Here is a 230,686-nt window from a genome sequence, read left to right as displayed (position 1 = left end):
CATCTTCGCACCGTTGCCGCGCAGTCGCTTCGGATTCGCCGAAAGTGTGACGCCGCTGTGACCGCCTGTTCGTCCGGTCGCCGACCGGACGGTGCCGCTGGCGCAGCGGCGAGGACTCACCGACTGAGCCGTCGAACTCGTGCGCGATTGTCCGCCGTGTCGCAGCGACCGTTGTTCAGCGCAGCGAGTTGCGGTAGTTGAGGCAGTCTTCGTAGGTGGGCAGCAGGCCTTGTGCTTCGGCGTCGGCGAGGTTGGGTGCGGCGTGATCTTTGGGGGAGAGGGTGGGTTCGATTCCGTCGGGGAGGGTGAGTCCGATGGCGGGGTCGAGGGGGTGGATGCCGTGTTCGCGTTCGGGGTTGTAGACGGCGGAGCAGAGGTAGACGGCGGTGGTGTCGTCCTGCAGCGCGCAGAAGGCGTGACCGAGTCCTTCGGACAGGTAGACGGCTTTGCGGGAGTCGCTGTCGAGCAGGACGCAGTCCCATTGGCCGTAAGTGGGGGAGCCGACGCGGATGTCGATGATGTAGTCGATGAGGGCGCCGGAGGCGGCGGTGATGTATTTGGCTTGTGAGGGTGGTACGTCGGCGTAGTGGATGCCGCGGACGGTGCCGGCGCTGGAGACGGAGATGTTGGTCTGCAGGACCTGCATCTGGTGGCCGAGGTGTTCGGCGAGTTTGTCGGCGCGGAAGCCTTCCATGAATACGCCGCGGTCGTCGGGGAACTGGCGCGGGGTGATGACGTAGGCGCCTTCGATGGCGAGGGGTTCGATGTTCATCGGGCGAGTCGTCCTTCGCGTCGGGGTTCGGCGAGGATGCGGTGTAGGTAGAGGCCGTATCCGCTTTTGGTGAGGTCGTCGGCGTGTTGTCGCAGAGTGTCGTCGTCGAGCCAACCGTTGTGCCAGGCGATTTCTTCGATGCACCCGATTTTGAGTCCTTGTTGTTCTTCGACGACGTGAACGAATTGGGAGGCGGACATGAGGCCGTCGAAGGTGCCCGTGTCGAACCAGGCGGTGCCGCGGGGTAGGACGGTGACTTGCAGGGTGCCTTGTTGGAGGTAGGCGTCGTTGATGCCGGTGATCTCGAGTTCGCCGCGGGTGCTGGGTTGTAGGTTGCGGGCGATGTCGATGACGTTGTTGTCGTAGAAGTAGAGACCGGGGACGGCGTAGTTCGATTTGGGGTAGGTGGGTTTTTCCTCGATGGACACGGCGCGCATGTGTTCGTCGAATTCCACGACCCCGTAGGCGGTGGGGTTGGGGACGTGGTAGGCGAAGATGAGCCCGCCGGTGAGGTTGTTGTGGTCGCGTAGGCGGGTGCCGAGTCCAGTGCCGTGAAAAATGTTGTCGCCGAGGACGAAGGCGACGTTGTCCTTGCCGATGAAGTCGGCGCCGATGATGAAGGCTTGGGCGAGGCCGTCGGGTGAGGGTTGTACGGCGTAGGTCAGCTCGATGCCCCATTGGGATCCGTCGCCGAGCAGGCGTTGGAATTGCTCGGCGTCGTGGGGTGTGGTGATGATCAGGATTTCGCGGATGCCGGCCATCATCAGGGTTGACAGCGGGTAGTAGATCATCGGTTTGTCGTAGATCGGCATGAGTTGTTTGCTGATGCCGCGAGTGATCGGGTGCAGTCGTGTGCCTGACCCGCCGGCGAGAATGATTCCCTTCACCCGCGGCAGTCTATGGGTTGGCCGGTAGGCTTGCGCGGGCGTCTGTTCCGGCGTCGAGTCGAGCGTGGAGTGGGGCTTTTTTCGTGCGGATCGTGGTGACCGGTGGGGCGGGGTTCATCGGCAGCAATTTCGTTCAGCTGACGCGGCGGACGCGGCCGGATGTGCGGGTCACGGTGTTGGACAAGTTGACCTATGCGGGGTCGAAGGCGTCCCTGGACGGCGTGCTGGATGAGGTCGAGTTCGTCCAGGGCGATATCGCGGATGCTGACCTGGTGAACGGTGTGGTGGCGGGTGCGGATGCGGTGGTGCATTTCGCGGCGGAGTCGCACAACGACAATTCGTTGGCTGACCCGCGCCCGTTTCTGGATACGAATGTGATCGGCACGTACACGTTGTTGGAAGCGGTCCGTGCGCATGGGGTGAGGTATCACCACATTTCGACCGATGAGGTGTACGGCGATCTGGAGTTGGAGGACCCGGGCCGGTTCACCGAGGCCACGGCGTACAACCCCTCCTCGCCGTATTCGTCGACCAAGGGTGCGTCGGATTTGTTGGTGCGGGCGTGGGTTCGGTCGTTCGGGGTGCAGGCCACGATCTCGAACTGTTCGAACAATTACGGTCCGCGTCAGCATGTGGAGAAGTTCATTCCGCGGCAGATCACGAACCTGATCGATGGGGTGCGCCCGAAGCTGTACGGGCAGGGTTTGAATGTGCGCGACTGGATCCATGTCGATGATCACAACAGTGCGGTGTGGGCGATCTTGGATCGTGGCCGGATCGGTGCGACGTATCTGATCGGTGCTGATGGTGAGGTCAACAACCTGGACGTGGTGCGCAAACTGTTGGTGCTGTTCGGGCAAGAGCCGGACGCGTTCGATCAGGTGACCGACCGGGCCGGGCACGACCTGCGGTACGCGATCGATTCCACCCTGCTGCGCACCGAACTGGGGTGGGAACCGACCTACCGTAGCTTCGATGAGGGTTTGGCCGCGACGGTCGAGTGGTACCAGGCCAACGAAGCCTGGTGGCGTCCGGTGAAGCAAGCGGTCGAGGACAAGTACGCCCGCACCCAACAGGTCCTGTCCACCGGCACTTCGACCGGCACTTCCCCGGGTCCCATGGGTGCTGATCGATGAGGTGGGTGTTGCTGGGCGGGCACGGGATGCTCGGTCAGGACCTGCAGTCGGTGTTGGCGCAGGCGGGAGAGCATTTTTGGGCTCTGGGCAGTGCGGACTGCGATATCCGGGTTCCGGGAGCGGTGACGCACGCGGTGCGGGACGCTGACGTGGTGGTGAACTGTGCGGCATGGACCGCGGTCGACAAGGCCGAGGAGCACGAGGGCGAGGCGTTTATGATCAACGCGGTCGGCGCTCACAACGTCGCGGTCGCGTGCGCGGCTGCCGGTGTCCGACTGGTGCATGTCTCGACCGACTACGTGATGCCCGGTGACGGTGACCAGCCGTGGCCCGAGGACGCTCCGCAAGCACCTGCTTCGGCGTACGGTCGTACGAAGGCCGCGGGCGAATGGGCTGTGCGGCAAGCAAGTCCGGACGCCTATGTGGTCCGGACGGCATGGTTGTACGGCGCCGGTGGGGGCAACTTCGTCAAGACCATGCTGCGGCTGGCCGGTGAACGCGACACGTTGACCGTCGTCGCGGACCAGGTCGGGCAGCCTACCTGGACCCGTGACCTGGCCGAACTCATCGTCCGACTCGTGAACTCCGGGGCCCCGGGTGGCTATTACCACGGCACCAGTTCCGGCTCGACCTCCTGGCACCGGTTCGCGCAGGAGATCTTCACCCTGTCCGGCCTCGAGGCCCGACGAGTCGCTCCGATCACCACCGATCAGTTTCCGGTACCGGCACCCCGTCCCGCGAACAGCGTCCTGGGCCACGACGCGTTCGACTCGAACGGGATCGAGCCCATCGGCCCCTGGAACGAACGCCTGGCTGCCGCACTGCCGGTCGTGACACGGGGCACGTGAGGGATGAACGGCCCCGTATGACGACCTTGGGCGAGCGAACGGTCACCGGTTCCATGCACATCAACTGGCGCCGGTCCCTTCAAGCACGCCTGCTGGCCGGCGACGTGCTCGGGATCGCCCTGGCGATGTGGTTGGCAGTCGTCATGCGCTTCGGCGATCCGCGCGGTGCGAAGGTCGCCGGGCTCGGCGACCTGTCGTACAGCCAGACCGGTATCGCGCTCGGCTTGGCGTGGTTGATCGCGATCGCAGCGTTCGGCGGTTACAGCATGAAGGTCGTGGCCGTCGGCTCGACCGAATACCGCGACCTGGCCCGTGCGACGTGGGCGTTGTTCGGCGGTGTGGCGATCTTCGCGACGCTGTTCAAGGTCGCGTTCGCTCGCGGATTCCTTGCTGTGGCCTTCCCGCTCGGTCTGATCCTGTTGTTGATCGGACGGGTCGTGCAGCGCCGGGTGCTGGTCCGGCGTCGGGGGCGTGGGGAGTGGGTCGAGCGGGCGCTCGTGGTCGGTTCACCGGTCGAGGTCCGCTACGTCGTCGACACCGTGCGGCGGACCCCGATCGCGGGTTATGAGGTCGTGGCGGTCGCGACCGCAGGTCAGTCCCGTGAGTTCCGGTTGGCCGACGGCAGCGTCCTGCCAGAGGTCGGCCGGCCGGAGGACGCCGCGAGGGCGGCGATGGTGGTCGGTGCCGATGTCGTGGTGGTCGCCGGTCAAAGTTCCACCGGTCCGACCTTCCTGCGTGATCTCGGCTGGGATCTCGAAGAGACCGAGTGCAATCTGGTGCTCGCCAGCCGCATGACCGATATCGCCGGTCCGCGAATCCACTGGAAGCCGGTCGAGGGTCTGCCGTTGATCAGCGTGGAGATGCCGCGCTACACCGGGATGAAGTACGTCGGAAAGCGAGCGTTCGACCTCGTCGTCGCGCTCTGCATGCTGCTGTTGGCGGCTCCGATCATGATCGTGACCGCACTTGCGGTGAAGCTCGAGGACCACGGTCCCGCGTTCTACCGGCAGGAGCGCGTGGGGGTCAACGGCTCCCGATTCCGGATGACGAAGTTCCGCTCGATGGTCACCGATGCCGATGCCGAGGCCCGCCTGCAGTCGTTGCGCGAGGAGCATGACGGCAACGAGATCCTGTTCAAGATGAAGGACGACCCGCGTGTCACGCGCACCGGCAGGTTCATCCGCCGCTACTCCATCGACGAACTGCCGCAGCTGTTCGACGTGATCCGTGGGCACATGTCGTTGGTCGGCCCCCGTCCGCCGTTACCCGCCGAAGTCGAGTCCTACGACCAGCACGTGCATCGACGGCTGTACGTGAAGCCCGGCATCACCGGGCCGTGGCAGGTGGGTGGACGCTCCAACCTGACCTGGGACGAGAGTGTGCGCAAGGACCTGTACTACGTGGAGAACTGGTCGATGACCGGTGACCTGCTCATCCTCGTCAAGACAGTACGCGCCGTCCTGGCGAAGGACGGCGCGTACTGATCGAGCGTGATCGGACGGGTCAGGCTCAGAGGTCGAGCCAGGACTGCCAGGCGGCGTGCAGCACGAGCCAGGCGATGAGGCCGTAACCGGCCTGCCCGGGCAGGCCGTCGGGTGATGCAGCAAGATCGGACTGCCACTGGTCGTGCCCGAGCAACGGGCGGAAGCAGTCGACGTAGGTGACGCCGCGGCGTGAACAGACGTCCGCCTGCGCATCGACCAGCAGCTGCAGGCGCTCGTTGAACTCGTTGTCCTGGGTGGGCGGCGGCCCGACGACGAAGGTCGCGATGGCCGCAGACGACGCGTCGTCCAGGATGTTGGCGAGGTTCAGGCGCGAGCGTGCCGTCGAGAGGTCCTGCTCGATGTCGCCCGCACCGAAACCGATGACCAGGCGCCGCTCGTTCGCGGTGCGCCATCGCGGCTCGGACTCCTGTTGCCACCGGGCGAGAACCTCGGTCGAACTGTCGCCACGGACGCCCAGGTTGTACGCGGCCAGGTCGACTCCGGCGTGCGGGGTGCGGGCCACGACCCGCGAAACCCAACCGAGCGCCTTGGGGTCGCCGAGTCCTGCAACGTACTCGTCGCCGACGAAGCACACTCCGACCCGGCGTGGACCCTCGACCACCTGGAACTCGGCGCTCGGGTTGAACTCCGGCTGACGCCGTTCGTCGTTCTGGGTCACTCGATCCTCACTCGTCATTCGTCGTCATCCAGGCGAGCCAACCATGTTGCCAGCCGTTCGACCGGCACTTCGAACTCCGGGTTGAGATCGACGAAAGCGCGCAGCTGATCGGCCAACCATTCCAGGCTGACCTCTTCCTCGCCACGCCGACTCGCCAATTCTTCGATTCCGCGGTCGGTGAAGTACATCCGTACTCGGCCGTTCCGGTCAGCGGTCGAACGCCGAAGCGACCAACTCGGCCAGCTGGGCCGCGTGACGCTTGGGCGATCCGGTCGCCGGCGATGCCGCGGCAGCACGTGACACGACGCGCAGTCCGCGGGTCTCGCCGAACTCGGCCAGAGCCTCCGGCAGGTTGAGCGCCATGAACGGCCACGCACCTTGGTTCTTGGGCTCGTCCTGCACCCACACCAGCTCGGCGTTCGGGTACTGGCCGATGATCTCGGCGATCTCCTTGGCGGGAATGGGGGCCAACTGCTCGACCCGGACGATCGCGGTCTTGGTGTCGCCACGCTTCTCGCGCTCGGCTTCCAGGTCGTACACGACACGCGCCGATGCCAGCAGCACCCGGTCGACCTGCGAGGCCTCGGGCTTGGTGGCGTCCGGCAGCACCGGCTGGAACACACCGCTGGTGAACTCCTCGGGGCTGCTGGTCGCCGCCTTCAGGCGAAGCAGTTGCTTGGGCGTGAACACGATCAGCGGACGGCGCGGACGCGCGTACGCCTGGCGACGCAGGAGGTGGAAGTAGCTCGCCGGCGTGCTCGGGTATGCGATCGTCATGTTGTCCTCGGCGAACATCTGCAGGAACCGCTCGATGCGGGCCGAGCTGTGGTCGGGACCCTGACCCTCGTAGCCGTGCGGCAGCAGCAGCACGACAGACGAGCGCTGCGCCCACTTCTGCTCCGAGGAGGAGATGAACTCGTCCATGATCGTCTGGGCGCCGTTGGCGAAGTCACCGAACTGAGCCTCCCAGAGCACCAGCGCATCCGGACGCTCGACGGAGTAGCCGTACTCGAACCCGAGTGCGGCGTACTCCGACAGCAGGGAGTCATACACCCAGAACCAGGCCTGGTCGGGGGACAGGTAACGCAGCGGCGTCCATTCGTTGCCGTTGACCTTGTCGATGAGGACGGCGTGACGCTGCACGAAGGTGCCGCGGCGGCTGTCCTGGCCGGCCAGGCGCACGGGGATGCCTTCCATCATCAACGAGCCGAAGGCGGCCAATTCGCCCATGGCCCAGTCGATCCCGCCCTTGTGGACCATCTCGTTGCGGCGGTCCATGAGCTTGGCGAGCTTCGGGTGGACGGTGAAGCCCTCCGGCGGCTTGACCCAGGTCTCACCGATCTTGTGCAGGTCGGACTCGCTGATCGCCGTCGAGCGGTTGCGGCCGTCGACCGTCGCGTCGTCGGCCGTCTGCGCGGACGGACGCTCCAGGCCACCGTGGCCCTCGGCGTCGGTGCCGGTCGAGGCGTCGGGGGTTGAGGGGGCGGCGGCCTGCTTCTTGGCCTCCTTGGTCTCCACGAACACCCGCTCCAGCTGCTGCTGGTAGTCGCGCAGGGCGGCCTCGGCCTCGTCCGGGGTGATGTCACCGCGGCCGATGAGGGCCTCGGTGTACAGCTTGCGGACGCTGCGCTTGGCCTCGATGAGGTTGTACATCAGCGGCTGTGTCATCGAAGGGTCGTCGCCCTCGTTGTGGCCACGGCGGCGGTAGCACACCATGTCGATGACGACGTCCTTGTGGAAGCGCTGACGGAACTCGTAGGCCAGCTCGGCGACGCGCACGCACGCCTCCGGGTCGTCGCCGTTGACGTGGAAGATCGGCGCCTGGATCATCCGGGCGACGTCGGTCGAGTAGGTCGACGAACGCGACTGCGACGGCGCGGTGGTGAAACCGACCTGGTTGTTGATCACGACGTGGATCGTGCCGCCGGTGCGGTACCCGCGCAGCTGGCTCAGGTTCAGCGTCTCGGCCACCACACCCTGACCGGCGAACGCAGCGTCACCGTGCAGCAGGATCGGCAACACGGTGAACGCGGTGCCGGCAAGGTTGATGCGGTCCTGCTTGGCGCGCGCGATGCCTTCCAGCACCGGGTTGACGGCCTCCAAGTGGGAGGGGTTGGCGGCGAGGTAGACCTTGGTCTTGTTGCCGGCGTCGGAGACGAACTCGCCCTCGGTGCCCAGGTGGTACTTCACGTCGCCCGACCCCTGCACCGAGTTGGGGTCCTGGGTGCCCTCGAACTCACGGAAGATCTGGCCGTAGGACTTGCCGGCGATGTTGGCCAGCACGTTCAGGCGTCCGCGGTGCGGCATACCGATGCAGATCTCGTCGAGACCCTCGTCGGCGGCCTCGCACATGATCCGGTCCATCAGCGCGATGACCGACTCGCCGCCCTCGAGGCTGAAGCGCTTCTGGCCGACGAACTTGGTCTGCAGAAAGGTCTCGAACGCCTCTGCGGCGTTGAGCTTGCGCAGGATGCGCAGCTGCTCGGCCGAGGTCTGCTTCTCGTAGGGCACCTCGACCTTGCCCTGGATCCACTGGCGTTGCTCGGGGTCCTGGATGTGCATGTACTCGATACCGACGCCGCGGCAGTACGAGTCGCGCAGGATGCCCAGCACCTTGCGCAGCTTCAGGAACGGCTCGCCGCCGAACCCTCCCGTGGGGAAGGTGCGGTCGAGGTCCCACAGCGTCAGGCCGTGGTTGGTGATGTCGAGGTCGGGGTGACGACGCTGCTTGTACTCCAGCGGGTCGGTGTCGGCCATCAGGTGCCCGCGCACCCGATAGGCGTGGATCAACTCGTGCACACGGGCGACCTTGTTGATGTCGTCGTCGTGGCTGGTGTCGATGTCACGCACCCAACGGACCGGCTCGTACGGGATCCGCATCGCCTGGAAGATGTCGTCGTAGAACCCGTCCTCGCCCAGCAGCAGCTGGTGGACGACCTTCAGGAACTCACCCGAGACCGCACCCTGGATGATGCGGTGGTCGTAGGTGCTGGTCAGCGTCATGACCTTGCTGACCGCGTTCTTGTTCAGCGTGTTGAGGCTGGCGCCCTGCCACTCGGCGGGGTACTCCAGCGCACCGGCTCCGATGATCGCGCCGGCACCCTTCATCAGGCGCGGCACCGAGTGCACGGTGCCGATGCCGCCCGGGTTGGTCAGGGTGATCGTGGTGCCCTGGTAGTCCTCGAGTGTCAGGGTGTTGGTGCGCGCCTTACGCACCATGTCCTCGTACGCCGTCCAGAACTGCACGAAGTCCATCGCTTCGGCGTTCTTGATGTTCGGGACGACCAACGTGCGGGTGCCGTCGTCCTTCGCCAGGTCGATCGCCAGGCCGAAGTTGACGTGGCCCGGGCGCACCAGCACCGGCTTGCCCTTGTCGTCGGTGGCCAGCGCGTTGTTCATGTCGGGAACGAGCTTGAGCGCCTTGACGATCGCGTACCCGAGCAGATGGGTGAAGCTCACCTTCCCGCCGCGGCTGCGGGCGAGATGGTTGTTGATGACGATGCGGTTGTCGATGAGCAGCTTCGCCGGCACCGAGCGGACGCTGGTCGCGGTCGGCACCTCCAGGCTCTGCTCCATGTTGGTGACGATGCGGGCGGCGACACCCTTCAACGGCACCTTCTCGTCCTCGGCGTCGACGGACTGGACCGGAGCAACGCCACCGTCACGGGAGATCGGGCGGGCGTTGGACAGCTCGTGCTGCTTGGGGTCGAGGGTCGGCACCCGGCCGGGGTTGCGGTCGGAGCGGGACTTCTCCGTCTTGGCCTGCGGAGCGGCGGACGGGTCGGCGTCGGCGGCCTTGGAATCGCCCGGCTGGACGTTTTCGGCGTTGCCCTCGGCGGACCGAGCCTTGTCACTCTCGGAGCTGTTCGCGGAAGCGTCCTTCGACGGCTTCGCAGCGGCCTTCTCGCCGTTCTTGTCCGCAGTGTTCTCGGCGGTCTTCTCGGCGCTGCCGTTCGAGGAGCTCTTGGACGAGCCGTTGCTCGAGCCGGACTCGGTACTCGGTTCGTAGTCGGCGAAGAAACTCCACCAGGCCTTGTCGACCGAGTTCTTGTCCTGCAGGTACTGCTCGTAGAGCTCGTCGACCAACCACTCGTTGGGGCCGAAGCTTGCGAGCGGCTCGGAAGGCTGGGACACGCTGATGCGCCTCTTTCGTTTGTGTCGCCGATCGAATCGCCCGTGTGGGGTGACACACAGACGAACCCCAGCCTACGCCTGCAGGCTGGGGTTCGCCCGTGTGGGTCGAGTGCTGTTGCGATGTGTCTCAGGTGACATCGCGGCGGTTGGTCAACCACGTCCCGATGGCCACGAAGACGGCCGCGTAGAGCAGCAACATCAGCGTGCCCTGCCACCAGTTCAGCATCACGCTCTCGGGGTCGCCGTTGTACCCACCGAGGACCGCATTGGTGGCCTGACTCGGGAAGAACTTCACCACGTCGCGGCCACCGTCGATCAGTGTGCCGACCACCGACAGGATCGGTTCGAGGATGAACGCGATGCCGACGCCGACCAGGATCGCGGCGACCTGGTTGGGGATCATCACGCCCAGGCCGAGGCCGATGAGCGCCCAGAGGCCGAGTACGAGCAGCACCAGCAGGAGCGAACGGGTGAGCGTGCCTGCTTCGGGGAACGCCTGCATCCCACGCGCCGACAGGATCGTCGCGCCGGTGATGACCGATCCGGCGAGGAACACCAGGCCGTACAGCACACCGAAACCGAGCAGCGCGATCACCTTCGAGGCGATCATGACCGGACGTCGCGGTTCGGCCAACAGCGTGCCGGTGATCGTCTTGTGCCGATACTCCGAGCCGATCGTCATGATGCCGATGACCATCAGGAACACGTATCCGAAGCCGACACCGGTGGTGTAGGTGTTGATCGCGATCTGCAGGGGTGTGAACGTCGGCACCCCTTCCTGATCGGAGTCGGTCTGGGAGATCGAGCCGAACAGCAACGCGAACAGCGCCCCGCACAGGAACAACGCGATCGCCATCCCCCACCACAGGCGGGTCGTCATCAGCTTTTGGATCTCTGCCTTGATCGCGCGGCCCATCAGCGCACGCCCCCTTCTGTCGGAGCCTGGTCCTGCGGTGCGCCGGCCCCCGTTTCGGGGCCGGGCGCGTCACCCAGGTTGCGGTTGCGCGCGGCGCCCTGGCTGGTGAGTTCGAAGAACAGCGCTTCGAGGTCGGCGCGCTGACGGGCGAGTTCGTGCACCGGCACGCGTGCCTGGAACGCGACGTCACCGACCGCGGCGGGGTTGTCGCTGTAGGCCACCACGATCCCCGCCTCCTCGCCGGGCTCGACCCGGAAACCGGACGCGGTGAGCGCCTCGCCAGTTCACGGGCGCCGGGTGTGCGCACGCGCACCTTCGGTTCGCCGCGTAGTTCGTCGATCTGCCCCTGGCGGATCAGCTTGCCGTTGGCCAGGATGATCACGTCGTCCACGGTCTGTTCGACCTCGGACAGCAGGTGGCTGGAGACCAGGATGGTCTTGCCCTCGGCCGCCAGGTGGCGCAGGAACCCGCGCAGCCAGCGGATGCCCTCGGGGTCCAGACCGTTCGCCGGCTCGTCCAGCACCAGGATGTCCGGGTCGCCGAGCAGTGCGCCGGCCAGTCCGAGCCGCTGACGCATACCCATCGAGTAGCCGCCGGCGCGTTTCTTCGCAGCCGCTGGGATGCCGACGAGTTCGAGCAGTTCGTCGGCGCGGCTCGTCGGCAGGCCGGCGGACGTGGCGAGCACACGTAGGTGATCGCGTCCGGTGCGTCCGGGGTGGAAGTTCGTGGCCTCGAGTGCCGAGCCGACGGTGCGCAGCGGGTCGGCGAGCTTGACGTACGGGACGCCGCCGATGGTGGAGCCGCCGGACGTTGGCCGGATGAGCCCCAGGATCATGCGGAGCGTGGTGGTCTTGCCGGCGCCGTTCGGCCCGAGGAAGCCGGTGATCCGGCCCGGTTCGACGTTGAAGGACAGGTCGTCAACGGCCCGGAAGCCCTTGAACGACTTGGTGAGGTTGTGCACCTCGATGCGTCCGCGTCCGGCTTTCGGCGCAGCGCTGGCTGGTGGAGCTGACACGTGGGGACCCCTGTCGACGCGTACCTGAACAGGACCCATCCCATCATCCGCTCGGGTGAGTCCGACCAACGGCCCCGCGGCCGTCCCGCGACGGCACTTCGACGGCACTTCGACGGCACTTCGACGGCACTTCGACGGCACTGCGACGGCCCGGGCGGCGAGGCGGCGAACGCCCCACGTCCGAGGGGACGTGGGGCGTTCGATCGCAGACTTCAGCCCTTGGCCATGCCGTCCTTGATCAGGTTCATCACCGAGGAGTCGGCGAGCGTGGTGACGTCGCCCACCTCGCGGTTCTCGGCGACGTCCTTGAGCAGACGGCGCATGATCTTGCCCGAGCGGGTCTTGGGCAGTTCGGGAACGACCAGGATCTGCCGAGGCTTGGCGATCGGACCGATCTCCTTGGCGACATGGTTGCGCAGTTCCTGCACGGTGTCGTCGCCGTCGTCCTCGAAGCCTTCGCGCAGGATGACGAACGCGCAGACGGCCTGGCCGGTGGTCTCGTCCGTGGCTCCCACCACCGCGGCTTCGGCCACGGATTCGTGTGACACCAGGGCGGATTCGATCTCCGCGGTAGACAGTCGGTGGCCCGAGACGTTCATGACGTCGTCGACGCGGCCGAGCAGCCAGATGTTGCCGTCGGCGTCGTACTTGGCGCCGTCACCGGCGAAGTAGTACTTCTCGCCGAACCGGCTCCAGTAGGTGTCGCGGTAGCGCTGGTCGTCGCCCCAGATGGTGCGCAGCATCGCGGGCCACGGCTTGGTGAGCACCAGGTAGCCGACCTTCTCCGGTTCGGTGAACGGCTCACCCATGTCGTCCAGGATCTCGGCCGCGATGCCGGGAATCGGCCTCTGTGCCGAACCCGGCTCCAGAGTGGTCAGTCCGGGCAACGGCGAGATCATGATGCCGCCGGTCTCGGTCTGCCACCAGGTATCGACGATCGGCGCCTTGCCGCCACCGATGTTCTCGCGGTACCACCGCCACGCCTCGGGGTTGATCGGCTCGCCGACCGAACCCAGCAGGCGGATGGACGACAGGTCGAACTTCGCCGGGATGTCGTTGCCCCACTTCATGAACGTGCGGATCGCGGTGGGCGCCGTGTAGAGGATCGTGACGCCGTACTTCTGCACGATCTCCCACCAGCGGCCCTGGTGCGGAGTGTCGGGTGTGCCCTCGTAGAGCACCTGCGTCGCGCCGTTCGCGAGCGGTCCGTAGACGATGTAGGAGTGGCCGGTGACCCAGCCGACATCGGCGGTGCACCAGTACACGTCGGTCTCGGGGTGCACGTCGTGCACGATCGAGTTCGTGTACGCGGCCTGCGTCAGGTAACCGCCGGACGTGTGCAGGATGCCCTTCGGCTTACCGGTCGTGCCCGAGGTGTACAGGATGAACAGCGGGTGTTCGGCGTCCATCGGCTCGGCGGCGTGCTGGTCGGACTGGCGGTCGACCACGTCGTGCCACCACAGGTCGAGGTCGTCGTTCCAGGCCACCTCACCCTTGGTCCGCTGCACGACGAGGACGTGCTTGACCGGGTGATCGCCCTTGGTGAGCGACTCATCGACGGCAGCCTTGAGCGGTGCGGGTTTGCCGCGGCGCCACTGACCGTCGGTGGTGACCACGACGGACGCGTCCGCGTCGACGATGCGGGTGTACAGAGCATCGGCCGAGAAGCCACCGAAGATCACCGAGTGCGGAGCGCCGAGTCGAGCGCACGCGAGCATCGTGAAGATCGTCTCGGGGATCATCGGCATGTAGATCGCGACCCGATCGCCCTTGTTGATCCCCAACTCCTGCAACGCATTTGCTGCCTTGGAGACCTCACGCTGCAGGTCGGCGTAGGTGATCGTGCGGGTGTCGCCCTGGTCACCCTCGAAGTGGATCGCGACGCGTTCGCCGTTGCCCGCCTCGACGTGGCGGTCGACGCAGTTGTGGGCGACGTTGAGCTGGCCGTCGGCGAACCACTTGGCGAACGGAGCGTTGCTCCAGTCGAGGGTCTGTGTGAAGGGCTTGGCCCAGGTGATGCGCTCGCGGGCCTGGTCGGCCCAGAAACCCTCGAAGTCGGCGTCGGCCTGCTCGAACAGTTCTGCCTTGCCGTTGGCCGCAGCAGCGAAGTCCGGGTCGGGTGCGTAGCTGGTCTCGCTCAAAATCCTCATCCTCATCGACGAATCGGGCGGTGGGGGTGGTGTGGCCGCCCGGGTGCTGTGCGGGGTGTGGGGTGCGCCGTGACGCACCCCACACCCAGCTTCCTAGTGATCGATCGCCTCGGCAACCCCGTGTCCGGTCAGGGAACGGACCTCCATCTCGGCGTACTTGGCAGCGTTGAACTCCTTGCTGGTGACGCTGCCGAGCCAGCCGAGGAAGAACCCGACCGGGATCGAGACGATGCCCGGGTTGTCCAGCGGGAACCAGTGGAAGTCGATGTCCGCCGGGAGCATGGACAGCGTCTTGCCCGTCTTCGGATCCGCGCCCTTACCGCTGACGACCGGGCTGAAGATGATCAGGCCGATCGCGGTGATCAGACCGCCGTAGATGCTCCACACCGCGCCGCGGGTGTTGAACCGCTTCCAGAAGAGCGAGTAGAGGATCGTCGGCAGATTCGCGCTGGCCGCGACGGCGAACGCGAGGGCCACCAGGAACGCGATGTTCTGGTCCTTGGCGAGCATGCCACCGCCGATCGCGATGACGCCACCGACGACCGCGGCGATGCGGGCGACCTTGACCTCCGACTCCTGCGTCGCCTTGCCGTGCTTGATCACCTGGTTGTAGATGTCGTGCGCGAAGGTGGCGCTGGTGGTGATCGTCAGGCCGGCGACCACGGCGAGGATCGTCGCGAACGCGATGCCGGACACGATGCCCAGCAGCGGGGAGCCGCCGAGTTCGAATGCGAGCAGGGGGGCCGCTGCGTTGGCCTTTCCGGGAGCCGCGTTGATCTTGTCCGGTCCGACGAGGGCGCCGGCGCCGTAGCCGATGACCAGGGTCAGCAGGTAGAAGGCACCGATGAGCCAGATGGCCCACTCGACCGACTTGCGTGCCTGCTTGCTGGTGGGCACCGTGTAGAAGCGTTGCAGCACGTGCGGCAGACCCGCGGTGCCGAGCACCAGAGCCAGGGCGAGCGAGACGAAGTCGAGCTTGGTCGTGGAGTCCTTGCCGTACTTCAGGCCCGGCGACAGGAGTTTCTCCCCGGCCTTCGGGTTCTCGTTGACCGCGGCCTCGAAGAGCTTGCTGATGTTGAAGCCGTACTTGCCGAGCACCCAGACCGTCATGATGAAGGTCGCCGCGATGAGCAGGACGGCCTTGATCATCTGCACCCAGGTGGTGCCCTTCATGCCGCCGATCATCACGTAGAGCACCATGATGACGCCGACGACGGCGATGACGAGGTTCTGCGCGGTCTCGCCGCTCACACCGAGCAGCAGCGACACCAGGCCACCGGCTCCGGCCATCTGGGCGAGCAGGTAGAAGAACGACACGGCCAGCGCGGACGTCGCAGCGGCCATGCGTACCGGGCGCTGCTTCAGGCGGTACGACAGCACGTCGGCCATCGTGAAGCGTCCGGTGTTGCGCATCAGTTCGGCGACCAGCAGCAGGGCGACGAGCCAGGCGACCAGGAAGCCGATCGAGTACAGGAAGCCGTCGTAGCCCTGCAACGCGATGGCGCCGGCGATACCGAGGAACGAGGCCGCCGAGAGGTAGTCACCGGCGATCGCGATGCCGTTCTGCTTGCCGGAGAACGAGGCGCCACCGGTGTACATCTGGCCCGCGGTCTTGGTGCCGGACGCGACCTTGACCACGATCGTCAACGTGACCAGGACGAAGACGGCGAAGATCGCGATGTTCAGGACGGGGCTGCCGACCTGGTCGGCCGCGGCGAGACTGATCAGTTGAGTGCCCATCAGAAGTCCTTGTCGCCGGCGAGGCGGGCACCGATGGCGTCGGCGCGCGGGTCGAACTCACGGTTGGCCCAGCGGGCGTACATGAACGTGATGGCGAACGTCGTCACGAACTGTCCCAGGCCCATCAGGATGCCGATGTTGATGTTGCCGATCACCTTCGTGCCCATGAATCCGGGCGCGTAGATCGACAGCAGGACGAACAGGAAGTACCACGCCAGGAAGAAGGCCGTGACGGGGAAGACGAATGCGCGGAACTTCTTGCGAAGTTCGGCGAACTCGGGGGACTGCTGGACCGCGATGAAGCGATCGTCGACCTTCGGAGCACCGTCGTTGCTCACCGAGTCACCTCCGGTTTCGGGTATGGACTGCCACACGGGGAGCCGTGTGATCGGTGTCACATACCTTCTTCCTGCCGGTTCCGGTTCGCCACCGCTTCCGGGCGTGCTGCGCCGGACGGGTCGCACGGTTCGGCGTGCGGAACCGAAACGTGCGGCGAGCGGTTCGGGTGCTGCGGCGAACGGCGGGACGCTTTCGTCAGTCGGCGACGGCTTCGGGCACGTGCAACCTGGCCATGATGCGTCCGGTCGAGGCCGGGACGCTGTTCGGCGTGGCGAGCGAGACGACGATCATCACGAACACCGCGAGGGGCGTCGTCCACGCCGCCGGTGCGGTCAGCAACTGTCGCGCGAGACCCTCGGTCCCGACGCCTCCGGCCAGGACCACTGCGGCGCAGGCGCCCGTCGTGAAGCCGCCGGTGAGCACTCCGGCGATCGCGCCGGCGCGGGAGAGGCTGCGCCACCACACACCGAGCACCACCAGCGGCGCGAAGGTGGCGGCCGCGATCGCGAATGCGTAACCGACGACCATCGAGATGCCGAACGGGCTACGCAGGACCGCGGCGGTGAACGGCACGAGCATCGCGAACATCACTGCGAAACGGAAGGATTGACTCGGCTTCACGCTGGGGTGACGGCGACGCACCAACGGTCGGACGATGTCCTGATCGAGGACGCCGGCGACCGCCATCAGCAGGCCGCTCGCGGTGGACAGGAATGCAGCGAACGCTCCCGCGGCAAGCAGGGCCGACAACAGATCGCCGACGCCACCGGGCAGGACGGCGCCGGGCAGCCGGAGCACCATCGTGTCCCGCATCCCAGGTGCGTCGCCAGGCAGGTAGATGCGTCCGAGCCAGCCGTAGATCGGCGGCCAGACGTAGAACATGCCCAGCAGGGCAAGCACCGCTACGGTCGTTCGGCGGGCCTCCCGGCCGGTCGGATTGGTGTAGAAGCGCACGACGACGTGGGGCAGACCCATGCTGCCCAGGCACAACGCGATCAGCAGGCTGTAGGTCGCGTAGAGGTTGTCGGTGTTCGCGGACGCGGTGAGCGGGTCCCACCAGTCGGTGCCGGCAGGCGCCGAGGGACGGTCGTCGCGCAGCCACACGCCGAGCATCACGAACGCGGGGACGACAAGCGCAGTCAGTTTGAGCCAGTACTGAGCCGCCTGGACGAGCGTGACCGACCGCATCCCGGCGAGCGCGACATTGAACGTGACGAGCACGGTGACCAGGGTGCTGCCGACCCAGCGGGGCCATCCGGTGACGTGGTTGAGCACCAGGCCCGCGCCCTGGAGTTGGGGGATGAGGTAGAGCCAGCCGATGCCGAGCACGAACACTGAGCAGACCCTGCGCGCGGCCTTCGACTCCAGTCGCAGCTGAGCGAAGTCGGGCAGTGTGTACGCCCCACTGCGACGCAGCGGTGCAGCGACGAGGACGAGCAGGACGAGGTAGCCGATGGTGTAACCGACGGGGAGCCACAGCGTGTCCAGGCCGTTGTCGTACATCAGCGCTGCGACACCGAGGAAGCTTGCCGCAGAAAGGTATTCACCACCGATGGCACTCGCGTTGCGCCAGGGGGAGACCGTTCGCCCGGCGACGTAGAAGTCGCTGGTGCCGCGGGTGAACCGCAATCCGACCAGGCCGAGACCGGAGGTGAGTACGCAGACCGTCGCGATCGCGACGAGCGACCAGGTGGAGGTCACCGCCTGCTCACCGGTCGGGTCACCATCGTCGTGAACTCCAGCTCCAACCGCTCCGATGCGCGGACGTACTGGCGGGCGATCAGCACCGCCGCGGGGTAGACGAGCACACCGAGCACCCACCAGGCGAACGGCACCCCGGCGAACGTGACGTGCCGGGTTGCCGGCACGAAGTGGAACAGCAACGGCAGGCCGCCGAGACTGACGATTCCCACGGCGAGGACCCGCAATGCGAGCCGCAGTTGGGCACGCATCAAGCCCTCGACGTACACCTCACCGAGTTCGGTCTGCGAGTTGATCTCGTCGCGCAGGCTCTGGCCGGCCGGGTTGCCGGTCGGCGCGCGGGAACTGGTGATGCGGACGCGTGGCGCCGCGTGCTCCATCAGATCTCTCCACGCTGCAACAGGTGCTGCCGCAGTTCGCGGGTGTGCCGGCGGCTGACCTGCAGTGAGGTGCCGTCGACGGTGACCGAGCAGCGCCCGTCGTCCATGTGCAGCTCGGACACGAAGCGGGTACAGACGAGCGTGGAGCGGTGGATACGGACAAATCCTGCTGCGGCCCAACGCTCCTCGAGTGTGTTCAGCGGGATCCGGACGAGGTGGGTGCCGTCCGGTGTGTGCAGTTCGGCGTAGTCGCCCATCGCCTGGACGTACCGGACGTCGGAACGCAGGATGAAACGCGTGACACCGCCGCGTTCGACGGGGATGCGTTCGCCCTCGGGTTCGGCCTGAGCTGCGGTGGCTCCGACGCATTTGCCGACCGCCTGTGCGAGACGTTCAGGTCTGACCGGTTTCATCACGTAGTCGACGACGTCGATCGCGAAGGCGTCGACGGCGTACTCGTCGTAGGCGGTCACCAGGACCACCTGCGGGCGCTGCGGCAGCCGGGCGATGACGCGGGCCAGTTGCATGCCGTCCAGGCCCGGCATGTTGATGTCGCTGAACACGACGTCCACGGGGGTGAAGTCGAGCAGGTCGAGTACTTCGCCGCCGCTGGCCGCCTGCAGGACCGTGCCGATGCGCTCGTCCTGGTCGAGCAGCCAGGCGAGTTCCGACCGGGTAGGTGCTTCGTCGTCGACGACGAGCACGGACAGGGGTGCTGCGGACATGGGGTAAACCTAGGCCTCGGGCGCGAATTTGGGCACCCTGAAACTCACCTTCATGCCCGAGCCGCGAGCTGTCTCGATGACGAGGCCATGGTCGTCCCCGTAGGTCTGTCGCAGGCGCGCGTCGACGTTGCCCAGTCCGACCGACCCGCCGCGCCCGTGCCCGTCGAGCACCTGCCTGATGCGTTCGGGTTCGGCTCCGACACCGTCGTCCTCGACGCTGATCTCTGCTTCGGGCCCGATGTCCCGAACGGTGAGCGTGACCGTGCCGGTGCCCGCCTTCGGGGCCAGGCCGTGCCGGACGGCGTTCTCGACCAGCGGTTGGATGGCCAGGTAGGGCACACGGACCGCGAGCACCTCGGGCGCGACCTTCATCCTCAGTTGCAGACGCTCGCCGAAGCGAGCTTGTTCGAGCACGAGGTAGCGCTCGACGTTGCGCATCTCCTCGGCGAGCGTGGCGGTCGCGCCGCCCTGGCGCAGGGCGTAGCGGGTGAAGTCGGCGAACTCCAGCAGCAGCTCGCGGGCGCGGTCGGGGTCGGTGCGCACGAACGAGGCGATCGCGCCGAGGCTGTTGTAGATGAAGTGGGGGCTGATCTGGGCCCGGAGGGCTCGCAGTTCGGCTTCCATGGCGCGGGTGCGGTCGGCCGAGAGGTCGGCGAGCTCGACCTGGGTCGCGATCCAGCCGGCGACCTCCTCGGTGGCCCGGGCCAGCCCGGCGCTCGGCTGTTCGCCGCACGCGACCAACTGCCCGACGACGGTGTCGCGCACCCGGATCGGGGCCAGAACCGCCGTTCGCACCGGACAGTCCGGGTCGTCGCAGTCGAGGGTCGTGATGACCGCGACCTTGCCATCACCGAGGTGCTCGGCTGCGGCTTCGTGCACCTCGGCCCGGTGGTGGTCGCCGACACCGTCCCACGCCAGGACCTCTCGGCTGCCGCTGAGCGCGAGGGCGGGCGTGGCCAGGAGTTCGCGCAGGTGAGGGAGTGCCCGTCGGGCCGTCTCCTGGTCGAGTCCGTCACCGAGGTGCCGTCCGGCGAGGGACGCCGTGTGCAGGGTTTCGTACGTCGCCCGGTCGCGTTCGCTGACGAAACCTCGTTGCAGGTTGCGGCGGCGCAGCACCTGCCACAGCAACAGGATCACCAGCGCAGCACCGATCGCGAGGACGATCGTCACGGGCTCGGGGCTGGTCATTCGGCGAGCGTAGGCGCCGGGCAGCGTCCGAGGGCGGACATCCCCGGCGACATGCGAACGGCCACCGCCTGCGGTGCAGTCGGTGGCCGTTCGAGAAAGCGCCCCCTGCAGGATTCGAACCTGCGCTCCCGCCTCCGGAGGGCGGTGCTCTATCCCCTGAGCTAAGGGGGCCCAGCAGCCGCCAACCGTATCAGCAGCAACGAGAATCCCTCGCATCGGTGCCGTTCCGAAGAGAGCCGGCGGCGGATCATGGCGATGTTCGGTGGTGAGGTCCTGGACGACACGGAAGACGCCGTCCGGCCACACGAATCATTGACCTGCATGAACCTGCCCAAGGGCATGGTCCGGTTGCTCGCGGACCTGTCACCATCACAAGAACGCCTCGGCTGCTTGACGGATCCGATGTCATCGGCCGGCGTAGCGGTCGATGACGATTGCGGCCCAACGCAATTGCCCGGTCGGTTCGCACCGTCCACTTTCTGAGTGATCCGGCGAGCCGGCCGCGCCCATCGGTAGCGTTGGCGCCGATGAACGCAGCTCAGACTCCGGTCTTCTCCCGCAACACCACCCGCACCAAGGACGGGTCGTTCGCCGTCGCCGGACACGACGTCCGTGACCTCGCGCGAGACTTCGGCACACCCGCGTACCTCGTCGATGTCGACGACGCGCGCTCGCGCGCTCGGGAGTACCGGGACGAGTTCGCCCGAGCCTTCCGCGGCATCGGCACCGAATGCGACGTGTACTACGCCGGCAAGGCGTTCCTCTCGGTCGCCATGGCGAAGTTGGTGCACGTGGAAGGTCTGCGACTGGACGTGTGCAGCGGCGGCGAACTCGCGGTCGCGGTCCGGGCAGGAGTGCCCGGTGAGTTGATCGGCGTGCACGGCAACAACAAGTCGGTGCACGAGATCGACGCAGCCCTGGCGTACGGCGTCGGACGCATCGTCGTCGATTCCTTCGAGGAGATCGAACGGGTCGCGGACGCGGCCGCCCGAATCGGCGTGATCGCGAAGGTGATGCTGCGGGTGAAGACCGGCGTCGAAGCCCACACCCACGAGTTCATCGCCACAGCTCACGAGGACCAGAAGTTCGGGTTCAGCATCGACGGCCAAGTGGCCGAGGCGGTCCGGAAAGTTCTGGCACGTAACGAGCTGCGACTGCTCGGTTTCCACTCCCACATCGGCTCCCAGATCTTCGAATCGGACGGTTTCGCGGTGGCCGCCGAACGGCTGATCGGGCTGCAGCTTGCGGTCGCGAAAGAGCACGGCGTCACGCTTCCCGAACTCGACCTCGGCGGCGGGTTCGGCATCGCCTACCTGCCGAGCGATGTTCCGCTCGCGCCGTCGGTCATGGCCGACCAATTGGCTTCCATCGTCCAGAAAGCTTGTGTCGCAGCCGGAACCGAGGTTCCGCGCATCTCGATCGAGCCGGGCCGGTCGATCATCGGTCCGGCCGGTATGACGCTGTACACGGTCGGCACCGTGAAGCAGGTCGTCGTCGACGACCAACTCACCCGCACCTACGTCGCTGTCGACGGCGGCATGAGCGACAACGCACGTCCGGTGCTCTACGACGCCGAGTACCACTGCGAGATCGCCGGCCGGCATGCCGAAGCGACTGCTCAGAGCCGGGTGGTCGGCAAGCACTGCGAGTCGGGCGACATCGTCGTGCGAGATGTGTTGCTGCCGAGCGATATTCGCGCGGACGACCTGGTGCTGGTGGCTGCGACCGGCGCCTACTGCCGTTCGCTGGCGAGCACCTATAACCACGTGCCGCGTCCGCCGGTCATTGCGGTCGATGAGGCGGGTGCGCGGCCGTGGGTGCGCCGCGAGACCATTGAGGACCTGTTGTTGCTGGAGAGTGAGTAGTCAGATGTCGGAGTCGGTGCGGATCGCGCTGCTCGGTTGTGGAGTCGTCGGGGGAGCAGTCGCCCGCCGGTTGTCGGAGGCGAAGGACGAGTTCGCTGCTCGAGTGGGTCGCCCGTTGGAGATCATCGGGGTCGCCGTGCGCGACACCGGAAAGGACCGTTCCGAAACCGGCCTGGACGCCTCCTTGTTCACCACCGACGCCGAGACGTTGGTGACCGAGGCCGACCTGGTGATCGAGCTCATGGGTGGCATGGAGCCGGCAAAATCGCTGCTGCAGAAGGCGATCGAGTCGGGTGCGAGTGTCATCACCGCGAACAAGGCGTTGCTGGGCCAGCACGGCGCCGAGCTCTACGAGCTCGCCGAGGAACACGGTGTCGATCTCTACTACGAAGCCGCCGTCGCAGGCGCGATCCCGCTGATCCGACCGCTGCGCGTTTCGCTCGCGGGGGACAGCGTCCACCGCGTGATGGGCATCGTCAACGGCACCACGAATTTCATCCTGGACAAGATGGACCGCACCGGTGCACAGCTCGCCGACGTGCTCGCCGAGGCCCAGGAACTCGGGTACGCCGAGGCCGACCCGACCGCCGACGTTGAGGGTCACGACGCCCAGGCGAAGGCTGCGATCCTGGCCTCGCTGGCGTTCCACACCCGCGTCCGCACCTGCGACGTCCACGTCGAGGGGATCATGGGCGTCACCGCCGACGACATTCGCGCGGCCCGACGGATCGGCTGTGTCATCAAGCTGCTCGCGATCGCCGAACTGGTCGACAAGGGCGGTTCGCAGGCTGTGAACGTCCGGGTGCATCCGACGCTGATCGATCGCAGCCACCCGCTCGCGTCGGTGCGCGAGGCGTTCAATGCTGTCTTCGTCGAGACCCAGATGGCCGGTGAGCTGATGTTCTACGGTCCGGGTGCCGGTGGCGACCCGACCGCTTCCGCAGTACTCGGCGATGTCGTGCAGGCGGCCCGTCACAAGGTGACCGGCGGCCGCGGGCCCGGTGAGTTGTCGTACGCGAACCTGCCGATCGAGCAGATCGGCGCATCGAAGACCGCCTACTTCATCCGACTGGACGTCGAGGACAAGCCTGGTGTCCTGGCGAACATCGCGAAAACCATTGGCGAGCAAGGCGTTTCGATCGAGTCGATGCGGCAGGGAGTTCGCCGTTCGCAGGACGGTCTGGCGACCTTGCACCTGATCACACACCGCTCGAGCGAGGCCGACCTGGCCGACGTCGTCGAGCGACTCAAGGCATCCGAGGACGTACGCGAGGTCGGCTCGGTCCTTCGCGTCGAGGGGGAGTAGGACGACATGGCACATCTGTGGCGCGGGGTCATCCGCGAGTACGCCGACCGGCTGCCGATGCTCGACGGCGCGCCCGTCATCACGCTCGGGGAGGGCGGCACACCGCTGATCCACGCCGAAGGGTTGACTGAGCTCACCGGTGCGGACGTCTGGGTCAAGTACGAGGGCATGAATCCCACCGGTTCGTTCAAGGACCGCGGGATGACGACGGCGATCTCGATGGCTGCCAAGGCCGGAGCGAAGGCCGTCGTGTGCGCCTCGACCGGCAACACCAGTGCGTCCGCGGCCGCGTATGCGACCAAGGCGGGTATGACCTGCGCGGTGCTGGTGCCCGACGGCAAGATCGCGATGGGCAAGCTGTCCCAGGCGATCGCGCACGGTGCAACGTTGCTGCAGGTCGACGGCAACTTCGACGATTGCCTCGGCGTCGCCCGCAAGCTCGGTGAGGCGTACCCCGTCGAACTCGTCAACTCGGTCAATCCGGCCCGTATCGAGGGTCAGAAGACGGCGTCCTTCGAGGTCATCGATGTGCTCGGCGACGCCCCTGATATCCACGTGCTGCCGGTCGGCAACGCCGGCAACATCACGGCGTACTGGAAGGGCTACAGCGAAGCCGTCGATTCCGCGCACGGCACTCCCGTCGCCACCAAGCGACCGATGATGTGGGGGTTCCAGGCCGAAGGCGCAGCACCGATCGTGCGCGGTTATCCGGTCGACGATCCCGAGACCGTCGCGACAGCGATCCGCATCGGTAACCCGGCGTCGTGGAAGCAGGCCGAAGCCGCGCGCGATGAGTCCGGCGGCGTCATCGACATGGTCAGCGACGACGAGATCCTGCACGCGCACCGCTTGCTGTCCAGCACCGAGAGCATCTTCGTCGAGCCGGGCTCTGCCGCGAGCATCGCCGGACTGCTGAAGATGCACGAGGCCGGACGGATCCCGCCCGGTGCTCGCATCGTCTGCACGGTCACCGGCCACGGCCTGAAGGACCCGCAGTGGGCGCTTCGGACCGCGGAAGGTTCCGATGTGCAGCCCACCCGCGTATCGGTCGACGTCGTGTCGGTCGCGCGGGCGCTCGGCCTCGAATCCTGATGAGCCGCAATGTGATCGAGCCTGGACGTCACGTCCGGGTGGACGTTCCGGCGAGTTCGGCGAACCTCGGACCGGGCTTCGATTCGCTCGGTCTGGGGATCGAGATCAGGGATGTCGTCGAAGCGAGCGTCGAAGGTGACCGGCTGATCATCGAGGTCGAAGGCGCCGGCGCGGGTGAAGTGCCGCTCGATGATCGTCACCTGGTCCACCGGTCCATGCTTGCACTCTGGGAGCGCCTTGAGGTCGAACCTCCCGCCGGACTGAAATTGTTGTGTCGCAACGAGATTCCGCACTCGAGGGGCCTCGGCTCATCCGCCTCGGCAATCGTCGCGGGCGTTGCAGCCGCCTGCGCACTCGTCCGGGGCGAACTCGACGACGACTCGATCACACTGGTCAACGACGTCGCGAGTGCGCTCGAAGGCCACCCCGACAACGCGTCCGCGAGTGTGTACGGCGGGTTCACCTCGTCCTGGTTCGACGAGCAGGATCAGGCCTGGCGCACCGCTCGGCCCGGGCTGCACCCGGACGTCGACGTCGCGGTGTTCGTGCCCGGATTCACGCTCTCCACAGACAAGGCGCGTGCCGCGCTTCCGGCTCAGGTGACGCTGGCCGACGCCGCCTGGAACGCTGGCCGTGCAGCGCTTCTGGTGCACGCATTGACGACGGACCCCGGTCGACTGCTGCCGGCAACGGCCGACTGGTTGCACCAGGAGAACCGGCGGCCGGCCTATCCCGCAAGCATGGCGCTGGTCGATTCGTTGCGCGGTCACGGTCACGCGGCCTTCATCTCCGGTGCCGGGCCGACCGTGCTGGTGCTCGGTGTTGGCGAGTCCCTGCGCGGTCTCTCGGCGCCGAACGACGACTGGATATTGCTGCGTCCGGGAATCGCCACGCACGGTGTGCGGGTCGTGTCACACAACTCACGGTGAGCGTGTAGATTGGTGAGCGCACCGAGTGAGGTTCCGGATCTCCGGCACGCCCCAGGTGTATTCACTCTCGCGATTGCGACATCGATCTCTGATGCGCAGCCGAGTTCAACACAGAGCCTCTTCGAGGCAGAACCCCGATCGATCGTCAGATCGAGATTGACGAGGGGGAAGGAACCTTCGTGACTGAAACCACCGAGTCGGCGACGACGGCAGCTGCCGCGTCGGGCTCTCGCGGATCCCTGGGCACGCTGAAGCTGGACGAGTTGAAGCGACTCGCCGGCTCGATGGGGATCAGCGGCACTTCCAAGATGCGCAAGAGCGACCTGCTCGCGGCGATCCAGAGCCGCGGCGGATCCTCGGACGGTGCCTCCGCGCCGGCTGAGCGAGCTCCGCGGGCCGCCAAGGCGCGGGCCGGGGCACCGCAGCAGGCCGAGGTGCCGGCTGCACAGCCCGCGACCGAGCCGAAGCTCGAGTCCGCGCGCGAAGATCGCACCGAGCAGGGCCGCGACGACCGCTCCGGTCAGCAGGTCGACCAGCAGGTCGACCAGCAGGGCGACCAGCAGGGTGAGCGCCGCAACCGGCGTGCCCGGGCGCCCCGCCAGGGCGCGGACGAGCAGGCCCCGCAGCAGGGTGCTGACCACGACTCCAAGCGCGACACCAGGTACGACAGCGAGCAGAACACTGCGGGTCAGTCGGATCGTCGTCAGGACCGTGATGACAACCGCTCTGACGATCGCTCGGACAACCGCGGTGACGACAACCGTGGCGAGAGCCGTGGGGACAACCGGGGTGGCGGCCAGAACCGCGACAACAACCGCGACAACCGCCAGGATGGCGACCGCGACCGCAACCAGGGCGGCAACAACCAGGACGGTGGCAACCGCAACCAGCGCGGAAACCAGGACCGTAACCAGGGCGGCGGCAACGACCGCCGCGGTAACCAGAACAACAACCAGAACCAGCAGGGCGGCAACCAGTCGAACCAGCAGTCCAACCAGCAGTCGAACCAGCAGGGCCAGGGTGGCGGCGGCAACCGCGACGACTGGGACGACCGCGGCGGCAACCGCCGCCGTCAGCGCGGACGTGACCGCAAGCGCGGCCGCAACCGCGCCGAGGAGTTCGGCGACGTCGACACCCAGGTGCGCGAGGACGACGTCCTGGTACCGGTGGCCGGCATTCTGGACGTGCTCGACAACTACGCGTTCGTGCGCACCAGCGGTTATCTGCCGGGGCCGAACGACGTGTACGTGCCACTCGGCATGGTCAAGAAGAACAACCTGCGCAAGGGCGACGCCGTCGTCGGTGCGGTGCGTGCGCTGCGCGAGGGCGAGCAGATTCCGGCTCGTCAGAAGTTCAACGCGCTCGTGCGTCTGGACTCCGTCAACGGGATGACCTCCGAGCAGGCCGGCCAGCGTGTCGAGTTCGGCAAGCTGACTCCGCTGTACCCGCAGGAACGCCTGCGCCTGGAGACCACACAGAACCAGCTCACCACCCGCATCATCGACCTCGTCGCGCCGATCGGTAAGGGCCAGCGTGGCCTGATCGTCGCTCCGGCGAAGGCCGGTAAGACGATGGTGATGCAGTCGCTGGCGAACGCGATCAGCACCAACAACCCCGAGTGCCACCTGATGGTCGTCTTGGTCGACGAGCGTCCGGAGGAAGTCACCGACATGCAGCGTGCGGTGAAGGGTGAGGTCATCGCCTCCACCTTCGACCGCCCGGCCGATGACCACACGACCGTTGCCGAGCTCGCCATCGAGCGGGCGAAGCGTCTGGTCGAGCTCGGTCATGACGTCGTCGTGCTGCTCGACTCGATCACCAAGCTGGGCCGTGCCTACAACCTGGCGGCACCCGCGTCCGGACGCATCATGTCCGGTGGTGTCGACTCCGCGGCGCTCTACCCGCCGAAGAAGTTCTTCGGTGCCGCGCGCAACATCGAGGACGGCGGCTCGCTGACCATCCTCGCCACCGCGCTGGTGGAGACCGGCTCGAAGATGGACGAGGTCATCTTCGAGGAGTTCAAGGGCACCGGCAACATGGAGCTCAAGCTCGACCGTCAGCTGGCCAACCGCCGTATTTTCCCGGCGGTCGACATCAACAACTCCGGCACGCGCCGCGAGGAGATCCTCCTCGGCCAGGACGAACTGAAGATCATGTGGAAATTGCGTCGTGTGCTGGCCGCACTCGACCAGCAGCAGGGCATCGAACTGCTGCTCGACCGGCTGAAGAAGACCAAGAGCAATGTCGAGTTCCTGATGCAGGTGCAGCAGACCTCGTCCATCAAGCTCGACGACGAGGACTGAGGCTTTTCAGCTCAGCGCCGAAAAAGCCCGGCCACTCCCATGGGGTGGCCGGGCTTCTTCGCGAAAGTCCGCAGAACTCGCGAGTCGACGGCGAGTTCTGCGGACTTCCGGGATGAACTAGCTGATCTCGACGTCGGCCGCCTGCACGAACGCGACGCGGTGTCCGAGGTTCACCTGGTAGTACTTCGTGCGGCCCACGGTGTTGACGTGGTCCTCGGGGGTCTCCAACGAGAACGTCTTCGCCTTGTAGTAGTCGGTCGGCACCGAGTCGTCGGACAGCACGTAGGTCTGCCCGGCCTTCATCGTGTAGATGAGCGGTGAGATCGGCTGCGCCTCAGCGGGATTCGCGTAGGCACTGGCCTCCGGGTAAGCCGATCCGTAGACCGGTGCGGTGGCACCCTTCGGTGTCACCGTGCGTCCGCCCTTGACCACGCGCGCAGTGGGCGCGTCGACCGGGTTGTGGAACCACGCGATCGCGCCGAGGTACCAGACCGCGGTCCAGTCGCCACGCACCTCGGCGACCGCGTACTCGGTGCCGGCGGCCGCGCGGGCGCCGACGTCCGAGACCTGCGTGGTCGACGGGCTCGCTTTCAGGCCGGGGTCGACGACCAGAGGCGCGGACGCGTCCGGGGCCGACCGCAACGGCACGAAGTTGGTGCCGTGGTCGGTGCCCTCGACGCAGACGCCGCTGCAGCCCTGCACGACCTGCACGTTGTCCTCGAACCCGGGCAGGATGCGGACGACGTCCCCGCTCTTCGGTGCGCGTCCCACGGTGCCCTTGGACAGCGGTGCACCCATGAGTTCGAAGTAACGCTCCCAGTCCCAGAAGGGGCCCGGATCCCAGTGCATGCCGCGGATCCGAGAGGTTGTCAGAGCGGGCACCTGGTCGTGACCGATGATGTGTGCGCGGTCCATCGGGATGCCGTAGGTGCGGCACACGTGCCGGGTGAGCCGGGCGCTGCGGCGATACATGACCTCGGAGTACCAGTTGTAGCCCTGGGCGGCGAAGCCCTCGTGCTCCAGCCCGACCGAGTGCATGTTCATGTACCAGTTGCCGGCGTGCCAGCCGATGTCCTTGGTCTGCAGGTGCTGGGCGATGTGACCGTCGGACGAACGGATCAAGTAGTTCCACGCCATGTACGTCGGGTCGGTGACCAGCTTGATGCCGACTTCGTAACTGCACTCGGTGTCGTGAATGACGACATGCGTGAGCTCCGGCGAGCGCGGTCGGAACGCCAGGTCGTGGTTGCCGTAGTCGACCTCGGTCGGTCCGTACAGCTCGTACGGCGCCGGCACCCATTCGACGCCGAGACCGTTCGGAGCGTCGACCGGACCGGTGGGGCGTCGCCCGGACTTGGCGCGGGCAACCACCCGGTCACGGCCCTTGCCGGGGGAGCCGACGGGCTGAGCGCCCACCGAGTAGCGGGTACGCCCGTCGCTCACCGACATACCGGACCGCAGATCGGCCAGGACGTCGTCGGCGTACTGCACCTGTGCGGCGGGGGTACTCAGGCCGCTCGTCGTGGCGACGGCTTCGTACCAGGACGAGGGATCGGTGGATGCACCGACGGCGCCACCGTTCGCGCGCTGGCGTGCGGCGAGCAGCGCTGCAGCGGCACGGATGTTGCTCGCGGCGTCCGTGCGGAGCGTGTCGGCGGAGATGCCGGACGCTGCGGCCGCGGCGCCCAAGGTGTCGATCGCGGCGCTGTCGTCCTTGCCCTCGGCGGCGCGCTGCTGCGCCACCGCCGCGCCGTCGACCAGATGCATGGGGCCGTATCCGAGGCTGCGGCTGGGGCGTCCGGCGTGGTCGGACCAGCGGGTCTGTCCGTAGCTGATCGCCGCGAGGAGGGCCGGCGGAACGGCGAACTCGCGGCCGGCATCGGCGAAGGCGGAGGTCTTGTCGACGGCGAGTGCCTTCGGCATGGCAGCGATGGCGCCTGCGGCGACGGTGACGGACAGGAACGAACGGCGGGAGAGGGATGACATGGATCCTCCAGGGCGGGGGGTGGGGAAGTGCTCACCATGGCACCGCGTTGGTCAAGAGAGGGTAAAACTTCCAACTTGTCCCAGTACGTGGCGAAATATAGCCCCCGCCCGGGCTTCGGGAATGAACACCACGAGTCCGATGTTTTGGAGGAGGTCCGCCTGCTCTGGCAGACTTGTTCCTTGGCCCCGGTTCACGTCGCGCATCCCGCCCGACGACCCGGGAAACAGCCTGAAGACTTAGGAGAAGCCGTGAAGAAGAACCTTCACCCGAACTACGCCGAGACCACGGTCACCTGCACCTGCGGCAACACGTTCACCACCCGCAGCACCGCCGAGTCCGGCCGCATCAGCGCCGAAGTGTGCTCCAACTGCCACCCGTTCTACACCGGTAAGCAGAAGATCCTCGACACCGGTGGTCGCGTGGCCCGCTTCCAGCAGCGCTACGGCAACAAGTCCAAGTAGCTTCTTCGATTCGCCGGTTCCGTCCTTGGACGGAACCGGCGTTTCGCGTTTCACCCCCATCCCCGAAGCACCCCGAGAGCACCTGAAGCTAGGACGCACATGCTGGATTCCGCCGCGGCGATCGTCGCCGAGCACGCCGAACTCGAACGTCGCATGACCGATCCCGAGGTGCTCGCCGACCCGGCGTTGATGCGCAAGGTCAACAAGCGGTACGCCGCCCTCGGGCCGACCGTCGCCGCCGTCAATGCATGGCAGGCCGCGCAGGACGACCTGGAGACGGCCCAGGAACTCGCCGCCGACGACGCCGGTTTCGCCGAGGAACTACCCGCTCTGACCCAGCAGGTCGAACGCTCGGAGGCCAAGCTGCGCACGCTGCTGCTGCCGCGCGACGAGGACGACGACCGCGATGTCATCCTCGAGGTCAAGGCCGGGGCGGGCGGCGCCGAGGCCGCGTTGTTCGCGGCCGATCTGGTGCGAATGTACCTGCGCTACGCCGAACGGGCCGGCTGGCGAGCGTCGGTCACCGACGGCACCGAGTCCGATCTCGGCGGGTACACCGACGTGCGGCTGCAGATCCAGGCGAAGGGCGTCATGGAGCCGGGTACGGCGCCGTGGGCGCGCCTGAAGTACGAGGGCGGCGTGCACCGTGTCCAGCGTGTGCCGGCCACCGAGTCGCAGGGACGCATCCACACCTCGGCCGTGGGGGTCCTGGTGATGCCCGATCTGGACGAGGGTGACGACGACGAGATCGTCTTCGGTCCGAATGACCTGAAGATCGACGTCTACCGCAGCTCCGGTCCCGGTGGTCAGTCGGTCAACACCACGGACTCCGCGGTCCGCATCACCCACCTGCCGACCGGCGTCGTCGTGTCCTGCCAGAACGAGAAATCGCAGTTGCAGAACAAGGAGTCCGCGATGCGCGTGCTCAAGGCTCGGCTGCGCCAGCTGGAACAGGAGAAGAAGGACGCCGAGGCATCCGCGGCCCGCAAGTCGCAGGTACGCAACATGGATCGTTCGGAGCGGATCCGCACCTACAACTACCCCGAGAATCGCATCGCCGACCACCGCACCGGGTACAAGTCCTACAACCTCGACTCCGTGCTCGACGGAGATCTCGCCGCGGTGATCGACTCCGCGGTCCAGGCCGACGAAGCGGCACGGATGGCCGCCGTGGCTGCGGGCAGCAGCGAGTGAGCGAACTGCGATCGATCCTGCGCGCTGCCGCAGAACGCTTGGCCGGCAGCGGAATTGCGTCGCCGAGTGCTGACGCGCACCTGCTGCTGGAGCATGCATGGGGCAAGACCGGCGAGCAACTTCGTCGAGCTGCACTGATGGGCGACGTACTCCCCGGCGAGGTGGCGACTCGCTACGAAGCGCTCGTCGACGAAAGGGCGGCGCGTGTGCCCTTGCAACACCTCACCGGTCGAGCTCATTTCCGACACCTCGAACTCCGTGTCGGGCCAGGGGTTTTCGTGCCGCGTCCGGAGACGGAGCTCATCGTCGACCTCGGACTGGCCCACGCGCCGCACGGCGGAGTTCTGGTCGACCTGTGCACCGGCGCCGCGCCGATCCCGCTCGCGGTCAAGCAGGAACGCCCCGACCTGTCGGTGCACGGGATCGAACTCTCCCAGCACGCGTACGCATGGGCCGCCGCGAACCGGGACCGGCTCGCGCTCGATGTGGAGATCGTGAACGGCCCTGCCCAACAAGCCTTTCCGGACCTGCTCGGCCAGGTGGACGTCGTGCTCAGCAACCCGCCGTACATCCCGGTGGGGATGGTGCCGATCGATCCCGAAGTGCGTGATCACGACCCAGAGATCGCACTGTACGGCGGCAGCCACGACGGGCTGCGCATCCCCTTGGAAGTGGCGGATCGCGCCTTCGATCTGTTGCGTCCCGGTGGCGTCCTGATCATGGAACACGCGGAGACACAGGGTGACTCGCTGCCAGGGGCGCTACGTCGCAGAGGCTGGGTCGAGACAAGGGACGAGGCCGACCTCACCGGTCGGCCCCGTTTCGCGATGGCCCGTCGGCCCGCGTGAACCTCAGCGACCGTCCAGCGGACGGTCGGTCACCACGTCGCGCTCGACGACGGTGGTCTTGCGGCGACGGGTCGCCGGCAGTGACAGCAGCGCCGGCAGCACGCCGGCGACCAACAGGATCCATCCGAGGGTCTCGGGTGCGACGTTGTTGGCGATGCTGTCCGGCAGCGCAACCGCGCCGGTGATGAGAATGACGCCGGCGACGGCGACGATGACGCCGAGAACGATCGGGCGGCGTCAGTCGCCGATGGGGACGATCTGTGCTCCCGTGAGATCGGCGACGATGTCGCTCGCCTGATTCGGGGTGAGGATCGCGCCCTTCAGCGCACGCAGCCGGTCGAGATCGCACTCACCGAGGCGAGCGCCCCGAAGGTCGGCGTCGCTCAGGTTCGCTGCGTGCAGATCGGCCTCGGTGAGGTCGCACTCGTCGAACACGGACGCGTGCAGATCCGCGCTGCGCAGGACAGCCTCGGTGAACCGGCAGCCGGTGAGGTCGGCGTTGGCCATAACGGCACCGATGAGGTTGGCGGCGAAGAGGTTGGAGCGGCGGATCTCGAACCCCAGCCCACGCGTGCGTTCCATCGAGACACCGGTCATCCGGCAACCCGTGAAGATCACCCCACCCAGCGCAGCCCCGTCCAACAACGCGCCGTCGAGCGCGCACTCGTCGAACGTGACCTCGGTCAGATCGAGGTCGCGCAGGTTGGCACCGCTCAGGTCGCAACGCACCAGCGCAACCGGCTCACGAGCTTGGTCCAGGATCCGTTCGAGCTCGGTGCGATCCAGCGGGCGGTCGGCGATCTCCATGGTGCAACCTTCCCATCTCACCCCGACAGACAAATGGGTTGCATCGGAGGATGGTGGCAACCAGGCTGGCAATCATGGAGATTCGCGAACTGAACACCGACGATCGTGCCGAGATCCGCGCGTGGCACGACGTGCTGTTCGAGGGTTACACCGGCGGTCGTCCACCGGTCTGGTGGTCGGGGATCCACGAGGCGTTCTACAGGTTCGAGAACCCGTCCACGTACTCCGACCGGATCGCGTTGGTCGGGCTGGTCGACGGCGAGATCGTCGCTGCTGCGGACGCCACACTCCCGAACCGGGAGAACACCGACTCCGCGTCCATCGAGCTGGCCGTACAGGGCGACCGCACCGGCCGTGGGCACGGGCGAGCGCTCGCGGAGGAGCTGCGGAACCGGTTGGTCGAGCGCGGTCGGACGACGGTCGACACCGAGGTGTACGGACTGCCCGGGCAGGACTTCTCCGAGACTCGCGGCGGCCGGTTCGCCGCGGCGCACGGACTCGAGGTCGCGAACGTCGAGACCAGATACCTGCTCGAACTCCCGGTCGCCTCGATGGACGCTCCGCTCGACGCACCGCTCGACACGGACATCGAGATCGTGGGGTGGGTCGGTCCGTGTCCGCTGCAGTACGAGGCGCAGTTGCTCCTGCTGCAGCAGCAGATGGAGCAGGATGTGCCGCGCGGCGAGCTCAGTCGCCGACCACTCGACCTCGACCTCGAACGGCAACGTGACAGTCAGCGGCGTTTGGCCGAGCGCGGTTGGACATCGGTCACCGCGCTCGCGATGGTGAACGGCGAATCGGTCGGTTACACAGAGGTATTGGTGCAGGACTGGGATCGAGTCATGGTGCAGGAGGACACGCTCGTCCTGCCCGCACACCGCGGACGAAGGATCGGGCAGGCGCTCAAGGCCGACAACCTGCGCCGACTCGACGGGGTACGCGACGGTCGCACGATGCTGCAGACCTTCATCGCCGACTCCAACGTGGCGATGCGCGCCACCAACGCGAAGTTCGGTTTCGAAGCGGCCGACGTGCTGTACGAGTGCGAAGGACGGATCTGAGCGTTACCGCCGGGTTGCGGCCACGGTGTGAGCCGTGACTCACCCGGGGCCTACGATCGCAGTCATGCCGGGAACCTTCGACGTCACACAGTGCTGCGACGACGAACGTGCCTGGGTCTCCTGGGCGATCCGTCAGGTGGAGGCCGATGCCAACCGTTCCGCGGACACCCACCTCATCCCGTTGCACATGCCCCACGGGTTCGGTGTCGACATCTACCTCAAGGACGAGTCGACCCACCCCACCGGAAGCCTCAAGCATCGTCTGGCCCGCAGCCTGTTCATGTACGCCTTGTGCAACGGCTGGATCCGTCAGGGGTCCGTGGTGGTCGAGGCGAGCAGCGGGTCGACCGCGGTCAGTGAGGCGTACTTCGCCCGTCTGCTCGGTCTGCCGTTCATCGCGGTGATGCCGCGCATGACCAGTCGGCGCAAAATCGAACTCATCGAGCGGTACGGCGGCACCTGCGACTTCGTCGACACCGGTGCGCAGGTGTACGAGCGCGCTCAGCAGATCGCCGACGAGACCGGCGGTCACTATCTGGATCAGTTCACGTACGCCGAGCGAGCCACCGACTGGCGGGGCAACAACAACATCGCCGAGTCGATCTTCGACCAGATGGAGCGCGAGCCCCATCCCGTCCCCAGTTGGATCGTGGTCGGTGCCGGCACCGGCGGCACGAGCGCGACGATCGGTCGCTACCTGCGCTACCAGGGGCACGACACCAAGCTGTGCGTCGTCGACCCCGAGAACTCCGTCTTCTTCGACGGTTGGGTCGACCACGACGCAGACCGCACGATCTGCGGCGGGTCACGCATCGAGGGCATCGGACGCCCGCGCACCGAACCGTCGTTCGCGCCGGGCGTGGTCGACCGGATGATCAAGGTGCCGGACGCTGCGTCCATCGCGGCCGTGCACCTGTTGCGTGAGCACACCGGACTGTTCGCCGGCGGTTCGACGGGCACCAACCTCGTCGGCACGCTGCGACTGGCCTGCGAGATGCAGGCGCGCGGGGAGAGGGGCAGCATCGTCACCCTGCTGTGTGACGGCGGCGGTCGCTACGAACAGACCTACTACGACTCGACCTGGTTGCGGGACAACGGGATCGACATGGATGCCTACCGGGAGAAGCTCATCGGTGCGTTCCGTCGCGGGGAGTGGGCAGACCTGGATGCGGTCGTCGCCGCAGATGCGGGAGACTCGTCCGGAACGAGTCCGACCCCGTCAAGGAGTGTGCAGTGAGTCCGGTCTTCGACCTCGCCACCGAGCAAGGCCGCAGCGAAGGTATCGCGGCAGCCGTCGAGGCGGCCCGCATGGGCCAGTGCGTCGTGCTGCCGACCGACACCGTCTACGGCATCGGCACGGACGCGTTCAGTGCGTCCGGCGTCGACGCGTTGCTGAACGCCAAGGGACGCGGACGCGAGATGCCTCCGCCGGTGCTGATCGCCGACCCGGCCGCGGTCGACGGCCTCGCCACCGCCGTCCCGTCGTACGCACGCCGGCTGATCGAAGCCTTCTGGCCCGGCGGACTCACGCTCGTCTTGCGTGCCCAGCCGTCCCTCGCCTGGGACCTCGGTGACACCAACGGCACTGTGGCACTTCGAATCCCGGACGACGAGTTCGCCAAGGAACTTCTTTCGCAGGTAGGGCCGATGGCCGTCAGCTCCGCCAATCGCACCGGTCAGCCGACGATCACCACCATCACCGAGGCCGGGTTCGCGTTCGGCCCGTCCGTCGAGGTCTACCTGGACGCGGGCATGCGCGAGGGCGGCACACCGTCGACGATTCTCGACTGCACCAAGGCCGACCCCGAGTTGCTGCGCGAAGGAGCGATCAGCGCGGAGCAGTTGCGCGAGGTGCTCGGTTCGGTCGAGCTGGTCGACCCGAACGCCGGCTTCAGCGAGGAGCCCGACCCGTCGGTCGATCCCGAGACCGGCGAGCGCATGCCGGAGCACACCGACGACCGTCCGGTCGACCTCGCCAAGCACGACGACGACGCAGAACGTGAGCAACCCGAAGATCTCCGAGAACTCCCTGACGACCGTCCGCAAGACCCGACCACGAGGTGAATACACAGATGACCACGCCCTTCTACGGCTCCGACTACGACTCGCTCGAACAGTTCGACCCCGAGATCGCCGACGTGCTGGTGGCCGAGGTCGACCGCATCCGCAGCGGCCTGCAGTTGATCGCCAGTGAGAACCTCTCCAGCCCGGCCGTCATCACGGCGCTGGGATCGACGCTCACCAACAAGTACGCCGAGGGATACCCCGGACGTCGCTACTACGGTGGCTGCTCGGTGGTCGACCGCGCCGAGAACCTCGCGATCGAGCGTGCCAAGGAGCTGTTCGGGGCCGAGCACGCGAACGTGCAGCCGCACTCCGGTGCGAGCGCCAACCAGGCCGTCTACGGGGCGTTCATGCAGCCGGGCGACACGATCCTGGGTATGGCGCTGCCGATGGGTGGCCACCTGACCCACGGCACCAAGGTCAGCTTCTCCGGCAAGTGGTTCAACGCCGTCCACTACGGCGTCGACAAGGAGACCGAGGACATCGACTACGCCGAGGTCGAGCGCCTCGCCATGGAACACAAGCCGAAGGTCATCCTGGCCGGCGGCTCCGCGATCCCGCGGTTGATCGACTTCGAGTTCTTCCGGGGACTCGCCGATGAGATCGGTGCGATCTTCTGGGTCGACGCCGCGCACTTCATCGGACTGGTCGCCGGTAAGGCGATCCCGAGCCCGGTGCCCTACGCCGACGTCGTCACCTTCACCACGCACAAGGTGCTGCGTGGGCCGCGCTCCGGTGCGCTGGTCTGCAAGGAGGAGCACGCGAAGGCACTCGACAAGGCCGTGTTCCCGATGATGCAGGGCGGCCCGCAGATGCACACGATCGCGGCGAAGGCGGTCAACTTCAAGGAGTGCGCGACCCCGGAGTACGCGCAGTACGCGAAGGACGTCATCGCCAACGCCCAGCAACTGGCGACCTCGTTGGGGGAGAAGGGCATTCGCCCGACCACCGGGGGCACCGACACCCACCTGTCGCTGCACGACCTGCAGGGTGTGGGCGTCACCGGAGCCGACGCCGAGAAGCGTGCCGACGCAGCCGGCATCGTGCTCAACAAGAACGCGATCCCGTTCGACCCGCAGAAGCCGAACATCGCGTCCGGCATCCGCGTCGGCACGCCGTCGGTCACCACGCAGGGCATGGGTGTGGAGGAGATGAAGGTCATCGCCGAGCTCATCCACAAGGCGATCACCGAGGGCGACGGCAACCCCGAGAGCGCGATCTCCGAAGAGGTGCGCGGCGGCGTCGAGGACCTCTGCAAGCGATTCCCGGCTTACCCTCGTAGCTGAGCATTTCGGGCAGCCCCGCCGGTCGTGCGGGGCTGTCTGCACGACGACCGAGAGAAGTTCGCTGACCGACCGTGCGTGAATATCTGCTGATCTGTGTGGTCGCCGCGGCCATCACGTTCCTGGCGACCCCGGCGATCCGGTGGGCGGCAGTTCGTTTCGGTGCGGTCACCCCGGTGCGGGGCCGCGACGTGCACTCGATCCCGGTGCCCAGGCTGGGCGGTGTGGCCATGCTCGTCGGCTTCCTCGCCGCGGCCGCGGTTGCGTCCCAGTTGCCATATCTGTCAGGGCTTTACGATGAAGGCGAACTGTTCGGCGTGCTCCTCGGCGCGGTGCTCATCACCGCGCTCGGGGCGGTCGATGACTTCATCGAGATCGACGCGATCACCAAGTTCGCCGGGCAGATGATCGCCGCGGGGGTGATGGCGTTCGCCGGCATCCAGCTCTATCTCGTGCCGTACGGCGGCGCGCAGACGATCCTGCCGCAGCCGGTGATGCTCGCCCTCACGATCTTCGTGGTCATCGCGACGACGAACGCGGTGAACTTCGCCGACGGCCTGGACGGACTCGCTGCAGGGATGGTCGCGATCGCGGCAGCCGCCTTCTTCATCTGGGCCTATTCATCCCTGCCGCCGGAACTCAATGTGGAGTCGGTGTTCTCCACCTCGGCGTTCCTGTCGGCGGCCGTGGTCGGGTGCTGCCTGGGCTTCCTGCCGCACAACTTCCACCCGGCGAAGCTGTTCATGGGTGACGCGGGCGCGCTGTTGCTGGGTCTGCTGCTCGCGGCCGCCACGATCTCCTTCACCGGCAATTTCGACCCGAGCATCGCGCCGCAGCGCAGTTCGGCACTGGTGGCCTTCTGGCTACCGATCGCGTTGCCGTTGTCGATCCTCGCGGTGCCGATCCTGGACGTCCTGCTCGCCATCCGCCGCCGCGGGTTGAAGTTCTGGAAGCCGGACGCCAAGCACCTGCACCACAAGATGCTCGGCATCGGTCACCCACACCGGCAGGCAGTGCTGCTGTTCTACGCGTGGTCGATGGTGGTGAGCGGGGGAGCGTTGCTGTTCGCGTTCGTGCGGGCCGAGTACGCCGCAGTGTTCCTGGTCGTCGGCCTGCTCGTGTGCCTGGCGCTCACCCTGGGGCTGCCGAAATTGGGCCGTAGGAGGTCCTTGTGATAACTTTCACAAGCACCTGGACCACCCGATGCGATGCCGCCTACCCGGCGACGATTCCGCGGCACGCCAGAGTTTCTGACCCCCGCCACCACCAGTTCTGAGGGCCGAGCAATGACCGCGAAGCGAGTGCGCGCTGCGAACAGCAGCCCCGCGTCCGCAGACCGTTCTGCCGTCCCGATGATGTTCCGCGGGGGAGTCCTCGCAGCTGCCGCCCTGCTCCCTTTCGCAGCCGTGGTCGGCTACCTCGCGCGAGGCGTCGAGGGCCTGCTCGGAGCGAGCGCGGGTGTCGCCGTCAGCGCATTGATCTTCCTCATGGGTTACGTCGGCATCCGCTGGGTGCTGGAGTCACTGCACCCGAACTCCTCGATGGCCGGCGCGCTCGGCATCTACTGCCTCCAGGTCAGCCTGATGTTCCCCGCGCTGCTGTTCCTGACCAACGTGCCTGCACTCGACTCGCGCAGCGTGGCGCTCGGCGCTCTCGTGGCCGCGCTGGTCTGGCTCGGGGGACAACTGTGGGGCTTCATGCGCTCGCGCACACCGATGTTCGATGTCGCGCTTCCGGGAGCGAGCCGATGAGTTCCTCCCGTATCACACGTCCGACCCATGCGAAATCCGATCAGCTCGCGTCCAACGTCACCGCGATCCTGATTTCCGGGCCGTTGCTCTATACCGCCCTGGGATGGTTCGCCGACCGCTGGCTCGACACGAAGCCGTGGTTGACGCTGCTCGGACTGCTGCTGGGGATGGCCCTGTCGATGTACCTGGTGTGGATCCGATACGGTAACCCCGGTAACAGTCCGGGTGACGCCGACAGCTCCGCAGCCCCCAAGACCCCTGAAGGTGACGCGTGATGCATCGGCCGACGGTTGTGCCCCGAAATCTTCTTGAGCCCCTGACCACCACCGTGAACGAGGAGAACGCGTGAGCCTCACCGCGCTGAGCGTGCCGACAGCTGTGTCGGCCGAAGGCGGATTCCCCCCGAAGCCCGAGGACTTCTGGCAGCCGCTGGTCAAGTTCGGCACCGTCGACCTGGGCGGATACGAGTTCACCCTCGCCATCACCCGTCCGATGATCGTGATGCTGGTGGCGACCGCACTGCTGCTCTGGTGGCTGCTGGCCACCACCCGTAAGGCGTCCGTCGTCCCGGGCAAGGGGCAGTACCTGACCGAGCAGGTCTACCACGCGATCCGCGGCGGGGTCGCCGAGGACTCGATCGGCTCCAAGGACTTCATGCGGTTCGTCCCGCTGCTGTTCAGCCTGTTCGTCTTCATCCTGCTGAACAACTGGATGGGCATCATCCCGCCGTTCCAGAACCCCACGATGGCCCGCGTCGGCTTCCCGATCGCGCTGACGCTGTTCGTCTACGTCGTCTACCACTACGTCGGCATCAAGAAGCACGGCGGATTCGGCAAGTACATCAAGTGGATGATCCCGCCGGGCGTTCCGGGCTGGCTGCTTCCGCTGATCGTGCCGCTGGAGCTGCTCACGTTCTTCATCACCCGCCCGGTGACGCTCTCCCTGCGTCTGTTCGGCAACATGTTCGCCGGGCACATGCTGCTCGTGGTGTTCATCCTCGGCGGCTGGGAACTGTTCAACCAGGATGCGATCGGGCTGAAGTTCGTCGCGATCCCCGCCTGGATCATGGCAGCGATCATGACCGCGTTCGAGGCCCTGGTGCAGTTCCTGCAGGCGTACGTCTTCGTCCTTCTGGCCGCCTCGTACATCGGTGGCGCCCTCGCGGACGACCACTGATCAACAACTGAACACAAACCCCACAATCGCCCAGAGCGAACAGTTCGTTCTGGTCCATCCCACACAATGTGAGAGGCACTACCCAAAATGACTGGTGAACTCAGCGGAAACCTCAGCACCATCGGCTACGGCCTGGCCGCCATCGGCCCGGCGATCGCCATCGGTCTGATCTTCGCCGCCTACATCTCCGGCGTTGCCCGTAACCCGGAGAGCGGCAACCTGCTGCGCCCGATCGCCATCCTCGGCTTCGCGCTGGCTGAGGCCCTTGCCATCTTCGGTCTGGTCCTCTTCTTCCTGTAAGACCCGCGCAGGACAGGCGGACTGATCAACGCCGCCATGTCCTGGTGATACCGAGGAGCACAACGTGATCAATTCCAGCGCAGCGGCCCAGGCCGCGGCCCTGCTGGCGGAGGGTGCAGACCCCGAGCACAGCCAGGCGCCGATCCTGCCGCACATTCCTGAGCTGGTCTTCGGCCTCATCGTCTTCGGTCTGTTCCTGTGGATCGTCAAGACGAAGGTCGTGCCGAAGCTGGAGCAGGCCCACGCCGAGCGCACCGCCGCCATCGAAGGCGGTATGGAGCAGGCGCAGGAGGCTCAGAAGCAGGCCGAGGCTGCCAAGGCGCAGTACGAAGCACAGCTGAGCCACGCCCGGGACGAGGCCGCGAAGATCCGTGAGGACGCGCGTGCCCAGGGTGCACAGATCGTCGCGGACATGCGCGAGCAGGCGAACGCCGAGGCAGCTCGCATCGTCGACTCCGCCAAGAAGCAGACCGAGGCCGACCGCCAGCAGGCAGCCGTCTCGCTGCGGTCCGACATCGGCGCGCTGTCGACGACGCTTGCCAGCAAGATCGTCGGAGAGTCGCTGGAGGACGAGGCGCGTCAGCGCGGCATCGTCGACCGGTTCCTCGCCGAGCTCGAGTCCGGTGACGTGAAGCCGACGAAGATCGGTTCCGAGGCAGGCAACTGATGCAGGGAGCCTCCCGGAGCGCACTCGCCCACGTCCGGTCCGAGCTCGGACGCCGACTCAGCGAGGGAGCGGACGCGGCCGACACGTCGCGCGAGCTCTTCGCCGCCGTCGACGTGCTGGACGGCAATGCCGGCCTGCGCCGGGCCCTCACCGACTCGACGCATGACGCGTCCAGCCGCGCCGGGCTGGTCGACACGGTGTTCGGCGGCAAGGTCGGCGACCCGGTTCTGGCTCTGCTGCGCGAGGTCTCCTCGCAGCGGTGGACCAGGGACCGAGATGCCTGCGACGCCGTCGAGGAACTCGCCGTCGCATCGGCCTTCGCCGCCGCCGACCGTCGTGGTCGGATCGACGAGGTCGAGGAGCAGCTGTTCCGCTTCGAGCGCACCGTCGCCGGTAGTGCGGACCTGCGTGACGCCTTCATGGACCGGCAGCGTGCCGGCGCCGACAAGGCCTCGCTGGTGCACGCACTGCTCGACGGCAAGGCCGAGCCGGAGACCGCGTTCCTCGCAGCCCGTGGTGCCGAGCACCCGCGCGGCCGCCGGTACGAGCGCGTGCTGGAGGACTACCTGCGCGTCGCCGCGTCGGTGCGTCAGCAGCTCACCGCGATCGTCACCGTGGCCACACCGCTCACCCCCGAGCAGCGCGACCGGTTGGCTCGTGCCCTGCACAACCTCTACGGGCGCGAGGTCATGACCAACGTCGTCGTCGACCCCGAGGTCGTCGGAGGCGTCCGCGTCCAGGTCGGTGACGAGGTCATCGACGGCACCATCCTGAGCCGACTGGAGAACGTCCGCCGCGACATGGCGGGCTGACCGCAGCTCGGTACCACCTCGAACCACCTGACAGCTTGACCCGCGGGCCACGGCCCATATGAAGGAGAAGATGATGACGGAGCTCTCCATCCGTCCGGAAGACATTCGGGCTGCTCTGGACGGTTATGTCCAGTCCTACGAGCCGGGCGCGGCTTCGCGCGACGAGGTCGGCCGCGTCACCGACGCCGCCGATGGCATCGCCCACGTCGAGGGCCTGCCGACCTGCATGACCAACGAGCTGCTGCAGTTCGAGGACGGCACGCTGGGCATCGCCCTGAACCTCGACGTCCACGAGATCGGTGTCGTCGTCCTCGGTGAGTTCGGTGGCATCGAAGAGGGCCAGGAAGTCAAGCGCACGGGCGAGGTCCTCTCGGTTCCCGTCGGTGACGCCTACCTCGGTCGCGTTGTCGACCCGATGGGCACCCCGATCGACGGCCTCGGCGAGATCAAGACCGACGAGCGTCGTGAGCTGGAGCTGCAGGCTCCCAACGTCGTCTCGCGTAAGTCGGTGCACGAGCCGCTGATGACCGGCATCAAGGCGATCGACTCGATGACCCCGATCGGCCGTGGCCAGCGCCAGCTGATCATCGGCGACCGCAAGACCGGCAAGACCGCGATCGCCACCGACACGATCATCAACCAGAAGGAGTACTGGGAGACCGGCGACCCGGAGAAGCAGGTCCGCTGCATCTACGTCGCCATCGGCCAGAAGAACTCCACCGTCGCCGAGGTGCGCACCACCCTCGAGGAGGCGGGCGCTCTGGAGTACACGACGATCGTCAACGCTCCCGCGGGTGACCCGGCCGGCTTCAAGTACCTGGCCCCGTTCACCGGTTCGGCCATCGGTCAGCACTGGATGTACCAGGGCAAGCATGTCCTCATCGTCTTCGACGACCTGACCAAGCAGGCCGACGCCTACCGCGCGATGTCGCTGCTGCTGCGCCGCCCGCCGGGCCGTGAGGCCTACCCGGGCGATGTGTTCTACCTGCACAGCCGTCTGCTCGAGCGTTGCGCGAAGCTGTCCGACGAGCTCGGTGCCGGTTCGATGACCGGTCTGCCGATCATCGAGACCAAGGGTGGCGACGTCTCGGCGTTCATTCCGACCAATGTCATCTCGATCACAGACGGTCAGATCTTCCTGCAGTCCGACCTGTTCAACTCCAACCAGCGTCCGGCCGTCGACGTCGGTATCTCCGTCTCCCGAGTCGGTGGTGCCGCGATGACCAAGGCCATGAAGGGTGTGACGGGTTCGATCAAGGTCGACCTGGCGCAGTTCCGCGAGATGCAGGCCTTCGCCATGTTCGCCTCGGACCTCGACGCCGCGTCGCGTCGTCAGCTGGCCCGTGGTGAGCGTCTGATGGCGATGTTCAAGCAGCCGCAGAACTCCCCGTACTCCCTCGAGGAGCAGGTCGCCTCCATCTGGGCCGGTACCACCGGACAGCTGGACGAGGTGCCGACCGAGGACGTCGCCCGTTTCGAGTCCGACTGGCTGGACTACCTGCGGCGCAACCACGGCGACTTCCTGTCGAGCGTCCGGGAGACCACCAAGCTCGACGACGACGGCAAGAAGACGCTCGAGAACGCCATGGCCGACTTCAAGAAGGAGTTCCGCTCCACGCCCGATCACGGCGGTGAGGGCTCGGAGCGCTTCGACGAGCTGACCGAGGACCAGATCAACCAGCAGCAGATCGTGAAGCAGAAGCGCTGACGCGCTTGCTCACGACCTACTGACGGTTCGACAGCGACAAGGAAGGAACGCCTATGGGAGCGCAGATGCGGGTCTACCGCCAGCGCATCCGGTCGGTCCAGGCCACCAAGAAGATCACGCGCGCGATGGAGCTTATCGCCGCGTCCCGCGTGGTCAAGGCCCGGCAGGCAGTCGAGCGGTCGACGCCCTACGCGACCGCCCTCACCCGCGCCGTTTCGGCTCTCGCGACTCACTCGGACGTCGAGCACGTGCTCACGACCGAGCGCGAGCAGCCCAAGCGCGCGGCCGTGCTGATCCTCACCAGCGACCGCGGTCTGGCCGGGTCGTACTCGGTCAACGCGATCAAGCGCAGCCAGGAGCTCATCGAGCACCTGCGCGGCGAGGGCATGGAGGTCGTGCCCTTCCTGGTCGGTCGCAAGGCGGTGAGCTACTACAAGTTCCGCCGGCGTGAATTCGCTGCGGAGTGGAGCGGCTTCACCGACAGCCCGACCCCGGACGTGGCCCGCGAGATCGGTCAGCGCCTGACCGAGGAGTTCGTCAAGGGTTCCGAGGACGGCGGCGTCGATGAGGTGCACGTGGTCTACACCCGCTTCAAGAGCATGGTGGTCCAGGAACCGTTGGCGCTTCGCCTGCTGCCGTTGGAGGTCGTCGAGGGCGAGGTCGACGCCGACGCAGACGGTAAGCCCGACGACCTGCTGCCGCTGTACGAGTTCGAGCCGGACGCGTCCGGCGTGCTGGATGCGCTCCTGCCGAAGTATGTGGAGTCGCGGATCTTCAACGCGATGTTGCAGGCGGCTGCGTCCGAGCTGGCCGCGCGTCAGCGCGCGATGAAGTCGGCCACGGACAACGCCGAGGAACTCATCAAGACCTACACCCGACTGGCCAACCAGGCACGTCAGGCCGAAATCACCCAAGAGATCAGCGAGATCGTTGGTGGCGCCAGCGCACTCGCCGACGCCAGCTGATGACGAGAAGGAAAAATCAATGAGCACCATTACTACCGAGCACGAGGCCGACCAGGCCCAGCAGCCCGGCGGTGTCGGTCGCATCTCGCGTGTGATCGGCCCGGTCGTCGACGTGGAGTTCAGCGTCGACTCGATGCCCGAGATCTACGCCCTGCTCACGACCCAGGTCGAGCTCGGCGGAGAGACCAAGAACGTCAACCTCGAGGTCGCCCAGCACATCGGCGACAACATGGTTCGTGCGATCTCGCTCCAGCCGACCGACGGCCTCGTCCGCGGTTCGCAGGTGCAGGACACCGGCGGCCCTATCTCGGTTCCGGTCGGTGACGTCACCCTCGGCAAGGTCTTCAACGCCACCGGTGACTGCCTGAACCTCGAAGAGGGCGAAACCCTTGAGGTCAACGAGCGTTGGGGCATCCACCGCAAGGCTCCGGCCTTCGACCAGCTCGAGTCCAAGACCCAGATGTTCCAGACGGGTATCAAGGTCATCGACCTGCTCACCCCGTACGTGCAGGGTGGAAAGATCGGTCTGTTCGGTGGTGCCGGTGTCGGCAAGACCGTTCTGATCCAGGAAATGATCGCCCGTGTGGCCCGTGATCACGGTGGTGTGTCGGTGTTCGCCGGTGTCGGTGAGCGCACCCGTGAGGGTAACGACCTGATGGTCGAGATGGAGGAGGCCGGCGTTCTCGGTCAGACCGCCCTCGTCTTCGGTCAGATGGACGAGCCGCCGGGCACGCGTCTGCGCGTCGCCCTGTCGGCTCTGACCATGGCGGAGTACTTCCGCGATGTGCAGAAGCAGGACGTGCTGCTGTTCATCGACAACATCTTCCGCTTCACCCAGGCCGGTTCCGAGGTCTCCACGCTGCTGGGCCGCATGCCCTCCGCCGTGGGTTACCAGCCGACCCTGGCCGACGAGATGGGTGTGCTCCAGGAGCGCATCACCTCGACGCGTGGTCACTCGATCACCTCGATGCAGGCGATCTACGTGCCGGCCGACGACTACACCGACCCGGCACCGGCGACCACCTTCGCCCACCTCGATGCGACCACCGAGCTCTCGCGTGACATCGCCTCGATGGGTATCTACCCGGCCGTGGATCCGCTGACCTCGACGTCGCGCATCCTCGACCCGCGGTACATCTCGGCGGAGCACTACAACACCGCCGTCCGGATCAAGGGAATCCTGCAGCGCAACAAGGAGCTTCAGGACATCATCGCGATCCTCGGTATCGACGAGCTCTCCGAAGAGGACAAGATCCTCGTCAACCGGGCCCGTCGTATCCAGCGCTTCCTGTCGCAGAACACCTACGTCGCCAAGCAGTTCACCGGCATCGAGGGTTCGACGGTTCCGCTGGAGGACACCATCGAGGCGTTCACCAAGATCGCCGACGGCGACTACGACCACCTCCCGGAGCAGGCATTCTTCATGTGCGGTGGCCTGGACGACGTCGAGAAGAAGGCCAAGGAACTGGAGGGCTGAGTCCTCACAGTTTCGCGAAGCACGCGGCTCCCACCTCGGTGGGGCCGCGTTCTTCGTTCTCGCCGGCGGGGCCGGGGACATCCGCGTCATCCGGGAGCCGCGCTCGGCTCTAGACTGACTGCTCGTGAATGGACTCGGCTGGACGCTGCACGGTGACGGACGCTCGATCGATCCGGGGCAGGTGGTGGCGCCGGACGAGCGGCTGAGTTGGCCACTCACGATCGGTATCGGCGCACAGCACGTCGTCGCGATGTTCGGTGCGACCTTCCTGGTGCCGCTGATCACCGGTTTCCCGCCCGCCACGACCCTGCTGTTCTCGGGTCTCGGCACGATGCTCTTCCTGCTGCTCACCGCCGGCCGGGTGCCGAGTTACCTGGGCTCGTCGTTCGCGTTCATCGCTCCGATCCAGGCGTCCATGACCAGCCACGGAATGGGCGCGGCGCTGGGCGGAGTGGTGGTCACCGGCCTGTTGCTGTTCGGTGTCGGACTGCTGGTGCAGACGGTCGGTGCCGGCTGGCTGCGTGTGCTGATGCCGCCGGCAGTGACCGGAGCGATCGTCGCGCTCATCGGACTCAACCTCGCCGGGCCCGCCAAGAACAACTTCCTGGTCTCCCCGGTCAGCGCGTTGGTCACGCTGTTGGTCATCGCGATCGTCACGGTCGTCGGCCCCGGGCTGATCGGGCGCCTCGGCATCCTGATCGGCGTCATCGCCGGTTACCTCACCGCAACCGCTCGTGGCGAGGTCGACTTCACCAAGGTCCAGAACGCGTCCTGGCTCGGCCTACCGCCCTTCCACGCTCCGTCGTTCCAGCTGTCCGCGATCCTGCTCTTCCTGCCGGTCGTCCTGGTGTTGGTCGCCGAGAACATCGGCCACGTGAAGTCGGTGGCGCAGATGACCGGGCGTGACCTGGACCACGTGTCGGGCCGCGCCTTGATGGCCGACGGTCTCGCCACCACGCTCGCCGGATCCGCGGGTGGATCGGGCACGACCACGTACGCGGAGAACATCGGTGTCATGGCGGCCACCAAGGTCTACTCCACCGCGGCCTACTGGGTCGCGGCCTGCTTCGCGGTGTTGCTGAGCTTCTGCCCGAAGTTCGGTGAGGCGATCGCCACCGTTCCGACGGGTGTGCTCGGCGGGGCGGGGGTGATGCTGTACGGCATGATCGGCCTGCTCGGTGCACGGATCTGGATCGAGAACGACGTCGACTTCGGCAACCCGATCAACCTCATGCCGGCGGCCGCCGGACTGATCATCGCGATCGCGGACCTGCAGTGGAAAATCGGCAACCAGACCTTCACCGGCATTGCGCTGGGCACGGTCACGGTGCTGCTCGGCTACCACCTGATGAACGTGCTCAACCGCGTCTCCGGCAATCTGCCCGACCCCGAGAGTCGACGTTCGGACTTGCTGGACGCCGAGCACAGGACCCCGGAGGCCTGACCGACCAGTTGCTCGCCCCTCGCAGGTCCAGTTCGAGTACCTGCGACGGGCAGATGTGCCCATGGCGCCGCGGCAACCGGTGGAGGACTGTCTGTCTCATAGGGGCATCGGTGGACAGAGCGCGGCCGGGGGGCCGCCGCCACCGGTGCACCTCAAGGGGGACACCATGCACATCTTCGGCATCGACAAACGCACCAGGACGATCAAGCTCGCCACCGCAGCTGCGGTCACGGCGACCGCGCTCACCGCAGGCGGTGTGGCGGTCTCGGCGAATCCGGCCCAGGCAGCAGTCCGCTCGTGCTCCGCCGGTACGCCGGCCACACAGCGTCCGGTACTGAAATACCGCGACGTCGGGAGTTGCGTGACCGAGTTGCAGCGCCGGCTCATCAGCCACGGAATCTCGGTTCCCGGCGGCGCGGACGGGTCCTTCGGGCCCGGCACGGTCACGGCGGTCAAACGATTCCAACAGGTGCGCCGGCTGCACGTCGACGGCATCGTCGGTCAGGTGACGTGGTCGACATTGGTGGGTACGGCTTCGAGCGGGGCAGGCGGCACCTATCGCACGACGCGCTGCGGCAACAACGGCAACAAGGTACTGCTGGTCTTCGACGACGCCTCGCCGAGCATGCGTAGCTACCGCAACCTGGTGGCGACGGCAAAGGCGAACAACATCGGCATCGGAGTGGCACCGAACGGAAACGCCGTGCGGGCCGGCCGAGCCGACCCGGCGTACGCCCGAGCGAACGGGATGCTGGTGGTCGATCACACCTACGATCACAAGGACCTCACCCGGTTGTCGTCCTCGCAGATCCAGTGGGAGATCACTCAGCCCTATGTCCGCAGCAACTACGTGCGGCCACCGTACGGCGCGTACAACGCCCGGGTGTCGTCCGTGCTGGCCAGGAACGGCAAGTACAACTGCATGTGGAACCTCGATCCGCGCGACTGGGACGGCAAATCGGCCTGGTCGGCGGCGAATTACATCGTCCGCAATGCCTCCGCGGGCAGCACCGTGGTGGTACATCTGAACCACATGGGCGCCACTGCAAGCACCCTGCCGTACATCAAGAAAGGACTCGCAAACCGCGGTTTGACGATGTGTGCTCCGTGGAGCGGTCCGACCCGTGAGCACATGCCGCCGACCTACTGCTGACGCCGGTGCATCCATGACGGCATACTCGCGGTCATGGATGCACCCAGCAGCGGGCCGGAAACCATCGCGGAGTTCTACGCCCGGGTCGAGGCCGCCCTCGGTCCCGACCGGCGGCTGCCGGTGGCGGTGGAGGAGATGCCCGGTTGGGACATCTTCCCGTTCGAGATCGACTCTCTTCGGATCAAGCCGCTCGCACCGCTGGCCGACTCCGAACCGGATCGTCGGGGCGAGAACGAGGACGAATGTTGGTGCGCGGGCCCGTTCGAACCGAAGAGCGACGACCGTCTGGTGTGGTGGAACGAGAACTGGAAGCTGTCCACCGATCTGACCGGTTCGGGGCTGCCGATCATGCTCTGGCTCAGTCCGATGACGCACTGCGATCTGCCGACCATGCCGCCTGAAGTTGCGGCCGGGATCGGACCGTTGATGACGACGATCTCCGCGGCCATCGAGGATCTCCCGAGCGTCGGACGCGTCCAGTTGGCCAAGTACGGCGACGGTGGCGCGCACCTCCACCTGCTGTTCATGGGCCGTCCGTCCCGGATGCTGCAGCTGCGTGGCTCGCCCATGCTCGACTGGGAGGAGAACCTTCCGCGGGTCCCCGCAGACGTCGTCCGGCGCAATTGCCGTCCGATCGCCGAGGCGTTGACATCGACCTTCGGTGGCCAGATCGGTCCGGCGGCCGGCTGAATCTTCAATTCCCAGAACCCGATTCGGAATTCGAACGCAGCACACAGAACTGATTGCCTTCCGGGTCGGCCAGGGTGACCCACCCGCTGCCGGTTCCGTGGATGCCGCGTCGGTCGGCCACGAAGCCTGCGCCTCGGCCGATCAGCCACTCCACCTCGTCGTCGCGGGAACGTTCGAGCGGGCGGACGTCGAGATGGATCCGCTTGGCCGGTAGTTCCTCGTCGGGCACCTCGATGAACAACAGTCGCTGACCGGACTCGGGGTGCTCGATCATGCATTCTTCGTGACCGGGCTCGTTGGGGTCACCGGGGATGTCCCGGAAGCCCAGCGTCTGCCGCCACCACGTCGAAAGGGCGTAGGCGTCGTGGCAATCGATCGTCAGGTGCGAGATGAATACCGTCATGCGATGACTCTGCCGCTCAGGAGTTCCGCGCGCACCTGAGTTTCCGCGGCAATGGGCAGGTCTCCCCATGGCTGCGGGGGAGCCGATGCCGTGGCTTGCGTGTCCCACCTCCGGTTCAGATCGACGGGGTAAAGGGTCCTCGTCACCACGAGGAGCGAGGACACCATGCGAGTTCAGCAGCGAACCGAGCGCACCAGGAACACCGTCGGTCGGGCGTTCGTCGTCGGATTCACGGCCGCGGCGGTCTTCGGTGGAACCGGGCTAGCCCTTTCGGCGGCGTCGGCCGACTCCGGGCAGGTCACTTGCTCGAGCTCGACCGCTGTCGCCGAGCGGCCCACGCTTCGGTTGTCGGACGAGGGTAGTTGCGTGACGCAGGCGCAGCGCCGTCTGCAGGTGCACGGAGCGTTCGTCACCGACGCTCCGCTCGACGGCGAGTTCGGCGCCTCCACCGAAGCTGCGGTGCGTGCGTTCCAGCTGGAATCCGGACTCGAGATCGACGGGGTGATCGGATCGAAGACCTGGGCCGCGTTGGCCGCCGACTCCGTTCCGGCTGCGGCGCAACCCCCGTCCGGACAGGGAACAGCGGGCGGTTACGACAAGTACCGCTGTGGCAACGCCGGCGACAAGGTGCTCCTTGTCTTCGACGACTACTCACCGACCTCGGAGAACTTCCGCGCCCTCGTCGACTCGGCGAAGGACAACAACATCGGTATCGGAGTCGCTCCCAGCGGGAACGCGGTCGGGGACAAGGGAGTCGACGTCGACTACGCCCGCGACAAGGGCATGTTCGTGATTGACCACGGCTACGAACACAAGGACATGACCAAGCTGTCGGACGAGGAGATCGCACAACAGATCTCCCGCCCGGGCATCGAGAGCAATTTCGTGCGTCCGCCGTACGGCGCACACGACGACCGCGTCGAAGCCGTGTTCGCCAAGCTCGGTAAGCGCAACTGCATGTGGAACCTCGACCCCGAGGATTGGAACAACAAGTCGCCGATGCAGGCAGCCGACGAGATCATCGCCCGAGCCCAACCCGGCAGCACGGTCGTGGTCCATCTCAACCACATGGGCACCGACACGAGCACGTTGCCGGCGATCAAGGAGGGTCTGAGCGAGCGGGGACTGCAGATGTGCGCGCCGTGGACGAAGACGACACCCCAGCACATGCCCGACAGCTACTGCTCCTGAACCGAGTAATCGCGCGCTGTGACCGGCAACGAGCGTGGCGGGGATCGGGGCACACCCTGCGTCCGCCTAGGATTGAGCTCATGTGTGGAATCGTCGGTTACTACGGTCCGGGCGGCAGCGAAGCCGTCCTGCGCAAGATGAACGACTGCCAGGTGCACCGCGGACCGGACGGTGAGGGCAGCTTCATCGAAGGCCCCGTCGGTCTGGGCCACCGGCGGTTGTCGATCATCGACGTTGCGCACGGTCAGCAGCCGATGCAGACGGCCGACGGGCGCTACACGATCGCCTACAACGGTGAGGTCTACAACTACCTCGACCTACGCACCGAACTCGAAGCGCTCGGCCACACCTTCACCACCGACTCCGACACCGAGGTCGTCCTGCAGGCCTTCGCCGAGTGGGGCGGCGACGCGTTCGACAGGTTCAACGGCATGTGGGGCCTGGCGATCTGGGACGCCCAGGAGCAGCGGCTGACGCTGTCCCGCGACCACTTCGGCATCAAGCCGGTCTACCTGGCCCAGGTCGGCGACACTCTGCTGTTCTCCTCGGAGATCAAGTCGATTTTGGCCAGCGGCCTGTACACCAAGGCCGTCAACGAACGCTCCCTCTACCGCTACCTGCGCTTCCGCATCCACGAGGACGGCCGCGAGACCTTCTTCGCCGGCATCGATCGCCTCGAGCCGGGCGAGATGCTGACCGTGGACGCCTCCGGTGTCGAGCGCCGGATGTTCACCCGGTTGCGTGAAGAACTCGCCGAGCTGGGTAAGCAGCAGCGTCCGTACGACGACGCCGCCGCGGCCGAGTACAAGGAGCGGTTGTTCGAGTCGGTGCGCCTGCGCCTGCAGTCCGAGGTGCCGGTCGGCACGTCCCTGTCCGGTGGGCTCGACTCCTCCGCCGTCGCCGTCATCATCAACCAGTTGCTCAATCAGGGCGATGCGACCACCAAGTCGGTCGGTGCACGCCAGAACACCTTCTCGGCGGTGTTTCCTGGTTCGGCGAACGACGAGGAGAAGTACGTCGACGCGGTGCTCGACATCTGCGAGGGGCAGGTCGACTCGCACAAGATCCTGCCGACGGCCGATGAGTTCAAGCAGGATCTGCTCGACTTCATCCGTACCCAGGAGGAGCCGCTGATCTCCTCCGGGCCGTACGCACAGTTCCAGGTGATGCGCGAGGCGACCAACCACGTCACCGTCCTGCTCGACGGTCAGGGCGCCGACGAGATGATGGCCGGTTACATCCCGTACTACTTCGTCTACCTGCGCCAGCTCAAGGCCCAGGGCAAGAAGGATGCCGCGCTCGAACTCTCCAAGAGCCTCGACGTTCTCTACCGCCTGGGTCGGTTCAAGCTGCAGGACAAGATCAAGCGCAAGAAGGTCATCCCGGCCACGGCGTTCATGAACTCGGAGTTCTCCTCGAAGTACGCGGGGGAGAAGTTCGCGACCGAAGGCAACAACCTCAAGTTGAGGTTGATCGAAGATCTGTTCCACAACTCACTGCCCTCGTTGTTGCGCTACGAGGACAAGAACACCATGCGCTTCTCGCTCGAGGGACGCGTGCCGTTCCTGGACAAGGAGGTCGTGAAGTTCATCTTCAGCCTGTCCGACGAGGCGATCATCAAGGACGGCTGGAACAAGCGTGTGCTGCGTGACGCGACCCGGGGACTCCTCCCGGAGATGATCAACCGCCGCCGCAACAAGATCGGTTTCACCACTCCGCAGGGCGAGTGGTTCATGCGGCTGAAGAACTACTTCTACAACATCTTCCTGTCCGAGGAGTTCGCGAACCGTCCCTATTTCGACCAGAACGAGGTGCTGCACGCCTTCGAGGGTTGGATCAAGGGCACCAACGGCGTGGACTCGATGACTTTCTGGCGTCTGCTCAACGTCGAGTTGTGGCTGCGCGAGTTCTTCGACGACAAGCCCGAGGTGATCGACGAGGGTCCGGTACGGATCAAGACCGACCTCGAGCCGAACGCCGACAAGCAGCTCGCGCTCACCACGAGCCTGGGCGAGCAGGTGACCCGCTACCCCCTGCGTAGCGAACTGGTCGACAAGGACACCGATCTCGACCCGTTCGTGATGGAGCACATCGATCGCTTCTTCGCCACGCTCGGCGCCGACGAGGAGCACTCGCAGGCGATGGTAGGCAAGCAGTGGTACTTCTTCATCTCCGAGAAGATCATCGCGATCACTCAGGGTCGCTCGTACTTCATCTGGGACATCAACGTCGGACGGCCGGCGCGGGTGCTGTCGAAGTACGTGACCCGCACGCCCGCAGGCATCGGCCTGGGCTCCCCGTTCACCATGCAGTTGGCCATCCAGGAAGCGGGCCTGCCGCGCGTCCTGTACGCCAGCGCCGGTGGCGCGGTCGGCAAGGTGCTGGGCAAGAAGGGCCTGTTCTACGAACTCGTGGGCAATGACATCCGGGCGATCGACGGACCGACGGAGTACTCCGCCTACCCCTCGAACGTCTCGGCGAAGTTGGCACCGAAGGACCCCGATGAGGTTGCCGCTCGGCTGTCCGAGCAGATCCGCTCGCGTGTGCCGCAGGCCTACCGCGACACCTTCGGCGGAACGATCGTCATGGACGCCAACGACATCGGCCGCAACGTTCTCGGGTCCGACGTCCCGGGCGACCAGGGCCGCTTCGAGGAGATGTTCGCCGACAACCCGCTCGGGCAGGGGTCTGAGCAGACTCCGATGGCGATCGTCGTCGTAGACTGACCCCGCCCCGTAGGTCACCCCGAAAGGTCACCCGGTAGGCCGGACGCCCGTCGTCGCAGTGTGCGGATGGCCGGTAGACTTCCCTCAACCCCAGCCGTACCTCCCAGGAGATCGTCCACGTGAGCACCCTCAACGTCCAGCTCGTCGCCGCCGACCGCAAGGTTTGGGAGGGCGAAGCCTCGGCGCTCTACGCGCGTACCGTCGAGGGCGAGCTCGGCATCCTGCCCGACCACACGCCGCTGTTGTCGGTTCTTGCCGAGTCCGGCGAGGTGCGGATCGAACCGGTGAGCGGTTCGCGCATGGTGGTCACCGTCGACGGCGGATTCATCTCGGTCGACCACAACTCGGTCACCGTCGTTTCCGACGCGATCGACGCCTCCGGCCTGGACGCCTGAGAAAGACGGCTTTGGGCGACGTCCTGCTCACCGCGGAGGTCGCCCTCGGTGTGCTCTTCGCGCTCCCCATAGCCTTCGTCTGTTGGGTGATCGTCCGACGTTGGTTGATCACCAAGGACCACCTGATGATCCTCATGGCTCGCCGCCGTGGGGATTTTTGGGTGATGGGCATGACGCGAACCCAGGCTGCGTCGATCGAGTGGTTCCCGGTGCTCGGGATCGGCCTCACACCCGGCTGGACGGTGCGACGTGAGGACGCCGAGTTCGGTCCGCCTCTGGCCGCGGAGAAGGTGCCGTCGGTGATCCAGGAGCCGGTGCTCGTCGACTGCACGGTCGGCGGCGAGGTGCACCGTCTTGCGATCAGCCGCGGCGACTACACCCAGCTGCGGTCGTGGTCGGAATCGTCCCCGCCCGGCTTCAACTCGGGGCGCTACTAGGCGCTACCAGCAACTGCGGGATCTCGAGCTTCGTCGCCCTGCGCGGTTCGGTCAGCGTTCGCCGCCCGGCACCCACAGCACATCCCCACCTACGTCCACGTTGGCGTACCGCGCCAGCACGAACAGTAGATCGCTGAGCCGGTTGAGATAGGCGGCGGTCAAGGGGTTCACTCCACCGCTGCCCTTCGCCGATCCGGCCGGTGCCTCGTCCGTGCCGTACGTCTCGATCGCAGCCCAGGTGGACCGCTCCGCCCGGCGGACCACCGTCCGACTCACATGCAGGTGCGCTGCACCCGCGCTGCCCCCGGGCAGGATGAACGAGCGGAGCGTCTCCAATCCCTCGTTGTAGCGATCGATGTCCTGCTCCAACTGGTCGACCCAGTCCTGCTTGACCCGCAGCGGCGGGTACTCCGGATCGGCGACCAGCGGGGAGCAGAGGTCGGCGCCCACGTCGAACAGATCGTTCTGGACGCGGAAGAGAGTCTTGTCGACATCGTCCCCGAGGTCGCCGCAGGCCACCGCGACTCCGATCGAACTGTTGGCCTCGTCGGTGTCGGCGTAAGCCGCCAGCCGCGGGTCGGTCTTGCTGGTGCGGCTGAAGTCGCCGAGGGCCGTCGTGCCCTTGTCGCCGGTGCGGGTGTAGATGCGGCTGAGGATGACCATGGCCCGATCGTGCCATGCCTCGCCTCGGCGGGAGTTGCTCGGTCGTTCGACCAGGATTCGGCGCCGAACCAATATCACATACGTGATGAAACCGTGACCCCACCCTGGTGTGAATTCCACCGAAGCGGTGGCCTAATGGACGCACATACACACCGCACCTTGGGAACTTGGGGGTTCCAATGTCGGACTTCGTGGCCCGATCCACTCGTCGTCACCGTTACAAGAGTGTGCCCGGATTCGAGGTCCATCAGGTCCTCCCGGGCACCGAACTCGCGGTCATCGGCGAGCTCAACGTCAACACCATCTCGGTCGTCCGCGACGCGTTGAGCGTCGCCATCGATTCCGGGGAGGGTGAGTTGCGGGTTCGGCTGCACGGAGCCGAGGTGATCGATGCGGCCGGACTCGGCGTGCTGGTCGGCGCGGATCGCCGGGCGGCGAAGGCTGGTCGCCATCTGGTGCTGACGGATGTGTCGCCCCGTCTCGACCGGGTCATCCGCAGCACGAAGCTCAGTCGCGTGTTGACCTGGACGACGCCTGCGGTCGCCGCAACCGCCTGACGCTCAACCGATCGCGGTTGCCGAAGCGCGTCGCGGATCGGCTGCCGCCTGCAGGTCACCGTCGGGGCGACGCTTGGCCGCGGCCACTCCGCCGAAGTACATCGCGTGGCGGGCATGCCCGACGTGCGGTGCGTCGATCCGTGCGGCGGCAGCTTCCAGCGCCTTGTCCGGTTCGGTCTCCAGTCGGATCGAGCGAGACGAGAAGTCGACGCTGACATGTGCACGCGGTGCGTTGATCGCGTCCTGCAGCGCGACATCGGACAGGCAGTGGGCAGCGAGTACCTGCATGAGGGCGGTCGTGATGCGGTCGGCGCCCGGACTCCCGATGGCGAGCATCGCGCCGTCGTCGTCCTGCCCGGTGGTCGGCGCCATGTTGGATGCGAGCCGGGTGCCGGGAGCCACCGCATGAATCCCTCGGCGGTTCAGTTCCGGCTCGCCCAGGCAGTTGTTCAGCACGAGTCCGGTGCCGGGCACGGTGACGCCGGAGGAGTACCCGGCGGACGACGTCAGTGCGCACGCGTTGCCGCGACTGTCGACCGCACTCACGTGAGCGGTGTCCGTCGAGGTGGGCAAGGTGGCCAGATCATTGCCTTCCAAGGCGCGCAACAGGTCGGCCCCGGCGATCTCGAGATCCGCGGCGGCATCCAGGCTGCCGGCCCGATAGGTCAACACCTCGCGCTGCACCTGCAGCACGTCGTCCGCGGTGGCCCCGCGTCGCTGGATCAGGCGAAGCATGGTGGCCAGTACCGGCCCGCCGATCGAGGGTGGGGGATTGGTAGCGAGCCGCCACGGTCCGACCCGGTCGACCGTCGCCGGACGCACCCGCGCCTCGTAAGCCGAGAGGTCCTCCAGCGTGATGAGCCCGTCGTTCGCCTGGAGATGATCGGCCACCCGGCGTCCGAGATCCCCGCCGTAGAGCAGCGAAAACCCTTCTGAAGCAAGCAGATCCAGGGTGTCGGCGAGTTCCGGCACAGTGAGCATCGTGCCCACGGTCGCCGGGTGATCGCCGACGAAATGTGCCTTCCGGGTCTGCGGGTCGAATCCGTAGAGCGCCTGGCCGACGATTCCGAGGTAGCTCGCCGCAGCGGCGCCGAGCCGGAAACCGCGGCGTCCGATCTCGATCGCCGGAGCCATGATGTCGGCCCACGATGCACGCCCGTGCCGGGCATGGGCCTCCTCGAAGGCCTTGAACGATCCTGGGGTCGCTGCGGAGCCGGCGCCCGCGTAGATCGTGATGCCGCCTCCGTAGTCGAGATCGACCTCGCGCAGGCCACCGCCGAAGCGGGTGCTCGGCAGGCCGCGCCCGGGCATCTCGCAGTTGCCGTCAACGACGATCGGGTCGCCGCCGTCCGGCCAGATGTTCACGAACGCTCCACCCAGCGCAGAGACGATTCCGGGTTCGCTCACGTAGGTGACAAGCATCGCCGCGATGGCAGCGTCCACGGCCGTGCCGCCGAGGTGGATGAGATCGAGACCGGCCTGCGCCGCCAATGCATTGGGTGCGGCCACGGCGCCGCCGCGGCCCCGGAAGAGCTCGTCCTCGGCCATCAGAACAACCGGGAGTCGGCGTCGTCGATACCGCGCAGCGCATCGTAATCCAGTGTCACGCAACGGATTCCACGATCCTGAGCGAGCGTACGAGCCTGCGGCTTGATGAGCTGCGCCGCGAAAACACCCTCGACGGGCGCCAGCACCGGATCACGGTTCAGCAGTTCGAGGTAGCGGGTCAACTGCTCGACGCCGTCGATGTCGCCCCGACGCTTGATCTCGACGGCCACGGTTGCGCCGTCGGCATTGCGGCACATGATGTCGACCGGGCCGATCGCGGTCATGTACTCGCGTCGGATCAGGGTGTATCCGTCGCCGAGAGTGGTGATGTGCTGAGCCAGCAGTTCCTGCAGCTGCGCCTCCACACCGTCCTTCTGCAGGCCCGGGTCGATGCCCAGGTCGTGGCTGGTGTCGTGCAGCACCTCGTACAGGCGCACGCGCAGGTTGTCCTCGCTCTTGGCGTGCTGGACGAACCACACCTTGTCGACACCTTCGGTGCGCTCGTCGTCCGTCGGATCGAGTTCGACCAACGAGCACGGGGGAGTCATCCAGTTCAACGGCTTGTAGGAGCCACCGTCGCTGTGCACCAGCACGGAGCCGTCAGCCTTGACCATCAGCAGGCGGGTGGCCATCGGCAGGTGGGCGGTCAGGCGTCCGCCGTAATCGACGCTGCATCGGGCAATCACAACTCGCACCGGGGCAGCCTAATGCGGACGGTGACCGGCTCGATCGGGCAGACCGCGGTCTGGGAGACTTCGGGGCATGACGCAGCAGATCAAGTCGGTGGGTGTGATCGGCCTCGGCACCATGGGTGCGGGCATCGTCGAAGTCTTCGTGAAGGCGGGCATTCCCGTCGTCGCGGTCGACGGCACGAAGGAACTCGCGCAGCGGGGCAAGGGCTTCCTGACCGGCTCGCTTGATCGCCAGATCAAACGCGGCAAGCTGGACGAGGCGGGGCGGGACGAGATCGTCTCGCGTGCAACCTTCAGCGATCGACTGAGCGACCTGGCCGACGTCGATCTGGTCATCGAGGCGGTGCCGGAGCGCCTGGAGATCAAGACCTCGATCTTCACCGAGCTCGACGGGATCGTCCGGCCCGATGCGGTGCTGGCGACCAATACCTCGAGTCTGTCGATCACGCAGATCGCTGCTGCGACCGAGCACCCCGAGCGCGTCATCGGCATGCACTTCTTCAACCCCGCGCCGGTGCTTGCTCTGGTCGAGGTGATCACCACGATCCTGGTCGACCAGAAGTTGGTCGAGGCCGTCCGTGACCTCGCCGTCACCCTCGGCAAGAAGCCCGTCGTCGTCGGTGACCGGGCAGGGTTCGTGGCCAACGCGCTGCTGATCACCTACCTGGCCCGTGCGATTCGCACCTACGAGACCGGTCACGTCAGGCGCGAGGACCTCGACGACGCCGCCCGGATCGGCATCGGTTTCCCGATGGGCCCGCTCACCCTGTCCGACCTCATCGGCCTCGACGTCGTCAAGGAGGTCTGCGACGTCCTGTACGACGCCACCAAGGAGCCGTCCGCCGCCCCGCCCGCTCTGCTGCAGCAGATGGTCGCCGCAGGTCGCCTCGGTCGCAAGACCGGCCATGGGTTCTACCAGTACGAGAAGGCCGGCTCGGGCGCTGTCGTCGACGCGCCCGAGCCCGTTTCCGCGCCGAAGGGTGCCTCTCAGGTCGCGGTCATCGGCGAGGGCGCCGTCGCCGACGAACTGGTGCGCGTGCTCGACGAGGGTGGCGTGCAGGCTCTCGCCTACGGGTCGTCCTCGGACGAGCTGCCCGAATCGGTCGACCTGGCGTTCCTGGTCGGCAGTGGCTTGACCGACTGCGCGTGCGGCCCGGAGGGGCTGTGCCGACGGGGAGTGCGAGTCGCACGAGGAAGGCGCGGCCTGGTTCGGGGATCTCGTCGAGGGACTGTCGGAGGGCACCGTGGTCGCCGTGCTCGACGAGGACGCCGAGTTCCACGCGGCCGGGAGCATCGCGCAGGACGTGCGCCCGGTCGTCGTCCGACTGCACGCAGCCACCAAGGCCGGTCAGGTCGTCGAGATCGGGCGGTCGGGTGAGCAGAGTGCCGTGGACCTGGTCCACGGCACCCTCGCTGCTGCCGGCCTGCGCACGATGGTCGCCCGCGACCGTGCCGGCCTGGTCGTCGACGCGCTGCTGTTGCCGCATCTGAACGACGCGGTCAAGATGGTCGACTCCGGTTACGCGAGCGTCGCCGATGTCGACACCGCGATGACCGCAGGGTGCGGCTACCCGCAGGGCCCGTTCGCCTACATCGACCAGATGGGCGCGGACGCGGTGCTCTTAGGACTGCTGCGGATGTACGACGAGACCCGCGAGCCGGGTCTGAGCCCCTCACCGTTGTTCGACGAGCAGATGATGAGCGGTCGCGACTTCACGGACACCTCGGCCTGACGTGCCCCGGCGCAACCACCGCAAGGATCGGCCCGAGCGGCCGGACCTGTCCCGGTTGCTCGACGTCGGCGTCCGGATCGACAGCTACCTCGGGCAGCGCTGGAACGTGCGGTCGGTGCGCGGCAACAGCAACGGCCGGGTGTATGTGTGTCCGGGCTGTCAGCAGCAGTTGAGCAGTGCCCTCGCGCATGTGGTGGTGTGGCCGGCCGAAGGGCTCGGTGATCTCACCGACCGGCGGCACTGGCACACGCCGTGCTGGACGGCGCGGGACCGACGTCCACCGAAGGGATCGTGGCGCTGAGCAGTCCCCGGTGTTGAGCATCGTGATGGCGAGGGCGATGAAGGCCGGTGTTCTGCGGTCCATGCGCCGAGGATGGCCTGTTGCCTACTGGTACACGGTGAACGCCACCCGAAAGTCCGCAGAAATCGCGGGTCGAGGCGTGCGCGCTGCGGACGCTCAGTGGGACGTGTGCTCGACGAGTTCGACCAGCACGCCACCGGCGTCCTTCGGATGGATGAAGTTGATCCGCGATCCGGCTGTGCCACGGCGTGGCTCGTCGTAGAGCAACCGAAGCCCCTTGTCCCGCAAGGCTTTCGAGACAGCTTCGACGTCCTTGACGGTGTAGGCCATCTGCTGGATACCCGGGCCGGAACGATCCAGGAACCTGCCGATGCTGGAGTCGGGGGACAATGGCGCGAGCAGCTGGATGTGCGCGTGCGGCGCCTGAGGGTCGCCGACGGTCATCATCGCTTCGCGGACGCCCTGTTCCTCGTTGGTTTCCTCGTGCGCGAGGGTCATCCCGTAGGTGTCTCGGTAGAACTCGATCGCGGCGTCGAGGTCGGGCACCGCGATCCCGACGTGGTCGATGGCTTCGAACAGATGCGACGGCAGCGAATTCATGGCTCCAGACTATGGTGGAAGTCACGGCTCGGAGGCCTGATTGCGCCGAGCCGGCAAGGGCGCAGCTGACGCGAACGCCTCATCCATCAACGTCGCTGGAAGTGAACTCGAATGACTGCTGTTGACGACGCTCATACGCCGGTCCTCGTCGCCGGTGCCCGTACCCCCATGGGGCGGCTGCTCGGCTCGTTGAAGGATTTCTCCGGATCCGACCTGGGCGGTTTAGCGATCAAGGGTGCGCTGGACAAGGCCGGTGTGTCCGGTGACCAGGTGCAGTACGTGATCATGGGCCAGGTCCTGACCGCCGGAGCCGGTCAGATGCCGGCCCGTCAGGCCGCGGCCAAGGGTGGCATCCCGCTGACCGTGCCCTCGCTGACGATCAACAAGGTCTGCCTGTCGGGTGTCGACGCCATCGCGCTCGCAGCACAGCTGATCCGTGCGGGCGAGTTCGACACCGTCGTCGCGGGCGGCCAGGAGTCCATGAGCCAGGCGCCCCATTTGCTGATCAAGAGCCGCGAGGGCTTCAAGTACGGCGACGTCGCGATGAAGGACCACATGGCCTACGACGGTCTGTGGGATGTGCTGACCGACCAGGCGATGGGCAACCTGACCGAGTCGGCCAACACCGCCGACCAGGAGTTCTCCCGCGCCGAGCAGGACGCGTTCTCCGCGCGCAGCCACCAGCTCGCCGCCAAGGCCTGGAAGGACGGCTTGTTCGACGACGAGGTCGTCACCGTCTCGATCCCGCAGCGCAAGGGCGACCCGATCGAGTTCAAGAACGACGAAGGTGTTCGCGCCGACACCACCGAGGACTCACTGTCCAAGCTGCGTCCGGCGTTCAGCAAGGACGGCACGATCACGGCCGGATCGGCCTCGCAGATCTCGGACGGCGCGTGCGCCGTCGTCGTGATGAGCAAGGCGAAGGCCCAGGAGCTCGGTGTGAAGTGGCTGGCCGAGATCGGTGCTCACGGCGTCGTCGCCGGTCCCGACTCCACCCTGCAGGCGCAGCCCGCCAACGCGATCAAGGTCGCGTGTGAGAAGGAGGGCATCGCGCCGTCCGACCTCGACCTCATCGAGATCAACGAGGCGTTCGCCGCGGTCGGTCTCGCGTCCACCAAGCAGCTCGGTCTGGACGCCGACAAGGTCAACGTCAACGGCGGCGCGATCGCCATGGGTCACCCGATCGGCATGTCCGGCGCGCGTATCTACCTGCACCTGGCGCTCGAACTCGCCCGTCGGGGCGGTGGCGTCGGTGTGGCCGCCCTCTGTGGCGGCGGCGGACAGGGCGACGCCCTGCTCGTCCGCGTCCCGGAGGCCTGAGTTTCGCTGCGGGACAAGAGGATTCGTCGATGAGTCGTCGTCAGGTCGACGTCCCTTCGTTGGTGGAGGCGGCCCGGGGTGGATCTCCCCGGGCCGTCGCCCGTCTCATCACGCTGGTGGAGAACGCCGACCCGCGATTGCGGGAAGTGATGGCGGCACTCGCACCGCACACCGGCAAGGCGCGGATCATCGGTCTGACCGGCTCGCCGGGAGTGGGCAAGTCGACCACCACCAACGCGCTGGTGCGGGCGTTCCGGATCCGCGGGCAGCGGGTCGGGGTGCTGGCCGTCGATCCCAGTTCGCCGTTCTCCGGCGGTGCGCTGCTCGGCGACCGCATCCGCCTGGTCGACCACGCACTCGACCCCGACGTCTACATGCGTTCGATGGCCAGCCGGGGTCATCTGGGCGGGTTGTCCTGGGCGACACCGCAGGCGCTGCGGGTGCTCGATGCTGCCGGTTGCGACGTGATCTTCGTCGAGACGGTGGGCGTCGGGCAGAGCGAGGTCGAGGTCGCGGGCCTCGCCGACAGCGTGTTGGTGTTGCTCGCACCTGGCATGGGCGACGGGGTGCAGGCCGCGAAGGCGGGAATTCTGGAGATCGGCGACGTGTTTGTCGTCAACAAGGCCGACCGGGAGGGTGCCGATGCGACGGTGCGCGACCTGCGCCACATGATCAGCCTCGGCGACCGCACCGAGCCGGGTTTGTGGCGTCCGTCGGTGGAGAAGCTGGTGGCCGAGAAGGGCACCGGAGTCGACGATGTCATGGCCGCGCTCGACAAGCACCTCGCGTGGTCGAAGGAAAGCGGAGAATTGGGGCGGCGTCGCACCGCGCGGGCGCGTTCGGAGATCGAGCAGATCGCCCTACGTCTGGTGCGGGCGCGGATGGCGCGGCCTGGCGAGGGCGGCGATCTCGACGACCTCGCCCAGCAGGTGGTGGCCGGCACGACCGACCCCTACGTCGCAGCCGATCGATTGATTGAGAACTTATGACTGACAACGGAATTCGTATGACCATCAAGCCAATGATCCTCGTGGTCGCAGCGCAGTACGCCGAGGTGATGGAGGGGGAGTTCTCCCGCTACAAGCGTGACTATGAGGTGGTGGTCGTGCCGACCCTCGCCGACGGGTTGCGGCAGGCACAGCGGGCGATCGCGTTCAACGGACAGATCGCACTCGTCGCCGCGGAGTCCTCTCTCGCCGACACCCCGGGGCTCGTCGCGCTCGACTGCATCCACGCGCTCAGCCCGACGGTGAAGCGCGTGCTGCTGCTCGGTTGGGGCGAGTTCCGACACACCCGCACGGTGGTGCGCGAGGCTATGGCCGCCGGACGCTTGGACACGCCGTTGACCGTGCCGCGCGGCGTGCGCGACGAGGAGTTTCACACCGCGGTCACCGAGTTGCTGTCCGACTGGGCATGGACCTCCGCCGGCCCCGTGGTCGCGGCCGTCGAACTCGTCTCGCCGCCCGACATTGCGGCGCTCGGTCGGTTGCGTGACTTCTTCGATCGTCAAGGCGTGCCGACCCGCACCTCCAGCCCCGACAGCGAGGTCGGGCTCGAGATCATCGAACAGCTGCGCAGCACCGGCCACGAGGGTGAGATCGATTACCCGCTGGTGAGCTCACCGTTCGGCGGGCTGTCTCAGAATCCCACCATCGCGCAGGTCTCGACCTACTTCACCGACACCTCGACCGACCTGTCCGCCGAGGTGTTCGACCTGGTGATCGTCGGCGGCGGCCCGGCCGGGCTGGCCGCCTCGGTCTACGGTGCGTCCGAAGGTTTGCGCACGGTCGTCCTCGACTCCGATGCCATTGGCGGACAAGCGGGTTCGAGCTCGATGATCCGCAACTACCTCGGCTTTCCGCGTGGCATTTCCGGCATGCGGCTGGCGCAGCGGGCCCGCACCCAGGCATCGCGCTTCGGCGCCGACCTGCGGTCGGGTTGCCGGGTCAACGGCGTCGAGCTCGGCACCGACGGATCTCCGCACGTGCTGCTCACCCCGCAGGGACGCGTGCGTGCGCGGGCCCTGCTGGTGGCCTCGGGAGTGAAGTATCGCCGGATGGGTGTGCCTTCGATCGACGATCTCGTCGGGCTCGGTGTCCACTACGGGGCGGCCACGTCGGCGGCGCGCGAGTGCGCCGGCGGTCACGTGGTCGTGGTGGGCGGTGGCAACTCGGCCGGTCAGGCCGCGGTGCATCTTGCGAAGTTCGCCCGCGTGGTCACCATCGTGGTGCGTCGCGCCGACCTGACCGAGACGATGTCCGACTACCTCATCCGTGAGATCGAGGCCAACCCGCGCATCAAGGTCGCCGGCAACGCCGAGGTCGTCGATGCCGGGGGATCGGGCCACCTGGAGTGGCTGCGCATTCGCAACAACGTCACCGGCGAGGAGTTCACCAAGGAGGCTTGCGGGCTGTTCATCCTGATCGGGGCGCACCCCTGCACCGACTTCCTGCCCGACGAGGTGGCTCGCGACGGCGCCGGTTATGTGCTCACCGGACGCGACGTGCCGATGGATACCTGGCGAAACGGCTGCCCGCCGGCGCCACTGGAGACCACCGTTGCGGGTGTGTACGCCGTCGGTGACATCCGATCCGGTTCGATGAAGCGGGTCGCGTCGGCCAGCGGAGAGGGCGCGGCTGCGGTGCCGTTGGTGCACGAGTACATCGCGACGGTGTCCGAGGGATCGATCTCCGGCGACACTTCTGTCGATGACACTGCCGACATGGTCGGCGCGGTCGGAACGGTCGGAACCACCGCCTGACCAGAGCACGGTGTGCGCGTGCCGGCAGCAGCCGCGAGGTTCTGCCGGCACGCGCACAGGTCCGGTGCTGCTGTTCGCGCCGGCCAACAACGGCACGCTCAGCGCCATGCTGAAGAACGCGCTCAACGAACTCGACCTCGACGACGCCGCCGTGCACGACACCCTGACTCGCACGCTCGTAGCGCTGGAGCAGGCGGCGCGCAAGGTGGTCGCCGCGTGAGCCCGCCTAGAGTGAAGGGATGCTCTTCGCCTTCTCCGTCGCACCGTCCACCACCGACGACCCGAACGGTTCGGTGAGCCGCGCCGTCGCAGACGCGCTCGCGGTCGTTCGCGACTGCGGCCTTCCCTATGAACTCGGGTCGATGTTCACCACCATCGAGGGGGAGTGGGACGAATGCATGGACGTGATCAAGCGTGCCACTGAAGCCGTCATGGCCACCAGCCCACGAGTTGGTCTCGTCGTCAAGGCCGACCTCCGGCCCGGCCACACCGGCCAGATCACCGCAAAGGTCGCCCGCGTGCAGCAGCATTGGGCGGGCGACGGATGAGCCTTTCGGAGTACCAGATCCGGCGTCCCCGAATGACGGACGCGGACGCGCTGGGCCGGGCACACGTCCAGATCTGGCGCGAGGCGTATCGAGGGCTGATGACACACGAGGCTCTCGCGGCGCTCGATCCAGGCACGCGTGCCGACCGCTGGCGCACGATCATCGAGACCACGCCGCCGCAGCGTCGCACGTTCGTGGCCGAGCACCGCGGCACTGCAGAGCTGGTCGGCTTCATTACGGTCGACGAATCCCGCGACGAGGATCCGCCCACGCCGTTGGAACTGTGGGCGCTCAACGTGGTTTCGGCACACCACGGCACCGGCGTCGCTCAGGCTCTGGTTGATCGGGCGCTGGGGCGCAGGGCCGCGCATCTCTGGGTGGTCGACGGCAACCACCGCGCGCAGGCGTTCTATCGCCGCAACGGTTTCCGCGACGACGGCGGCCGCAAACGCGATGGCGACCTCGGGGTCGACCTGATCAGGATGTCGCGTATGTGAGGCAGTTCACCCAGAACCCACTACAGACGTAGAAGGCGCCTTAGCATCGAATCATGAAGGTCGATCCGAAGTTCGCGGTCCGATGGTCGTTCGAGCATGCGCTGCCTCGCAATCTCGTGCGCGTCGCGGCCAAGCGTGGGGATCTGCAAGCGCGCCTGTTCTTCGCTGCCGAGCGGCACGAGACGGCCGCACTCGCCGACATCTTCGCCGAGGTGCAGGCCAGTGGGCCGATGGTTCCGACGCGGCTGGGCTACATCACCGCCGATCACGCTGCGGTGCGAGAAGTGTTGTCCTCCAACGATGTCCGCACCGGCTTTCCGCTGAACACCGAGACGCGCACCGGGCGCCTCCTCGACTGGGCGAAGATCGACTTCCTGCACCCGCTGCGTCCGCCCTCCTTACTGGCGACTGAGCCGCCGGACCACACGCGCTACCGCAAGCTGGTCACCCGCGTCTTCACGGCCCGCGCCGTCGAAGCCCTCCGCACCCAGGTGCAGCAGATCGCCGACGATCTCCTCGACGATCTCGAGGGTCGACCCGAGGTAGACCTCGCTCAGGATTACTGCGCCAAGTTGCCGGTGATCGTCATCTCGCAGATCCTCGGCGTGCCGGCCCAGGATCACGACTACGTACTGAAGCTCGGCACCGGGGCCGCTCCCAGTCTGGACTTCGGGCTTTCCTGGCGGGCTACCCAGGATGTCGAGGCGGCTCTGCAGGAGTTCGACGCCTGGCTCGACCAGCACATCGAAAGATTGCGCAGCAGTCCCGGCAGCGACCTCATGAGCCAACTCGTCGCCGTCCGCGACGAACAAGGGGCCCTCAACGACATTGAGCTGAAGTCGACGGCCGGCCTCGTCCTCGCTGCGGGTTTCGAGACGACCGTCAATCTCATGGGCAACGCCATTGCCCTCTTCGAGGACAACCCGGCCGAGTTGAGGCGACTGCGCGAGGAGCCGCAGCTGTGGCCCAACGCTGTCGACGAGGTGCTCCGGATCGATCCCCCAGTGCTGCTTACCGGGAGAAGTACGTTGCGCGACAGCGAGATTGCGGGAGCCAGAACTCGACCCAACCAGCTGATCACGGCGGTGCTCGCCGGAGCCAATCGTGACCCGAAGGTGTTCGTCGACCCCGACACGTTCGATGTCGCGCGCGAGAATGCTCGCGATCACCTCTCCTTCTCCGCCGGTCGGCACTTCTGTCTCGGCGCGGCGCTCGCACGGATGGAGGCCGAAGTCGGTCTTCGCTCGCTCTACGAGCGGTACCCTGGCCTCCGCCTCCTGTCGGGACGGGAGCGGCGCACGACTCGAGTCTTACGCGGATTCGAGCATCTGCCGGCAAAAATCGGGGCGGCACAACGGAGTTCGAACTCGCTCAGCGCGACACCTGTGTGATGACGACACGAGCGTGACCCAGCCGTGATCGACTTCCAACCGGTTGGCGGAGACGAAGGTGCCTGCGTCGTCGTGACCACGCACGACCTGCAGGCCGCCGCAGTGGCGGACGTCGAGATCCACCTTGACGACGGACGGATGGAGTGGATCCGCGGGATGCCCATCTGATCGGCACCTGTGGATCGGTCACAATGGGCGCATGTCCAACAATCCGCTCAACGCTGCCGCTCTGCGCGGCGCGGTCGACCTGTCCGCTCTCGCCAAGCCTGCTCGCCCGGCGGCACCGCCCGCCGGCGCACCGACCTCGGCAGCGGGCGGCTCGTACGTCGTCGAGGTCGATGACCGTAGCTTCAACGACGCCGCCCAGCAGTCGATGCAGGTGCCTGTTCTGCTCGCGCTGTGGTCCTCGAGCCAGCCGCAGAGCCGTGCACACGTCGACGCGCTCGCTGCGATCGTGAACAGCTACGGCGGACGGTTGCTGCTCGCGGTCGCCGACATCACGCAGGCCCTGCAATTGCGTCAGGCCCTGCAGGTGCAACAGGTACCGATGGTGCTCGCGATCATCGGCGGTCAGCCGCTGCCGTTGTACGTGGGGGAGCAGTCCGACGAGAACGTCCGCGCGGTGCTCGACCAGGTGTTGCAGGCTGCCCAGCAGAACGGCATCACCGGTCGCGTCCAGGGCGCTGCAGATGCTCCCGAGCCGGACGATGCCGAGGAAGAGCCCCTGAACGAGCATCACGAGAAGGCGTACGAGGCCATCGAGACCGGTGACTATGACGCGGCTATCGCCGCCTATCAGGCTGCGCTGCAGGCGAATCCGGACGACGAGGACGCTCGCCTGGGAATGGGTCAAGTGACCCTGCTGAAGCGCACCGAGGGTGTCGATCTGCAGCAGGCACGGGCTGCTGCCGCCGACGCTCCGACCGACGTCGCCAAGCAGACCACGGTCGCCGATCTCGACGTCCTCGGAGGTCACATCGAGGACGCGTTCGCCCGGTTGATCGACCTGGTGAAGGCCACCTCCGGCGACGAGCGCAACCAGGCCCGCGAACATCTCATCGGCCTCTTCGATGTCGTCGGTGCGACCGACCCGCGGGTGAAGAAGGCGCGCACGTCGTTGATGTCGGCTTTGTACTGATCGGGCCCGAGACCCGTGCCCACGTTTCGGCTGCCCGACCCCGACCGACGCTGGTCGCAGGTCAGCCTCGACGCGGGCCCGGTCGGGGGGCCGTGCCGGTTCGTCGACGGAGGGTGGGAGCGCACGGTCTCGCCCGACGGAATCCAGCGGTTGGAGTTCGCCTTCGGCGTCGGACGCCGCGGCAGGAGGGTGCTCCATCCGGACTACGACGTCGTCAAGACCGACTTCGGTCCGCGTTCGGTGTGGCATCGCAGCGACTACCGGGAACCAGGTTGGTTGAGCGCACCCGCGACACCCGGACGGCTGACGACGCTCGAACTCCCCAGCGCCCTCGCCGCCCCTCTCGCGGTGCGAATGTGGACACCGTCCGGCTTGCGGTCTCGTGACCCGGCGCCGGTGCTGTGGTGCCACGACGGCTCGGGCTATCTCGACCACGCCCGGATCGACCGATGGGCGGGGTCGCACATCGCCGCAGGCACCCTTCCCGCATTCCGGATCGTGCTCGCCGACGCACCCCGCCGGATGCAGTGGTACTCCGGTTCGCCCGGTTACCTGCGGACGGTTCGACGCGCGCTCGGCGCGCTGCAGGAACGCTTTCCCAGCGACGCGCCGGTAGCCGTCGCCGGCGCCAGTCTCGGCGGGCTCACCTCGATGCTCGTGGGCATGCGTGATCCCCGCGTCGGTGTGGTGTTCAGCCAGTCCGGATCGTTCTTCGACGCACGGATCGACAAGAGCGACAACGCATTCCGCTGGTTCGACCGCATCACGAGGGAGGTCGCCGGCATCAGCGCGACCACCGTCCGCAACGATCTGCACATCGGGATGGTCTGCGGTGCCCGTGAAGGCAACGAACGGCTCAACACGCGACTCGCCCTCGGGCTGATGAACAGCGGTTGGGACGTGGCGTACGAGAGGTTCAACGACCTGCACAACTGGACCGCTTGGCGCGACAGTCTCGACCCGATGCTGCCGAACCTCTTGCGCGAGGCATGGAGTGCGGTTGGATGACACACGTGTCAGGTGAACGCGTCGAACTCCAGGTCCCCGGCACCGAGGAGTCACTCGGTGTGATCCGCCATGGCCACTTCGGTCGTCCCGTGCTCGTCTTCCCGAGTGAGGCCGGCCGGGCGGAGGACTTCGCGAACAACGGCATGGTCGCGGCCGTGCAGGACCTCGTCGATGCCGGGCGGGTCAGCTTCTTCTGTGTGGACTCCCTCGACGGGTGGAGTTGGTCGGCCGACGAGCACCCCACCGAGGAACGTGCGCTTCGCCACCAGGTGTACAACCGGTGGTTGGAGCAGGCTGTGCTGCCCTACATCGAGCAGCAGCTCGGCACACGGCTGCCGATGATCACCGTCGGTGTCTCGATGGGCGCCTTCCACGCGGTGCACTTCGCACTGACGCACGCGCAGGCGGTCAGCCTCGGCATCGGACTCTCGGGCAACTACGACGTCACCACCTGGCACGGGTGGGGCGAAACCGGTGACGCGACGTACTTCGCGAACCCGATGCATTACGTCGCCGGTATGGAAGGTGAGCATCTCGACTGGATCCGGCAGCACGCGTCCGTGCTCCTGGTCGTCGGGGAGGGCCCCTTCGAATGGCACCCGACCCGGTCCCTTCCCTCAACCCGTGAATTCGCCGAACTGTTGGAACGCAAGGCAATTCCCCACGAGCTTGATGTATGGGGCCACGACAGCGCCCACGACTGGCCCTGGTGGCAGAAGCAGTTGGCCCATCACCTGCCCCGCTTCTGCTGACCACCGCCTCGACGAAGGAGACATCGAATGTCCGAACACCTCATCGGTCTGCTGCTCGGCGCGGAAGAGGACTGGCCCCAGGCGTTCGAGGAACTCGTGCGCCGGGTCGGCCCGATCACCGCACCCGACGGGACGACGCACGACATCCGCACGGAGCGAATGACGATCGAGCCGTTCAACCTGCGCGATCGTCCGCGCACCGACCTTGTCATCGACCGGCTCGCGCACTGGTACTACCACCCGCGCGAGTGGCTGAAGAAGGTCGCGCTGATGGACGACGTCTACCTGATGAACAGTCCGTTCACCTTCCAGGCGATGGAGAAGCACGCGGCGTACTGCGCGTTGATGCGCATGGGGATGAACGTGCCCGAGACCGTCCTGGTGCCGTACAAGAACCCGCTCGACAACGTCCGTTGGGCGTACACGTCCAGCAAGTACAACCGGTCCTTCGACCTCGACTCGGTTGCTGCCGAACTCGGTTACCCGATGTTCATGAAGCCGTTCGACGGCGGTGCCTGGCGCGGTGTGTCGATGATCCGTGACGAACGCGATCTGCACGCGGCGTACGACGAGTCCGGCGAGATGCTGATGCACCTGCAGAAGGCCGTCGACGGTTACGAGGTGTTTGCCCGGGCGCTCACCATCGGGCCGGAGACGATGGTGATGAAGTTCCGGCCGGACGAGCCGATGCACAACCGCTACGAAGTCGCCTACGACTTCCTCTCGCCGGAGGTCGGCGCCGAGGCCCGCACGATCGCGCAGACGGTCAACGCGTTCTTCCGCTGGGAGTTCAACAGCTGCGAGATGTTGGTCAAGGACGCAGTCGTGTACCCGATCGACTACGCCAACGCCTGCCCGGACGTCGCGATCACCTCGCTGCACTACTACTTCCCGTGGGCGATCAAGTCGCTGCTGAAGTGGTCGATCTTCTGCATGGTCACCGGGCGCAAGGCGAAGACACTGGTCGACACCGAGCCGTGGTTCGAGGTCGCCGACAAGGATGTTCCGTACAAGGCGAAGTTGGAGCGCTACCAGCAACTGGCCGACGAGCACTTCGAGACCGAGAAGTACCGCGAATTCTGCGAGCAGAGCCTCGGCCACGTCGATGAGATGGTGCTCGACTGGGTGCTCTCGGACGACTTCGACCGGCTGCTGGTCGAGACGGTCAAGTCGACCTACCCGCCGCACGAGCACGAGAAGTTCCTCGGCCACTTCCGCGGGCTGACCGGTCTGTGGGCCAAGGACGAGGCCAAGATCCTCGGCTGATCTTCGCGAGCCCACTGATCGGGACCGAATCTACTGAGCCCACTCGGTGGGTTCGGCCGAGAAGTAGTAGGTTCGCGGGCGCTCCCGTCAGTCGGTGTCGGCGACGATGAGTGCTTGGTCGAGATTACGCAGGATCGTGGTGACGGCCATCGCATTCGACATCGTGCTGGTGTCGAGCCACAGCCCGAGGCGGCCGGTCTGGTGCTCGAGGACGTTCCAGTGATCGAGCGTGGTGAGACCGTCGTCAGGAATGCTCTGGTCGCGCACGGGTGATCGCTCCCCAACGACGTCAGCACAGGGATGCAGTACGACCAGATGGACCGGTTCGGGTTCGGCGAGCTCGAGGAAGTCGTCGAGACGGTCACCGATGATGTCGTCGGCGATCACCGCGTCGAATCCCGCGGACCGGTAGACGTCGGCGAGGGTCAGGGCTCCGGCGTACCGCAGCAGCAGCTGCTCGATCGCTTCGATGCTCGGTGGCTCCGAGATCACTTCCTTGCCGCTGACCACGGTGTCGCCGATCAGGTCGCCGTCGACGAACACCGCTTTGGGCAGTGCCCGCGCCAGCGCCCGTCCGACGGTGGTCTTGCCGGCACCGGGGATGCCGGCGATGACGAACAGGCGTCCTTGCTCACTCACGTTTCCAACCATTCCAGTACCGAAAGTCCTCAGGCTCGCGGGGGTGACCCGCGAGTTCTGCGGACTTTCGCTCAGGAGCCGAGGGCGGTATCGACGATCTGCTTGGCCTCGTCCTGCACCCGCTTGAGGTGGTCGGCACCCTTGAACGACTCGGCGTAGATCTTGTAGACGTCCTCGGTGCCCGACGGACGCGCGGCGAACCACGAGCTCTCGGTGACGACCTTGAGTCCTCCGATCGCCGCACCGTTGCCCGGGGCCTCGGTCAACTTCGCGGTGATCGGCTCTCCTGCAACGGAATCCGCAGGGACGTCGTCGGGGGAGAGGGCCCCGAGCTTCGCCTTCTGCTCACGATCGGCCGGTGCGTCGATGCGCTCGTAGGCAGGTGCGCCGAACTTCTCGGTGAGCTCGGCGTAGTGCACGCTGGGGCTCTTGCCGGTGACAGCCTGGATCTCCGAGGCGAGCAGCGCCAGCAGGATGCCGTCCTTGTCGGTGGTCCAGACGGTGCCGTCCATGCGCAGGAAGGACGCACCGGCGGATTCCTCGCCACCGAAGCCGACGGAGCCGTCGAGCAGGCCGGGCACGAACCACTTGAAGCCGACCGGCACCTCCCACAGGGTCGCACCGATCGACGCGACGACGCGGTCGATCATGGACGACGACACGAGGGTCTTGCCGACCCGGTCGCTCTTCCAGTTCGGCCGCGCTCCGCCGTAGAGGTACTGGATCGCGACGGCCAGGTAGTGGTTCGGGTTCATCAGCCCGGCGTCCGGAGTGACGATGCCGTGCCGGTCGGAGTCGGCATCGTTGCCGGTGGCGATGTCGTACGTGTCGCGTTGGGCGATCAGGGACGCCATCGCGTAGGGGGAGGAGCAGTCCATGCGGATCTTGCCGTCCCAGTCGAGCGTCATGAACGGCCAGGCCGGGTCGACGTCCGGGTTGACGACGGTCAGGTCGAGACCGTGGCGTTCGGCGATCTCGGACCAGTACGCGACCGACGCGCCGCCGAGCGGGTCGGCGCCGATCCGGACGCCGGCATTGCGGATCGCTTCGATGTCGATGACGTTGGGCAGGTCGTCGACGTAGGTGCCGAGGAAGTCGTATCCCTTTGCGGCAGAACGGGCGTCGGCCGTGCGGCGCACACCGTCGAGGCCGGCCTTCAGGTAATCGTTGGCGGCTGCGGCGATGACCTTGGTGGCATCGCTGTCGGCGGGTCCACCATGCGGAGGGTTGTACTTGAAGCCGCCGTCGGCGGGCGGGTTGTGCGAGGGCGTCACCACGATGCCGTCGGCCAGACCCGGGCCCGTGGTGCGACCGCCGTTGGCGCGCAGGATCGCGTGGGAGACAGCGGGGGTCGGAGTGAAACCGTCGCGGTCGTCCACCAGCACCTCGACGTCGTTCGCGACGAGCACCTCGAGCGCCGTCGCCCACGCGGGTTCGGACAGACCGTGGGTGTCACGGCCGATGAACAGCGGCCCGTCGTAGCCCTTGTCTCGGCGGTAGTCGGCGATCGCCTGTGTGGTCGCGAGGATGTGCGCCTCGTTGAACGCACCCTTCAGCGACGACCCGCGGTGCCCGGAGGTGCCGAACACCACCTGCTGGTCGACGTTCTCCGGGTCGGGCGACACGTCGTAGTACGCCCGGACGAGAGCGTCGATGTCGGTCAGATCCGAGGACTGGGCAACCTGGCCCGCGCGTTCGTGGCTCATGCCTTCAGTCTGTCAGCCGTGCGCCCGTGTGTGCGGGCGCACGGCCGACGTCGTCAGGCCGATCAACCGAGGCGGACGTGTCCTGCCGGCAGCGGACGCGGCCGAGACCGAACCGAAGCCGCCACCGTGGTACCCGAACAGCGGCTGCGTGCCGCCGGCGGGACAGGTGCATTGAAACCCCGGGGTTATGGCCGGGTGTGCCGGCTATCCGACATCGGTGGACTTCACGGACGTCGTCCCGGAGTCGTCGAGGTTGTTGCCCTCGGTGGGTTCGGGTTGGGAGATCTGGTCGACCTGGACGGACTCGGAGTCGTCGCCCGAACCGACCACGGCTCCGGCCACCAGCTGCGCGCCCTCGTCCGCTGTCGTCACCGGTTGTGTGTCATCGGCCACGGTGCGCTGTTCGGTGGCGTCGTCGGCGTCCGCCGCGGGAGCCACGAACCACAGCGTCGACAGCGGCGGGAGGGTGATCGTCGCCGAGTAGGGCAGGCCGTCGAACGGTTCTTCGGTCGCCTCGACGGCACCGAGGTTGCCGCGCCCGCCGCCGCCGTAGTGAGCGGCATCAGTGTTGAGCACCTCGCGCCAGATCGCCTTGCGGGGCAACCCGACTCGCTTGTCGGCGTGCTCGACGCCGGAGAAATTGGTGATCGCCAGCAGGACGTCACGCTCCTGCTCGACACCGCGTCCCAGACGCAGGTAGGAGTAGGTGTTGCCCGACTCGTCGTCGGCATTGACCCAACGGAAACCCTCGCCCTTGTTGTCCTGGCCCCAGAGCGCTTCGTGCTCCTTGTAGACGCGGTTGAGGTCCTTCACCAGGGCGTGCACGCCCCAGTGAGCAGGCTGGTCAAGCAGCCACCAGTCGAGGCTGCGGCCGTCGGCCCACTCCGACTCCTGTGCGAACTCCGAACCCATGAACAGCAGTTGCTTGCCGGGGTGGGCCCACATGTGGCCGAGCAGTGCCCGCAGGTTCGCCAACTGCTGCCAGCGATCACCGGGCATCTTGCGCAGCAGCGAGCCCTTGCCGTGCACGACCTCGTCGTGGCTGATCGGCAGCACGAACTGCTCGCTGAACGCGTACACCAGACCGAAGGTCAGCTTGTGGTGGTGATGACCGCGGTTGATCGGGGCCTCGGCGAAGTAGTCGAGGGTGTCGTGCATCCAGCCCATGTTCCACTTGAACCCGAAGCCGAGGCCGTCGGCGCTGGTCGGCTTGGTGACGCCGGGCCAGGAGGTCGACTCCTCGGCGATCATCACCGTGCCCGGCACACGCCGGTACGCGGTCGCGTTCGTCTCCTGCAGCAGTTGGACTGCTTCGAGGTTCTCGCGGCCGCCGTACTTGTTCGGGATCCACTCGCCGGGATTGCGCGAGTAGTCGAGGTAGAGCATCGAAGCCACACCGTCGACGCGCAGACCGTCGGCGTGGAACTCCTGCAACCAGAAGATTGCGTTGGCGACCAGGAAGTTGCGCACCTGCGGGCGACCGAAGTCGAAGATGTAGGAGCCCCACTCGTTGTGCCAGCCCTTGCGGGGGTCGGGGTGCTCGTACAGCGCGGTGCCGTCGAACTTCGCCAACGCCCACTCGTCGGTCGCGAAGTGACCTGGCACCCAGTCGAGGATCACGCCGATTCCGTTGCGGTGCAACGAGGCCACCAGGTATTTGAAGTCGTCGGGCGAGCCGAAGCGGGAGTTCACGGCGTAGTAACCGGTCACGTGGTAGCCCCACGACGGCGGGTACGGGTGCTCCATCACCGGCATGAACTCGACGTGCGTGAAGCCGAGGTCCTTGACGTAGTTGACAAGGTGCTCGGCCATGTCGCGGTAGCTCATGCCCTGACGCCATGAACCCAGGTGCACCTCGTAGATGCTCATCGGGCCGTCGTGCGGGTCGTTCTCGAGGCGGTGCTCGAGCCACTGTTCGTCCTGCCACTCGTAGTGCGAGTCGACGACGATGGACGCCGTCGCCGGAGCGGTCTCGGCCTGCTGCGCCATCGGGTCGGACTTGCTGCGCCAGACGCGGTCGGCGCACAGCACGGAGAACTTGTACCGGGTACCCGCACCGACACCGGGGACGAAGATCTCCCAGACACCGGTGCCGCCGAGTCGACGCATCGGATGGGCGTAACCGTCCCACTGGTTGAAGTCGCCGATCACCCTGACACCCAACGCATTCGGGGCCCACACGGCGAACGAGGTACCGGTGACCTTCCCGGCCGGACCGTCGTAGGTGCGAACGTGGGCACCGAGGATGTTCCAGAGTTCCTCGTGACGGCCTTCGCCGAGCAGGTGCAGGTCCATCTCACCCAGCGTGGGCAGGAAGCGGAACGAGTCGTCGGCGACGTGCTCGACGCCGTCCTCGTAGGTGGTGACGATGCGGTAGTCGGGTTCCTGGTCGCCGTCGATGCGCGCCGACCAGATGCCGTCGGTGTCGTGCTCCATCGGGACGCGCGAACCGTCCTCGAGTTGTACCTCGACGGTCCTTGCGAGCGGACGCAGCGCCCGGACGTACACACCGCTCTCATCGCGCTGACCACCCAGGATGCTGTGCGGGTCGGTGTGCACGCCACGCAGCACCGCCGCTGCGGCGTCGGGGTCGAGGCGCGGCGGGGCCGGCCGATCGACGGTATCGGTATCGGAGTTCACAGCAGTCTCCTCGCTGTTGATGACGGACGCGGTGCCGTCGGCGGGCGCGGCCGAGTCGGTGGAGTTGTCGCCGAGCAGACGGTCGAGCGCGCCTACCGGGATCGGCAACCAGGTCGGACGGTTCTGTGCTTCGTAGAGCACCTCGTACGCGGCCTTGTCGGCCTCGAAGACGGTGACGAGCGGCGCGTGATCGGCCAGGCGGACACCGGACGCTTCTTCATAGCCGGCCAGGAACGCGTCCCGGCAGGCGGCGGCCCAGTCGGCCCGGTCACCGTCGACGGAGGCGGCGGCGTAGTCGAACGAACGAAGCATCCCCGCGACATCGCGCAGCGGGCAGTCGAGGTTGTTGCGGTCGCGCAGCGGACGTAGTGGCTCGCCCTCGAAGTCGAGCAGCACCCATCCGCGGTTCGGTACGTCGAGCACCTGGCCCAAGTGGTAGTCGCCGTGAATACGTTGCAGCGCAGGCCAGTTCGCGTCCTTCGCGCTGTCGAGCAGTTGCTGGAAGCGAGCACGGTGCCGGTTGATGTCGGAGTGCACGCGCGCCGCGACGTCGAACCGGCGGCGCATCTCGGCGACGACTGATTCAGCCCGTGCCGGAGTGACCGTCGCGGTCGGCATCGCATCGGCGAGCACGGTGTGCACCTCGGCGGTCGCGACGCCCAGAGCCCGGGCGTTCGCCGACCAGTCGGTGCCTGCCTCGGCGGCCTCGAGTGCCTCGCGCCACGCGTCCCGCACGTCGGGCAGGAATTCCTGCACGAACGCCAGGTGGCCGGCGGCGTGGCCGGTGCCGATCGTGTTGTCCGGCCACTGGCCGGTGAGATAGCCGATGGTCGCGGGCACCCGATTCGAGCCCTCGGCGGAGATCGCCGATTGCAACACGACGTCCGGGTTGAGGCCGTCCTGCAGCACGCGGAACAGCTTCACGATGACGGTGCGTCGATCGCCGGCGCGGTCCTCGGTGTCGATGATCATCGAGGTGTTCGACTGCTCACCCGACAACACCTTGGTGCGGACCACGGTCGGCATCCTGCGGCCGCGAGTACCGCTGCCCTGCACCCGAACCGACGCGGGCAAGACACCCTGCGGACGATCCTGCGTGCCCTCCTCGAACTGCACATCGGCGTGCCGGCCGCCGGTCACGATCGTTTCCAGCAGCGCGGTGACGAACACCGGGTCGTTGCAGCCGTCATACACCCAGCGCGTGCCCAGGGTCGAGTGTTCGGTGGTGCCGACCAGTGCGCGCTCTGCACCCTCCAGTGGGGCGCCACGGTAGGTCAGCGGCACCTGGAACAGGGTCGGCTGGGCACCGGAGGTGTCGAGCACCAGCGACACCTCGACCCCGACCTCGCCGGCAGGATCGTCGAAGCGATAGCTCCCGATCACCGACAACGCAGGCGTGCCGGATTTGCCTGTGTACCAGCGCTGCTCGCCGATCCAGGCCTCGATGAGTTCGTTCTTCGACGGCTCGAGGGTCGCCTTGTGCAAGATGGCCATCAGGTATCAGTTCACTCGCTTCCGACAGGGCGCAGCGACAACCAGAAGAAGTCGCGTGAGCCCAGGGTGAAGGTGGCGTTGCCGTCCTCGCCGACGACCGGGAAGTGCGCGCCGCCGAAGAGGTCACGCAGTCGGGCCCCGGCGAACTCCGAGCCCAACTGGATGGTGACCGACTGCGGACTGGACGACAGGTTGTTCAGGCAGAGCACCGAACGGATGGAGATCTGGTCGTCCGGGTCGTCCTCGGCAGCGATCGTGCGGGTGAACGCCAGCACCGTGTCGTTGTCGGTCTCGCGGACCACGAAATCGCCCAGACCGAACACCGGGTACTGCGCGCGGATGGCGAGCATCTCGCGCACCCAGTGCAGCAGCGAGGACGATTGCGCCATCTGCGCCTCGACGTTGACATTGTTGTAGTGGTAGACCAGCGAGCTGATCACCGGCAAGTACAACTTGCCCGGGTCGGCGGTGGAGAAGCCGGCGTTGCGGTCGGGCGACCACTGCATCGGGGTGCGGACGGCATCGCGGTCGTCCAACCAGATGTTGTCACCCATACCGATCTCGTCGCCGTAGTACAGGCATGGCGAGCCCGGCAAGGACAGCAGCAGTGCGTGGATGAGTTCGATCTCGGCGCGGCTGTTGTCGAGCAGCGAGGCGAGCCGTCGCCGGATGCCGACGTTGGCGCGCATCCGCGGGTCGGGGGCGTACCAGCCGTACATCGCGGCCCGCTCCTCCGGCGTCACCATCTCCAGCGTCAACTCGTCGTGGTTGCGCAGGAAGGTGCCCCACTGCGTCCCCTTGGGGATGGGTGGAGTCTCGGCCAGCACGTTGATGATCGGCGTGGCCTTCTCCTCCCGCAGCGAGTAGTACAGCCGCGGCATCACGGGGAAGTGGAAGCACATGTGGCACTCGGGTGCTTCCTCGGTGCCGAAGTAGTCGACGACCTCGTGCGGCATCTGGTTCGCCTCGGCGAGCAGCACGCGTCCGGGGTACTCGGTGTCGACCATCTTGCGCAGTTCGGCGAGGAACTCGTGGGTCTTCGGGTGGTTCTCGCCGTTGTGGCCCTCCTCCTCGAACAGGTAGGGCACCGCGTCCAGTCGGAACCCGTCGATGCCGAGGTCCATCCAGAACCGGACGATGTCGAACATCTCCTCTTGCACCTTCGGGTTCTCGAAGTTGAGATCCGGCTGGTGGGAGAAAAAGCGGTGCCAGAAGAACTGGCGGCGCACCGGGTCGAAGGTCCAGTTCGACACCTCGGTGTCGACGAAGATGATCCGTGCCTCGGTGTACTTGTCGTCGGTGTCGGCCCACACGTAGTAGTCGCCGTATGGACCTTCGGGGTCGCTGCGTGAGGCCTGGAACCACGGGTGCTGGTCGCTGGTGTGGTTCATCACGAAGTCGGTGATGATGCGGATGCCACGGGCGTGCGCCTGCGAGACCAACTCGGTGAACTCCGGCAGCGTGCCGAACTCGGGCAGGATCGCCTTGTAGTCGGCGATGTCATAGCCGCCGTCGCGCAACGGCGAGGCGTAGAACGGCGGCAGCCACAGGCAGTCGACACCCAGCCACTGCAGGTAGTCGAGGCGGTTGAGGAGACCGGTGAAGTCGCCCGATCCGCTGCCGGTGGAGTCGCCGAAGCCGCGCACGAGCACCTCGTAGAAGACCGCCTTGCGGAACCACTGCGGGTCGTGCTTGAGGCCGGGCTGCTGCAGGTTGAATCCCTGGACGCTCATCGTGCTCAGTACCTCCGCAGCTCGATGATGTGGACGGGTTCGGCGTCGACGCCGAGGCGGACGAAGTTGTGCTCACCCCAGTGCCAGTGCGCGTCGGTGATCAGGTCGTGCGCCGTGAACGCCTCGCCCTCGTGCAGTCCCAGCGCCTCGAGGTCGAGGTGCACCCAGGACTCGCGGGTGGAGTGCGGGTCGAGGTTGGCGACCACGATCACGACGTCGTCGCCGCGCTTCTTGGAGAAGACCATCAGCGAGGAGTCGTCGACCTTGTGGAAGGTGATGTTGCGCAGCCACAGCAGGCTCGGGTGATCGCGGCGGATCTGGTTGAGCCGGGTCAGGTAGGGCGCGAGGGTCTGCCCTTCCTTGGCGCCGCCGGGCTCATAGTCCTCCCAGTGACGGTTCTTGAACTCGTACTTCTCGTTGTCGATCTGTTCCTCGGCGCCCGGACGTGCGACGTGTTCGATCAACTCGTACCCGGCGTAGATGCCGTACGTCGGCACCAACGTCGCGGCGAGCGCGGCCCGCAGTTTCCAGGCGGTCGGACCGCCGAACTGCATGTACGGGGTGAGGATGTCGTGGGTCGTCGGCCAGAACGACGGACGCATGTAGGCCGCCGCGTCGCCGGCAAGCTCCTCGACGTACTCCTGCAATTCCTCGGGTTCGTTGCGCCAGGCGTAGTAGGTGTAGCTCTGCTGGAAGCCGATCTTGCCGAGCGTGTGCATCATGGCCGGACGCGTGAACGCCTCGGCCAGCCAGATGACGTCCGGGTGGTCCTTGGCGACGTCGTCGATCAGCCACTGCCAGAACTCGACCGGCTTGGTGTGCGGGTTGTCGACCCTGAAGATCTTGACCCCGTGGTCGATCCACACCTGCATGACGCGGCGGATCTCCGCGTAGATGCCCTCGGGGTCGTTGTCGAAGTTGAGCGGGTAGATGTCCTGGTACTTCTTCGGCGGGTTCTCGGCGAACGCGATCGTGCCGTCGGCGCGCGTGGTGAACCACTCCGGGTGCTCGGTGACCCATGGGTGGTCGGGGGCGCACTGCAACGCAAGGTCGAGCGCGACCTCCATGCCCTGCCGCTCCGCTTCGGCGACGAACGCGTCGAAGTCCTCCCACGTACCCAGGTCGGGGTTGAGGGCGTCGTGCCCGCCGTCCTTGCTGCCGATGGCGTACGGCGAGCCGGGGTCGTCCGGACCGGCGGTCAGGGTGTTGTTCGGGCCCTTGCGGTTGATCGACCCGATGGGGTGGACGGGTGTCAGGTAGAGGACGTCGAAGCCCATCGCGGCGATCGCCGGCAGGCGCTTCATCGCGGTGCGGAAGGTGCCGGTGCGCCACTTGCCGGTGGCCTCGTCGAACTCCGCGCCCTCCGAGCGCGGGAAGATCTCGTACCAGGCGCCGGCCAGAGCGCGCTCCCGCTCCACCCACCAGGCGAATTCGCGACTGGGGGAGACGGCGTCGCGCAACGGGGTGCGGTGCATTGCCTCGACGACTGCCGGGTCGGTGCCCGCGGCCAGACGCTCGCCGGGCTCCTTGGACTCGTCGCGCAAGGTGGTGACGGCGTCCTGCAGGAGGGTGCGGTCGGCGTCGTCATGGTCGAGCTTCACGGCGCGTTCCAGCACGCGCGCACCTTCCTCGAGCATCAACTCGACGTCGACGCCGGCTGCGACCTTGATCGTCGCGTCGTGTTCCCAGGTGCCGTACGGGTCGCTCCAACCCTCGACCCGGTAGCTCCACCAGCCGGGGCGGTCGGCGCTGATCGTGCGGACCCAGTGGTCGAGACCGGGGTTGGTGCAGCGCATCGGAAGCAGGGTGGTCTGCCCGTCGGGATCGGTGATCGCGACGGACGCGTTGACGGCGTCGTGGCCTTCGCGGAAGACCGTCGCCTCGACGTCGAATTCCTCGCCGACGACGGATTTGGCGGGGAACGCTCCGCCCTCGACGGCGGGTTTGATCCCGATGACCGGAATGCGGCCGATAGGGGACTGGGGCTGGGTTGTGGTGGGTGCCGAAGTCACCGTCCGAACCTATCGGAAAGGCCCTTCACCAGTGCTGGTGAAGGGCCCCTCCATTCGGCCTGTTCGGGCCGTCTGCTCAGTGCGTGGACTCAGACGTTCCAGATCCGCTCGCGGTAGTCGCGCATCGAACGGTCGCTGGAGAAGAACCCGGTGCGCGCGACGTTGAGGATCGCCATCCGCGTCCACGCGTCGGAGTCGCGGTACGCCTCGTCCACCCGAGCCTGGGCGTCCAGGTAGGACTGGTAGTCGGCCAGTGCCATGAACGGGTCCTGGGTGAGCAGGTTGTCGACGAACTGCGCCGCGAGCCGGCGGTCGCCGCCGGTGAAGTGGCCACTCGCCAGCAGGTCGATCGTGGCGCGCAGGTTCTCGTTCGACTGGTAGTAGGACTCCGGGTCGTAGCCCTTCGCCCGCAGCTCCTCGACCTGCGGCTCGTCCATGCCGAACAGGAAGAAGTTGTCGTCGCCGACGAGTTCGCGGATCTCGACGTTCGCGCCGTCGTCCGTGCCGATCGTCAGCGCGCCGTTGAGGGCGAACTTCATGTTGCCGGTGCCGGACGCCTCCTTGCCCGCGAGCGAGATCTGCTCGGACAGGTCGGCGGCCGGGATGAGCTTCTCGGCGAGCGTGACGTTGTAGTTCGCCGGGAAGGCGACCGACATGAAGTTCTTGACCCGCTCGTCGGCGTTGATGGTCTGTGCGACGGAGTTGATCAGGAAGATCGTCTCCTTCGCGATGTGGTAGCCCGGCGCCGCCTTCGCACCGAACACGAACGTGCGCGGGACGACGGACTCGGTCGAGACCCGTCCGGAAATGATGCCGTCGTACATCGAGACGATGTGCAGCAGCTTGAGCGACTGACGCTTGTACTCGTGCAGACGCTTGACCATCACGTCGAGCATCGCGTCGCGGGGCAGGTCGAGACCGTCGCGCGCCTTCAACAGGTTGTACAGGCGCTCCTTGTTGGCCTGCTTGACCTGCGCGAACTGCTGACGGAAGTTCGGGTCGTCGGCGAACGGCTCGAGCTTCTTGAACTGCTCGAGGTCGGTCACCCAACCGTCACCGATCGCGTCGGTGACCAGGTCGGACAGCTTGCGGTTGGCGAGGAATACGAAGCGGCGCGGTGTGACACCGTTGGTGACATTGGTGAACTTGTCCGGCCAGTAAGCGGAGAAGTCGGGGAGCACCTTGTCGCGCAGCAACTGGGAGTGGAGTTCGGCGACACCGTTCACCTTCGAGGAGCCGATGGTGGCCAGGTAGGCCATCCGCACCGAACGCTCGGGGTGCTCGCTGATGATCGACATGCGACGAGTGCGCATCTCGTCGCCGGGGAAGGCTTCGGCGACTTCCTCGAGGAAGTTCTTGTTGATGCGGTAGATGATCTCCAGGTGGCGCGGCAGCAGCTTGCCCATGAGCTCCACCGACCAGACCTCGAGGGCCTCGGGCAGCAGGGTGTGGCAGGTGTAGGCGAAGCACTGCCGGGTGATGTCCCACGCGTCGTCCCAGTCGAATCCCTTGATGTCGACCAGAATCCGCATCAGCTCGGGGATCGCGATGACCGGATGGGTGTCGTTGAGCTGGAAGACGATCCGCTCGGGCAGGTGATGCAGGTCGAAGTCCTGCGGCAGCGTGTTCTCGATGAAGTCGTGCAGCGAGCACGCGACGAAGAAGTACTGCTGCTGCAGGCGCAACTCCTTACCCTGCGGGGTGGAGTCCTCGGGGTAGAGCACCTTGGAGATGTTCTCGGCGAAGGTCTGCGAGCGCACCGCCTCGGCGTAGTCGCCGGAGTTGAAGATCTGCAGGTCGAACGCCTGGGTGGCCTTCGCGCTCCACAGACGCAGGGTGTTGACCGTGTGGTTGCGGAAACCCGGAACCATCTGGTGGTAGGGGATACCGAGGACGTTCCAGCCCGGGATCCAGCGCGAGCGCTCGCGGCCCTGGTCGTCGGTGTACTGCTCGGTGCGGCCGCCGAAGTCGACGCGTACCTGGCGCTCGGGGTGCGGGAACTCCCACGGGCTGCCGAGCGAGAGCCAGGAGTCTGGCACCTCGACCTGACGGTTGTCCTCGAAGGTCTGGCGGAAGATGCCGTACTCGTAACGGATTCCGTAACCGATGCACGGCACGTCCATCGTGGCGAGCGAGTCGATGAAGCAGGCTGCGAGCCGGCCGAGACCACCGTTGCCGAGGCCGGGCTCGATCTCTTGTGCACGCAGGTCGGCGATGTCGATGCCGCACTCACGCAGTGCTTCCGCGGCGATGTCCTGCAGGTCGGTGGCGAGCAGGGCGTTGCTCAACTGTCGACCGAGCAGGTACTCCGCCGACAGGTAGCCGACGGTCTTGGTGCCACCCTCGCGGCGCTTGGCTCCGGTGTCGAGCCAATCGGCCATCATGTACTTACGCACCGTCTTGGCCAGCGCGATGTACTGGTCGTTGATCGTCGAACGCGACAGCAGGACGCCCTGACCGAAGTTCAGTTCCCGCAGAAAGTGGTTGACGAAGCGCTCCACCGTGGGAGTCGGTGACTGCACCGCACCGGTGGCGATGTCGCTCAGCACCGGCAGGGTCGGACCCACCCGGTGCACGTCGGTGGTGGGCGACTCGTCGCTCGCGTACTCGTTCTTGCTGACGTCGGTCATGACAGGTGCTGCTCCATCGATCGGCTCCGGTGAACGGCGTACCGCTCGCTGCTCGCACGCGTGCCGGGGCACACGCAACGCGTCCGCAGCATAGCGACGGCGACTGAACTTCCCACAGCCCGAAACCGTGCGTCGGCAGGTGATTCTCGTCTCGCGGACATCGGCGGATTCGGCGCGTTACCGCGGTCTTCGTACGATGGCTCGGTGTTCCTGCCCCTCAGCTACCTGCTCGGCGCTGCGCTACTCGCGCTCGCCGGGTACGGCGCCTTCCTGACCGCTCGCGGACGTGCGATCGACAACGCACTGTTCTATCTGCTGTGCGCGGTCGAGGTGCTGATGATCCTTGCGCTCGTGCTCGGGTTGGTCACCTGGAACGAGGCCGATGCGCAGATGAACAAGGGTGTGTTCGCCGCCTATCTGATCGGGATGGTCATCGCCACTCCGATCGCCGGGTTCTGGGCCTTCGCTGATCGTGAAACCCGTTGGGGCACTGGCGTTCTCGTGGTTGCAGCGACCGGGTTGCTGGTCATGACCGTGCGGCTCGTTCAGTTGTGGGGCGGTTATGCCGCGTAGTCGCACGAACGCCGGCCCGGGACGCATCCTGGTCGCCGTCTACGGCGTCTTCGCGCTGGCAGCCACGGGGCGCTCGATCATGCAGGTGGCCCAGAGTTGGCCCGACCCGCCGCTTCCTTACCTGCTGTCGGCGCTCGCGGCAGTCGTCTACGTCATTGCGACTGTCGCGCTGGCGATGGGCGACCGGTTGCGTCTCGCGCTGGCGACGATCGGGTTCGAGTTGTTGGGTGTGCTCGCCGTCGGTACGTGGAGCTACCTGGACGCGGACCGTTTCCATGACAAGACCGTGTGGTCACATTTCGGACAGGGTTACGGCTACGTCCCACTGATCCTCCCCATCCTCGGCCTGCTCTGGCTGGGTTCCTCCACGCGCTCCTCCATACGCTCGGCCGGCGGGTCGCGGTCAGTTTGAGCCGTTCTCGAACCGCCCGGTTGAGCCTGGAGCATGACGAAGGCTTGTACTGAGCTGTCGCTTCACCGCTGGTTGAGCCATGCGCCCGACGGAGGTTTGTGCTGAGCTGTCGCTTCACCGCTGGTTGAGCCATGCGCCCGACGAAGGAGGGCGCATGCGCCGAAACCCGGTGACCATGATCGGATTCCTGACCACCCGGGACTGATTCATGAAGCGTCGTGCACGGAGTCTGGGTAGGTGATGTAGGTGCGGCCGGTGCGGGAGGTCCAGGTACAGACTCCGTCGTCGCTCATGTGGTAGTCCCAGTGCTTCTTCGTCTTCGCGTCGTGATGGTGACGACAGAGCGCGGCGAGGTTGTGCCCGACGGTCGGCCCCTGCGGCCATTCGATGACGTGGTCGATGTCGCACCTGATGGCGGTCCTGGTGCACATGGGGAACCGGCAGGTTTGGTCGCGTTGCTGCACGAACTCCCTGATCCTGGGCGTGGGCTCGTACGCCGTCGTCGAGGTTTCACAGGTGACTCCGGTGTCGGCGTCGACCAGTGCTCGGGTGAGGCGGCAACCGAACTGGTCGATCAACGCGTCGAGCACCTCGGGTGGGATGAACCCGATCCCGGCGATGCGTGCCCACCCGGTGGTGTAGCAGTGGTCCGATTTCCTTGCTGTTGAGCCGGATTCGGGACCGGAAGCGCCGGAAGCGCCGGAAGCGCTGGGGGTACTGGGGGTGTTGGTGGGCTGGTCGGTGGTGTTCGGGCCGCGTGGGGACGTGGCGGACTGTCCGGGTGGTGGTGATCCGTCGTCCGGGGACGCCTCGGGCTCGTGTTCCACGTCGTCGGTGGCGCGTTTGGTGGCCGTCGCAGCCTGTTCCTCGCGTTCCTCGCGTTCCTCGCGTTCCTCGCGTATGACAGGGACCTGGATGACGACCTGGTAGGAGATGTCGGCGCCTTGTGTGACGAGGTCGTGCAACGCGCCGAGGCGCAGTTGTCCGAGTGTCGGCTTCGATTCGTCGGGGTCGTCACCCTCGGGTGGGTTCTTGGCGCGTTGATCAGCCAGTTGGTCGACGGCTCCGTAGATGCGGGCGATCTGGTCGGCCGGGCCGATGGCGCACAACTCGGCCATGCCCGGGATGTCGCAGGGGCGAACCCAGACACCGGTGGCGTCTTTGGCTTCCTTCTGGCGGGTCTTCTTCGCGGCTTCTTTTTCCCATTGGGTCACCAGTGCGCGCGCGGCGCTCTTCACTTTGAGGTAACCCCAGGTGTCGAAGCCTTTGGTGTCGAGTAGGTGTTGCTCGACCCGGCGGGAGGTTTCGGGTGAGGCGTTCACCAGCTCGGAGGCAACGAGGCTGACTTTCCAGTACGGGATCGAACCCTCGACCGCCGCAGCCAGCAGCCCGGGTGTTTTGGTGCACGCGTCGATGGAGTTGCTCATTTTGCTCGACGCGGTGCGGGGAGCCATCTGACACGCAGCCGCCAGGTCGGTGTCGGCGAACGACGCCTGATGACCGAGCGCGTGCTCGACCTTCGCCGTGACCCCGGTGTCGGAATCGACCAGTTCTTCATCGATCGCTGCGTACCTGGCCATGGCCATGGCCTGCACGGCTTGGGAGATCGATGCCAACTGCGTGGAACCGGTCACTGCTTTCTCGAGCATGCGATGGTTATCGACGTCGACGGGTCGGGCGGTGGCGATGTCGCCGGCGTTGTGGACGGCGTCTGCGTGCAGTCTGTGGAACGCGACCTGCGACATCTGAACCGCGAACTCCAGGACCTCCGACGGCGACCCCAATGCATCGACCAGTTGCTTCAACAAACGCTGCTTGCGTGCCGAGATCGATTCCAGCAGAACGAATTCCACCGGAGACTCCGGTTCGTAGAACTCGTAGCTGATGCCCATGAAGAAACTCTAGGCGGGACCACCGACAACCTCCGTCGGCCGGTTTGCGTAGGGCGCACGGGACAGAACTTTGCCAAGTTCTTACCTGTGGAGATCTTCCGTCCCAGGGCAGGAGGTCGCACGATGCAAGGGCTGTTCTTGCTTCTGGAGGTTCTGATGACGGCTCGATTCATGCGCACCGTTGCGCCCCTTGTTGCGGCGTCTGCTGCGTGCGGACTGTTGGTCGGCTGTGGGGGTGGATCCCCGGAGGCGGAGTCCAGCCCGCCGTCGTCGACGACCACCTCCGCCGCGTCGCCGACGACCTCGAAGACCACGTCGACATCGGCGACGCCCACCAGTCAGACCAGCAACGCGACCTACGCCGGCGCGCCCGGTGTGCCCGAAGCTGCGAAGCACAAGACGGACGCCGGCGCGATTGCGTTCGCGACGTACTACAACGACCTAATCAATGACCTCGGCCTGAAGCCGATGAAGGCAGTCCTTGACCCGCTTGCGAATGACACATGCAAGACGTGCCGCGGGCACGAGGAGACAATCGACTCAAACGTCGCCAAGAAGAATCGTTTCGACGGGACGCAATTCATTCTCAAGCGAGCCTATAAGCGGTCGGATGGAACCATTGGGCTCGTCGTCGACCTACCAGCGGTCAACATTGTGGATTCAAGCGGCGCGATTGCGCAGGAGTTCCCCAAGGAACCGAGACAGTCCCGGGTCTTCCATCTCGGATGGAGCAAGTCGGGCTGGCGGGTCAACGAGATTCAATACGATCTGACGGTCACATCATGAGGAGCATCGCACGGGTCCTCACCGTCAGCGCCGTCGTGCTCGGCACACACGCCTACGCCGCACTCGACCCGCTGCCGGCAAGCGCAAACGGACCTGGGTGTCGTAACTGTGCTGTCACGGGAGGGGGAGCGGCCGTTGGCTTGTCTCGTCAAGAGGCCGCCTCGTTACCTCCCAAGAAGAAGGCGACATTCGTCGAGGCAGGCAAGAAGGTGACCAAGGAAGTGCCATACCAGTACGTCACGCTCCTTGCCTGCGGGAACAACAGCCCGGTCGGTCAGACCGAGATCGGGTGCACAGTGGCGTACGAAACCTGCCAGGGCGCAAACGTCGAAGGGCCCTACACGCGGATCTACCGCAAACTGTTGAGCCCCGACGCAGCTAGCTCGAACGTGTGGGAGAACGTCGGCACGACGTGCTTCCCGACGGCGGTCCCGAATGCGGTGCAACGTCCGCGCTTGACGTTGGCGATGATTCGCAGCCAGTGGGAGCGCACCCAGTTCGCGAAGCCGACCGTCTCGATGCAGCCGATCGGTGGGAAGACGCTCGTGACGTTGCCGACGTTCTTCCAGTTGGCCTATCCAGCAACGGGATTCCAGCCGAACGAGATCAACACCGTGAACCTGCTCGGCCATCAGGTGCGGATCAAGCCGACGTTCAAGCACAACGTGTTCAGCTACGGCGACGGCGGTTCGAGTGGTCCGACGCAGTCCGGTGGCGGTGTGTACCCGGACGGCGACATCAAGCATGCATACGACAAGTCGGGCACCTACGTGACCAGTGTCTCGACGACCTACGGCGGCCAGTACTCGGTCGACGGCGGCGAGTGGGCGGACATCCCGGGATCGGTGACCGTGGCCGGACCGAGTTCGCAGATCCAAGTCGTGACGACGAAGAATCAGTTGGTGAACAACTAGGCCGTCCGGTCGGGTTCGCGTGAATCTGACGTGGTCTCGATCGCGGCGCTCGCCCTGGGGGCTCGCACCTACTCGACCGGCGTGTGGTGAATCAGTAGGCCGTCCGCCCGGGTTCGCGTGAATCTGACGTGGTCTCGATCGCGGCGCTCGCCCTGGGGGCTCGCACCTACTCGACCGGCGTGACCCGGGTCTCGCACCTCGAGCGACCCGCTTCGGAGGGTGCTGCTCAGCGGGAGGGTGCCTTGAAGATCGCCAAGGACGCAGCGCGCATCGGGTAGCCGGCGCTGTGCTCGATCGTCGTCGACGGGATGTCCGCCGGGTTGTCGATCGCGCTGTCCCACAACAGTTCCCATGCGTGCCCACTCGAGCTCGACGGTAGCGAGATGGTGGCGTGGTCGCAGCTGCCGTGCAGCACCAGCAGCAGGTTGTCGTCACCGATGTTGTCGCCGTCGAAGAGTGCCTGCACTGTCCGCGTCGATCCGTCTGCCCAGGCATCCGAGGTCATCGCGGCGCCGTCCTGATCGAACCACCGCAGCACCGGCGACGAGCCGGTGTCGTGGTCGGGCAGGAACTCACGTTGACGCAGTACCGGGTGCGCGGCACGCAGGGAGGTCAGATAGGCGGTCGTGTCGATCAGATCGCGCTGCCAGGGCTCGAATCCCCAGTCGAACCAACTGATCTCGTTGTCCTGGCAGTAGGCGTTGTTGTTGCCGCCCTGCCCGCGTCCGAACTCGTCGCCGCCGAGCAGCATCGGCACTCCCGCACTCAACAGCAGCGTTCCGAGCATATTGCGGACGACCCGTCGGCGCAGCTTCTCGGTCTCCTCGTTCGCGGCCGCATGCCCCTCCACCCCGAAGTTCCACGAGAGGTTGTGTTCCGAACCGTCGCGGTTGCCCTCGCCGTTTGCGCCGTTGTGCTTGGAGTTGTACGCCGTCAGGTCAGCGAGTGGGAAGCCGTCGTGAGCGGTCACGTAGTTGACCGATGCGATGGGGGAGCGGGAGCCGAAGGTGTCCTGCGAACCGCCGATGCGCATGGCGAGTTCAGCGACGCCGTGCCCGGGGTGGCCTGCGGCATCAGCGGCGAGGTCACGCAGCCAGAAGGTGCGGACCGCGTCCCGGAACTTGTCGTTCCAGTCGGCCATCGGGTGCGGGAACTGACCCGTGCGCCAGCCGTGCGAACCGATGTCCCATGGCTCGGCGATCAGCTTCACCCGGCTGAGCACCGGGTCGGTGCGCAGGGCCATCAGGAACGGGTGGTCGGGGTGGAAGGAGTCGTCCCGCTCACGCCCGAGCGCGACCGCGAGATCGAATCGGAACCCGTCGACATGCATTTCGGTGACCCAATAACGCAGCGAGTCCAGCACCATCCGCAGCGGCGTCTCGTGCGTCATGTCGATCGTGTTACCGCACCCGGTGACGTCGACGTCGTGACCACGCGAATCGAGACGGTAATAGTTCGACTGGTCGAGACCACGCCACGAGAGGGTGGCCCCGGTCGAAGCTCCCTGCTCGGCGGTGTGGTTGTAGACGACGTCCAGGATCACCTCGATACCCGCGCGGTGCAGCAGTTTGACCATGCCCTTGAACTCATCGATCGCACCCTGCGGATCGGACGCGTACGCGTACCCGGCGTGCGGGGCGAAGAACCCGAGCGTGTTGTAACCCCAATAGTTCGACAGCCCGAGTTTGACCAGGTGCGGCTCGCTGGTTGAGGCGTGGATCGGCAACAGCTCGATCGCGGTCACGCCCAGCCGCTGCAGATGGTTGATCGTCGCCGGGTGCGCGACTCCCGCGTAGGTGCCCCGAAGTTCCTGCGGCACATCAGGATTCAGCATCGTCAAGCCGCGCACATGTGCTTCGTAGATCACCGTGCGATCCCAGGGCGTGAACAACTGAGAGTCGCCGTCCCAGTCGAAGTGGTCGTCCACGATCACATTGCGCGGCATGTCCGGTGCGCTGTCGCGGTCGTCCCGCACTGATCCGTCGCCGCTGAACGCCGCGTCCACTTCGTGCCCGAAAACGGTCGGATTCCAACGGACTTCTCCGTCGACCGCGCGGCCGTACGGGTCGAGCAACAACTTCGAGGGGTTGTAGCGCAGACCCTCCTCGGGTCGCCACGGACCCTCCGCCCGGTACGCGTAACGCGTCCCAGGCCCGACCCCGGCCACTGCACCGCACCAGACGCCGCCGCGGTGCCGGGTGAGCGGCACGCGTGACTCGGTGCCCGACTCGTCGAAAAGACACAGATCGACCCGCCAAGCGCGGTCCGCCACGACGGCGAACTCGGCGCCGTCGGCTGTGAGAGTGACCCCCGGGGCTGCTGGTGCATCGAGTGAACGTGGGACTGAAGCGACCGGTCGGGTGGGCATGAGGGAAAGCCTACGGTCGACTACCCTGGCGACCATGACTGATCCCACAGCACTGCCGAACTTCCCGACGTCCGGAAACCAGAACGGCAACCCGTCCGAGCCCCAGGCTCAGGAGGGTCAGCCCACGTTTGCCGGCCCGAACGACGAGTCGCCCGCGCGTGACCGCGTCGTCGAGGCACTGCGCTCGGTCGGCCTCAACCCCGAGGTCGACGAGGACGGCGACGTCAGCTACCTCCTGCCCGCAGGCGAGGACGCCCCTGAGGGCACCCCCGAGCAGCAGCTGTTCGTGCGCGCGATCGACGGCGAGCCGGCCATGATCCGCGTCTTCGGCCAGTGGCAGATCGGCGACGACGTCCCGGCCGACCTCAACAAGCGTCTGCTCGCGGCGAACGACATCACGCTGAGCCTGAACATCATCAAGGCCGGCATCGCCAACGGCAACCTCGTCGTCACCGGCGAGCACCTCATCACTCCCGAGTCCGACCTGCCGATGTTGCTGCAGTCGACCACCCAGATGGTGGTTCACGCGGTGCAGATGTGGCACCAGGCCGCCACCAGCGATGGTCCGCACGCGGCGACCGGCGGCGAGGGCGACGGCCTGAACGGTCAGGCCTGATGACCGCGTACGGGGAGTTCGTCTCCACGCAGGTCGACGGCGGCATCGCGGTGCTGCGTATCGACCGCCCGAAGATGAACGCCCTGAACGAGGAGATCCAGGAAGGTCTCGCGGCGGCCTCGCTCGCGTTGACCAAGGACAACTCGGTCCGTGGTGTCGTGGTGTACGGCGGCGAAAAGGTCTTCGCCGCGGGCGCCGACATCAAGGAGATGCGCACGGCTTCGTACGCCGACATGGTCAAGCGGGCCGGACGCCTGCAGGATTGCTTCGCGTCGATCGCCGCCATCCCGGTGCCGACCGTGGCGGCGATCGCCGGCTACGCCCTCGGAGGAGGATGTGAACTGTCCATGGCGTGCGACTTCCGGGTTGCGACGAACGACGCCAAGCTCGGTCAGCCGGAGATCCTCCTCGGACTGATCCCGGGTGCGGGCGGGACGCAGCGTCTGACCCGTCTGGTCGGTCCGGCGAAGGCCAAGGACCTCGTCTTCACCGGCCGCATGATCGACGCCCAGGAGGCGCTCGCGATCGGCCTCGTCGACGAACTCTGCGAGCCCGGTGACGTGCTCGGTGCGGCCAAGGTCAAGCTGAAGCCGTTCGTGAACGGTCCGGCGATCGCACTGCGCGCCGCCAAGGCTTCGATCGACCAGGGCCTCGAGGTCGACCTGCAGACCGCGTTGCGCATCGAGAGCGCGCACTTCGCCGGTCTGTTCGCGACCAAGGACCGGCAGATCGGCATGGACTCGTTCGTCGAGAACGGTCCGGGCAAGGCGCAGTTCACCGGCGAGTGACGCCGGACGCAGCGACGCTGCAGCAAAGGCTCCACGAAGGGTGGTGCCGCACCCGCCGCACGGCGAGGTTCGGCACTACCCTTCGACATGTTCGGGTGAGAAAGGAATCCCAAATGACGATCAAGCAGTGGAACATCCCCTCCGACTGGCAGGAGCCGTTCGTGGCGAAGCTGACGGAGCGCGGAGCGTCCGGAACGGTCGTCAACACGGCCCTCGAGGCGATCGACGACAAGTGCAAGGCCACGGGCGAGGAGCCGCTCGCGCTGTTCGGTGAACCGCGCGCCTACGCCGAGAGCGTGATCCTGCCCGACACCAAGGCCGCGTCCCGATCGCGCACCAAGGCAATCGCTTTGGCCCTGCTCGGACTTCTCGGCATGTTCCTCACGCTGTGGGGCTGGGCCGCGATGCAGAAGGACACCGACAAGCTGATCGGCATGTCGCCCGTCGTCATCTTCGTGATCGGCGCGCTGCTGTGCCTGGGTGCCGCGATCGCGGATGCCCTGCTCGGTGCCAAGGCCGACGTCGTCCACGGCGCGCCGCAGAAGGGTTCGGCGCTGCTGCTCAACAAGCTCGGGCCGTGGATCATCGTCGCTCTCACGCTGGTGGGCATGCTGCTCATCTGGGTACGCAACAACTGAACGATCTGACGCAACCCCGATAGTTACCTGCGGGTAACACGGGGTTAGGCTGAAACCAGTCCCATGCGGTTGCCCGTGTCTGCGGCACCGCCCAACACGACAGAAGGACGCGCATGAACATCGTCGTATGCGTCAAGTACGTGCCGGACGCCCAGGGCGACCGCACGTTCGAGGACGACAACACCACCGACCGCGACGGCGTCGACGGTCTCCTCTCGGAGCTCGACGAATACGCGGTCGAGCAGGCGTTGCGCATCGTCGAGGCCGGTGAAGGTGAAGTCACCGCTCTCACCGTGGGTCCCGAGGGTGCCGCCGAGGCGCTGAAGAAGGCGCTGCAGATGGGCGCCCACAAGGGTGTTCACGTGCTGGACGACGCGATCGCCGGTTCGGACGCAATCGCCACCTCGCTGGTGCTGGCCGAGGCCGTCAAGAAGATCGGCTCGCCCGACATCGTGATGACCGGTGTGTCCTCGACCGACGGCGTGATGGCCGTGGTCCCGGCGATGCTGGCCGAGCGACTGGGCCTGCCCCAGGTCACCCAGCTGTCCGAACTGTCGGTCGCCGACGGCAAGGTCACCGGCCGCCGTGACGGCGACATCGCGTCCGAGAACCTCGAGGCATCGCTGCCCGCCGTCGTCGGCGTCACCGACCAGACGGACGAGGCGCGTTACCCCTCGTTCAAGGGCATCATGGCCGCCAAGAAGAAGCCCGTCGAGACATGGTCGCTGGCCGACCTCGGCGTCGACGCGGGACAGGTGGGCCTGGAGAACTCGTGGACCAAGGTCGTCGGCGCCGACAAGCGTCCGCCGCGTGAGCAGGGCACCGTTGTCACCGACGAAGGTGATGGCGGCAAGAAGCTCGCCGAGTTCCTGTCCGCCCAGAAGTTCGTCTGATCAGTCACGAGACAAGGAGATTCGTCATGGCTGAAGTTCTCGTCCTGGTCGACCACACCGATGGCACCGTCAAGAAGACCACCGCGGAGTTGCTGACGATCGCACGTCAGATCGGCACCCCGTCGGCCGTGTTCGTCGGCAGCAACGTCGAGGCCGCACGTCCGCGTCTGGCTCAGTTCGGCGCTGAGAAGGTGTACGTCATCGACAACGCCGACGTGCAGGACTACCTCGTCGCACCGCTCGCCGAGGCCCTCGCCGCCGTCGTCGAGCAGGCGTCCCCGGCTGCTGTGCTGCTGCCCTCGACCCCGCACAACAAGGAAGCCGCCGCGCGACTGGCGATCAAGACCGGTTCGGGTCTGATCACCGATGCGGCTGCTGTTGAGGTCGACGGCGACACCGTCACCGCAACACAGTCGGTGTTCGCCGGCTCCTACACCACCAGGTCGCAGGTGACCAAGGGCTTGCCGATCATCACCGTGAAGCCGAACATCCTGCCGCCGACCGCGTCGCAGGCCGGTGCGGCCGTGGTGAACGTCGACGTCCAGGTGTCCGACGCCGCCAAGGGCGCGAAGATCACCGACCGTCAGCCGAAGCAGAAGTCGGGTCGTCCCGAACTCACCGAGGCCGCGATCGTGGTCTCCGGTGGTCGTGGCACCGGCGGTGACTTCGGTCCGGTCGAGGAGTTCGCCGACTCCCTCGGCGCTGCCGTGGGTGCCTCGCGCGCCGCGGTCGACGCCGGTTGGTACCCGCACTCCAACCAGGTGGGTCAGACCGGTAAGCAGGTCAGCCCGCAGTTGTACGTCGCTGCCGGCATCTCCGGGATGCTTCTATGTCGTGTCAAGCAGCTGGCGCGAGCACTTCTGGTCCTGGGTGGGTCGCGGCGAGGGTGCGGAAGATCTGCCGTCCGACGTAGCGCTTGAGGCAGCGTCGGATTTCCTTGCTGGTCTTGCCCTCGGCCAGGCGCCGTTGGACGTAGGCCCGGGTGTCTGGGTCAGTTCGCATGCGGGTCAGCACGATGGTGTTCAGTGCCCGGTTGAGCCGGCGGTCGCCGCCGCGGTTGAGGCGGTGACGCACGGTGTTGCCGGACGAGGCGGGGATTGGTGCAGTGCCGGCGATCGCGGCGAAGGCCGCTTCGCTACGGATGCGTCCAGGGTGGGACCAGACGGTCAGGATGATGGCTGCGGTGACGGCGCCTACGCCGCGCAATTCGAGGAGCTCGGGCGCCTCGGCGGTGACGATCTCGGTCAGTCGCTGACGGTTCTCGAACAGCTCCTCATCGAGCACGAGCACGCGCTTGGCCAGTCGGACTGCCTCAGCGCGGGCGGTCGCCGTCCCGATCCCTTCCTCGCGACGTCGCCATCCAGCGATGGTGGTGACCTGCTGGGAAGTCAGAGACTTTCGGGCATCGACGCCGAGGTCGTGACTGCGCAGCATCGAGGTCAGTGCGTTGATGCACCTGGTCCGCTCGACGTTGAGGTGCTCACGGGCGACGGTGAGGACCCGCAGCGCGGTGTGCGCTTGACCGGCGCGGCGATCACGTAGCGAGGCCAGCGGCATGACCAAGCTGGCACGGGCAGCGAGGACAGCGTCAAGAGCGTCGGTCTTCCCGCGGCCACGTTCGCGCCGAGGGGTTGGTGCTTCGACCACGCGGTAGCCCGCATCAGACAGGACGTCGCTGAGAACAGCCCCGTAGGAGCCAGTTCCTTCGGCGGCGATCAGCACCGAGTCGAGATCACCTTGGGTGCGGCGACCGATCCAGTCCCTCGCGCGACGCAGCCCGGCCGGGGAGGTCGGGAAGGTGGCTTGGTCGAGCAGTGCCCCGCGGTCATCGACGACGGCGTAGCTGTGGGTTGCGGCGTGGGTGTCGACCCCTACGACGTAGCGGTAGGTCTCAGCCACCGTGACCGGCAGACTGGGCATGCGATGTTCTCCTCACTTGTTCGGGTTGGACGTCGTTGCCGGCGTCAGCCCGGGTGAGAAGTCACGACGAGGCGGGCCTGTAATGAGTCACACCACCGGGACGGCAATCCCGTTGGTGGACATGCTTCTGATCAAGCCATCGTTGTGGGCCAGGGTCGGCGCCGGCACCCAGCGCACGCTGGACAGATCCCAGGCATGACACCCCCAAGGGGGTCAGGCGATTCAGGAGTCACAACGCGCACCGGGTGACCGACGCCAACCCTGCCAGCCAGCCCCAGGCCAGCCGAGACGAAGACTTACATGCGATTCAGCACCGCGCGGGCATGCAGACCTCGAAGACGATCGTCGCGGTCAACAAGGACGAGGAAGCGCCGATCTTCGAACTCGTCGACTTCGGCGTCGTCGGCGACCTGTTCCAGGTGCTGCCGCAGGCCACCGAAGCGGTCAAGCAGTCCAAGAACTGACGCGCAGGTCGAAGCGCCCGTCCCGGAAACGGGGCGGGCGTTTTCGCGTCACCCGACGCCGGATACGGTCGCGTCATGGTCGACATCGAACGGCGCGGCGGACTCATCCTCACCAATCACCGGCTCGAGGTCCCGCTCGATCACGACGACCAGTCGGGTGCCACCATCGAGATTTTCGCCCGGGAGATTGCCCTACCGGACGCGGCCGACAAGCCCTATCTCGTCTTCCTTCAGGGAGGACCGGGTGGCGAGAGTCCGCGGCCGAGCACAGACCCCGTCGGTCCAGGTTTCGTCGAACGCGCGGTCCGTGACTACCGACTGCTGCTGCTCGATCAGCGCGGCACCGGATTGTCGACTCCTGTGGATGGCCTCGAAGGGATGAGCGCGCAGGAGCAGGCCGACTACTTGGTCAACTTCCGTGCCGACTCGATCGTGCGCGACTGTGAGGTGCTGCGCGAGCACCTGTTGGTCGAGCAGTGGAGCCTGCTGGGGCAGTCGTTCGGTGGGTTCTGCTCGCTGCACTACCTCAGCCGTTCTCCGGACAGCCTGCGGGAGGTCTTCTTCACCGGGGGCATCCCGCCGGTCGGCATGCCGGTCGACGAGGTCTATGCCGCGACCTACGAGCGCACCGCGGAACTGGTCGAACGTCATTACGCCAGGTTCCCCGGCGACCGTGACGCAGTGCGCCGGGTCGTCGAGCTCTGCGACGTCGGGGCGGTGAAGCTGCCGGACGGAACATCGTTGTCGGCCAGGCGTTTTCGGCAGATCGGTAACGGGCTCGGCATGTCATACGGCTCGGAGCAACTGCACTACCTGCTCGAGCGTGACCCGCGATCACCGATGTTCGGGGCCGTCGCTTCGGCCATGCTCCCGTTCCCGTCCTGGACGCCCATCTACACCGTGTTGCACGAGGCCTGTTATGCCGACGGGGGAGTCACCGGCTGGTCGTGCGAGCGGGTGATGCCGTCGTCCTACCGGGACGACATCACCATGCTGACCGCCGAGCACCCGTTCCCCTGGCTGTTGGACGAGGTGTCCGGACTGCGACCACTGAAGGAGGCGGCCGATCTGCTCGCCGCCCATGAGTGGCCGCAGCTGTACGACGCCGACGCATTGGCGCGCACCGACGTCCCCTGCGCGGCTGCAATCTACTACGACGATCCCTACGTACTGCGCGAACACTCAACTGCCACAGCGCAATTGCTGCCGCGGATGCATCCGTGGATCACGAACGAATATCTGCACGACGGGTTGCGCGCCGACGGCAGAGTGTTGGATCGACTGATCGAGCTGATGAAGAAGGGGTGAGCCTCAGCCCGTCGCAGTGCTGCTCGACGGCACCGGGCCAGACGACGAGGCAGACGACGAAGGTGACTTCGACGCACTCGCCCGCGGCTTCAGCGTCCAGGTCGCGGTGACCTTCCGGTCACTCGGTTCAGGCATGTACAGCAGTTTCCAGCCCGCCACCTCGGAGCCCTTCGGCGTCCAGAAGACCAGGGTGTAGCGCTTCGGCTTGTCCGTCTCCACGAGGTCGCTGGTGAGGTTTTCGCCGTCGCTGCCGAGTTCGTTGTAGCGGCAGAGATTGCCCTTGTCGTCGATCAGCTGGAACTGATTGCGTTCGATGTAGCCGACCGACCCCTTGGCGGCGACGTAGAGGCTCACCACGACTCCACGTACATCGTTCGGCTGGTTCGGTCCGGGTTTCAACTCCCGGCTCCAGGGTGTGCTTGGCGTGATCGTCAAGGAGATCGGGTCGTCACCGGTGGTGAACGGCTTGTAGAACTCCTGATCCTTCGCACCGGCGAGCTTGATGCCGGACCGGTTCGTCGAGCAGGTGTTGACGGTGGCAGGCGACGGCGCGGATCCGTTCCCGGACCAGGACGCGATCGCTTTGGGCGATCCCGGTTTGTCGACGTAGTGGACGGCGTAGTCGGAGAGGTTGGCCTCCGCAGGGACGATGAACGCGACGACGCCCGAGACCACCTTCGACTCATCGACCTGGCTCACCTGAAGGGCACCACGCAGCGGGTTGGTTGCCGGCTGGGCGCATCGCTGACCGTCAGGATCTGCCAGGACGAACGATTCGGGGTGCAGGGCGAACACCCCGTTGGTCTGGACGCGGGCGCTGACCTTGATCTGAGCGATCCGATATCCGTCGGTGGGTGACGCGGTGGTGCTCATCGCCGGCTCGGAGACCTGCGTGCGGAGGGCGCCGCTGGATTCGACCGCGACCGGAGCGTCGAATGCCGACGTCTTGCCGCCGAGGCTCGGAGCCTCACCCGAGGAACAGGCGGCCGCAGGCATTGAGTCCTGGTCGGTGGTCCCTGATTCCTTCGAATCGTCCGACCGGAACGTGCATGCGGACATCGTCAGGGCAGTGGTCAGGCTCAACGCGAGCAGGCGGGGGCGGACGGTCATTGGGCATGTTCCTCGGCTGTTCCGGTCGGGGTGCGTCAAGTCTTGCAAATGGGCGGGCGTGCGCGGGAGTCGGACCACCCCGGGATCGGACGTAAACTCGTGCGGGTGAGCCAGAACGTCTACGCCGACCACGCCGCGACGACGAACGTCCGCCCGGAGGTCGTCGAAGCGGTGGCCGCCCAACTCAGTGTGGTCGGCAACGCCTCCTCGTTGCACTCCGCCGGGCGGGCAGCCCGTCGCGTGGTGGAGGAGGCCCGGGAACAGATCGCGGAGGCCATGGGGGCTGCCCCGTCCGAGGTCGTGTTCACCTCAGGTGGCACCGAGAGCAACAACCTCGCCGTCAAGGGTTCGTTCTGGCATGCCACCGAATCCGATCCGCAGCGCACGACGTTGATCATCGGCACCACCGAGCATCACGCCCTTCTCGACCCGGTCGAGTTCCTCGTCGATCGGGGAGCGGATGTCGTCTGGTTGGAGGTCGATCGTGAAGCGGTGCCCAGTCCTGATGGTCTGCGGGCCCTGCTCGAGCAGCACGCGGAGTCCACGGCTCTGGTGTCGGCGATGTGGGTCAACAACGAGGTGGGAGCCATCGCGCCCGTTCCCGAGCTGGCCTCGGTCGCAAGGGAATTCGGCGTCCGATTCCATACCGACGCGGTGCAGGCGGTAGGGCACGTTCCGGTCGATTTCGCTTCCAGCGGCGTCGACATGCTCAGCCTCTCGGGCCACAAGTTCGGCGCACCTCAGGGCGTCGGTGCCTTGCTCGCACGACGTGACGTCAAGCTCACGCCATTGACGCACGGCGGGGGACAGGAACGTCAATTGCGTTCCGGCACGCTCGACGTGGCGAATGTCCGCGGTCTCGCCGTTGCCCTCACCGCGGCCGTCGCGGAACTCGATGTCGAGGCGAAGCGGCTCGCCGGCCTGCGCGATCGACTGGTCGAAGGCGCGCTGTCGCTCGACCTGGGCATCGCTGTCAGCGGACCGTATGCGCCCGGCGACACCGACCGACGCCTTGCCGGCAACGTCCACCTGCGCGTACCTGATTGCGACGGCGACTCGCTGCTCTATCTGCTGGACGCTGCGGGCATCGAATGCTCGACCGGGTCGGCGTGTCAGGCGGGTGTTCCACAGCCGAGCCACGTCCTGCTCGCGATGGGATTCCCGGAAGCCGAGGCCCGTGGGGCGCTGCGGCTCACGTTCGGCCACACCAGCACCGACGCGGACGTCGACGCGATCCTTGCGTCACTGCCGGCGGCCGTCGACCGCGCCCGACGTGCGCACCACTCCGGACGGGTGCGCTGATGCGGGTCGTCGCAGCGATGAGCGGTGGTGTCGACTCTGCGGTCTGTGCCGCGCGAATGCTCGATGCCGGCCATGACGTCGTCGGCGTCCACCTCGCTCTGTCACAGTCCGCTGCGACCTTGCGGGAGTCGGCTCGTGGCTGCTGCACGATCGAGGACGCGGGCGACGCAAGAAGGGTGGCCGACAAGCTCGGCATCCCGTTCTACGTGTGGGACATGGCCGACCGGTTCCGTGAGGACGTCGTCGAGGACTTCGTCTCGGAGTACCGCGCCGGTCGCACACCCAACCCCTGCCTGCGGTGCAACGAGCGGATCAAGTTCGCTGCCCTGCTCGACAAGGCCCTCGCGCTCGGGTTCGACGCCGTGGCAACCGGTCACTACGCGCGCATCGTGGACGGGCCGAACGGACGCGAACTGCACCGGGCGGTCGACATGGCCAAGGACCAGTCGTATGTGCTCGGGGTTCTGGACGCCGACCAACTCGCGCACTCCTTCTTCCCGCTGGGCGACACCACCAAGCCGAACATCCGCAAGGAAGCGGCCGAGCGCGGCTTCTCCGTGGCCAAGAAGCCGGACAGCCACGACATCTGCTTCATCGCCGACGGTGACACCCAGGGCTGGCTGACCTCGCGCCTCGGCGCCGCGACCGGACCGATCGTCGACGAGTCCGGCGAGGTCGTCGGTGAGCACGATGGTGCTTTCGCCTACACGGTGGGCCAGCGTCGCGGGCTCGGCCTGAAGGTGCCGCGAGCAGACGGCGCCAAGCGCTATGTCACCCAGGTCGACCCGTCGTCCAACACCGTGTTCGTCGGCACCGAGGATCTTCTCGGCGTCGACGAGATCCATGGCAGCCACACCCGCTGGCCCGGCCCCGCACCGATCGGTGAGGTCAGGCTCGGTGCCCAACTGCGCGCTCACGGAGAGGAATTCGCAGCAACAGTGCGAGCCGAGGGGGATGAGATCGTGGTCCGGTTGGACGAACGAACCCGTGGTGTGGCCCCCGGACAGTCCGTCGTGCTGTACGAAGGCACACGCGTCGTCGGGTCGGCGACGATCACCCGTACGGGCAGATCGAACCGCTGACAAGGTAATTGCGCCGATGTGGGATCCGCACACCGGTTGAGTACGTCGGTACCCTTGGCGCGAACATTCGTCGGAGGGGAGCAGGACAATGCCGAGGAAGTCGATTCTCACCATGGCCGTAACCGCGGCTGTGCTGTTGGCCGGTTGTGGTGGTGACGACGGCGGGCCGACCGTCGTGCCCAACTCCGGCTCGCCCTCGAGTTCGAGTGAGTCCAGCACCTCGACAGCTGCCTCGTCCGCCTCGTCGTCATCGAGCAGTTCGACACCGAGTTCGACGCCCAGTTCGACGCCCAGTTCGACGTCGTCGGCGCCGGCCGAGCTAGCGGTCGGCGATTGCTTGATGTACAGCACCTACGAGAAGGTGGACTGTTCCCGGCCGCACGACATGGAGGTCAGCGCGCTCGTGCCGAACAAGGAGTACGCGAACGACCTGGTGAAGCGGAACGCCCTGCGCAGCTACACCTGCCTCACCGAGGCGGCGAAGTACACCGGCGGTCCGGGATACGGCACGCGCTTCCTGAGCCAAGGCATCTCGGCGTCGAAGGATCCGAAGTCTGCCGAGCGCATCGCCTGTGTCGTGATGCTCTACAACGAGACCGATACCGGGATCGAGAAGGTGTCCAGATCGGTCAAGAACGCGGTCAAGACCGACGGGTTCGAGAAGTATCAGTTGTGCACCTCGCTGCCACCGAGCGGCGACAAGGTGAAGATGGTGCCGTGCTCCCAACCGCACGTCGCGGAGTCGATCGGCGGATTCATCACCGGCAAGTTCGGTGACGCCTACCCGGGCCTGGACAAGCACAACGCGAACATGCTCAAGCAGTGCCGCCCGTACGCCCAGCGTTACCTGGGCGCCCAGCGACGAGACATCGTCGCCTCGCAGAACAGTTCACCGGCTTCCGGTTGGAAGCGTGGACAACCGATCACCGCCTGCTTCGTCGAAACCGTCGGCGGTGTCAAGGTCACCAAGTCGATGAAGGGCATCGGCAACAAGCCCCTGGGGAGTTTGAAGTGATGCGTATGCGAACTCATGCAAGGGCGGGCCTGGCTGCTGCCGCGATGTTAACTCTGTCCGCCTGCGGCGGAGGGGACGCACCGACGATCGGAACGGGACCCGGCACGAGCGGTAACGGTGGTTCGCCGACTTCTGCGACCTCGACGGCGCCGTCGTCGCCCGCGTCGCCGACGGCGTCGTCACCCACCTCGTCCTCGCCCACGTCGTCCTCGCCGACCTCCGAACCGCGCACGTTCGCCGCCGGTGATTGCCTGGAGTCGAGTCGTGACCCGAAGAAGGTCGACTGTTCGCAGCCGCACAAGCTCGAGGTCACCGCAGTGGTGCCGAACTCCGAGCACACCGGTGACCTGGTCAAGAGGGCAGCGTTGCGCAACTACACCTGCCAGGGCGAGGCACCGAAGTACACCGGTGGCCCGGCATTCGGCACGATCCTCATCTCCGACCAGGTGGGCACGTCGGCCGACCCGAAGTCGGGCGAGCAGTTCGTCTGCCTGGTGGCCAAGACGACCGCAGACGATTCGGGATACGAGTCGGTCCAGGGAAGTCTGAAGGGGATCGTCACCAAGGAGGGTCTGGCGAAGTACGCCTTCTGCACCACCGACAAGGCGAGCGGCGATCCGGGCAAGATCGTCCCGTGCACTCAGCCGCACGTCTCGGAGTCGTTCGGCGGGTTCCAGAACACCCCGTTCGGCCCGTACCCGGGTGAGGACAAGATGAAGAAGACCGCCCTCGACAAGTGTCGGCAGATGGGTAAGGACTTCCTGGGCTCCACCCGCGGCGACATCGTGATCTCGCAGAACAGCTCCGGCCCGAACCCGTGGGCCAAGGGCACACAGTTGACCGCCTGCTTCGTGCAGACGGACGGCACGAAGGTCACCAAGACGATGAAGGGCATCGGCAACAAGCCACTGTCGTCGCTGAAGTAGCCTCGTTCGCGTGACCAACTCCCCGGCGTTCAGCGCCATCGGCAGCATGCCGGGCACCGACGTCCGGGAGACGGTCCGCGTGGTGCGAGACCTGTTCGACGGCAACGGTATTCCGTTCCTGCCGGAGCTTCCCGCACGCGGCCCGGGTGCCGACATGATCGGACGTTCTGCGGCGCGACTCGCCGGCCTCGGTGTCGATCTGCAACCGTCCGGCTGGCGACTCACCGATGCGAACGGTCTCGACGCCCGTCGCGCCCAGGCCTTTCTTCGCGAGGACCTCGATGAGTTGGCGGAGGCGTTCGACGGGTACGAGGGCCCCCTGAAAGTGCAGTGGAGCGGACCCTGGACGCTCGCCGCCTCGGTGTCGTTGCCGCGCGGCGAACGAGTGCTCACCGACCGCGGTGCCACGCGGGACCTGCGCGAATCCCTGTCCGAGAGCGTCCGTAGCGCGCTCGCCACGGTTCGGCGTCTGGTCCCCGGCGCGCAGTTGATCCTGCAGTGGGACGAGCCGTCGTTGCCTGCCGTGCTGGCCGGGGCGCTGCCGACCGCGTCCGGTTACGGCAGGGTGCGTCCGGTCGACCAGTCGGTGGTCGTGGACGGGCTGTCGGCTCTCGTCGCTTCGATCGAGGACGTCGCCGCCCAGGTGCTGCATTGCTGCGCGCCCGGAGTCCCGGTGCCGTTGCTCCGCCGAGTCCACGGGCTCGATCTTGCCGTGGACACGTCCCTGGTCAAGCCCAGGCAGTGGGACGGGGTCGCCGAACTGGTCGAGTCCGGACGTCGGTTGTGGGCGGGTGCCGTGCCCGCCGACGGTTCGGTCACCAGGCCCGAGCAGATCAGCGATCCGCTGGTGCGCACGTGGCGCTCGGTCGGGCTCACCGGAGCTGACCTGCGCACGACGGTCCTCACGCCCGCCTGCGGGCTCGCCGGCTCGAGCCCGGAGGCGGTTCGGGCGTTGTTCAAGGTACTGGCGCAGGCAGCTGAACGGCTCGGCGAGGAGTCGGAGAGCCTGTCGGGGTCCTGAGGCAGGATTGGGCTGTGCAGAACGAGACCGACGTACCCGAGGCCGCCCGCCACGAATGGACCGAACTGGTCGAGCAGGTCAACGACCACCAGTTCGCCTACTACGTCAAGGACGCACCGACCGTCAGCGACGCCGACTACGACCGGCTGCTGCAGCGGATCGAAGCGCTGGAAGAACAGCACCCGGTCTTGCGCTCGCCTGACAGCCCCACGCAGCGGGTCGGCGGCACGTTCAGCACCGAGTTCGCCCCGGTCAAGCATCTCGAGCGGATGCTCAGCCTCGACAACGTCTTCTCCGAGGATGATCTTCGCGAATGGCTCTCGCGCGCCGAACGCGAAGCCGGCGGCGATATCAACTTCCTGTGCGAACTCAAGATCGACGGCCTGGCGATCAACCTGCTCTACGAGGACGGCGCGCTCACCCGGGCGACCACCCGCGGCGATGGCACCACGGGTGAGGATGTCACGCTCAACGCCCGCACGATCGATGGAATCCCGTTGCGGCTGAAGGAAAACGGTGACGCGCCGATGCCGAAGGTGGTCGAGGTGCGTGGCGAGGTGTTCCTCCCGGTGCAGGCATTCCAGCAGCTCAACGCCGACCTCGTCGAGCAGGGCAAGCCGCCGTACGCGAACCCGCGCAACACCGCTGCGGGCTCCCTGCGTCAGAAGAATCCGAAGGTCACCGCGTCCCGGCCGCTGCAGATGTTGGTGCACGGCATCGGCCATCGCGAAGGCTTCACGATCGAGCGGCAGAGTCAGGCGTACGACCTGCTGCGAGCCTGGGGGCTGCCGGTCACCGAACGTTCGAAGGTGGTTGCGACGCCGGACGAGGTCGTGCAGTTCGTCGAGTACTACGGCAAGCACCGCCACGATGTCGAACACGAACTCGACGGCATCGTCGTGAAGGTCGATGAGGTGCCGGCGCAGCGCGCGCTGGGCAACACCTCCCGAGCTCCTCGCTGGGCGATCGCCTACAAGTACCCGCCGGAGGAGGTCAACACCAAGCTGCTCGACATCCGGGTGAATGTGGGTCGCACCGGCCGGGTGACCCCGTACGGCGTGATGGAGCCGGTCAAGGTCGCCGGGTCGACCGTCGAGATGGCGACGCTGCACAACGCCTTCGAGGTGAAGCGCAAGGGCGTGCTGATCGGCGACACGATCGTGCTGCGCAAGGCCGGAGACGTCATCCCGGAGATCCTCGGCCCGGTCGTCGACCTTCGCGACGGGTCGGAGCGCGAGTTCGAGATGCCCACCGAATGTCCTTCGTGCGGAACGACATTGGCGTACGAGAAGGAGGGCGACAAGGACATCCGCTGCCCCAACTCCCGCATGTGCCCGTCCCAACTGCGCGAGCGGATGTTCTCCCTCGGGTCGCGTGGTGCGTTCGACATCGAGGCGATGGGTTGGGAGGCCGCGATCGCGTTGACCGACCCGGAGCACGGGCGTCCCGACGACGCGTCCGACGAACCCAGCAAGCCGGTGCTGTCGTCTGAAGCAGGCCTGTTCGACCTGTCGGTCGACGACCTCGCCGACGTGCAGGTGTGGCGCCGCCGCAAGAAGGCCGGGGTCGAGCAGCCGGCAGCCAAGGAGCCGTTCTTTTTCACCAAGGCGACGAAGGCGAAACCGGCCGCGCCGCGAGCGACAACCGACAAGCTGTTCCAGGAGTTGGAGAAGGCCAAGCAGCAGCCGCTGTGGCGGGTGCTGGTCGCATTGTCGATCCGGCACGTTGGGCCGACTGCCGCGCGGGCGCTCGCGACCGAGTTCGGATCGCTCGAGGCGATCCGCGAGGCGCAGGTCGAGCAGTTGTCGGCAACCGAGGGCGTCGGCCCGGTGATCGCGGAGGCAGTGCGCGAATGGTTCGACGGCGAGGGCAGCGACTGGCACCGCGAGATAGTCGAGCGATGGGCCGCGGCCGGCGTCCGAATGGCCGATGAGCGCGACGAATCCGTCGCGCGCACCCTCGAAGGGATCACCGTCGTGGTCACCGGCTCGCTCGACGGATTCACCCGCGACGGCGCCAAAGAGGCGATCATCGCTCGCGGTGGCAAGGCTGCGGGGTCGGTGAGCAAGAAGACCGACTACGTCGTCATCGGTGCCAACGCCGGGTCGAAGGCGGCGAAGGCGGAGGAACTCGGCGTGCCGATCCTCGACGAGGACGGCTTCCGCGAACTTCTCGAGAACGGTCCGGCACCCGCCGATGCAACACCTGATGCCGAGCCCGATGGAGAACCCGATGGCGACTGACATTCGGTTCGACGACGCGCTGCAGCACATCGACCTCGCGCTCGATGGCATGTGCGTGACGCTCAAGCAACTCGGTGACGACCTGGTCAACCAGCGGCCCGATCTGCCCGGCGCCAACTCGCCCTACGTCATCGCGGCGCACTGCTGCGGCGTCATGGAGTACTGGGGCGCGCTCGCCCTCGCCGGCCGCTCGACCGATCGCGACCGCGACGCCGAGTTCGCTGCGTCGGGCACGGTCGCCGAGGCGGTCGCGCTGGTGCGACGCCAACGCGCCCAGCTCGAGCGCGACCTCACCGATTTCGACGGCGCGGCGGGGTCGGTCGCCGAACTGCGCCGCGACCGGTACACGCCGGCCCAGCTGGCCGCCGTGCGCACCCAGGGCGGCGTGCTGCTGCACATCTACGAAGAGCTCGCCCAACACCGCGGCCACCTCGACATCACCGCCGACCTCCTGGCCGCCGGTCGATGACCCGTCCGGTGCTGCGCACCGAGCGCATCGAGTTGCGTCCGATGCGTCCGGAACACCTGCCGTTGCTGCACCACCTCGACTCCGATCCGGAGGTGATGCGCTACCTGCTCGGCCGCGCACGCAGCCCGCAGGAGACCGACGACTTCTAGGGCCCGCGCCGCGCCGACACCACGGGCGAATCGGTCGGCCTGGGCTGGTGGGTCGGCCTCGACGTCACCGGCGAGTTCCTGGGGTGGTGGGACATCGGCCGCAGCTCCAGCGACCCGGCCGAGCCGGTCGACACCGTCTCGGCGTCGATGGGGTGGCGGGTGCCACGCGCCCGATCGCGCCAGGGATTCGCGTCCGAGGCGGCCCGCGAGCTGCTGCGCCACGGGTTCGAATCAGTTGGCCTGCAACGGGTTACGGCCGAGACGATGGCGATCAACGCCGGTTCGCGTGGCGCGACGCGCGCCATCGGCATGCGTCATCTCAGCACCGAAGTCCGCGAGTGGCCCGACCCGATCCCCGGATGGGAGCAGGGTGAGGTGATCTACGGGATCACCGCGCAGCAGTGGCGCAACTACACCCTCTGAACGATCGACACGCGTGAGGCGACCCGGGTCACGAGTCGTAGTAGCCGAGATTGCACACGAGGTAGAGGTTCTGAACCTGTGAGCTCATCGGCAAGCCTGCGGTTGCCCCCGGTGGGCGGTGCGCGTTCTGGTAGTTGGACCAGGCTCGGAGCTGATCGCGGTACGCCCGGCATTCGGCAGCACTGCTCTGTTCGCTTGGGGCGTCCGGAAGGGCTGGTCCATCGACGGCGAACCCATTCGCGTCACGGCGTGCACACGGATCGATGACCAGGTCGCCGACCGGTCCGGGGTAGGTCTGACAGCCTGCTGCCGGGCGGCTGGTGGCAGGGGTCGTCCGTGAGCTTGGGGTGACTCTCACTGTGCTCTGAGTCGCGGTCGGCGACGGCCGGCGGGTCGAGGTAGACGAACTCGGGCGCAGCGTCGACGTGGAACTTGAGCGGCTGTCCGAGTGCACCGACGTTTGCGTTGCCGAACTGGTGCCTGAGCTGGTTACGGTCGACGGCGGCGACGGTTGATTCTGCGCAGCAGTGGAGGACGGGACGGAACTCACGCTTCCTTGCTGTGGCGCTGGTGTTGAGCACCCCACAACGATGAACACCGACGCGAGGGCAACAGCTGACCGCGGCCCGAACCTGCGAATCCCCTTGATACTCACGTCAAGAGCCTAGTCCGGGTGTGGGCGGCGACTCGCCCGGCTTCATGTCCAACGGAGGCATTGGACGACACGACGACCAGCGCATTGTGCGAGACGGTCAGCGCTCGATGGCTACACGTCGGCTGTCATCTGCGGTCGGTGCTCGTGACAGGCTCGCGGGGTGCTGCACTTCACCGACTACGACACCCGGCTGGCGGCGTACGCCGCGGTCGTCGACGACAACGACCGGATCCTGCTGAGCTATTGGAACGGGGAAGGCCGGTTCACGCCGTCCTGGACGATGCCGGGCGGCGGGGTGGAGTTCGATGAGGACATCCCGACGGCGATCGTGCGGGAGGTCTACGAGGAGACCGGGTTCGCGGTCGAGCTGGGGGAGTTGCTGCTGGTCGACACCTGGTTCCGCGAGGAGGGCGAGCGCGGGCGCCCCTTCAAGGCCGTGCGCGTCGTGCACCATGCCCGCATCACCGGCGGCAGCCTCGGCACCGTCGAAGAGGGGGCAGCACCGACGAAGCCCGGTGGTTCCCGATCGCCGAGGTTGCGGGTTTGGAGCGGACGGCGCTGGTCGACGTCGTGATCACCGCGCTACGCGGCGGCCGGCCCGACTGAGACAGCCGCGCCGGCCACCCGCGAAGCATTGGCGCGCCGACTCAGGTGATCGTCACGTGACCGCGACCGTCCTGCTGGCGTGCCGCGACGATGCTGTCGCGGCCGGCCTGGCCCTGCTCGAGCACCACGGAGAGTTCGTCGGCGCCGATGATCGTCAGCGGCACGATGTCGACCGGCCCGTCGGCCGTCGCCACCTGAGCGGCGCGCCCGGCGGCAGGGATGCCGATGAGTGCGCCCGCGGTGCCGTGCTCGGTGAGCAGGGCATCGGGGATGTCGGTGCCGTCGAGCGGCAACTCCATCGACGCGACGCCGTACTGCCTCAGGTGGCCGCTGATGCCCTGCATGTTGGCGACGTTCTGGGCGAAGTTCTCGATTGCGGCGAACATCCAACTGCCGCGAAGGTCTTCGAACTGCGCGCCCACCAGGGCCGGCGACTCGATGTAGACCTCGCAACCGAATCCGGGTCCGGTGCCGTCGGGGGACCGGTCGGCGAGACCGCCGGAGGCGATGATCACCGTGTTCGGCGTGCGCACCACGCGGTAGGCCTGGCGGGTGTTGGGCCAGGCCGGGGCCCCTTGGAACATCGGGTTGATCAGGTAGGTGATGACGTCATGGTCGACGTCGCCGATCTGAGCCCAGTAGTCGTCGATCTCGCGGTGACTCCCGTCGTGGTCAAGGTCCCCAGCGGCGTCTGCCGCATTCGCTTGCTGCGCCCCTGCATGGTCGTCCTTCTTCTTCCGGCCGAACAGGCCCATGAGCATGCCTCTCTCGTTACGGGTTGTTATCCGTTGTGTGCGACCCGAGCCTAGGTCGGCTCGATCGAGCATCGGGCCTACGCTGCGGTGGTGACTTCTCCCGACGACGACGCAGCATCGGGGGTCGACGGTTCCCAGCGGATCGATCCCGATGACCTCGCCGCGGCGCTTCGGGTGCTCGAGCAACTGCCCGGCCTGCCCGCGGGACACCCCGACATCGAGGCGGTCAAGCGCGCCTCGCAGCGGATGTTCAACCGGGTGCGCAAGGCCCGACGTGCCGCCGCGCGACGGGAACGGGAGGCGCCGCTACGAGCAGCCGACGAGGAAGTGCTCGCGGCGACGGCAACGGGTTCACCGATGCGCATCGACGACGAGACGAACGGCATCCTGCTGCAAGCCGACGAGCCGGGAAGCGTTGCAGGACAACTGAATTTCCCGCGGGGTTGTTACATCTGTCACGCGAAGTACACGCAGGTCGACGCGTTCTACCACTGGCTGTGTCCTGCCTGCGCGGCGAAGTCGCACGCCAAGCGCGACCCCCACACCGACCTTCGCGGCAAGCGTGCCCTACTGACCGGGGGGCGGGCCAAGATCGGCATGTACATCGCGCTCATGCTGTTGCGCGACGGCGCCGACCTGACCATCACCACCCGGTTCCCTAAGGACGCCGTCCGCCGGTTTCGGGCGATGCCCGACGCGGACGACTGGATCGACCGGCTCACCGTCGTCGGCATCGACCTGCGCGACCCGGCCCAGGTCGCCGCGCTCGCGCAGGACGTCGCTGCCGCCGGCCCGCTCGACATCCTGATCAACAATGCAGCACAGACGGTGCGGCGCAGCTTCGGCGCCTACTCCCACCTGGTCAACGCCGAAACCCTTCCGCTGCAAGACGATTTGCGGCTGCCGACACAGATCACCTTCGACCGCACGAGCCAGGCGCACCCCGCGCAACTGGTCAGCTCCCTGGCCACGGACGCAGTCGCGCACCACGGCAACGACGACACCCATCACGAGGCTGCGGCGCTCGCCGCCGCGGAGTCGGCACGGGTGCTCTCGGCCGGAAGCGCCAGCCTCGAGGCCTATCTCGCGGGCACGGCGGTCGACGCCGGGGGTCTGCTGCCCGATCTGGCCACGAGCAACTCGTGGACCGACACCGTCGACCAGGTCGACCCACTGGAACTGCTCGAGGTTCAACTGTGCAATTCGGTCGCACCGTTCATTCTCGTGTCGCGGCTTCGGCCGGCGATGCGGGCCGCGGTGGAGGCGGGCGCGCGTCGTGCCTATGTCGTCAACGTCTCCGCGATGGAAGGACAGTTCGGGCGTCGCTACAAGGGCGCTGGCCACCCGCACACCAACATGGCCAAAGCCGCGCTCAACATGCTCACCCGCACCAGTGCGCAGGAGATGTTCGACACCGACCAGATCCTGATGACCGCCGTCGACACCGGCTGGATCACCGACGAGCGCCCGCACGACCAGAAATTGCGCATTGCCGGTGAGGGTTGGCATGCGCCGCTCGACCTGGTCGACGGCGCCGCTCGGGTGTACGACCCGATCGTGCAGGGGGAGCGGGGCACCGATCTTTACGGCGTTTTCTTGAAGGACTTCGAGCCACACGACTGGTGATGCGCCTTTGTGGAGCCTGGAGGCCGACCTGAGCACGCAAGACAGCGCCCTAGACTGATGCCATGTCTTCGCTGTCCCGCGACGAGGTCGCGCACGTCGCCATGCTTGCCCGCATTCAGTTGTCCGACGCCGAGCTCGACAAGCTCGCCGGGCAACTCGAACAGATCGTCGGGTTCGTCGGGCAGGTGAACGACATCGCGGCCGACGACATCCCGCCGATGTCGCACCCGCTGCCGCTCACCAATGTCACCCGTCCCGACGAGGTGCGCCCGAGCCTGACCCAGCAAGAGGCGCTCTCCGGTGCGCCCGCGTCCGACCTCGGCCGCTTCGAGGTGCCGCGCATCCTTGACGAGGACTGAGCGAGCGCTCCACCCGAGATCACCGACCTGCCCAGACCGTCACGATTGGTTCTGACTTGACCGACATCATCACCTCGACCGCGGCCAAACTCGCCGCCGCGCTCGCCCGCAAAGAGCTCAGCGCAGTCGAGGTCACCCAGGCCCACCTCGACCGCATTGCCGCCGTCGACGGCGACGTGCACGCCTTCTTGAACGTCGACGCCGAGGGTGCGCTCGACGCCGCCCGCACCATCGACGAGCGCCGCGCCGGTGGCGCCGAACTCCCGACCCTCGCCGGGGTGCCGATCGCCGTCAAGGACGTCGTCGCCACCAAGGGTCAGCCGACGACCGCCGGATCGAAGATCCTTCAGGGCTGGATCCCGCCGTACGACGCCACGCTGGTGTCGCGGTTGCGGGCGGTCGGCATGCCGATCCTCGGCAAGACCAACATGGACGAGTTCGCGATGGGTTCCTCCACCGAACACTCCGCCTACGGCCCGACCCGCAACCCCTGGGACCTCGACCGTATCCCCGGCGGTTCGGGTGGTGGCTCCGCGGCCGCCGTCGCTGCTTTCGAGGCGCCGCTGGCGATCGGCACCGACACCGGCGGGTCGATCCGTCAACCCGCGTCCGTCACGGGCACCGTCGGCACCAAGCCGACCTACGGCGGCGTGTCCCGCTACGGCCTCATCGCGCTGGCGAGTTCGCTGGACCAGGCCGGCCCCTGCACCCGTTCGGTGCTCGACGCGGCGCTGCTGCACGAGGTCATCGGCGGCCACGACCCGCTGGACTCGACCTCGATCGACGCACCGGTCCCGCCGGTCGTCGAGGCCGCCCGCCGCGGTGAGGTAAAGGGGATGCGTGTCGGCATCATCAAGGAGATCTCCGCAGACGGTTTCGCGCCGCAGGTGAAGGCTCGCTTCGAGGAGTCGGTGAAGCTGCTCGAAGAAGCCGGCGCCGAGATCGTCGAGGTTTCCTGTCCCTCGTTCGAGAAGGGCTTGGCCGCGTACTACCTGATCCTGCCGAGCGAGGCGAGTTCGAACCTCGCCAAGTTCGACGCGATGAGGTACGGCCTGCGCGTCCCGCCGAGCGGCGTCGACAGCCCGAGCGCCGAGCAGGTCATGGCGGCCAGCCGCGACGCCGGCTTCGGCGACGAGGTCAAGCGCCGCATCATCCTGGGCACCTACGCGCTCAGTTCCGGCTACTACGACGCCTACTACGGCCAGGCGCAGAAGGTGCGCACGCTGATCGCGCGCGACTTCGCCGCCGCGTTCGAGAAGGCGGACGTGCTGGTCACCCCGACGGCGCCGACCGTGGCGTTCAAGATGGGGGAGAAGCTGGACGACCCGATGGCGATGTACCTCAACGACGTCGCCACCATCCCCGCGAACCTTGCCGGGATCCCGGGCATGTCCATCCCGAACGGCCTCGCCGAGGACGGCCTGCCCAGCGGGTTCCAGATCCTCGCGCCGGCGACCAAGGACGAGCGTTTGTACGAAGTCGGCGCCGCATTGGAGCGAATGCTGTTGTCGCAGTGGGGCGCTCCGATTCTCACGAAGGCGCCGGCACTCGGCGGAAAGGCGGCGAACTGATGAGCACCCACGTCGATGACGTCGTCGACTACGACGAGGCGATCGCCACGTACGACCCGGTGATGGGTCTCGAGGTGCACGTCGAACTGAACACCAACACCAAGATGTTCTGCGGCTGCGCGACCGGGTTCGGCGCCGAGCCGAACACCCAGGTCTGCCCGGTCTGCCTCGGTCTGCCCGGCGCCCTGCCCGTGGTGAACGAGAAGGGCGTCGAGTCAGCCATCCGCATCGGCCTGGCCCTCAACTGCGAGATTGCGCAGTGGTGCCGCTTCGCCCGGAAGAACTACTTCTACCCGGACATGCCGAAGAACTTCCAGACCAGCCAGTACGACGAGCCCATCGCGTTCAACGGTTACCTCGACGTCGAGTTGGAGGACGGCACCGTCTTCCGGGTGGAGATCGAGCGCGCCCACATGGAGGAAGACACCGGCAAGGCGCTGCACGTCGGCGGTTCGACCGGCCGCATCCAAGGTGCTGAGTACTCGCTCATCGACTACAACCGGGCCGGTATCCCGCTGATCGAGATCGTCACCAAGCCGATCACCGGCGCCGGTGAGCGTGCGCCGGAGATTGCCAAGGCGTACGTCTCGACGCTGCGTGACCTGATCAAGGCACTCGGGGTCAGCGACGTCCGGATGGAGCAGGGGTCGATGCGCTGCGACGCCAACGTCTCGCTGATGCCCAAGGGCGCGGATAAGTTCGGCACCCGCACCGAGACCAAGAACGTCAACTCGTTGCGTTCGGTCGAGCGTGCGGTGCGTTACGAGATCAGCCGGCACGCAGCGGTGCTCAACTCCGGCGGATCGATCCTGCAGGAGACCCGCCACTGGCACGAGGACACCGCAGTCACCACGTCCGGTAGACCGAAGTCGGACGCCGAGGACTACCGGTACTTCCCCGAGCCCGACCTCGTACCGGTCGCGCCGACTCGCGAGAGCGTCGAGCAGCTGCGCACCACCCTGCCCGAGCCGCCGGCCCAGCGTCGCAAGCGTTTGCAGAAGGACTGGGGCTACAGCGATCTGGAGATGCGCGACGTGTTGAACGCCGGCGCCGTCGAACTGATCGAGGAGACTGTCGCCGCCGGTGCGTCACCCGCCGCCGCCCGCAAGTGGTGGACCGGCGATCTCGCACGTCGCGCGAACAACGAGGGCAAGGCCGTCTCCGACTTCGGCGTCACCCCAGTTCACATCGCCGAGCTCGACTCGATGATCAAGGCCGGACGTCTGAACGACTCGATGGCCCGCCAGGTCATGGAGGGCGTCATCGCCGGCGAGGGTTCGCCGACCCAGGTCGCCGACGCCCGCGGACTCGAACTCGTTCAGGACGACAGCGCTCTTGAAGCCGCCGTCGACAAGGTCATCGAAGCCAACCCGGACGTGGCGCAGAAGGTGCGCGACGGCAAGGTGCAGGCTGCCGGTGCGCTCATCGGTCAGGTGATGAAGGAGATGAGGGGTCAGGCCGACGCCGCCAAAGCGCGCGAGCTGATCATCTCCAAGCTCAGCTGAACGCGGATTGCATCGTTGCCCGGACTCTCGCGGTCCGGGCGCAACGCGTTTCAGCGAACGCTTCGCGCGATAGCGTCGGGCCGTGACCGAGAAGAGCGCAGCCCGCACTGTCGTCAGCGTTGCCCAGCAGGACTGGGCCGACCAACTGACCGACCTCGACGGAGTCGAGTTGGTCGTCTGGGACATGAAGGACGCGCCACCGCGGGACGACATCGAACTGGTCGTGCCGCCGTACATGTCCAACCCGAAGCGACTCGAGCACCTGTGTGAGCTGCCGAGCCTGAAGGCTGTGCAACTGGCGACTGCCGGGTTCGAGCACGCCCTGCAGTACCTACCGTCCGGCGTCGCTCTTGCCAACGGCCGAGGCATTCACGACACGTCCACCGCCGAACTGGCGATCGGGCTGGCCATCGCCTCGCAACGGGCGATCCCGGACGCCGTCCGCGCGCAGCAGTCGGGGCAGTGGCTGCGGCTCGCCGGCCGACCCTCCCTGGCCGACCGGAAGGCGTTGGTGATCGGCTACGGCTCCATCGGACGGATGCTCGTCTCCCGCCTGCAGGTGCTGGAGGTCAACTGCACCGTCGTGGCGTCCAGGGCGCGGGCCGGCGACGACCTGGTGGATCGGGTGTACGGCATCGACGAGATCGATCAGCTGCTACCGGCGGCCGAGATCGTCTTCCTGATCCTGCCCATGACCGACGCCACCCGGCACCTCGTCGACGACGAGTTCCTTGCCGCACTCCCCGACGACGCGCTCGTCGTCAATGTCGCCCGCGGGGGCATCGTCGACACCGACGCCCTGCAGCGTGCCTGCGCAGCCGGCCACGTCCGAGCAGCGATGGACGTCACCGATCCGGAACCCTTGCCTGCGGATCACCCCCTGTGGACGACGCCCGGCGTGCTGATCACACCGCATGTGGGCGGTGCGACGACGGCGTTCACGCCACGGTTGATTCGGCTGCTGCGCAGGGAGATTCCTCACTTCATTGCCACAGGTGAACTCAGCAACGTCGTGGTCGTCGGCGACTGAGACCGTGCAGAACGACCGACGCGACCACGTGCTGCGCGTGGTGACAGCAGTGGGCTGGATCGCACTCGTGCAGGCACTTCTCTTCGCCGGGTTCGTCCTCCTGCAATCGACGCCACAGACGCCGTCACTCGTCGTGGTCTCGCCGAGACACACCTGGGCCGGGTACGTCGCCAACCAGATCAACACCGTCGACGGACACCCCGTCCGGGCTTATCTCGGTGGCACCGAGGCCGATGCCTTGGCGGACCTTCGGGCTGACCGTACCCAAGGCGTCCTGCTGGTCGATCCGACCAAGCCGCAGGACTCGCTGACCGTGAGTTCGGCACAGGGGGTCGAGGCGACCGCAGCAGTGCGTGTGGTCGCCGAGGCGGTGCAGCGGGCGTCATCACGCACTGTCGTCACAGCCGACATCACGGCGCCGTCGAGGGAGGACCACGCGGGACGGCACGGGTACCACCTGGCACTCTCCTGGTTGTTCTGCGGACTCGCCTTCACTCTTGCCGTTCGGCGGGGGCACGAGTCCGTGCAGGGACAGCTGAGGTGCGTCGCGATCACCCTCGTCGCGGGAGCCCCGGTGGTTGCTGTCTCGGTAGGAATCGCAGCACTGACGATTCCGGCGTGGGCTCAGCACGCGCTTCGCCTGTTCGTCATCGGTACCGCAACCTTCGCTGTTTCGGCACTGCTTGCCCGGGCAGCGCTCGCCCTCGCGGGTCCCGCCGGCCTGGTCGGGTGGGCACTCGCGCTGACGTTCGTCGCCGCCAGTCCGAGCCGAGCCGGTGCCGAAGGGTTCGGACGCGCCGATGTGCTCTGGCAGCCGATCGGGCCGTGGACACCTCCGGGGCTCGCAGTTTCCGGCGTCCGGCAGGTCGTCCAACTCGGCGAATCATTGTCCGCATCGCACTGGGCGGGCTTCGTCTGGTGGGCGGCGCTCGCAGTTCTGCTCTGCGTGATCGGCTCTGCGAACCGTCCGGGTGCTTACCGACACGGACGCAGTGACATGCTCTAGCCATGACCACGGACCGCACTCTGATCCTGATACGTCATGCCAAGGCCGAACCCCACGGTTCGACCACCGACCACGAACGCTGCCTCACCGAGCGTGGCGTCCTGGACGCCCGGGCGGTCGGCGAGTGGCTTCGCGAGAAGTCCCTCAGCCCCGACTTCGTGTGGTGTTCCACATCGACCCGGACGCGCGAGACCTGGGCTGCGATCGTCGAGGCCTCCGGCGTCGGACCGATCGTCGACCATGAACAACGCATCTACGACGCCTCGCCGCGAACGCTGCTGGAGGTGCTGCGCGAGACCCCCGAGAACGCGCACTGCGTCGCTCTGGTCGGCCACGCGCCGGGCGTGCCGGCGATCGCCGCCGCGCTGACCGAGGCAAACGCCGCTGTCGACTTCGTCGACCACTTCGCCACCAGCGCGGTCGCCGTCCTCCGCATCGAGGGGGAGTGGGCCGACCTCGCCCCGGGCGCCACCGAACTCGAACAGGTCTTCGTCGGGCGCGGGTGACCAGCGTCACCCGATCACTATGTGAGACGACCGTCTCACATAGTTGACGGTCGCCCAGGTCGCGGACGAAGATCGACACATGGCACGGATTCTCGTACTTCCCAAGCGCGTCAGCTGACTCCGGTCGGTCGACGCGCCCACCCTCACTGCCTTCGGGCCGGAGGGTTTTTTCATGTCCGAGTCCGAAATGACCGAACACACGCAGAAGGTGGTTGCCGTGACAGACACCACGATCCGACCCGCCGCTCGACCGGGACAGCCTGTTCCGTCGCCGGCCCAGGTAGCGGCTCGCGTCCCGCAGGGCGTTCAGGAGATCGCTGATGTGACGGGCGCCCAGGCCCTCGTCCTGGCACTCGAAGCGGTCGGTGTCGACACCGTCTTCGGCATCCCGGGCGGAGCGATCCTGCCCGCGTACGACCCGCTGCTGGACTCGGTGAAGGTGCGCCACATTCTGGTGCGTCACGAGCAGGGCGCCGGACACGCCGCGCAGGGTTACGCGTCCGCAACCGGTCGCGTCGGTGTCTGCATGGCGACCAGCGGGCCCGGTGCCACCAACCTGGTCACCCCGATCGCGGACGCCTACATGGACTCGGTCCCGATGGTCGCGATCACCGGTCAGGTCAACTCGGCGGTGATCGGTACGGACGCCTTCCAGGAAGCCGACATCCGTGGCATCACGATGCCGATCAGCAAGCACAACTACCTGGTGACGGACGCGGACGAGATCCCGCGCGCGATTGCCGAGGCCTTCCACGTCGCCAGCAGCGGCCGCCCCGGTCCGGTGCTCGTCGACATCACCAAGGACGCCCTGACGGCCAAGACCACCTTCCGTTGGCCGCCGGCCGTCGACCTGCCCGGTTACCGTCCGGTGACCAAGCCGCACCACAAACAGATTCGCGCCGCGATCGAGTTGATCCGGGCCGCCAAGCGTCCGGTCTTCTACGTCGGCGGCGGTGTGATCCGCGGCGGCGCAGCCAAAGAGCTGCGAGAACTGGTGGAGCTCACCGGGATTCCGCTGGTGACCACCCTCATGGCTCGCGGCGCTGTGCCCGACAGTCACGACCTGCATCTGGGAATGCCCGGCATGCACGGATCCGTCTCCGCGGTGACCGCGCTGCAGAAGTCAGATCTGCTGATCACCCTCGGCGCCCGCTTCGACGACCGCGTCACCGGTCTTCTGGAGTCGTTCGCCCCCGAGGCGAAGGTCATCCACGCCGACATCGACCCGGCCGAGATCTCCAAGAACCGAGTGGCCGATGTGCCGATCGTGGGCGACTGCAAGGAAGTCATCAACGACCTGCTCGAGATGCTCAAGGCAGTCGACGGACCGATCGGTGATTACGACGCCTGGCGCGAGCGCACCACCAAGTGGAAGCGCGATTTCCCGCTCGGCTTCATCGAGCCGGACGAGGACGGCGCCCTGGCGCCGCAGTACGTCATCGAGCGTCTGGGCGCGATCGCCGGCCCTGAGGCGACCTACGTCGCCGGTGTCGGTCAGCACCAGATGTGGGCGGCGCAGTTCGTGCAGTACGAGCGCCCGAACTCATGGATCAACTCCGGGGGCCTGGGCACGATGGGCTTCGCGGTGCCGGGCGCGATGGGTGCGAAGGTCGCCGAACCGGAGCGCACGGTGTGGGCGATCGACGGTGACGGCTGCTTCCAGATGACCAACCAGGAGCTGGCCACCTGCGTGATCAACAAGATCCCGATCAAGGTCGCGATCATCAACAACAGTTCCCTCGGCATGGTGCGCCAGTGGCAGACGCTGTTCTACGGCGAGCGATACTCCAACACCGACCTGCACACTGCCATCGGTTCGCGGGTGCCCGACTTCGTGAAGCTCGCGGATGCCTACGGCTGCGTCGGCCTTCGCTGCGAGCGTCCCGAGGACGTCGACACCGTCATCCAGCAGACGATGGAGATCAACGACGTCCCCGTGGTGATCGACTTCGTCGTCGAGCGGGACGCGATGGTGTGGCCGATGGTGCCCGCCGGCGTGAGCAACGACATGGTGACGATAGCGCGCAGCATGGCGCCGGTCTTCGACCGTGAGGAAGAGGGCGAATGATGTTCGGCGGCAACCTGATTCGAGGAGAGCACTGATGGCGCGCCACACACTCTCGGTGCTGGTCGAGAACAAACCGGGTGTGCTCGCGCGCATCGCCGGGCCGATCTCCCGACGCGGCTACAACATCGACTCGCTCGCGGTCGGGCCGACCGAGTTCGAGGAGATCTCCCGCATGACCGTCGTGGTCGATGTGGAGGAGCAGGCGCTGGAGCAGGTGACCAAGCAGCTCAACAAGCTCATCGAGGTGCTCAAGGTCGTCGAACTGGAACAGGCGGCCTCCGTGCAGCGCGAACTGGTGTTGATCAAGGTGCGCAGCGACGCCGCCACCCGTAGCCAGATCCTCGATATCACCCAGATGTTCCGGTGCAACGTCGTCGACGTCACCACCGACTCGGTGGTGCTGGAGGCGACCGGCACGCCGGAGAAGCTCGGCGCACTCCTGGGCGTGCTCGAACCCTACGGCGTCCGCGAGCTCGTGCAATCCGGTCTGGTGGCCGTCGGACGCGGTGGACGGTCGATCACCGACCGCGCCCGCAAAGCTGGCTGAGTTTCCGAAACCCCAAGAACTTCAATCGAATTCGCAACAAGAGGAGAACCAGAAGTGGCTGACATGTTCTACGACGACGACGCTGACCTGTCGGTGATCCAGGGCCGCAAGGTCGCTGTCATCGGTTACGGCAGCCAGGGGCACGCACACGCCCTCAACCTGCGCGACTCGGGAGTGCAGGTCGTCGTCGGCCTGCGCGACGGCTCGAGCTCCGCGGCGAAGGCACAGGCCGAGGGCCTGACCGTCCTGCCGGTCGCCGAAGCCGTGAAGCAGTCCGACTTCATCGTGATCCTCGCTCCCGACCAGGTGCAGCGCCGTCTGTACGCGCAGGAGATCCAGCCGAACCTCGCCGAGGGTGCGGCGCTGCTGTTCAGCCACGGCTTCAACATCCGGTTCGACTACATCAAGCCCGGCGCCGACAACGACGTCCTCATGGTCGCCCCGAAGGGACCTGGGCACCTGGTGCGTCGTGAGTACGTCGACGGCCGCGGCGTGCCGGTGCTCCTGGCGGTCGAGCAGGACGCGTCCGGCGAGGCGTGGGACCTCGCCAAGTCGTACGCGGCGGCAATCGGCGGCCTGCGTGCCGGCGGCATCAAGACCACGTTCACCGAAGAGACCGAGACCGACCTGTTCGGTGAGCAGGCAGTTCTCTGCGGGGGCGCCTCGCAGCTGGTGCAGTACGGCTTCGAGACCCTCATCGAGGCCGGTTACCAGCCCGAGGTCGCCTACTTCGAGTGCCTGCACGAGCTCAAGCTCATCGTCGACCTCATGGTCGAGGGCGGCATCGCCAAGCAGCGCTGGTCGATCTCCGACACGGCAGAGTACGGCGACTACGTCTCGGGTCCGCGCGTCATCGACCCGCGGGTGAAGGAGAACATGAAGGAGGTCCTTGCGGACATCCAGAACGGTGCCTTCGCCAAGCGTTTCATCGACGACCAGGATGCCGGCGCGCCGGAGTTCAAGCAGCTGCGCGAGAAGGGTGCGCAGCACCCGATCGAGGCCACGGGCAAGAAGCTGCGCGGCTTGATGAGCTGGATCAAGGACGGCTCGACCGACTCCGACTACGTCGAGGGCTCGGCCGCACGCTAATCAGCACGGCATGCACTGACTGTCCACGTCGTGAAAGCGGGCTTCCCACCATCGAACCCGTGAGTAGCATCGGTTCTCGTCTTACCGTCGATCACGGTGGACGAGGCTGACCGGCCCGGCGAGCGCGCAACCCCGCACCGCCCGGACCTCGCACTACCTGCATTGACACCGCTGCCCCCGCGGGCAGGCGATATTCCGAGGGTTGATGAGAATGACCGAAGAGCAGATGGACGCACGCCGCGCACTCCAGGAGTCGATGGACCTGCGCGACTGATCCGAGAGTCTCTCGTGAGAACCGCCCCTCGCCCCACACGGGCGAGGGGCGGTTCTCGTTGCACTTCAGCTATCGAAATATGAGACACGCGTACCACCATGCAAGACGCCGATCTAGCATGTGGGCATGAGTGAGACGGGCAGCCGGAACGCCACTGCGGATACCATCGATCTGGCCGTCATCGGCGGGGACGGCATCGGCCCGGAGGTCGTGGCCGAAGGTCTCAAGGTGCTCGACGCGGTCTGCGATGCCAAGGTGGCCCGCACCGAGTACGACCTGGGTGCGCGCCGCTGGCACGCGACGGGGGAAACGCTGCCGGATTCCGTGCTGGAGGAACTGCGCGGCCACGACGCGATCCTGCTCGGTGCCATCGGCGACCCGAGCGTGCCGAGTGGAGTGCTCGAACGCCAGTTGCTGCTGCGCATCCGCTTCGAACTGGACCACCACGTCAACCTGCGTCCGGCCAAGCTGTTCCCCGGCGTCAAGAGTCCCCTGGACGTGAATTCCGTTGCGCCGCAGGGCATCGACTTCGTCGTCGTCCGCGAGGGCACGGAAGGTCCGTACACCGGTAACGGCGGCGCCTTGCGCGTCGGCACACCCAACGAACTGGCCACCGAGGTGAGCGTCAACACCCGTTTCGGCGCTGAGCGCGTCGTGCGCGATGCGTTCGCGCGGGCGCAGGCTCGTGAGCGCAAGAAGCTGACCCTGCTGCACAAGCACAACGTGCTGTCGTACGCCGGGCACATGTGGCGCCGCACGGTCGAGGAGGTCGGTGCCGAGTTCCCCGACGTCACCCACGACTACGCCCATATCGATGCAGCGATGATCTACCTGGTGCAGGACCCGTCCCGGTTCGACGTCATCGTCACCGACAATCTGTTCGGCGACATCGTCACCGACCTCGCGGCGGCCGTCACCGGCGGTATCGGGCTGGCGGCGTCCGGCAACATCAACCCCGACCGCAGCACCCCCTCAATGTTCGAACCGGTGCACGGTTCAGCTCCCGACATCGCCGGCCAGGGCAAGGCCGACCCGACGGCGACGATCCTGTCGGTCGCGATGCTGTTGGAGCACCTCGGTCGCACGGACGAAGCGAGGCGCATCGAGCACGCGGTCGCGGCCGATCTCGCCTCGCGAGGAGACCAGGTGCGCTCGACCGCGCAGATCGGCAACGCGATCACCGCGTCGCTCGCCTGAGGCCGATCGTCCGCGATGCTGGCGGCGGCGTAATCTGAGTCACACCCACACGTCTTCTCCGCCGGCCCATCACAGCGCGGCGAACCTGCAGGAGGATCCTCGATGTCCTTGTCGTTCAGTTCCAACCCCCGTCAGGACCGGGCGAGCGTCGCCGATCGTGCTGCGATCCTGGCGAACCCCGGCTTCGGCGACCACTTCAGCGACCACATGGTGCTGGCGAAGTGGAGCCAGGACGAGGGCTGGCACGACGCCGAAGTGACCGCGTTCGGCCCGATCCAGATGAGCCCGGCTGCTGCGGTGCTGCACTACGCGCAGGAGATCTTCGAGGGCATGAAGGCCTACCGGCACGCCGACGGCTCGGTCTGGACCTTCCGTCCTGAGGCCAACGCTGCCCGATTCGCCCGCAGCGCAAAGCGATTGGCGTTGCCGGTGCTCCCGGAGGAAGACTTCGTCGACTCGCTCAAGGCGTTGGTGCAGACCGACATCGACTGGGTGCCAGAGGCGGCGGACGGTGCGGAGACCTCGCTGTACCTGCGTCCGTTCATGTTCGCGTCCGAGGCCTTCCTCGGGGTTCGCCCCTCGAAGGAGGTCACCTACTGCGTGATCGCCTCGCCCGCCGGGTCGTACTTTCCAGGTGGCGTGAAGCCGGTGTCGTTGTGGATCTCCAACGACTACGCGCGCGCCGGCGAGGGGGCACGGGCGCCGCCAAGTGCGGCGGCAACTACGCATCCTCCCTGGCCGGTCAGTTGGAGGGCATCGCCGCCGGATGCGACCAGGCGGTCTTCCTCGACTCCTCGACGCATACCTATATCGAGGAACTCGGCGGCATGAACATGTTCTTCGTCTACAAGGACGGCCGCATCGTCACTCCGGAACTCACCGGCACCATCCTCGAGGGAGTGACGCGCAGTTCGATCCTCGAGCTGGCCAAGGACCTCGGCCTCGAACCACAGGAGCGTCGCATCCCGATCCAGGAGTGGAAGGACGGCGCCGAGTCCGGCGAGATCACCGAGATCTTCGCCTGTGGCACCGCTGCCGTGATCACTCCCGTCGGCGAACTCAAGTGGGACGGTGGCTCGTGCGACCACCGCGTCGAGGGGCACAGGGACGAGATCGCGATGAAGATCCGCAAGACACTGCTCGACATCCAGTACGGACGCACCGAGGACACGCACGGCTGGATGACCCGTCTCGCCTGAGTGCCCACGTCGGTCGAACCGGTCACAGATCATGCATCTGTGGCCGGTTCGCGCGTCTCGTGCGAGAAGGTGGGCGACCGCATCGCGAGACGGCGGACCCACGGCGTGGACACCGCTGCCTGGACGTCGGCATGATGTCCGCATGGCAATCATGGGACACGCGGTCACCTCCGCCCTCATTATTTGCTAGCGCGTCGAGCCCGGCTCGACGCGCAACCTCCCGTTACCCCGGGAGGTTTTTCGTTTGCCGGGCCACCCGCACCCGGAACGAGGCGAAGAGCCGGGGCTCGGCAGACACCAAGCCCCCAGAAGACCAGGACTCCACGATGAGCCCCGCAGACACCTTCCACGTGTACGACACCACCATGCGCGACGGCGCTCAGCAGGAGGGACTCAACCTCTCGGTCGCCGACAAGCTGACGATCGCCGGGCTGCTCGATGACCTGGGTGTCGGGTTCATCGAGGGCGGGTGGCCGGGGGCGAACCCGAAGGACACCGAGTTCTTCAAGCTGGCCGCAGCCGGCGAGGTGCCGTTGAGGAACGCTCTGCTTGCGGCGTTCGGGTCGACCCGGCGGGCACACGGCAACGCGGCCGACGACCCTCAGGTGCGAGCGCTGCTCGATGCTCGGACGCCGGTCGTCACCATCGTCGCCAAGTCTCACGTACGGCACGTTCAGGATGCGCTGCGCACCTCGCTCGAGGAGAACCTCGCAATGGTCCGCGACACGGTGGCGGTGCTCGTCGGTGAGGGTCGGCGAGTGTTCGTGGACGCCGAGCACTTCTTCGATGGCTACCTCGCCGACCCGGCGTACGCATCCGACGTCGTCCGCTGTGCGACAGACGCCGGCGCCGAGGTGGTGGCGCTGTGCGACACCAACGGTGGGATGCTGCCCAGCCAGGTGTTCGAGGTCGTCCAGAAGGTGCAGGACGCCACCGGCGCACAGCTCGGCATTCACTGCCACAACGACACCGGCTGCGCCGTCGCCAATTCGATCGCAGCAGTCCAGGCCGGGGCGATGCACGTGCAGGGCACGGTCAACGGGTACGGCGAACGCACCGGCAACGCCGATCTAGTGACGGTCGTCAGCAATCTGCAGCTCAAGCTCGGCCGCCACATCATCGATCCGGACGCGCTTCGGAACGCCCTGCACCTCAGCCACGCGATCAGTGAGATCACCAACATCGCACCGCAGGGGCGCCAGCCGTACGTCGGAGCGTCCGCGTTCGCGCACAAAGCCGGACTGCACGCGTCCGCGCTGCGGGTCGACCCTGATCTCTACCAGCACATCGATCCCGCTCTGGTCGGCAATTCGATGCGAACTCTGGTGTCGGACATGGCCGGTCGCGCCAGCATCGAACTCAAGGGCAAGGAGCTCGGCTACGACCTCACCGACCGTCCGGAGCTTCTCGCGCGGGTGGTCGAGCGAGTGAAGGGCATGGAGCAGGACGGCTGGACCTTCGACGCCGCGGACGCGTCCTTCGAACTCCTGTTGGTGGAGGAGGTGGACGGCGCCCGGCCGCGCTACTTCGACACCGAGTCGTGGCGGTGCATCATCGACTCGTCGCCCGGTGACCTGCCCGCGCTGGCCGAAGCGACGGTGAAGATCCACGCTGCGGGAGAGCGGCACGTGGCGACGGGGGAGGGGAACGGTCCCGTCAACGCGCTGGATCACGCTCTGCGAGAAGCACTTTCGGCCACCTACCCCGAACTGGCGTCCTTCGAGTTGATCGACTTCCGGGTGCGCATCCTCGACGCGGCCACCGGCACGGACGCCACCACGCGCGTCCTCATCGAGACCCGCGACGCCGACCGCACCTGGACGACCATCGGCGTCGCTCCAAACCTCGTCCACGCCAGCTGGCTCGCCCTCGTCGACTCCTTCAGCTACGGCTTGCTCAAGCGCGGGGTTCAGCCGAGGTAACTCGAAATGCACCAGGTGACTGCGTACACGGCGTTCCCTCGTGCACTTCCCGTCACCTCGATGCCGGCTGTGGGCAGCCCTGGTCTTGAACAACGGTCGGACGTGGGTCGATCTCCCGGCTACGACTCGACGGTTGCGCGCACGGGTGCGCACCGAGGGGAAGAAGGAACGTCCAGCACCGCGAGCAGTCGCTGACGCAGGGGATGGGCGCGGTCGGCGAATGCTCGCTGCTGGCGGACGTACTCGGCCTTCCCTTCGGGGGTCTCGACGGCTACCGGGGTGTGGCCGAGGGAGGTGACGTCGTACGGTGAGGCTCGCATGTCGAGCAGGCGGATCTCGCGCGCGAGGTCGAAGCAGTCCATCACCAGTTCGCTCGGCACGAGCGGGCTGAGTTTGAAGGCCCATTTGTAGAGGCCCATGCCCGCGTGCAGGCAACCTGGTTGTTCGAAGTTCGCCTGTGAATCACGTTCGAGCACAGCCGAGTTGCGAGGAACGGCGTCCGGGGTGAAGAAGCGGTAGGCGTCGAAGTGGGTGCACCGCAGATCGTGCGAATCGACCACGTCGTCGGTGCCGGCATGCCCCAGGCGAAGGGGCAGTTGTGCGTGGCGCACCTCGTCCGCAGGCGTGCGGTAGGCCATCGCCCACTCGTGCATCCCGAAGCACGACAACTGCATCGGACGCTCCGATGTCACCGACAGCAGCCGGTGAGCCAACTCGAGTACCTCGCCCTTGCGCTCGATGAACGCGGGCACGTCGACGGACGCGCCCCCGTCGTCCACTCGGTAGAACGCCCAGTCGGACCGTTCCTGAGCTCCGTCCAGGACGACTCCGGCGCCCGGGTGCCACACACGCAGGTGCGATGGCTTGAACGGGTAGTACTGGAAGAGGAAGTCGTCGATGGGGTGCTTCAGACCGCGATCGCGACGGTGAATGTGTGCGGCGACGGAGGCGTCGACCCGCCGCTCGTGGGCGAGCGAGCGGGCTCGCCAGTCGTCCTGCGAGAGCACCTGCGCCACGCGAGCACGGTAGTCGGGTGCAAACGCAGCCGGGAAATCGGAGCCGGGAAACGTCCGACGTGGCAGAGTGAGCCAGATCACACCCCGCCAGGAGAGCACCCCCATGAAGCGTTCCATCGCACTGTCAGCAGTACTCGCCGTCGCCGGATTCACCGCCGCACCGGCCGCATTCGCCGGAGCAGACAATTCGCATGCGTCGTCCGGAACCTATGTCGCACTGGGGGATTCGCTCGCCGCCGGGTACCAACCCGGCTTGGGTGACGACAAGGACGGCGGTTACGTCGGCGGCGTGTACGCCAACCTGCGGGACAAGTACCGCGGCGCGAAACTCGTCAACCTTGCCTGCAGCGGTGAAACCAGCACGGGCATGATCGCCGACGGCCGGTGCACCTACCCGGACGGTCAAAGCCAGTTGGAGGCTGCCGTCGATCTGATCAGGTCTCAGAAGGGCAAGGTCCGGCTGATCACGCTCAACATCGGTGCCAATGACGTCCAGCGGTGTGTGAAGGGCGGTGCTGTCGACATGCCGTGCGTTCAGGCCGGACTCACCGCCGTCGCTCGCAACCTGCCGCAGATCACCACCGCCCTGCGGGCCGCGGGCGGCGCCCAGACCCAGATCGTCGTCCTCAACTACTACAACCCGTTCCTCGCGGCCTGGGCCGCCGGCAACCCGCAACTCGCGCAACTGTCGACCATGTTGCAGGGGCAGCTCAACGTTTCGATCTCGTACGCGGCCAAGGCCGCCGACGCGAAGGTCGCCGATGTCGCGACGGCGTTCCGCAGCAACGACTGGAGCCTGCAGCCGAACGGACTGCCCACCAACGTCGCGATGATCTGCGGTTACACCTGGATGTGCAGCAAGGGCGACATCCACGCCAACGACATGGGGTACGCGCTGATGGCGGACACCGTGACCCCGCTGGTGCACGGGCCGAAGCGTCCGGCGGCGCCCTCAGTAAGCTGACCTGGTGCGAATCTGCCGATACACCGATGGTGAAGACCCCTACTTCGGACTCGTCGACGGGGCGGGCGAGAAGATCGCCCAGATCAGCGGCGACCCGCTGTACACCCGGATCGAACTGACCGGAGTCACGACGACGGTCGACCGGGTGCGCCTGCTCGCACCGGTCATCCCACGGTCGAAGGTGATCGGCATCGGTCGCAACTACGCGGCCCACGCACAGGAGATGGGCGCCGAGCCGCCGAAGGAACCGATGATGTTCCTCATCCCCAACACCGCCGTCATCGGTCCGGACGACCCGGTGGTCATGCCGCCGCAGTCCGAACGGGTCGACTACGAGGGCGAAGTGGCCGTGGTCATCGGACGCATGTGCCGCGACGTGTCGCCCGAAGAGGCTGCGAAGTCGATCTTCGGCTACACCTGCGCCAACGACGTCACCGCGCGCGACCTGCAGAAGTCGGACGGTCAGTGGGCCCGGGCCAAGGGGTTCGACACGTTCTGCCCGATCGGACCGTGGATCGAGACCGACCTCGACCTCTCGGATCTGCGGGTCCGCACCCGGCTGGACGGCGAGACCGTGCAGGACGGTACGACGGCCGACATGATCCACGACGTCCCGACGCTGATCTCGTACGCATCGCAGGCGTTCACGCTCCTGCCCGGTGACGTGATCCTGACCGGCACGCCGGAAGGTATCGGTCCGGTGCAGCCTGGTCAGCGCGTCGAGGTCGAGGTGCAGGACATCGGCACGCTCGCCAACCCCTACGTGCGTCACTGAGCCGTCGGCCCGTGGTCATGCTGTGACCATTTGCACGTCGATCTGATTCGGCACTGTCCGCGACCGGCCCTAACCTGGTTCGGTGTCTGGTGCACCCATCGGGATCTTCGACAGCGGTTACGGCGGTTTGACCGTCGCGCGCGCTGTGCTCGATCAGTTGCCGCACGAATCGATCGCCTACCTCGGCGACACCGCGCGGGCACCCTACGGACCGCGTCCGATCGCGCAGACCCGTGAGTACGCGCTGCAGTGTCTCGATCGATTGGTTGCGCATGGGGTGAAGGCGCTCGTCATCGCCTGCAACACCGCGTCCGCCGCCGTGCTGCACGACGCGCGCGAACGCTACGACGTGCCGTTGGTGGAGGTGATCCGCCCCGCGGTCCGCCGCGCCGTGAGCGCCACTCGCACCGGCAGGGTCGGTGTCATCTCCACGAAGGGCACCCACCAGTCCGGTGCTTACCTGGACGCGTTCGCCGCGGCGCCCCATCTGCACGTGCGCTCGCAGCCGTGCCCGCGGTTCGTGGAGTTCGTCGAGGCCGGCATCACCGGTGGTCCCGAACTGCTCGAGGTCGCTCGCGGATACCTCGAACCACTGCAACAGGACGGCGTCGACACCGTCGTTCTGGGCTGCACCCACTACCCGTTGCTGACCGGTGTCATCTCGTACGTCATGGGTGACGGGGTGACCCTGGTGTCGTCCGCCGAGGAGACCGCCAAGGACGTCTACCGCGTGCTGGCCGATCGCGACCTGCTCGCGCCGGCATCGGACGGCATGCCCGGCCTGTCGTTCACCACGACCGGAGACCCTGAGGAGTTCCGCCGCTTGTCCAAGAGGTTCCTGGGGTTGCCGCCCGAGTTCGACGACGTGTTCGAGAACAACTTCCATCAGGTGGGAGTGACCGGATGAGGCTCACCATCATCGGCTGCTCCGGTTCCTTCGCCGGCCCGAACTCTCCGGCGTCCAGCTACCTGGTGCAGTCCGAGCACGAGGGACGCACCTGGAACCTCGTGCTCGACATGGGCCCTGGTTCGCTCGGCGCGCTACAGCGGCACATCGAACTCGACGCGATCGACGCCATCGTGATCAGTCATCTGCACCCTGACCACTGCCTCGACCTGACCGGACTCTTCGTCGTCACCAAGTACCACCCGACACGTGGCCCCCTGCCGCGCGTGCCGGTCTACGGCCCGCAGGACACCGCCGCGCGCATGTCCCGCGCGAACGGGGTGACGCTCTGCGAGGCATCCGACCCGCACGGCATGGACAGCGAATTCGATTTCCGCACATTGGTTTCGCTGGACGCGTTCCAGGTCGGCCCGTTCACGATCACTCCGCACCGGGTCAATCACCCGGTGGAGGCGTTCGGCTTCCGCGTCGAGGCCGACGGCAAGGTGCTGGTTTATACCGGCGACACCGACAGCACCCCTGATCTGCTGCCCCTGCTGCGCGACGCCGACCTCGTGCTCGCCGACTCGGCGTTCTGCGAGGAGCGCGATGAGGTACGCGACATCCACCTCACCGGACGGCGTGCGGCCGAAGCTGCCGTGGCCGCAACCGGAGTCCAACGCCTGATGCTGACCCACATCCCGGCCTGGAACGACCCGGAGGTCTGTCGCGCCCAGGCAGCGCAGGTCTGGCCCTCGAAGGTGGAGCTGGCCGTCTCCGACGAGGTCCACGACATCTGAACTGGCTTGCGTCGCGGGAGGGTTCGGGCTTGGCTGAACACATGGTCCGTTACCCGAAACCCCTGCAGGCCGGCGACACGATCGCTGTGACAGCGCCGTCCGCCGGGTGCGAACCTCGTCACCAGGGGCGACTCGACTTCGCGCTGAAGTGGTTGCGGGACAAGGGTTTCGAGGTCATCGAGGGCAATTGTCTGCGTGGTGGCACGCAGGTCAGCGCACCCGTCGCGGAGCGCGCCGCAGAACTCAACGCCTTCCTCACCGACGCCCCGATCAGCGCGGTCGTGCCGCCGTGGGGAGGGAGACGTCCATCGACCTGATCGACCTGCTCGACTACGACGCGATCCGTGCCGCCGAACCGACTTGGCTGGTCGGCTTCAGCGACACGAGTACGCAATTACTCGCCCTGACCTTGCGCACCGGGCTGGCCACCCTGCACGGGCACAATCTGATGGACACTCCGTACGACCTGCCGCAGGGATTGGCGCCGTGGTGGGTCGCGGCGGCAACGCCTGCCGGCGGCACGTTCACTCAGTACGCCGCGACCCACCGGCGTCCGCTCGGTTTCGACGACTGGGAGAAGGACCCGACTCCCACGACGATGCCGCTGACCGTGCCGACCTCGTGGAAGGTGCTGCACGGTCCCTCGTCCTTGGAGATCAGCGGACGGTTGATCGGTGGCTGTGTCGAGGTGTTGTCGCCGCTGGCCGGAACGGCGTACGGCGACGTGCGCGCGTTCGGCGAGCAGCACGCGTCCGATGGTCTGCTGGTCTATCTGGAGGTCTGCGAACAGGGCGCCTACGACGTCGCCCGCGCGCTGCACGGGATGCGACTGGCCGGCTGGTTCGACAACGCCAACGCCGTGCTGCTGGGGCGCACCTCGGCTCGGGACGCGCAGTACATGAGCCAGCACGACGCCGCCATCGACGCACTCGCCCGGCTCGACATCCCGATCATCGCCGACATGGACTTCGGCCACGTGCCGCCGTACATGTCGTTCGTTAACGGCGGGCTGGCGACCGTCACGGTGGACGCCGGCCGACGGAAGATCTCGCAGACGCTGCGGTGAACGCGTGATCCGCGCGGCGTTGCATGCCGTTGGGCGTCCGATGGCTCGCGTCCTAGTCTGGAGCGCATGACCGACGCCACTCCTCAGACCCGACACGACGGCCGCGCGAACGACCAACTCCGCGACATCAAGATCACCCGCAACTGGCTCGACCACGCCGAGGGCAGCGTCCTCATCGAGTTCGGCAAGACCCGGGTGCTCTGCGCCGCATCATTCACCGAAGGTGTGCCGCGTTGGCTCAAGGGCCGTGGAACCGGGTGGGTCACCGCCGAGTACGAAATGCTGCCGCGCTCGACGAACACCCGCAGTGACCGCGAATCGCGCAAGGGCAAGGTCGGCGGCCGCACACACGAGATCTCCCGGCTGATCGGACGCTCGCTGCGGGCGATCATCGACACGAAAGCGTTGGGGGAGAACACGATCGTGCTCGACTGCGACGTCCTCCAGGCGGACGGTGGTACCCGCACCGCAGCCATCACCGGGGCGTACGTGGCCCTGCAGGACGCGATCGAGGACGCCCGGGCAAAGGGCCTGATCGCCAAGAACGCGCAGCCGCTCACCGGATCCATCGCCGCCATCAGCGTCGGCGTGGTGAAGGGCGTTCCGGTCCTCGACCTGGACTACCCGGAGGACTCCACCGCCGAGACGGACATGAACGTCGTGATGACCGGTGCCGGTGGCTTCGTCGAGGTGCAGGGCACTGCCGAGGGTGCACCCTTCGACCGCGACGAACTGAACGCGCTGCTCGATCTCGCCGCCAAGGGCATCGGCGACCTCACCCGTCTGCAGCAGGAAGCGCTGGACACGCACGCCCGCGAGCGTTCACGATGAGCGACCTGGTCCTCGCGACCCGCAACGCCGGCAAGATCGCCGACCTGCAGGGGCTCATCGACTCCGAGCCCGCGCTGGACGGGCTGCGCGTGGTGGGAGTGGGAGATTTCCCCGAACTCGAGGACGTTCCGGAGACCGGGCTGACCTTCATCGAGAATGCCACCCTGAAGGCCAAGTACGCGACCAAGAAGTTGAATCTGCCTGCGGTTGCTGATGATTCAGGAATCTCGGTGGACGTGCTCGGCGGCTGTCCAGGTGTGTTCAGCGCGCGCTGGGCAGGACGTCACGGCGACGACCAGGCCAACATCGACCTGCTGCTCGCGCAGACCGCCGACGTGCCGATCGACAAGCTGATCGCTCGCTTCGAGTGTTCGGTGGTGCTCGCGATGCCGGACGGTGCGTTGCACTCTGCCACCGGGGTCGTCGACGGACGGCTCACCAGAGAGCAGCGCGGCACCAACGGGTTCGGGTACGACCCGATCTTCGAACTGCCTGACGGCCGTACGTTCGCCGAGTACACCGCAACCGAGAAGCACGCCGCCTCTCACCGCGGCCAGGCCTTCCGTGCGCTGGTGCCCACCCTCGTCCGGCTGTTCACCTGAGACGATCGCGCAGCGGGTGCGCGACCGCAGCGTGACGCGGCGCTACGCCGACGACTGGGAGCGGACGGTTTCCAGCTCTTCAACCAGATCTCATCGCTTGGCGCGTATGTCCTGGCCGCGTCCACGCTGCCGTTCATCGCTCGCAAGCGAGTCTGCGTCGGGGACCGAAAGTGCGCGAGGGGGGACTCGAACCCCCACACCCGAAGGCGCCAGGACCTAAACCTGGTGCGTCTGCCAATTCCGCCACTCGCGCAAGCGCACCAAGACTAGATCACCGGAATCCCTGCGTGGATTCCGCGCAGGTAGGAACATGCGTCGATCCAGGAGGTGCGCGGATTTCTGCAGGACGCGGCTCAGGCCAGCTTGAGGGCCTTCTTCAGGGACGCGACGTGGCCGGTGGCCTTGATGTTGTACTTCGCCAGTTCGACCTTGCCCTCGGGGTCGACGACGATCGTGGAGCGGATGACGCCCACGACGGTCTTGCCGTAGAGCTTCTTCTCGCCGTAGGCGCCGTACGCCTCGAGCACCGACTTGTCCTCGTCCGACAGCAGCGGGTAGGTCAGCGACTCCTGCTCCACGAACTTCTCCAGCTTGGCGACAGGGTCGGGGGAGATGCCGACGACGTCGTAGCCGGCCTCGGCCAGGCCGGCGAGGCTGTCGCGGAAGTCGCAGGCCTCCTTGGTGCAGCCGGGGGTCATCGCGGCCGGGTAGAAGAAGATCACCAGGTGGCGTCCGCGGTAGTCCGACAGTGACACCGATCCGCCTTCACTGGACGGCAGGGTGAAGTCGGGTGCGGGATCCGACATTGCGAGACGAGTCATGGGGTCCTCCGAACGTACTGGCGGGTCTGTCTGCGTTATCGTCTCAGGCAGTCCACGAACCTCAAGGAGTAACCCCATGGCCGACAAGCCGGCACCGAAGAACGCCAAGGAGATCGAGGCCGAACTCCAGGCGTCCCGTCAGCGCTTGGCAAGCACCATCGACGAACTCGCCTTCCGCGCGCAGCCCAAGGAGGTTGCCAAGCGTCAGGTCGAGGGACTCAAGCTGAAGGCCAACGACATGACCCGCACCTCCGACGGCGACGTCGCCGAGGACAAGGTCGGCAAGATGGTCGGCGGAGCCGGAGCGTTCCTGCTCGTGCTCGGCCTGCTGCGCCGTCTCCGTGGCTGAGGAGCACAACCTTCCGATTCGGATGCTGCATGACCGTCTGCTCGTCAAGGCGGACGGTGAGGGCGGCGAACGGCGGTCCGGTGGCGGCATTGTCATCCCGGCCACTGCGGCGATGGGCAAGCGACTGGCCTGGGCCGAGGTCGTAGCCGTCGGGCAACACGTCCGGCAGGTGCAGCTGGGTGACCGGGTGCTGTACGACCCGGACGAGAAGGCCGAGGTCGAACTGCAGAGCCGCTCGTACATCCTGCTTCGCGAACGCGACCTGCACGCGGTTGCGGCCCAGCGGGTGGACGACGGATCGACCGGTCTCTATCTGTGAAACATGACTGCGGGGCAGCCGAATCGGTTGCCCCGCAGTCATTTCGGTTCAGGAACCGAGCACCTCGGAACGCGCGTCGATGAACGCCTGGACGCAGGTGCGCACGTCGTCCTCCGAATGGGCGGCGGACAGCTGGACGCGGATGCGGGCCTTGCCCTTCGGGACGACCGGGTAGCTGAATGCGATCACGTAGACGCCACGCTGCAACATCGCATCGGCGACCTGTGCGGCCTGGCGCGCTCCTTCCTCGCCGGGGAACATGACCGGGGTGATGGGGTGCGAGCCGGGAAGCAACTCGAAACCGGCGTCGGTCATCAGCTCACGGAACAGCTCGGTGTTGCGGCGCAGCTGCGCGCGTCCTTCGCCCGATGAGCGAGCCAGCTCCAGCGCCTTGCGCGACCCGGCGACCACCGAGGGCGCGACGGCGTTGGAGAAGAGGTACGGACGAGACCGCTGGCGCAGCAGGTCGACGATCTCCTGGTGCGCGGCGACGTAGCCGCCGGAAGCGCCACCGAGGGCCTTGCCGAGGGTGCCGGTGACGATGTCGACGCGGTCGATCACGCCGCAGTGCTCGTGCGTGCCGCGTCCGCCTTTGCCGACGAAACCCACGGCGTGCGAGTCGTCCACCATGACCATCGCGCCGAACTCCTCGGCCAGGTCGCAGATCTGTTCCAGCGGCGCGTAGTAGCCGTCCATGGAGAAGACGCCGTCTGTGACGATGATCACGCGGCGCGCGTCCGCGTCCTTCGCCGCCTGCAGCTGGGTGCGCAGATCGTCCATGTCGGCGTTCTGGTAACGGAACCGCTTGGCCTTCGACAGGCGGATGCCGTCGATCAACGAGGCGTGGTTGAGCTCGTCGGAGATGATCGCGTCCTGCGCCTCGAACAACACCTCGAAGATGCCGCCGTTGGCGTCGAAGCAGGAGGAGTAGAGGATCGCGTCGTCGGTGCCGCAGAAGTCGGCCAGTTCGCGTTCGAGGTCGCGGTGCTGGGTCTGGGTGCCGCAGATGAAACGCACGCTGGCCATGCCGAAACCCCACTCGTCCAACGCTTTTCGCGCCTCAGCGACAACGTCGGGGTGGTCGGCGAGACCGAGGTAGTTGTTCGCGCAGAAATTCAGTGCCTCGCCGGCCGTGGTGGCGACGTGGGAGGACTGCGGGGTGGTCAGTTCGCGCTCGCGCTTGGTGAGTCCGGCGTCGTCGATCTCACGCAACGACGCGCTCAGCTGGTCCTTGATGGCGTACATCTCAGCTCCAATCCATGATGACCTTGCCGCAGTTGCCCGATCGGGCCGCAGCGAACGCGTCCTGCCATTGTTCGGCGGGGAAACGGTGGGTGATGACCGACTGTACGGCGCGCTTGAGTTCCGGGGAGGTCGAGAGCATCGCGCTCATCGCGTACCAGGTGTCGTACATCTCGCGGCCGTAGATGCCCTTGATCGTGAGCATGTGTGTGATGACCCGGCCCCAGTTGACAGCGAAGTCGTCACCGGGTAGGCCGAGCATCGCGATGCGTCCGCCGTGGTTCATGTTGTCGATCATCTCGGCCATTGCCTGCGCGTTGCCCGACATTTCCAGGCCGACGTCGAAGCCCTCGCGCATGCCCAGTTCGCTCTGGACGTCGGCGATCCGTTGCTGCGCCACGTTGACGACCCGGTCGGCGCCGGCGCCGCGGGCCAGTTCGAGGCGGTAGTCGGAGACGTCGGTGACCACGACGTGCCGTGCGCCGACGTGCTTGGCGATCGCGGCCGCCATCACGCCGATGGGTCCGGCGCCGGTGATGAGGACGTCCTCGCCGACCATGGGGAAGGACAGTGCAGTGTGGGTGGCGTTGCCGAACGGGTCGAAGACAGCACCGAGGTCGGGATCGATGTCGGCCGGCTGCACCCACACATTGGACGCGGGGATCACGACGTAGTCGGCGAACACGCCGTCGCGATTGACACCGACGCTGTTGGTGCGGATGCAGACCTGTCGCCGGCCGGCGCGGCAGTTGCGACACTCGTTGCAGACCACGTGGCCCTCACCGGAGGCACGCTGCCCGACGGTCACGCTGGCGACGTCGGGACCGATCTCGACGACCTCGCCGTAGAACTCGTGGCCGATGACCAGCGGCGGTTTCACGATCGAGGACGCCCAGTCGTCCCACTGCTGCAGGTGCAGGTCGGTGCCGCACAAACCTGCTCGCAGCACCCGGATCTTCACCTCGCCGGGGCCGACGGTGGGTTCGGGAACGTCGATGAGTTCGAGTCCGGGGGCTGCCGATGTCTTGGCCAATGCACGCACGTTCGGCCATCTTGCCAGGAAGTGTGATGAAGACAACAGCGGCGCGTCGTGGGTGTCCACGCACACTTGCGGCTTGCGCGAATAACGACGAAGGCCAGGCAGATTGCCTGGCCTTCGTGACTGGTGCGCCATCAGGGACTCGAACCCCAAACCCGCTGATTAAGAGTCAGCTGCTCTGCCAATTGAGCTAATGGCGCAACGAGGAAGAACATTACCCCACGGTCCGGGCCAGTGTGAAATCGGTTGAGCGCGGCCGGTTGCAAGCGCGCTCTCGCCGTGTCGCGACCAAGTGCCACCGGACGCGAATGCCCGCGCGGCCCCGATTCTCGGTAGGTTCCCTGGTAGTAACTGTCTGCCTTGGAGGACCTGAAACCCATGACCGTCCTGTACGACGAAGCGATCGACCGGCCGTTCGACGAGCCGCCCGAGTCACCCGCCAAACCCGACTGGAAGGTTGCGTTCTCCCGCGCCCGCTCGAAGTTCTCCCAGGACGGCGGCACCGACGCCGCGGCGGCACTCACCTACTACGCGATGCAGTCGCTGTTCCCCGGCCTCATCGCGGTCATCTCGCTGCTGAACATCTTCGGCAACGGCAAGGAGACGACGCGCAAACTGGTCGAGTCGATCGGCCGGATCATCGGCAAGAGCCCCGAGGATCTCAGCGCTGTCACGAGCTTCATCGACAACGTGCAGGCGACCCCCGGCGGTGGCGTCGCCCTGATCGTCGGTATCGGTGGTGCGCTGTGGTCGGCGTCCGGTTATGTCGGTGCGTTCAGTCGTGCGCTCAACCGGATCTACGCGGTCGAGGAGGGGCGCTCCTTCCTCAAGCTCAAGGGCACCCTGCTGCTGGTGACTGCCATCGAGATCGTGCTCATCGTGCTGGTCATGCTGTCGCTCGTGCTCAGCGGTGGCGTTGCCAAGGAGGTCGGCAGTGCGATCGGCCTCGGTGACACCGCAGTGATGGTCTGGGACCTCGTGAAGTGGCCGTTCGTGGCGCTCGTGGTGCTCGGCATCATCTCGATGCTCTACCGCACCACCCCGAACGTGCGACGTGCCAAGGGCAACCGGCTGTTCAGCTCCGGTGCGGTGGTCGGCTTCGTCGTCTGGGTGCTCGCGTCGCTGGCGCTCGTCGCCTACATCGGCTTCACCCAGGGCGCCAGCTACCAGAAGACCTACGGTGCCTTCGCCGCCGCGATCATCCTGCTGCTGTGGCTGTGGATCACCAACATCGCGCTGCTGTTCGGTGCCGAGCTCGACGCCGAACTCCTGCGCACCCGCCAGTTGAAGTCGGGCCTGCCCGCGGAGCGCCTCATCCTGCTGCCCGCCCGCGACACCGACGGCATCGACAAGAAGATCGAGAAGGACGAGAAGCAGGTCGCCGACGCGATCGAGCTGCGAGTGAACTCCGGAGGAAGCATGGACGCCTACACCGGCCGTGACAATGCCGAGACCGCCACCGCGCGCGACTTCGGGCTGGCGATGGGTCCGGGCCAGCACGGCAAGGTGGGCAACGGGTCGGCGCCGGTCGACCGTGAGCCGGCTACCGTCCTGACGCGACCCACGCGCACCCGTGAGTCGATGCCGACCGACCCGAACGATGCCGCCGTCTACGTCCAGAACTCACGTGACGCCCGTCGCGAGGAAGCGTTGATCGCCGCCGCGCAGGAGCGCAAGGTGCGTGAACGTAAGACCGCGCAGGAGGCGAAGGTCAAGAAGAAGCAGGCCGAGAAGGAGAAGGAGCGGCGCGAACTGGAGAAGGCGCACAAGGACGCCTTGCCGTTGGCCAAGGAGTGGGAGGCGGTGGACGCCGTGCGCGCGCAGTTCGCCCCGCGTCCGAGTGCCGAGCGCGACCGCATCCTGGCCGAGCGCGAGTCCCGTCGTCAGGCTTTCAAGGTGGAGCAGGCTGAGGCGAACGCAGCCAGGGCGCAGGAGGCACGCGAGAAGAAGGCGTTCGAACCGACCGCCGAGAGCAAGGCGTTCGTTCCGGGTGAGGCGGAAGGGCCGCAGGGTGCGTCCCCGGCGCCGAGCGTGCTGGAACAGCAGGTCGCCACGGAGCGGGAGAAGCGACGCAACGACTGGTACGCCGCTCGCGGACTCTGACCGCGGCGACAGGCACGAAGAAGGCCCGGTGACGATTGGTCATCGGGCCTTCTCACATGGGGTGAGTGACGGGACTTGAACCCGCGACCACCGCGACCACAACGCGGTGCTCTACCAGCTGAGCTACACCCACCATGCAGATGCCGCCTACGTGAGGCAGCGCGGACTATCCTACCTGCTCTCCGACAGTGCTTCTGACCAACCCCGGCTCAGCCGGATGTGGTCTCGCTTTCGTTCCCGACGACGTGCTTGGCGGCCAGCGCGCGGGCCGTCTTGGAGTCTGGCCCGGGCTGGGGCACGAACACCGCCTCGCGGTAGTAGCGCAGTTCGGCGATGGACTCGGTGATGTCGGCCAGGGCGCGGTGACCGCCGCCCTTCTTCGGCGCGTTGAAGTACGCGCGGGGATACCAGCGACGCGACAACTCCTTGATCGATGACACGTCGATGAGGCGGTAGTGCAGGTGGGCGGTCAGTTCCGGCATGTCGCGGGCCAGGAACGCACGGTCCGTGGCCACGGAGTTGCCGCCGAGCGGCCACTTGCCGGCTTCCGGGGCGTGCTGGCGGATGTACTCCAGCACCTGCTGCTCGGCTTCGGCCATCGTCACGCCTTGGCCGAGTTCGTCGAGCAGCCCACTGCTGGTGTGCATGTCGCGGACGAACTCGTTCATCTGCTCGAGCGCGGTCGGCTCGGGCTTGATGAGGACGTCGATGCCGTCACCGATCTGGTTCAGCTCGAAGTCGGTGATCAGTACCGCGACCTCGATCAGGGCGTCCGCCTCGAGGTCGAGGCCGGTCATCTCGCAATCGATCCAAATGATGCGTTCGTTGCTCGTCTTGTCCTCACTCACACCCTGCAGCCTAGAGCCGCACGAAGCCGATCGTCGGTAGGGTCTTCGCCATGGGGATCCCACCGGACAGTGTCCGGACGCTGTCCAGAGCGCAGCTCGCACACCTCAACGGACGGCGTCCGCTGCTGCGTCGCGCCATCTCCTGGACCATCGGGATCGTCTTCTTCGGGCTCTGCCTCGCTGTGGTTCTGGCGAGTCTGCACGCTCAATCCGGGCTGACCGCAACGGTTCTGGGCATCGCGACAGGTTTTGTGGTGCTCGGCATCGTCGTACCGGTATTCCTGTGGCTCGACCGGTTCGAACCCGAGCCGTGGGGAATGCTGCTGTTCGCGTTCCTGTGGGGGGCGTGCGTCGCGACGGTCGGTGCCGCACTGCTCAACGACATCGGTGGCTACCTGATCGGGGCGACGGCGGAGAACAACGCTCCGGTCGCCATCTTCGTCGCTCCGCCGGTCGAGGAGGCCCTCAAGGGTCTGGCACTCATCCTGCTGATCGTGTTCCGCCGCAAGGAGATCGACGGCATCGTCGACGGAATGGTCTACGCCGGCCTGTGTGCGGCCGGCTTCGCGTTCGTCGAGGACATTGTCTACCTCGCCAACGGCTATGCCGACTCCGGTGAAGAGGGCCTGTTCGGCACGTTCATCGTCCGGGTGTTGATGAGTCCGTTCGCACATCCAATGTTCACCATCTGCATCGGGATCGGCGTGGGGATCGCGGCCACATCCCGCGGATTCGCCATGCGCGTCCTGCCGCCGCTCATCGGCTTCGTCTGCGCCGTCATGTTGCACATGGGATGGAACGCGCTCGCGATCCTCGCCGAAGAGGGCTGGCTGCTCACCTACGTCCTGGTGCAGGTGCCGCTGTTCTGTGCATTCGTGGCTCTGTTGGTGATCGCCCGGCGCCGGGAGTCGGCCAGGATCGGCGAGCAACTGTCGGGATACGTCGACAGTTCGTGGCTGTCTCCGCCCGAGGTACGGATGCTCGCGTCCATGTCGGAGCGCCGGTACGCGCGTGCCTGGGCGAAGTCCCACGGTGGCAAAACGCTCGAACTCCAGATGGAGCAGTTCCAGGACATCGCGAGCGAACTGGCCATGCTGCGGGCCCGGATCAACCGCGGCGACCACGGACCCGACTCGTTCGCACGTGAACACAAGCTGCTCGAAGCGCTGTGGATGTTGCGTCGCCCGTTCCTCGGCACACCGCTCTACCGGCACTACGAGTGGACGCCGATCGGTCGCCCGCCGATGCGCACCCCGCTGCGCTGACCGCGTCCACCGGCGGGTCGGTCTAGACTTCCCGCCGTTGCCCCCTTAGCTCAGCTGGATAGAGCAAGGGCCTTCTAATCCCTAGGTCGCAGGTTCGAGTCCTGCAGGGGGCGCCATCCGCAGGTTGGTCCATCGGTGTGGGCGTCCGGGGTCGCAGCGGACTCTAGACTCCTACCCGTGAGTCAAGTCCCTGATCCGTCCCGATTGCCTGCCGCTCTCGACCAACTGCGAGCAGCCGTCGAAGGGACGCACTTCCCGTTGGAGACCCCGCGTGCCGAGCAGGCCCGTGCCGGTCGTGGTGATCTGCTGAATCAGTTGCGCGACTACATCATTCCGCGCGCCAACTCCCTCGACGCGCCCTTGCTGGCGGTCGTCGGTGGGTCCACCGGTGCGGGCAAGTCGACCCTCGTCAACTCGATCGTGGGGGAGACCGTGACGACGCCCGGCGTGCTGCGACCCACCACGCGTGCATCGACGCTCATCCACCACCCCGACGACGCGCACTGGTTCACCACCAAGCGCATCCTGCCCGAGCTGGCCCGGCTGACCGGCGACTCCGCCGGAGCCCACGACCCGAACACGCTGCGACTTGTCGCCAGCGTTTCGGTGCCGCGCGGACTCGCGCTGCTGGATGCGCCCGACATCGACTCGGTCGTGTCCGCGAACCGTGACCTGGCCCGGCAGCTGCTCAGTGCCGCCGACCTCTGGATCTTCGTCACCACCGCCACCCGCTACGCCGACGCCGTGCCGTGGGAGTTGCTGCAGCAGGCGATCCATCGCGGGACGTCGGTAGCGGTCGTGCTCGACCGGGTGCCGATGGACGCGATGGAGGAGGTGCGTGCCGACCTCGCCGGGATGCTGATGGAGCGCGGACTCGGTCAGTCGCCGGTCTTCGCCGTTGCGGAGTCGACGTTGTCCAAGACCGGCATGCTTCCGGTCAGCGAGGTGACTCGCATCCGCGGGTGGCTGAGCTCCCTCGCTGCCGATGCTCACGCCCGCAGCATCGTCATCCGACGCACGCTCGACGGCGCGCTGGACTCCTTGAACGAACGCGGTCGGTCATTGCAGTCGCTGTCGCAGGAACAGCGTTCTGCCGCAGACGAATTGCGTCAGGCTCCGCAGGAGGCGTACTCCGCAGCGCTCGATGGCGTGAAGGAAGGCGTCCAGGACGGTTCGTTGCTGCGTGGCGAGGTGCTCGCGCGTTGGCAGGAGTTCGTCGGCACGGGAGAACTGCTGCGCCAGCTCGAAGCAGGCGTCGGGCGCATGCGAGACCGGGTCGTCGGAGCACTGCGTGGACGCGGGCGTGCCGAACCCGCCGAGAATCTCGGCGAGGCGTTGCATTCCGGCGTCGCGGCCCTGCTGGTCAACCACGCGGAGACCGCGGCGATCACCTCGGCGCGGGCTTGGCGCGCCACTCCCGGCGGGGCGCCGATCATCGAGAAGCATCGCGAACTGGGCTCTGCGTCAAAGGGATTCGGAGAACAGGTGGAGCGTGCGGTTCGCGACTGGCAGGGCAACGTGATGGATATGGTGCGTGAAGAAGCAGGTTCGCGGCGCACCACCGCACGGTTCCTCGCCTTCGGTGTCAACGGCATCGCGGTCATGCTCATGCTCATCTCGTTCTCCGCGACCGCCGGCCTGACCGGGGCCGAGGTCGGCATCGCCGGTGGATCGGCGGTGCTCGCGCAGCGACTGCTCGAAGCGATCTTCGGTGATCAGGCGGTGCGCACGCTCAGCGCGAAGGCGCGTGGCCTGCTCCTCGAGCGCACCACAGAACTCTTCGAGGCCGAGGAGCAGCGGTTCGAGAAAGTGCTGTCGGATGAGATCGGCCAGGCGTCCACGGACGACCGGATCGGCCCGGCGCTCGCGGCAGTGAAGGCGGCACGATGAGCCCCGATCTGTTCAAGCGGAAGTCTGGCGGCGTCGTCAGCAACGAGGCGCTGCAGCAGCGTGGCAAGGCGCTGGAGACAGCGATCGAGCACGGCGGTGAGCGACTCCCGGCGTCCAATGTCGCGGTTGTTCGCGACCTGGAGCGCAAGGTCGCCGAACGCAGTGGCATTGCCGGTGGACGCACGGTCGTCGCACTTGCCGGAGCGACCGGAAGCGGCAAGTCCAGCCTGTTCAATGCGCTTGTCGGCGAACCGGTTTCGAGGATCGGTGCACGGCGTCCGACCACCTCTCAGGCCGCCGCTGCGGTCTGGGGGGAGGAGCCGTCCGGTCCGCTGCTCGACTGGGTCGGGGTAGGAGCCCGGCACCAGGTGCCGCTCGCCGCACCGACCACCGGGACGCTCGACGGTCTCGTGCTGCTCGATCTTCCCGACTTCGACTCCAATGTCATCGCGCACCGGCACGAGGCCGACCGCGTCCTGAAGCTGTCGGATGTCTTCATCTGGGTCACCGACCCGCAGAAGTACGCCGACGCCGTCCTGCACGACGACTACATCCGCACGATGGCCGGCCACGCGGCGGTGACGATCGTCGTCCTCAATCAGATCGATCGGCTCAGCCGCGAGGCGGCCAAGGCCTGCATCGCTGACCTGGAGAAGCTGCTGGAGCGTGATGGTCTGAGCGGGGTGAAGGTGCTCGCCACCTCGGCCGCCCAGGGCATCGGCCTGGACGAGCTGCGCACCACCCTGGGAAAGGTCGTCGCCCACCGCAATGCCGCCAACCAGCGGCTGGCGGCCGACCTGCGTGTGCAGGCGGTCGAGTTGCGCAAGCACGTCGCCGACACCGAACCCGAACTCGGGCGCAAGACGGGTGACGAACTCACCGATGCCCTCGCCAAGGCCGCGGCCGTGCCGGTCGTTGGTCAGGCTGTCGAACGCGACTACCGGCAGCGAGCTGCCGCGCACGGCGGGTGGCCGTTCACCCGGTGGGCCAACAAGTTCCGCCCGGCGCCGCTTTCTCGCCTGGGCCTGGACAAGGTCGCCTCGCAGCTGACCCGGTCCGAGGGGCAGCGTGCTCTCGGCCGTTCCTCGCTGCCGCCCGCCTCGCCGGCGGCTCTGGCGGCGGTGGACCTGGCGACTCGCCGGCTCGGTGAGCGGGCCGCCGAGGGGCTCCCGCAGCCTTGGGCGGACGCGGTGTACGACGCCGCTTCGCCGCAGAACGACGATCTGCGCGACTCGCTCGACCAGGCGGTGATGGGTACCGAGCTGCGCGATCGCGACCCGGTCTGGTGGACCGTGTTCTCGATGCTGCAGTGGCTCTTCGCGGCGGTCACCCTCGCCGGTCTGCTGTGGCTGCTGATGCTGGCAGGTCTTGGCTTTGCTCAGATTCAGCTCGATGTGCCCACGTGGGGCTGGATACCGATCCCGGTGCTCCTGCTCGCGGGCGGGCTCCTGCTCGGGCTGTTGCTTGCGGTGCTCTCGCGTTTCCTGGCCGCCAAGGGCGGACGTCGTCGGCGCGCTGCCGCCGAACGCCGCTTGCGCGACGCAGTGTCCGAGGTCGGTGAGATCAAGTTGGTGGCGCCCGTGCGAGCCGTGCTCGCCGAGCACCGGGCGACTCGCGAGGCGCTCGACCAGGCGGCACGCTGAGTTCTCCACAGCCCACGATCGAGGCCGCCGTCGTCCACACCCGCACGGCGGCGGCTTTCGCATCCCCGCGCCGCGGGACGAAGGTTCGACCAGGCCGAACGCTCGGCCGGCAACCCTCGAAGGGAAGAACCATGGGCAACCACGCAACTGTCACCATCACCGGCAACCTCACCGCCGACCCGCAGGTGCACGACTTCGACAGCGGATCGCGCAAGGCGAGGTTCGCCGTCGCTTGTACTCCGTCGACCCGTGACAAGGAGACGGGCGGGTACCGCGACCTGTCGACCACGTTCTACGACGTCGACTGCTGGAACCACCTCGCGCAAAACGTTATGGGTTCACTGCACAAGGGCGACCCGGTGATCGTCACCGGTCGGATCAGTGTCGACTCCTGGCAGGGCCAGGACGGCGGCCAGCGGCAGAAGGTCGTCGTCACCGCGTCCACCGTCGGGCATGACCTCAGCCGCGGCACCGCCCAGTTCCGACGTCCCCAGCGGGAGGAGCCAAGCGAGGTCGGACAGGAGCAGATGCAGCGCGAGGGCGTGCCGGCCTGACCACGGGTGCGGCGCTCGATTGGGAGGGCGCCGCGCCCACCGATAGCCTGACGGGCATGGCTGAGTTCATTTACACCATGACCAAGGCGCGCAAAGCCGTCGGCGACAAGGTCATCCTCGACGACGTGAGCATGTCGTTCTTCCCCGGCGCCAAGATTGGCGTCGTCGGCCCGAACGGCGCGGGCAAATCGACCATTTTGAAGATCATGGCCGGACTCGACCAGCCGTCCAACGGCGAGGCTCGCCTGTCGCCCGGTTACAGCGTCGGCATCCTGTTGCAGGAACCGCCGTTGAACGAGGAGAAGGACGTTCGCGGCAACGTCGAAGAAGGCATGGGTCAGATCAAGAAGGATCTCGACCGCTTCAACGAGATCTCCGAGGAGATGGCCCAGCCCGACGCCGACTTCGACTCCCTCATGGAGGAGATGGGCAAGCTCCAGGAGAAGATCGACAACGCCGACGCCTGGGATCTCGACTCCCAGATCGAGCAGGCGATGGACGCCCTGCGCTGCCCGCCGCCGGACGCTGACGTGACCGTGCTCTCCGGTGGTGAGCGTCGCCGCGTGGCACTGTGCAAGCTGCTGCTGTCCAAGCCCGACCTGTTGCTGCTCGACGAGCCCACCAACCACCTCGACGCCGAGTCGGTCACCTGGCTGGAGCAGCACCTTGAGGCCTACCACGGCGCCGTTCTCGCCGTGACTCACGATCGGTACTTCCTCGACAACGTTGCGCAGTGGATCTGTGAGGTCGACCGCGGTCGCCTCTACCCCTACGAGGGCAACTACTCCACCTACCTGGAGAAGAAGCAGGAACGCCTGCAGGTGCAGGGCAAGAAGGACGCCAAGCTCGCCAAGCGTCTGAAGAACGAACTCGAGTGGGTTCGCTCGAACGCCAAGGCCCGCCAGACCAAGAGCAAGGCTCGTCTGGCGCGCTACGAGGAGATGGCGGCCGAGGCCGACCGCACTCGCAAGCTCGACTTCGAGGAGATTCAGATCCCGCCGGGCCCGCGACTGGGTGCCCAGGTGATCGAGGTCAAGAACCTCAAGAAGGGCTTCGGCGACCGCACTCTCATCGATGGACTGTCGTTCACGTTGCCCCGCAACGGAATCGTCGGCGTCATCGGTCCGAACGGTGTCGGAAAGACCACCCTGTTCAAGACGATCGTCGGCCTCGAGGAGCCGGACGGCGGAGAGGTGAAGGTCGGCGACACCGTCAACATCTCCTACGTCGACCAGAGCCGCGGCGGCATCGATTCGGAGAAGACCCTGTGGGAGGTCGTCTCCGACGGGCTCGACCACATCCAGGTCGGTCAGGTCGAGATCCCGTCGCGTGCGTACGTGTCGCAGTTCGGTTTCAAGGGCCCCGACCAGCAGAAGAAGGCCGGCGTGCTCTCCGGTGGTGAGCGCAACCGCCTCAACCTTGCGTTGACCCTCAAGCAGGGCGGCAACCTGTTGCTGCTCGACGAGCCGACCAACGACCTGGACGTCGAGACCCTCGGTTCGCTGGAGAACGCGCTGCTCGACTTCCCGGGCTGCGCCGTGGTCATCAGCCACGACCGGTGGTTCCTCGACCGCGTCGCGACGCACATCCTCGCCTACGAAGGCGATGAGGAGAACCCGGCCAAGTGGTACTGGTTCGAGGGCAACTTCGACGCCTACGAGGAGAACAAGATCGAGCGCCTCGGTGCCGAGGCGGCGCGTCCGCACCGCGTCACTTACCGCAAGCTGACCCGCGACTGACCTCGAGTCAGCACAACGCGCGCCCCGGAACCACACGGTTCCGGGGCGCTCGTTTCGTTCGGGGTAGGTTCGTGGGACTCACGGCGCCGTCAGCGATCGAAGGCGGGCGGCAATTTCCTCGACTGTGACAAGCCGGTCCTGCGCAACGTCGATGATCAAGTCGAACTTGTCGTTCTCTGCTCCGATGAACCGCACACCGTTCAGCGCGAGAAAAAGTCGACCGGCAACCAACGCCGTCGGATTGTTGCCATCCACGAGTGCGTGGTTGTTCACCAAGGAACTGAGCAAGGCGGCGCATTTGGTGTGAATGTCGGGGTAAGCATCTTGCCCGAAGACCGTCGCGCGTGGCCGCGCCAATGCCGCCTCGAGGAACCCCCAGTCACGCACTTGCGGAGGGCGGCCCGTCGCCGCAGTTGCCACGACGATCAAGTCATCAAGATCGAGGTAGTCGACGCTCACGCGTCACGCAATCGTTCGAGAACCTCAGCGTCCTCGGCCACGATCCGGGAAATCATCCGGTCGCGCGTCGCGACGCGGGGAGAGGTAGTTCTCGATGGCACGGACGGCGAGCGAATGCATGGAGACACCTTCACGAGCTGCTGATTCCCGAAGTCGTTCGGTTTGTTCGTCGCTCAATCGCAGTGTCATAGCCATACCTGAATATCACCAGGGCGGTATCAGAGAGGCAGGAATGCGATCGACCAGCTCGGCCGTCAGCACGGTGCCGCCGGGCGCAGTTACGCGTGCCAATTCACGAGCCGAGTACGACTCGTGGCGGTTGAGGACGAGGTCGAACCGGTCGTCGCGGAACGGCATTCGCGCCGAGCCGACGTCGTCGTCCGGTGCGCCGTACTCGATCACCTCGATGCCGTACGGGGCCAAATTGCGCTGTGCGACAGCGATGTTCGGCTGCCAACCCTCAGTAGCGGTGGTGTCGGCGGGAAGAAGATCGGCGAACTGGAGGAGGTGCTCGCCACCGCCGGTCCCCATGTCGAGCACGTGCTGAGCGTTGCCCAGAGTTTGACGGTACTGAGCGTCGAGATCCCACGGCTCCTGCGACTCGGTCATCCGGTCATCCAAGGACGAGAAGTCCCAGCCCTCGGGTTGGTCGCGTTCTTCGGCTCGCCAGCGCTCCAGTAGTTGCTCTTCCACGGAGCTTGTCTATCAACCACAGATCCGAGCCGCGATCGATATTCCGGACGATGGCGTATCCGCCGACCGACCCGCGGGCCGAGTTCCATCCTCCTTGTTGTTGGCGAACGGCAAGGCAAGAGAGGTTGTCGGTGGTCCCGCCTAGAGTTTCTTCATGGCCATCAGCTACGAGTTCTACGAACCGGAGTCTCCGGTGGAATTCGTTCTGCTGCAATCACTTTCGGATCAGAAGCGGCGTTTGTTGAACCAGCTTCTGAATGCGTTGGGGTCACCCGCGGAAGTACTGACGTTCGCGAACCGGATGTCCCGTGAAGCGTTCTACCGGCTCGATGCCGACGCCGTGCGCAACGCCGGTGGCATCAGCACCGCTCGGCCCGTCGATGTCGAGGACCACCGGATGCTCGAGAAAGCCGTGACCGGTTCCACCCAGTTGGCATCCACCTCCCAAGCCGTCCAAGCCATGGCCATGGCTCGGTATGCCGCGATCGACGAGGAGTTGGTCGATTCCGACGCCGGTGTCACGGCGAAGGTCGAGCACGCGCTGGGTCATCAGGCGTCGTTTGCCGACACCGACCTGGCGGCTGCGTGTCAGATGGCTCCGCGCACTGCGTCGAGCAAGATGAGCAACTCCATCGATGCGTGCACCAAAACGCCCGGTCTGTTGGCGGCCGCGGTCGAGGGTTCGATCCCGTACTGGAAGGTCAGCCTCGTTGCCTCCGAGCTGGTGAGCGCTTCACCCGAAACCTCTCACCGGGTCGAGCAGCACCTGCTCGACACGAAAGGCTTCGACACCTGGGGTTACCTGAAGGTGAAGAGCGCCGCACGGGCACTGGTGACCCAATGGGAGGAAGAAGCCGCGAAGAAGACCCGCCAGAAGGAAGCCAAAGAAGCCACCGGTGTCTGGGTGCGTCCCTCCGACATTGCCGGGATGGCCGAGCTGTGCGCCATCGGACCGGCCGACCAGATCGCCCGCATCTACGGAGCCGTGGACCAGTTGGCTGATCAACGCTCGAAGAACCCGACCGCAAGCGAGGGCAGCGAGACCGGTGAGTCGAAGCCGACGCTCGGACAACTGCGCCTCGGCGCGTTGCACGACCTCGTCACCCAAGGCGCCGACGTGACCTACCAGGTCGTGATCCAGGTCCCTGTCGTGCGCGAGGAACGCGAGGAACAGGCTGCGACGGCCACCAAACGTGCCACCGACGACCCGGAACACGAGCCCGAGGCGTCCCCGGACGACGGATCACCCCCACCCGGACAATCCAGCTCATCCCCGCGAGGCCCGGACGACTTTGAATTCGCTTCAGAAACAGGTGAAACCGCCCGGGCGTACAAAGCCGGTTGGGCACGGATCGCCGGGATCGGGTTCATCCGGCCCGAGGTGCTCGACGCATTGATCGAGCAGTTCGGTTGCCGCCTCACCCGGGCACTGGTCGACGCCGACACCGGAGTCACCTGCGAGACCTCGACGACGGCGTACGAGCCCACGCCCAGGATCAGGGAGTTCGTGCAACAACGCGACCAAACCTGCCGGTTCCCCATGTGCACCAGGACCGCCATCAGGTGCGACATCGACCACGTCATCGAATGGCCGCAGGGACCCACCGCCGGGCACAACCTCGCCGCACTCTGTCGCCACCATCACGACGCGAAGACGAAGAAGCACTGGGACTACGAGATGAGCGACGACGGAGTCTGCACCTGGACCTCCCGCACCGGCCGCACCTACGTCACCTACCCCGACTCCGTGCACGACGCTTCCTGAATCAGCCCCGTGCGGTCGGGTAGCCGTTCAGGTCACCGGGTTTCGGCGCAGGCGCCCTCCTTCGTCGGGCGCATGGCTCAACCAGCCGTGAAGCGACGCCTCAGTGCCAGCCTTCGTCCACCCGCAGGGCCCTCTCCGAGCGGCATAGTGGGGACGTGCTCACCGACCACATGCCGCTCATCGAGACCGGCTCGATCCGACTCAGACAGTTCGCACCCAAGGATTTGCCGCTGGTCGCGTCAGTGAGCGAGGATCCACTGATTCCGCTGATCACCACGGTCCCGAGCAATCCTGAGCCGGCCGAACTGGAGGCCTACTTGGCGCGTCAGCACGGACGATTCTCCCAGGGGTGGGGTTACTCGTTCGCGATCGCTGATCGCGACACCGACGATGCCGTGGGCCAACTGAGCCTGGCGCTACGAAACCTGAGCTTCGGCCGAGCATCGGTGGGGTACTGGATCGCACCGGCGCAGCGACGTCAGGGACGCGCGCGGGCAGCTCTGGCCGCGATCACGGACTGGGCGCTCCGATTCGATCAGGTGCATCGACTGGAGTTGTATGTCGAGCCGTGGAATGAGGGCTCCTGGCGTACCGCCGAAGCCTGCGGCTACGAATGCGAAGGGCTGCTCCGCAGCTGGGAATGGGTCGGCGGCCAGCGTCGCGACATGTACCTGTACAGCCGGATCGCCGGCTGATCACCGGTGGCGCAGACGGTGCTCCAGGTTGGCCTTGACCGACGGCCACTCGTGAGCGAGCACCGAGTAGACGACGGTGTCGCGCAGCGCCCCGTTGCGTTCCACCTTGTCGGCGCGCAGGACGCCGTCGAGCCGCGCGCCGAGTCGCTCGATCGCGGTACGGGACTGTTGGTTCGACCAGCTGGTCTCGTATCGCACTGCGGCACAACCCAGAACGTCGAAAGCGTGCGTCATGAGCAGCAGCTTCGACTCCGGGTTCGTGCCCGAGCCATGGGCCGATTCACGATTCCACGTGTACCCGATCGACAGTCGCGGTACGTCGTGCCGGATGTCGTAGAACGAGGTCATGCCCAGAACCGCGTTGTCCTGCAACCGAACCGCAACGAACGGAACCATTGTTCCGGCATCCCGCATCGCCAACCGTTGCTCGATCATCGGCGCGACACCGTCCGCGGCGGGGGCGGACGTGTACCAGCGGTCCCACATCTGACCGTCCTGCGTCCCCTCCACCAAACCGTCGTGATGATCGAGGGACAACGGTTCGAGCCGTACCAGGCGTCCGGTCAGCGTGGCGGGTGACAGATCCATGTCGCCGATTCTCGCAGCGGACTTGACCCTCACGCGACGTCAACCCCGGAAGGTCGTCCCATGACGGAATCGATGAACGATCCGAGGACGGTCGAAGAGGTGGCTGGTTCTCTCGGCTCACGGGGCGAACGCTGCACCACTACGACCGCACCGGACTGTGCGTGCCGCGGTCGTGAGCACGTAGGCTCTGTGCCTCAGTCGGCCTGGTCCATCGGTCGCCGAATGCCCCAGTAGGTGTTGTTGGCTGCGAGCAGGAAGACCAGCAGGCCGACCGCGAGCCACCAGGCCATGGCTGAGAGGTGGAAGCCGAGGCTGTAACCGTCGAGGTAGACGACGCTGCGAACGGCGTCGACTCCTGCACCGTTCGGCAACCACTGACCCATGAAGCGCCACGGCTGGGGAAGGACCTCGTAGTTGAAGGCCCCGCCGGCGGAGGGGTTGCCCAACACGACGAACAGCAGGATCGCGATCCCGACGCCGACAACGCCGAAGACTGCCTCCATACCCATGGTGAAGATCGAGGCGGTCGCCGAGAGCAACATCCCGATCGCGGCCAGCTGCCAGTAGTGGCCGGTCAGTGCGCCGAGCCACTGGTCGACGATCAGGGTGCCGAGTAGTCCGGCAAGCACCGCGTAGACCGCGCACAGCGCCAGACGCCACAGCATGCGCCGGAAGTTGCGGGCCTTGCCGCCTCGGCGCAGACCCACTAGTGAAGCCATCAGGTAGCCGCCGACCAGCCAGCCGGTGACCAAGTAGAAGCCGGTGATGCCACGACTGTCTCCGGGTTGCACCGGCGCGATGTCCGTCATCTGTACCGAGCGCCCCTGCTTGGCGGCCACCTGCTGGAAGATGAGCTCGACTGCTGCCGCGTTCGATGATCCGGCGGAGGACGCGACCAGGAGGGTGTCGGTGTTCCCGTTGGGGTTGAACAGGTAGACGCCTTGGCGGCGCCGTTCGGTGAGCATCTTCTTCGCGGTGGCCTGGTCGGTCTCAGCGTAGGCGTACACCGGCTTCCCGGGGATCGCGTTCAGTTGGTTGGCGACGTAGGACTGCCAGTTGTGGTCGGAGATCACGCTGACTTGGAGTCCGTGCGGCTGCTGCTGGTGGAAGGCGCCCACATAGGAGGCGATGAAACCCAGGTGCAGGAGGAAGGCTCCGATGACGAGCCCCAGAGAGGAGATGCCGAAGATGTCGCGCAGACGCTCACGGACCGGTTCGTCGGCGCTCCGTTCGTAGCCCGGACGGGGGCCGTCGGTAAGGGCCGGCGACGACCCCACCGGCGTCGTTTCCTTCGGTGGGGCGTCGCCCGCGTACTGGGTGTCCTCGCCCGACACCTGCTCGTCCTCGGCGGGGGCCCGGTGTCGGGGGGTCTGGTCGGGGGTGGGGAGCTCAGGCATGGGTGCTCGATTCGTTGCGGGGCAGGCAGGCTTCGATGAGACGTTCGACCCGTTCGTCCATGTCGTCGGCGCGGATGATTCGCCGGTCGCGTGCCCGGTTGGCTTCGAACAGGACACCCGCGAACAGCATGGTGGCTGCTTCGGCGGCTCGTGTGCTTCCGGCTTCAGCAAGTAAGCGGGCCATCGCCGCTTCAAGATCGGCGACGAGGGAGAGCACGGCTTGGCGGTGGGGGCCGGGCTGGCCGAACAGGAGTTCTCGGGCCACGGCGACCGTTGTCGCCGGCTCACGCAGTGCGATGTCGACGAATGGTGCGAGCAGGTGTCGCAGCGCACGTACAGGATCGCCTGGCGGTGCCGACTGGATCGTCGAAGGTACGAAGTCCGACCAGCGGTCGGCGGTGACCATCATCAAGAGTTCGGCCTTCGTGGCGGCGTACGTGAACAAGGTTCCGATAGCGATGCCGGCGTCCTGCGCGACGTGGGCGACGGTCATCCGGTCGTAACCGTGTTCGGCGAGCTGCGCCTGTGCAGCGACGAGGATCGCGGCACGCTTGCGGGACGCCGCTGCTTCACGGCGCCCACCCGGAACTGGGTTACTTCGATGCGGGGCCTGTGTAGTCGACGTCACCTTCTGATCATACGCCAAAAGCAGTAGCGCACTCAGAAATGAGTTCGCTCAGTTTGTGTGTACATCCCACCAGCGGACCCTACCCGCTGGTAGGCTCGCCGCGTCCACCGCAAGGAGAAGGAGCCCATGGCAGAGCGCACCCGCACCCCACTGAACGAACGTCCAGGCTTCCACCACGTCGCCGCCGCCACCTGGCTGCTCATCGACATCGGTGCCTTAGTGATCCTGGTGGGCATGCTGGCCATCTTCCAGCCGCAGAAGGGCCTGCTGCCCGACCCGGCCTGGCTGACCGACCCGATCGCCGGTTGGGTAATCGGTAACATCCTCGGGATCCTGGCCTACAAAGTCGTCTTGAAGCTGCACCCGGCCGCCATCGCCGCAATCGCGCTGATTGCCGTGGCACTCTCACCGCTAGTGTTCGTGAAGTACACCGCCATGGGCGCCTTCATCGCCGGCCTCGCGATCGGCGTCGCCGCCGGCAGCCTCTACTGGCGCGCGCACAAGGACGCCCCGGCGACGCTGCTCTGATCCCGTATGCCGGCAGTTGGTGCGTGACGCGATCGAGGCAAATGCAGTTTGCTGAGTTGCGCTGAGTTGCGTTCGAAATCGAAAAGGCCCGCTGCACCAGAGCGGGTCCTGTCGACTTCCTCAGTCCTGCTTAAGGCGCAACATGCCTTCCTGCGCGACCGTGCATAGCAGCGTCCCGTCGATGCCGTAGAGACGACCCGTGCCCAAGCCGCGCCCACCGGAGGCCGACGGCGACTCCTGCTGGTAGAGCAGCCATTCGTCGATTTGCCCGGGACGGTGGAACCACATCGAGTGGTCCAGGCTGGCTGCGCGCAGGCGCGGGTCCGACCACACCAAACCGTGCTTGCGAAGCACCGACTCGAGCAGCGTGTAGTCGGAGGCATACGCCATCACGGCGGCGTGGATCAGCGGGTCCTCTGGCAACTCCGTGATCGTCTTCATCCAGACGTTCTGTGCCGCGTACTTCTGTCGGCCCGGTTGGAAGAACAGCGCCCCCTCGACGGTGCGGACATCGATCGAGCGACTGCGCCAGTGGTCGGCCACCGGGTGGTCGATGCCCTCGAGCTCCTGCGGCGTGGTGCGCACCCGGTCGGGTTCAGGCACCGATGGCATCTCCGACTGATGTTCCAACCCCTCGGCCGGCACCTGGAAGGACAAGGTCGCCGAAAGCAACGTCTGACCGTTCTGCATCGCGTACACCCGGCGGACCGAGAACGACCGCCCGTCGCGCAAGTTCTCCACGGCGAAACTGATCGGCTTGAGCGAGTCACCCGGGCGGATGAAGTAGGCGTGCAGGGAGTGGATGGGGCGCTCGTCGAGCCCCGCGTTCGCGCGGATGGAGAGACCCGCGGCCATGACCGACTGAGCCAGCACCTGACCGCCGAATGCACGCTTGTGTGGGGTCTCCTGGCTGCGACCGACGTACAGGTCCATCTCGTGGCTGTGGTTGTCGTCCGGGTCGGTGGACGCGTCCAGCGGGCCGAAGCGCGTGGTTCCCTCGTGCTTGAGGTTGAGTACATCGAGCAGGTCCGCGACGGCGTCGAGGTCAGGGGTGTCGTCGGAAGAAGTCACGCCGACACTGTAGCGACCCACGGGTAAGGCACTTGCGATGATGGACCCATGCCGAAACGTCCGTACTACATCGACGTGCCGTTGCGCTGGTCCGACATGGACGCCAACCGCCACGTCAACAACGTCCAGTACCTCCGCCTGCTGGAGGAGGCGCGTGTGCTCGGCATGCGCGACTGGTTCGGCGATCTCGGCCACGACAAGCAGCCGTTGCTGGTGGCGCGCAGCGAGATCGACTACCTGCAGCAGCTGCCGTACCGCGGTCCGACGATCACCATCGCGATGTGGGTGTCGCGTATCGCGGGTGCCTCGTTCGACCTCGCCTACGAGGTGCTCTCCTGCCGCGACGAGGACGCAACCGTTTATGCCCGCTCGGAGGGAACGCTGGTCACCTTCGACGTCGAGACCCAGCGACCCACCCGCATTTCGCCCGAGATGCGCGCCGACCTGGAGAAATACTTCGGTGATCCGGTGCCGATGAAGCGCCGCACCCGATGACCACGCTCCACTTCGAGGATCAACGGTCGGCGGACGACTTCGCGACCTTCATCCGGCGCGCATTGCGTGTGGCCCCCGATGGTGCCCTGCGACTGCAGGCCTCCGGCACGGTGCTGGCGTCCTGGGTCGAGGTTCTGCCCGGACGCAGTCTCACTCATACCGGACTGACCCTGGGCCTGCGGGTGCAGCGGCTCACCCAGCCCGCCGACCTCGACATCGCTGTGGCGCTTGTTGCCGTGCGCGACCGTCTGGCACGCGGCGTCGAGACTGTGTTTTCCGTTCCGCCGCAACAGGTTTCGGCGCCCTGGCTGGGTATCTCCGCGCCTCGATCAGGCTGGGAGCCCGCAGCGACCATCGCCGTCGCGCGCCTGCAGGAGATCGCACGTGAGGGCATCGCCGAGGTCGCCGCGGGCACTCCGGACGTCGCCGGTGCAGCCGCGGTCGCGAACCTTCGCGAACGCGTGTGGGGACGTGTTCCAGAGGAAGGCATGCCTGCGGGCGCAGCGTTCGCCGCCGACGCGCTCGGCTTCCTCGTCGGTGACGAAGCCTCGTGGCATCGGTGCGGTCGGTGGGGACGCCTCAGCACCCCGGCAGGGTTCGTGCTGACCCGCTGAAACGAAGAATCCGCGCGAACCGACGGGGGTTCGCGCGGATTCCGAGGCGGCCGGTCAGGCGGTAAACCAGACCGCCGTGTCCGTAGGCAGAGTGGTCGTCACGCCAGGCTCGCTGGACACCAGAACCGTTGCGCCCGAAGAGAGTTCGAACGGCTCAGAGCCTAGGTTGACGGCGACGTAGGTCTGCTCGGCGCGGCACTCGACACGGAACACGACGGTGTCGGCGGGGGAGTCGAGCTCCACGATCGAACCCTCACCCAGGTCCCGCTCGCGACGGATACGCAGCAGCGTGCGGTAAAGCTCCAAGGTGGAGTCCTCTACGCCGTCCTGCTGGTCGACGGCCAACGATCCGTAGACCTCCGGCTGCGGCAGCCAGGTCTCACCGGTGGTGTTGAAGCCGAACGCGGGTGAGTCCTTCTCCCAGGCCATCGGGACGCGGCAGCCGTCGCGGCCAAGTTCCTTGCCCCCGGTCCGCGCGAAGGTCGGATCCTGACGGAACTCGTCCGGCATCGAGGTGTGGTCGGGCAGGCCGAGTTCCTCACCCTGGTACAGATACGAGCCGCCCGGCAGGGCCAGCATCAGCGTCGTCGCGGCGCGCGCCCGGCGCAGACCGACAACCGCGTCCGGCTGCTCGTCATCGGCACCGATCCCGTTCGGACGCGGGCGCCCGATCGGCAGACCTAGGCGACTGGCGTGACGCACGACGTCGTGGTTGGACAGCACCCAGGTGGTGGGTGCGCCGACGCTGTCGTTCGCCGCGTACGACTTCTCGATCACGTCGCGCAGGTCCTCGGCGCGCCAGGCACCCTGCAGGAAGTCGAAGTTGAAGGCCTGGTGGAACTCGTCCGGGCGGACGAAGGCAGCCGCGCGCGAGGGCGGGTCGACCCAGGCCTCGGCACACATGATGCGGTCCTTGGAGTCGTCCCCGGTCGTGTTGTACGAGTCGAGGATCGCGCGCCAGTCGCGGTAGATCTCGTGGACGCCGTCCTGGTCCCACATCGGCGGGTGCTGCTTCTCCATGTCGGTCAGGTCGAGCATGTTCATCGCGCCGGTCCAGTCGGGCAGACCCTCTTGCTTGATCAGGCCGTGCGCCACATCCACCCGGAAGCCGTCGACGCCGATGTCGAGCCAGAACTTCAGGATCGACTCGAACTCCTCGCGCACGCGCGGGTTCTGCCAGTTGAAGTCGGGTTGCTTGGGGTCGAACAGGTGCAGGTACCACTGCCCGGGCTGTCCGTCGGCCTCGGTGACACGGGTCCAGGCCGGCCCACCGAAGACGCTCTGCCAGTTGTTCGGCGGCTCTTCCCCGTTCTCGCCCTTGCCCTCGCGGAACATGTAGAGATCGCGCTCGGGGAGCCCGGCGCTGCGGCCAACGCGGCCTTGAACCACTCGTGCTCGTCGGACGAGTGGTTCGGCACAAGGTCGACGATGATTCGTAGACCGAGCGAGTGTGCTTGGGTGACAAGGCTCTTCGCGTCGTCGAGCGTACCGAAGATCGGGTCGATGTCGCGGTAGTCGGCGACGTCGTAGCCGGCGTCCGCCTGGGGGGAGGTGTAAAACGGCGACAGCCAGACGGCGTCGATACCCAGATCACGCAGGTAGGGCAGGCGCGAGGTGATCCCCTTCAGGTCACCGACGCCATCGCCCTTGGCGTCGGCCCAGGAGCGGGGGTAGATCTGGTAGATCACCGCGCTGCGCCACCAAGCGGAATCGGTGGCACCGCGGTGCAGGGTGGTGCCAGTCTGAGACAGGTCGAGTTTGGCGGAAGTCACGGTCATCAAGTTTCGTCCTCGTGCGGCCCCTGACACAAATCGGGGCCGCTGGTCAGGCCTGGGAAAGGCCGGTGACGTCCGGGCGATCCTCGGGTGCGTTCACCAGGGAGTAGGCGGCCCGCGTGAGGTAATCGCGCAGCTGGTTCTCCAGTGCGAGTTCGAGGTCGAGCGTGTCGACCGCGTTCATCATGTGCAGCAACCAGCGGTCGCGTTGGGCCGGAGTGATCACGAACGGCATGTGCCGCATCCGAAGCCGTGGGTGGCCGCGCTGCTGCGAGTAGGTGGTGGGACCTCCCCAATACTGTTCGAGGAACATGCGCAGTCGCACCTCGGCGGGGCCGAGATCCTCCTCGGGGTACATCGCGCGCAACTCCGGGTCGTCCGCGACACCTCTGTAGAACTCGTGCACGAGCTTGTGGAAGGTGGCTTCGCCACCCATGCGTTCGTAGTACGTCGTCTGCTCGGTCACGCCGCCAGTCTTTCAAACCGCGGTTTGCGATCCCGCAGGGGAGGCAGCACGGCTCAGATACCGGCACCCGCCGAGTACGCCGGCAGCGCAGGACCGCGGATGCCGGCTGCGTCCAAGGCGTTCTTACTGCGCTCGCGCACCTCACGGGACAGCGCGTACTGTTCGCCCGGCACGGTCTTGGCGATGATCCGTAGCGTCACGACGCCACCGCTGACGGACTCGACACCCGCGACCTGCGGTTCCTCGAGCAACACCTCTTTCCACGGGGATTCGTCGTCGATGGTGCGGGTGACGGTGCGCAGTGTGTCGAGAGCCTTCTCCACCGGCTGGTCGTAGGCGATCGGGATGTCGATGAGCGCGACGGCCCAGCCCTGAGACTTGTTGCCGATACGGATGATCTCGCCGTTGCGGACGTACCAGACGACACCGGCCGCGTCGCGCAGCCGGGTCACTCGCAGCGTGACCTCCTCGACCGTGCCGATCGCCTCACCGGTGTCGATCACGTCGCCGACGCCGTACTGGTCCTCCATGATCATGAAGATCCCGGACAGGAAATCCTTCACCAGGCTCTGTGCCCCGAAGCCGAGGGCGACACCACCGATGCCGGCCGAGGTCAGCAGGGGAGCGAGCGGCACGCCCAACTCGGCCATGATCGTCAGCGCGGCAATCGTGAAGATGAGGACTGTCGAGATCGATCGCAACAGTGAACCGACCGTCGCCGCGCGTTGTTTGCGTCGCTCGTTGTCCAGGCCGGTAGCCTGCCGCAGCACCCGCGTCGCGCGTCCGCCAGCCGTGACCCGTTCGGCCGATCGCTGCTCCATCATCGCGGTCACCTTGCGGATCGCGCGGTGCACGACCCAGCGCAGGAACAGCGCGATCACGACGATCCCGGCGATCATCAAGGGAGTGCCGAGTAGCCGGTCCCAGATGGTGACCGGCAGTTGGTCGCTCACGGTGAAGTCGGGCATGTGGCCAAGTTTCGCAGGAAGGCGAGACAAGGTTCGTCCGGCTCCACCGGGCGTGCGAAACTTGCGGCCATGTCCGACGCCCCGTCCAGCACGCTCATCGACCTCGCCCGCGCCTACGGCGTCGCCACCGACTACTGGGACTGGAAGGGCAACCACGTCCAGGTGTCCGCCCACACCATCAGCACCGTGCTGAGCGTGTTCGACGTGGACGCATCCGATGAACAGTCCGCCCGGGCAGCGCTTGCCCAGCGCGAACTCGAGCCGTGGCGCCGCGTCGTCCCACGTGTGATCGTCCTGCGCGAAGGCTGGACGCCGTGGGTCGCGTTGCATGCAGCCGACGGGGCGCCCAGCGAGGCATGGCTGCGGTTGGAGGACGGGCGCACTCGAGAGGTCGCCGTCGTCGAACGGTTCGTCGAACCGCGCGAGATCGATGGCGAGAAGGTCGCCGAGACCACGATCGAACTGCCCGGCGACCTGCCGCTCGGTTATCACGAACTGATCGTGTCGGTCGGACAGAAGCCGGTGGACGACGCAGGGCCCGCCGCGGAGTCCGTAGCGACGACCGACGGGGCGAAGACCACACCCCGCCCGACGCAGGAGCACCGCGCGCCGGTGATCGTGACGCCGGAGAAGGTCAGCCTGCCGGCCGCGCTGGAGAACGACAGCGTGTGGGGTCTGATGACCCAGCTGTACACCGTGCGTTCCGAGCGTTCGTGGGGCATCGGCGACGCCGCCGACCTCGCCGAACTCGGCACCTGGGGCGCTCGCCAGGGTGCCGACTTCACCCTGATCAACCCGGTGCACGCCGCCGAACCGGTCGCGACGATGGAGCCCTCGCCGTACCTGCCGACCTCGCGCCGCTTCGTCAACCCGATGTACATCCGGGTCGAGGAAGTACCGGAGATCGGTTACCTGTCCGCAGCCGAACACCAACTCGTGGAGTGGCACAGCGACGACGCCCGCCGGTTGAACAAGCTCGCTCAGCTCGACCGTGACGGCTCCTGGGAGGCCAAGCGGGCCGCCCTGCGGATGATCTTCCGTACCGAACGCACGCACCGCCGCGCTCGCGAGTTCGAGGAGTTCGTGACCCGCGAGGGCCAGGGCCTCATCGATTTCGCCACCTGGTCGGCCATCGTCGTCGACCGCGGATTGCCCTGGGAGACATGGCCGCAGGAGCTACGCGACCCACGCAACGAGGCCGTTGCCGCCGAGCGGGAACGTCTGGCCGACGAGGTCGAGTTCCAGTGCTGGTTGCAGTGGATCGTGCAGAGCCAGTTGGCCGATGCCCAGCGGGAACTGCGCGCCGCCGGCATGGGTGTCGGCGTCGTCCACGACCTCGCAGTCGGCGTGCACCCCGGTGGCGCGGACGCCTGGGCGCTCGGAGACGTGCTCGCCCACCAGGTGAGCGTCGGCGCCCCGCCGGACGACTACAACCAGATGGGGCAGGACTGGAGCCAGCCGCCGTGGCGCCCGGACCGCCTGGCCGAACTCGGGTACGCGCCGTTCCGCGACATGCTTCGCACCGTGCTTCGCATGGCAGGCGGCATCCGCGTCGACCACATCCTCGGACTCTTCCGTCTGTGGTGGGTGCCGCGCGGGGAGTCCCCGAAGAACGGCACCTACGTGCGCTACGACCACGAGGCGATGATCGGCATCCTGGCGCTCGAGGCTCAGCGCGCCGGCGCCGTCGTGATCGGCGAAGACCTCGGCACCGTCGAGGACTGGGTCCGTGATTACCTGCTGGAGCGCGGCCTGCTCGGCACGTCGATCCTGTGGTTCGAGCGCAAGGACGGCTCCGCTCCGCGTGCCCCCGAGACCTATCGGTCGCTGTGCCTGGCGAGCGTCACCACGCACGACCTGCCGCCCACCGCCGGGTACCTGCAGGGAGAGCACATCGCGGTGCGTCACGAACTCGGTCTGCTCACTCGTCCGTTGGAGGAGGAGATCGCCGAGGACGACGCTCAGCGCGAGGCAGTGCTGTCGGAGTTGCGCGAGCGGGGTCTGCTCAAGGAGAAGGCCGGCATCGAGGAGCAGGTCGACGCCCTGCACAAGTACCTCGCATGGGCACCGAGCAAGATGCTCGGAGTCTCGGTGAACGACCTGGTCGGTGACGTGCGCACGATCAACCAGCCGGGTACCGACGAGGAGTACCCGAACTGGCGTCTGCCTCTTGCAGACGGCAACCACAAGCTGGTCACGCTGGACGAGGTGATGATCAGTCGTCGCGCCAAGCGACTGATCCGATGCGTGAACCACCGCGACGCCGAGCCGCAGAACTGACCGCACGAAACGCACGGCCCCGCTCCGATCGGAGCGGGGCCGTGCGTTTCGTGCGATGGATCAGAGCGAAGCGTCGTATGCCTGCGCGGTGAGTGCCCGCTGGACGTCGTCGCGGTGCTCGGTCACCACACGCACCAGACCGGCCGGCGCGGACGCGTTCTCGTCCAGCCATTGCTGAGCTGCACCGAGCAGATCCGGCGAGGTCAGCGACACCGGGAACGCCAGGTTGGCGATGCTCTGACCGATGTGGAACGTTCGGTCTGCCCACATCGAAGTCAGCATGGCGAAGTACTTGTCCGCATAGGGGGCGAGCAGTTGCCGGTCGTGCACCCGCTGCAGACCCTTGCCGATCGCCTCGATCGTTTGGTTGGGCAGACCCGGAGTCTCGACCAGCTTGCTCCACGCCTCGGCCTTCGCCTCGGGGGTGGGCAGCGCCGCCCGCACGAGGGCGGCCCGTTCCTTGCCGCTGGCGGTCGCGTCCTTCTGCTCCTCGGCGGCGATCTCGTCCTCCTGCGCGGCCCCTGCGGCGGCGAGTGACGTGAGCAACGACCAGCGCAGATCCTGGTCGATCGCCAGGCCCTCGAACGACTCCTGACCCGACAGCAGACCTCGCACCAACGCGACATCGTCCTTGGTGGACGCGTACGCGGCGAACGCCTCGGTGAGCTGCAACTGGGCGTCCGAACCAGGAGCTGCCTGGGACGCGGCCTCGCGCAACGTGGCGGTGACGTGCGCACGCACCTCGTCCTGCGCGTCCGGGCTGATGTACAGCTCGGTCAGCTGGCGCAGCACGGTGAGCATCATCCGCAGGATTCCCGAGTGGGTCTCCTTGCCGACGAGCACCTGGAGCACCGAGACGAGGTCGCGGCCACGCAGCTGCGCATCACGCGTCATGTCCCACAGGGCACCCAGCACGAGCGCGCGGGGGAGTGAGTCGAACCCTTCGGGCTGCTCGATCACCGCCGCCATCGACGCGTCGTCCAGGCGGATCTTGGCATAGGCCAGGTCGTCGTCGTTGAGCAGGATCACGCCGGGATGCGTCGTGCCGACGAGTGCGTCGACGCTCGTGCTCGTGCCGTCCACGTCAACCTCGACGCGGTTGGTACGAACCCACGAATCGCCCTGGCGCTCATAGCAACCCACAGCGAGGCGGTGCGGGCGCAGTGTCGGGAGCTCCTCGGTGGCCGTCTGCTCGATGACGAAGGACGAGATCGTGCCGTCGTCGCCCGTCTCCAGCTTCGGAGTGAGGGTGTTGACGCCCGCGGTCTCCAGCCAGAGCGCCGACCACGCCTTCAGGTCGCGGCCGGAGGCGTCCGCAAGTTCTGTCAGCAGGTCGGGCAGGGTCGTGTTGCCCCACGCGTACTTGGCGAAATAGGAGCGCAGACCCTGCACGAACCGGTCGCGGCCGACGTACGCGACGAGTTGCTTCAGCACGGACGCACCCTTGGCGTAGGTGATGCCGTCGAAGTTGGACTCGACGTCCTCGAGGTCGCCGATGTCGGCGACGATCGGGTGGGTGGAGCTCAGCTGGTCCTGGTTGTAGGCCCAGGTCTTCTCCAAGATCGAGAAGGTCGTCCAGGCCTCGTCCCATTCGGTCGCTTCCGCCTGGCAGACGGTGGACGCCCACTCGGCGAACGACTCGTTGAGCCACAGGTCGTTCCACCACTTCATGGTGACCAGGTCGCCGAACCACATGTGCGCGAGTTCGTGCAGGATCGTCAGCGCGCGGCGTTCGATCTTCGCGTCCGAGACCTTCGAACGGAAGATGTAGATCTCGTTGAAGGTCACGCAGCCGGCGTTCTCCATCGCCCCCGCGTTGTATTCGGGGGTGAAGATCTGGTCGTACTTCTCGAACGGGTACTCGCAGTCGAACTCGTTCTCGAAGAACTCGAATCCGCGTTTGGTGCAGTCGAGCACGTTGTCGGAGTCGAGGAACTCGCTCAACGACCTGCGGCAGTAGATCGCCAGCGGCACCTCGCCGCGACGGGTCGAGACGCTGTCGCGGACGACGTCGTACGGGCCTGCGACGAGCGCAGTGATGTAGGACGACATGACCGGGGTGGCCCCGAACGACCAGGTTGCGGTCGGGCGCTCGTTGCCGGAAGGGTCGCGCCAGGTGTGCTCGGCGGGCTGCGGTTCGGGGGTCGGCTGGTTGGAGACGATCTGCCAATGGGCGGGCGCGGTGACGGTGAAGCGGAACGTGGCCTTGAGGTCGGGCTGATCCCACACGGCGAACATCCGGCGGCAGTCGGCGACCTCGAACTGGCTGTAGAGGTAGACCTCGTTGTCGACCGGGTCGACGAAACGGTGCAGGCCCTCACCGGTGTTCATGTAGGTGCCGGTGCCTTCGACCCGCAGCCGGTTCTCGCCGGAGCGCACCGTCAACGCGATGCGCGCACCGTCGTAACTGCCGGCGGCGTCGAGCGATTCGCCGTTGAGTTCGAGGCCGGTGACGGTGCCGTCGACGAAGTCGATGAAGGTGTCGCCGTCCTGCTCGGCGGTGAAGACCACCTCGGTGACGGATCCGAACGTTTTCTCCTCGCTCGTCAGATCGAGGGTCACGTCATAGGACGCGACGTCGATCAGTGTCGAGCGGCCCTCGGCCTCGGTACGGGTCAGGTTGGTGGTTGCCACCGATGAACTCCTTCGTGGGGATCCGGACGTGAGCACTTTGTCGGGCGCACGCGGACGACATGCTCCCACGCGGGCGTCCGACGCGTTTGGCAGGATGAGCACGTGACTGACACCGACGCCCCGCAGGGCGGCCGAAAGACGGCCGAGATGTTCTTCGATCCGATGTGCCCGTGGGCCTGGATGACCTCCCGCTGGATGACGCAGGTCGAGCAGGTCCGTGACGTCGACGTCACCTGGTCGGTGATGTCGCTCAGCGTCCTCAACGAGGGCCGCGATCTGCCGCAGAGCTACCGCGAGATGCTCGACCGCGGGTGGCTGCCGGTGCGAACGGTGATCGCCGCCGAACTCTCGGTGCCGCAGGACGAGCGGAACGACGTCCGTAAGAAGCTGTACGACGCGATGGGTCAGCGCATCCACCTCGAAGGCCGCGGACGCGACGAGCAGGACCTGCGTCAGGTCTGCGTCGAGGCGCTCGATGAAGCCGGTCTGCCGGCCGATCTGATCGACCGCGCCGAGAACGTCCCCGGTGACGAGGTCGACCAGGCGTTGCGTGCTTCGCACCAGCGGGCGCTCGACCTGGTCGGTGACGAGGTCGGGACGCCGGTCGTGGCGTTCGAGGGCGTCGCGTTCTTCGGCCCGGTGGTCACCCCGGCACCCAAGGGCGAGGCCGCCGGCAAGCTCTGGGACGGCTGCCTGCTGGTCGCCGGCACGCCCGGCTTCTACGAACTCAAGCGCACCCGCGACGCCGACCCCGACTTCAGCTGAAAGAGAGAGAAGCCTCATGCGAGTTCACATCGGTGGCGACCACGCCGCCTACGAGATGCAGCGCGGCCTGGTCGAATGGCTGGTCGAACAGGGCCACGAGGTCGTCGACCACGGTCCGGCGCAGTACGACGAGCAGGACAACTACCCGGTCTATGTGCTGCGCGCCGCCGAAGGTGTCGCCGCAGACCCGGGATCGTTGGGCATCGTGCTCGGCGGGTCCGGCAACGGCGAGCAGATGGCGGCCAACAAGGTGAAGGGCATCCGCGCGGCGCTGTGCTACTCGACGGAGTTGGCGCAGCTCGCCCGTGAGCACAACGACGCTCAGATCATCTCGTTGGGTGGACGCTTCCATACCCAGGAACAGGCCCAGGCGATGGTGAAAGTGTTCCTCGAGACGCCGTACGCCGGAGTTGCCCGTCATCAGCGGCGCTTGGACATGGTGACTGCGTATGAGAACAGTGGAGAGTTGCCCGCCGAGGACTAGCCCGACACACCCGCACGGGTGCTTGGCGGGAGGGCAGGGTACGCCCCTCGCGGCTCGATGGGGGAGAAACGGGTATGGATTTGTCCAACTTCATTTCCCTATACATCGCCGGACGGTTAGCGTTGCGGCATGGGAATCGAGCAATCGCTGTCACCGGGACTGTCGTCCCGGCCGATGCGCTGGCTCCTGCGTCGGCAGCGGACGGCGGCACCCACCTTCGACCTGCCACGCTCGGCCTGGATCATCACCGCCGCAATCGTCACGATCGCGACTTTCCTGGTGTTGTTGTTCGAGGTTCGTCCCGACTACAGCTACGGCCTCTTCCTCCCGCCGGTGCTCGCGAGCGGTCTGATGCTCAGTGGCCGGCTCATGGGGGTCGCGCTCGCTTATTGCTGTCTGGCGTTCGTCCTGGTCGCCTTCATCCGCACCCCCGACCTCACCGAGCGTGCGGCCACCAGCGCGATCGCGATCGGCGTGACCGCCGCCATCGTGGCGGCCCTGGACCGCACCTGGACGCGCAGCAGCGGCATCTCCCACCAGGTTGCGGCGACCCTGCTCACCGACCTACGCCAGCGGCACGAGGTGCAGACCCACATGCCCGACCTGCCGCCGGGCTGGAGTCTCGACAGCGCGGTGATGCCCGCTCACGACGAGGCGTTCTGCGGCGACGTTGTGGTCGGTTGCGAGGTCAGCGGAGTCTTCAATGCTGCGGTGCTCGATGTGTCGGGCAAGGGCTCGACCGCCGGATCCCGGGCCGTGTTGCTCGGTGGCGCTGTCTCCGGTCTGCTCGGTGCCCTTGAACCGTCCCGCGTCCTGCCCGCCATCAACGACTACCTGGTCCGTCAGGGCTGGACCGACGGTTTTGCGACCGCGACCCACGTCGCCGTCGACCTCGCCGACGGTGCCTTCTCGCTCGGTTCGGCCGGGCATCCTGCCGCCGTGCAGTTCCACGCCGGCACCGGACGCTGGGAAGCGATGACCACTGAGGCCGGGGTCGTCCTCGGCATCATCGACCACCTCACCGAGCGCGACTACCCCCGGGTGCGCGGGCAACTGCTGCCCGGCGACATCCTGGTGTTGTTCAGTGACGGCGTCGTGGAGCACAAGGACGTCGACATCTCCCAGGGCATCGACCGCATGCTCGGTCATGCGGAGCGCGAGATCAGTTCCTCGATCGTGGGCTCGGCCAAGCGCATCTGCCAGACCGCCCGGGCCGGCGAGACCGACGACCGCACGGTCGTCGTCCTGCGCCGTAACTGACCTCTCTCGCCGACTTCGGCTCGGCGGCTTTTCAGGCCGTCGATTTCGCCCTCGTGTGCGGCAACGCGCGAGTTGCCGACAGTTGCGCACGCTATGACCTGCGCGACCGTCGATAACTCGCGCATCTAGTACAGGCGGAGCCCGGACGTCGGGGTAGCCGGATTCGAACCGGCGGCCTTCCGCTCCCAAAGCGGACGCGCTACCAAGCTGCGCCATACCCCGTATCGGTATGTCTGCCGACCGGTTTTTGCTGCGGTCGGCAGAGTAGGTAGGCTAACCCCTCGGTACATCAGACCGGACGTCGGGCCGCCCGACGCGAAGGTCGCCGATGTTCCGTGCGGGCGTAGCTCAATGGTAGAGCCTCAGTCTTCCAAACTGATTACGCGAGTTCGATTCTCGTCGCCCGCTCCAGTAATGAGCGAGACCGTTCCCAACCCTTTGGAGTGCCTGTAGTGAAGAGCGCCGTCGAGACCCTCAACCCGACCCGGGTCAAGCTGACCGTCGAGGTGCCGTTCGAGGAGCTCAAGCCGAGCCTGGACGCCGCGTACACCGCGATCGGCAACCAGGTTCAGATCCCCGGCTTCCGCAAGGGCAAGGTGCCGGCCCGGATCATCGAGCAGCGCTTCGGCCGCGGTGCGGTCGTCAGCGAGGCGATCAACGAGGCCCTGCCGAACTTCTACGCCCAGGCCATCGAGGAGAACGACCTGCAGCCGCTGGGTCAGCCCGAGGTCGACGTGACCGGCGCTCCGACCGAGGGCGACGACCCGCTGGTCTTCACCGCCGAGGTCGACGTGCTTCCCGAGTTCGACCTGCCCGACTTGTCGTCCATCAAGGTCGAGGTCGACCCGCTGAAGGTCACCGACGAGGACGTCGACGCCGAGGTCGAGGCGCTGCGTGAGCGTTTCGGCACCCTGAAGACCGTCGAGCGCGCCGCCACCAAGGGCGACTTCGTGACGATCGACCTCAAGGCGTCCATCGGTGACGAGGAGATCGACAGCGTCGAGGGCATCTCCTACGAGGTCGGAGCGGGCAATATGCTCGAGGGCATGGACGAGGCACTCGAGGGCCTGAAGGCCGGCGAGTCCAAGGACTTCACCGCGGCGCTGGCCGGTGGCGAGCACGAGGGTCAGGACGCGTCCTGCACCGTGACGCTGCAGGCGGTCAAGGAGCGCGAGCTGCCCGAACTCGACGACGACTTCGCCCAGCTGGCCTCCGAGCACGACACGATGGACGAACTGCGTGAGCAGTTGAGCCAGCAGGCGGAGAACTCCAAGCGTTTCCAGCAGGGTGTGCAGGCGCGTGACAAGGTGCTGGAGCACCTGCTCGAGAATGTCGACATCGCGCTGCCGCAGAGCATCATCGACGCCGAGGTCAACAACCACCTCGAGGGCGAAGGCCGCATGGACGACGACGAGCACCGCGCGGAGGTCGACGAGTCGACCCGCCGGGCGTTGAAGTCGCAGATCCTGCTGGACAAGATCGTGGCGCAGGACGACGTAAAGGTCTCCCAGGAGGAACTCATCGAGTACCTCATCATGTCGGCGCAGCAGTACGGCATGGACCCGAACACCTTCGCGCAGGCGCTCGACCAGCAGGGCCAGGTGCCGCAGGTGATGTCCGAGGTCGGTCGCCGCAAGGCGCTGGCGTCCGTCCTGGAGAAGGTCGAGGTTGTCGACACCGACGGCAACACCGTCGACCTGAACCAGGAGATGGAGGTCGAGGACGACTTCGACGGCGAACTCGACGGCAGCGACGAAGACGACATCGAGACCGAGACCGCCGATGTTTCGACCGAGGTCGAGGACGAGGGCACGAAGGACGCCTGATCAGGCTCCGCACACTGCGCGAACACCGCGTGAAGGCGCACGAGCACCCGCTCGTGCGCCTTCGCCGTCCCCGGGGTGGACCGACCGAAGAATGTGCGGACGGTGGCTCTTGCGCTCAGGGCGAACAAGGGTCCGGGTCGGGACGAAACCGTCGGTGGTGCGCGTTAGGGTCGAGTGGAAGTGGACATCGGTCCCGTAGAAACGACAGAACGAACAGATGGAGTAACGATGACGGAGCGCAGCAACGCGCCGGTCGGCACGCCGGTCGGCATGGCCACCCAGCCGGTCGCCGGCCTCGACGACCAGATCTACAACCGGCTGCTCAAGGAACGCATCATCTTCCTGGGCTCGGACGTTCGCGACGACAACGCGAACGCCATCTGCGCGCAGCTGCTGCTGTTGGCGGCCGAGGACCCGGAGAAGGACATCTGGCTGTACATCAACAGCCCCGGTGGTTCGGTGACCGCAGGTATGGCGATCTACGACACGATGAACTGGATTCCCAACGACGTCGCGACCGTGGCGATGGGCCTGGCTGCCTCCATGGGCCAGTTCCTGCTCTCGGCCGGCACCAAGGGAAAGCGCTACGCCACCCCGCACGCGCGCATCATGATGCACCAACCCTCCGGTGGTATCGGCGGTACGGCCTCCGACATCCGTACCCAGGCCGAACTGCTGCTGGGCATGAAGAAGGAACTCGCCGAACTCATCGCCGAGCACACCGGCCAGTCGGTCGACCAGGTCGAGAAGGACTCCGATCGCGACCGTTGGTTCTCGGCCCGTGAGGCCAAGGAGTACGGCTTCGTCGACCACGTCTTCGAGCGTTCGGTCGACGCCCCGGGTGAGGTGCAGGCATGAGCTACTCGATGAATCCGCTTGGAGCACAGATGAATTCGAACAACCAGGGCGGGCTCTACGTGCCGCCGAGCAACCGCTACATCCTTCCGCAGTTCGAGGAGCGCACCTCGTACGGCATGAAGCGGTCCGACCCGTACAACAAGCTGTTCGAGGACCGCATCATCTTCCTCGGCGTGCAGGTCGACGACGCGTCCGCGGACGACATCATCGCCCAGTTGGTCGTGCTGGAGAGCCAGGACCCCGACCGCGACATCCTCATGTACATCAATAGCCCGGGTGGTTCGTTCACCGCGCTGACCGCGATCTACGACACGATGCAGTACATCCAGCCGGATGTGCAGACCTTCGTGATCGGTCAGGCCGCCTCGGCTGCCGCCGTCCTGCTCGGCGCGGGTGCACCGGGCAAGCGGTTCGCACTGCCGAACGCGCGCATCCTGATCCACCAGCCGGCGATGGAGGGCTCGGGCGGTACGGCCTCCGACCTGGAGATCACCGCCAACGAGATCTTCCGGATGCGTGACTGGCTGGAGCAGACGATCGCCACGCACACCGGCCGTTCCAAGGAGCAGGTCGAGCGTGACATCGAACGCGACAAGATCCTGACCGCCGCCGAGGCCAAGGAGTACGGCCTCATCGACGAGGTGCTGGCTTCGCGTAAGGCCTCGCTTCAGCCGTGAGCGCCCGGTGATGGTGCGCACGTGACGTGAGGGCCCCGATCCCGGGTGGATCGGGGCCCTCAGCGTTAAGCCCTCGGCGGACACGCGTGACGCGACGCCCGACACCGGGGTTCAATGAAGGTGGTTGTCGTAGCCAGCAGGTAGCGTCGTCCGAGTCATGCGAACCAAGGACGCATGACGAGTCGAGCAGGGAGAAGGAAGCGCGTGGCACGTATGGGAGAGAGCAGCGATCTGCTGAAGTGCTCGTTCTGCGGAAAGAGCCAGAAGCAGGTCAAGAAGCTCATCGCCGGACCGGGCGTCTACATCTGCGACGAGTGCATCGACCTGTGCAACGAGATCATCAAGGAAGAGCTGGCCGAGACCAGCGAGCTGGGCCTGGAGAAGCTGCCCAAGCCCAAGGAGATCTTCGAGTTCCTCGAGCAGTACGTCATCGGTCAGACCCCCGCCAAGCGTTCGCTGGCCGTCGCGGTCTACAACCACTACAAGCGCATCCAGGCCGCCGAGCAGGCGCCGAAGAAGGACGCCGACGGTGTCGAGATCGCCAAGAGCAACATCCTGCTGATCGGCCCGACCGGGTGCGGCAAGACCTACCTGGCGCAGACCCTCGCCCGGATGCTCAACGTCCCGTTCGCGATCGCCGACGCCACCGCGCTGACCGAGGCCGGTTATGTCGGTGAAGACGTCGAGAACATTCTGCTGAAGCTGATCCAGGCCGCCGACTTCGATGTGAAGAAGGCCGAGACCGGCATCATCTACATCGACGAGATCGACAAGGTCGCCCGCAAGAGCGAGAACCCCTCGATCACCCGCGACGTCTCCGGCGAGGGCGTGCAGCAGGCGCTGCTGAAGATCCTGGAAGGCACCAGCGCCTCGGTGCCCCCGCAGGGCGGACGCAAGCACCCACACCAGGAGTTCATCCAGATCGACACCACCAATGTGTTGTTCATCGTGGGTGGAGCGTTCGCCGGCCTGGAGAAGATCATCGAGAGCCGCGCCGGCCGACAGGGCCTGGGCTTCGGCTCCGAACTGCGTCAGGCGTCCGACCCGATGTCCAGCTTCGCCGAGGTGCTGCCCGAGGACTTGATGAAGTTCGGTCTGATTCCCGAGTTCATCGGGCGTCTGCCGGTCATCACCACCGTCGAGCCGATCGACCGCGACGGCCTGGTGTCGATCCTCACTGAGCCGCGCAACGCGTTGGTGAAGCAGTACCAGAAGATGTTCGAGATCGACGGCGTCGAGTTGGAGTTCACCCCGGACGCGATCGAGGCCGTTGCCGAGCAGGCGAACCTGCGCGGCACCGGCGCTCGCGGCCTGCGCGCGATCATGGAAGAGGTGCTCATGCCGGTCATGTTCGACGTCCCCAGTGACGACGACATCGCTCGTGTGGTGGTCACTCGTGAGGTCGTGCTCGACAACGTCCTGCCGACGATCGTGAAGCGCGAGCCCCGCAAGCGCACGCAGCGCAAGGAATCTGCCTGACAGACAACGAAATCGGCCCCCTCGAGATCCATCTCGAGGGGGCCGATCTGTTTGGTCGGGTGGCGGACTCACTCGAAGTAGACGGCCACGCGGCGTCCGCGCGCCTCGAGCACCTCGACGTCCACCTCGTACACCTCACGCAGCACGTCCGGGTCGATGATGAGTTCGGGGGAGCCCTGCGCGAGCACCCGACCGTCGCGCATCGCGATGATCTGGTCGCAGTAGGCGGCAGCGATGTTGATGTCGTGCAGCACGACGACGACGGTCTTGCCGAGGTCGTGCACCAGTGACCGCAGGCGTTGCATCATCGCGACCGCGTGCTTGATGTCGAGGTTGTTCAGTGGCTCGTCGAGCAGGATGTGTGGGGTGTCCTGCGCGAGCACCATTGCGATGAACGCGCGTTGTCGTTGGCCGCCGGACAGCTGGTCGAGGTAGCGGTCGCGCAGGTCGACCAGATCGGCGAAACGGATCGCCTCCTCGACGTGGCGGTGGTCCTCGGGGCGCAGGCGTCCCTTGCAGTGCGGGAAACGTCCGAAGCGGACCAGATCGGCGACGGTCAGCCGCGCGGTGAGGTGGTTTTCCTGCCGCAGGATCGACACGACCTTGCTGATCTCGACGTTGGGGCTGTGCTGCACGTCGAGCCCGCCGACCAGGGCGCGCCCGTCGGTGGGCTTCAGCAGACGCCCGGTCACCGACAGCAGCGTCGATTTGCCCGCTCCGTTCGGACCGACGAGCGCCGTCAGGCGACCGTCCGGGATCGACAAGGACGGGACGTCGAGCACGGTGGCCTCGTCGTAGCGGACGGTGAGGTCGTGGAGCTCGATCACAGGCGGACTCTCCTCATGAGCAGGTAGATGAAGTAGGCGCCGCCGATCAGATTGATCACGACCGACAGCGGCGCGCCGAAGTTGAGGACACGGCTGACCAGCAACTGACCGAACACCGTGGCGCAGATGCCGACCAGCATCGCGCCGAGGATCAACGGACCATGCCCGGGGAGGCGACGACCTGGCGGGCGATATTGGCGACGATCAGGCCGAGGAAGGTCATCGGTCCGACCAGTGCCGTGGAACTGGCGACCAGCACGGTGATCACCGTGAGCGTCAGGCCGACGACCAAGCGGTAGCGCAGGCCGAGGATGATCGCGCGCTCGGTGCCGAGGTTCAGCAGGTCGAGGTACTTCAGCAGTGGAACGCATGCCGCCACAGCCACGGCGGTGAGGACTGCTGTCACCTTCAGCACCGACTCGTCGGCCGTACTGAAGGAGGCGAACATGATGTCCTGCACGGTCAGGAAGTCGGTGGGGGACAGCATCCGGGAGGCGAAGGACCCCAACGAGGAGAACAACGCGCTGCACACCATCCCGATGAGCACCATCACCACAAGGTTGCGCCCGGAGACATGCAACAGCAGTCCGAAGATAACCACGCCGAACAGGCTCAACGCTGCGGCATTCAGAACAGTCGTGGTGACCGGTGACATGCCGACGAGCGTGTCGGTGCCGAGCATCAGCACGATCAGCGTGCCGAGCAGCACGTACAGCGCATCGAATCCCATCACTCCGGGAGTCAGCAGGGGAGAACCGGCGAGGGTCTGGAAGAGAACGGCCGAGACACCGCACGAGACGCCGGCGATGACCAGGGTCGCGAGCTGGCGACGGCGCAGGTCGAGCGCGTAGGAACTGGCGCTCGGCAGGTCCCAGAACTGGTAGACCGCGACGGCGGCAACGGCGACGGCCGCCAGAACCAGGAGTCCGGTGTGGATCCGACGGCGGCGGGCACGCTCGAACTCGGTGACGATCGGCCGGTCGGCAGGTGCGTGATCGGCAGGGCGCGTGGCGGTCGTGGTCATCGCAGGTCACCTCGCGCAGCCCGCAGGATCAGCACGATGAACACTGCGGCACCGATGATGCCGGCGATGGTTGCGAACGGCACCTCGTACGGGAATCGCACCAAGCGTCCGACCAGGTCGCAGGCCACGACAAAACCGGCGCCGGCCAGCGCGGTGATCGGCAGCACGCGTCGGACGTTGTCGCCGAGCATCATCGAGACGATGTTCGGCACGATCAGGCCGAGGAAGGGGATCGCCCCGACGACGACCACGACGAGCGCGGCCATCATCGAGACCACCACCAGGCCGATGTACAGGACGCTGCGGTACTTGACGCCGAGGTTGGTGGCGACGTCCTCACCCATACCGACGACGGTGAAGCGGTCGGCGAACAAATAGCCGATCGCGCCGACGGCGAGCACCAGGTAGAGCGGTTCGTAGGTGCCTTCGCGCAGCGACGAACCGGCGCCGGTCGTCCAGAGTTCGAGCATCTGCATCAGGTCGGCCTGGTAAGCCAGGTAGGCACCGACCGCGCCGAGGACACCGCCGTACATCATGCCCACGAGCGCGACGGTGAGCGTGTCGGCCCGGCTCAGGGTCTGCAGCAGGAAGAGAAATCCGATGGTGCCGATGATCGCGGTACCGATCGCAAAACCCATCTGCGCCAGCAGGCCGGCGGACGGGACGAGGAGCGCGCTGGCGATGACGCCCAGCACGGCGGCCTCGACGGTGCCCGAGGTACTCGGTGAGACGAAGCGGTTGCCGGTGATTCGCTGCATGATCAGACCCGCGACCGCCATAGCGGCACCTGCCAGCAGCAGCGCGACCAATCGAGGGATGCGCGAGACGCGCAGGATTTCCCACTGCGCGGCGTTCGGGCTGAAGACGTCGAGCGGGCCGACGCCCGCGACGCCGACACCGAGCGACAGTGCGCTCAGGACGACGACCAGGACGCCGGCCACGGACACCGGGGACGGACGCAGCGAACGACCCTCCCCGGACGCCTTCACTGCGGTGGCCGAAGCGCTCACAGCACCTTGGTGAGGTCGTTCGCAGCGGCGATGTAGGACAGCGGCGTGTCCGAGGCGAGGTACCAGGAGAAGCCGTCGACGGTGGAGATCTTCTTGTTCTTTGCGGCGTCGGTCTTGTTGACCAGCCCGGAGTTCAACACGTCGAGCGCGGGCTTGCCGGGCTGGCCGATCGCGCGGCTGCGGTCCAGCACCACGATGCGACTCGGGTTGTACTTCAGGAAGAACTCCTGGTTGATCTCGTCGCCGTGACCACCGTCCTTCTTCAACGGTGCGTTCACCGGCTGAATCGAACTCGGACCAGACGGCGCTGAAGCGCGAGCCGGGCCCGTACGCGCCGACCTTCCCGCCGGAGACCTGGACGAACATCGTCGTGCCGCCGGCCTTGGCGGCCTTGGTCTTGACATCACTGATCGACTTGTCCATCGCGGCGAGGTTCGTCCTGGCCTGCGCGGACTTGCCCCAGATGGAGGCGAGCGTCTCGTAGCGGTCGGCGATGACCTCCATGCGCTGCTTCGGGTCATCGGTGCGCACGGACATGTCGATCACATTGGGAGTGATCTTGCTCATTTCCTTCAGCACCTTCGCATTACCCGAACGGCCACCGATGATGATCAGATCGGGCTCGAGTTCGGCGATGCCCTCATAGTCGGGTTCGAACAGCGTGCCGACCGTCTTGACCGACTTCAGCGGCGTCAAGTCGGTGGGTAGTTCACCGTTGGCCTTCGGCAGGGCGGCGATCGGCACACCGAGCTGGGTCAGGCTGCGGGCGACGCTCCAGTCGAGGACGACGACCTTGCCGGGGTTCGCGGCGACCTTCACCGAACGCCCCTGAGCGTCCTTGACGATCACCGTGCCGTTGGCCTTGTCGGCGGAGGTCGCGGAGTTCTGGCCGGTACCGGCGGCAGTCTCGGTCTTCTTCTCGGCGGACGCAGAGCCGCAGGCGGTGAGGACCAGGCCGAGTGCGGCGGTCAGGGCGATGGTGCGGGCTGAGCGTGAAGCGGAGACGAGCACGGGGAAACCTTTCCGAGGCTGCATAAGGTGAGCCTAAGGTAACTAAGGCGCACCTAATCGTCCAACCCGGGGGTCTACTCGGCCGGTCAGTCGGTCGGGACGTGCGTACGTGCGACGGCGACGAAGGTGGCGGCGATCACGAAGAGTCCGAGCGGCACGAGCCAGCCGGCCGATGGGCGCGGTGCGCCGGTGGCGAGCAACACCAGGGATGCGCCCGCTGCGACGAGAGCGCTCGCTGTGAGGGTACGAGTGGCCCAGCGGTTCAGCACCGGTCTCGCGATCGACGTCTGATCCGCGCCACCGGTCGCCAGCAGGAAGCAGCACTGGAACCCCAGCAGGCACAGCGCCGCGGGCAGGCTCCACCAGGTGTCGGGGGCGAAACCGGCGGAGACCCAGGTCCAGACGGCGGCCAGACCGAGCAGCCCGACGGAGGCGCCGGTGGTCTCGAAGGCGGTGACCCACGCTGCCACGGCGAGAGTGATCAGGGGTATGGGATCGGGTGCTCCGCCGAACGAGGTGACAGCAGCGAACAGCGCGACGAACATCCACGCCGTCAGGTGCGCGATGCGGCGATCCCGGTGCATCGACGCCCATCGGGACAGCAGCCGGCTCATCGGGCAGCCGCCCGCGCGGGAGGTCGCCGAGCCAGCCGGCGCATGACATCGTCCAGCGTTCCCGGCCCATGCCACGCGACCACCGGCACTCCGCGACGACGCAGGGCATCGATCTCCATCTGCCGCTCGAGAAGCCGGATCCTCATGGCGATCAGGTGTCCCGGGTCCTGTACTGCGTCGAGTGGTTCGGTCGGCAAAGTGTCGACGACCACGATGGTGAGACCGCGTGCTGCGAGGGTGGCCGCGACGGTCGAGGCGAATTGACCGAGCAGCGGCGACATCATGACGACCGTGGCTCCCGACGGAATGTTCCATCGCAAGCCGGACGCATCTCGATCACCGAGCCGGCCGGGGTTCACGGCGCTGAGCAGATCGAGCACACGGCGATGGTGCTGCAGACCGAGGGACGGCCGCAGATTCAACGGTCGTTCGCTGCCCACCACTCGCAGCCCGACCCGGTCACCCTGGCGCAGGAAGAACTCGCTGATGCCCGCTGCCGCCCGCAGGCCGGTGTCGATCGTGGTCCCTCGCGACCGGTCACCGAAGTCGACCGAAGCGTCGACCACGAGATGGACTTCGGCGTCCTGTTCGGCGTAGTTGGTGCGACTGTGCAACGTGCCCGTGCGAGCGGTCAGCGGCCAGTGCACCGAGCGCAGCCGGTCTCCCGGCCGGAACTCGCGCACGTCGGCGAACTCGGTGCCGGAACCGGGACGACTCGAACGGTGCAGGCCGACGAGGCCGATCGGATGTGGCACCGGGGTGCGACTGTCGAAAGCCTCGGCACGGGGCAGGGCTCTCGCTTCGAGCGGCGGTAGGTGGAGCGCACCGAAGCGGTAGGCGCCCCACGGTGACGAGAACTGAACGTGGACGCCGCCGACCCACACCGGGCCGGTTCGGCTCGGCCACCAGGTCAGCTCGATCCGGTGGACGTCCGCCAGGGCCGATGTCACGGATTTGTCCCAGCGCACCCGTGCCGTCCGGTCCGTCTGGACGGTCCACGACTCCGCGCCGTCCAGACCGCGCGCTTCGACGATCAACCTGGTGCGCTCGGCTTCGGTCGGGGTCGTCCGTTCCAAACCATGCCGGACCGTCGGTCGGGACCTCGGGCGGGTGGCGATGGACCACGTGCTCAACACGATGAAGGGCAGACCGAGGACGAGCAGATCGGCTCGGCGGAACGCGACAGCGGCTGCGAGCAGCACGCCTGCCCACAGGATCAGCTGCAGCAGCAGCGAACTCGGCACCCAGCGGGTGGGCTTGTCCTCAGCCATCGACGCGGGCGGGTGCGACGGTCACGGAAGGCGCCGGAACGCTCGACAGCAATTCGTCGACGATGGTCGACGTGGACAGATTCGACATCCACAGCTCCGGGCGCAGATTGATCCGGTGACCGAGTACGGCGGGGGCGATGGCCTTGACGTCGTCCGGGGTGACGAAGTCCCGGCCGCGGATCACCGCGATCGCACGCGAAACGAGCATGAGCGCCAAAGATCCTCGGGGTGATGCACCGATGAGGACGTGCTGGTGGCTGCGGGTCGACGAAGCGAGGTTCACGCAGTATGCACGGACGGTGTCCTCGACGTGAACCTGCTCGACGGACCGTTGCATGGCGAGCAGGCCGGCCGGGTCGGTGACGGAGTCCAGGACGGTCGCCTCCTGTTGGCGTTTCATCCGCCGGGTGAGGACCCCCAATTCGTCTGCTGCAGAGGGGTATCCGAACGAGACGCGGGTGAGGAACCGGTCGAGTTGTGCCTCGGGCAGGGGATAGGTGCCCTCGTACTCGACGGGGTTCGCGGTCGCGAGGACGTGGAACGGTTCCGGGAGGGGGAAGGTGCGTCCCTCGACAGTCACCTGGCGTTCCTGCATCGCCTCCAACAGCGCAGCCTGCGTCTTGGGTGGCGTTCGGTTGATCTCGTCGGCGAGCAACAGTCCGGTGAAGACGGGGCCGGGTCGGAAGTCGAAGTCGCTTCGGGACTGGTCGAACACGAACGACCCGGTGAGGTCTGACGGCAACAGGTCGGGTGTGAACTGCGCACGGGTGAAGTCGAGACCCAGCGCCTGGGCCAGGCTGCGGGCGGCAAGAGTCTTGCCGAGTCCGGGGTTGTCCTCGAGCAGCACGTGCCCACCGGCGAGGACGGTCGCCAGCACGGTTTCCAGCGGACCACGTTTGCCCACGACCACCTCTTCGACCCGGTCCAGGAGGCGGCCGGCAAGATCCGAGGTCTCGGCGACGGTGAGGTGCTGGGTCATAGTTGCTCGATTCGATCGACGATGGCGTTGAGGTCGGCGCGGGTCAGGCGGGGCGGGGGATCGGACTCCAGGTAGGCGCGCAACTCCTGGGGAGTTCCTTCGACGAGACGAACTGTGCCCCGGAGGGATTGATCCGATGCTCCACCACAGTGCGCAGTGACCGTTGAAGGTTTCGATCGGCGTGCCCGACCCGGTGAGTCTTGGCGGTGACGTCGCAGCAGAGGTTGTGCAGGGTGAACAGGCGACCCTCGTTGCGGGTGGACGGTTCGTAGCTCTCGTCCCGAGTGTGCAGGTTGTTCGTGATCGACCACCCCTCTCGCACATCGCGGACGTAACCGGTGCAGACGGCGATCACGATGCCGCCCGCGATGAGCGCCGGAAGGTTCGCCGGGGTGTCGAACACACGCAGCACGGCCCAGAAGCTCGCACCGAACACTGCGCCGATCGCGATGCGTTTGAGCCAACGCCGGAACTCGGGCTCATTCACGGGTCCCGACCTCTTCTCGCGCTCCGAGCGAGTGCTGGATTCGGTCCAGGGCGTCCTGCGCAGCGAGGCGGTGTTCGTCGGTGAGTGGGTGGTCGGAGAACCGCGCCTCGCGGTAGAGGTCGGCCAGTTCGTCGAGTGCGTCGTCGTCGACATCCAGGTCGGACATCACCCGCTGCATCACATCTGTGGCCGTCTCGGACGGGTGCGCCTGCAGTCCGAGTGCCGCGACCCCCTCCAGGAGGGCCGTCCAGCACGCGATCACCGCGTTCGAGGGGGTGTCGGTGCGCAGCAGCTCCCGGCTCCGGTTGACCGTCTCCTCGATCGCCGCTTTGCTGTCCTGCTCCGGCTCCGGAACGGTGCGCTCCCAGCGCAGTCGCAACAATGCACGTACCCCGAGCAAAAGCAAGCACAACAGCGCGATTGCGGCGGCCACGACGATCGCCTTGATCACCCATTCGGTGAAGGCCAACGGGGTCGAGTCACCGCCACCGGCCATCGGCGGTTTCGGGATGTCGGTGCGCGTCGGCGTCTGTCGGGGCTGCCGCTCCGGGCGACTGCCGGTAGGCGTGCCGATGACCGGGTCACCGGTGGAGACAACCGCAACAGTGGCCAACCCGAAGACCGCGGAGGCGACCAGCACGGGCACCATCCACGGCGCGCGCGCTCCCCGTCGACTCATGCACCGACCCTATGCGTCACGTCCTACGTTGTCCTGCAACTGGATCCGAGGCGCGGACGAGTCGACCTTCATCAACGGGATCCGCGTTGCACGTCGTTCAGCTCTGCGCGGGCGTCTTCGGCGGCGGCGGGATCAGTTCTGCGTCGCGCACCTCGAACGTTTCGCCGTCCGCGTACTGCAGCGCGGTGATCTTGCCCGCCGCGCGCAGGTCGGCCTCGCCCGCACGGACCCGGTCGGTGATCTCGGCCGGCCCGGCGAAGGTCACCGAACTCACCTCGGCACGCATGCCCATCTTGGCGTCCGACTTCGCCTTACGGACGCCCGCGAGCGCCTGACCGACGGCGCCGAGCACCGTCGGGTCCCCGTCGGTTCGCAGTTCCTCGAGGCTCGGCCACGCCTGCCGGTGCACGCTGCCCTCCTGCCACCACGACCAGACTTCTTCGGTCGAATAGGGCAGGAACGGGGCGAACAGACGAAGCAGCGTCTTCAGCGTCAGGCGGAGCGTGGCGCGCGCGCTCGCCGCCTCCGCCTCGCCCTGACCGCCGTACGCGCGGTCCTTGACCAACTCGATGTAGTCGTCACAGAAGGTCCAGAAGAAGGTCTCGGTGACCTCCAGGCTACGGGTGTAGTCCCACGTCTCGAAGCCCTTGGTGGCCTGCTCGACGACTTCGCGCAGGTTCGCGAGCACCGACCGGTCGAGTTCGTTGGTGATCGGGGCGTCGTCGGCCACATCGCCCATCGTGAGCGCGAACTTGCTTGCGTTGAGCAGCTTCATCGCCAACCGCCGGCCGACCTTCATCTGGCTCTCGTCGTAGGCCGCGTCGACGCCGAGGCGTCCGGCGAGCGCCCAGTAACGGACGGCGTCCGCGCTGTGCTGGCGCAGCACCTCCTCGGGCGTGACCGCGTTGCCCTTCGACTTGCTCATCTTCTTGCGGTCAGGGTCGAGGATCCAACCGTTGATCGCGGCGCCGGTCCACGGGACCGTGCCGTTCTCGAAGTGGGCGCGGACGACGGTCGCGAACAGCCAGGTGCGGATGATGTCGTGGCCCTGCGGACGCATGTCCATCGGGAAGATCTTCGCGAAGAGTTCCGCGTCGTTGCGCTCACCGGCGTTGCTCGCGACCGGCCACCCCGTCGCGATCTGCGGAGAGAGGGACGAGGTCGCCCAGGTGTCCATGATGTCGGGGTCGCCGACGAATCCACCTGCCACGCCTCGCTGTTCGGCGTCGTAGCCGGGCGGGACGTCGGTCTGGGGGTCGACCGGCAAGGTCTCTTCCGCGGCGAGGATCGGGTGGTCGTAGTCGGTCTCGCCCTCTGCATCGAGCGGGTACCAGACCGGGAACGGCACCCCGAAGAAGCGCTGTCGGCTGATCAACCAGTCGCCGTTGAGCCCGCTGATCCAGTTGGTGTAGCGGCTGCGCATGAACGCGGGGTGGAAGTCGATCTCCTGGCCACGCGCGATGAGTTCGTCCTGCAACTCCTTGCTGCGTCCGCCGTTGCGGATGTACCACTGCCGGCTGGTCACGATCTCGAGCGGCTTGTCGCCCTTCTCGAAGAAGTTGGCCTTGCGCTGCGTCTTCACCGGCTCACCGATCAGGTCGCCGCTCTCGCGCAGGGCGGTGACGACCGCCTCGCGGGCCGAATGCACCGTTTTGGTCGCGAGCTGCTCGACATAGAGGGATTCTCCGGCGCCGCCGGTGATCCACTCCGGAGTCTCACCGCTGATACGGCCGTTGCGTGTGATGATCGAACGGATGGGCAGCTGCAGTTCGCGCCACCACATGACGTCGGTGAGGTCACCGAAGGTGCAGCACATCGCGATGCCCGCGCCCTTGTCCGGCTCCGCCGCCTGGTGGGCGAGCACAGGGATCTCGACACCGAACAACGGGGAGGTGACGGTGGTGCCGAAGAGGTGCTGGTACCGCTCGTCGTCCGGGTGGGCGATGAGGGCGACGACGGCCGGGATGAGTTCCGGACGGGTCGTCTCGATCTCGACCGTGCCGCCGTCCGGCTTGTGGAAGCTCACCTTGTGGAACGCGCCGGGGTAGTCGCGTGCTTCCAGCTCGGCCTGGGCGACCGCGGACTGGAAGGTGACGTCCCAGAGTCCGGGCGCCTCGGCCTGATAGGCCTCGTCGCGCTCGACGTTGCGCAGGAAGGCCTGCTGTGCCACGGCGCGTGAGCGGTCGTCGATCGTGCGATAGGTCTGGTTCCAGTCGATCGACGCGCCGAGAGTGCGGAACATCGACTCGAACGACTTCTCGTCCTCGGCCGTGAGCTCTTCGCACAGCGGGATGAAGTTGGCACGGCTGATCGGCACCTGGTCGGCGGCCTTGACCGACTTGCCCTCGGCGCCCTGCAGCGGCGGGGTGAAGTTCGGGTCGAAGGCGGCACCGTGGTCACCGCGCACGCCGTAGTAGTTCTGGACGCGGCGCTCGGTCGGCAGGCCGTTGTCGTCCCAGCCGATCGGGTAGAAGACCTCCTTGCCGAGCATCCGCTGGTATCGCGCCATGCAGTCGGTGTGGGTGTACCCGAAGACGTGGCCCACGTGCAGGCTGCCGCTTGCCGTCGGCGGGGGTGTGTCGATCGAGAAGACCTGCTCACGTGGCAGCGACAGCGCACGCTCGCGGTCGAACGCATACGTTCCCTGCTCCTGCCATACCGCTCCCCACTTGTCCTCCAAGCCGTCGACGGTGGGCTTGTCGGGGACCCTGGCGGGCGTGGCGTTGGCGTCAGTCATGCGGCCTATGTTCCCATCCGCCCGGGGTGCGTTTCACCCGGGTTTCGAGTGCTCGGCGCCTCGTGCCGACCGCCGTGCTCCCTCGTCCATCCCCTTGTACGCCCGCGCTGCGGCGATGCGCTGGTTAGCATGTGGCGCATGAGCATCACCGTGCAGCGTTTCCTCGACACCTACGCCCCCGACTCGGACGTCGAGGTGCCCGGCCGCGCCTTCCTGGAGTACGCGGCGCAGCACGCGCCGCAGGAACTCGTGGAGTTGTGGAGCACCCACGGCCTGGGCTTCTACGGCGAACAGCGCATCGCGCTGGTCGACCCGGCCGAGTGGACGCCGGTGCTGCAGCGCTGGCTGGGCAGCGACGTCCGCAGCATCCCGTTCGCCGTGACCAGCTTCGGTCACGTCTACCACGTGGAGGGCGACGGCCCGGTGCAGTGCCTCGACCCGCACTTCGTGACCAACAACTTCGTCGCGCCCGATGTCGTCGGATTCTTCAACGACCACCTGCCGAGCTCGTCCTCGCACCTGGCCGATCTCGAAGGTCCGCGCGGGGGCGCTCGTTCGCAGTTCGGTGAACTCGAAGAAGGACAGATCTACTGCTTCAACCCGCCGCTCAGCCTCGGCGGGCACGTCGGCCCCGACACCCTGGATCTCGCCGACGGCATCGCCAAGCTCACCGAGATCCACGAAGGCACCGCAGCCAACCGCTGAGCCTCCGCGAAACCTACTGTTTTCTGCCGAACCCACTGAGGACACCCAATAGGTTCGGCCGGGAAGTAGTAGGTTCGCCGGCGGGTTGGAGAAGCTGCCCGATCCAGGCGTAGACTGCTGGGCACAAGCGTCCGAGCCGTCATCAGCGGCGAGCTTCCGGAAGAACAGAGCGCGAGCTCCCAGTAGACCCGGACGGGACGAGCCCGTCACAGCTCACGAACAAGCGGTCGCGGCATCTGCCGCGGCAAGCGGGGTGGTACCGCGGTGCTGCCGGACGATTCCGGCGACGTCGTCCTCGATCGATGACCGAGTTGATGATCACGCGAAAGAGACGCACCCGATGGCGTACCCCAAGGTTGACCTCACCGCCGACTCCTGCGAGTCCACCGGCACCACTGCAGCTACCACTGCCGCCGGTGTCTCCTCGACCCCGAACTTCCCGGCGATCGAGCAGGCGGTGCTGCGCTACTGGGACGAGGACGGCACCTTCCGGGCGTCCGTCGAGCAGCGGGACGCGGGCGTCGACGGGGCCAACGAGTTCGTCTTCTACGACGGTCCGCCCTTCGCCAACGGGCTGCCGCACTACGGCCACCTGCTCACCGGCTACGCCAAGGACGTCGTCCCGCGCTTCCAGACCATGCGTGGCAAGAAGGTCGAGCGCCGGTTCGGTTGGGACACCCACGGTCTGCCCGCCGAACTCGAGGCGATGCGCCAGCTGGGTCTGAAAACCAAGGACGAGATCCTGGCGATGGGGGTCGAGAAGTTCAATGCGGCCGCGCGCGCGTCGGTGCTGAAGTACACCGACGAATGGGAGGCCTATGTCAACCGCATGGGCCGCTGGGTCGACTTCGAGAACGACTACAAGACACTCAATTCCACCTTCATGGAATCGGTGCTGTGGGTGTTCAAGCAATTGCACGACAAGGGCCTGGCCTACGAGGGCTTCCGGGTGCTGCCGTACTGCTGGAACGACGAGACCCCGCTGTCGAACCACGAACTGCGCATGGACGACGACGTCTACCAGATGCGCCAGGACCCCGCGGTCACTGTCGGATTCCGTTGCGGCAGCGGTGAACTCGAAGGTGCGTACTTCCTGATCTGGACCACCACGCCGTGGACGCTGCCGAGCAACCTCGCGGTGATGGTGCACCCCGACATCGACTACGTCGTGGTCGAGTCCGACTTCACCGGTAGCACCGAGCGCTACGTCATCGCCGAGGCGCGGGTGCAGAGCTACGCCAAGGAGTTGTTCGGCGACGCCAAGGCCGAGTGGGCCGACAAGGTCGTGCGCCGCCTCAAGGGCCGCGACATGTTCGGCGCCACCTACACGCCGCCGTTCTCCTACTACCTCGGCCACGAGAACTCCTTCCGGGTCGTCGAAGCCGACTTCGTCACCACCACCGACGGAACCGGGCTGGTGCACAGCGCCGGTGCATTCGGCGAGGACGACATGATGGTCACCGACCGGGAGGGCATGGCCCCGGTGATCCCGGTCGGGCCCAACGGCGCGTTCACCTACCCGGTGGCGGAGTACGAAGGCATGCAGGTCTTCGACGCCAACCCGCATGTCATCGACCACCTGCGGGCTGCCACCCGTGGCGACGGCGAGCGTGGCGCGGTCACCGAGGGCACCGTGCTGCTGCGGCGCGAGACATACGACCACAGCTACCCGCACTGCTGGCGTTGCCGTAACCCGCTGATCTACATGGCGGTGTCGTCGTGGTTCGTGTCAGTCACCTCGATCAAGGAGCAGCTGCTGGCCAATAACCAGCAGATCAACTGGGTGCCCGGCAATGTCAAGGACGGCCAGTTCGGCAAGTGGCTGGAGAACGCCCGCGACTGGTCGATCTCACGAAACCGCTTCTGGGGCAGCCCGATTCCGGTGTGGAAGTCGGACAATCCGGAGTACCCGCGGGTCGACGTCTACGGCTCCTTCGCGCAGTTGGAGGCCGACTTCGGCACCCTGCCGAAGAACACCGACGGCGAACCCGACCTGCACCGTCCGTTCGTCGATGAGCTCACCCGTCCCAACCCCGACGACCCGACCGGGCGGTCCACGATGCGCCGGGTGGAAGACGTGCTGGACGTATGGTTCGACTCCGGTTCGATGCCCTACGGCCAGGTGCACTACCCGTTCGAGAACGCCGACTGGTTCGAGCACCACTACCCGGCCGACTTCATCGTGGAGTACATCGGTCAGACCCGCGGCTGGTTCTACACGCTGCACGTGCTCGCCGGCGCGCTGTTCGACCGTCCGGCGTTCGAGAACGTCATCTGCCACGGCATCGTGCTCGGCTCCGACGGCCAGAAGATGAGCAAGTCGCTGCGCAACTACCCCGACGTCAACGAGGTCTTCGACCGCGACGGCGCGGACGCGATGCGCTGGTTCCTGATGTCCAGCCCGATCCTGCGCGGCGGCAACCTGATCGTCTCCGAGGAGGGCATCCGCGGCGGCGTGCGTCAGGTGATGTTGCCGCTGTGGAGCAGCTGGTACTTCTTCAGCCTGTACGCCAATGCCGCCGGGTACGAGGCGAAGTGGTCAACAGCGTCCACCAACGTGCTGGACCGCTACTTGCTCGCCAAGACCCGCGTGCTGGTGCACCAGGTGCAGGACCAGTTGGACGCGTACGACGTCGCGAGTGCGTGTGACTCGATCGCCGCCTTCGCCGACGTGCTCACCAACTGGTACATCCGTCGTTCCCGTGACCGGTTCTGGTCGGTGGGCAAGGACGCCGACGAAGAGGCCTTCAACACCCTGTACACCGTGCTGGAGACGCTGACCCGCGTCGTCGCGCCGTTGTTGCCGTTCACCGCCGAGCAGGTGTGGCGTGGCCTGACCGGAGGACGTTCGGTGCACCTGACCGACTGGCCGGTCGCGGACGACCTGCCGGCCGACGACGCACTGGTCACCGCGATGGACCGCGTCCGTGCGGTCTGCTCGACCACCTCGAGCCTGCGCAAGGCGGAGAACCTACGCGTGCGCCTGCCGCTCGGCGGGCTCACCGTCGTGGTGCCCGACCCCGCGGCCATCGAAGGTTTCGCCGCACTGATCGCGGACGAGGTCAACGTCAAGAAGGTCGACCTGGTCGACCTGGCGGATGCGTCCGAGGAGGACTTCGGCCTCACCCGTCGACTCACCGTCAACGCCCGTGCGGCCGGACCGCGCCTGGGCAAGGACGTTCAGCTCGCGATCAAGGGCAGCAAGAGCGGGGACTGGTCGGTCGCCGACGACGGCACGGTCACCAGCGGTGGCCTGGCCCTCGAAGAGGGCGAATACACGCTCGAAACCGTTGTTTCCCAGGGTACTTCGCAGGCCAAGGCGCCCGCCATGCTGCCGGGTGGCGGGTTCGTCGTGCTCGACACAGAGGTCACCGACGCGCTGCGCTCGGAGGGCATCGCCCGCGACGTCGTCCGCGGCGTCCAGCAGGCCCGTCGCGAGGCCGGCCTCGACGTCAGCGACCGGATCAGCGTCGCGATCATCGGCGACGAGCCGGTGTGGCAAGCCGTGCTGGAGCACCAGGGCCTGATCATGGGCGAGACCCTCGCCGTCCAACTCGGTGCGGCCGGCGGTGACCAGGTGTTGCCGAACGCGACCCCGATGACGCTGTCCGACGGGCTGAAGGCGAGTGTCGCGCTGAAGAAGGTCGACTCCGGAGCCCGGTCGTGAACCAGGCGCCGGCCGCGGTGATCCGGCAGGCCGGGGGAGAGGACCTGCAGGCGGTCATCGAGGTCGGGCTGCGCACCTGGCCCGCCACCTACGCGCCCATCGCCGGCAAGGACTACGTCGCGATGGGGCTGTCGAAGTGGTGGACCGACGAGGCGACGATCCCCGCGATCCGAGCCGGACGCGTCCTGGTCGCCGAGGTGGACGGCGAGATCGTCGGCATGACCTCGTTCGGCCCGCTCGACGGACACTTCATGATCTGGAAGCTGTACGTCGTCCCCGAAGCCCAGGGCGCCGGGCTCGGACACCGCCTGCTCACCGCGGCGATCAATCGCGCGCACAGCGAGGACTACGAGCAGGTCCGTCTGTCCTACCTGGTCGGCAACGATCACGCGGCGACGTTCTACGAGCGTCACGGATTCGTGGAATACGAGCGCGAACACGGCGGTTCCGGCATCCCGGACTCGATCTGGGTGCGGCTGCAACTGCGCGACCCCAAGATGCGCAACCCCAAGGAGAACGACCGATGACCCCACGTCCCGACGCCGCCCAGGTCGAGGCCGCGCGCAAGCTCGAGGTGCACAAGCGGATCCGGGAGATCGTAACCGAGATCCTCGCGCGTACACCGGAGAACAATCCGGAGCCCTCGCTCGACCGGGTCGCCGAGTGCGTGACGTTGATGGGGGACCCGCAGCACAACTTCCCGATGATCCATCTGACCGGCACCAATGGCAAGACCACGACGACGCGCATCATCGAGCGGATCCTGCGGGAGATGGGTCTGTCGACCGGACGGTTCACCTCACCGCACCTGCACGACATGCGTGAGCGGATCTCCTTGAACGGCATGCCGATCGAACCGCAGCGGCTGATCGACGTCTACGACGACGCATTGCCCTTCATCGAGATGGTCGACCAGAAGTCGCAGGCCGCGGGTGGCCCGCGGATGACCTACTTCGAGGTCATGGTCGTGCTCGCCTATGCAGCCTTCTCGGATGCGCCGGTCGACGTCGCGATCGTCGAGGTCGGCCTGGGTGGAGTGTGGGACGCCACCAACGTCGCCGACGGGAAGGTGTCGGTGATCACCCCGATCTCCATCGATCACCAGCGCCTGCTCGGCAACACGGTCGAGGACATCGCCACCGAGAAGCGCGGCATCATCAAGCCCGACTCCATCGCGATCGTCGGACGCCAACTGCCCGAGGCCGACGAACTCATCCGGGAACGAGCCCAGGAGGTCGACGCCGAGCTCGAACGCGACGGCATCTCCTTCGGCATCACCGAACGCGAGACCGCGGTCGGCGGTCAGCAGATCACCGTCCAGGGCTTGGCCGGTCAGTACGCCGACCTGTTCCTGCCGCTGTTCGGGGAGCACCAGGCTCACAACGCGGCCATGGCGATCGCCGCCGTCGAGGCGTTCATCGGCGGCGGGGAACAGCCGCTGGACCGCGACGTGCTGCAGACCGCGCTGGCCGAAGTGAGCTCTCCGGGACGGCTCGAGATCGTCCGCCGCTCACCCACGATCGTGGTCGACGCCGCGCACAACGGCGGGGGTGTGCTCGCGCTGCGCGAGGCGATGAACGACTCGTTCACCTTCACCCGGCTCATCGGACTTGTGGCGATCATGGGTGACAAGGACGCCGAATCGATGCTCGAGCAGTTGGAGCCGGTGCTGGACGAGATCGTGGTGACCCGCAACTCCTCGCCGCGCTCGATGAGCCCGCGTGACCTCGGTGAGCTCGCCACCGAGGTGTTCGGAGCGGACCGGGTGCACGTCGAGCCGCATCTGGTGGAGGCGATCGACAAGGCCGCGAATCTCGCCGACGAACAGGGCGGTGTCGGCGGTGGCGTACTGGCCACCGGCTCCGTCGTGACGGCCGCCGACGTCCGCGCTGCACTCGGGGTGACCGACACGTGAGGGACGTCTTCTTCCACGGCGTCGGGGAGAAGATGACGCGGCGCTTCGCCGCCATCGTGATCGGCTCGCAATCGCTGGTGGTCTTCTTCGGGGCACTCGTGGCCTACGGCATGGCGAAGGCGCAGGACGATTCCTCGCACACCACCTACCTCGTCGTCGGGTGCGTGCTCGCCGTGCTGTGCATCGTCGCCGCCGGCGCGATGCGTCGTCCGTGGGGTGTGACGCTCGGATGGGTCATCGAAGTGGCTACCCTGGCAGCGGCATTCATCGTTCCGATGATGTTCTTCGTCGGTCTGGTCTTCGGTGCTCTGTGGATCACCGCGCTCGTCCAGGGTCGGAAGATGGACCGACTGACCCGTGAATTCTCCGGAGCTTCGTAGTGGACTTCTTCCAAGCCATGGTGCTCGGCATCGTGCAGGGACTCACCGAGTTCCTGCCGATCTCGTCGTCGGCGCACCAGTTGATCGTCAGCCGGTTGTTCTTCGACAACGACGGCGGCGGGGCGGCCTTCACCGCCGTCACACAGCTGGGCACCGAGACGGCCGTGCTCGTCTACTTCTGGCGCGACATCGTCCGCATCATCAAGCAGTGGGCCTTGTCGTTGGTCGGCAAGGTGCCGAGGAGCGACCCTGACGCGCGCATGGGTTGGTGGGTCATCATCGGCACCATCCCGATCAGCGTGCTCGGAGTCCTGCTGAAGGACGTCATCCACGGGCCGGTGCGCAACTTGTGGGTCACCGCGACGATGTTGCTGGTCTTCGCCCTGGTCATCGCGGTCGCCGACTCGACCGCGTCGCAGCGCAAGACGCTGGAGAACCTCAACGCGCGTGACGGTGTCATGTTCGGACTGGCCCAAGCGTGCGCGCTGATCCCGGGTGTCTCCCGCTCGGGCGGAACGATCGCCGGTGGGCTGTTCATGGGGTACCGCCGCGAGGACGCCGCGCGCTACTCGTTCCTGCTCGCCATCCCGGCCGTGCTCGCGTCCGGCTTCTTCGAACTCGCCGACATCGCCGGTAAGCCGAACCCGGACGGATGGTGGCCGATCGTCATCGCGACCGTCATCTCCGGACTCATCGGGTACGCGGTCATCGCCTGGCTGCTGCGCTACATCTCGACCCACGACTTCAAGGCGTTCGTCTTCTACCGGATCATCCTGGCGATCATCCTGTTCGTGCTGCTCGGCTTCGGTGTGATCGACAGCGCCCCGCCGGTGGCGTGACGACGCGGTGTCCTAGGCTCTGCACCGTGAGCGAGCAGATCGAACGCACCCTGGTCATCGTCAAGCCCGACGGCTACCGCCGTGGACTCACCGGGGAGGTGCTGCGGCGCATCGAGGCCAAGGGCTACACCCTCGCCTCCCTGCAGGTGATGACGCCCGATCGCGAGCGACTGGCTCAGCACTACGCCGAGCACGAAGGCAAGCCGTTCTACGAACCGCTGGTCGACTTCATGAGCAGCGGTCCGGCCACCTTCGTGGTCGTCGAGGGTCAGCGCTGTATCGAGGGCTTCCGTACGCTTGCCGGAGCGACCGATCCGACGGCGGCGCTTCCCGGCACCATCCGCGGTGACCTCGGTCGTGATTGGGGCAAGAAGGTGCAGGAGAACATCGTGCACGGCTCGGACTCGCCGGAATCCGCAGAGCGGGAGATCGGCATCTGGTTCGCCTGATCACTTTCGGAGCAACGCACGGGGCCCGTCACCGATCGGTGACGGGCCCCGTGCGTATCCCGGACGTGGGGTGGGTTCAGCCAGCTGCTTGATCACGGGTGGAGGACAGGTCGTCCAGCCCGGCGATCGCCTTCTCCAACAGGGTGGCCAGCTGCTCGCGCTGCGGCCCGGTGAGGCGGGCCAGCACGTCGGACTCCAGCAGGTCGCTTTCGCGGATGACCTGTCGGAAGGTCTCCCACCCGGTCGTGGTCAGCGTGACCAGCACCCGCGTGCGGTTGGTGGGGTCGGGGCTGCGCTCGATGAGCCCGCGCTCGGCCATCTTGTCCAGGCGGTGCGTCATCGACGACGGGGCCACTGCCACCACCTCGGCGAGTTGGGACGGCGTGACGGCGGTGTCGCGCGGCTGCAGGGCGAGGTTGGACAGCACCGACCACTCGCCGCTGGTCAGACCGACCTCGGACAGGCTCACCGCGTACCACTGGGACAGCTTGCGGGTGAGACCCTGAACGGCCGTGATCACCCGCTGGACCTGCTCGTTGCCGCCCGCTTCGACGTACGCCGCGACCTCGGCCTCGTACTCCTGACGAACCGACTTACGTCTCGATTTGGAAGGACTCATCCCCTCAAGTGTGCCACCGCTGCGGCTCTGCTGCGCACGACGTCCGGCCCACCGGGCAGCGATTGTCGGAACCGGGCCAAAAACGGGTCCCCAGCGCGGGTGCTGAAGTACCCCGGTGTTCAGCAGGTGACGCTGGTCGACCTCGACCCGGCCGTCGTCCGCCTGGCCAGCGGGCCTACTGGAACATCCAGGCCACCTTGCGCAGTGTCGGCCTGAAGACCGCCGCCTATCACGTCGATGTGCCGAGCTTCGGGGACTGGGGATTCCACCTCGCCGCGTGCAGCACGCCGCGGGTAGCGGTGCCAGGCGATGCACCTGCGATGAGGTTCGTCGACCCGCGGGTGCTCCTCGCGGTGCAGACCTTCCCGTCCGATCGGGCACAGCTCACGATGCCGCCGTCGACCCTGTTGCACCCGGCCATCCTCGACGCGATCAAGGGGTCGTACCGCGGGTACTGAAGGGGCAACCGGCGCAGCCAATTACGATCAGTTGGTGACCCGACGACTGCTGCCCACCGGGCGTGACCTAGCAGTCGATCTCGGCACCGCCAACACCGTCGTCTACGCACGCGGGAGCGGCGTCGTGCTCGACGAGCCGTCGGTCGTCGCGCTCGAAGTAGGCACCGGACGGCTCATCGCGGCCGGATCCAAGGCCCGCGAGATGCTCGGCCGGACGCCCGGCCACGTCGACGTGATGAGGCCGCTGCGCGACGGGGTGATCAACGACGCCGACGTCGCCGAACGGATGCTGCGCTACTTCATCGCCCAGGTGCACCCGTCCCGACTGCTGCGTCCGCGCATGGTGGTGTGCGTGCCGAGCGAGGTCACGGGGGTCGAACGCCGGGCGCTGGAGGATGCGGCCACCCGTGCCGGCGCCCGCCGGGTCTACGTGATCGAGGAAGCGATGGCGGCTGCGCTCGGCGCCGAACTCCCGGTCGAAGCGGCCAAGGCGAGCATGGTGCTCGACATCGGCGGCGGCACGACGGACGTCGCCGTGATCAGCCTCGGCGGCATCGTCCAGGCCCGCTCGATCCGGGTGGGCGGCGATGAGATCGACGAGGCGATCGTCGCGTTCGTGAAGAACGAGTATTCGTTGCTGCTGGGGGAGCGCAGCAGCGAGGACATCAAGGTCGAGATCGGATCGGCGTTTCCGCTGCGTGAAGAACGCACCATGCGGGTGCGCGGGCGCGACCTGGTGAGCGGCCTGCCCAAGACGGTCACGGTCACCTCCCAGGAGGTGCGGCGGGCGATCGACGTGCCGCTGCTGCAGATCTGCGAACTGGTGCGCGCGACGTTGGACGTCTGCCCGCCCGAACTGGCCGGCGACGTCCTCGATCACGGCATCGTGCTCACCGGCGGCGGGTCACTCCTGCGCGGCATCGACGCGCGATTGCGCCATGAACTCGGCGTACCGGTGCGCGTGGCCGATGAGCCGCTGCGCTCGGTCGCTCGCGGTGCGGGACGATGTGTCGAGGAGTTCGGCACCCTGCAGCGAGTGCTGGTAGACAGCAAGCGGTACTGACTTCTCCGCCCTCGAATCCACTCGTGTCCTGCAACCCGGAAGGAACCCGATGAGCCCCTCCCGCGCCTTCGAACTCGACCGCGCCCACGTCTTCCACTCCTGGTCGGCTCAGCGCAAGATCAACCCGATGGTGGTCGACCGCGCCGAGGGCTCCTACCTGTGGGACGACGAGGGCAAGCGTTACCTGGACTTCACCTCGCAACTGGTGTTCACCAACATCGGTCACCAGCACCCGAAGGTCGTCAAGGCGATCCAGGACCAGGCGGCCAAGCTGTGCACCATCGCGCCGGCGCACGCGAACGCCGAGCGTTCCGAGGCTGCTCGCCTGATCGCCGAGATCGCACCCGGTGACATGAACCACACCTTCTTCACCAATGCCGGCGCGGAGGCGATAGAGCACGCGATCCGGATGGCGCGGCTGCACACCGGACGCATCAAGGTGTTGACCCGCTACCGCAGCTACCACGGGGGCACCCAGACGGCTCTCAACGCCACCGGCGACCCGCGCCGCTGGGCCAGCGACTACGGCAACGCCGGGGTCGTGCACTTCCGCGGTCCGTTCCTGTACCGCTCGCAGTTCCACGCCACCACCGAGCAGGAGGAGTGCGAGCGCGCGCTGGCCCACCTGCGCAGCACCGTCGAGTTGGAGGGTCCGTCCACGATCGCGGCGATCCTGCTGGAGACCATCCCCGGCACCGCCGGCATCATGCCGCCGCCGCCGGGATATCTGCAGGGTGTGCGCGACCTGTGCGACGAGTTCGGCATCGTCTACATCGCCGACGAGGTGATGGCCGGTTTCGGCCGCACCGGCAACTGGCTGGCGCTGGACGACCACGGCGTGGAACCCGACCTCATCACGTTCGCCAAGGGCATCACGTCCGGATACATCCCGCTCGGCGGTGTGATCGTCGGGCCGAAGGTGTTCGAGTCGTTCGCCGAGAAGCCCTATCCGGGTGGCCTGACCTACTCCGGACACCCGTTGGCGTGTGCCACCGCTGTCGCCACGATCAACGCGATGCGCGAGGAGGGGATGGTGCAGAACGCCCGCCGCCTGGGCGACGACATCATCAGGCCGGCCCTGCAGAAGATGGCGGGCGACCATGCCTGCCTCGGCGATGTACGCGGTGTCGGCGCCTTCTGGGCGCTGGAACTGGTGCGGGACAAGGAAACTCGCGAACCCCTCGCACCGTACGGCGGATCGAGCCCGGCGATGGACGCGGTCGTCGCCGAGTGCAAGAAGAACGGTCTGCTGCCCTTCGTCAACTACAACCGGATCCACGTCGTGCCCGCCCTGAACATCCCCGACGACCAACTGCGGGAGGGGCTAACCATTCTCGACGCCGCTCTCGAGGTCGGGGACGCGCAGGCTCAAGGCTGAGATGGCGTTCCGGCCACAGACCCGACGGCGGGTCCTCGCCGTCGGCCTGGCCGGGTGCCTGGCGATCGCCGTCGTCGACCAGGCGGCGCCCTCGGCGACCGCCCCGCTGCGCCGAGCGGCCGCCGAGATCGTCTCTCCGGTACAGGACGTGTTCACCGGGCACGACGACGAGATCGCGCGGCTCACGCGCGAACGGGACGAGGCCCGGCGGTCGTCCGCAGACACGAGATCGAACGCTGCCGACCTGGCCGCGTTACGGACGTTGCGCGGATCGGTGGCGGCCGACGGTCGCACCTTCCTCGCGGCGCAGGTCGTCGGGTTCACCCCCGGAGTCACTGTCGGCAGGTTGAAACAGGTCACCATCGATGCCGGGTCGAGCGACGGTGTCCGGACCAACCTCACGGTGATAGCGGCCGGAGGTCTTGTCGGCCGGGTCGTCTCGGTGAGCACCCGTTCGGCGACCGTTCAACTGCTGACCGACCCGTCCAGCGTGGTCGGCGTACGGGTGGGGGACGACCGGCTGCTCGCCTCGCTCGCTTCCACCGCCCCCGCAGGACTGCCCGGCCGTGAAGCAGGACTGCTCACGGTACGGATCGCCGGTCTGACGCCGGCGAAGGTCGGAGACCGGGTCACCACCCTCGGCAGCATCGAGGAGACCCCGTTCGTGCGCGAGGTTCCGGTGGGCACGGTGGTCGCCGTGGATCCCGACCGTGGACAGGGCGGCCCGACCGCGGTCGTCCGACCGGCGGTCGACCCGACGCGCCTCGACCTCGTCGGCGTCGTGTTCCCTGCGGGCAGTGTTCCCGCGCGTCCGGCGATCCGGGGCGGCTCGTGATCCCCAGCCGACTCACCGTCCTGCGGGCGCTGCTGTTGTCGCTCGCCGCGCTGCTCACCGTCACCGTGCTTCCGTCCGGGGGTGTACCGGCGGATCTGGTGCTCGTCCTCGTCGTCGCAGTGGGCCTGAGTTCCGGCACTCAGGCCGGTGCGCTGTTCGGCCTCGCGGCCGGGCTGACGGTCGACCTGGTGCCACCGGGTTCGGCACCGCTGGGTCTCACCGCCCTGATCCACGCTGCTGTCGGTGCCGGCTGCGGGGTGCTTCAGCGCTCGGTGCGTGCCTCGATCCTGGTGCCGATCGTCACCGTGGCGCTCGCGGCCACCGGGATCCAGTTGCTGCGTCTGCTGACCTCGCTCGCTGCCGGGCAGACGCCGAACCTGACCCATGCATCCGCACTGATCGTCTGTACCGCACTGGCCGGCGCGGTGATCGTGCCACTCGTGATCCGAGCGGAGTCCTACCTGGTCGCAAGAGGTCTGGCGTGAGGTGGCGTCGCGACTCGATCGAGTATCCGCGTGGCTACCGGGCGAACGTCGCAGCGCCGTACACAGCCCGCATCTGGGCGATCCTGGTCATCACCGTGCTCGTGCTCGGCGTGCTCGCAGGACGATTGTTCCAGTTGCAGGTGGTCGACGGTCCCGCGATGAAGCAGGCCGCACAACGGATCAACACGCGCACCGTCGACGCCCCCGCGACCCGCGGCCGCATCCTGGCCGCGGACGGGACACCGCTGGTCACCAATGGTTCCACCTGGGTGCTCACCATGGACCCGACGACCCTCGCCGAGAGCCGGGACGGTGGGCGCGCGGTCCTCACTCGCGTCCAGCGCCTGATCGGCGGTGACGTCGAGGAGATGCTCGGGCGCACCAAGGCGTGCGGCACCAAGGACGCCCCGCCGGCACCGGTGTGCTTCTCCGGCAGCCCCGTCGAGCCGATACCCGTGCTGAGCAACGTCGACCCCGGGCTGTCGATGACACTGCTCGAGCGTCCGGAGGACTTCCCGGGACTGGCTGTGCGTCAGCAGCAGGTACGCCGGTTCCCGGCACCGTCGGCAGTGAATGCCGCTCAGGTGATCGGCTACCTCGGACGCACCAATGCCGCGGACCTGCAACGTGATTCGTCGCTCAACGCCGCCGACCTGCTCGGCCGCAGCGGACTGGAGTCCAGCTACGACAAGGTGCTGCGCGGCACCTCCGGACGCACCGTGCTGGCTGTCGACGCGCGCGGACTGCCGGTCAGGACGGTGAGCACCACCCCGGCCGTCGGTGGCCAGGACGTCCTGACGCACCTTGACGTGCCGGTGCAACGGGCCGCCGAGTCCGCACTCGCCGAGACGATCGGTCGGTTGCGCACGGCGAAACGACCGGTGACCGGGGGAGCGGCTGTGGTCCTGGACGCGTCCTCCGGGGCTGTGGTCGCGATGGCCAGCAACCCGACGTACGACCCACTCGTGTGGACCGGGGGCATCACCGCGGCGCAGTACCGCAAGCTCAGCGATCCGAAGGCACACAATCCGCTGACCAATCGGGTGATCGGAACTCTGCAACCACCGGCGTCCACGTTCAAGGTGGTCACCATGCCGGCGGCCATCGCGTCCGGCGTCGACCCGAAGGGGCGGTACGAGTGCTCCTCGCAGATAACGGTCGGCAGCCGGGTCTTCAAGAACTACGAGTCGGCCGCCTTCGGCGTCATCGACATGCCGGCGGCTCTGCAGGTGTCGTGCGACACGGTGTTCTATCGCTGGGCGTTCGCCCGTTGGATCTCCGAGGGAGGCCTGAAGGGCGACGTGAGCAAGACCGGCCCGTACTCGCAGATGGCGAAGCAGTTCGGCTTCGGCCGACGCACGGGCATCGACCTGCCCGGTGAAGTGGCGGGCAATGTCCCCAGCCGCGCATGGAAGCTCGAGCGTTGGAACACCACGAAGGCATCGATGTGTCGCCGGGCCAAGAGCGGCTACCCCGAGGTCTCTGACACGAAGCAGGCGGAGTACTTCAAGCAGTTGGCGCAGGAGAACTGCTCCTACGGCTATCAATGGCAGGCCGGCGACGCGGTGAACCTCTCGATCGGACAAGGAGACATGCTCGTCTCGCCGCTGCAGCTGGCGGTCGGGTATGCAGCCGTCGCGAACGGCGGCACCATCTGGCAGCCGCAGGTCGCCGCGGCCACACGCACCTCGGACGGTTCTGCCGCCTCACGGATCTCGCCGGTCGCCAACGGGCGGCTCGTGTTGTCGGCCGCCGCTCAGACGGTTCTCACCGACGGGTTGCGTCGCGTCGTCACCGAACCGACCGGCACCGCGCACCCGGCGTTCGTCGATTTCCCCGACGACTACCCCATCTCGGGCAAGACCGGCACCGGTGAGGTGTACGGAAAGGACGCCACCGCGTGGTTCGCCTCGTACGGCCCGAAGACCAGGAGCGGCAAGCAGTACGTCGTGGTGGTCATGATCGAACAAGGCGGTCTCGCAGCGCGAGCTGCGGTGCCGGCTGCCCGCCAGATCTGGGACGTGTTGCGCACCCGCCCCTGAGTTCGCGATGTGCAGGGTGGTTCATGGGCTCGGCACGGGCGAGTAGAATGATGCTGCGCATCAGTGAGGGGAAAGCCGGTCCAAGTCCGGCGCTGACCCGCAACCGTAGGTTCCTCGGCAACGAGGAACGAGCCGGAGCTCCTTAGCCGATGTCAGCTCACATCCCCGTCGAGGTCTACGGGCGAGCGCCGAACCTCTTTCGGCGGCCCGCGCCCAGGGCCGTCTGGAAGAAGGAACCATGACTCTCCTCACCACCGCCCGTGCGGGTTTCGCGGGCACCGCGACCCTTGCCGCATTTGCGCTCGCCGTCGCGCCGGCCCACGCCGCCACCACCCCTGATGACGCCGCGTCCGCCTTCGTGGTGGGCCAGCTCGCCGCGAAGGGCAACTACCTGAACGCCGAGTTCGGTGGCGAGAGCTACCCGGACTACGGCCTCACGATCGACGCTCTGCTCGGTGTTGCCGGTACCGGCACCGGCACGGCGCAGATCTCCAAGACCGCCGACTGGTTGGTCGCCAACGGCACCTCGTACTACGGAGCCGGTTCCGAGGCGTATGCCGGGTCCCTTGCCAAGCAGGTCGTGATGCTGCAGGCCACCGGCCGTCCCTCCGGCGCCCTGCTGACCAAGCTCAGGAGCATGCAGACCGCCGCGGGTCGTTTCAGCGACAAGTCCGAGTACGGCGATTACTCCAACACGATCGGCCAGTCGTGGGCCTTGATCGCGCTCAAGCGTTCCGGTGAGACGGTCCCGACCAAGGCGATCGACTTCCTGGTCGCGCAGCAGTGCGCCGACGGTGGCTTCCGTCTCGAACTCGGCGCAGCGAAGTGCACCAGTGACTCCGACGTGACCTCGTTCGCCGTGCAGGCTCTCGCGGCCAACGGCCGCACGACCGCGGTGTCGAAGGCCGCCGGCTACCTGGCCACGCAGCAGGTTGCATCGGGTGGAGTGCGCGGTGGCACCTCGACCGAGAGCCCCAACTCCAACAGCGCCGGACTTGCCGCCGTGGCCTTCACCCTGGCCGGCCGCACCGACAACGCGGCGAAGGCGACCGCCTTCGTGAAGACGCTCCAGTTCGGCTGCTCGGCGCCCGCTGCGCTGCGCGGTGCGATCGCCTACGACAAGCCGGCCTTCGATGCGAAGATCGCCGCCGGCTCCCGCGCGGTGGTCACCGACCAGGAGACGCGCGCGACCCCGCAGGCGATGCTTGCGCTCACCCTCACGCCCTACGTCCGGACCATTGCGGGCGGCTCCGCCGGTGTCGCGGCACTGGACTGCGGAACGAACCCGACCTCGTCTCCCACGGCTACGGCTTCGCCGAGTTCGACCTCGAGCCCGTCGAGCTCGACATCCACCACGACGTCCACCACGACGTCCAGCACGACATCCAGCACGACGACGACCTCGGCCGGTACTGCGACCACGTCCTCGACCATGTCCTCGACCACGTCGATCGTCACCGGTCCGCCGGTTGTCACCGACGGTCCGACCTCCTCGGACGGTGGAGCGGACCTCGGCGTGCTGGCCGGCGTCGGCGCGTTCTTCGCAAGCATCGGTGCGGGGGCAGTGGCTCATGGCCGTCGTCGTCGCTGATTCCCGTACGCGGGTCTGGGTGCGACTGTTGGCTGCGCTCACGCTCGCATTCGCTCTCGTCGGCGTCGCTCCTGCACATGGGCAGGCAAGCAGCTCGGTGCGGACCGCCGCTGCGAGTTGCTCGGGTGTGACCGTGGTCGTGCAGTACACCGGGGGAGCCAGCACCCGCTGCGCCCCGGGCTCCTACGGTTCCGCGCTCGATGCATTGCGCGCGGCGGGACACACCCCGCAGCGGGCGCAACTGCAGCCCGGCTACTTCCTGTGCCGGATCGACGGCAACCCGACCTCCGACCCGTGTATGCGCACTGCTCCGGCCAGCGCCTACTGGGCCTTCTTCCACGGTCGCGCGGGCTCGGGGTGGACCTACTCCAACACCGGTGTCGCCACGTTCTCGGCTCCGGCCGGCACCTGGATCGGCTTCCGGTTCGGGTCCGGGGGAGCGCCTTCGGTGGTGCCTTCGGCGCCGAAACCGACCGCTACCCCGACGCAGACTCCGCGACCGAGCACCACGGCGCCGCGGCCGTCGAGCACGTCGACCAGCAGTTCGACGAGCAGGCCGACGAGCAGGCCGACAAGCACTGCGCCCCGTCCGTCGTCGAACGCGGCACGTCCGACGTCGGGTTCGAAATCGTCGTCGACCTCGGGCCGCCCGGCGGGAACGCAGCCGAGCTCGACAGCGTCCGCGGCCTCGCCGAAGCAGAGCGCTTCGGCGTCCTCGAGGGCTTCGAAGAGTGCTGCGGCACAGTCGAATTCACCCAAGGGATCCACGTCGGCGACGGCGAGTTCGAGTGCCGCTGACAAGACGTCCGCGTCCAGTGCGCAGCCGTCATCGGCTGCCTCGACGCAGGCCCCGGCCACCTCCAGCGTCGATGGCCCGGCGGCGACTGGGCAGCGCACCGAGGTCGCGGCCTCGCAGCGCACGAACTCCGGTGGCGGCGGCACGAACCTCGGCCTGTTGATCGGCGGTGGTGCCACGGTCGCGCTCGCCGGCCTGGCGGGCGTGCTGGCGCTGCGCCGTCGACCGCAGGAGTGAGCACACCGGGTCGGTCGTCGGCCCAGGCTGCCCGGTTCGTACACCCGGGCGCCTGGTGGCTGTGGGCATGCTGCCTCGCGGCAGCGGTCACCCGCACGACCAACCCGGTGCTCCTGCTCCTGGCCCTCACCGTCGTCGTCCTCGTCGTGATCGCGCGCCGTCCGGACGCACCGTGGGCGAGATCGTTCACGATGTACGCCTGGCTGGGACTGTTCGTCATCGTCACCCGCATGGTGCTGTTCGTGCTGATCGGATCCAAGGCCGGCCCGACGATCCTGGTGACCCTGCCGACGGTCGACCTTCCGTCCTGGGCTGCGGGTATCCAGTTGCTCGGCCCGATCCCGCTGGAAGACCTGATCGCGGCATTGTGTGAGGGCCTGCGCCTGGCGACCATGTTGCTCTGCTTCGGCGCCGCCAACGCGCTCGCCAACCCGCGGCGGCTGCTGCGCGCGCTGCCCGCTGCCGTCCGGGACATAGGGACCGCGGTCGTCATCGCGCTCACCGTCGTCCCGCAACTGGCCGAGAGCGCCAAGCGTGTCGCACGGGCGCGAGAACTTCGCGGGACCTCGGTCAAGGGGGTGCGTGCCCTGCGCGTGATCGCGCTCCCGGTCCTGCAGGACACCCTCGACCGTTCGTTGTTGCTGGCTGCCTCGATGGACTCACGCGGCTTCGGCACCCGCCACTCGGTGAGCCATCGTGACCGCCGCCTCGTCGGAGTGCTGTCGCTCGGCGGGCTGATGGCGGTGTGTGTCGGGCTCTACGGACTGCTCGACGATCGCGGTGACCAGGCCATCCCGCTGTGGGCGACGGTCGCGACCGTGGCCGGCCTCGTGCTCGGCGCGCTCGCGGTCTGGTGGGGCGGACGTCGGGTGCCGCGTTCGGTGTACCGGTCGGATCCGTGGAAGTCCGCCGAGACGATCGTGTCGCTGTGCGGGGTCACCGCTCTGGTCGCGATGATCGTTGCGCTGGAACGAAACCCGCTCGCGACGATCATGCCGCTCGAACCGACCCTCGGCACCCCGCTCGTGCCGCTCACTGCGGTGCTCGGGTTGCTCGTGGCGGCGTTGCCGGCCTTCGTCACCCCGCCGCTGCCGCCCAAACCCAAGCGGGGACCCCGACAGCACCAGCAGATGCAGGAGATCTCATGAGCTTCCCGGCGATCGAGTTCGACCGCGTCACCATCACCTACGCCGACGAACCCACACCCGCAGTACGCGATGTGAGCATCGAACTGGAACAAGGTGAACTCGCGGTGCTCGTCGGACGCACCGGGTCGGGCAAGTCGACGCTGCTCGGCGCGATCAACGGACTCGTGCCGCACTTCACCGGCGGACTGCTCACCGGGCACGTGCGGGTACACGGACGTGATACCCGCGACCATCTGCCGCGGGAGATGGCCGACCTCATCGGGTATGTCGGGCAGGACCCGCTCGCGGGGTTCGTCACCGACACCGTCGAGGAGGAACTCGCCTACGGGATGGAGCAATTCGGCATCCCGCAGCAGGTGATGCGCAAGCGCGTCGAGGAGACGCTCGACCTGCTCGGCATCGCCGACCTGCGGCATCTGGCGCTGCGTGACCTGTCCGGGGGACAGCAACAACGTGTCGCCATCGGCAGCGTGCTGACCCTGCAGCCCCAGGTGCTCGTGCTCGACGAACCGACCTCCGCGCTCGACCCCACCGGAGCCGAGGACGTGCTGGCGACGATCACCCGGCTGGTGCACGACCTGTCGGTCACGGTTGTCATGGCCGAGCACCGCATCGAGCGCGTGCTGCAGTACGCCGACACGCTCATCCACGTCACGCGGGACGGGCTGGTCGAGGTGGGGGAGCCCGCCGAGATCATGCGCACCGCCACGGTCGCGCCGCCCGTCGTCGAACTCGGGCGTGACCAGGACTGGACACCCTTGCCGCTGTCGGTGCGGGACGCGCGGCGCAAAGCACGCGGACTGCACACCGAACTCGAACAACACGACGACCTGGAGCCACCCGCGAACCTCACCAGCGGTCCGGTCACCCTGCGTGCCAAGGGAGTTCGCGTCACCTACGGCGACTTCACGGCGGTGAACGATGTTGACCTGGAACTGCGTCGAGGCGGCATCACCGCACTCATGGGGCGTAACGGGTGCGGCAAGTCCACGCTGATGTGGGCGCTGCAGGGAGCCACCCGTCCGGCGTCCGGCACGGTGACTGTCGACGCCGACGGAACGTGGGTCGAACCGTCCAAGATGGCAGTGCCGCAACGCCGTTCGCGTGTCGGGTTGGTGCCGCAGAGTGCGAGTGACCTGCTCTATCTCGACACGGTCTGCGCTGAGTGCACTCAGGCGGACGCCGAGAGCGACGCACCGGCGGGCACCTGCGAGGACCTGCTGCGCGAGATGGTGCCCGACATCGTCCTCGACCGGCACCCGCGCGACCTTTCCGAAGGGCAGCGCCTGGCTCTCGTGCTCGCCGTCCAACTGACCGCCCGACCCTCTGTCGTGCTGCTGGACGAACCCACGCGCGGCCTCGACTACGCCGCCAAGGCGGCCCTGCGCGCGACGCTGCGGACGTGTGCCGATCGTGGCCAGGCCGTGCTCGTGTCCAGCCACGACGTCGAGTTCATCGCCGAAACGGCCGACGACGTGATCTTCATGGCCGATGGCGACGTGGTCGCGTCCGGAACGACCTCGGACGTACTGCTCGGCTCGCCTGCGTTCGCGCCTCAGGTGGCCAAGATCCTGGCGCCGTTGCCATTGCTGACCGTCGACCAGGTCAGGCGCGCGCGCTCATGACGGCCACCACCACGCATGTACCCAGCGGTCGGGCGAAGGCGATCCCGTTGCGTCCGCGCTCCGCGCTCGCGATCGCGCTGGTCAGCATCGTGGGCGTGATCGGGTTCGCGTGGCCGTTGTTCATCACGGCCGACTCGATGCTCGCCTCGCACACCAATGATGCTCCGTTGCTGTTCGCACTGATGCTCCCGCTCCTGCTGGCGGTCGTGTTGTCGGAGGTGAGCGAGGGCGGCATCGACTCCAAAGCGATCGCGATGCTCGGTGTGCTGTCGGCCGTCGACGCGATGATGCGGCCGCTCGGCGCCGGCACCGGGGGCATCGAGGTGATGTTCTTCCTGCTGGTGCTGTCCGGACGGGTCTTCGGCGCCGGCTTCGGCTTCGTCCTCGGATGTACGAGCATGTTCGCCTCGGCGATCCTCACCGCGGGCATCGGTCCCTGGCTGCCCTTCCAGATGCTCGGGGCGGGGTGGATCGCGCTCGGCGCCGGTCTGCTGCCGCCGCTGCGCGGACGGGCGGAGATCTTCATGCTGATCGGCTACGGAATCATCTCCAGCCTGCTGTACGGCTGGATCCTGAACTTCTATTTCTGGCCCCTCGGCACGTCCGGGGAGCCCGCGATCTCGGTCGTTCCCGGTGGTCCGCTGCTGACCAACCTCAAGCACTTCCTGGCGTTCAACCTGGCCACGTCCCTCGGCTGGGACCTCGGCCGCGCGATCACCACGTCCGTCCTGATCGCCCTCACCGGACATCCGATCCTGCTCACCCTGCGTCGCGCGTCCCGCAAGGCAGCGTTCGGTCGACCGACGAGCCTCGCCGATTAGGGCGGGACGCCGGGCCGCTGGTACCTTTGGCAATGCCGTCCAACGGCCGCGGATCCAGAGCGCCCTGGTGAACAAGCCCAGGTGCACCGCGCAACAACATGACGAAAGGTAGTCGCCTCAACATGCCACTCACCACCGCCCGTAAGGCCGAGATCGTTGCCGAGTACGGCAGCGCCGCAGGCGACACCGGTTCGCCCGAGGTGCAGGTCGCACTGCTCACCGAGCGCATTCGTGAGCTCACCGAGCACTCGCGCCAGCACCCGCACGACCACCACAGCCGTCGTGGTCTGCTGCTCCTGGTGGGTCAGCGCAAGCGCATGCTGCGTTACCTCGAGGAGATCGACATCGAGCGTTACCGTTCGCTGATCAAGCGTCTGGGCCTGCGCCGATAATTGAAGACTTGCGTCACGAGGCGATCCACCTGCGGGTGGATCGCCTTGTCGCGTAGGAGGGGACCGGCCGCGAGGTAGGACGTACCGAATGCGTCGCCTCACCCGATCCCCTTGAGAAGAAAGCCCGTTCGCACACAACGACGATGTGCGACGAGATTGAGAAGAACAGGAGGGCCCACATGGAGGGTCCAGAAATCACGTTCGCCGAAGCCACCATCGACAACGGCAAGTTCGGCACTCGTACGGTCCGGTTCGAGACCGGACGCCTCGCCAAGCAGGCCGCTGGAGCAGTGCTCTGCTACCTCGATGACGAGACCACCCTGCTGTCGACCACCGCGGCCGGCAAGCAACCGAAAGACCAGTTCGACTTCTTCCCGCTGACGGTCGACGTCGAAGAGCGCATGTACGCCGCCGGCAAGATCCCCGGCAGCTTCTTCCGTCGCGAGGGTCGTCCCTCGACCGACGCGATCCTCACCTGCCGTCTGATCGACCGCCCGCTGCGTCCGGCCTTCGTCAAGGGTCTGCGCAACGAGGTCCAGGTCGTCATCACGGTGCTGTCGTTGAACCCCGACCATCAGTACGACGTGCTGGCGATCAACGGCGCCTCGGCGTCGACCCAGATCTCCGGTCTGCCGTTCTCCGGCCCGATCGGTGCCACCCGCGTCTCGCTGATCGACGGTCAGTGGGTTGCGTTCCCCAACTTCTCCGACATCGAGCGTTCGACCTTCGACATGGTCGTCGCCGGTCGGGTCGTCGGCGACGACGTCGCGATCATGATGGTCGAGGCGGAGTCGACCGAGTCCACCTGGGACCTGGTGAAGAACCAGGGTGCTCAGGCGCCGACCGAAGAGGTCGTCGCCCAAGGTCTGGAGGCCGCCAAGGGCTTCATTCGCGTGCTCTGTGAGGCGCAGTCGGAGCTTGCTTCGAAGGCTGCCAAGGAGGTGCAGGAGTTCCCGCTGTTCCTGGACTACCAGGACGACGCCTACAAGGCTGTCGAGCAGGCCGGCCTCGCCGACACCGAAGCTGCGATGCAGATCGGTGACAAGCAGGAGCGCGAGCACCGACTCGACGAGATCAAGGACTCGCTGAAGGCCGACCTGGGCGGCGAAGGCCGTCCGTTCGAGGGCCGCGACAAGGAGATCTCCGCTGCGTTCCGTTCGCTGCAGAAGAAGCTCGTCCGCGAGCGCATCCTGCGCGACAAGGTGCGCATCGACGGCCGTGGCCTGAAGGACATCCGTGCGCTCTCGGCCGAGGTCGAGGTGCTCCCGCGCGTTCACGGCTCGGCCATCTTCGAGCGCGGCGAGACCCAGATCATGGGTGTCACCACGCTGAACATGCTGCGCATGGAGCAGCAGCTCGACACCCTTTCGCCGGTGTCGCGCAAGCGCTACATGCACAACTACAACTTCCCGCCGTACTCGACCGGTGAGACCGGCCGCGTGGGTTCGCCCAAGCGCCGCGAGATCGGTCACGGCGCCCTGGCAGAGCGTGCGCTCATGCCGGTGCTGCCGACCCGCGAGGAGTTCCCGTACGCCATCCGTCAGGTCTCCGAGGCGCTCAGCTCCAACGGTTCGACCTCGATGGGCTCGGTCTGCGCGTCCACCCTGTCCCTGCTGAACGCCGGTGTGCCGCTGCGCGCTCCGGTCGCCGGCATCGCCATGGGTCTGGTTTCCGCGGAGGTCGACGGCGAGGTGCAGTACGCCGCGCTGACCGACATCCTCGGTGCCGAGGACGCCTTCGGTGACATGGACTTCAAGGTCGCCGGTACCAAGGAGTTCGTCACCGCGATCCAGCTCGACACCAAGCTCGACGGCATCCCCGCCGACGTGCTCGCCGGTGCGCTGACCCAGGCCCGCGACGCGCGCCTGCACATCCTCGACGTGATGAACGAGGCGATCGACGCTCCCGACGAGATGTCGCCGTTCGCTCCGCGCGTCATCGCGGTGAAGGTGCCGGTCGACAAGATCGGTGAGGTCATCGGCCCGAAGGGCAAGATGATCAACCAGATCCAGGAGGACACTGGTGCCGACATCTCCATCGAGGACGACGGCACCGTCTACATCGGTGCGACCGATGGTCCGTCGGCCGAGGCTGCGCGCGCGGCGATCAACGCGATCGCCAACCCGCAGATGCCCGAGGTCGGCGAGCGCTTCCTGGGCACCGTCGTCAAGACGACCACCTTCGGTGCGTTCGTTTCCCTGACGCCGGGCAAGGACGGTCTGCTGCACATCTCCGAGGTGCGCAAGCTCGTCGGTGGCAAGCGCATCGACTCGGTGGACGACGTCCTGAAGATCGGCCAGAAGGTCCAGGTCGAGCTCAAGGAGATCGACCCGCGCGGCAAGCTCTCGCTTGCCGTGGTCGAGGCTGCAGGTTCCTCCGACGACTCGGCCCCGGCCGCTTCGTCCGATGTGCCGGACGCCGCCGCCGGCCCGGTTGCCGACGCTCCGGCGTCCGATGACCGGTCCGAAGCTCAGGTCGACACCCAGGCCGACGAGGTCAAGGGCGACAACCACGCCGACGCCGAGGGCTCCTCGGACGAGTCGGGCGATGGTGAGGGCGAGCGTCGCCGTCGCCGTCGTGGTGGTCGCGGACGTGGCCGCAAGAACGACGAGGGTGACAACAGCGGTGACAACAACGAGGGGTCGGACTCCGACTCCGAGTGATCCTCACTCCAGGCGAAGGCCGTCGATCCGAAAGGGTCGGCGGCCTTCGTCGTGCGTGGGCGGCTGCGGTCAGCGGCGGTCGAACACCAGGCGCCAGCCGTCGTCCGTCGTCGCAACCAGGCGTCCGTCCTTGGAGGTGAGGGAGAAGTTTTCCGTGCCCAGCAACGCGTTCATCGCCTCGATCGAGGCGCCCTTGCCGGCCTGTGGGTTGAGGCAGGCGACCGTCGCCATCGCGACGGCGTCCGTCGAATAGCGAGCGCCCGCCTTCTCCACGAGTTTGCCCCTGAACGGTGCACAGCCGTCGCTGCCCTCGATGTTGTTGCCGCTCAGTTGGATTCGCGCGCCGGAGCCGGACGCGTCCTGACTGGGAGAGCCGGGTTCGGTGACCGAGGTGAGCGTCCAGGAGCGACCGGTGAGTCCGGCATTCGACTCCGCAGAGGAGGACCACGCGATGGCGGCAGCAAGGCCGGCTGTGGCGACGGCGACACCGCGGGCCGCGATGCGCTTGTTCCTCGCTCCCATCACGAAACCATTGTCCCCTACGAGTCGGCCGACAGACTTTACGAAGTGCTTACCTGTGGAAATCGGCGACACCCCGCGCAGGTGTCCCATGGTGAAGCCTCCAGTCGAGAGGGGACACCATGGCACGTCACGCAATCCGACTCGGGGCCGTCGCCGCCACGGCGTTGCTCGTCGGCGCCTGCTCGGGCCAACAGGTCAGCGACCGATCCACCGCAGCTTCGTCCGGTTCGACGACGGTGACGAGGACCCCACCGCAGCCGCATCTGTCCGGGTCGCAGGTGAAGGCTGTGCTGGCCGACTACGACAAGCGCAACGACGCAGCCATCGACAAGCACCTCGAGGGTGACCCGTCCGGCTGGTCCCGCGCGGACGCCGCCGGCCTCCTCGCGGCCGATGCCTTCGATACGGCCTTCCGTAAGGCGTCCATGGACGCCGGCAAGGTCAAGGGGCCGTCCGTGAGCGGCGCATCGACGCAACCCTCGCAAGCCGATGCCTGGCTCGGCGGAGGAACCGACCAGGACGGTCAAGGACGGTGGATGCTGACGGTTCGCCACCGCGCCGACAAGCACGCGAACAGCAAGGGCGAGTCGTCTGTGGCGTACAGCGCCTGGCAGTCCGGGTCGGGCACCACGGGGTGGAAGTTGTTCGCGACGGCGGGATCGGACGGTGGGTCGAAGCCGCCGAGTCCGGGCGCGGTGACCCCGCTCTCGGGCACGCACAAGCAGGCAGTGGCCAACGCCATCTCGAACTCTCTGTACGCGATCGGCAACGGCAACTCAGCGGACTTCGCCGATGCCTCGCAACTGAAGAGGGTGCGCGAGTTCGGCTTCGTGGGTGGTCAGAAGGACGTTCCGGCCACCGATCGGGTGCGGATCAGCTACGACTGTGCAGGCTGGGGCGACCGGGCTCGATCGGATGCGCGCAAGGCCACGCTGGTCGGCACCCAGGCGGTTCGGATGCAACGAACCGGGGCCATGACGCTCGCCATGGTCACCCTCGACTGCGACTGGACGGCTGCGTCCGACAAGTACGAGCTCTGGTTCAGCCCTGAGGTCGCCAAGGTGATGAAGGGGTCGACGCAACCCACCCACAGCCTGCGCCGCCCTGCTGTGTTGATGCTGCTGCTCGCAGTTCCCGACAGTGGAAAGCCATCGGTGCTCGGTAGTGGGACGAGGTTCCTGCTGCCCCGCGCGTAGTCGGGCAGGACCTTGGAACAGCAACGACCAGCCCGTGGTTGTCCTATCCATGAAGGCTTTCGGTTTCTTGAGTTTCGGCCACTACGGCTTCTCCGGCTACGAAGCCCGCGAGATGTTGCAGCAGGCCGTGCAGTTGTCGGTTGGCGCCGACAAGATCGGCGTCAACGGCGCGTACTTTCGCGTGCACCACTTCGCCAAGCAGGCGGCGTCCCCGATGCCCCTGCTGAGCGCCATCGCTGCGCGCACCGACAACATCGAGGTGGGCACCGGCGTCGTCGACATGCGCTACGAGAACCCGCTCTACCTCGCGGAGGAAGCGGCGGCCCTGGACCTGCTGTCGGACGGCCGGGTGGCGCTGGGCGTGAGTCGTGGGTCACCCGAACCGGCGCTGCGCGGCTGGGAGGCGTTCGGGTACACCGGTTCCGCCGACCCCCGCGGCGCCGACATCGCGCGTCCGAAGTTCGAACGTTTCATGGACGCCGTACGTGGCGTGCCGGTGGCCGACGCCGACCCGGCCCAGTTCGGTCCCGGCCAGAAGTTGCGCATCGAACCGCACGCACCGGGGCTGGACCGTCGGATCTGGTGGGGAGCGGGTAGCCGTGACACCGCCGAGTGGGCTGCGGCACAGGGCGTGAACCTGATGAGTTCCACCCTGCTCACCGAGGCCACCGGCCAGGCGTTCGGTGACCTGCAGGCGGAGCAGATCGATCGCTACCGCACTGCGTGGAAGGCCGCCGGGCACGACTGGACGCCGCGAGTCTCGGTGAGCCGCAGCGTCTTTCCGTTGATGAACGCGCAGGACCAGATGTACTTCGGTCTGCGATCGGGCGACAGCGCCGACCAGGTCGGTGTGATCGACGGCTTCCGCTCGACGTTCGGCAAGACCTATGCCGCCGAGCCGGACGTGCTCATCGAACAACTGCGCGACGACGCGGCGGTGATGTCGTCCGACACCCTGATGTTGGCCATCCCGGCTCAGCTGGGCGTCGAGTACAACCTGCACGTGCTGCGTTCGTTCGCCGAACATGTCGCGCCGGCGCTCGGCTGGAAGCCGAACACCGACGGTCCGGTGCAGGGCGATCCGGTCGGCTGAACGACGCCGGTTCCGGTCGTGATGGCGACCGGAACGCTGAACTTCGGGTGTAGAGGCGTGATGGACTCGCCGGTCCCGGACAGCCGTTCCAGGCCCTTCAAGTGGTGGGATGAGGGCATGGCTTCATTGGTTCTTGGTCCCGTCCTGCGCCATGTGGGCGAGACGAACGCGACGATCTTCGTCGAGACCGACGAGCATTGCCGGGTGACCGTTCGCAGCGAGGGGCGCGAGTGGTCGTGTCAGACCTTCTCCGCGCACGGACACCACTACGCGATCGTGCTCGTCGACGGCCTCGAGCCGGCCAGCATCCAGGACTATTCGGTCGATCTCGGCGACCAGCAGGTCTGGCCCGAAGCCGACAGCGAGTTCCCGCCGAGCCGGATCGCAACGCTCGACCCCGCCAAGGACCCGTCATTCCTGTTCGGTTCGTGCCGCACCTCGGTGTCGCACGACAAGGAGGGCACCGACCTGCACGGCGTCGACGCGATGCGTTCGTATGCGTACGAGATGCGGCGCAACCCCGACCACTGGCCCGACTTCGTTCTCTTCCTCGGTGACCAGTTGTACGCCGACGACACCTCGCCGCAGATGCGCGACTTCATCGAGAAGCGGCGAGGCCTCGACGACCCGCCCGGCGAGGAGGTCAAGGACTTCATCGAGTACGCCGAGCTCTACCGCCTCGCCTGGACCGAACCGGCCAACCGGTGGCTGCTGTCCACGTTGTCGAGCGCGATGATCTTCGACGACCACGACGTCCGTGACGACTGGAACACCTCGGCCGCCTGGCACGAGGAGATGAACAAGAAGCCGTGGTGGCACGAGCGCATCGTCGGCGCCCTCGGTTCGTACTGGATCTATCAGCACGCCGGCAACCTCGACCACGAGGCGCTGCAGGACGACAAGATCTGGAAGATCATTGCTGCACACCGCGATTCGAGCGAGCTCGACCTCACGGAGGTCGTCGACGCGTTCGGTGAGGAGGTCGACAAGGACCCCACCACGTACCGCTTCTCGTTCACCCGTGACCTGGGGGAGTCCCGCGTCATCGTGATCGATTCACGGGCGGCGCGCGACCTGCGTCCGGACCACCGGGCGATGCTCGACGCCGACGAACTCGCCTGGCTCGACGAGCAGATGCGCGGCGACTGCCAGCACCTGTTCATCGGATCGTCCTTGCCGTTCCTGCTCCCGACCGGAATCCACGACCTGGAGTCGATGAACGAGACCTGGGCGCAGGGTGACCGTCCTCGCCTGGCGAAGCTCGGTGAGAAGGTGCGGCAGGCCGTCGACCTCGAGCACTGGGCCGCGTTCGAGAAGTCCTTTCGCGACGTCTCGCAGATGGTGATGCAGGTGGCGCGCGGCGAGCGCGGCAAGGCGCCCGCCACGATCACCTTCCTGTCCGGCGACGTCCATAACTCCTACGTCAACGAGGTCACCAGGACCCGCGAGCCGATCGAGTCCAAGATCGTCCAGGCCGTCTGCTCGCCGATCCGCAACCCGCTGCCGCGCCACGTCCGCATGCTGCAGGGCACGCTCGCGGGCTGGATGGGCGGCCCGATGCGCTCGCTGGTCAACAAGTTCCCCAAGGTCAAGAAGCCCGATTTCGACTGGGAGACCACCCACGGTCCGTGGTTCGACAACAACCTGGCCCGCGTCGAGGTACTCGGTCCGCGGTTGCTGCTCACCTGGGCCCGCGGTGACGTCGAGGGTGACGATTACGACAACCCGGGGCTCGTCCGCGTCGCAACGGTTCTCATCGATTGACACCGTCTTGTCGAGTGGCCGGGCTATGACCTGGTGGCCGGGATATAGCCCGGCCGGTGGTTCATGGCCCGGCCACTCGGCGAAGATGGGGGGATGCATCTGATCGTCACCTGTGCCGTCGGCCTCGAAGACCTCCTGCGCGGCGACCTGCAGCAGGCGGGCGCCCGAGCGGTCGTCAGCGGCGAGGGTGAATTGACAGTCACCGTGGACGAGATCGATGTGGTTCGCTCGAACCCCATGGTCGACAGGGTGGCCATGTCCTGGTCGCCCGGAGCGCCGCTGGAAGATGCTGAAAAGCTTTGCCGCGCGACCGGATTCGATGGCGACGTCGCGTTCCGGGTCCATGAGAAGGACCCCACCGTACGGGATGGGATCGTCCGGGCGGTCGGACATCAGACCGGATGGCGCAATGAACCGGGGGACTGGCAGGTCAACCTTGTTCCGGGGACGGATCGAGCCGAGATCGGCCCGCTCGCCTGGGCAGCCCGGTTCGGTGCGATGGAGCGTCTTCCCGCGACCACTCCGCCGTCGGTCGCGGCCGGCGTGCTGCGTTTGGCGAAACTGCAGCCCGGAATGGCGCTGCTCGACCCGTGCGGCGGTGTCGGCACGATCCCCATCGTGGACGCGATCGGACGAGACGGGCGCGGATTGATCGTCGACCTCAGCCCCGAGTCGATCGCGTTGGCACGCAACAATATTCGCACGTTCGGTCTGAAGGACCGGGTGTTCGCCGAAGAGGGGGACGCCACCTACCTCGACCTGGCGGACGCGTCCGTCGATCGGGTCGTCTCCGATGTCCCGTTCGGCAAGCGGATCGGTTCGAACCAGGAGAACGACACGTTGTACCCCGGCCTGGTGCGGGAACTGGGTCGAGTGCTGACTCAGGACGGGCGGGCGGTGGTCATCACCGACGACAAGCGCCGGTTCGCCGATGTCGTTGCTCGTGACCGGTCATTGAAGGTCGTCAAGGAAACGGCGCTCCGATACAACGGAGTGACCCCGACAGCGTTCTCGCTCACCAGGGTTCGCGCCCGAGGGCGCTGAGATCCGGTCAGTCGGATGCAGGGGGAAGCGTGTCGACGATCCTGTCGGCGATCGCCTTCTGATCCACCGGCCCCCCGGAGGCAGCCGCCAACCCGACGGCGATCCCGAGTGCGTACGAGCTCACCGGCGCCATCGGCCGCACGAAGCGGTGCGCCACCTCCTTGGTGACGTCAAGCACGAGTCCGACATCCAGCAGATCCGGGTCGACACCGATCTCGACGCACACCGCGCGCAGCCATTCCTGCTGCTCCTTGCGGGTGGGTTCGGCGGGCTTGTCGTCAGTCATCAGGATCTCCTTCGATGAAGTAGTCGTTCCAGGAGGCGACCTGGTCCCAGGTGTCGACGTCCTCGCAGACGCGGTTGGGCGCTTCGATCGCGGTGACGTCGATGCCGCCGAAGAGGGCGCGCATCGATTTGTCGGTGGGATCGTGCAGGGCTGACGCGGCCTGCACGAGCGGCTCGGTGCGGTACACACCTGCGACCCATTGGGTATGCCCGCGGCCGTCGGCCAGCACGCAGCCATCGCGATCGCGGCCGGCGAGCAACAGCGGCACGGCCTCCCGCGCCAACGGCAGGTCACAGGCGAGCACCAGCGTCCACGGTGCGCGTTCGCCCTCGAGTTTGCGCAGACCGGTGACCGTTGCGGCAGCCGGTCCGCCGAAGACGGGGTCCTCCCGAATCTGGTGCACGCTCGGCGGCAGGTCGCGAGGCGGGCCGACGACGACGACATTGCGTGCGCTGTCGACCGCCTTCAGCACTCCGTCCAGGAGTGGACCGTCACCGACGTCGAGTGTCGCCTTGTCGACCAGGCCGAGCCGTGACCCACGGCCGCCGGCCAGCACGATCGCGTCGTACGCGTCCGAGTCGAGCATCCTCGCGTTCCCCTTCGTGTGCGAAGTGGACAGTCTTGCAGAGTCCGGGGTGTCACCGCCTAGGGTTGCCGTGTGACTGAGCGCATCAAGGTGGCAGTGATCGGTGCTTCGGGCCGCATGGGTTCCCAGGCGGTGCAGGCGGTGCAGGACGCCGTCGACCTCGAACTCGTGGGCACCTTCGACCAGGGCGACGACCTCGGTGACCTCGGCGGAGCCCAGGTTGCTGTGGAGTTGACCGTTCCGTCGGCGTCAGCGGCGAACATCGCCCATTGCGTCCGTCAGGGAGTCCATGCCGTGGTCGGCACGACCGGTTGGGACGAGGAGAAGCTCGCCGCGTTGGAGAAGGAGTTGGCTCAGCAGCCGGAGGTCGGCGTGCTCATCGCGCCGAACTTCGCCATCGGCGCGCTGCTGATGATGTCGTTCGCCGAGCAGGCGGCCCGTTTCTATGAGTCCGTCGAGGTCGTCGAGACCCATCACCCCGACAAGGTGGACGCGCCGTCCGGCACCGCCGTGCGGACGGCCCGGATCATCGCTGAGGCACGGCGCGAGGCCGGTCTGGGCGACGTCCCGGACGCCACCGAGCACGACCCGGACGGTGCCCGCGGAGCCGTCGTCGACGGCGTCCCTGTGCACGCGCTGCGTCTGCGCGGACGCGTGGCGCATCAGGAGGTCGTGTTCGGCGGAGTCGGTGAGGCGTTAACGATCCGGCACGACTCGTTCGACCGGATCAGCTTCATGCCGGGCGTCCTCACCGGTGTCCGAGAGGTCGGCAAGCACCCGGGTCTGACCGTCGGTCTGGAGAACGTCCTGGGTCTGTGACCCGTCCCGGCCACATGTCGTTCAACTGGATGTTGCTCGACGTGGTTAGCGTCCGCCCATGGGGACACGATGTTCGACGGTCTGCTGAATGCCCTCGGCGATCTCATGGGGTCGCTGTGGATCTACCCGCTGATCGCCGTCATCTCCCTGGTCGATGCGATCGTGCCCATCTTCCCCAGCGAAGCGCCGTTGATCATGGCCGGTGTGTACGCGGGATCGACGGGCTCACCGAACCTGATTCTGATCATGCTCTGCGCGGGCGCCGGGGCGATGGCAGGCGACCACGTCGCGTATTCGATCGGTCGGGCCGCAGCCGGCAAGATCGATCGAATCCCGCAGCACACCCGTCGCGGTAGGGCGATCGCCGGCGCGAAGCGGTTGCTGGATTCCCGTGGTGGCATGGCCCTGGTCATCGGCCGGTTCATTCCCTGGGGACGCATCGCCACCACGGTCGTCTTCGGCGCGATGCGTTATCCACGAATGCGGTTCACCATGTTCGACGCGATCGGGGTGACGGCGTGGGCACTGCACGGCACGCTGATGGGCTACATCGGCGGCCACGCCTTCGAGCAGGAACCACTCAAAGGACTCGCGCTCGGCCTCGGTCTGGCGATCGCGGTCTCGGCTCTCATCGAACTGGTCCGCTGGCTGCTCGCTCGGCGCCAACGCAGCGGGTCCCCGGCCGAAGCCGAGGACCCGCAACCGACGGGCAACACCGATCGGATCAGCGCACGAGGATGACCTCGAGGTTGCGAGGCCCGTGCACTCCTTCGACCCGGTTCAACTCGATGTCGGAGGTGGCGCTCGGACCGCTGATCCAGGTGAGCGGACGCCCCGCTTCCACGGACGCTCGCAGCCGGGTGATCGCCTCCGGCACAGAGGTCACCACCTGATCGGCATGCACGACGCAGATGTGCACGTCCGGCACCAGCGACAGTGCTCGCCGGGCCTGACCGGCGCAGTGGTCCAGCACGATGGTTCCGGTGACCGCGATGCCGACGCTCGACGTGGTCACCACTGCGGCGATGTGGTCGAGTGCCGTCGCCGACAGATCTTCGTCGACGGTCGTCTCGATGGACGTGGGTGCTACTTCGGGTGGTAGATCCGGCGGGACGACGACCGTGTGGCAACCGTGTTCGGCCAGCACCGCGTCCACGGCCGCAGCGATGCCGTCGACCGACACCTCACGCACGATCGCCCGGTAGTCGCGCATGTTCTCCACGAACAGATCAAGCATGGCCTCGGTCTCCATCGGCTCCGTGGCAGGAGCGGGAGCCACCGAAACCGTTGCAGCCGAACCCGATTGCGTCGACCTGATGCGGCCGAGGATCTCCTCGCGTGCGCTGCTCATGCCTGACCTCCACCGGTACGGTCCCACCACTGCCGGAACGTCTCCTTGGGTGGCACGGGCACGTCGCGAGCGCTGCTCCACGAGGACGCGGGCCAGGGGAGTGCCCCCAGGGCTGTCCGGCGACCCAACAACTTCCCCCCAACGTGGATGCCTTCTGTGCCTTCGCCAAGCGGCGGCTGTCGGCGAACATCCATGCCGCCGCCTGCATCGTCCTGGACTCCACGGAATTGTGCCCACGGTGCTCGTCGACGACCTGCGTGCGCAGTTTCACCAACAGGCGCGGGATGTCGATGCGCACCGGGCACACCTCGAAACACGCACCGCACAGGCTCGAGGCGTACGGCAACGACTGGTCGATCGCACTCGATGTGCCACGCAGCTGCGGCGTGAGCACCGCGCCGATGGGTCCGGGGTAGACCGAGCCGTAGGCGTGGCCACCGGCGCGTTCGTACACCGGGCAGACGTTGAGGCAGGCCGAGCAGCGGATGCATCGCAGCGCCTGCCGTCCGACCTCGTCCGCCAGTACGCGCGTGCGTCCGTTGTCGATCAACACAACGTGCACGTTCTGGGGCCCGTCACCTTCGGCCGGGCCGGTCCACATCGTCGTGTACGGGTTCATCCGTTCACCGGTCGAGGAGCGCGGGAGCAACTGCATGAACGTGCCGAGGTCCTCCCAGGTCGGCAGCACCTTCTCGATGCCGACGACGCTGATCAGGGTCTCGGGCAGGGTCAGGCACATGCGTCCGTTGCCCTCGGACTCCAGTACCACGAGTGTGCCGGTGTCGGCGATCGCGAAGTTCGCTCCGGAGATCGCGACTTTGGCCCGCAGGAACTTCTCCCGCAGGTGCAACCGCGCTGCCTCGGCGAGTTCGCGTGGCATGTCGGTCATGTCTTCAGGAGCAGGGCGGCCGACCTTGCCCATCTCCTGGCGGAAGATCTCCCGGATCTCGGCGCGGCCGCGGTGGATCGCCGGCACCAGGATGTGCGAAGGGCGGTCGTGGCCCAACTGGACGATGAGTTCGGCCAGGTCGGTCTCCCACGCATGGATTCCCGCAGCCTCGAGCGCCTCGTTGAGCTCGATCTCCTGGGTGGCCATCGACTTCACCTTGACGACCTCGTCGACACCCTCGGCGCGAACCAGGTCGAGCACGATACGGTTGGCCTCTTCGGCATCACGTGCCCAGTGCACGGTCGCACCGCGCTCGGTGAGCTTCTCCTCGAACTGCAGCAAGTAGCTGTCGAGGTTGGCGAGCACCTCGTCCTTCACGTCGGCACCGTTGAGGCGCAACGCTTCCCACTGCGACACCTCCTCGACCACGGACGCTCTCTTGGCACGGATCGTGTGGGTGGCGTGTAGCAGGTTGCGCCGCTGCTGGGTGTTGGCCAGAGCGTCCTTGGCCATGGCCGGGAACTTCGGCATCCCGACGAAGGTCGGCGTGGTCTTCGCAAGGGGGGCGCTCATAAGACATCTCCGTCCGTCGAAGCGAGGATCTCGGCCAGGTGCAGGGTGCGGACGCCGGAACGCTGGCGACCGAGCAACCCACCGATATGGGCGAGGCAGGAATTGTCTCCGGCGACGACCACTTCGGCCTCGGTGTCGCGGATGCGGCGCACCTTGTCGCTGCCCATCGCCACCGACACGTCGGCGTTCTTCATCGCGAACGTGCCGCCGAAGCCACAGCACTCGTCGGCAGCGGGTAGTTCGACCAGGTCGATGCCTCGAACCTGCCGAAGGAGTTGCAGCGGCTTGTCGCCCACCTTCAGCATGCGCAACGAGTGGCAGGTCGGGTGGTAGGTGACCCGGTGTGGGAAGTACGCACCGACGTCCGTCACGCCGAGCACGTCAACGAGGAACTCCGAGAGTTCGTAGGTCTTGGGCGCGACCTTCGCGACACCGTCGGCGAGCGCGGCGTCGCCCGACCGGGCGGCCAGGTCCGCGTACTGCTCACGCACCGAACCGGTGCACGAACCGCTGACCGACACGACAGCGTCGTAGCCCTCGAACACGTCGACGAACTTGCGCGCCAGCGGAATTGCCTCGTCGGCGTAGCCGGTGTTGGTGAACATCTGGCCGCAGCAGGTCTGCTCCGAGGGGAACTCGACGTCCACCCCGAGGCGACGGAGCAGGCGCACCGTCGCCTTCGGGGTTTCGGGCCACATGGTGTCGTTGAAACACGTTGCGAAAAGTGCGACTCGCATCAGGGCAGCATCCACGACAGGACGGTGGCCTGCAGGCCGACGAGCACGCACATGAGCGCGAGCAGACCGAGCGACCAGAGTACGACCTTGCGGAAGATGTCCGACTCGCGACCGAGCAGACCCACCGAGGTGGCGGCGATCGTGAGGTTCTGCGGGCTGATCATCTTGCCGACGACACCGCCGGAGGAGTTGGACGCGACCAGCAAGGTCGGGTCGATGCCCGCCTTCTGCCCGGCCGTCTGCTGCAGCGTGGCGAAGAGCGCGTTCGCGCTGGTGTCGGACCCGGTGACTGCGGTGCCCAACCAGCCCAGGATCGGGGACAGGAAGGCGAACGCGGTACCGGTGCCGGCGATCCAGGTGCCGATGGTGATCGTCTGGCCCGACAGGTTCATCACGTACGCCAGCGCCAGCACGGATGCGACGGTGAGAAAGGCGAAGCGCAGCTTGATCGCGCTCTCACCGAACTCCTTGGCCCACTTGCCCAGCGACACCTTGTACACCAGCGCCGTGATCAGCGAGCAGATCAGCAGCAGGGTGCCGGGGGAGGAGAGCCACTGGAAGTTGTAGGTCGTGGTGGACGACACCTTGCCGGCGGCGTTGACGATCTCGCCGTGCAGACCGGGCCACTCGATCTTCTGGTCCGTGCCGACCAGGAACTCCTTGATGGGTTCGATCAGCTTGGCTGCGGCGAACACCGCGATGACCAGCAGGTAGGGGAACAGAGCCATTCCGATGCGTCCGGGAGTCAGGTCGCGAGCGCGGGCGTCCATGTCCTCCTTGCTCTCGACTGCGTCGTCCGCGTCCGCGTCCGCGTCATCGGCGAGCGAACCCGATCCGGCCGAACCGGAGCCGACCGAGGCCAGCTCCCGCTTGCGGGCGGCGGCGAGGTCGGCGAGCGCCTCTTCGCGTCCCGTCGGCTGCCAGAAGCGCAGCATGACGACGGCGGCCGCGAGCGCGACGAGTGCGGCGATGACGTCCGTCAGTTCCACCGAGATCCAGGTGGCCGAAACCCATTGGGCAACGGCGAACGCGAAGCCGACGACGAGGGCGATCGGCCAGGTCTGCTTCATGCCGCGCTTGCCGTCGACCAGGGCGACCAGCATGAGCGGGACGAACAGGGCCAGGACCGGCGTCTGGTGGCCGACGTACGCGCCGATCTCGTTGTAGTCGATCTTGGTGAGCGTGCCTGCGGTGATGATCGGGGTGCCGACGGCGCCGAACGCGACCGGCGCGGTGTTGGCCAGCAGAGCAACAGCGGCGGCACGCAGCGGCGAGAAGCCGACGGCCATCAGCATGACTCCGGTGATCGCGACGGGCGCTCCGAAGCCGGCGAGGGCTTCGAGCATCGCACCGAAACAGAAGGCGATGATGATCGCCTGGATACGCGGGTCGTCCGAGACGAGGTGGAAGGATGCGCGCAGGTCGTCGAAGCGGCCGCTCACGACGGTGATCTGGTAGAGCACGATCGCGCAGAAGACGATCCACATGATCGGGAAGAGACCGAAGACCGCACCCTCGGACGCGGACAGCAGTGCGAGGTTCACGGGCATCTCGAACGCCAGGACGGCGACGAGGATCGCGACGGCCAGCGCCGCCAGGCCGGCCCAGTGGGCCTTCCATCGCAGTGCGCCGAGCGTGATGAAAACGGTGAGGAGGGGCAGCAGGCCCACCAGTGCGGACAGCCAGAGGCTGTCGGCCACCGGCGCCAGCGGTGGGGTGTAGGTGCTCGTCATCTGGGAGCCTTCCGTACGCGACCGAATGGTCAGACCAAGGATGTGATGCACACCATAGCGGCATCACTTCGGTTACCGGCAAGTCATTTCGCCGCTCTCGCGTGTCGTCGGCGCCTGCCGGCTTCGTCCGGGGCACGGCCTACGCTGCTCGGATGCCGGAAGATGACGCACGGCCTTCGGGGGCCAAGACATGGGAAGTGGTCGTCGGCTGGGTGGAGGAACGGATCCTCGACGGTCGGCTGGTTCGTGGATCGATGCTGCCCGCCGAACGCGAGCTGGCCACGCAACTGGGGGTCAGTCGAGCAGCCGTGCGCGAGGGCGTCCGCACCCTGCAGGCCAGCGGGGTGCTGTGTCCCAACGTCGGCGCGGGCGCGACCGGGGGGACGATGGTTGCCGGCGAACCACACGTGGCGCTGACCCGGATGTTGCGCATGCACGTCGCGCTCGCGAACTTTCCCGCCCGCGACGTCACGCAGGTGCGCGTCGTGCTCGAGCGTTTGTCGACCTCACTGGCCTGCGCCCACGCGGACGACGGCGCGCGTGCCCGGATGCGCGAGGCACTGAATGCGATGGACGACGATGAACTGACCCGCGAGGAGTTCAACCGGTTCGACACCCGGTTCCACGTCGCGATCGCGCGTGCCGCGGGCAACCGGCTGGCCACCGACCTGACCGTGGCAATCCGTGAGTCGATGCGGCAACCGATCATGCGCGGCTTCGACGAAGTGGCCGACTGGCACCTGCTGCGCAGTCAGTTGCGCAGTCAGCACCACGCGATGATGTCCGCCATCGACGCGCGGTCCGCCGCCGAGGCAGCCGATCTGGTCGAGCACCACATCTGGTCCGCCTACGAGGCGATGCCCCGGCTGCACTGAACCAGACCCGGGCCTAGCCCCAGCCGATCGCCCGCAGGATCGCCGCGGTCGCTCCAGCAAGCACGATCACCAGCAGGAACGGCGCTCGCAGACACAGTGCGAGGATCGCGACGAGGAGCCCGGCGGCGCGGGCGTCCACGATGGTCGAACCCTGCGGTCCGCCGAATGCCTGCACCGCGACGAGTGCTGCCAGCAGGGCGATCGGCAGGTACTTCATGATCCGGCTGATCAACGGTCCACCGAGCCAGTCGTGCGGGACGAGATAGCCCAGCAGCTTGGTGACCAGCGACAGCGCTCCGGCGACCAGCACGATCGCCCACAGACTCATCGGCGGTCGTCCTGTGGGTCGATCGTCTTGTCGAGGTGATGCCCGAGCCTGGCCTGCAGGTCCTCGTCCACGATCGCCTCGCCGTCGGACCCCTCGGACGCATCCGGCAAGGCACCGGCGACAACTGCAGCGAGTGCAGCGATGAGGATCGGCGTCCCCGCCGGTGCGTGTGGCGCCACGATCAGCGCGATCGCTGCCGCGGCCGCGGCGGTTAGCCGCGTCCGCAGCGTCGTCAGTCGCGGCCAGAGCAGCGCGATGAAGGCGCCTGCCGCTGCGGCGTCCAGACCCCATTTCTTCGGATCGCCGAGTGCGTTGCCGAGCAGAGCGCCGGCGAAGGTCATCAGATTCCAGAAGACGAAGACCGCAATACCGGTCCACCAGAAGCCGACCCGGGTGCGCTCGCGATCGGGCTGTGCGATCGCGACGGCAGTCGACTCGTCGATCGTCAGGTGGGCAGCGACCACCGTGCGCCAGCCGCTCGCCTGAAGCAGTCGCGAGACCTGCAAGCCGTAGAACGCGTTGCGCAGCCCGAGCAGCGTGCTGGTGGTGACGGCGGCAACCCCGGTGCCTCCCGACGCGATCACGCCCACGAGCGCGAACTGGGACCCGCCGCTGAACAGCAACAGCGACAGCACCATCGCCTGCCACACATCGAGCCCGGCGGCGACGGCCAGTGCGCCGAAGCTCGTGCCGTACAGGCCGGTGGCAACGCCGATCCAAAGGCCTTGGCGGGCAACGGGTTTCGTATCTGCGGTGAGGTGTGGTCGAAGCGGCCTAATGCTCATGGTCGTGCGCTTGCTCCTCGAGCGGCGCCGAGGAATCGGTGTGCATTTCGATCTCCCGGACGGTGTCGCCCGCGGACGTCACGATGCGGTCGGCGTATCCACCGGACACCACGAAACCTGCGGTCGCGAGGAAACGGACAACAGGCGTGTCGCGCTCCATGATCCGGACGCGGACGTAGCTGCGGTCGTTGGCGGCGAGAGTGTCCATCGCGGCGTTGAGCAGCCGGGACCCGTGACCCTTTCCGCGGTGGTCGGGGTGCACGCCTCCGGCCAGGATCTCCGCTTCACCCTCGTGCGCGCCGTCCTGCATGACGGGGCCGACCGCCACGAACCCGACGATGGTGTCGAGTTCGGTGGCGACCAACAGTCGGTGGACCGGCGATGGGGGAGCAGCGAGCGAGGAGCGCCACGCCTGCTCGAACTCGGCCGCCTCGAAGGCTTGGAGGGTCTCCGGTTCGACGACGTCGGCGAATGCCCGTCGCCAGACCTGCGCCTGCACCTCCCCGACCGCGGGGAGATCGTCGGTCCGTGCCGTTCGCACACTCGCATCGCTCACCCGACCGATTCTCGCAGCCAGGATGGGATGGTCGCGCGCTGGTCCCACGACCTTGCACCGACGTGATTAGAGTGGCTCTCATGGCGTCGTGGAGTCCGCTGGAGTGGCCGGTCGTCCGGCAGGCGCGTTCGGGCGACCTGTTCGGTCGTGGCCCGGCCGCCACCTCGCCCACCACCCGATCACTGCAGCCCCGCACCGCGACCGCCGACCGCGTCGTCCAGAGCATCTGCCCGTACTGCGCCGTCGGTTGTGGCCAGAAGGTCTACGTCAAGGACGAACGCGTCGTCCAGATCGAGGGCGATCCCGACTCGCCGATCTCGCGGGGACGCTTGTGTCCCAAGGGATCTGCCAGCGAGCAACTGGTCAACTCACCCGACCGACAGACCAAGGTTCTGTACCGCGCGCCGCGCGCGAAGGACTGGTCCGAACTGGACCGCGACACCGCGATCGACATGATCGCCGAACGCTTCATCAATGCCCGCCGACGCGGCTGGCAGGACCACGACGACCAAGGTCGCCCACTGCGGCGAACGATGGGCATCGCCTCGCTCGGCGGAGCCACGTTGGACAACGAGGAGAACTACCTCATCAAGAAGTTGTTCACCGCGGCCGGCGCGATCCAGATCGAGAACCAAGCTCGTATTTGACACTCCGCCACGGTTCCCGGTCTGGGAGCTTCGTTCGGGCGCGGCGGCGCCACCCAATCGCTGCAGGACATGGCCAACTCCGATTGCATCGTGCTGCAAGGCGGCAACATGGCCGAAGCACACCCGGTGGGGTTCCAGTGGGTTGCCGAGGCGAAGGCGCGAGGTGCGAGGGTCATCCATGTCGATCCGCGTTTCACGCGTACCGGCGCCGTCGCCGACAAGCACGTACCGATCCGAGCCGGCTCCGATGTCGCCCTGCTCGGCGGGCTGATCAACTACGTGCTCAGCAACGATCTGTGGTTCAAGGAGTACGTGGTCGCCTACACCAACGCCGCGACGCTGGTGAACGAGGAGTTCCGCGACACCGAGGACCTCGGCGGCCTGTTCTCCGGTTTCGACCCCGAAACCGGCAAGTACGACCCGAAGACCTGGGCCTACGAGCAGGGCGAGCCTGACTCCCAGGGAGCGGCGGGCAAGGAGCACGGCGCGCAGGCGTCCGCTCGTGCGGCCGGTGATCAGCTCGGTTCCGGTGGCGCGAACACGGGCACGAGCCAGCCGCGTCGTGACGAAACACTCCAGCACCCGCGCACGATCTTTCAGATCCTCAAGCGGCACTACGCCCGCTACACCCCCGAGATGGTGCAGGACGTCTGTGGCATCACGGTCGCCGACTTCGAGTACCTCGCGAAGGCGATCACCGAGAACTCCGGTCGCGAGCGCACGACCTGCTTCGCGTACGCGACCGGCTGGACCCAGCACACGCTCGGCGCCCAGTTCATCCGTTGCGCATCGGTGCTGCAGTTGTTGTTGGGCAACATGGGTCGTCCGGGTGGCGGCATCATGGCGTTGCGCGGTCACGCGAGCATCCAGGGCTCGACCGACATCCCGACGTTGTTCAACCTGTTGCCGGGTTACCTGCCGATGCCGTTCGCGGGCAAGCAGGACAAGCTGAACGACTACCTGACGAGCGTTCACAGCAAGTCGGAGAAGGGCTACTGGGCCAACGCCGACGAGTACCTCATCAGCCTGCTCAAAGCGTGGTGGGGCGATGCGGCGACGAAGGAGAACGACTTCGCCTACGACTATCTGCCCCGTCTCGACGGGCCGGCCGGCACCTACCAGACGGTGCAGAACATGCTCGCCGACCAGGTCGACGGCTACTTCATCCTCGGTCAGAACCCTGCGGTCGGCTCGGCCAACGGACGCATGCAGCGGTTCGGGATGGCCCACCTGAAGTGGCTGGTCGTGCGTGACCTGCAGATGATCGAGTCCGCAACCTGGTGGAAGGACGGCCCCGAGATCGCCTCGGGCGAAATGCGCACCGAGGACATCGAGACCGAGGTCTTCTTCATGCCGGCCGCGACCCACGTGGAGAAGGCGGGGTCGTTCACGCAGACCCAGCGCCTGCTGCAGTGGCGTCACCAGGCGGTGCAGCCACCGGGGCAGTCGCAGAGCGAGTTGGAGTTCTTCCACGAACTCGGTGTTCGTATCCGCGCCAGGCTCGCCGACTCGACCGACGAGCGCGACCGCCCGTTGCTCGACCTGACCTGGGACTACCCGAAGGACGCGCACGGCGAGACCGACTCCGAAGCGGTGCTGGCCGAGATCAACGGTCGCTACGTGACGGGCCCGAACGCCGGCAAGCCGATCAACGCCTACACCGAGCTGAAGAACGACGGCTCGACGATCTGCGGCTGCTGGATTTATGCGGGCGTGTACGCCGACGGCATCAACCACGCCGCCGATCGGGTGCCGCACGGCGGCCCCAAGCCCGCGCAGTCCGAGTGGGGCTGGGCCTGGCCGGCGAACCGCCGCATCCTGTACAACCGCGCGTCCGCCGACCCCGACGGCAAGCCGTGGAGCGAACGCAAGAAGTACCTGTGGTGGGACGCCGCGCAGGGCAGGTGGGTCGGCGACGACATCCCGGACTTCCCGGACGACCTCGCGCCGGGTACGCGTCCGGACGCGGGTATCGGTGGGCCACAAGGCCTTTCGGGCGATGACCCGTTCGTCATGCAGGCCGACGGCAAGGGATGGCTGTACGCACCCAACGGTCTGGTCGACGGCCCGATCCCGACGCACTACGAGCCGCCGGAGTCGCCTGTGACCAACGCGCTGTACCCGCAGCAGGCCAGTCCGACGCGTCTGATCATCGCGCGCGACGACAACCTGCAGGCGCCGAGCGCCGGTGCGTCGCAGGTGTATCCGTACGTGTTCACGACCTACCGGTTGACCGAGCACCACACCGCGGGCGGCATGAGCCGTTTCCTGTCGTTCCTGTCCGAACTGCAGCCGGAGATGTTCTGCGAGGTGTCACCGCAACTTGCGCAGGAGGTCGGGCTGGAGGCCTACGGCTGGGCGACGATCATCTCCGCGCGCGCGGCGATCGAGGCGCGGGTGCTGGTCACCGACCGGATGACACCGCTGCAGGTCGGTGGTCGTACGGTCCACCAGATCGGGCTGCCCTACCACTGGGGCGTCGGCAACGAGGCGCTGGTCAGCGGTGACGCCGCCAACGACCTCATCGGTCTTGCGCTCGATCCGAACACCCAGATCCAGGGGTCCAAGGCGGGACTGTGCGATATCCGTCCCGGACGTCGGCCGACCGGAGCCGCAGTGATGGACCTGGTGCGTTCCTACCAGGCTCGCTCGGGCGCCGACCTGGAGACCGACAACCTGCGCATCACCGATCGGGTGCACGAGACCGTGAACCCGGATCCGCAGGAGAGCGACCAGGACGAAAGCGCTCCGACGCAACACGATTCGCAGGGTTCGCAGAAGAGTTCGAACGAGAAGGAGGGCTGAGCTGATGGGACAGTTCTCCGGGCCGACCGATCCCACCGCCGACGCCCACTGGCACACGCACGAGGAGCGCAAAGGCTTCTTCACCGACACCTCGATCTGCATCGGCTGCAAGGCGTGCGAGGTGGCGTGCAAGGAGTGGAATCACAACCCCGCCGACGGCGACTTCACGCTGTTGGACTCCTCCTACGACAACACCGGCGAACTGAGTGCTGACACCTGGCGCCACGTCGCGTTCATCGAGCAGGGCAAGGCCGACATCGAGCAGGCCCGGGAATCGGGTCGACAACTCGTGTCGTTGGGCATGCCGAAGGTCGGCGCACCCGTGGCACCCGAACCCGACCCCACACCTCCGGAAACCCCTGAGTTCCGCTGGCTGATGGCGTCCGACGTCTGCAAGCACTGCACCCACGCCGGGTGTCTTGACGTCTGCCCGACGGGTGCTTTGTTCCGCACCGAGTTCGGCACGGTCGTCGTCCAGGACGATGTCTGCAACGGGTGCGGCACATGTGTCGCCGGGTGTCCGTTCGGTGTCGTCGAACGGCGTAGTGACGGCACGGCCGCTCCGCGCACGCAGCGGGGCAAGCACGTCAAGAACAGCGGCGTCGCGCAGAAGTGCACGCTCTGTTACGACCGGCTGCTCGACGACCAGACGCCGGCGTGTGCGAAGACCTGCCCGACCACGTCCATCAAGTTCGGCGATCACGACGACATGGTCGAGACCGCCCAGGAGCGCGTCGCGCAGTTGCACGCCGAGGGCCGCACCGAGGCACGTCTGTACGGTGCGAACGAGAACGACCTCGTCGGCGGCATCGGATCGGTGTTCCTGCTGCTGGACGAACCCGAGGTCTACGGGTTGCCGCCCGACCCGCGGGTGCCGACCGCTGACCTCAACTCGATGTACCGCCGTGCGACTGTGGCGGCTGTCGGCATGATCGCGGCAACGGCGGTCGCGTTCGCGAGGGGCCTATGAGCGACTTCGACAGTTACCGGCCGCCGGAGCCGCCCCGCAAGCGGCGCCGCGACAAGATCGGTGGCGCGGTCCGCAGGCGTGCCCGTGGGTGGCGCGACGGCGGCGACGGTGCGCGCGAGATGCTGATGGTGCCCGATGTGGAGTTCACCTCGTACTACGGGCGACCCGTCGTGAAGCCGCCGCCCTGGGGCCACGAGGTGCCGGCCTACCTGTTCCTCGGTGGAGTCGCCGGTGGATCCGGTCTGATCGCCTTCGCCGCTCAGTTGACCGGTCGCGAACTGCTGCGCCGCAACGCACGTCTGGGTGGCTTGGCCGCGATCAGCCTCGGCGGCGCAGCGCTGGTGAAGGACCTCGGTCGTCCCGACCGGTTCTACAACATGCTGCGCACCTTCAAGGTGACCTCGCCGATGAGCATGGGCTCGTGGATCCTCACCGGTTACAGCGTGGGTGCCGGCGTGGCAGCGGTCGCCGAGATCGACCGCCTGACCGCCGACCGATTGCCGTTCGGGCCGCTGCGCCCGGCGCTGCGCTGGGTCGAACCGTTCTCCGGTTTCGAAGCGGCGTTGTTCTCACCGCCGCTTGCCTCGTACACCGCAGTTCTGTTGTCTGACACCGCGAATCCGACCTGGAACGACGCCCGCAAGTACCTTCCGTTCGTGTTCGTCAGTTCGGCGACTCTTGCTGCGTCGGGCTTGGCGATGATCACGACCCCGGCGTCCGAGACCGGTCCGGTGCGCATGTTGGCAGCGCTCGGCGTCGTCGGCGACGTGGTGAACATGAAGGTGTTGGAGCACTCGATGGACCCGACCGTCGTGGAGACCCTGCATCACGGCAATCCGGGCAAGATGCTGCGGTGGGCCGAACGCCTCGCCGTCGCCGGCGGCGTCGGCGCCCTGATAGGTGGACGACTTCGTCCGATCGCGGTCGTCTCCGGAGCGGCGTTGTTGACCGCGTCGGCGCTGACCCGCTTCGGCGTGTTCGAGGCCGGCATCGAGTCTGCCAAGGACCCGAAGTACACCATCGAGCCGCAGAAGCGCCGCCTCGCCGCCCGTCGGGCCCAGGGCATCACCGACGACTCGATCACGACCGCCCGCTGACCTGACCGGTGCTTCGCCGGTACTCGCCACTGTTGCGTGCGGAACGCGAAACTTCGCGAAGTTTCGCACCTTGACTGCAACTGTTGCGCTCCCGGGACTCGCAACAGTTGCCTCACCTCGGGCGAGGGTCAGGTGGGGGTCAAGCGATGATCTCGATGCCCGCGCCGTCCACGGTGTGCCCGATCACCGGGTGGCCGGGCAACTCGCCGACGACCAACAACCCGCCGGACGTCTGCGCGTCCGCCAGGAACAGCAGGTCGTCCTCACTCACGCCCGAACCGACCGACAGATGCGGACGGACCCAGTCCAGGTTCCGCCGCGTCCCACCCGACACGAACCCGTCGCGCAACGCGTCCAGCGCACCATCGACCGCCGGCACTGCCGCGCGTTCGATCACGGCACCGACACCGGACCCGCGCATCATCTTGTGCAGATGTCCGAGCAACCCGAACCCCGTGACATCGGTGGCGGCTTCGAGACCGGCGTCCACCGCGGCAACCGACGCATCCCGGTTCAGCGTGGTCATCAACTCGATGGCCTGCGCGAAGACCTCGCCGGTGGCCTTGTGCCGGTTGTTCAACAGTCCGACGCCGATCGGCTTGGTCAAGGTGATCGGTAGGCCGGCGCGGGCAGCGTCGTTGCGTAGCAACCGTTTCGGGTCGGCGACGCCGGTGACCGCCATACCGTACTTCGGTTCCGGATCGTCGACGCTGTGTCCGCCGAGCACCGGGCAGCCGGCTTCGTCCGCGACTGCAAGACCGCCGCGGAGCACCTCGGTCAGCAATTCCATCGGCAGCACGTCGCGTGGCCAACCGACCAGGTTGATGGCAACGACCGGTCGCCCACCCATGGCGTACACGTCCGACAGTGCGTTGGCGGCGGCGATGCGTCCCCAGTCGTACGCGTCGTTGACGACGGGGGTGAAGAAGTCGGCGGTCGAGAGCACCGCGAGGTCGTCGCGCACGCGGACAGCAGCTGCGTCGTCGCCGGCATCGATGCCGACCAGGATGTCATCGCCTCGCCGGCCGACCAGGTCGCGGACGGCGTCCTCGAGCTCGCCGGGCGGGATCTTGCAGGCACACCCGCCGCCATGGGTGTAGTCGGTGAGCCGGTAATCGTTGCGGTCGATCGCCATGCCGTCACTGTACGGACACCAGGTGTCCGCAGAAGGAGTGACCTGACCCGCGAGTCATGCGGACTTTCGGTTAGGTTGTCCGCGGAGGCGTCAGGGTTCCTGGTGGGCCCCCCGGTCTTCAAAACCGGTGAGTCCGAGTATCTCGGGCTGGCGGGTTCGATTCCCGTCCGCCTCCGCCACACATTTCAGGGTTCGGGGAGGGCGAGTGAGCACGGACGATCCGAGGAGTCGTATCCCGCGCACCGACGCACTCCTCACCTCTCCTGCGGCGCAGGACGCACGGACGTGCCTGGCGGAGGGACGCATCCAACAAGTCGTCCAGGACGTCCTCGCGCGGGCTCGCCGAGGTGATATCGCACCGGAATCGGTCGAGCCCGAGTTGTCGGATCGCCTTTCCGCAGAACGACCTTCGCGACTGACTCCGGTCATCAACGCGACCGGGGTCGTCGTCCACACCAATCTCGGCCGAGCCCCGTTGTCCCCGGCAGCCGCCGCTGCGGTGCAGCAGGCGAGCGGTTACGTCGATGTGGAGATGGATCTCGCTGCCGGCGTCCGGTCCAAGCGGGGCACCGCAGCCCGCGACGCACTGCTCGACGCGTGCCCGGTGGCTGAGGCCGCGCTCGTGGTGAACAACGGAGCAGCGGCGCTCGTCCTCGCCACCACGGCCCTCGCTGCCGGCAAGAAGGTCATCCTCAGTCGGGGTGAGTTCATCGAGATCGGAGCCGGGTTCCGGCTGCCCGACCTCATCGAGTCCACCGGTGCGCGTCTTTGTGAGGTCGGCACGACCAACCGCACCTCGGTGGCCGATTACGTCGATGCGATCAGCGAAGAGACCGGGTGCATCCTCAAGGTGCACCCGAGCAACTTCCGGGTCCACGGCTTCACCCGGTCGGCGGACGTGGCCGAACTGCGCTCTGCGGTGGGCGAACTCCCGATCGTCCACGACCTGGGCAGCGGCCTACTGGCGCCGGACCCGACCTTGCCCCACGAACCTGACGCGTCGACTGCTCTGACCGACGGGGCCGACCTCGTCATCGCCAGCGGCGACAAACTGCTCGGGGGGCCGCAGGCAGGCATCCTGCTGGGCAAAGCCGAGCTCGTCGAGCGGCTGGCGAAGCACCCGCTGGCCCGGGCCGTCCGGGTCGACAAACTCACCCTGGCCGCGCTGGAGGCGACCCTCGCCGGGCCGACGCCTCCGGTCAGCCAGTACTTGCACGCGGACGCCGCCCAGCTCAGGAAGCGTGCCGAGGCGATCGCTGGGCCGCTCGGCGTGCAGGTCGTGCCGCACGACGGACGTGTGGGTGGCGGGGGAGCACCCGGGGTTGCGTTGTCGGGGTGGGCGATTCATCTACCGGAGAAGGTCGCTGCACTGCTGCGCACCGGTGACCCGGCGATCCTGACGCGGGTACACGACGGAGCCTGCCTGCTCGATCTGCGATGCGTTCCCGAGCAGGACGACACCCGTGTGCTCGACGCACTTCGGGCCGCGCTCGGTTCCTGATGTACGTCGTCGCCACCGCTGGTCATGTCGACCACGGCAAGAGCGCGCTGGTGCGTGCACTGACCGGCACCGATCCCGACCGCTGGGCGGAGGAGAAGCGCCGCGGTCTCACCATCGACCTCGGATTCGCCTTCACCACAACGGCATCCGGCGCCAAGCTTGCGTTCGTCGATGTGCCCGGTCATCAACGATTCATCGCCAACATGCTCGCCGGCCTCGGTCCGGCGCCGGTGGTGATGTTCGTGGTGGCCGCCGACTCCGGTTGGCAGGCACAGTCCAGTGATCATCGGGACGTGATCGCGGCGCTCGGTATCGATCGCGGCCTGGTCGTCGTGACCAAATCCGACCTGGCCCCGGACTCGGTGCAGGACGTGATCGCCCAGGCCAGAACGGAGTTGGCGAGTACCGGGCTGGAGAACTGCGCCGCAGTGGCCGTCAGCGCGCGCACCGGCGACGGCCTCGACGAACTGCGATCAGCCCTCGCAACACTGATCCACGAACTTCCAGAACCGGATCCGACGTCGCGAGTCAGGTTCTGGGTCGATCGCTCGTTCACCGTGAAGGGCGCCGGCACCGTCGTCACCGGGACATTGCCCGCCGGGGCTGTCGCGCATGGCGACCACCTGGAGCTGCTCGGCAAGAAAACAGGGTCGATGTCGGTCCGCGGCATCGAGAGTTCGGGGGAGTCGCTGGAGCGCGTCGGGCCGGTCAGCCGTGTTGCGCTGAACCTGCGAGGGGTGTCCCACGACGACGTCGGTCGCGGCGACGCGCTCGTCACTCCGGGCGCGTGGCGCGCGATCGACACCATCGACGTCCGACGGGTCAGTGGTGACAGCCTGCGGGAAGCGCCGGAGCATCTGGTCGCGCACGTCGGGACCGCTGCGGTACCCGTCCACGTCCGGCCGCTGGGCGACGATCATGCTCGGCTCGTGCTGGAGCGTCCGCTTCCGCTCACCCTCGGCGACCGGATGGTGCTGCGTGATCCGGGGCGCCGCATCGTCGCGGGAGTACAGATCATCGATCCGGAGCCGATGCCGTTGCGGCGCAGAGGTGCTGCCACGCAGCTCGCCGAAGCGCTCGCCGAACGTCCGACCGATGGCGACTGCGCCACGGAGGTGAAGCGGCGCGCGACGGTGCGTCCGGAACACCTCGGACAGCTCGGCTTCGACGTGTCTGAACCACCGCCGGGCGTGCTGTCCGTCGACGTCTGGTGGGTGGACGCAGCGGCATGGGATCGATGGGCCGAGCGTTTACGGGGGGCCGTCGAGACTGACCGGCGCAGCGACCCACTCAGTGCCGGCCTCACCGTGGCGGCCGCGAAGGATCGTCTCGGTCTTCCCGACGTCGCCCTGCTCGGCCCGCTGGCGCAGAAGTCCGGTCTGACGGTGAGCGCCGGACGGATTTCCGCAGGCGACGCCGGTCTCGGAGCGCTCGAGCCGGCCGTCGCTGCCCTGGAGGCTCACCTGAAGGGCACGCCGTTCGAGGCGCCGACCGCGGAACAGCTCAACGAGTGGGGGCTCGGCGTCCGACAGCTCGCCGCAGCCGAACGGGCGGGCCGGATCATCCGGATCGCAGAGGGTGTCGTGCTGCTGCCCACCGCACCGGCGCTTGCCAGGGGGACCCTCGCGACGCTCGATCAACCCTTCACCGCCAGTCAGGCCCGACAGGTGCTCGGGTCCTCACGGCGCGTCGTGATTCCGCTGCTGGAACTCCTCGACGCCAAGGGTTGGACCTGCCGGGACGCCGACGGCGCACGGCACGTGGTCCGATGAACGATGTGACACCTTCGTGCACAATTGCAATTCGGTGTAATACGGGTCACACTGGACGGTATGTACGGCAACGACTTCGGTGACCCCGACGAGGCCCTGAACGCAGCCGAGGGCCGCGGTCTGGACGACGTGCTCGACACCGCCACCCAGCGTGGTGACGGCGGTGATTTCGACGACCTGATCGACGCGGACCTTCGCATCGAGCCGCGTGACGCGATGCCGGAGGAGTACCGCCAGACGCTCATCCGCCAGATCGCCCAGCACGCCCACTCG

At 66.9% G+C, this 230,686-nt stretch carries 208 protein-coding genes, 8 tRNA genes, 5 pseudogenes and 1 riboswitch (1 of these 222 cut by a window edge); of the genes and pseudogenes, 145 read left to right on the top strand and 76 right to left on the bottom strand.

The window, feature by feature from the left end; genetic code table 11:
- Window positions 1-175: 175 nt before the first annotated feature.
- Both rfbC and rfbA read right to left on the bottom strand, forming a co-directional pair.
- Window positions 176-772: a dTDP-4-dehydrorhamnose 3,5-epimerase gene (rfbC, locus tag MF407_RS10195; protein WP_211345145.1), complete on the bottom strand. Its 597-nt coding sequence runs from the start codon at window positions 770-772 to the stop codon at window positions 176-178.
- A complete protein-coding gene (rfbA, locus tag MF407_RS10190; RefSeq protein ID WP_141927850.1) occupies window positions 769-1,659 on the bottom strand; it encodes a glucose-1-phosphate thymidylyltransferase RfbA in 891 nt (296 codons plus the stop codon). The genes rfbC and rfbA overlap by 4 nt, the downstream gene beginning before the upstream one ends.
- An 83-nt stretch (window positions 1,660-1,742) precedes the next feature.
- On the opposite strand from rfbA, the gene rfbB reads away from it, so the two are divergent.
- Genes rfbB through MF407_RS10175 form a run of 3 tightly spaced genes read left to right on the top strand, consistent with a single transcriptional unit; the run spans window position 1,743 to window position 5,127 of the window.
- Window positions 1,743-2,795 carry a dTDP-glucose 4,6-dehydratase gene (gene rfbB, locus MF407_RS10185; protein WP_129624751.1) on the top strand — a complete coding sequence of 351 codons (1,053 nt, stop codon included), beginning with the start codon at window positions 1,743-1,745 and terminating at the stop codon, window positions 2,793-2,795.
- Complete coding sequence (rfbD, locus tag MF407_RS10180) at window positions 2,792-3,643, top strand: dTDP-4-dehydrorhamnose reductase (RefSeq protein ID WP_239702208.1); 852 nt, start codon at window positions 2,792-2,794, stop codon at window positions 3,641-3,643. The genes rfbB and rfbD overlap by 4 nt, the downstream gene beginning before the upstream one ends.
- 17 nt (window positions 3,644-3,660) lie before the next feature.
- Complete coding sequence (locus MF407_RS10175) at window positions 3,661-5,127, top strand: sugar transferase (protein ID WP_239702207.1); 1,467 nt, start codon at window positions 3,661-3,663, stop codon at window positions 5,125-5,127.
- A gap of 25 nt (window positions 5,128-5,152) precedes the next feature.
- Here MF407_RS10175 and MF407_RS10170 read toward each other — a convergent pair whose 3' ends face one another.
- From MF407_RS10170 to MF407_RS10110, 14 genes and pseudogenes are all read right to left on the bottom strand, one after another.
- Entirely contained in the window at window positions 5,153-5,806 is a 654-nt protein-coding gene (locus MF407_RS10170; protein ID WP_239702206.1) for a GDSL-type esterase/lipase family protein, read from the bottom strand.
- A gap of 14 nt (window positions 5,807-5,820) precedes the next feature.
- The gene (locus MF407_RS10165; RefSeq protein WP_168990149.1) at window positions 5,821-5,994 is read right to left on the bottom strand and encodes a DUF6104 family protein; all 174 of its coding nucleotides are present in this window, start codon (window positions 5,992-5,994) and stop codon (window positions 5,821-5,823) included.
- A gap of 19 nt (window positions 5,995-6,013) precedes the next feature.
- Complete coding sequence (locus tag MF407_RS10160) at window positions 6,014-9,940, bottom strand: multifunctional oxoglutarate decarboxylase/oxoglutarate dehydrogenase thiamine pyrophosphate-binding subunit/dihydrolipoyllysine-residue succinyltransferase subunit (RefSeq protein WP_239702205.1); 3,927 nt, start codon at window positions 9,938-9,940, stop codon at window positions 6,014-6,016.
- Window positions 9,941-10,067: 127 nt separating this feature from the next.
- Entirely contained in the window at window positions 10,068-10,856 is a 789-nt protein-coding gene (locus tag MF407_RS10155) for an ABC transporter permease (RefSeq protein WP_239702204.1), read from the bottom strand.
- Window positions 10,856-11,080 carry a hypothetical protein gene (locus MF407_RS15890; protein ID WP_345770857.1) on the bottom strand — a complete coding sequence of 75 codons (225 nt, stop codon included), beginning with the start codon at window positions 11,078-11,080 and terminating at the stop codon, window positions 10,856-10,858. The genes MF407_RS10155 and MF407_RS15890 overlap by 1 nt, the downstream gene beginning before the upstream one ends.
- 242 nt (window positions 11,081-11,322) lie before the next feature.
- Window positions 11,323-11,910, bottom strand: a pseudogene (locus MF407_RS15885) (ATP-binding cassette domain-containing protein); the annotation flags it as partial.
- Window positions 11,911-12,083: 173 nt separating this feature from the next.
- Window positions 12,084-14,021 carry an acetate--CoA ligase gene (acs, locus tag MF407_RS10145; protein ID WP_239702203.1) on the bottom strand — a complete coding sequence of 646 codons (1,938 nt, stop codon included), beginning with the start codon at window positions 14,019-14,021 and terminating at the stop codon, window positions 12,084-12,086.
- Between the two features lie 93 nt (window positions 14,022-14,114).
- Window positions 14,115-15,761 carry a cation acetate symporter gene (locus MF407_RS10140; protein WP_129624758.1) on the bottom strand — a complete coding sequence of 549 codons (1,647 nt, stop codon included), beginning with the start codon at window positions 15,759-15,761 and terminating at the stop codon, window positions 14,115-14,117.
- Window positions 15,761-16,099 (bottom strand): DUF485 domain-containing protein, encoded by a 339-nt coding sequence (locus MF407_RS10135; protein ID WP_129624759.1) that lies wholly within the window; start codon window positions 16,097-16,099, stop codon window positions 15,761-15,763. The genes MF407_RS10140 and MF407_RS10135 overlap by 1 nt, the downstream gene beginning before the upstream one ends.
- 196 nt (window positions 16,100-16,295) lie before the next feature.
- Window positions 16,296-17,801 carry a cation acetate symporter gene (locus tag MF407_RS10130; protein WP_239702202.1) on the bottom strand — a complete coding sequence of 502 codons (1,506 nt, stop codon included), beginning with the start codon at window positions 17,799-17,801 and terminating at the stop codon, window positions 16,296-16,298.
- Window positions 17,798-18,181 (bottom strand): hypothetical protein, encoded by a 384-nt coding sequence (locus MF407_RS10125; RefSeq protein ID WP_129624761.1) that lies wholly within the window; start codon window positions 18,179-18,181, stop codon window positions 17,798-17,800. The genes MF407_RS10130 and MF407_RS10125 overlap by 4 nt, the downstream gene beginning before the upstream one ends.
- The gene (locus MF407_RS10120; RefSeq protein WP_141927860.1) at window positions 18,181-18,906 is read right to left on the bottom strand and encodes a LytTR family DNA-binding domain-containing protein; all 726 of its coding nucleotides are present in this window, start codon (window positions 18,904-18,906) and stop codon (window positions 18,181-18,183) included. Before MF407_RS10120 ends, MF407_RS10125 begins: the two co-directional genes overlap by 1 nt.
- Before the next feature lie 9 nt (window positions 18,907-18,915).
- Window positions 18,916-20,094 (bottom strand): histidine kinase, encoded by a 1,179-nt coding sequence (locus MF407_RS10115; RefSeq protein ID WP_129624763.1) that lies wholly within the window; start codon window positions 20,092-20,094, stop codon window positions 18,916-18,918.
- A 99-nt stretch (window positions 20,095-20,193) separates the two neighbouring features.
- A tRNA-Arg gene (locus tag MF407_RS10110) sits at window positions 20,194-20,265 on the bottom strand.
- A 356-nt stretch (window positions 20,266-20,621) separates the two neighbouring features.
- Between MF407_RS10110 and lysA the strand changes: the two genes are divergently transcribed.
- The 5 genes from lysA to rho all read left to right on the top strand — a co-directional run bounded on the left by lysA (window position 20,622) and on the right by rho (window position 27,589).
- Window positions 20,622-21,959, top strand: a complete 1,338-nt coding sequence (lysA, locus tag MF407_RS10105; protein WP_129624764.1) for a diaminopimelate decarboxylase — start codon at window positions 20,622-20,624, stop codon at window positions 21,957-21,959.
- A gap of 4 nt (window positions 21,960-21,963) precedes the next feature.
- Window positions 21,964-23,265, top strand: a complete 1,302-nt coding sequence (locus MF407_RS10100; protein WP_129624765.1) for a homoserine dehydrogenase — start codon at window positions 21,964-21,966, stop codon at window positions 23,263-23,265.
- Window positions 23,266-23,271: 6 nt separating this feature from the next.
- On the top strand, window positions 23,272-24,357 hold the full coding sequence (thrC, locus tag MF407_RS10095; RefSeq protein ID WP_239702201.1) for a threonine synthase: 1,086 nt from the start codon (window positions 23,272-23,274) through the stop codon (window positions 24,355-24,357).
- Window positions 24,357-25,286, top strand: coding sequence for a homoserine kinase (gene thrB / locus MF407_RS10090; protein ID WP_239702200.1), 930 nt, complete (start codon window positions 24,357-24,359; stop codon window positions 25,284-25,286). The genes thrC and thrB overlap by 1 nt, the downstream gene beginning before the upstream one ends.
- A gap of 179 nt (window positions 25,287-25,465) precedes the next feature.
- Window positions 25,466-27,589, top strand: a complete 2,124-nt coding sequence (gene rho / locus MF407_RS10085; RefSeq protein ID WP_345770856.1) for a transcription termination factor Rho — start codon at window positions 25,466-25,468, stop codon at window positions 27,587-27,589.
- A gap of 117 nt (window positions 27,590-27,706) precedes the next feature.
- Here rho and MF407_RS10080 read toward each other — a convergent pair whose 3' ends face one another.
- Entirely contained in the window at window positions 27,707-29,575 is a 1,869-nt protein-coding gene (locus MF407_RS10080; RefSeq protein WP_239702199.1) for an N-acetylmuramoyl-L-alanine amidase, read from the bottom strand.
- Window positions 29,576-29,824: 249 nt separating this feature from the next.
- On the opposite strand from MF407_RS10080, the gene rpmE reads away from it, so the two are divergent.
- From rpmE to prmC, 3 genes are all read left to right on the top strand, one after another.
- Window positions 29,825-30,037 (top strand): 50S ribosomal protein L31, encoded by a 213-nt coding sequence (gene rpmE, locus MF407_RS10075; protein ID WP_129624770.1) that lies wholly within the window; start codon window positions 29,825-29,827, stop codon window positions 30,035-30,037.
- A 99-nt stretch (window positions 30,038-30,136) separates the two neighbouring features.
- The gene (prfA, locus tag MF407_RS10070) at window positions 30,137-31,231 is read left to right on the top strand and encodes a peptide chain release factor 1 (protein WP_239702198.1); all 1,095 of its coding nucleotides are present in this window, start codon (window positions 30,137-30,139) and stop codon (window positions 31,229-31,231) included.
- Window positions 31,228-32,079: a peptide chain release factor N(5)-glutamine methyltransferase gene (gene prmC / locus MF407_RS10065; protein ID WP_239702197.1), complete on the top strand. Its 852-nt coding sequence runs from the start codon at window positions 31,228-31,230 to the stop codon at window positions 32,077-32,079. Before prfA ends, prmC begins: the two co-directional genes overlap by 4 nt.
- A gap of 237 nt (window positions 32,080-32,316) precedes the next feature.
- On the opposite strand, the gene MF407_RS10060 is transcribed toward prmC, so the two are convergent.
- Window positions 32,317-32,886, bottom strand: a complete 570-nt coding sequence (locus MF407_RS10060; protein ID WP_239702196.1) for a pentapeptide repeat-containing protein — start codon at window positions 32,884-32,886, stop codon at window positions 32,317-32,319.
- A 74-nt stretch (window positions 32,887-32,960) separates the two neighbouring features.
- Between MF407_RS10060 and MF407_RS10055 the strand changes: the two genes are divergently transcribed.
- From MF407_RS10055 to MF407_RS09975, 17 genes are all read left to right on the top strand, one after another.
- Window positions 32,961-33,947, top strand: a complete 987-nt coding sequence (locus MF407_RS10055; protein WP_239702195.1) for a GNAT family N-acetyltransferase — start codon at window positions 32,961-32,963, stop codon at window positions 33,945-33,947.
- A 64-nt stretch (window positions 33,948-34,011) separates the two neighbouring features.
- Window positions 34,012-35,184, top strand: coding sequence for a PLP-dependent cysteine synthase family protein (locus MF407_RS10050; RefSeq protein WP_275578225.1), 1,173 nt, complete (start codon window positions 34,012-34,014; stop codon window positions 35,182-35,184).
- Window positions 35,181-36,011 carry an L-threonylcarbamoyladenylate synthase gene (locus MF407_RS10045; protein WP_239702194.1) on the top strand — a complete coding sequence of 277 codons (831 nt, stop codon included), beginning with the start codon at window positions 35,181-35,183 and terminating at the stop codon, window positions 36,009-36,011. Before MF407_RS10050 ends, MF407_RS10045 begins: the two co-directional genes overlap by 4 nt.
- 8 nt (window positions 36,012-36,019) lie before the next feature.
- The gene (gene glyA / locus MF407_RS10040; RefSeq protein WP_129624778.1) at window positions 36,020-37,297 is read left to right on the top strand and encodes a serine hydroxymethyltransferase; all 1,278 of its coding nucleotides are present in this window, start codon (window positions 36,020-36,022) and stop codon (window positions 37,295-37,297) included.
- A 71-nt stretch (window positions 37,298-37,368) separates the two neighbouring features.
- Entirely contained in the window at window positions 37,369-38,469 is a 1,101-nt protein-coding gene (locus MF407_RS10035; RefSeq protein ID WP_239702193.1) for an MraY family glycosyltransferase, read from the top strand.
- A 111-nt stretch (window positions 38,470-38,580) separates the two neighbouring features.
- A complete protein-coding gene (locus MF407_RS10030; protein ID WP_129624780.1) occupies window positions 38,581-39,045 on the top strand; it encodes a hypothetical protein in 465 nt (154 codons plus the stop codon).
- Complete coding sequence (locus MF407_RS10025) at window positions 39,042-39,320, top strand: AtpZ/AtpI family protein (RefSeq protein ID WP_239702192.1); 279 nt, start codon at window positions 39,042-39,044, stop codon at window positions 39,318-39,320. The genes MF407_RS10030 and MF407_RS10025 overlap by 4 nt, the downstream gene beginning before the upstream one ends.
- Window positions 39,321-39,390: 70 nt before the next feature.
- Window positions 39,391-40,221: a F0F1 ATP synthase subunit A gene (gene atpB / locus MF407_RS10020; protein ID WP_129624782.1), complete on the top strand. Its 831-nt coding sequence runs from the start codon at window positions 39,391-39,393 to the stop codon at window positions 40,219-40,221.
- A gap of 87 nt (window positions 40,222-40,308) precedes the next feature.
- Window positions 40,309-40,521 carry an ATP synthase F0 subunit C gene (locus tag MF407_RS10015; RefSeq protein WP_115923601.1) on the top strand — a complete coding sequence of 71 codons (213 nt, stop codon included), beginning with the start codon at window positions 40,309-40,311 and terminating at the stop codon, window positions 40,519-40,521.
- A 100-nt stretch (window positions 40,522-40,621) separates the two neighbouring features.
- Window positions 40,622-41,188: a F0F1 ATP synthase subunit B gene (locus MF407_RS10010; RefSeq protein ID WP_129624960.1), complete on the top strand. Its 567-nt coding sequence runs from the start codon at window positions 40,622-40,624 to the stop codon at window positions 41,186-41,188.
- Window positions 41,188-42,000 carry a F0F1 ATP synthase subunit delta gene (locus tag MF407_RS10005; RefSeq protein ID WP_239702191.1) on the top strand — a complete coding sequence of 271 codons (813 nt, stop codon included), beginning with the start codon at window positions 41,188-41,190 and terminating at the stop codon, window positions 41,998-42,000. The genes MF407_RS10010 and MF407_RS10005 overlap by 1 nt, the downstream gene beginning before the upstream one ends.
- Window positions 42,001-42,073: 73 nt before the next feature.
- A complete protein-coding gene (atpA, locus tag MF407_RS10000; protein ID WP_129624784.1) occupies window positions 42,074-43,708 on the top strand; it encodes a F0F1 ATP synthase subunit alpha in 1,635 nt (544 codons plus the stop codon).
- A gap of 53 nt (window positions 43,709-43,761) precedes the next feature.
- Entirely contained in the window at window positions 43,762-44,673 is a 912-nt protein-coding gene (locus MF407_RS09995; protein WP_239702190.1) for a F0F1 ATP synthase subunit gamma, read from the top strand.
- Window positions 44,674-44,692: 19 nt separating this feature from the next.
- Window positions 44,693-46,150 carry a F0F1 ATP synthase subunit beta gene (atpD, locus tag MF407_RS09990; RefSeq protein WP_129624786.1) on the top strand — a complete coding sequence of 486 codons (1,458 nt, stop codon included), beginning with the start codon at window positions 44,693-44,695 and terminating at the stop codon, window positions 46,148-46,150.
- A 118-nt stretch (window positions 46,151-46,268) separates the two neighbouring features.
- The gene (locus MF407_RS09985; protein ID WP_239702897.1) at window positions 46,269-47,594 is read left to right on the top strand and encodes a solute carrier family 23 protein; all 1,326 of its coding nucleotides are present in this window, start codon (window positions 46,269-46,271) and stop codon (window positions 47,592-47,594) included.
- Between the two features lie 166 nt (window positions 47,595-47,760).
- Window positions 47,761-48,747, top strand: coding sequence for a peptidoglycan-binding protein (locus tag MF407_RS09980; protein ID WP_168990150.1), 987 nt, complete (start codon window positions 47,761-47,763; stop codon window positions 48,745-48,747).
- Between the two features lie 33 nt (window positions 48,748-48,780).
- Complete coding sequence (locus MF407_RS09975; protein ID WP_239702189.1) at window positions 48,781-49,437, top strand: hypothetical protein; 657 nt, start codon at window positions 48,781-48,783, stop codon at window positions 49,435-49,437.
- 4 nt (window positions 49,438-49,441) lie between these two features.
- Here the strand turns inward: MF407_RS09975 and MF407_RS09970 are convergent, their stop codons facing one another.
- Window positions 49,442-49,840 (bottom strand): VOC family protein, encoded by a 399-nt coding sequence (locus MF407_RS09970; RefSeq protein ID WP_239702188.1) that lies wholly within the window; start codon window positions 49,838-49,840, stop codon window positions 49,442-49,444.
- A gap of 165 nt (window positions 49,841-50,005) precedes the next feature.
- Here MF407_RS09970 and MF407_RS09965 point away from each other — a divergent pair, with 165 nt between their 5' ends.
- From MF407_RS09965 to MF407_RS09950, 4 genes are all read left to right on the top strand, one after another.
- Entirely contained in the window at window positions 50,006-51,031 is a 1,026-nt protein-coding gene (locus MF407_RS09965) for a peptidoglycan-binding protein (RefSeq protein ID WP_239702187.1), read from the top strand.
- Window positions 51,032-51,111: 80 nt separating this feature from the next.
- Entirely contained in the window at window positions 51,112-53,757 is a 2,646-nt protein-coding gene (gene asnB, locus MF407_RS09960; protein ID WP_239702186.1) for an asparagine synthase (glutamine-hydrolyzing), read from the top strand.
- A 119-nt stretch (window positions 53,758-53,876) separates the two neighbouring features.
- Window positions 53,877-54,152, top strand: coding sequence for a F0F1 ATP synthase subunit epsilon (locus MF407_RS09955; protein WP_141927884.1), 276 nt, complete (start codon window positions 53,877-53,879; stop codon window positions 54,150-54,152).
- Window positions 54,153-54,163: 11 nt separating this feature from the next.
- On the top strand, window positions 54,164-54,589 hold the full coding sequence (locus tag MF407_RS09950; protein ID WP_168990151.1) for a DUF2550 family protein: 426 nt from the start codon (window positions 54,164-54,166) through the stop codon (window positions 54,587-54,589).
- A gap of 51 nt (window positions 54,590-54,640) precedes the next feature.
- On the opposite strand, the gene MF407_RS09945 is transcribed toward MF407_RS09950, so the two are convergent.
- Window positions 54,641-55,252, bottom strand: a complete 612-nt coding sequence (locus MF407_RS09945) for a cob(I)yrinic acid a,c-diamide adenosyltransferase (protein ID WP_239702185.1) — start codon at window positions 55,250-55,252, stop codon at window positions 54,641-54,643.
- A 191-nt stretch (window positions 55,253-55,443) separates the two neighbouring features.
- Between MF407_RS09945 and MF407_RS09940 the strand changes: the two genes are divergently transcribed.
- Window positions 55,444-55,809 carry an STAS domain-containing protein gene (locus MF407_RS09940; protein WP_239702184.1) on the top strand — a complete coding sequence of 122 codons (366 nt, stop codon included), beginning with the start codon at window positions 55,444-55,446 and terminating at the stop codon, window positions 55,807-55,809.
- Window positions 55,810-55,812: 3 nt separating this feature from the next.
- On the opposite strand, the gene MF407_RS09935 is transcribed toward MF407_RS09940, so the two are convergent.
- Both MF407_RS09935 and nucS read right to left on the bottom strand, forming a co-directional pair.
- The gene (locus MF407_RS09935; protein ID WP_129624794.1) at window positions 55,813-57,357 is read right to left on the bottom strand and encodes a gamma-glutamyltransferase; all 1,545 of its coding nucleotides are present in this window, start codon (window positions 57,355-57,357) and stop codon (window positions 55,813-55,815) included.
- Window positions 57,357-58,052: an endonuclease NucS gene (gene nucS / locus MF407_RS09930; protein WP_129624795.1), complete on the bottom strand. Its 696-nt coding sequence runs from the start codon at window positions 58,050-58,052 to the stop codon at window positions 57,357-57,359. Before nucS ends, MF407_RS09935 begins: the two co-directional genes overlap by 1 nt.
- Before the next feature lie 67 nt (window positions 58,053-58,119).
- Here nucS and MF407_RS09925 point away from each other — a divergent pair, with 67 nt between their 5' ends.
- From MF407_RS09925 to MF407_RS09915, 3 genes are read left to right on the top strand one after another with little or no spacing between them, the layout of a single operon-like run.
- Window positions 58,120-59,427 (top strand): 3-hydroxybutyryl-CoA dehydrogenase, encoded by a 1,308-nt coding sequence (locus MF407_RS09925; protein ID WP_239702183.1) that lies wholly within the window; start codon window positions 58,120-58,122, stop codon window positions 59,425-59,427.
- A gap of 10 nt (window positions 59,428-59,437) precedes the next feature.
- Window positions 59,438-59,782, top strand: a complete 345-nt coding sequence (locus MF407_RS09920) for a 3-hydroxyacyl-CoA dehydrogenase family protein (RefSeq protein WP_239702182.1) — start codon at window positions 59,438-59,440, stop codon at window positions 59,780-59,782.
- A 1-nt stretch (window position 59,783) separates the two neighbouring features.
- Complete coding sequence (locus tag MF407_RS09915; RefSeq protein ID WP_129624797.1) at window positions 59,784-60,083, top strand: hypothetical protein; 300 nt, start codon at window positions 59,784-59,786, stop codon at window positions 60,081-60,083.
- 156 nt (window positions 60,084-60,239) lie between these two features.
- On the opposite strand, the gene mce is transcribed toward MF407_RS09915, so the two are convergent.
- Entirely contained in the window at window positions 60,240-60,683 is a 444-nt protein-coding gene (mce, locus tag MF407_RS09910; RefSeq protein WP_129624798.1) for a methylmalonyl-CoA epimerase, read from the bottom strand.
- A gap of 111 nt (window positions 60,684-60,794) precedes the next feature.
- On the opposite strand from mce, the gene MF407_RS09905 reads away from it, so the two are divergent.
- The 11 genes from MF407_RS09905 to MF407_RS09855 all read left to right on the top strand — a co-directional run bounded on the left by MF407_RS09905 (window position 60,795) and on the right by MF407_RS09855 (window position 71,364).
- Entirely contained in the window at window positions 60,795-62,003 is a 1,209-nt protein-coding gene (locus MF407_RS09905) for an acetyl-CoA C-acetyltransferase (RefSeq protein WP_239702181.1), read from the top strand.
- 29 nt (window positions 62,004-62,032) lie between these two features.
- Window positions 62,033-62,992: a methylmalonyl Co-A mutase-associated GTPase MeaB gene (gene meaB, locus MF407_RS09900; RefSeq protein ID WP_129624800.1), complete on the top strand. Its 960-nt coding sequence runs from the start codon at window positions 62,033-62,035 to the stop codon at window positions 62,990-62,992.
- A 17-nt stretch (window positions 62,993-63,009) separates the two neighbouring features.
- Complete coding sequence (locus MF407_RS09895) at window positions 63,010-64,764, top strand: NAD(P)/FAD-dependent oxidoreductase (RefSeq protein ID WP_239702180.1); 1,755 nt, start codon at window positions 63,010-63,012, stop codon at window positions 64,762-64,764.
- Window positions 64,765-64,828: 64 nt separating this feature from the next.
- Entirely contained in the window at window positions 64,829-64,984 is a 156-nt protein-coding gene (locus MF407_RS09890; protein WP_168990152.1) for a hypothetical protein, read from the top strand.
- 19 nt (window positions 64,985-65,003) lie between these two features.
- Window positions 65,004-65,312, top strand: coding sequence for a thiamine-binding protein (locus MF407_RS09885; RefSeq protein WP_129624802.1), 309 nt, complete (start codon window positions 65,004-65,006; stop codon window positions 65,310-65,312).
- Window positions 65,309-65,809, top strand: a complete 501-nt coding sequence (locus tag MF407_RS09880; protein WP_239702179.1) for a GNAT family N-acetyltransferase — start codon at window positions 65,309-65,311, stop codon at window positions 65,807-65,809. The genes MF407_RS09885 and MF407_RS09880 overlap by 4 nt, the downstream gene beginning before the upstream one ends.
- 53 nt (window positions 65,810-65,862) lie before the next feature.
- Window positions 65,863-67,200 (top strand): cytochrome P450, encoded by a 1,338-nt coding sequence (locus MF407_RS09875; RefSeq protein ID WP_129624804.1) that lies wholly within the window; start codon window positions 65,863-65,865, stop codon window positions 67,198-67,200.
- Between the two features lie 199 nt (window positions 67,201-67,399).
- On the top strand, window positions 67,400-68,338 hold the full coding sequence (locus MF407_RS09870) for a tetratricopeptide repeat protein (protein WP_239702178.1): 939 nt from the start codon (window positions 67,400-67,402) through the stop codon (window positions 68,336-68,338).
- A gap of 15 nt (window positions 68,339-68,353) precedes the next feature.
- Window positions 68,354-69,346, top strand: coding sequence for an alpha/beta hydrolase-fold protein (locus MF407_RS09865; RefSeq protein WP_239702177.1), 993 nt, complete (start codon window positions 68,354-68,356; stop codon window positions 69,344-69,346).
- A gap of 5 nt (window positions 69,347-69,351) precedes the next feature.
- The gene (locus MF407_RS09860) at window positions 69,352-70,098 is read left to right on the top strand and encodes an alpha/beta hydrolase-fold protein (RefSeq protein ID WP_239702176.1); all 747 of its coding nucleotides are present in this window, start codon (window positions 69,352-69,354) and stop codon (window positions 70,096-70,098) included.
- A gap of 27 nt (window positions 70,099-70,125) precedes the next feature.
- Window positions 70,126-71,364, top strand: a complete 1,239-nt coding sequence (locus MF407_RS09855; protein ID WP_129624808.1) for a hypothetical protein — start codon at window positions 70,126-70,128, stop codon at window positions 71,362-71,364.
- An 87-nt stretch (window positions 71,365-71,451) separates the two neighbouring features.
- Here MF407_RS09855 and MF407_RS09850 read toward each other — a convergent pair whose 3' ends face one another.
- The 6 genes from MF407_RS09850 to MF407_RS09825 form a co-directional block, all read right to left on the bottom strand.
- Window positions 71,452-72,003 (bottom strand): AAA family ATPase, encoded by a 552-nt coding sequence (locus MF407_RS09850; protein WP_170221759.1) that lies wholly within the window; start codon window positions 72,001-72,003, stop codon window positions 71,452-71,454.
- A 71-nt stretch (window positions 72,004-72,074) separates the two neighbouring features.
- The gene (gene pgm / locus MF407_RS09845; RefSeq protein WP_141927903.1) at window positions 72,075-73,709 is read right to left on the bottom strand and encodes a phosphoglucomutase (alpha-D-glucose-1,6-bisphosphate-dependent); all 1,635 of its coding nucleotides are present in this window, start codon (window positions 73,707-73,709) and stop codon (window positions 72,075-72,077) included.
- Window positions 73,710-73,913: 204 nt separating this feature from the next.
- Window positions 73,914-77,843 (bottom strand): 1,4-alpha-glucan branching protein GlgB, encoded by a 3,930-nt coding sequence (gene glgB, locus MF407_RS09840; RefSeq protein WP_239702175.1) that lies wholly within the window; start codon window positions 77,841-77,843, stop codon window positions 73,914-73,916.
- A gap of 11 nt (window positions 77,844-77,854) precedes the next feature.
- Entirely contained in the window at window positions 77,855-79,576 is a 1,722-nt protein-coding gene (gene treS, locus MF407_RS09835; protein WP_239702174.1) for a maltose alpha-D-glucosyltransferase, read from the bottom strand.
- Window positions 79,577-79,581: 5 nt separating this feature from the next.
- Window positions 79,582-81,588 carry an alpha-1,4-glucan--maltose-1-phosphate maltosyltransferase gene (locus tag MF407_RS09830; RefSeq protein WP_239702173.1) on the bottom strand — a complete coding sequence of 669 codons (2,007 nt, stop codon included), beginning with the start codon at window positions 81,586-81,588 and terminating at the stop codon, window positions 79,582-79,584.
- A gap of 89 nt (window positions 81,589-81,677) precedes the next feature.
- The gene (locus MF407_RS09825; protein WP_239702172.1) at window positions 81,678-84,218 is read right to left on the bottom strand and encodes a glycogen/starch/alpha-glucan phosphorylase; all 2,541 of its coding nucleotides are present in this window, start codon (window positions 84,216-84,218) and stop codon (window positions 81,678-81,680) included.
- A 204-nt stretch (window positions 84,219-84,422) separates the two neighbouring features.
- Between MF407_RS09825 and MF407_RS09820 the strand changes: the two genes are divergently transcribed.
- Window positions 84,423-84,791 (top strand): hypothetical protein, encoded by a 369-nt coding sequence (locus MF407_RS09820; protein ID WP_129624815.1) that lies wholly within the window; start codon window positions 84,423-84,425, stop codon window positions 84,789-84,791.
- Entirely contained in the window at window positions 84,781-85,203 is a 423-nt protein-coding gene (locus MF407_RS09815; protein ID WP_129624816.1) for a hypothetical protein, read from the top strand. Before MF407_RS09820 ends, MF407_RS09815 begins: the two co-directional genes overlap by 11 nt.
- 206 nt (window positions 85,204-85,409) lie before the next feature.
- Here the strand turns inward: MF407_RS09815 and MF407_RS09810 are convergent, their stop codons facing one another.
- Window positions 85,410-87,095 (bottom strand): HNH endonuclease signature motif containing protein, encoded by a 1,686-nt coding sequence (locus tag MF407_RS09810; RefSeq protein ID WP_239702171.1) that lies wholly within the window; start codon window positions 87,093-87,095, stop codon window positions 85,410-85,412.
- A gap of 123 nt (window positions 87,096-87,218) precedes the next feature.
- Between MF407_RS09810 and MF407_RS09805 the strand changes: the two genes are divergently transcribed.
- A complete protein-coding gene (locus MF407_RS09805) occupies window positions 87,219-87,881 on the top strand; it encodes a DUF6318 family protein (protein ID WP_168990155.1) in 663 nt (220 codons plus the stop codon).
- Window positions 87,878-88,795: a hypothetical protein gene (locus tag MF407_RS09800; protein WP_239702170.1), complete on the top strand. Its 918-nt coding sequence runs from the start codon at window positions 87,878-87,880 to the stop codon at window positions 88,793-88,795. Before MF407_RS09805 ends, MF407_RS09800 begins: the two co-directional genes overlap by 4 nt.
- A gap of 226 nt (window positions 88,796-89,021) precedes the next feature.
- Here MF407_RS09800 and glgX read toward each other — a convergent pair whose 3' ends face one another.
- A complete protein-coding gene (gene glgX / locus MF407_RS09795; protein ID WP_129624822.1) occupies window positions 89,022-91,163 on the bottom strand; it encodes a glycogen debranching protein GlgX in 2,142 nt (713 codons plus the stop codon).
- A gap of 34 nt (window positions 91,164-91,197) precedes the next feature.
- On the opposite strand from glgX, the gene MF407_RS09790 reads away from it, so the two are divergent.
- From MF407_RS09790 to MF407_RS09770, 5 genes are all read left to right on the top strand, one after another.
- Window positions 91,198-91,779, top strand: coding sequence for a hypothetical protein (locus tag MF407_RS09790; RefSeq protein ID WP_239702169.1), 582 nt, complete (start codon window positions 91,198-91,200; stop codon window positions 91,777-91,779).
- Entirely contained in the window at window positions 91,779-92,567 is a 789-nt protein-coding gene (locus tag MF407_RS09785) for an enoyl-CoA hydratase-related protein (protein WP_129624824.1), read from the top strand. Before MF407_RS09790 ends, MF407_RS09785 begins: the two co-directional genes overlap by 1 nt.
- Window positions 92,568-92,680: 113 nt before the next feature.
- The gene (locus MF407_RS09780) at window positions 92,681-93,205 is read left to right on the top strand and encodes a hypothetical protein (protein ID WP_129624825.1); all 525 of its coding nucleotides are present in this window, start codon (window positions 92,681-92,683) and stop codon (window positions 93,203-93,205) included.
- 113 nt (window positions 93,206-93,318) lie between these two features.
- Window positions 93,319-94,098 (top strand): electron transfer flavoprotein subunit beta/FixA family protein, encoded by a 780-nt coding sequence (locus tag MF407_RS09775; RefSeq protein ID WP_129624826.1) that lies wholly within the window; start codon window positions 93,319-93,321, stop codon window positions 94,096-94,098.
- A 26-nt stretch (window positions 94,099-94,124) separates the two neighbouring features.
- A complete protein-coding gene (locus MF407_RS09770; RefSeq protein ID WP_239702168.1) occupies window positions 94,125-95,018 on the top strand; it encodes an electron transfer flavoprotein subunit alpha/FixB family protein in 894 nt (297 codons plus the stop codon).
- Here MF407_RS09770 and MF407_RS09765 read toward each other — a convergent pair.
- Window positions 94,936-96,018: an IS110 family transposase gene (locus MF407_RS09765; protein ID WP_192912052.1), complete on the bottom strand. Its 1,083-nt coding sequence runs from the start codon at window positions 96,016-96,018 to the stop codon at window positions 94,936-94,938. The genes MF407_RS09770 and MF407_RS09765 overlap by 83 nt on opposite strands.
- Window positions 96,019-96,320: 302 nt before the next feature.
- Here MF407_RS09765 and MF407_RS09760 point away from each other — a divergent pair.
- Together MF407_RS09760 and MF407_RS09755 are read left to right on the top strand one after the other, a co-directional pair.
- A pseudogene (locus MF407_RS09760) lies at window positions 96,321-96,482 on the top strand (electron transfer flavoprotein subunit alpha/FixB family protein); the annotation flags it as partial.
- 75 nt (window positions 96,483-96,557) lie between these two features.
- On the top strand, window positions 96,558-97,790 hold the full coding sequence (locus tag MF407_RS09755; protein ID WP_239702167.1) for an alpha/beta fold hydrolase: 1,233 nt from the start codon (window positions 96,558-96,560) through the stop codon (window positions 97,788-97,790).
- A 3-nt stretch (window positions 97,791-97,793) separates the two neighbouring features.
- On the opposite strand, the gene MF407_RS09750 is transcribed toward MF407_RS09755, so the two are convergent.
- Window positions 97,794-98,900 carry a hypothetical protein gene (locus MF407_RS09750; RefSeq protein WP_129624829.1) on the bottom strand — a complete coding sequence of 369 codons (1,107 nt, stop codon included), beginning with the start codon at window positions 98,898-98,900 and terminating at the stop codon, window positions 97,794-97,796.
- A gap of 105 nt (window positions 98,901-99,005) precedes the next feature.
- On the opposite strand from MF407_RS09750, the gene MF407_RS09745 reads away from it, so the two are divergent.
- The 10 genes from MF407_RS09745 (at window position 99,006) to MF407_RS09705 (ending at window position 108,759) form a co-directional block, all read left to right on the top strand.
- Window positions 99,006-100,202, top strand: a complete 1,197-nt coding sequence (locus tag MF407_RS09745) for a cysteine desulfurase family protein (RefSeq protein ID WP_239702166.1) — start codon at window positions 99,006-99,008, stop codon at window positions 100,200-100,202.
- Window positions 100,202-101,284: a tRNA 2-thiouridine(34) synthase MnmA gene (gene mnmA, locus MF407_RS09740; RefSeq protein ID WP_239702165.1), complete on the top strand. Its 1,083-nt coding sequence runs from the start codon at window positions 100,202-100,204 to the stop codon at window positions 101,282-101,284. Before MF407_RS09745 ends, mnmA begins: the two co-directional genes overlap by 1 nt.
- 112 nt (window positions 101,285-101,396) lie before the next feature.
- Window positions 101,397-102,299: a septum formation family protein gene (locus MF407_RS09735; RefSeq protein ID WP_239702164.1), complete on the top strand. Its 903-nt coding sequence runs from the start codon at window positions 101,397-101,399 to the stop codon at window positions 102,297-102,299.
- A gap of 44 nt (window positions 102,300-102,343) precedes the next feature.
- Window positions 102,344-103,225 (top strand): septum formation family protein, encoded by an 882-nt coding sequence (locus MF407_RS09730; protein ID WP_168990157.1) that lies wholly within the window; start codon window positions 102,344-102,346, stop codon window positions 103,223-103,225.
- Window positions 103,226-103,235: 10 nt separating this feature from the next.
- Complete coding sequence (locus MF407_RS09725; protein ID WP_239702163.1) at window positions 103,236-104,246, top strand: methionine synthase; 1,011 nt, start codon at window positions 103,236-103,238, stop codon at window positions 104,244-104,246.
- A gap of 14 nt (window positions 104,247-104,260) precedes the next feature.
- On the top strand, window positions 104,261-106,489 hold the full coding sequence (gene ligA / locus MF407_RS09720) for an NAD-dependent DNA ligase LigA (RefSeq protein WP_345770855.1): 2,229 nt from the start codon (window positions 104,261-104,263) through the stop codon (window positions 106,487-106,489).
- A complete protein-coding gene (locus MF407_RS09715) occupies window positions 106,479-106,958 on the top strand; it encodes a DUF664 domain-containing protein (protein ID WP_205744677.1) in 480 nt (159 codons plus the stop codon). Before ligA ends, MF407_RS09715 begins: the two co-directional genes overlap by 11 nt.
- Window positions 106,955-107,107 carry a GNAT family N-acetyltransferase gene (locus MF407_RS15880; RefSeq protein ID WP_129624835.1) on the top strand — a complete coding sequence of 51 codons (153 nt, stop codon included), beginning with the start codon at window positions 106,955-106,957 and terminating at the stop codon, window positions 107,105-107,107. The genes MF407_RS09715 and MF407_RS15880 overlap by 4 nt, the downstream gene beginning before the upstream one ends.
- Window positions 107,108-107,146: 39 nt before the next feature.
- A complete protein-coding gene (locus tag MF407_RS09710) occupies window positions 107,147-107,530 on the top strand; it encodes a GNAT family protein (RefSeq protein ID WP_129624836.1) in 384 nt (127 codons plus the stop codon).
- Between the two features lie 815 nt (window positions 107,531-108,345).
- Window positions 108,346-108,759, top strand: a complete 414-nt coding sequence (locus MF407_RS09705; protein ID WP_239702162.1) for an NUDIX domain-containing protein — start codon at window positions 108,346-108,348, stop codon at window positions 108,757-108,759.
- Window positions 108,760-108,832: 73 nt separating this feature from the next.
- Here MF407_RS09705 and MF407_RS09700 read toward each other — a convergent pair whose 3' ends face one another.
- Entirely contained in the window at window positions 108,833-109,552 is a 720-nt protein-coding gene (locus tag MF407_RS09700) for a hypothetical protein (RefSeq protein ID WP_239702161.1), read from the bottom strand.
- Between the two features lie 84 nt (window positions 109,553-109,636).
- Here MF407_RS09700 and MF407_RS09695 point away from each other — a divergent pair, with 84 nt between their 5' ends.
- From MF407_RS09695 to cimA, 13 genes and pseudogenes are all read left to right on the top strand, one after another.
- Complete coding sequence (locus tag MF407_RS09695; protein WP_345770854.1) at window positions 109,637-111,172, top strand: SDR family NAD(P)-dependent oxidoreductase; 1,536 nt, start codon at window positions 109,637-109,639, stop codon at window positions 111,170-111,172.
- 62 nt (window positions 111,173-111,234) lie between these two features.
- Entirely contained in the window at window positions 111,235-111,531 is a 297-nt protein-coding gene (gene gatC / locus MF407_RS09690; RefSeq protein ID WP_239702159.1) for an Asp-tRNA(Asn)/Glu-tRNA(Gln) amidotransferase subunit GatC, read from the top strand.
- A 56-nt stretch (window positions 111,532-111,587) separates the two neighbouring features.
- Window positions 111,588-113,102: an Asp-tRNA(Asn)/Glu-tRNA(Gln) amidotransferase subunit GatA gene (gene gatA, locus MF407_RS09685; protein ID WP_239702158.1), complete on the top strand. Its 1,515-nt coding sequence runs from the start codon at window positions 111,588-111,590 to the stop codon at window positions 113,100-113,102.
- On the top strand, window positions 113,102-114,607 hold the full coding sequence (gene gatB, locus MF407_RS09680) for an Asp-tRNA(Asn)/Glu-tRNA(Gln) amidotransferase subunit GatB (RefSeq protein WP_239702157.1): 1,506 nt from the start codon (window positions 113,102-113,104) through the stop codon (window positions 114,605-114,607). Before gatA ends, gatB begins: the two co-directional genes overlap by 1 nt.
- Window positions 114,608-114,689: 82 nt before the next feature.
- The gene (locus MF407_RS09675; RefSeq protein WP_239702156.1) at window positions 114,690-115,637 is read left to right on the top strand and encodes a 2-hydroxyacid dehydrogenase; all 948 of its coding nucleotides are present in this window, start codon (window positions 114,690-114,692) and stop codon (window positions 115,635-115,637) included.
- A gap of 4 nt (window positions 115,638-115,641) precedes the next feature.
- Window positions 115,642-116,643 (top strand): hypothetical protein, encoded by a 1,002-nt coding sequence (locus MF407_RS09670; RefSeq protein WP_239702155.1) that lies wholly within the window; start codon window positions 115,642-115,644, stop codon window positions 116,641-116,643.
- A gap of 2 nt (window positions 116,644-116,645) precedes the next feature.
- Entirely contained in the window at window positions 116,646-117,149 is a 504-nt protein-coding gene (locus MF407_RS09665) for a histidine phosphatase family protein (protein ID WP_239702154.1), read from the top strand.
- A 172-nt stretch (window positions 117,150-117,321) separates the two neighbouring features.
- On the top strand, window positions 117,322-119,217 hold the full coding sequence (locus MF407_RS09660; RefSeq protein ID WP_239702153.1) for an acetolactate synthase large subunit: 1,896 nt from the start codon (window positions 117,322-117,324) through the stop codon (window positions 119,215-119,217).
- 34 nt (window positions 119,218-119,251) lie between these two features.
- Complete coding sequence (ilvN, locus tag MF407_RS09655; protein WP_239702152.1) at window positions 119,252-119,764, top strand: acetolactate synthase small subunit; 513 nt, start codon at window positions 119,252-119,254, stop codon at window positions 119,762-119,764.
- A gap of 54 nt (window positions 119,765-119,818) precedes the next feature.
- Window positions 119,819-120,853 (top strand): ketol-acid reductoisomerase, encoded by a 1,035-nt coding sequence (gene ilvC, locus MF407_RS09650; RefSeq protein ID WP_345770853.1) that lies wholly within the window; start codon window positions 119,819-119,821, stop codon window positions 120,851-120,853.
- A 400-nt stretch (window positions 120,854-121,253) separates the two neighbouring features.
- Window positions 121,254-122,324, top strand: a complete 1,071-nt coding sequence (locus tag MF407_RS09645; RefSeq protein WP_239702151.1) for a 3-isopropylmalate dehydrogenase — start codon at window positions 121,254-121,256, stop codon at window positions 122,322-122,324.
- 102 nt (window positions 122,325-122,426) lie between these two features.
- Window positions 122,427-123,523: pseudogene (locus tag MF407_RS09640) on the top strand (branched-chain amino acid aminotransferase).
- Between the two features lie 326 nt (window positions 123,524-123,849).
- Window positions 123,850-125,445 carry a citramalate synthase gene (gene cimA / locus MF407_RS09635; RefSeq protein WP_239702150.1) on the top strand — a complete coding sequence of 532 codons (1,596 nt, stop codon included), beginning with the start codon at window positions 123,850-123,852 and terminating at the stop codon, window positions 125,443-125,445.
- Between the two features lie 119 nt (window positions 125,446-125,564).
- Here the strand turns inward: cimA and MF407_RS09630 are convergent, their stop codons facing one another.
- Entirely contained in the window at window positions 125,565-126,461 is an 897-nt protein-coding gene (locus MF407_RS09630) for a 3-methyladenine DNA glycosylase (protein WP_239702149.1), read from the bottom strand.
- A 103-nt stretch (window positions 126,462-126,564) separates the two neighbouring features.
- On the opposite strand from MF407_RS09630, the gene MF407_RS09625 reads away from it, so the two are divergent.
- The 8 genes from MF407_RS09625 (at window position 126,565) to rdgB (ending at window position 132,385) form a co-directional block, all read left to right on the top strand.
- On the top strand, window positions 126,565-127,425 hold the full coding sequence (locus tag MF407_RS09625; RefSeq protein ID WP_141927937.1) for a GDSL-type esterase/lipase family protein: 861 nt from the start codon (window positions 126,565-126,567) through the stop codon (window positions 127,423-127,425).
- Between the two features lie 4 nt (window positions 127,426-127,429).
- Entirely contained in the window at window positions 127,430-128,200 is a 771-nt protein-coding gene (locus MF407_RS09620; RefSeq protein ID WP_141927938.1) for a fumarylacetoacetate hydrolase family protein, read from the top strand.
- A gap of 82 nt (window positions 128,201-128,282) precedes the next feature.
- Entirely contained in the window at window positions 128,283-129,107 is an 825-nt protein-coding gene (murI, locus tag MF407_RS09615; RefSeq protein ID WP_141927939.1) for a glutamate racemase, read from the top strand.
- On the top strand, window positions 129,104-129,886 hold the full coding sequence (locus tag MF407_RS09610; RefSeq protein ID WP_141927940.1) for an MBL fold metallo-hydrolase: 783 nt from the start codon (window positions 129,104-129,106) through the stop codon (window positions 129,884-129,886). The genes murI and MF407_RS09610 overlap by 4 nt, the downstream gene beginning before the upstream one ends.
- A 29-nt stretch (window positions 129,887-129,915) precedes the next feature.
- Window positions 129,916-130,203 carry an LD-carboxypeptidase gene (locus MF407_RS09605; RefSeq protein ID WP_239702148.1) on the top strand — a complete coding sequence of 96 codons (288 nt, stop codon included), beginning with the start codon at window positions 129,916-129,918 and terminating at the stop codon, window positions 130,201-130,203.
- Window positions 130,176-130,952: an LD-carboxypeptidase gene (locus MF407_RS09600; protein ID WP_239702147.1), complete on the top strand. Its 777-nt coding sequence runs from the start codon at window positions 130,176-130,178 to the stop codon at window positions 130,950-130,952. The genes MF407_RS09605 and MF407_RS09600 overlap by 28 nt, the downstream gene beginning before the upstream one ends.
- Window positions 130,953-131,018: 66 nt before the next feature.
- Complete coding sequence (gene rph / locus MF407_RS09595) at window positions 131,019-131,783, top strand: ribonuclease PH (RefSeq protein ID WP_239702146.1); 765 nt, start codon at window positions 131,019-131,021, stop codon at window positions 131,781-131,783.
- Window positions 131,780-132,385: an RdgB/HAM1 family non-canonical purine NTP pyrophosphatase gene (gene rdgB, locus MF407_RS09590; protein ID WP_239702145.1), complete on the top strand. Its 606-nt coding sequence runs from the start codon at window positions 131,780-131,782 to the stop codon at window positions 132,383-132,385. Before rph ends, rdgB begins: the two co-directional genes overlap by 4 nt.
- A gap of 171 nt (window positions 132,386-132,556) precedes the next feature.
- Here rdgB and MF407_RS09585 read toward each other — a convergent pair.
- Window positions 132,557-132,638: transfer RNA gene (locus tag MF407_RS09585), tRNA-Leu, on the bottom strand.
- A gap of 100 nt (window positions 132,639-132,738) precedes the next feature.
- Window positions 132,739-133,206 carry a thioredoxin-dependent thiol peroxidase gene (bcp, locus tag MF407_RS09580; protein ID WP_129624857.1) on the bottom strand — a complete coding sequence of 156 codons (468 nt, stop codon included), beginning with the start codon at window positions 133,204-133,206 and terminating at the stop codon, window positions 132,739-132,741.
- A 76-nt stretch (window positions 133,207-133,282) separates the two neighbouring features.
- On the opposite strand from bcp, the gene MF407_RS09575 reads away from it, so the two are divergent.
- Both MF407_RS09575 and MF407_RS09570 read left to right on the top strand, forming a co-directional pair.
- Window positions 133,283-133,555: a DUF3618 domain-containing protein gene (locus MF407_RS09575; RefSeq protein WP_129624858.1), complete on the top strand. Its 273-nt coding sequence runs from the start codon at window positions 133,283-133,285 to the stop codon at window positions 133,553-133,555.
- A gap of 22 nt (window positions 133,556-133,577) precedes the next feature.
- Window positions 133,578-133,874 carry a co-chaperone GroES gene (locus tag MF407_RS09570; protein ID WP_239702144.1) on the top strand — a complete coding sequence of 99 codons (297 nt, stop codon included), beginning with the start codon at window positions 133,578-133,580 and terminating at the stop codon, window positions 133,872-133,874.
- 48 nt (window positions 133,875-133,922) lie between these two features.
- On the opposite strand, the gene MF407_RS09565 is transcribed toward MF407_RS09570, so the two are convergent.
- From MF407_RS09565 to MF407_RS09555, 3 genes are all read right to left on the bottom strand, one after another.
- A complete protein-coding gene (locus MF407_RS09565; RefSeq protein ID WP_239702143.1) occupies window positions 133,923-135,119 on the bottom strand; it encodes a glycine C-acetyltransferase in 1,197 nt (398 codons plus the stop codon).
- A 1-nt stretch (window position 135,120) separates the two neighbouring features.
- Window positions 135,121-136,158 carry an L-threonine 3-dehydrogenase gene (tdh, locus tag MF407_RS09560; protein ID WP_239702142.1) on the bottom strand — a complete coding sequence of 346 codons (1,038 nt, stop codon included), beginning with the start codon at window positions 136,156-136,158 and terminating at the stop codon, window positions 135,121-135,123.
- A gap of 121 nt (window positions 136,159-136,279) precedes the next feature.
- Window positions 136,280-136,355: transfer RNA gene (locus tag MF407_RS09555), tRNA-Lys, on the bottom strand.
- A 178-nt stretch (window positions 136,356-136,533) separates the two neighbouring features.
- On the opposite strand from MF407_RS09555, the gene MF407_RS09550 reads away from it, so the two are divergent.
- On the top strand, window positions 136,534-138,258 hold the full coding sequence (locus MF407_RS09550) for a YihY/virulence factor BrkB family protein (RefSeq protein WP_239702141.1): 1,725 nt from the start codon (window positions 136,534-136,536) through the stop codon (window positions 138,256-138,258).
- Window positions 138,259-138,315: 57 nt separating this feature from the next.
- Here the strand turns inward: MF407_RS09550 and MF407_RS09545 are convergent.
- A tRNA-His gene (locus tag MF407_RS09545) sits at window positions 138,316-138,391 on the bottom strand.
- Window positions 138,392-138,467: 76 nt separating this feature from the next.
- A complete protein-coding gene (gene orn / locus MF407_RS09540) occupies window positions 138,468-139,106 on the bottom strand; it encodes an oligoribonuclease (RefSeq protein WP_345770852.1) in 639 nt (212 codons plus the stop codon).
- Between the two features lie 50 nt (window positions 139,107-139,156).
- On the opposite strand from orn, the gene MF407_RS09535 reads away from it, so the two are divergent.
- The 6 genes from MF407_RS09535 (at window position 139,157) to ettA (ending at window position 146,197) form a co-directional block, all read left to right on the top strand.
- Window positions 139,157-140,371 (top strand): PrsW family intramembrane metalloprotease, encoded by a 1,215-nt coding sequence (locus tag MF407_RS09535; RefSeq protein WP_141927945.1) that lies wholly within the window; start codon window positions 139,157-139,159, stop codon window positions 140,369-140,371.
- 39 nt (window positions 140,372-140,410) lie between these two features.
- A tRNA-Arg gene (locus MF407_RS09530) sits at window positions 140,411-140,487 on the top strand.
- Between the two features lie 61 nt (window positions 140,488-140,548).
- Entirely contained in the window at window positions 140,549-142,261 is a 1,713-nt protein-coding gene (locus MF407_RS09525) for a dynamin family protein (protein ID WP_239702140.1), read from the top strand.
- On the top strand, window positions 142,258-143,904 hold the full coding sequence (locus MF407_RS09520; RefSeq protein ID WP_239702139.1) for a GTPase: 1,647 nt from the start codon (window positions 142,258-142,260) through the stop codon (window positions 143,902-143,904). Before MF407_RS09525 ends, MF407_RS09520 begins: the two co-directional genes overlap by 4 nt.
- Window positions 143,905-144,035: 131 nt before the next feature.
- A complete protein-coding gene (locus MF407_RS09515) occupies window positions 144,036-144,458 on the top strand; it encodes a single-stranded DNA-binding protein (RefSeq protein WP_239702138.1) in 423 nt (140 codons plus the stop codon).
- Between the two features lie 56 nt (window positions 144,459-144,514).
- Entirely contained in the window at window positions 144,515-146,197 is a 1,683-nt protein-coding gene (gene ettA / locus MF407_RS09510) for an energy-dependent translational throttle protein EttA (RefSeq protein WP_239702137.1), read from the top strand.
- 78 nt (window positions 146,198-146,275) lie between these two features.
- On the opposite strand, the gene MF407_RS09505 is transcribed toward ettA, so the two are convergent.
- Window positions 146,276-146,656 carry a type II toxin-antitoxin system death-on-curing family toxin gene (locus MF407_RS09505; protein ID WP_239702136.1) on the bottom strand — a complete coding sequence of 127 codons (381 nt, stop codon included), beginning with the start codon at window positions 146,654-146,656 and terminating at the stop codon, window positions 146,276-146,278.
- A gap of 204 nt (window positions 146,657-146,860) precedes the next feature.
- Window positions 146,861-147,349, bottom strand: a complete 489-nt coding sequence (locus MF407_RS09500; protein WP_239702135.1) for a methyltransferase domain-containing protein — start codon at window positions 147,347-147,349, stop codon at window positions 146,861-146,863.
- Window positions 147,350-147,503: 154 nt separating this feature from the next.
- On the opposite strand from MF407_RS09500, the gene MF407_RS09495 reads away from it, so the two are divergent.
- Window positions 147,504-149,114, top strand: coding sequence for an HNH endonuclease signature motif containing protein (locus MF407_RS09495; protein WP_239702134.1), 1,611 nt, complete (start codon window positions 147,504-147,506; stop codon window positions 149,112-149,114).
- Between the two features lie 155 nt (window positions 149,115-149,269).
- Window positions 149,270-149,809: a GNAT family protein gene (locus tag MF407_RS09490; protein ID WP_239702133.1), complete on the top strand. Its 540-nt coding sequence runs from the start codon at window positions 149,270-149,272 to the stop codon at window positions 149,807-149,809.
- Here MF407_RS09490 and MF407_RS09485 read toward each other — a convergent pair whose 3' ends face one another.
- The 3 genes from MF407_RS09485 to MF407_RS09475 form a co-directional block, all read right to left on the bottom strand.
- Window positions 149,810-150,397, bottom strand: coding sequence for a GNAT family N-acetyltransferase (locus MF407_RS09485; RefSeq protein WP_239702132.1), 588 nt, complete (start codon window positions 150,395-150,397; stop codon window positions 149,810-149,812). It lies immediately after the preceding gene.
- 194 nt (window positions 150,398-150,591) lie between these two features.
- Complete coding sequence (locus MF407_RS09480) at window positions 150,592-151,794, bottom strand: hypothetical protein (protein WP_239702131.1); 1,203 nt, start codon at window positions 151,792-151,794, stop codon at window positions 150,592-150,594.
- Window positions 151,787-152,422 (bottom strand): TetR/AcrR family transcriptional regulator, encoded by a 636-nt coding sequence (locus MF407_RS09475; protein ID WP_239702130.1) that lies wholly within the window; start codon window positions 152,420-152,422, stop codon window positions 151,787-151,789. Before MF407_RS09475 ends, MF407_RS09480 begins: the two co-directional genes overlap by 8 nt.
- A 126-nt stretch (window positions 152,423-152,548) precedes the next feature.
- Between MF407_RS09475 and MF407_RS09470 the strand changes: the two genes are divergently transcribed.
- Window positions 152,549-152,950 (top strand): hypothetical protein, encoded by a 402-nt coding sequence (locus tag MF407_RS09470; RefSeq protein WP_239702129.1) that lies wholly within the window; start codon window positions 152,549-152,551, stop codon window positions 152,948-152,950.
- Between the two features lie 120 nt (window positions 152,951-153,070).
- Here MF407_RS09470 and MF407_RS09465 read toward each other — a convergent pair whose 3' ends face one another.
- Window positions 153,071-154,021 carry an acyl-CoA thioesterase II gene (locus MF407_RS09465; protein WP_239702128.1) on the bottom strand — a complete coding sequence of 317 codons (951 nt, stop codon included), beginning with the start codon at window positions 154,019-154,021 and terminating at the stop codon, window positions 153,071-153,073.
- A 48-nt stretch (window positions 154,022-154,069) separates the two neighbouring features.
- Between MF407_RS09465 and MF407_RS09460 the strand changes: the two genes are divergently transcribed.
- Both MF407_RS09460 and MF407_RS09455 read left to right on the top strand, forming a co-directional pair.
- Complete coding sequence (locus MF407_RS09460) at window positions 154,070-154,516, top strand: thioesterase family protein (protein WP_239702127.1); 447 nt, start codon at window positions 154,070-154,072, stop codon at window positions 154,514-154,516.
- Entirely contained in the window at window positions 154,513-155,130 is a 618-nt protein-coding gene (locus MF407_RS09455; RefSeq protein ID WP_239702126.1) for a hypothetical protein, read from the top strand. Before MF407_RS09460 ends, MF407_RS09455 begins: the two co-directional genes overlap by 4 nt.
- A 54-nt stretch (window positions 155,131-155,184) precedes the next feature.
- On the opposite strand, the pseudogene MF407_RS09450 reads toward MF407_RS09455, so the two are convergent.
- The 3 genes and pseudogenes from MF407_RS09450 to MF407_RS09440 all read right to left on the bottom strand — a co-directional run bounded on the left by MF407_RS09450 (window position 155,185) and on the right by MF407_RS09440 (window position 158,339).
- Window positions 155,185-156,908, bottom strand: a pseudogene (locus tag MF407_RS09450) (glycoside hydrolase family 13 protein).
- A gap of 46 nt (window positions 156,909-156,954) precedes the next feature.
- On the bottom strand, window positions 156,955-157,371 hold the full coding sequence (locus MF407_RS09445) for a globin (RefSeq protein ID WP_345770851.1): 417 nt from the start codon (window positions 157,369-157,371) through the stop codon (window positions 156,955-156,957).
- A 53-nt stretch (window positions 157,372-157,424) separates the two neighbouring features.
- Complete coding sequence (locus MF407_RS09440; protein ID WP_239702125.1) at window positions 157,425-158,339, bottom strand: mechanosensitive ion channel family protein; 915 nt, start codon at window positions 158,337-158,339, stop codon at window positions 157,425-157,427.
- Window positions 158,340-158,408: 69 nt separating this feature from the next.
- On the opposite strand from MF407_RS09440, the gene malQ reads away from it, so the two are divergent.
- Window positions 158,409-160,619 carry a 4-alpha-glucanotransferase gene (gene malQ / locus MF407_RS09435; RefSeq protein WP_239702124.1) on the top strand — a complete coding sequence of 737 codons (2,211 nt, stop codon included), beginning with the start codon at window positions 158,409-158,411 and terminating at the stop codon, window positions 160,617-160,619.
- A 60-nt stretch (window positions 160,620-160,679) separates the two neighbouring features.
- Here the strand turns inward: malQ and pepN are convergent, their stop codons facing one another.
- Window positions 160,680-163,253, bottom strand: coding sequence for an aminopeptidase N (pepN, locus tag MF407_RS09430; protein WP_239702123.1), 2,574 nt, complete (start codon window positions 163,251-163,253; stop codon window positions 160,680-160,682).
- Window positions 163,254-163,400: 147 nt separating this feature from the next.
- On the opposite strand from pepN, the gene MF407_RS09425 reads away from it, so the two are divergent.
- From MF407_RS09425 to MF407_RS09415, 3 genes are all read left to right on the top strand, one after another.
- A complete protein-coding gene (locus MF407_RS09425) occupies window positions 163,401-164,018 on the top strand; it encodes a disulfide bond formation protein DsbA (RefSeq protein ID WP_239702892.1) in 618 nt (205 codons plus the stop codon).
- A gap of 16 nt (window positions 164,019-164,034) precedes the next feature.
- Entirely contained in the window at window positions 164,035-164,502 is a 468-nt protein-coding gene (locus MF407_RS09420; protein WP_239702122.1) for a ribose-5-phosphate isomerase, read from the top strand.
- Window positions 164,503-164,631: 129 nt separating this feature from the next.
- Window positions 164,632-165,762, top strand: coding sequence for a PP2C family protein-serine/threonine phosphatase (locus tag MF407_RS09415; protein ID WP_239702121.1), 1,131 nt, complete (start codon window positions 164,632-164,634; stop codon window positions 165,760-165,762).
- 148 nt (window positions 165,763-165,910) lie between these two features.
- Here MF407_RS09415 and MF407_RS09410 read toward each other — a convergent pair.
- Window positions 165,911-165,984: transfer RNA gene (locus tag MF407_RS09410), tRNA-Pro, on the bottom strand.
- Window positions 165,985-166,099: 115 nt separating this feature from the next.
- Between MF407_RS09410 and MF407_RS09405 the strand changes: the two genes are divergently transcribed.
- The 5 genes from MF407_RS09405 to clpX all read left to right on the top strand — a co-directional run bounded on the left by MF407_RS09405 (window position 166,100) and on the right by clpX (window position 170,602).
- Window positions 166,100-166,173, top strand: a tRNA-Gly gene (locus tag MF407_RS09405).
- A gap of 41 nt (window positions 166,174-166,214) precedes the next feature.
- The gene (tig, locus tag MF407_RS09400) at window positions 166,215-167,588 is read left to right on the top strand and encodes a trigger factor (RefSeq protein WP_239702120.1); all 1,374 of its coding nucleotides are present in this window, start codon (window positions 166,215-166,217) and stop codon (window positions 167,586-167,588) included.
- A gap of 270 nt (window positions 167,589-167,858) precedes the next feature.
- Complete coding sequence (locus MF407_RS09395) at window positions 167,859-168,446, top strand: ATP-dependent Clp protease proteolytic subunit (RefSeq protein WP_129624971.1); 588 nt, start codon at window positions 167,859-167,861, stop codon at window positions 168,444-168,446.
- A gap of 29 nt (window positions 168,447-168,475) precedes the next feature.
- The gene (locus MF407_RS09390) at window positions 168,476-169,123 is read left to right on the top strand and encodes an ATP-dependent Clp protease proteolytic subunit (protein WP_129624882.1); all 648 of its coding nucleotides are present in this window, start codon (window positions 168,476-168,478) and stop codon (window positions 169,121-169,123) included.
- Between the two features lie 204 nt (window positions 169,124-169,327).
- A complete protein-coding gene (gene clpX / locus MF407_RS09385; protein ID WP_345770850.1) occupies window positions 169,328-170,602 on the top strand; it encodes an ATP-dependent Clp protease ATP-binding subunit ClpX in 1,275 nt (424 codons plus the stop codon).
- A 68-nt stretch (window positions 170,603-170,670) separates the two neighbouring features.
- Here the strand turns inward: clpX and MF407_RS09380 are convergent, their stop codons facing one another.
- From MF407_RS09380 to valS, 10 genes are all read right to left on the bottom strand, one after another.
- On the bottom strand, window positions 170,671-171,429 hold the full coding sequence (locus MF407_RS09380) for an ATP-binding cassette domain-containing protein (protein WP_129624884.1): 759 nt from the start codon (window positions 171,427-171,429) through the stop codon (window positions 170,671-170,673).
- Window positions 171,426-171,569, bottom strand: coding sequence for a hypothetical protein (locus tag MF407_RS09375; protein WP_239702119.1), 144 nt, complete (start codon window positions 171,567-171,569; stop codon window positions 171,426-171,428). The genes MF407_RS09380 and MF407_RS09375 overlap by 4 nt, the downstream gene beginning before the upstream one ends.
- An 11-nt stretch (window positions 171,570-171,580) precedes the next feature.
- A complete protein-coding gene (locus MF407_RS09370; RefSeq protein ID WP_239702118.1) occupies window positions 171,581-172,453 on the bottom strand; it encodes an iron chelate uptake ABC transporter family permease subunit in 873 nt (290 codons plus the stop codon).
- Window positions 172,450-174,474, bottom strand: coding sequence for an iron chelate uptake ABC transporter family permease subunit (locus MF407_RS09365; protein ID WP_239702117.1), 2,025 nt, complete (start codon window positions 174,472-174,474; stop codon window positions 172,450-172,452). Before MF407_RS09365 ends, MF407_RS09370 begins: the two co-directional genes overlap by 4 nt.
- 86 nt (window positions 174,475-174,560) lie before the next feature.
- Window positions 174,561-175,088, bottom strand: a complete 528-nt coding sequence (locus MF407_RS09360) for a hypothetical protein (RefSeq protein WP_129624888.1) — start codon at window positions 175,086-175,088, stop codon at window positions 174,561-174,563.
- Entirely contained in the window at window positions 175,085-176,359 is a 1,275-nt protein-coding gene (locus tag MF407_RS09355) for a DUF58 domain-containing protein (protein ID WP_129624889.1), read from the bottom strand. Before MF407_RS09355 ends, MF407_RS09360 begins: the two co-directional genes overlap by 4 nt.
- On the bottom strand, window positions 176,352-177,338 hold the full coding sequence (locus MF407_RS09350; RefSeq protein ID WP_129624890.1) for a MoxR family ATPase: 987 nt from the start codon (window positions 177,336-177,338) through the stop codon (window positions 176,352-176,354). Before MF407_RS09350 ends, MF407_RS09355 begins: the two co-directional genes overlap by 8 nt.
- A 43-nt stretch (window positions 177,339-177,381) precedes the next feature.
- Complete coding sequence (locus MF407_RS09345; RefSeq protein ID WP_239702116.1) at window positions 177,382-177,825, bottom strand: hypothetical protein; 444 nt, start codon at window positions 177,823-177,825, stop codon at window positions 177,382-177,384.
- Window positions 177,818-178,504, bottom strand: coding sequence for a DUF4129 domain-containing protein (locus MF407_RS09340; RefSeq protein ID WP_239702115.1), 687 nt, complete (start codon window positions 178,502-178,504; stop codon window positions 177,818-177,820). Before MF407_RS09340 ends, MF407_RS09345 begins: the two co-directional genes overlap by 8 nt.
- 97 nt (window positions 178,505-178,601) lie before the next feature.
- On the bottom strand, window positions 178,602-181,241 hold the full coding sequence (valS, locus tag MF407_RS09335; RefSeq protein ID WP_239702114.1) for a valine--tRNA ligase: 2,640 nt from the start codon (window positions 181,239-181,241) through the stop codon (window positions 178,602-178,604).
- Window positions 181,242-181,379: 138 nt separating this feature from the next.
- On the opposite strand from valS, the gene MF407_RS09330 reads away from it, so the two are divergent.
- From MF407_RS09330 to ndk, 7 genes are all read left to right on the top strand, one after another.
- Window positions 181,380-181,946 (top strand): GAD-like domain-containing protein, encoded by a 567-nt coding sequence (locus MF407_RS09330; RefSeq protein WP_239702113.1) that lies wholly within the window; start codon window positions 181,380-181,382, stop codon window positions 181,944-181,946.
- A gap of 340 nt (window positions 181,947-182,286) precedes the next feature.
- Window positions 182,287-185,613 carry an isoleucine--tRNA ligase gene (ileS, locus tag MF407_RS09325; protein WP_239702112.1) on the top strand — a complete coding sequence of 1,109 codons (3,327 nt, stop codon included), beginning with the start codon at window positions 182,287-182,289 and terminating at the stop codon, window positions 185,611-185,613.
- Window positions 185,610-186,140, top strand: coding sequence for a GNAT family N-acetyltransferase (locus MF407_RS09320; RefSeq protein WP_129624896.1), 531 nt, complete (start codon window positions 185,610-185,612; stop codon window positions 186,138-186,140). The genes ileS and MF407_RS09320 overlap by 4 nt, the downstream gene beginning before the upstream one ends.
- On the top strand, window positions 186,137-187,528 hold the full coding sequence (locus MF407_RS09315) for a Mur ligase family protein (RefSeq protein ID WP_239702111.1): 1,392 nt from the start codon (window positions 186,137-186,139) through the stop codon (window positions 187,526-187,528). Before MF407_RS09320 ends, MF407_RS09315 begins: the two co-directional genes overlap by 4 nt.
- Window positions 187,525-187,908: a DUF4233 domain-containing protein gene (locus tag MF407_RS09310; RefSeq protein ID WP_239702110.1), complete on the top strand. Its 384-nt coding sequence runs from the start codon at window positions 187,525-187,527 to the stop codon at window positions 187,906-187,908. Before MF407_RS09315 ends, MF407_RS09310 begins: the two co-directional genes overlap by 4 nt.
- Window positions 187,908-188,747: an undecaprenyl-diphosphate phosphatase gene (locus MF407_RS09305; protein WP_129624898.1), complete on the top strand. Its 840-nt coding sequence runs from the start codon at window positions 187,908-187,910 to the stop codon at window positions 188,745-188,747. The genes MF407_RS09310 and MF407_RS09305 overlap by 1 nt, the downstream gene beginning before the upstream one ends.
- A 26-nt stretch (window positions 188,748-188,773) precedes the next feature.
- Window positions 188,774-189,196, top strand: coding sequence for a nucleoside-diphosphate kinase (ndk, locus tag MF407_RS09300; protein ID WP_129624899.1), 423 nt, complete (start codon window positions 188,774-188,776; stop codon window positions 189,194-189,196).
- Between the two features lie 76 nt (window positions 189,197-189,272).
- Here the strand turns inward: ndk and MF407_RS09295 are convergent, their stop codons facing one another.
- Window positions 189,273-189,815 carry a MarR family winged helix-turn-helix transcriptional regulator gene (locus MF407_RS09295; RefSeq protein ID WP_129624900.1) on the bottom strand — a complete coding sequence of 181 codons (543 nt, stop codon included), beginning with the start codon at window positions 189,813-189,815 and terminating at the stop codon, window positions 189,273-189,275.
- Between the two features lie 197 nt (window positions 189,816-190,012).
- On the opposite strand from MF407_RS09295, the gene MF407_RS09290 reads away from it, so the two are divergent.
- From MF407_RS09290 to MF407_RS09260, 7 genes are all read left to right on the top strand, one after another.
- Window positions 190,013-190,273 carry a hypothetical protein gene (locus MF407_RS09290; protein ID WP_239702109.1) on the top strand — a complete coding sequence of 87 codons (261 nt, stop codon included), beginning with the start codon at window positions 190,013-190,015 and terminating at the stop codon, window positions 190,271-190,273.
- Window positions 190,274-190,319: 46 nt separating this feature from the next.
- Window positions 190,320-191,336, top strand: coding sequence for a rod shape-determining protein (locus tag MF407_RS09285; protein WP_129624973.1), 1,017 nt, complete (start codon window positions 190,320-190,322; stop codon window positions 191,334-191,336).
- 49 nt (window positions 191,337-191,385) lie between these two features.
- Window positions 191,386-192,714, top strand: a complete 1,329-nt coding sequence (locus MF407_RS09280) for an aspartate aminotransferase family protein (RefSeq protein ID WP_129624902.1) — start codon at window positions 191,386-191,388, stop codon at window positions 192,712-192,714.
- A gap of 1 nt (window position 192,715) precedes the next feature.
- Window positions 192,716-193,549 carry a rod shape-determining protein MreC gene (mreC, locus tag MF407_RS09275; RefSeq protein ID WP_239702108.1) on the top strand — a complete coding sequence of 278 codons (834 nt, stop codon included), beginning with the start codon at window positions 192,716-192,718 and terminating at the stop codon, window positions 193,547-193,549.
- Window positions 193,546-194,034 carry a hypothetical protein gene (locus MF407_RS09270; protein ID WP_239702107.1) on the top strand — a complete coding sequence of 163 codons (489 nt, stop codon included), beginning with the start codon at window positions 193,546-193,548 and terminating at the stop codon, window positions 194,032-194,034. The genes mreC and MF407_RS09270 overlap by 4 nt, the downstream gene beginning before the upstream one ends.
- Window positions 194,031-196,076 (top strand): penicillin-binding protein 2, encoded by a 2,046-nt coding sequence (gene mrdA, locus MF407_RS09265; protein ID WP_239702106.1) that lies wholly within the window; start codon window positions 194,031-194,033, stop codon window positions 196,074-196,076. The genes MF407_RS09270 and mrdA overlap by 4 nt, the downstream gene beginning before the upstream one ends.
- 37 nt (window positions 196,077-196,113) lie before the next feature.
- Window positions 196,114-196,238: riboswitch (cobalamin riboswitch) on the top strand.
- 76 nt (window positions 196,239-196,314) lie between these two features.
- Entirely contained in the window at window positions 196,315-197,667 is a 1,353-nt protein-coding gene (locus MF407_RS09260) for a prenyltransferase/squalene oxidase repeat-containing protein (protein WP_239702105.1), read from the top strand.
- 363 nt (window positions 197,668-198,030) lie between these two features.
- Here MF407_RS09260 and MF407_RS09255 read toward each other — a convergent pair whose 3' ends face one another.
- Complete coding sequence (locus MF407_RS09255; protein ID WP_239702104.1) at window positions 198,031-198,609, bottom strand: hypothetical protein; 579 nt, start codon at window positions 198,607-198,609, stop codon at window positions 198,031-198,033.
- An 87-nt stretch (window positions 198,610-198,696) separates the two neighbouring features.
- Between MF407_RS09255 and MF407_RS09250 the strand changes: the two genes are divergently transcribed.
- The 5 genes from MF407_RS09250 to MF407_RS09230 all read left to right on the top strand — a co-directional run bounded on the left by MF407_RS09250 (window position 198,697) and on the right by MF407_RS09230 (window position 205,349).
- Complete coding sequence (locus tag MF407_RS09250) at window positions 198,697-199,848, top strand: energy-coupling factor transporter transmembrane component T (protein ID WP_239702103.1); 1,152 nt, start codon at window positions 198,697-198,699, stop codon at window positions 199,846-199,848.
- The gene (locus MF407_RS09245; RefSeq protein ID WP_239702102.1) at window positions 199,845-201,473 is read left to right on the top strand and encodes an ATP-binding cassette domain-containing protein; all 1,629 of its coding nucleotides are present in this window, start codon (window positions 199,845-199,847) and stop codon (window positions 201,471-201,473) included. Before MF407_RS09250 ends, MF407_RS09245 begins: the two co-directional genes overlap by 4 nt.
- On the top strand, window positions 201,470-202,294 hold the full coding sequence (locus MF407_RS09240; RefSeq protein ID WP_239702101.1) for an ECF transporter S component: 825 nt from the start codon (window positions 201,470-201,472) through the stop codon (window positions 202,292-202,294). The genes MF407_RS09245 and MF407_RS09240 overlap by 4 nt, the downstream gene beginning before the upstream one ends.
- Window positions 202,295-202,416: 122 nt before the next feature.
- Window positions 202,417-202,686 (top strand): 30S ribosomal protein S15, encoded by a 270-nt coding sequence (rpsO, locus tag MF407_RS09235; protein ID WP_129624911.1) that lies wholly within the window; start codon window positions 202,417-202,419, stop codon window positions 202,684-202,686.
- A gap of 179 nt (window positions 202,687-202,865) precedes the next feature.
- The gene (locus MF407_RS09230) at window positions 202,866-205,349 is read left to right on the top strand and encodes a polyribonucleotide nucleotidyltransferase (protein ID WP_239702100.1); all 2,484 of its coding nucleotides are present in this window, start codon (window positions 202,866-202,868) and stop codon (window positions 205,347-205,349) included.
- Window positions 205,350-205,418: 69 nt separating this feature from the next.
- Here the strand turns inward: MF407_RS09230 and MF407_RS09225 are convergent, their stop codons facing one another.
- Window positions 205,419-205,871, bottom strand: a complete 453-nt coding sequence (locus MF407_RS09225; protein WP_239702890.1) for an META domain-containing protein — start codon at window positions 205,869-205,871, stop codon at window positions 205,419-205,421.
- 119 nt (window positions 205,872-205,990) lie between these two features.
- On the opposite strand from MF407_RS09225, the gene MF407_RS09220 reads away from it, so the two are divergent.
- From MF407_RS09220 to MF407_RS09205, 4 genes are all read left to right on the top strand, one after another.
- Window positions 205,991-207,067 carry a hypothetical protein gene (locus MF407_RS09220; protein WP_239702099.1) on the top strand — a complete coding sequence of 359 codons (1,077 nt, stop codon included), beginning with the start codon at window positions 205,991-205,993 and terminating at the stop codon, window positions 207,065-207,067.
- A 49-nt stretch (window positions 207,068-207,116) separates the two neighbouring features.
- Window positions 207,117-208,160, top strand: a complete 1,044-nt coding sequence (locus MF407_RS09215) for an LLM class flavin-dependent oxidoreductase (RefSeq protein WP_239702098.1) — start codon at window positions 207,117-207,119, stop codon at window positions 208,158-208,160.
- Between the two features lie 117 nt (window positions 208,161-208,277).
- The gene (locus tag MF407_RS09210) at window positions 208,278-209,924 is read left to right on the top strand and encodes an alkaline phosphatase D family protein (RefSeq protein WP_239702097.1); all 1,647 of its coding nucleotides are present in this window, start codon (window positions 208,278-208,280) and stop codon (window positions 209,922-209,924) included.
- A 93-nt stretch (window positions 209,925-210,017) separates the two neighbouring features.
- A complete protein-coding gene (locus MF407_RS09205) occupies window positions 210,018-210,968 on the top strand; it encodes a class I SAM-dependent methyltransferase (protein WP_239702096.1) in 951 nt (316 codons plus the stop codon).
- A 7-nt stretch (window positions 210,969-210,975) separates the two neighbouring features.
- Here the strand turns inward: MF407_RS09205 and MF407_RS09200 are convergent, their stop codons facing one another.
- Entirely contained in the window at window positions 210,976-211,254 is a 279-nt protein-coding gene (locus tag MF407_RS09200; protein ID WP_239702095.1) for a DUF6457 domain-containing protein, read from the bottom strand.
- The gene (locus MF407_RS09195) at window positions 211,247-211,840 is read right to left on the bottom strand and encodes an NTP transferase domain-containing protein (RefSeq protein ID WP_129624919.1); all 594 of its coding nucleotides are present in this window, start codon (window positions 211,838-211,840) and stop codon (window positions 211,247-211,249) included. The genes MF407_RS09200 and MF407_RS09195 overlap by 8 nt, the downstream gene beginning before the upstream one ends.
- A gap of 72 nt (window positions 211,841-211,912) precedes the next feature.
- On the opposite strand from MF407_RS09195, the gene dapB reads away from it, so the two are divergent.
- Both dapB and MF407_RS09185 read left to right on the top strand, forming a co-directional pair.
- Window positions 211,913-212,659: a 4-hydroxy-tetrahydrodipicolinate reductase gene (gene dapB, locus MF407_RS09190; RefSeq protein ID WP_345770849.1), complete on the top strand. Its 747-nt coding sequence runs from the start codon at window positions 211,913-211,915 to the stop codon at window positions 212,657-212,659.
- A gap of 69 nt (window positions 212,660-212,728) precedes the next feature.
- A complete protein-coding gene (locus MF407_RS09185) occupies window positions 212,729-213,400 on the top strand; it encodes a DedA family protein (protein ID WP_239702094.1) in 672 nt (223 codons plus the stop codon).
- Here MF407_RS09185 and MF407_RS09180 read toward each other — a convergent pair.
- The 4 genes and pseudogenes from MF407_RS09180 to MF407_RS09165 form a co-directional block, all read right to left on the bottom strand.
- On the bottom strand, window positions 213,384-213,896 hold the full coding sequence (locus MF407_RS09180) for an LUD domain-containing protein (RefSeq protein WP_239702888.1): 513 nt from the start codon (window positions 213,894-213,896) through the stop codon (window positions 213,384-213,386). The genes MF407_RS09185 and MF407_RS09180 overlap by 17 nt on opposite strands.
- Window positions 213,897-214,006: 110 nt before the next feature.
- A pseudogene (locus MF407_RS09175) lies at window positions 214,007-215,472 on the bottom strand (LutB/LldF family L-lactate oxidation iron-sulfur protein).
- On the bottom strand, window positions 215,469-216,209 hold the full coding sequence (locus MF407_RS09170; protein WP_129624924.1) for a (Fe-S)-binding protein: 741 nt from the start codon (window positions 216,207-216,209) through the stop codon (window positions 215,469-215,471). Before MF407_RS09170 ends, MF407_RS09175 begins: the two are co-directional and overlap by 4 nt.
- Window positions 216,209-217,942, bottom strand: coding sequence for an L-lactate permease (locus MF407_RS09165; protein WP_239702093.1), 1,734 nt, complete (start codon window positions 217,940-217,942; stop codon window positions 216,209-216,211). Before MF407_RS09165 ends, MF407_RS09170 begins: the two co-directional genes overlap by 1 nt.
- A 152-nt stretch (window positions 217,943-218,094) precedes the next feature.
- On the opposite strand from MF407_RS09165, the gene MF407_RS09160 reads away from it, so the two are divergent.
- On the top strand, window positions 218,095-218,817 hold the full coding sequence (locus tag MF407_RS09160; protein WP_239702092.1) for an FCD domain-containing protein: 723 nt from the start codon (window positions 218,095-218,097) through the stop codon (window positions 218,815-218,817).
- A gap of 13 nt (window positions 218,818-218,830) precedes the next feature.
- Here MF407_RS09160 and MF407_RS09155 read toward each other — a convergent pair whose 3' ends face one another.
- From MF407_RS09155 to MF407_RS09145, 3 genes are read right to left on the bottom strand one after another with little or no spacing between them, the layout of a single operon-like run.
- A complete protein-coding gene (locus MF407_RS09155) occupies window positions 218,831-219,145 on the bottom strand; it encodes an AzlD domain-containing protein (RefSeq protein ID WP_239702091.1) in 315 nt (104 codons plus the stop codon).
- Window positions 219,142-219,930 carry an AzlC family ABC transporter permease gene (locus tag MF407_RS09150; RefSeq protein WP_239702090.1) on the bottom strand — a complete coding sequence of 263 codons (789 nt, stop codon included), beginning with the start codon at window positions 219,928-219,930 and terminating at the stop codon, window positions 219,142-219,144. The genes MF407_RS09155 and MF407_RS09150 overlap by 4 nt, the downstream gene beginning before the upstream one ends.
- A complete protein-coding gene (locus MF407_RS09145; RefSeq protein WP_239702089.1) occupies window positions 219,920-220,486 on the bottom strand; it encodes an N-acetyltransferase in 567 nt (188 codons plus the stop codon). The genes MF407_RS09150 and MF407_RS09145 overlap by 11 nt, the downstream gene beginning before the upstream one ends.
- A gap of 80 nt (window positions 220,487-220,566) precedes the next feature.
- Here MF407_RS09145 and fdh point away from each other — a divergent pair, with 80 nt between their 5' ends.
- The 3 genes from fdh to nrfD are packed head-to-tail and all read left to right on the top strand — an operon-like array spanning window position 220,567 to window position 226,005.
- Window positions 220,567-223,938: a formate dehydrogenase gene (fdh, locus tag MF407_RS09140; protein ID WP_239702088.1), complete on the top strand. Its 3,372-nt coding sequence runs from the start codon at window positions 220,567-220,569 to the stop codon at window positions 223,936-223,938.
- 4 nt (window positions 223,939-223,942) lie between these two features.
- Window positions 223,943-224,908 (top strand): 4Fe-4S dicluster domain-containing protein, encoded by a 966-nt coding sequence (locus tag MF407_RS09135; RefSeq protein ID WP_239702087.1) that lies wholly within the window; start codon window positions 223,943-223,945, stop codon window positions 224,906-224,908.
- Complete coding sequence (gene nrfD, locus MF407_RS09130) at window positions 224,905-226,005, top strand: NrfD/PsrC family molybdoenzyme membrane anchor subunit (protein ID WP_239702086.1); 1,101 nt, start codon at window positions 224,905-224,907, stop codon at window positions 226,003-226,005. Before MF407_RS09135 ends, nrfD begins: the two co-directional genes overlap by 4 nt.
- Before the next feature lie 139 nt (window positions 226,006-226,144).
- Here the strand turns inward: nrfD and selD are convergent, their stop codons facing one another.
- Window positions 226,145-227,140: a selenide, water dikinase SelD gene (selD, locus tag MF407_RS09125; protein WP_129624933.1), complete on the bottom strand. Its 996-nt coding sequence runs from the start codon at window positions 227,138-227,140 to the stop codon at window positions 226,145-226,147.
- 83 nt (window positions 227,141-227,223) lie between these two features.
- On the opposite strand from selD, the gene MF407_RS09120 reads away from it, so the two are divergent.
- The 4 genes from MF407_RS09120 to paaA form a co-directional block, all read left to right on the top strand.
- A tRNA-Sec gene (locus tag MF407_RS09120) sits at window positions 227,224-227,319 on the top strand.
- Between the two features lie 26 nt (window positions 227,320-227,345).
- The gene (selA, locus tag MF407_RS09115) at window positions 227,346-228,641 is read left to right on the top strand and encodes an L-seryl-tRNA(Sec) selenium transferase (protein ID WP_239702085.1); all 1,296 of its coding nucleotides are present in this window, start codon (window positions 227,346-227,348) and stop codon (window positions 228,639-228,641) included.
- Window positions 228,641-230,413 (top strand): selenocysteine-specific translation elongation factor, encoded by a 1,773-nt coding sequence (gene selB, locus MF407_RS09110; RefSeq protein ID WP_129624935.1) that lies wholly within the window; start codon window positions 228,641-228,643, stop codon window positions 230,411-230,413. Before selA ends, selB begins: the two co-directional genes overlap by 1 nt.
- Window positions 230,414-230,473: 60 nt before the next feature.
- Window positions 230,474-230,686: the 5' end (the start) of a 1,2-phenylacetyl-CoA epoxidase subunit PaaA gene (gene paaA / locus MF407_RS09105; protein ID WP_239702084.1), read on the top strand. It continues 828 nt past the right edge of the window; the window shows 213 of its 1,041 coding nt (coding positions 1-213); the start codon lies at window positions 230,474-230,476; the stop codon falls past the right edge of the window.

Origin of the sequence: Yimella sp. NH-Cas1 (assembly GCF_022359705.1) — a bacterium.
GTDB lineage: Bacteria > Actinomycetota > Actinomycetes > Actinomycetales > Dermatophilaceae > Yimella > Yimella lutea.
Note: the sequence above shows the minus strand (reverse complement) of the source record. Positions and strands in the feature narration are given on the sequence as shown.

What these genes read in the sequence shown, in the direction of transcription:
- rfbC (WP_211345145.1), bottom strand. Translation starts at nt 772, where the DNA reads ATGAACATCGAACCCCTCGCCATCGAAGGCGCCTACGTCATCACCCCG.
- rfbD (WP_239702208.1), top strand. Translation starts at nt 2,792, where the DNA reads ATGAGGTGGGTGTTGCTGGGCGGGCACGGGATGCTCGGTCAGGACCTG.
- MF407_RS10175 (WP_239702207.1), top strand. Translation starts at nt 3,661, where the DNA reads ATGACGACCTTGGGCGAGCGAACGGTCACCGGTTCCATGCACATCAAC.
- MF407_RS10165 (WP_168990149.1), bottom strand. Translation starts at nt 5,994, where the DNA reads ATGTACTTCACCGACCGCGGAATCGAAGAATTGGCGAGTCGGCGTGGC.
- MF407_RS10155 (WP_239702204.1), bottom strand. Translation starts at nt 10,856, where the DNA reads ATGGGCCGCGCGATCAAGGCAGAGATCCAAAAGCTGATGACGACCCGC.
- acs (WP_239702203.1), bottom strand. Translation starts at nt 14,021, where the DNA reads ATGAGGATTTTGAGCGAGACCAGCTACGCACCCGACCCGGACTTCGCT.
- MF407_RS10140 (WP_129624758.1), bottom strand. Translation starts at nt 15,761, where the DNA reads ATGGGCACTCAACTGATCAGTCTCGCCGCGGCCGACCAGGTCGGCAGC.
- MF407_RS10125 (WP_129624761.1), bottom strand. Translation starts at nt 18,181, where the DNA reads ATGGAGCACGCGGCGCCACGCGTCCGCATCACCAGTTCCCGCGCGCCG.
- MF407_RS10120 (WP_141927860.1), bottom strand. Translation starts at nt 18,906, where the DNA reads ATGTCCGCAGCACCCCTGTCCGTGCTCGTCGTCGACGACGAAGCACCT.
- MF407_RS10115 (WP_129624763.1), bottom strand. Translation starts at nt 20,094, where the DNA reads ATGACCAGCCCCGAGCCCGTGACGATCGTCCTCGCGATCGGTGCTGCG.
- lysA (WP_129624764.1), top strand. Translation starts at nt 20,622, where the DNA reads ATGAACGCAGCTCAGACTCCGGTCTTCTCCCGCAACACCACCCGCACC.
- MF407_RS10100 (WP_129624765.1), top strand. Translation starts at nt 21,964, where the DNA reads ATGTCGGAGTCGGTGCGGATCGCGCTGCTCGGTTGTGGAGTCGTCGGG.
- thrC (WP_239702201.1), top strand. Translation starts at nt 23,272, where the DNA reads ATGGCACATCTGTGGCGCGGGGTCATCCGCGAGTACGCCGACCGGCTG.
- thrB (WP_239702200.1), top strand. Translation starts at nt 24,357, where the DNA reads ATGAGCCGCAATGTGATCGAGCCTGGACGTCACGTCCGGGTGGACGTT.
- MF407_RS10080 (WP_239702199.1), bottom strand. Translation starts at nt 29,575, where the DNA reads ATGTCATCCCTCTCCCGCCGTTCGTTCCTGTCCGTCACCGTCGCCGCA.
- prfA (WP_239702198.1), top strand. Translation starts at nt 30,137, where the DNA reads ATGCTGGATTCCGCCGCGGCGATCGTCGCCGAGCACGCCGAACTCGAA.
- MF407_RS10060 (WP_239702196.1), bottom strand. Translation starts at nt 32,886, where the DNA reads ATGGAGATCGCCGACCGCCCGCTGGATCGCACCGAGCTCGAACGGATC.
- MF407_RS10055 (WP_239702195.1), top strand. Translation starts at nt 32,961, where the DNA reads ATGGAGATTCGCGAACTGAACACCGACGATCGTGCCGAGATCCGCGCG.
- MF407_RS10050 (WP_275578225.1), top strand. Translation starts at nt 34,012, where the DNA reads ATGCCGGGAACCTTCGACGTCACACAGTGCTGCGACGACGAACGTGCC.
- glyA (WP_129624778.1), top strand. Translation starts at nt 36,020, where the DNA reads ATGACCACGCCCTTCTACGGCTCCGACTACGACTCGCTCGAACAGTTC.
- MF407_RS10030 (WP_129624780.1), top strand. Translation starts at nt 38,581, where the DNA reads ATGACCGCGAAGCGAGTGCGCGCTGCGAACAGCAGCCCCGCGTCCGCA.
- MF407_RS10025 (WP_239702192.1), top strand. Translation starts at nt 39,042, where the DNA reads ATGAGTTCCTCCCGTATCACACGTCCGACCCATGCGAAATCCGATCAG.
- MF407_RS10015 (WP_115923601.1), top strand. Translation starts at nt 40,309, where the DNA reads ATGACTGGTGAACTCAGCGGAAACCTCAGCACCATCGGCTACGGCCTG.
- MF407_RS10005 (WP_239702191.1), top strand. Translation starts at nt 41,188, where the DNA reads ATGCAGGGAGCCTCCCGGAGCGCACTCGCCCACGTCCGGTCCGAGCTC.
- atpA (WP_129624784.1), top strand. Translation starts at nt 42,074, where the DNA reads ATGACGGAGCTCTCCATCCGTCCGGAAGACATTCGGGCTGCTCTGGAC.
- MF407_RS09995 (WP_239702190.1), top strand. Translation starts at nt 43,762, where the DNA reads ATGGGAGCGCAGATGCGGGTCTACCGCCAGCGCATCCGGTCGGTCCAG.
- atpD (WP_129624786.1), top strand. Translation starts at nt 44,693, where the DNA reads ATGAGCACCATTACTACCGAGCACGAGGCCGACCAGGCCCAGCAGCCC.
- MF407_RS09980 (WP_168990150.1), top strand. Translation starts at nt 47,761, where the DNA reads ATGCACATCTTCGGCATCGACAAACGCACCAGGACGATCAAGCTCGCC.
- MF407_RS09975 (WP_239702189.1), top strand. Translation starts at nt 48,781, where the DNA reads ATGGATGCACCCAGCAGCGGGCCGGAAACCATCGCGGAGTTCTACGCC.
- MF407_RS09970 (WP_239702188.1), bottom strand. Translation starts at nt 49,840, where the DNA reads ATGACGGTATTCATCTCGCACCTGACGATCGATTGCCACGACGCCTAC.
- MF407_RS09965 (WP_239702187.1), top strand. Translation starts at nt 50,006, where the DNA reads ATGCGAGTTCAGCAGCGAACCGAGCGCACCAGGAACACCGTCGGTCGG.
- asnB (WP_239702186.1), top strand. Translation starts at nt 51,112, where the DNA reads ATGTGTGGAATCGTCGGTTACTACGGTCCGGGCGGCAGCGAAGCCGTC.
- MF407_RS09945 (WP_239702185.1), bottom strand. Translation starts at nt 55,252, where the DNA reads ATGGTCATCCTCAGCCGCATCTACACCCGCACCGGCGACAAGGGCACG.
- MF407_RS09935 (WP_129624794.1), bottom strand. Translation starts at nt 57,357, where the DNA reads ATGGCCGAGGACGAGCTCTTCCGGGGCCGCGGCGGCGCCGTGGCCGCA.
- MF407_RS09925 (WP_239702183.1), top strand. Translation starts at nt 58,120, where the DNA reads ATGACGCAGCAGATCAAGTCGGTGGGTGTGATCGGCCTCGGCACCATG.
- mce (WP_129624798.1), bottom strand. Translation starts at nt 60,683, where the DNA reads ATGAATTCGCTGCCGTCGCATCTGTTCGAAGCCATCGACCACGTCGGG.
- MF407_RS09905 (WP_239702181.1), top strand. Translation starts at nt 60,795, where the DNA reads ATGACTGCTGTTGACGACGCTCATACGCCGGTCCTCGTCGCCGGTGCC.
- meaB (WP_129624800.1), top strand. Translation starts at nt 62,033, where the DNA reads ATGAGTCGTCGTCAGGTCGACGTCCCTTCGTTGGTGGAGGCGGCCCGG.
- MF407_RS09895 (WP_239702180.1), top strand. Translation starts at nt 63,010, where the DNA reads ATGACCATCAAGCCAATGATCCTCGTGGTCGCAGCGCAGTACGCCGAG.
- MF407_RS09885 (WP_129624802.1), top strand. Translation starts at nt 65,004, where the DNA reads ATGCTCTTCGCCTTCTCCGTCGCACCGTCCACCACCGACGACCCGAAC.
- MF407_RS09880 (WP_239702179.1), top strand. Translation starts at nt 65,309, where the DNA reads ATGAGCCTTTCGGAGTACCAGATCCGGCGTCCCCGAATGACGGACGCG.
- MF407_RS09875 (WP_129624804.1), top strand. Translation starts at nt 65,863, where the DNA reads ATGAAGGTCGATCCGAAGTTCGCGGTCCGATGGTCGTTCGAGCATGCG.
- MF407_RS09870 (WP_239702178.1), top strand. Translation starts at nt 67,400, where the DNA reads ATGTCCAACAATCCGCTCAACGCTGCCGCTCTGCGCGGCGCGGTCGAC.
- MF407_RS09855 (WP_129624808.1), top strand. Translation starts at nt 70,126, where the DNA reads ATGTCCGAACACCTCATCGGTCTGCTGCTCGGCGCGGAAGAGGACTGG.
- pgm (WP_141927903.1), bottom strand. Translation starts at nt 73,709, where the DNA reads ATGAGCCACGAACGCGCGGGCCAGGTTGCCCAGTCCTCGGATCTGACC.
- glgB (WP_239702175.1), bottom strand. Translation starts at nt 77,843, where the DNA reads ATGGCCATCTTGCACAAGGCGACCCTCGAGCCGTCGAAGAACGAACTC.
- treS (WP_239702174.1), bottom strand. Translation starts at nt 79,576, where the DNA reads ATGAGCGTCCAGGGATTCAACCTGCAGCAGCCCGGCCTCAAGCACGAC.
- MF407_RS09825 (WP_239702172.1), bottom strand. Translation starts at nt 84,218, where the DNA reads ATGACCGACGTCAGCAAGAACGAGTACGCGAGCGACGAGTCGCCCACC.
- MF407_RS09815 (WP_129624816.1), top strand. Translation starts at nt 84,781, where the DNA reads ATGCCGCGTAGTCGCACGAACGCCGGCCCGGGACGCATCCTGGTCGCC.
- MF407_RS09810 (WP_239702171.1), bottom strand. Translation starts at nt 87,095, where the DNA reads ATGGGCATCAGCTACGAGTTCTACGAACCGGAGTCTCCGGTGGAATTC.
- MF407_RS09805 (WP_168990155.1), top strand. Translation starts at nt 87,219, where the DNA reads ATGCAAGGGCTGTTCTTGCTTCTGGAGGTTCTGATGACGGCTCGATTC.
- MF407_RS09800 (WP_239702170.1), top strand. Translation starts at nt 87,878, where the DNA reads ATGAGGAGCATCGCACGGGTCCTCACCGTCAGCGCCGTCGTGCTCGGC.
- glgX (WP_129624822.1), bottom strand. Translation starts at nt 91,163, where the DNA reads ATGCCCACCCGACCGGTCGCTTCAGTCCCACGTTCACTCGATGCACCA.
- MF407_RS09790 (WP_239702169.1), top strand. Translation starts at nt 91,198, where the DNA reads ATGACTGATCCCACAGCACTGCCGAACTTCCCGACGTCCGGAAACCAG.
- MF407_RS09785 (WP_129624824.1), top strand. Translation starts at nt 91,779, where the DNA reads ATGACCGCGTACGGGGAGTTCGTCTCCACGCAGGTCGACGGCGGCATC.
- MF407_RS09780 (WP_129624825.1), top strand. Translation starts at nt 92,681, where the DNA reads ATGACGATCAAGCAGTGGAACATCCCCTCCGACTGGCAGGAGCCGTTC.
- MF407_RS09775 (WP_129624826.1), top strand. Translation starts at nt 93,319, where the DNA reads ATGAACATCGTCGTATGCGTCAAGTACGTGCCGGACGCCCAGGGCGAC.
- MF407_RS09770 (WP_239702168.1), top strand. Translation starts at nt 94,125, where the DNA reads ATGGCTGAAGTTCTCGTCCTGGTCGACCACACCGATGGCACCGTCAAG.
- MF407_RS09765 (WP_192912052.1), bottom strand. Translation starts at nt 96,018, where the DNA reads ATGCCCAGTCTGCCGGTCACGGTGGCTGAGACCTACCGCTACGTCGTA.
- MF407_RS09755 (WP_239702167.1), top strand. Translation starts at nt 96,558, where the DNA reads ATGGTCGACATCGAACGGCGCGGCGGACTCATCCTCACCAATCACCGG.
- MF407_RS09750 (WP_129624829.1), bottom strand. Translation starts at nt 98,900, where the DNA reads ATGACCGTCCGCCCCCGCCTGCTCGCGTTGAGCCTGACCACTGCCCTG.
- mnmA (WP_239702165.1), top strand. Translation starts at nt 100,202, where the DNA reads ATGCGGGTCGTCGCAGCGATGAGCGGTGGTGTCGACTCTGCGGTCTGT.
- MF407_RS09735 (WP_239702164.1), top strand. Translation starts at nt 101,397, where the DNA reads ATGGCCGTAACCGCGGCTGTGCTGTTGGCCGGTTGTGGTGGTGACGAC.
- MF407_RS09730 (WP_168990157.1), top strand. Translation starts at nt 102,344, where the DNA reads ATGTTAACTCTGTCCGCCTGCGGCGGAGGGGACGCACCGACGATCGGA.
- MF407_RS09715 (WP_205744677.1), top strand. Translation starts at nt 106,479, where the DNA reads ATGGCGACTGACATTCGGTTCGACGACGCGCTGCAGCACATCGACCTC.
- MF407_RS15880 (WP_129624835.1), top strand. Translation starts at nt 106,955, where the DNA reads ATGACCCGTCCGGTGCTGCGCACCGAGCGCATCGAGTTGCGTCCGATG.
- MF407_RS09700 (WP_239702161.1), bottom strand. Translation starts at nt 109,552, where the DNA reads ATGCTCATGGGCCTGTTCGGCCGGAAGAAGAAGGACGACCATGCAGGG.
- gatC (WP_239702159.1), top strand. Translation starts at nt 111,235, where the DNA reads ATGTCTTCGCTGTCCCGCGACGAGGTCGCGCACGTCGCCATGCTTGCC.
- gatB (WP_239702157.1), top strand. Translation starts at nt 113,102, where the DNA reads ATGAGCACCCACGTCGATGACGTCGTCGACTACGACGAGGCGATCGCC.
- MF407_RS09665 (WP_239702154.1), top strand. Translation starts at nt 116,646, where the DNA reads ATGACCACGGACCGCACTCTGATCCTGATACGTCATGCCAAGGCCGAA.
- MF407_RS09660 (WP_239702153.1), top strand. Translation starts at nt 117,322, where the DNA reads ATGTCCGAGTCCGAAATGACCGAACACACGCAGAAGGTGGTTGCCGTG.
- ilvN (WP_239702152.1), top strand. Translation starts at nt 119,252, where the DNA reads ATGGCGCGCCACACACTCTCGGTGCTGGTCGAGAACAAACCGGGTGTG.
- MF407_RS09645 (WP_239702151.1), top strand. Translation starts at nt 121,254, where the DNA reads ATGAGTGAGACGGGCAGCCGGAACGCCACTGCGGATACCATCGATCTG.
- cimA (WP_239702150.1), top strand. Translation starts at nt 123,850, where the DNA reads ATGAGCCCCGCAGACACCTTCCACGTGTACGACACCACCATGCGCGAC.
- MF407_RS09625 (WP_141927937.1), top strand. Translation starts at nt 126,565, where the DNA reads ATGAAGCGTTCCATCGCACTGTCAGCAGTACTCGCCGTCGCCGGATTC.
- MF407_RS09610 (WP_141927940.1), top strand. Translation starts at nt 129,104, where the DNA reads ATGAGGCTCACCATCATCGGCTGCTCCGGTTCCTTCGCCGGCCCGAAC.
- rph (WP_239702146.1), top strand. Translation starts at nt 131,019, where the DNA reads ATGACCGACGCCACTCCTCAGACCCGACACGACGGCCGCGCGAACGAC.
- rdgB (WP_239702145.1), top strand. Translation starts at nt 131,780, where the DNA reads ATGAGCGACCTGGTCCTCGCGACCCGCAACGCCGGCAAGATCGCCGAC.
- bcp (WP_129624857.1), bottom strand. Translation starts at nt 133,206, where the DNA reads ATGACTCGTCTCGCAATGTCGGATCCCGCACCCGACTTCACCCTGCCG.
- MF407_RS09575 (WP_129624858.1), top strand. Translation starts at nt 133,283, where the DNA reads ATGGCCGACAAGCCGGCACCGAAGAACGCCAAGGAGATCGAGGCCGAA.
- MF407_RS09570 (WP_239702144.1), top strand. Translation starts at nt 133,578, where the DNA reads ATGCTGCATGACCGTCTGCTCGTCAAGGCGGACGGTGAGGGCGGCGAA.
- MF407_RS09565 (WP_239702143.1), bottom strand. Translation starts at nt 135,119, where the DNA reads ATGTACGCCATCAAGGACCAGCTGAGCGCGTCGTTGCGTGAGATCGAC.
- MF407_RS09550 (WP_239702141.1), top strand. Translation starts at nt 136,534, where the DNA reads ATGACCGTCCTGTACGACGAAGCGATCGACCGGCCGTTCGACGAGCCG.
- MF407_RS09535 (WP_141927945.1), top strand. Translation starts at nt 139,157, where the DNA reads ATGGGGATCCCACCGGACAGTGTCCGGACGCTGTCCAGAGCGCAGCTC.
- MF407_RS09520 (WP_239702139.1), top strand. Translation starts at nt 142,258, where the DNA reads ATGAGCCCCGATCTGTTCAAGCGGAAGTCTGGCGGCGTCGTCAGCAAC.
- MF407_RS09515 (WP_239702138.1), top strand. Translation starts at nt 144,036, where the DNA reads ATGGGCAACCACGCAACTGTCACCATCACCGGCAACCTCACCGCCGAC.
- ettA (WP_239702137.1), top strand. Translation starts at nt 144,515, where the DNA reads ATGGCTGAGTTCATTTACACCATGACCAAGGCGCGCAAAGCCGTCGGC.
- MF407_RS09495 (WP_239702134.1), top strand. Translation starts at nt 147,504, where the DNA reads ATGGCCATCAGCTACGAGTTCTACGAACCGGAGTCTCCGGTGGAATTC.
- MF407_RS09485 (WP_239702132.1), bottom strand. Translation starts at nt 150,397, where the DNA reads ATGGATCTGTCACCCGCCACGCTGACCGGACGCCTGGTACGGCTCGAA.
- MF407_RS09480 (WP_239702131.1), bottom strand. Translation starts at nt 151,794, where the DNA reads ATGCCTGAGCTCCCCACCCCCGACCAGACCCCCCGACACCGGGCCCCC.
- MF407_RS09470 (WP_239702129.1), top strand. Translation starts at nt 152,549, where the DNA reads ATGGCAGAGCGCACCCGCACCCCACTGAACGAACGTCCAGGCTTCCAC.
- MF407_RS09460 (WP_239702127.1), top strand. Translation starts at nt 154,070, where the DNA reads ATGCCGAAACGTCCGTACTACATCGACGTGCCGTTGCGCTGGTCCGAC.
- MF407_RS09455 (WP_239702126.1), top strand. Translation starts at nt 154,513, where the DNA reads ATGACCACGCTCCACTTCGAGGATCAACGGTCGGCGGACGACTTCGCG.
- MF407_RS09440 (WP_239702125.1), bottom strand. Translation starts at nt 158,339, where the DNA reads ATGCCCGACTTCACCGTGAGCGACCAACTGCCGGTCACCATCTGGGAC.
- malQ (WP_239702124.1), top strand. Translation starts at nt 158,409, where the DNA reads ATGTCCGACGCCCCGTCCAGCACGCTCATCGACCTCGCCCGCGCCTAC.
- MF407_RS09425 (WP_239702892.1), top strand. Translation starts at nt 163,401, where the DNA reads ATGTTCTTCGATCCGATGTGCCCGTGGGCCTGGATGACCTCCCGCTGG.
- MF407_RS09420 (WP_239702122.1), top strand. Translation starts at nt 164,035, where the DNA reads ATGCGAGTTCACATCGGTGGCGACCACGCCGCCTACGAGATGCAGCGC.
- MF407_RS09415 (WP_239702121.1), top strand. Translation starts at nt 164,632, where the DNA reads ATGGGAATCGAGCAATCGCTGTCACCGGGACTGTCGTCCCGGCCGATG.
- MF407_RS09395 (WP_129624971.1), top strand. Translation starts at nt 167,859, where the DNA reads ATGGCCACCCAGCCGGTCGCCGGCCTCGACGACCAGATCTACAACCGG.
- MF407_RS09390 (WP_129624882.1), top strand. Translation starts at nt 168,476, where the DNA reads ATGAATTCGAACAACCAGGGCGGGCTCTACGTGCCGCCGAGCAACCGC.
- MF407_RS09375 (WP_239702119.1), bottom strand. Translation starts at nt 171,569, where the DNA reads ATGCTGGTCGGCATCTGCGCCACGGTGTTCGGTCAGTTGCTGGTCAGC.
- MF407_RS09370 (WP_239702118.1), bottom strand. Translation starts at nt 172,453, where the DNA reads ATGACCACGACCGCCACGCGCCCTGCCGATCACGCACCTGCCGACCGG.
- MF407_RS09360 (WP_129624888.1), bottom strand. Translation starts at nt 175,088, where the DNA reads ATGAGCCGGCTGCTGTCCCGATGGGCGTCGATGCACCGGGATCGCCGC.
- MF407_RS09355 (WP_129624889.1), bottom strand. Translation starts at nt 176,359, where the DNA reads ATGGCTGAGGACAAGCCCACCCGCTGGGTGCCGAGTTCGCTGCTGCTG.
- MF407_RS09350 (WP_129624890.1), bottom strand. Translation starts at nt 177,338, where the DNA reads ATGACCCAGCACCTCACCGTCGCCGAGACCTCGGATCTTGCCGGCCGC.
- MF407_RS09340 (WP_239702115.1), bottom strand. Translation starts at nt 178,504, where the DNA reads ATGAGTCGACGGGGAGCGCGCGCGCCGTGGATGGTGCCCGTGCTGGTC.
- valS (WP_239702114.1), bottom strand. Translation starts at nt 181,241, where the DNA reads ATGACTGACGCCAACGCCACGCCCGCCAGGGTCCCCGACAAGCCCACC.
- MF407_RS09330 (WP_239702113.1), top strand. Translation starts at nt 181,380, where the DNA reads ATGAGCATCACCGTGCAGCGTTTCCTCGACACCTACGCCCCCGACTCG.
- ileS (WP_239702112.1), top strand. Translation starts at nt 182,287, where the DNA reads ATGGCGTACCCCAAGGTTGACCTCACCGCCGACTCCTGCGAGTCCACC.
- MF407_RS09315 (WP_239702111.1), top strand. Translation starts at nt 186,137, where the DNA reads ATGACCCCACGTCCCGACGCCGCCCAGGTCGAGGCCGCGCGCAAGCTC.
- MF407_RS09295 (WP_129624900.1), bottom strand. Translation starts at nt 189,815, where the DNA reads ATGAGTCCTTCCAAATCGAGACGTAAGTCGGTTCGTCAGGAGTACGAG.
- MF407_RS09280 (WP_129624902.1), top strand. Translation starts at nt 191,386, where the DNA reads ATGAGCCCCTCCCGCGCCTTCGAACTCGACCGCGCCCACGTCTTCCAC.
- mreC (WP_239702108.1), top strand. Translation starts at nt 192,716, where the DNA reads ATGGCGTTCCGGCCACAGACCCGACGGCGGGTCCTCGCCGTCGGCCTG.
- MF407_RS09260 (WP_239702105.1), top strand. Translation starts at nt 196,315, where the DNA reads ATGACTCTCCTCACCACCGCCCGTGCGGGTTTCGCGGGCACCGCGACC.
- MF407_RS09245 (WP_239702102.1), top strand. Translation starts at nt 199,845, where the DNA reads ATGAGCTTCCCGGCGATCGAGTTCGACCGCGTCACCATCACCTACGCC.
- MF407_RS09240 (WP_239702101.1), top strand. Translation starts at nt 201,470, where the DNA reads ATGACGGCCACCACCACGCATGTACCCAGCGGTCGGGCGAAGGCGATC.
- rpsO (WP_129624911.1), top strand. Translation starts at nt 202,417, where the DNA reads ATGCCACTCACCACCGCCCGTAAGGCCGAGATCGTTGCCGAGTACGGC.
- MF407_RS09230 (WP_239702100.1), top strand. Translation starts at nt 202,866, where the DNA reads ATGGAGGGTCCAGAAATCACGTTCGCCGAAGCCACCATCGACAACGGC.
- MF407_RS09225 (WP_239702890.1), bottom strand. Translation starts at nt 205,871, where the DNA reads ATGGGAGCGAGGAACAAGCGCATCGCGGCCCGCGGTGTCGCCGTCGCC.
- MF407_RS09220 (WP_239702099.1), top strand. Translation starts at nt 205,991, where the DNA reads ATGGCACGTCACGCAATCCGACTCGGGGCCGTCGCCGCCACGGCGTTG.
- MF407_RS09215 (WP_239702098.1), top strand. Translation starts at nt 207,117, where the DNA reads ATGAAGGCTTTCGGTTTCTTGAGTTTCGGCCACTACGGCTTCTCCGGC.
- MF407_RS09210 (WP_239702097.1), top strand. Translation starts at nt 208,278, where the DNA reads ATGGCTTCATTGGTTCTTGGTCCCGTCCTGCGCCATGTGGGCGAGACG.
- MF407_RS09205 (WP_239702096.1), top strand. Translation starts at nt 210,018, where the DNA reads ATGCATCTGATCGTCACCTGTGCCGTCGGCCTCGAAGACCTCCTGCGC.
- MF407_RS09200 (WP_239702095.1), bottom strand. Translation starts at nt 211,254, where the DNA reads ATGACTGACGACAAGCCCGCCGAACCCACCCGCAAGGAGCAGCAGGAA.
- MF407_RS09195 (WP_129624919.1), bottom strand. Translation starts at nt 211,840, where the DNA reads ATGCTCGACTCGGACGCGTACGACGCGATCGTGCTGGCCGGCGGCCGT.
- MF407_RS09185 (WP_239702094.1), top strand. Translation starts at nt 212,729, where the DNA reads ATGTTCGACGGTCTGCTGAATGCCCTCGGCGATCTCATGGGGTCGCTG.
- MF407_RS09180 (WP_239702888.1), bottom strand. Translation starts at nt 213,896, where the DNA reads ATGCTTGATCTGTTCGTGGAGAACATGCGCGACTACCGGGCGATCGTG.
- MF407_RS09170 (WP_129624924.1), bottom strand. Translation starts at nt 216,209, where the DNA reads ATGCGAGTCGCACTTTTCGCAACGTGTTTCAACGACACCATGTGGCCC.
- MF407_RS09165 (WP_239702093.1), bottom strand. Translation starts at nt 217,942, where the DNA reads ATGACGAGCACCTACACCCCACCGCTGGCGCCGGTGGCCGACAGCCTC.
- MF407_RS09160 (WP_239702092.1), top strand. Translation starts at nt 218,095, where the DNA reads ATGCCGGAAGATGACGCACGGCCTTCGGGGGCCAAGACATGGGAAGTG.
- MF407_RS09155 (WP_239702091.1), bottom strand. Translation starts at nt 219,145, where the DNA reads ATGAGTCTGTGGGCGATCGTGCTGGTCGCCGGAGCGCTGTCGCTGGTC.
- MF407_RS09150 (WP_239702090.1), bottom strand. Translation starts at nt 219,930, where the DNA reads ATGAGCATTAGGCCGCTTCGACCACACCTCACCGCAGATACGAAACCC.
- MF407_RS09135 (WP_239702087.1), top strand. Translation starts at nt 223,943, where the DNA reads ATGGGACAGTTCTCCGGGCCGACCGATCCCACCGCCGACGCCCACTGG.
- nrfD (WP_239702086.1), top strand. Translation starts at nt 224,905, where the DNA reads ATGAGCGACTTCGACAGTTACCGGCCGCCGGAGCCGCCCCGCAAGCGG.
- selD (WP_129624933.1), bottom strand. Translation starts at nt 227,140, where the DNA reads ATGGCGATCGACCGCAACGATTACCGGCTCACCGACTACACCCATGGC.
- selB (WP_129624935.1), top strand. Translation starts at nt 228,641, where the DNA reads ATGTACGTCGTCGCCACCGCTGGTCATGTCGACCACGGCAAGAGCGCG.